Genomic DNA, 227,709 nt, shown 5'->3' on the forward strand with positions numbered 1-227,709 from the left:
CGATGGTACTGCAGGGGGGACCCTGTGGGAGAGTAGGACACCGCCGGACATTCTTTCATCGAAGAGCCCGACCAACGCTGGTCGGGCTCTTCGTCTTTAACATGGGTTCCATGGCCGAACGACTCGCAGACGCCGTGAGCCCCTATCTGCAGGCGCACGCCGACAACCCCGTCGACTGGTACCCGTGGGGGCCCGACGCATTCCGTGCGGCGGCCGAACGCGACGTCCCCGTCCTCATCTCGATCGGATACGCGACCTGCCACTGGTGCCACGTCATGGCCCGGGAGAGCTTCAGCGACCCCGAGATCGCGCGCATCCTGAACGAGGGGTTCGTCGCCATCAAGGTCGATCGGGAGGAGCACCCCGGCGTCGACGGGAGCTACCTCGCCGCCGCAAGCGCATTCACGCGCCAACTGGGGTGGCCACTGACCGTGTTCGCCGACGCGCAGGGCCGGGCCTTCTACGCGGGCACCTACTTCCCGCCGCGATCCGTGCAGGGCGTGCCGGCCTTCCGCGACGTGCTCGGGGCCGTCTCTGAAGCGTGGCGCGATCGGCGCGGCGAGCTCAGGCAGACCGCGGAGGCGGTCGCCGCGGCCGTCGCGGGAGCATCCGTCGTGGGCGAGGGCACGGGGCTCCCCGACCTGCCAGCGCTCGCGGGCGCAGCCGAACGACTGGCAGCTGACGAAGACCCACAGCACGGCGGCTTCGGGGGTGCGCCGAAGTTCCCCGTCGCACCCGTGCTCGCCTTCCTCGCCGCGACGGGCGGCGGCAGCCGTGCGCTCGCGGCCCGGACCATGCGGCGCATGGGGGCCTCGGCGCTCCGCGACCCGGTCGAAGGCGGATTCTTCCGGTATTCGACGCGCGCCGACTGGACCGAGCCGCACTACGAGCGCATGCTCTCGGACAATGCCCTGCTGCTCGGCATGGCCGCTGATCTGTGGCGGGCCGGACCGCGTGAGCCGTGGCTGGCCGACCTCGCGGCCGGGCTCACGAGCTTCCTCTCGACGGTCATGCGCCTCCCCTCCGGCATGTTCGCGAGCGCGCAGGACTCCGAGAGCGTGATCGACGGCCGGCGCGACGAGGGCGGCTACTACCGTCGCGATGCGCTCGCTCGCGCCGAGCTCGCGCCCCCGGCCCTCGACGAGAAGGTCCTCACCGGCTGGAACGGCCTCGCGATCGGCGGCCTCGCCAGAGCGGGTGCCGTGTTCGACGACCCGACGGCGATCGCCACGGCGGCTCGTGCGGCCGACGCGCTCATCGCCGCGCACCTCCGACCCGACGGGAGCCTCGTCCGGGCGTCCCGCGACGGCCGCGAGTCCGACGCGCGCGCCGCGCTCGAAGACCCGGGCATGCTCGCCGAAGGGCTCATCGAGCTGTCACTCGCGACCGGGGACGTGCGCTGGGCGGGGACCGCGCGCGCCCTCGTCGACAGCGCCATCGCCGCGGCGGGCGGCGGCGTGCCGTTCGGGGTGCCCGGCGGCGCCGACCCGGTGCTCGATGCGCACGGTCTCGCGTTGCCGCCCGATCCCGCGGAGGGCGCGACGCCCTCGGGCGTGACCTCGATGGCTCGCGCGGCCTGGCTGCTCTCCGCCCTCGGTGCCGGCACCCGGTACCTCGAGGCGGCGGAGGCGGCGATGTCCGGGGTGGCCGCGATCGCGATCGAGCGCCCCATCGCGTTCGGTGCCGCGCTCGCGCTCATGACCGAGCTCGCAGCGCCGCTGGTGCAGGTCGTGACCGTGCTGCCCGACGCCGGCGAGGCGGTCGAGCCTGGCGTCGAGCCCGGAACGGCCGCCCTCATCGATGCGACGCGCCGCCACGAGGCATCCGTCGCCGCCGTCGTGACCGAGTCCCAGGCCCGCGCCTTCGCCGAGGCCGGCTTCGAGCTGTTCGAGGCGAGAACGGCCGGCGGTGCAGGCCTCGCCTACCGGTGCGAGTCGTTCGTGTGCGCGCTCCCGGTCGGCGATGCGGGCGCGCTCGACCGGCTCGCCGGCGACTGAGGCCGCGCGAGCGGCGCATGAACGCGCCGCCGGCGACCGACGATCAGCAGGCCCGGTCGGCGAGGGTCACCAGGGCGCGGTGATGCGGTCGAGCATCGCCCAGACGGCGGTCGACAGCTCGGGGTGATCGATCGCGATGTCGCGCAGGATGTCGAACTCGAATCGTTCGGCGTCGCCGTGCCGCGCGGCCGGGTGGTGTGCGCGGGCGCGCGCGAGGCTCCAGCGTTCGGAGTTGAGGCGGTCCTCTCGGAGCGTCGCGACGACCTGCTCGTCGACCGAGGGCAGCTCGGGCAGGAACGACCACGGATCCTCGCCGAGCCGGCAGCGCAGCTCGATGAGCGCCGCGAGCTCGTCGCGGGCGTCTTGACGCAGTCGGTCGAGCGTCGTCGCCTCGGTCATGCGAGACCTCCCTCGATGGTGGTGTCGATGCTACCCAACGTACGGGCGACGTATGACAGTGCGGTTACACGGGTGGTCCCAGCGTGACCGGCAGATGACGAACGGATGTCACCCGGGGGAGCCAGGCGGTGCACGCACCGCTGGTTGAATGGACGGATGGGCCAGACTCCGCCTCCCCGATCGACGTTCCCCGCGCGGTGGGCGCACGACGACCCGTCGGCCGAGACCGTCGCGCTCGTCGACGCGCTGCGCGCCGACCTCGAGGCCGCCGGCTACTCGGTCGCGGGCGTCGACGCGGTCTGGCGCCGGCACGGCACCGTTCTCGACCCCGGCGAGGCGCTCCGGCGCGGGCATCGGGTGCCCGCGCTGCGCGCGCTCGGCTCGGTGTCCGATGACGAGGCGTCGCTCGCCACGCTGATCGGGCTGTTCCTGCTGGCGGTCCCGCAGCCGGTCGACGCGGTCGCGGCGGCGCTGCCGCGCCTCGGCGTCGACGGGGCGGTCGACCTCGGCCTCGTGGCATCCGTCACCGATGCGCGCGCCATCGCGGACGCCGGCGCCGATGCCGCGCCGGCCCGGCTCGCGGCGCTCGTGGACCTGCGCCCCTACGCCTTCGCCGACGAGCACGGCGAGGGCGCCTGGTGGATCGCATCCGACCCGGGTGAGCTCGGCACGCTCGGCGCCCTGCCCGAGGACCACGTGCTCGGCGTCGGTGGCGCCACGACGACGCTGAGCGGGCTGCTGCTGCAACGGCCGGCGACGCGCACGCTCGACCTGGGCACGGGCAGCGGCATCCAGGCGATGCACGCGGCTCGCTTCAGCGAGCGGGTCATCGCGACGGATGTCTCGGCCCGCGCGCTGGCGTTCGCACGCTTCACCGCGCGGCTGAACGGCATCTCGTCGATCGAGTTCCGGCTCGGCAGCCTGTACGAGCCGGTCGCGGGCGAGACGTTCGACCGTATCGTGTCCAACCCGCCGTTCGTGATCACGCCCCGCCGCGACGGGGTTCCGGCGTACGAGTACCGCGACGGCGGACTCGTCGGAGACGCGCTCGTCGAGGCGGTGCTGCGCGGGGCCGCCGAACGGCTGGCTCCGGGCGGTATCGCGCAGTTCCTCGCGAACTGGGAGCTGCACGAGGCATCCGAAGGTCTCGACCGGGTCGCCGCGTGGCTCGACGACGCGGGACTCGAGTACTGGCTGATCGAACGCGAGGTGCTCGACCCGGCGCGCTACGCGGAGACGTGGATCCGCGATGGCGGCACGCGCGCGGGCAGTGCCGAGTTCGAGCCGCTGTACGAGGCCTGGCTCGCGGACTTCGCGGCCCGTGGCGTCACGGGGGTCGGGTTCGGCTATGTGCTGCTGCGGAAGCCCGCGGACGATGCCGTGCCGCGGATGCGCCGCACCGAGCGCCTGCACGGGCCGGCGGGTGAGGACCCCGGTGGCCTCGGCGCGCATCTCGCGTCGGTGCTCGACGCGGACGACCTCGTGCTCGCGCTCGACGACGACGCGGTGCGCGGGCTCACGTTCGAGGTCGCGCCCGACGTGACGGAGGAACGGCACCACTGGCCCGGCGCCGAGTCGCCGACGGTCATCCTGCTGCGTCAGGGCGGCGGGTTCGGGCGGGTGATCGACGCCGGGACCGCGCTCGCGGCCCTCGTCGGCGCGGCCGACGGCACGCTGCCCGCAGGGGTGCTCGCCGACGCCATCGCCGAACTCCTCGAGGTCGACGCCGAGGCGCTCTGGGCCGAGCTCGCGCCGCAGGTCCGCGACCTCGTGCACGCCGGGATGCTCATGCCCTCCCGGGGCTGAGTCCGCCGCGCGCTCAGACGCTCATGTTCGTGAGCGGGGTACACAATGTGCGGTGCTCATGATGTGCCGCGTTCATGATGCGCCGCGTTCAGGCGCGGACTCAGCCGGCGCCGGTAGTCTCGTGTGGCATCCCGCCCGAAAGCGAGCCCATGGCCACCAGTCCGCTCTCCGACTCCCCGTACGAGGTGCTCGGCGTGTCAGCCGACGCCGACGCGACGGCGCTGCGCGCCGCCTACCGGCGGGCGCTGCGTCAGGCGCATCCCGACACCGGCGGCGACCCGGCGGCGTTCCACGCGGTGCAGCGGGCGTGGGAGCTCGTCGGGACGCCCGAGGCGCGCGCGGCGTTCGATCGCGGACGCGGTGGTGCGAGCGGGCCCGCGCGCGAGGCGTGGGCGCCCGCCGCCCCACGACCGCGCCGGGACTCACGGCCGCAGGCTCGTGCGTACGGACACCCGGGCGGGTTCTCGCGCGAGCGATATCTGGTGCTGATCCGCGAATGGGCGGGGCGAGGGGTCGACCTCGACGACCCGTACGATCCGGCGTTGGTGCGCTCGGCGCCGCGTGAGCTGCGGCACATCCTCGCCGACGCGATCGCCGAGGAGGCGACCGCGCGGGCGCTGCCTGCGCTCGGCATCGCGTACACGATCTGGCACGATCTGGCGACCGACGCCGCCGGCGGCGGGTTGCCCCCGAAGCTCGACCATCTCGTGCTCGGCCCGTCCGGCCTGTTCGCCGTCCAGTCGGAGGACTGGGGCGGCGAGGTGTCGCTGCACCGCGGCGAGATCGCGGGCGAGGCGCTCGACGGCGAACGGCCGATCCGGGCGCTCGCCGCTCGCGCGAAGGCGATCGGCCGGGCCGCGCGGGTCAAGCCGACGGCGCTCATGGTCGTCGTCCCCGACGAGCATCTGGCCGAGCCGATGCAGGTGGGCGGCACGGTGCGCGGCGCCGTGGTCGCGCTCGTGCGGCGTTCGCGGCTGGTGAGCGCCGTGCGCGAGGGGCTTCCCGGGTCCGCGCATCTCGGCGGCACCGAGGTCATGGAGGTGCGTTCGCGGCTGCAGGCCTCGGTGCGCTTCGCCGAGTGAGACCCGCGGTCCGGCTTCGCCGGTCGTCGGCAGATTCCGGTGACACGCCGCGTGACGCGAGTCGGGCGCGGCGTGTCGACGCATCGTGCCGACGACTCGCGACGGATCGTTAGGCTGGTCGCACCATGGCTGTTACGACCGACGCGTACGTATCCGATTTCGCCGAGTTCATCCGGGCGTCGCCCTCGTCGTACCACGCGGCGTCCGAGGTCGCGCGGCGGCTCGAGGCCGCGGGGTTCACGCGGCTCGACGAGCGCGACGCGTGGCCGACCGGCCCGGGCGGACGTGTGGTGGTGCGCGACGGCGCCGTGATCGCGTGGGTGCAGCCGGCCGGCGCGTCCGCGTCGACCCCGTTCCGCATCCTGGGCGCGCACACCGACTCGCCCGGGTTCAAGCTCAAGCCGAACCCGTCGAGCGAGGCGGCCGGGCTCAGTCAGGCGAACGTCGAGGTGTACGGCGGACCGCTCCTGAGCTCGTGGCTCGACCGCGAACTCGAGCTCGCGGGCCGGCTCGTGACCCTCGACGGGGCCGAGCACCTCGTGCGCACGGGCCCCATGCTGCGCATCCCGCAGCTCGCCATCCACCTCGACCGTGAGGCGAACAAGGGGCTCACGCTCGACCGGCAGCGGCATGTGCAGCCGATCTGGGCCGCGGGCGAGCCGGGCGATGTCGTCGCGCTGCTCGCCGAGCGTGCCGGCGTCGCGCTCGCCGACGTCGCCGGGCACGATGTGCTCACGGCCGCGACCACGCCGCCCGAGCGCTTCGGCCGCGACGACGTGTTCTTCGCCGCGGGCCGCATGGACAACCTGTCGTCGGTCTACGCGGGCCTCGCCGGTCTGCTGGCCACGCACGAGGGCCAGACGGATGCATCGCGGCCGGCGGATGCCTCGCGGCAGGCGGATGCCTCGGGCCCCGCGCAGCTCCCGGTGCTGGCCGCGTTCGATCACGAGGAGCTCGGCTCCGAGTCGCGCTCGGGCGCGGCCGGGCCGTTCCTCGAGGACGTGCTCTCGCGGGTCGCGGCGGGCCTCGGCGCGAACGATGAGGAGCGTCGTCGCGCGTTCGCCTCGTCGTGGCTGCTGTCCTCGGACGCCGGCCACGCGGTGCACCCGAACTACCCCGAGAAGCACGACCCCGTGAACCGGCCGGTGCTCGGCGGCGGGCCGCTGCTGAAGCTCAACGCCAATCAGCGGTACGCGAGCGACGCGGTCGGCTCGGCGCTCTGGGAGCGCGTCTGCCGTGCGGCCGGGGGCACGACCCAGCCGTTCGTGTCGAACAACGCGATCCCGTGCGGGTCGACGATCGGCCCCATCTCGGCCACGAGGCTCGGCATCCGCACGGTCGACGTCGGAGTCCCGCTGCTCTCGATGCACTCGGCGCGCGAGCTCGCGCACGTCGACGACCTCGCGGCCCTCGGCCGCGCGGTCGAGGCGTTCTTCCGGGGTGTGTGAGGCTGGAGGCGTGGCGTGAGCCGGCGCAGGGGCGTGGAATGAGCGAGGGAGCATCATGACGAGCAAGCCGCCGATCGACGACATCGACGAATCGGAGGTCCGGGTCGGCCGGCCGAAGTCGGTCGCCGTCGGCGTTCCCGCGGTGCTGCACGCGCTCAAGATCTCCGCCGAGCAGATGGGCGTCGCGCGCTCCGTGCAGACGCTCGCGCGGGTGAACCAGAAGGACGGGTTCGACTGCCCGGGCTGTGCGTGGCCGGAAGAGGACAAACGGCACCTCGCCGAGTTCTGTGAGAACGGCGCCAAGGCCGTCGCCGAGGAGGCCACGGTCCGTCGGGTCACGCCGGCGTTCTTCGCGGAGCACTCGGTCGCCGAGCTGCGGGCGCATGACGACTGGTGGCTCGGCCAGCAGGGCCGCATCACCGAGCCGATGATCCTCGACGCGGGCGCGACGCACTACCGGCCGATCGCGTGGCCCGACGCCCTGCGCGAGATCGCCGACGCGCTCCGCGGGCTCGACGACCCGAACGAGGCGATCTTCTACACGTCGGGCCGCACCTCGAACGAGGCCGCGTTCCTCTATCAGCTGCTCGTGCGCGGACTCGGCACGAACAACCTCCCCGACTGCTCGAACATGTGCCACGAGTCATCCGGATCGGCCCTGACCGAGACCATCGGGATCGGCAAGGGCACCGTGTCCATCGAGGACCTGCACGAGGCCGACCTCATCGTCGTCGCCGGGCAGAACCCGGGCACGAACCATCCGCGCATGCTCAGCGCGCTCGAGAAGGCGAAGCGCAACGGCGCGTTCATCATCGCGGTGAACCCGCTGCCCGAGGCCGGGCTCATCCGCTTCGAGAACCCGCAGACGGTGCGCGGCGTGGTGCTCGGCGGGACGCCGATCGCCGACCTGTTCGTGCAGATCCGGCTGGGCGGCGACCAGGCGCTGTTCCAGGCGGTCGGCAAGCACCTGCTCGAGGCGAGCGAGACGGATGCCGCGATCCTCGACCGCGCCTTCATCGAGGCGCACACCACGGGCTTCGACGCCTACGCGGCCCACGTGCGCTCGCTCGACTGGTCCGAGCTCACCGAGGCGACCGGGCTCACCGAGGCGACCCTGCGCGAGGTCGGCGAGCGATTCCGGACGTCCCCGTCGGCCATCGTGTGCTGGGCGATGGGGCTCACGCAGCACAAGCACTCGGTGCCGACGCTGCGCGAGGTCGTCAACGTGCTGCTGCTGCAGGGCAACATCGGCCGCGAGGGAGCGGGCGTGTGCCCCGTGCGTGGGCATTCGAACGTGCAGGGCGACCGCACGGTCGGCATCTACGAGAAGCCCTCCGAACCCTTCCTGGCCGCGCTCGACGCCGAGTTCGGCTTCACGGCCCCGCGTGCGCACGGTCACGACGTCGTCGAGGCGATCCGTGCGATGCGCGACGGTCGGGCGCGCGTCTTCATGGCCATGGGCGGCAACTTCGTCTCGGCCACACCCGACACCGAGGTGACCGAGGCCGCCCTCGAGCGGTTGGACCTCACGGTGCAGGTCTCCACCAAGCTGAACCGTTCGCACACCGTCACCGGCCGGCGCGCGATCATCCTGCCCGTGCTCGGCCGCACCGACCGCGACCGCCGCGACGGCGTCGAGCAGCGGGTCACCGTCGAGGACTCGATGGGCGCGGTGCACGCGTCGCGCGGCCGGCTGAAGCCCCCCGCCGAGGACATGTACAGCGAGGTCGCGCTCGTCGCCGAGCTCTGCGCGCTGGTCTTCGACCGTGCCGACGGCGCCGACCCGCTGCCCAATGCGCCGAAGGCCGCGTGGCACGAGCTCGCCGCCGACTATGCCAAGGTGCGCACGCATCTCGAGCACGTCGTCCCGGGTTTCGAGGACTTCGAGCAGCGGATCGACCGTGGGAAGACCATGTTCCTCCCGAACGGCCCGCGCGACAGCCGGACGTTCACCACCGAGGACGGCAAGGCCCACTTCACGGTCAACGAGCTCGAGTGGCTTCCGGTGCCGGAGGGCCGGCTGATCCTGCAGACCCTCCGCTCGCACGACCAGTACAACACCACGATCTACGGCAAGGACGACCGCTATCGCGGCATCACGGGCGGTCGCCGCGTGGTGCTCGTGAACCCCGAGGACGTGCGGGCGTTCGGATTCGAGGACGGTGAGGTGGTCGACCTCGTCTCGGAATGGACGCTCGCCGACGGCAGCGTCGAGGAGCGCCGCGCAGAGGCCTTCCGCATCGTCGAGTACCGCACGCCGGTCGGGAACGCGGCGGCGTACTACCCCGAGACGAACGTGCTGGTGCCGCTCGACTCGACGGCGCGGATCAGCGGGACGCCGACGTCGAAGTCCGTGGTGGTCAGGCTCGAGAGCCGCCCGAAGCGATGAGCGTGCGTCGCGCGGCGATCAGCGCCGAGCCGATCTCGCTCGACGCGCACCTCGATGCGGTCGACGACGGCGCGATGGGCGCCGAGGTCACGTTCGTCGGCCGCGTCAGAGATCACGATCCGGATGCCTCATCTCGGGTGATCGCGCTGGAGTACTCGGCGCATCCCGACGCCGAGACCGTGCTGCAGCGGATCGCGCGTGAGGCGGTCGGCGACACGGCGTGCGCCGTGGCGGTGTCGCACCGCATCGGCCGGCTCGCGGTGGGCGAGGCCGCCGTCGTCATCGCGGTCGCCGCCGCGCATCGCGGCGAGGCGTTCGAGGTGTGTCGCGCGCTGATCGAGGCGATCAAGCGGGATCTGCCCGTATGGAAGCGCCAGGTCGAGACCGACGGCACCACGACGTGGAAGGGGCTCGGCGGGTAGGCGCGCCGCTCAGCCGCCCGCGAAGGGTGGCAGCACGTCGACGGTGCTCGACTCACCCAGCTCGTGGTCGTCGTCGGCGCGCACGCCGTCGACGAGGAGCGCGCAGCGCGGCAGGATGGGTGCGAGGGCCGGATGCTCCGCATTGAGCGCGAGTCGCAGCGCAGCGAGGGTCGCCTCGGGCCGCGTCTGCTGGTCGATGCCGGCCGCCTCCTCGGCGGCGGCGAAGAACCGCACCAGCGCCATCACGCGCTCCAGGCGGAGGCGAGCTCGCGCATCTCGTCGAACGCGGCTCGGGTGGTCTCGCCTGACGGGCCGCCGGACCGGCCGGCGATCAGGCCGGCGACGAAGGTCGTGAGCGGCGCGGCGGGGCGCGCGACGCCGTGCGCGGCGTCTTTCGCGAGGTCGAGGATGAGCGCGATCGGGACCTCGCCCGGGTCGACCTCGAATCGCTCGCAGAGCGCGGCGACCCAGTGCTCGAGGGCGGCCTCAGGCGGCAGGTGTTCGGTCATGGCTCCTCCGTGGTCGGGCCGGCGCTGGTCGGGCCGGCGCCGGTCGTGCCGGCACGCGCGGTCTCCAGATCTTCCCACGTGTCGATGTCGGCGGTCTCGGCGGCGGGCGCGGGCACGACCTCGATCGCGAGGCCGTCGAGCAGGCTGCGGATCGACGCATCGCGTGCGGCGTCCGGGAGCGCCGCGGCGCGCGCCGTGAGCACCGACGTGCGGTAGAGCCCGGTGAGCCATTGCGTGCGGCCGGACGGGTCGGCGAGACAGACCCCGTCGGTCTCGAGGGCGGCGTCCTGCGCAGCGCGCCGCAGTCGTGCGACCGCGGGACCGGCCCCGGGGAGGTCGCAGGCCAGCACGAGCGTCCACGCCGGTGAGTCGCCGCGGCCCGCCCACGAGGAGAGCGCCGCGGCCACGGCCGCGGCCGGGCCGCCGAACGGCGGATCCTCGCGCACCCACTCGACGCCGTTCAGCCGCGCGTCGCGCACGTCGCCGACCACGGTGACCGGGTCGCACCACGAGGCCGCGCGGTGCGCGTGTTCGAGCAGGCTGCGACCGCCGACCTCGAGCAGCGGCTTCCGGGCGCCGCTCATGCGGCTGCCCCGCCCGCCCGCGAGCAGGATCGCGCCGCAGTCGATCGTCATGCGTCGACCGGACGGGTCCAGTCGCCGCTCTTCCCGCCCGTCTTCGCCGTGATGCGGACGGCGTCGATCCAGGTGCCCTTGTCGAGCGCCTTGACCATGTCGACGATCGTCAGCGCGGCGACGGTGACGGCGGTGAGTGCCTCCATCTCGACCCCGGTGCGGTCGGCGGTGCGCACGGTGGCCTCGATCTCGACGCCGGCATCGACGATCTCGAGGTCGACGACGACCCCGTGCACGCCGATCACGTGCGCGAGCGGAAGCAGCTCGGGGGTGCGCTTGGCCGCCTGGATCCCGGCGATGCGCGCGACCGCGAGCACGTCGCCCTTCGGGACGGTCCCGTCGCGGAGCGCGGCGACGACGGCCTCGGCGCAGCGGACCACGCCGCGCGCCGTCGCGGAGCGCACGGTCGGGGCCTTGCCGGTGACGTCGACCATCCGGGCGTGCCCGGCGTCGTCGAGATGAGTCAGACGCATGCGTCCAGCATCGCATCCCGGCGCCTCAGCGCAGCATCACCTCGACGAGGTCGCCCGCGGTGACGGCCTCGGTCTCGGCCGGCACGACCGCGATGACTTCGGCGCGGGCCAGGCCGCCCGCGAGGTGCGATCCCGAGCCTCCCGAGGTCGCCGGCCCGACGGTCCAGCGGGCCGGATCCGTGCGGTCGATGCGGGCGGGCAGATACTGGCGGCGGCCCGGCGGCGTCCGCCAGGACGTGGCCGCGGGGAGCATGAGCCTGGGCCGGAACCGCTCGGTGCGGCCCTGCAGGGCGAGCAGCGCGGGGCGGACGAACACCTCGAACGACACCGCGACGCTCACGGGGTTGCCGGGCAGCCCGAACGCGAGGGTGCGGGCGTCGCCGGCCTCGATCACGCCGAATCCCTGCGGTTTGCCCGGCTGCATGGCGACCTTCGTGAACCGCATGCGGTCGCTGAGCGTCGTGCGGACGACCTCGTAGGCGCCGGCGCTGACGCCGCCGGAGAGGATCACGACGTCGCTGTGGTCGGGGTGCCCGGGATCGGTGACCGCGACGAGCAGCCGTTCGAGCGCGGTGCCCTCGTCGTCGACCGTCTCACGGACGACGACGGTGCCGCCCGTCTCGCGGACGAGCTCCGCGAGCAGGTGCGAGTTGGACTCCGGGATCTGCCCGTACCGCAGTGGCCGGCCGGTGGGCACGAGCTCGTCACCGGTCGAGATCACGGTGACCCGGGGGCGCGTGGAGACGACGACCTCGGCGACGCCGGCCGCGGCCGCGGCCGAGAGCGCATAGGCGCCGAGCAGCTCGCCGGGTGCGACGACGATGTCGCCGATGACGAGGTCCTCGCCCCGTCGGCGGATGTGCGCACCCGGGCCGGCCGGCGCGGCGACCACCCGTGCCTGGCCGAGCGAGTCGGCGAGGCCCCCGGTGGTCTGCTCGAACGGGACGATCGCGTCGGCGTCGGCCGGAACCGGGGCGCCGGTCATGATGCGGGCCGCCTGGCCCGGCCTCAGCGAGGGGTCCTCCGACGTGCCGGCCGGCAGGTCGGCGACCACGGTGAGGATCGCCGGAGCTGTTGCGGATGCCTCGCGGACGTCGTCGAAGCGCACCGCGAAGCCGTCCATCGCGGAGTTGTCGAAGCGCGGGAGGTCGACGGCCGCGGTCACGGCCCGGCGCAGGGTGCGGCCCGAGGCCTGTGTCAGCTCGAGCGTCTCTTCGGCGAGCGGGCGAACCGCGGCGAGCACGTCGCCGAGCTGCTCCTCGACCGAGCGCAGGGCGGGCACGTCACGCATGCCCCCACCCTATGAGGTGGTCGACGCCCGGGTCGCGCCGGCGTCGTGCGCACGCGGTGCGGGCGGCCCCGGGACGTCGCCTCCCGCCCCGGCGATTATGCTCGTGCTATGCAGACGGCCCCTCGGCACGCGGACGTGCGATGACCGTCGTGCCGCTCGCGCTCCTCCCGACGCGTCCGGTGCGCGACACCGTCGTCGACGCCGGTGCGCCCCGCTCGGGCCCGCTCGTGGACTCGCACGGCCGCGTCCACCGCGATCTGCGCATCTCGCTGACCGACCGGTGCTCGCTGCGCTGCACGTACTGCATGCCCGAGCAGGGCAACGAGTGGCTCGCGAAGACCAGCATCCTCTCGCTCGACGAGATCGTCGAGGTCGCCCGCGTCGCGGCTCGCCTCGGGGTCACGACGTTCCGGCTCACCGGCGGCGAGCCGCTGCTGCGGCCCGACCTCGTCGACGTCGTCCGCCGGCTCGCGGCGATCGAGGGCGCCGACGGGCTGGTCCGGGTCGCGATGACCACGAACGGGATCCGGCTGCCCGAGGTGCTCGACGACCTCGTCGAGGCCGGCCTGCACCGGCTCAACATCTCCATCGACACGCTCCGGCGCGACCGGTTCCACGCGCTCACCCGCCGCGACCGGCTCGACGACGTCCTCGCCGGCATCGCCGCCGCGAGCGCGTCGCGACTGCGGCCGCTCAAGCTCAACGCGGTCGCGATGCGTGACGTGAACGACGACGAGCTCGTCGACCTGGTCGAGTTCGCACTCGCCCAGGGCGCGCAGATGCGATTCATCGAGCAGATGCCGCTGGACGCCGGGCACACGTGGAACCGTCAGGTCATGGTCACACGCGAGGAGATCCTCGAACGGCTCGGCGCCCGCTGGACACTCACGGCCGTGCCGGGCCGGGGCGGCGCTCCCGCCGAGGAATGGGCGATCGACGGCGGACCGCACACCGTGGGCGTGATCGCGTCGGTCACGGCCCCGTTCTGCGGTGCGTGCGACCGGCTCCGGCTGACGGCCGACGGGCAGCTGCGCAACTGCCTCTTCTCGACCAGCGAGTACGACCTCGTCCCCGCGCTCCGCGAGACCGACGCCGCCGCGAGACCGGGCGCGGTCGAGCGGATGCTCCGTGGCTGCGTGTGGGGCAAGCTGCCAGGACACGCCATCGACGATCCCGCGTTCCTGCAGCCCGCGCGCGGCATGAACGCGATCGGGGGCTGAGCCTGACATGAGTCGGATCGTGGCGCACAAGCGCGTGACGCGGGTGCGGGTCGAAGACGACGGCGTGCGCGTCGCCGAACGCTCAGATGCGCTCTCCGTCGAGGAGCCGCTGGAGATCCGCGTCGGCGGAACACCGCTGACGATCACCATGCGCACGCCGGGCCACGACGTCGAGCTCGCGGCGGGCTTCCTCGTCTCCGAGGGCGTGATCACGGCCGCGTCGCACTTCCGCGGCGCCATCCACTGCGGCGGCCCAGGCACGGGCGGCGTGCTCGACCCCGACACCGAGACCGGCAACACCTACAACGTGCTCGACGTCACGCTCGCACCCGGTGTGCCGCTGCCCGACACCGACCTCAGCCGCAACTTCTACACGACGAGCTCGTGCGGGCTGTGCGGCAAGGCGTCGATCGAGGCCGTGGAGACCGTGTCGGCGTTCGACGTCTCGCAGGACCCCGCGACGATCGGCGTCGAGGAGCTGCTCGCGCTGCCCGAGCGTCTGCGCGAGCGGCAGCGCATGTTCGACCAGACCGGGGGAGTGCACGCCGCAGCGCTCTTCGACGCTGCCACGGGCGAGATGCTCGTGCTGCGCGAGGACGTCGGTCGTCACAACGCCGTCGACAAGGTCGTCGGCTGGGGCATCCTGAACGGCCGGCTCCCGCTCACCGGGACGGTCCTGCAGGTGTCGGGGCGCGCGAGCTTCGAGCTCGTGCAGAAGGCCGCGATGGCGGGCATCCCGATCCTGTCCGCGGTGTCGGCGCCGTCGTCGCTCGCCGTCGAGCTGGCCGCCTCGGCGGGCGTGACCCTCGCCGGCTTCGTGCGGGAGCCGCGCCTGAACGTCTACACGGGGCCGCACCGCATCGTCGGCGCGACGATTTGACGCGACTCGCGCTCCGTCGCCACGTCTCGTCGATCGCACGTGCGAGGCGTTCACGTGCGAATGGCGGGATGTCGAGGCATCCGGTCATGATGTCGCCGTCGCCTGCACGCGCGGTTCCGGCAGGATCAGGCGTATGACGACGCCCATGACCACCCCGAGCCCCCTGTTCGAGCACGTGGCCGGCTCGGACGACGCGGTGCGGCACTTCCGCGGCCGGCTGGGCTACGAGACGGATGTCTCGGACGTGCACGCGGCGCTCGAGGCCGCCGACCGGGGCTTCGTGCTGGTCGACTCGCGCGGCGACGCGGCCTGGGCGCAGGGGCATGTGCCCGGCGCCGTGCACCTGCCGACCCGGCAGATCCGGGCGCGCTCGGCGGAGCTCGTCGCGCCCGGGACGCCCGTGGTCGTGTACTGCTGGGGCCCGGCGTGCAACGGCGGGACCCGCGCGGCGCTCGAGTTCGCATTGCTCGGACACCCGGTGAAGGAGATGATCGGCGGGTTCGAGTATTGGGCGCGCGAGGGGTTCGCGGTCGAGACCGCCGGCGGGGTGGCCCGGCCGGAGCCCGATCCGTTCGTCACTGTGCTGCCGGCGACCCGACCAACGATCGTCTGCGACTGCTGAGCGCCGACGGCGGCGGGGTCAGCGCAGCGACTTGCGTGCCGAGATCTGGCCGGTGTCGAAGCCGAGCAGGTGCAGCCCGCCGTGGAAGCGGGCGTGCTCGACCTTGATGCAGCGGTCCATGACGACCGTGAGCCCCTGCTCCTCGCCGTAGTACGCGGCTTCCTCGTTCCAGATGCCGAGCTGCACCCAGATCGTCTTCGCGCCCGCGGCGACCACGTCGTCGACGACGCTCGGGATGTCGCTCGCACGCCGGAACACCACGACGATATCGGGCACCTCGGGCAGGTCGGTCAGGCTCGCGTAGGCGGGCTGCCCGAGGATCTCGGTCGCGTTCGGGTTCACGAAGTACACGCGGAAGTCGCTCGACTGCTGCAGGTAGGTGCCCACGAAGTAGCTCGACCGGGTCGGGTTCGGCGAGGCGCCGACGATCGCGACCGACTTCGCGGCGCGCAGGATCGCGAGCCGCTGCTTGGCGTCGGGCCCGGCCCACGTGCGCTGGCTCTTGAGCAGTTTCGCGAGCGGCGAGCTCGCGGGCAGCGAGCACGACAGCCCGTTCACGAGCCTGATCGTCTCGGTGTCCTCCGCGGGGACATCCGTCACCTGGTCGGTGAGGACCGCAGCCGAAGCATCCGTCGTGGTCATCGCGCGCCTCCCGTCGCGATCGTGAGCGCCTGATCGAGATCGTAGATGATGTCGTCGGCGTCCTCGATGCCGACCGAGAGGCGCACGACGCCGGGGCCGACGCCCGCGTCGACGAGCTGCTGCTCGGTGAGCTGGGCGTGCGTGGTCGACGCCGGGTGGATGATGAGCGTCTTCGCGTCGCCGATGTTCGCGAGGTGGCTCGCGAGGTTCGCGGACTCGATGAGCGCCTGGCCGACGGCGCGGCCGCCCTTGACCTCGAAGCTGAACACCGAGCCCGGGCCCTTCGGCAGGTACTTCTGCGCGCGGTCGTGGTGCGGGTGGTTCGCGAGCCCGGCCCACCACACGTGCTCGATGCGCGGGTCGGCCTCGAGCCATTCCGCGACCGCGCGCGCATTGTCGACGTGCGCCTGGATGCGGTACGGCAGCGTCTCGACGCCCTGCGCGAGCAGGAACGCCGAGTGCGGCGCGAGCGCCGGGCCGATGTCGCGCAGCTGCTCGGCGCGGAGCCGGGTGAGGAACGCGTACTCGCCGAAGTTGCCCGACCACTCGAGTCCGCCGTAGCTCGGCACGGGCTGCCCGAACAGCGGGAACTTGTCACTGTGCCAGTCGAACCGGCCCGACTCGACGACCACACCTCCGAGGGTCGTGCCGTGCCCGCCGAGGAACTTCGTCGCCGAGTGCGTCACGATGTCGGCGCCCCACTCGATCGGGCGGTTCAGGTACGGCGTCGCGATGGTCGAGTCGACGATGAACGGGATGCCGTGCGCACGCGCGACGTCGGCGAGCGCCTCGAGGTCGGCGATCTCGCCCGACGGGTTCGCGATGGTCTCGACGAACAGCGCCTTCGTCTGCGGCGTGATGGCCGCGGCGTAGTCCTCGGCGTTCGCGCTGCGCACGAACGTGGTCTCGACGCCGAACCGGCGGAGCGTGACGTCGAGCTGCGTGATCGAGCCGCCGTACAGGTTGGCCGACGCGACGATGTGGTCGCCCGTGCCCGCGAGGCTCGCGAACGTGATGTACTGCGCCGACAGGCCGCTCGCCGTGGCGACCGCGCCGAGACCGCCCTCGAGGCTCGCGACGCGCTCCTCGAAGCTCGCCACGGTCGGGTTGGCCAGGCGCGAGTAGATGTTGCCGTACTTCTGCAACGAGAAGCGGGCCGCGGCGTCGGCGGTGTCGTCGAAGACGAACGCGCTCGACTGGTAGATCGGGAGTGCGCGTGCTCCGCTCACGGCGTCGGGGATGTTTCCCGCGTGAATCGCACGCGTCTTGAAGCCGTATTCGCGGTCTGCCATGCGTTCCACGCTACCGTCCGTGACGTTCCCGCCCGCGCGCGTGCGTCACGCAAGGCAACGCGCGCCCCGCCGTGCGCCGAGCGGGGGTGGGCGGCGGGCGCGAGCGGGGGTCAGCTGGGGACGACGTCGGTCGTCGTGACGACCTCGGCGAAGCCGCCGCCGGCGAGGTTGACCGCGGTCGCGCGGGCGAGCTCGGCCGCGGTGAGCGTCAGGCCGCCGGGCCCTTCGAGGTCGAACGTGTGCGTCGCGTCGATCGGCAGCACGACCCGATAGCCGAGGTTGCCCGCCATACGCGCCGTGGTCTCGACGCACATGTTGGTCTGGATGCCGCAGATCACGAGCTCGTCGACGCCGCGTTCGCGCAGCCACGTGTCGAGGTCGGGGTCGCCGTAGAACGCCGAGTTCACGTGCTTCGTGACGAACAGGTCGTGCGGGGCGTCGGCGACGACGGGCTTCAGCGCGTTGCCGGGTGTGCCCGGGGAGAGCGGCGAGCCTGGCGAGCGCGAGTCGTGCCTGACGAGCACGATGGGCCGCGAGGCATCCGCCCATGCCGCGACCAGGCGAGCGATGTTCGCCTCGGCGTCGGGGTTGTCGCGGGGACCCCATGCGGGGTCGTCGAAGCCCTGTTGCACGTCGATGACGAGGAGCGCGGCGGTCGGTGAGAGCTGCATGCCTCCATCCTGACGCCGTCGCGCTCGCCGCGGCCACCCGTGCGCTGCCGACCGTCGAAGCAATGCTGCCGACTACGCTCGGGGCATGATCCTCGAGCATGCCGTGCTGCCCGTCGTTCCCGGGCGTGAAGCCGAGTTCGAGGCGGCCTTCGCGGAGGCCCGCGGCCTCATCGCGTCGACGCCGGGCTTCATCGACCTCCGCCTGTCACGCTCGATCGAGACGCCGAACGAGTATCTGTTGCTCGTGCACTGGGACTCGGTCGAGGCGCATGAGCAGCGGTTCCGCGGGTCGCCCGAGTACGGGCGGTGGCGCGAGCTGCTGCACGGCTTCTACGAGCCGTTCCCGGTCGTCTCGCATTTCGCGGAGGTGCACAGGGCCTGATCAGGGCGTTCGGCTATCGTTGGGGTCAGGTCGCCGATGCGCGGCCCCGGACGAGGGAACCCAGTACCCGGAACGCGACAAGACTGGCGCTCAAGAAGGAGTGATCAGTCATGGCGTGGAGCGTACTCATCGTGTCCGGTGTCCTCGAGGCCGTGTGGGCGACCGCACTCGGCAAGTCCGAGGGCTTCACGAAGCTCTGGCCGTCGGTGATCTTCGGCGTCGCGCTCGTCGCGAGCATGCTCGGCCTCGCGTGGGCGATGCGCGACATCGCGACCGGCACCGCGTACGCGGTCTGGGTCGGCATCGGCGCGGCGCTCACGGTCGTCTGGGCGATGATCACGGGCGACACGGATGTCTCGTGGGCGAAGATCCTCCTCCTGCTCGGCCTCGTCGGCTGCATCGTCGGCCTCAAGCTCGTCGACACCGGCGCCCACTAGGCGCACCCCGAGGCCGGGTCGGTGAGGCGACGCGGAAGTACCCGTAGCCGGAGACAATGCCTCCGACGACCCCCAGGAGCGCTCCGCCCATGATCCATCCTGGGTGGCCGAGCCAGCTGACCACCGGGTACCCCGAGCGGTCGAGGCCGAGCGCCGCCAACGCTGACAGGACCACCACCGCGTAGCCGACGCTCTGGGCGATGATTCCGGCCCCGATCAGCATCGGCGCGGTCGCTGCTCGGTTGAGTCTCTGCATCATGTTGGCTCCATTCACCCCGGCGAATATAGCGACATATTGATATGGTCACAACCGCGCGCAGAGCATATGTAAAGAATGCTTGACGTGGTGTCGGGAATCGATGACACTGAGGGTGTCAAGAATTCTTGACACCGCTCGGGTGGATGTCCCGGGCGGGCCGCCGAACCGGGAGTGGACATGTCGTACGAAGAGAAGGGCACGTGGCAGTACCTGCTGATCGCTGTCGCCGGGTACGTCGTGTACCTCGTGCTGGTGCTGCCGCGGCTCGCGGACACGCCGGTCGGCGACGTCGACTACGCCTGGCCCATGCTGTGGACCATCGTGGGCGCGATCGTCGCGGCCATCGTGCTGCGCATCGTGGTCGAGATCGTCTGGTCGAGCGAGGAGCATCGCGGCGACCAGCGCGACCGGGACATCGCGCGTGCGGGCGACCGCGTGGGCTACGCCTTCGTCGTCGCGGGCGCGATCGGCGCGCTCCTGCTCTCGTGGGCTGAGGCCGACTGGTTCTGGGTCGCGAACGCGATCTATCTCGGGTTCGTGCTCATGGCGGTGTCCTCGGCCACCGTGAAGATCGTGGCCTACCGGCGCGGGGGCATCCAGTGATGGTCAAGCCCACGAAGGTCACCAACTCCATCCGTGCGCTGCGTTTCGCCCACGGCGAGCTGACCCAGGCCGAGCTCGCCAAGCGGGTCGGCGTGACCCGCCAGACCATCATCGCGATCGAGCAGGGGCGCTATTCGCCCACGCTCGAGCTCGCCTTCCAGATCGCGCACGTCTTCGGCGTCTCGCTGGACGACGTGTTCCAGTACCCCGAGGAGTGACCATGCTCGCCGCCGTCGTCCAGAAGTACGGGCCGCCCGAGGTCGTGCACCTCGCCGAGCGGCCGACCCCCGAGCCCGGGGCCGGGCAGATCCGGGTTCGGGTCCACGCCGCCAGCGTGGGACCGTCCGATTGCGCGTTCCGCAGCGGCACACCGTGGTTCGCCCGACTGTTCGCGGGCCCGATGAAACCCCGCCAGCAGATCCTCGGCTCCGACTTCGCGGGGACCGTCGACGCGGTGGGCCCCGGCGTGACACGGTTCGCACCCGGCGACCGGGTGTTCGGCGCGACCGGCGCCGCGAGCGGTGCGCACGCCGAGTTCGTCGTCATCGCGGCCGACGGAGCCGTGCAGCCGATCCCGGTCCGCCCAGCTGGCCGGCGCGTCGCGCGGGCCGGTGACCTCGGCAGGATCGCCGAGCCCGCGCCGGGCGGAGACGACGCCGACACCGACACCCCCGTCGAGGTCGCGACCGCGCCGTGGTCCGACGCCGAGGCGGTCTCGCTCGTCGACGGCTTCCTGACCGCACTGCCGTTCCTGCGCGACGTCTGCCGGGTGCGTCCGGGGCAGCGCGTGCTCGTCAACGGCGCGTCCGGGGCGGTCGGTTCGGCCGCGGTGCAGCTCGCACGCTGGATGGGCGCCGAGGTCACGGCGGTCACAAGCACGCCGAACCTCGAGCTGGTGCGCCGTCTCGGCGCGTCGCACACGATCGACTACACCGCCGAGCGGTTCACCGAGGCGCGTGACGCGTACGACGTCGTGTTCGACGCCGTCGGCAGGTCGTCGTACCGGCGTGTGCGGCGCACGATCACGTCACACGGCGTCTACGCGAGCACGGTGCCGAGCCCGGGTCTCCTCGCCGCGATCGCCTGGACCCGCATCCGGCTTGGCCGTCGCGCGGCCGTCGCGTTCACGGGCCTCCGGGCGGATGCCGCGAAACGCACGGATCTCGAGCTCCTCGGCCGGCTCGTGGCCGAGGGCGAGTTCGTCCCGGTGATCGACCGCACGCTGCCGCTGGCGGACATCGTGGCGGCGCACACCCGCGTCGACTCCGGCCGCAAGGTCGGCGCCCTCGTCGTCTCGCTGGTCGAGTGAGCTACGCGTGCTCGTCCCTCGCTCGCTCCTCGACCGGCGGGGTCAGCCCCAGCTCGGCAGCCAGAAGTGCAGCCGTCGGAACGTCTCGTCGATCGGCATGGCCGACCAGATGGGATAGAACCACGCCGAGATCGCGACCGCCCAGAGCAGGAACACGACGACGATCGCGATGCCGCGTTCGCGCCGCCAGGTCGGATCGCCCGGCCGGCCGAGGACGATGCCGATCACGATCGCCAGCCCGAGCACGAGATAGGGCTGGAACACGATCGAGTAGAACTGGAACACGGTGCGGTCGAGGTACAGCAGCCACGGCAGATAGCCGGCCGCGAGGCCTGCGAGCGTGAGGCCGACGGTCCACTCGCGGTAGCGCACGAGGCGGTACAGGAGATACCCGACCGCGGCGGCGGCCGCCCACCAGATCAGCGGGTTGCCGATGCCCATGATCGATTCGACGCATCCGTCGCCGCAGCCGTCGACCTCGCGGTAGTACATGTTCGTGGGCCGGATCATGAACAGCCAGGTCAGCGGGTTCGACTGCCACGGGTGCTCGCCGTGCACGCCGAGATGGAACGAGTACGCGGATTGGTGGTAGTGCCAGAGGCTCTGCAGCCAGCCCGGCACCCACGCGAGCGCCCCGGTCGCGGCGTTCCCGGGCTGCCCGGCCCAGTTCCGGTCGTATCCGCCGTCGGTGACGAGCCATCCGGTCCAGGAGGCGAGGTAGACGACCGCGGCGACCGGCACAAGCAGCAGGAAGGTGACCGGCCCCTGCTTCAGCACCGCGCTCGTCGCCCAGAAGGGCAACCCGGCGCGTCGGCGCGCGAGCGCGTCGACGATCACGAGGTACACGCCGAACGCGGCGAGGAAGTACAGGCCGGACCACTTCACGGCGGTCGCCGCGCCGAACGCGGCGCCCGCGGCGATCACCCAGGGCCGGGTCCACAGCGCAGGCCCGTACGCGGGCTCGCGCCCGGCCGAGCGGGCGCGCGCGAGCCGCGACTCGAGCAAGGCCCGGCTGCGATCCCGGTCGAGCACGACGAACCACACGCCGATCAGGCACAGCAGCATGAGCCAGGTGTCCAGCAGGGCCACGCGCGACATCACGATCGCGTTGCCGTCGATCGCGAACAGCAGGCCCGCGATCGCGGCGACGATCGTCGTGCCCGTGAGCCGGCGCGCGACGAGTGTCACGATGAGCACCGCGACGGTGCCCGCGAGCGCGGTCGTGGCTCGCCACCAGAACGCGTCGCCCGCGCCGAACGCGGCCATGCCGGCGCCGAGCAGCCATTTGCCGAGCGGCGGATGCACCACGTAGCTCGGCGCCTCGTTGAAGATCCCGGTCTCGCCGTCGGCGAACCGTTCGTCGGCGCCTTCCGGCCAGGTCGACTCGTAGCCGAGGTGCCACAGCGTCCACGCGTCCTTGACGTAGTACGTCTCGTCGAACACCAGCTGCTGCGGGTGCCCCAGATTCCAGAACCGCAGCACGGCCGCGATGAGCGTCACGAGGATCGGCGCGCCCCAGGTCCAGAGCGCGCGGCCCCGCGGCCGCGCGAGCACGCGCGCCCACCACGCGTCGAGTCGCGTGCCGCGCGGCACGGATGCCTCGGATGGCACGGATGCCTGGCGCGGGTCGGATGCTTCGCGCGGGTCGGATGCCTGGCGCGGGACGGATGCCTCGCGCGGGACGGATGCCTCGCGCGGGACGGATGCCTCGGGCGGCTGGGATCCCGCGGTGGACGCGGATGCCCCGGGTCGCGCTGAGACGTCGCGGGCTGACGGCGAGTCGGGAGCCGGCGTGCGTGCCTCGGCCGCCGGATCTGCGCTCATGCGCCCAACCCTAGGCCAGACTTGAGCGCATGATCATCCTCGCGGCGACCCCGATCGGCAACCTCGGCGACGCATCCGCCCGGCTGCGCGAGGCGCTCGAGGAGGCCCGCGTCGTCGCCTCCGAGGACACGAGGGTGACCCAGCGCCTGCTCGCCGGCCTCGGCATCGCGAACCGGCCGCGGCTCATCGCGCTGCACGAGCACAATGAGCGGCAGAAGGCGGGCGAACTCGTCGAGCTCGCGCGCGACACCGACCTGCTCGTCCTTACCGATGCGGGAATGCCGACCGTGTCAGATCCCGGATTCCCGCTCGTGCAGGCCGCCATCGCGGCCGACGTGGAGGTGACGGCCATCCCCGGGCCGTCGGCGGTGCTGACCGCGCTCGCCGTGTCGGGGCTGCCGACCGACCGGTTCGCGTTCGAGGGCTTCCTGCCCCGCAAGGCGGGGGAGCGCACGCGTCGGCTCACCGAGCTCGCGGGCGACCGCCGCACGCTCGTGTTCTTCGAGGCGCCGTCGCGGATCGCGGCGAGTCTCGAGGCGCTCGCCGAGGTGTTCGGCGGCGACCGCCCTGCGGCGGTCTGCCGTGAGCTCACGAAGCTGCACGAGCAGGTCCGTCGCGGAACCCTCGCCGAGCTCGCCGAGTGGGCCGTCGAAGGGGTTCGTGGCGAGATCTGCCTCGTCGTCGGGGGAGCCGCCGCCGAGGCATCCGACCCGGAGTCCGCGCTCGCGCGCGTCCAGTCGCTCGCCGCCTCGGGCACGCGCCTGAAGGACGCGGCCGCGCTCGTCGCCGCCGAGACCGGGCTCGGCCGCCGCGACCTCTACGAGCGCGCGCTCGCCGCGCGCGCGAAGTAGCGCCCCCGCTGGTCGAGTAGCGAAGCGTATCGAGACCTCGCACGCGGTCTCGATACGCTGCGCTACTCGACCGACGGAGCTCGTCAACCCGGTGCGGCCGAGCGGCGAACGGGCGGACAATGAGACCCACGTCACGTTTCGACGCGGCGGCAGCGACGCGGAGGTGGGACATGTCACACGCGGTGCGATACTCGCAGTCCGGCGGGCCCGAGGTGCTCGAGGTCGTCGAGGTGCCGACGCCCGAGCCGGGTGAGGGCGAGGTCCTCGTCGAGGTCTTCGCCGCGGGGCTCAGCCCGGCAGACAGCGCGAGACGACGCGGCGACTTCGACGAACATGGCCCCGTGGAGTTCCCCGCGGGCGTCGGGCGCGAGCTCGCTGGCGTCGTGATCGCGACCGGGCCGGGCGAGTCCCGGTTCAGCCGTGGCGACGAGGTCATGGGCTTCGTCGAGGGCGGCGCCCAGGCGACGCACGTGGTGGCGCCCGAACGGCAGCTCGTCGCCAAGCCCGCCGGGCTGTCCTGGGAGGTCGCGGGTTCGCTCTACATCGCCGGCACGACGGCCTGGACGGCGGTCGAGGGGCTGCATCTCGGCCCGGACGACACCGTGGTGATCACGGCGGCCGCGGGCGGCGTGGGCTGTCTCGCCGCGCAGTTCGCGCGGCTCAGGGGCGCGACGGTGATCGGGACCTCGGCCGAGGCCCGGTTCGACTTCCTGCGACAGTTCGGCGTCATCCCGCTCGCGTACGGGCCGGGGCTGGCCGAGCGCGTGCGCGCCGTCGCCGGCGGCCGCCCGATCGGCAGCTTCCTCGACTTCCTCGGGGGCGAGGCCGCGGCCGCGACCGAGCTCGGCGTCCCCGGACCGCGAATCCTCACGACGCTGGACTGGGACGCGGTCACCGAACGCGGCGCGGTGCACGTCGACGCGGGCGATGTCGTGGCGCTCACGCGCGTCGCGCAGATGGTGTCCGACCGCCGTGTGCGGCTGCCGATCGCGGACGTCTTCTCGCTCGCCGACGTGGTCGACGCGTACCGGTCGCTCGACCGACGCGAGGCCCCGGGCAAGATCGTGCTCGGCATGCACACGGTCGACTACCCCGCGCAGCGCGTCCGCGAGCCCGCGCTCAAGGAACAGGACGTCACGCTCGGGGTCGCGACGCCGCACGAGCACATGGACGTCGAGGAGGCGGTGCCGCCTGCGCTCGCCGACGGCAGCGTCCGCCGGCGTCGGCGGGACGCCCGTCATGCAGCCGAAGAGGATGACGCGCGCCCATAAGATTGCACGTATGGCCGACGGCTCCTCGTTCTACATCACCACCCCGATCTTCTACGTCAACGACGTCCCGCACATCGGGCACGCCTACACCGAGGTGGCCGCCGACGTGCTCGCGCGCTGGCACCGCCAGGCCGGTGAGGACACCTGGTCGCTGACGGGCACCGACGAGCACGGCCAGAAGATCCTGCGCACCGCGACGGCCAACGGCGTGACGCCGAAGGAGTGGGCCGACCGCCTCGTCGCCGAGGCGTGGAAGCCGCTGCTCGAGACGATCGACATCGCGAACGACGACTTCATCCGCACGACCGACGAGCGGCACGAGCAGAACGTGCAGAAGTTCCTGCAGAAGCTGTACGACGAGGGCCACATCTACACGGGTGAGTACGAGGGCTACTACTGCGTCGGCTGCGAGGAGTACAAGCAGCAGTCCGAGCTCATCGACGGCACGGGGGAGTACGAGGGCCAGCTGGTCTGCGCGATCCACTCGAAGCCCGTCGAGCTGCTGCACGAGAAGAACTACTTCTTCCGCATGTCGGCGTTCGCCGACAAGCTGCTCGCGCTCTACGAGGAGCGCCCCGGCTTCGTGCAGCCCGAGTCGGCGCGCAACGAGGTCGTCTCGTTCGTGCGGTCGGGGCTCGCCGACCTGTCGATCTCGCGTTCGACGTTCGACTGGGGCGTCAAGGTCCCGTGGGACGAGACGCACGTCGTGTACGTCTGGTTCGACGCACTGCTGAACTACATCACGGCCGTCGGCTACGGACAGGACGACGCGGAGTTCGCGCGCCGCTGGCCCGCCCAGCACATCGTCGGCAAAGACATCCTGCGGTTCCACGCGGTGATCTGGCCGGCCATGCTCATGGCTGCGGGCCTCGAGGTGCCGCGCGGCGTGTTCGGGCACGGCTGGCTGCTCGTCGGCGGCGAGAAGATGTCGAAGTCGAAGCTCACGGGCATCGCGCCCGCGCAGATCACCGACACGTTCGGGTCGGACGCGTTCCGTTACTACTTCCTGTCGGCGATCCACTTCGGGCAGGACGGATCGTTCTCCTGGGAAGACCTGGCGGCCAGGTACCAGGCCGAGCTCGCGAACGGGTTCGGCAACCTCGCGTCGCGCGTGATCGCGATGATCACGCGGTACTGCGACGGCGTCGTGCCGACGGCCGGCGCGACGACGCCGGCCGACGACGAGATCGTCGCGGTCGGGCGGCGGGCGACGGATGCCTCGTGGCAGGCCATCGACCGCCTCGCGGTGCACGAGGCGATCGCCGCCGCCTGGGAGCTCGTCGACGCGCTGAACGGCTACATCACGGCCGAGGAGCCGTGGGTGCTCGCGAAGGACCCCGCGAACCGCGAGCGGCTCGAGACCGTGCTCGCGACCGCGTACCACGGGCTCGGCACGCTCGCCGTGCTGCTCTCGCCCGTCATTCCGAAGGCGACCGCGAAGCTCTGGACCGCGCTCGGCGCGCCGGGCACGGTGCAGGAGCAGCGCATCGACCGAGCGTTCGAGTGGGCCACCGGCGAGCGGGTCGCGCCGCTCGAGGCGCTCTTCCCGCGCGTCGAGGTCGCCGAGTGATCGACCCAGTTGGTCGAGGAGCGAGCGACGCAGGAGCACGCGTATCGAGACCTGGTGACTCGGTCTCGATACGCTGCGCTACTCGACCAGCGAGCCCGGCATGACCGAGCACCTTCGCACGCGCGGCGACCGCGACGGCAAGGCCGTGGAGTATCCGCCCGCGCCCGACCCGCTGCCGCTGCCCGTCTTCGACAATCACACGCATCTCGAGATCGCCGACAGCGCACTCCCGCTCTCGGTCGCGGAGCATCTCGACCGCGCCGCCTCGGTGGGCGTCGCCGGTGCGGTGCAGGTCGGCACCGATGTCGCGACCAGCCGGTGGTCAGCCGAGGTCGCGGCACGTGAGCCGAGGCTGCTCGCCGCCGTGGCGCTGCATCCGAACGAGGCGCCGGTGCTCGATGCCGCGGGCCGGCTCGACGACGCGCTCGCCGTGATCGACGAGCTCGCGGCGCAGCCGCGGGTTCGCGCGGTCGGTGAGACCGGCCTCGACACGTTCCGGACGGGCGACGACGGCCGGGCCGCGCAGTTCCGGTCGTTCGAGGCGCACATCGACATCGCGAAGCGCCACGGGCTGGCGCTGCAGATCCACGACCGCGATGCGCACGACGACGTGGTCGCGACGCTGCGGAGGGTCGGCGCCCCCGACCGCACGGTGTTCCACTGCTTCTCGGGTGGGGAAGAGCTGGCGGCGCTCGCGGCCGACGAGGGCTGGTACTGCTCGTTCGCCGGGAACGTCACGTTCAAGAACGCCGAGAACCTGCGCGAGGCGCTCCGGGTCGTGCCGCGCGACCGCATGCTCGTCGAGACGGATGCGCCGTACCTGACCCCTGCGCCGCTCCGCGGCCGCCCGAACGCCCCGTATCTGGTGCCGCACACCGTGCGCTTCATGGCCGAGGTGCTCGGCGCACCGCTCGACGAACTCTGCGCCGAGCTCGCGTCGAACACCGTGCGTGTGTATGGGTCGTGGCAGGATGAGGCCGTGGACGCAGAGCGCATCGACGAGGGGCGCGGGGGCGCGTGACGGCGCATCGGCACCAGGCCGACGACGCCCCGGCGCAGCCGCGGCTGCTCGGGCCGGCCGAGATCCGCGATCTCGCCGAGCTGCTCGGCGTCAGCCCGACCAAGAAGCTCGGCCAGAACTTCGTGCACGACGCGAACACCGTGCGTCGCATCGTGCAGACCGCGGGCGTGCAGCGAGGCGACACCGTCCTGGAGGTCGGCCCGGGCCTCGGCTCGCTGACCCTGGGGCTGCTCGAGGCCGGCGCGCACGTCATCGCGGTCGAGATCGACGGCCGGCTCGCCGAACAGCTTCCGCACACCGTGCGCGTGATGCAGCCCGGCACGTCGCTCACCGTCGTCCATGAAGACGCGCTGCGCGTCAGCGAGCTTCCCGGCGCACCGTCCCGGCTGGTCGCGAACCTGCCCTACAACGTCTCGGTGCCGGTGCTGCTGCACCTGCTCGAGCACTTCGACTCGCTCACATCGGGCATCGTGATGGTGCAGGCCGAGGTCGGGTACCGGCTCGCGGCCGAGCCCGGGTCGAAGGTCTACGGCGCGCCGAGCGTGAAGGCGGCCTGGTACGGCGAGTGGCGCACCGCGGGCCAGGTGTCGCGGCTCGTCTTCTGGCCGGTGCCGAACGTCGACTCCGTGCTCGTAGGCTTCGAGCGTCGGGAGCCACCGGGGACCGAGACCGAGCGCCGCACGACGTTCACGCTCGTGGACGCGGCGTTCCAGCAGCGTCGCAAGATGCTGCGGCAGGCGCTCTCGGGCCTGCTCGGCGGCTCGGCCGCGGCCGCGAGCGAGGTGCTGGAGCGTGCGGGCGTGGACCCGCAATCGCGCGGTGAGCAGCTGCGCGTGGGCGAGTTCCTGTCGATCACCAGGGCGCTCGCCGATCCGCCGGACCCCGCACTGCCAGGTCCGCTAGCGTGATCGCATGACGTTCCTGCCGGCCGAAGAATCGGTGCACGTCCGCGCGCCCGGCAAGGTCAACCTGTTCCTCCGTGTGGGCGACGCGGGCGCTGACGGCTATCACGACGTCGCGACCGCTTACCAGGCGGTCTCCCTCTACGAAGACGTCTTCGCACGGCCCGATGACCGCATCTCGGTCTCGTTCACCGGGCCGATGGACACGTCGCAGCTTCCGACGGGGTCGACCAATCTCGCGATGAAGGCCGCGAAGCTGTTCGCGCGGACCACGGGGGTCACCGCGGGCATCCGTCTCGAGATCGAGAAGCACGTCCCCATCGCCGGCGGCATGGGCGGGGGCTCCGCCGACGCCGCAGCGACACTGCTCGCGTGCGACGCCCTCTGGGGCACCGACCTGCCGAGAGACGCCATGCTCCGGATGGCGGCGAAGCTCGGCGCCGACGTGCCGTTCGCGCTCATGGGCGGCACCGCGATCGGCACCGGCCGAGGCGACCGGCTGAGCCCCGCGCTCGGCACCGGCCGATTCCACTGGGTGCTCGCCGTCGCGGACTTCGGGCTCTCGACGCCCGAGGTGTACCGTCAGCTCGACGTGATGCGGGCCGAGCGCGCGACGCGCGCGAGCGGCTCGACCCGAGCCACCGCGTCAGCCGATGGGGCAGGCTCGGCCGTGCCGACCGTCGACGCGACCGTGCTGCACGCGCTCCGCGCGGGCGACGCGGCCCGCCTCGCGACCGCGCTCGACAACGACCTGCAGGCCGCCGCGCTGCGTCTCGCACCCGGGCTCGCCGACCTCATCGATCTCGGGGAGCAGTCGGGCGCGCTCACCGGCATCGTCTCGGGCTCGGGCCCGACGGTGGCATTTCTCACCGAGGACTCGGATTCGGCGATCGCGCTGCAGATCTCACTCTCGGCCGCGCGCGTGACCGCGCTGCACGTGCACGGGCCCGTGCACGGCGCGCGCGTCATGGTGCCCTGACCCTGGCTGCCGTACCCTGCCGCTGTGACGCTGCCACCGTGTCGTCACCCGGCTGCCTCACGCGGCTGCCGTGCCCCGGCCGCCCTGTCGCGCGGTCGGCCGGGGGAGGCGGCTACCGGGAGAGCGTGATCGTGAACGGCTGGTGGGCCGTGGCGCGACTCTGCTCGAAGATGCTCACCTCGCCGGTCACATGGCCGACGCGCCACGGATCCGATTGATGCGAGGCGATGGTCAACGTGGTCGTCGCGGGCTCGCCGGTGCAGTTCACCGTCTGACGCGCGGCGCCGTCGATGAAGCCGTACTCGCCGAACGGCTGGCGCAGCTTCACGGTGATCGCCGCCGTGCCGCCGGCCTCGCAGCGGTACGTGACCGGCTCGCTCGCGAGCGACGGATCCGAGCTCACGAGCGTGCCGTCGTGGACGCTGACCGTGGGGGCCGCAGCGGCCGCCGGCTGGGCCATCGCCGCGACCGGCGCCGCCACCGAGAGCGCGGTCGCGCCGACCACCAGAGCCGCCGCTGAGAAGAGCCGCGGTACGCGGCGAACCATCGTGTTCATGTCCGAACTCCAAACGTCATGGATACGAACAAGTATATTACTACGCGGGAGAGGGGGGTCTTGGTTGATCCGAGTCCTACGCCTTAGTTCCCATTATTTACTTTAAGTGCCATAAAGTAGATATAGCGAAGTCGGAGGTGACCTGACATGGCGACCCACATCGAGCGTGTGTGGAATCCGGACGATCGCGGCCAGCTGACGCGGAAAGACCGGCGGCCGGGACGGTACCTCGCGTACGTGCCCGATCCGCTGGGCGTACAACTGCCCGAGCTCGGGGTGCGCGCGCACCGGGCGGCCGAGGACGCACTGACGGTGCTCGCACGGGCCGATGAGCGGATCGGTGAGCGTGGCCGGTACCTGCATCACCTGCTGATCCGGTCGGAGAGCATCTCGTCCTCGTGGATCGAGGGGAACCGGGTGACGCCGAAGAAGCTCGCGATCGCGGAACTGCTCCATCACGGGCCGAGGGTCGCACTCGACGTGGTCGCGAACGTACGTGCCACCGAAGACGCCATCGACGTTCTGGCCGATCGCGGGCGCGAGATCACCGCCACGGACATCGAAGACCTGCAACACCTGATCGAGCCGTCACTCGCGCGCGGGTGCCGGCTCGAGCAGAACTGGGTCGGCGGAGCCGGATGGAGCCCCCTCCGAGCGGACTTCGTTCCGCCCCCCGAGACCGAGGTGCCGCGCCTGGTCGACGATCTGGCCGCCTTCGTCACCGCGACCGATGGCAACCCGGTGGTGCGTGCGGCGATCGCCCACGCACAGTTCGAGACGATCCATCCGTTCATCGACGGAAACGGCCGAACCGGCCGCGCACTCATCCACACCGTGTTCCGCCGCGCGGACGCGCTCCGGAACACCCTGATCCCGATCAGCACGGTGTTCGCCGGTGACACGAATGCCTACATCGCCGGGCTCACGGCGTTCCGCGCCGACCCGCAGCGGCTCGACGACTGGGTGATCGGCTTCGCCGAGGCCGCCGAGCTCGCCGCCGAGAACGCGGTGCGGCTTGCCGCCGACGTCGCACAGCTCGACGCCGTACTGGCGGACCAGTTGGTCGCGTTTCGGAGCGAGCACGGCATATCCCCGGCCCATCCCCGTCGCGACGCGGCCGTACGGCGGATCCTCGCCACACTCGCCAGCGACCCGGTGCTGACCATCGACGGAGTGGCCGCCCGGCTGGACGTGACGAAGGCCGCGGCGCACCGCGCCCTCGTCCAGCTCCACGATGCCGGCATACTCGGGCGCACCAAGGATCAGCGTGGGCGGCTCGTCTGCTGGACCGCTGACCGCCATTTGGCTCTCGTCGCGCAGACCGAACGCAGCAACCGCGTCTCAGGCCGCGACACGCGCGTGACCAGACCACGCCTCGGGCCACCACGACCGGACACACCGACCGGGCCCTGACCGGCTACTCGACCTGCTCGCCGAGCTCGTACCAGCGGAGCTCGAGCTCGGCCATCTCGGCCTCGAGGGCGCCGATGCGCTCCATCTCGGCGCCGAGGCCGACGTAGTCGGACTGGTCATGGTCGGCGAGCGCGGTCTTCGCGGCGTCGATCTGCTCCTGCAGCTTGCCGAGACGGCGCTCGAGCGCCGCGAGCTCCTTCTGCGCGGCACGCAGCTCAGCACCGCTGAGCGCCGGCCCTGAGGCATCCGTGCCGCGCGAGGCATCCGTGCCGCGCGAGGCATCCGTCTGCGTCGCGTCGCCCGCCGACGCGCCCGCCCCGCGCGACCCGCCCTGCTCCTCGAGCTTGCGCAGCCGCAGGTACTCGTCGACGCCGCCCGGCAGGTGCCGCAGGCGCCCGCCGAGGATCGCGAACTGCTGATCGGTGACGCGCTCGATGAAATAGCGGTCGTGCGACACCACGAGCAGCGTGCCCGGCCATGAGTCGAGCAGGTCCTCCATCGCGGCGAGCATGTCGGTGTCGAGGTCGTTCGTCGGCTCGTCGAGGATCAGCACGTTGGGCTGGTCGAGCAGGATGAGCAGCAGCTGCAGCCGCCGGCGCTGCCCGCCCGAGAGGTCCTTGACCGGCGTCGAGAGCTGCGCGCTCGCGAATCCGAGACGTTCGAGCAGCTGGCCGGGCGACAGCTCCTGCGCCTTCGAGCCCGAGCCGAACGTGTACGTCGTGCGCAGACGCGCGATCACGACCCGGACCGGGTCGTCGAGATGCTCCTCGAGCTCGTCCATGCGCTGCGTGAGCGTCGCGACCTGCACCGTCTTGCCGCGCTTGACCCGGCCGGTGGAGGGCTCGACCGAGCCGTCGACGAGGCCCAGCAGCGTCGACTTGCCCGCGCCGTTCACGCCGAGGATGCCGGTGCGCTCACCCGGCGCGATGCGCCACTCGACCGGGTGCAGGATCTCGCGCCCGTCATATGAGACGGATGCATCGAGCAGATCCACGACGTCCTTGCCGAGCCGTGACACCGCGAGCGACTGCAGTGCGACGCGATCCCGGATCTCGGGCACGTCGGCGATGAGCGCGTTCGCGGCGTCGATGCGGAACTTCGGCTTCGAGGTGCGCGCGGGCGCGCCGCGGCGCAGCCACGCGAGCTCCTTGCGGGCGAGGTTCTGCCGTCGCGCCTCGATCGCGGCCGCCTGCCGGTCGCGCTCGACGCGCTGCAGGATGTAGGCGGCGTAGCCGCCCTCGAACGGCTCGACGACCCGGTCGTGCACCTCCCACGTCATCGTGCAGACCTCGTCGAGGAACCAGCGGTCGTGGGTCACCACCAGCAGCCCGCCCGCGTTCGCGGCCCAGCGGCGCTTCAGGTGCTCGGCGAGCCACGTGATCGCCTCCACATCGAGGTGGTTCGTCGGCTCGTCGAGCGCGAGCACCTCGTGGTCGCCGCGCAGCAGCCGCGCGAGCGCGACGCGGCGGCGCTGCCCGCCGGAGAGCGTCCCGAGCTCGGCGTCCCACGGCAGATCGCGCAGCAGGCCCGCGATGACGTCGCGCGTGCGCGCGTCGCCGGCCCACTCGTGCTCGGGCTCGTCGCCCACGACCGCATGCCCCACGGTCTCGGCGTCGTCGAGCGTGTCGGCCTGGTCGAGCACGCCGACGCGGACGCCGCCGCGCACGGTGACGCGCCCGGAGTCGGGGGAGCGCAGGCCGGCGAGCATGCCGAGCAGGCTCGACTTGCCGTCACCGTTGCGGCCCACGATGCCGATGCGGTCGCCCTCGTTGACGCCCAGGGAGACGGAGTCGAAGACGACCCGGGTCGGGTATTCGAGGTGGAGGGCTTCGGCCCCGAGGAGATGCGCCATGTCCCGTCAAGCGTACGGGCCATCCGCCGTCGCGAAGCATCCGTTCGTGCGCCTCGGCGCGGCCGAAGAATCTGTGACGCTTCGTGACCGCCGCGGCCGAGCCCTGGAGATCCTTCACGTATCGTGGACGAGCACGCGATCGCGGCAGCCACTCCCAATGACGACCCTCCGGGGTGTTCGTGCTGCCCGGGAACCGACCAGGTTCCGATCGCTGATCCAGGAAAGGACCTCCCATGACCCGCCGCTCACGTCCCGCCTCAGCACTCGCCGCCTTCGCCGCGGTCCCGCTCCTCATCGCCGGTCTCGCCGGCTGCGCCACGAACGGCGGCGGCGCGGCCGAGGGCGGGGACGAGGTCGTGCGCATCGGCGTCGTCGGCAAATCCGACCCGCAGTGGTCCGCGTTCGAAGAGGCCGCGTCGGCCGAGGGCATCGAGATCGAGATCATCGACTTCGCCGACTACGCGCAGCCCAACCCCGCGCTCACCGAGGGCGAGCTGGACCTCAACCAGTTCCAGCACATCGTGTACCTCGCCGACTACAACGTGAACGCGGGCGAAGACCTCACCCCGATCGGCTCGACGCAGATCTACCCGCTCGGCCTCTACTCGACGCAGTACGACTCGGTCGAGGACATCCCCGAGGGCGCGACCGTCGCGATCCCCGACGACCCCGCGAACCTCTCGCGCTCGCTGCTCGTGCTGCAGTCCGCCGGCCTCATCGAGCTCGAGGACGAGGGCTCGATCTTCTCGACCGTCGCCGACATCGACGAGGCGAGCTCGAAGGTCAAGGTCACGCCGCTCGAGGCGTCGCTCACCCCGACGTCGCTGCCCGACGTCGCCGCGGCGATCATCAACAACGACTTCGTGACCGACGCGGGGCTCACCTTCGAAGACGCGATCGCGCAGGACGACCCCGAGGACCCGAACGCGCTGCCGTACGTGAACATCTTCGCCTCGCGCGCCGAGGACAAGGACAACGAGACCTACAAGAAGCTCGTCGAGATCTTCCAGACCAACGCCGAGGTCCAGGCCGGCCTCGACGAGGCGTCGGGTGGGACGGGCGTCTCCGTCGAGATCCCGGTCGAGGAGCTCGAGGCGTCGCTCGCCGACGTGCAGGCCGACACCGAAGCGCAGGGCTGACCCGCCGCGCAGCAACGCGACCCGTATGCCGGGCGGTGCGAGACTCGCACCGCCCGGTTCCGGTGTCCAGGAGGAGGAACCGCATGGCCCTCGTGAGCCTCGCGAACGTCACCAAGTCGTACCCGGCGCCCGACCGGTCGGCCGCGCCCGTCGTCGCCGTCGACGACGTCTCGCTCGACATCGAGGCCGGTGACGTCTACGGCATCATCGGCTACTCCGGCGCCGGCAAGTCCACCCTCGTCCGCCTCGTGAACGCGCTCGAGCGCACCACGAGCGGCACCATCGCCATCGACGGCACCGAGATCTCGGCGCTCTCCGAGCGGAGCCTGCGCGAGGTCCGCCTCGGCATCGGCATGATCTTCCAGCAGTTCAACCTGTTCGACCAGAAGACCGTGCGCGGCAACATCGCCTACCCCCTGAAGATCGCCGGCTGGAAACGCGCCGACATCGACGCGCGCGTCGCCGAGCTCCTCGAGTTCGTCGGCCTCGCCGACAAGGCGAAGGCCTACCCCGAGCAGCTCTCGGGCGGGCAGAAGCAGCGCGTCGGCATCGCGCGAGCGCTCGCGACCCGGCCGCGCATCCTGCTCGCCGACGAGGCGACCAGCGCACTCGACCCCGAGACCACGCACGAGGTGCTCACGCTGCTGCGCCGCGTGAACGAGGAGCAGGGCGTGACCATGATCGTGATCACCCACGAGATGGATGTCATCCAGACGATCGCGACCAAGGTCGCGGTCATGGACGGCGGCCGGGTGATCGAACGCGGCGACGTGTTCGACGTGTTCTCCAGGCCCGGCCATCCGGCCTCGCAGCGCTTCGTCTCGACGGTCGTGAAGGGTATCCCGTCGCCCGCCGAGCTCGCGGTCCTCCGCGAACGGCACGCGGGGCGCATCGTGACCGTCTCGTTCCGCGACGGCGACGCCTCGCAGGCGCGCGTGTTCCTCGACCTCGCCGAGGCGGGCGTCGAGTTCGAGCTCGTCTACGGCGGCATCAACGACATCCGCGGTCGCGCGTTCGGTCACCTCACGCTCGCGCTCCGCGGGGCGGATGCCTCGCTCGAGGCCGCGCTCGCGAAGATCCGCACGCATGCGGAGGTGGCCGAACCGGGCGACCCGGCCCCCTCGACCGGCACCGGTCCCGGTTCCGGTTCCGGCTCCGGCTCCTCGACCGGACGGGAGGCCCGCTGATGGATCGCCTCTTCGAGCTCTCGCCCCAGTTCTGGGAGGCCGCGGGCGAAACCCTCTACATGGTGCTGCTCACCATGCTGTTCGGCGGGCTCGGCGGCCTGCTGCTCGGGGTCGGGCTGTACGTCTCCCGGGCGGGCAGCCTGCTGCCGAACCGCGCGGCGTACAACGTGCTGAACGTGCTGATCAACTTCTTCCGCCCGATCCCGTTCATCATCTTCATCGCCGCGATCCAGCCGGTCACGCGCGCGGTGATCGGCATCGGCATCGGGACGAACGCGGCGATCTTCGCCCTCTCGCTCGCGGCGTCGTTCGCGATCGGCCGCATCGTCGAACAGAACCTGCTGACCGTGCGGCCCGGCGTGATCGAGGCCGCCCGGTCGATGGGTGCCGGGCCGTGGCGGATCCTCGTCACGGTCGCGATCCCCGAGGCGCTCGGACCGCTCATCCTGGGCTACACGTTCATCATCATCGCGGTGATCGACATGACGGCCATGGCGGGCTTCATCGGAGGCGGCGGCCTCGGCTACTTCGCCCAGCTGTACGGGTACCGCCAGTTCGAGCCGGTGGTGACGTGGGCCGCCGTGCTGCTCATCGTCGTGTTCGTGCAGATCGTGCAGTACCTCGGCAACTGGCTCGCCCGCAAGGTGCTCCGCCGGTAGCCCCCCGTCGGTCGAGTAGCGAAGCGTATCGAGACCAGGCGCGGGGTCTCGATACGCGTGCTCCTTCGTCGCTCGCTGCTCGACCAGCGGCGGCTCAGTCGAAGCCGAGGCTGAGCTTGCGCAGCAGGGCCGCGAGGCGCTTCTGCTCGATGGGCGGCAGGCTCTGCAAGAGCTCCTCCTCGGCGTCGACCAGGCGGGTGATGGCGGCGTCGACCCTGGTGAGGCCCGCGCTGCTCATCTCGACGAGGATGCCTCGGCCGTCGCGCGGGTCGGTCTGCCGGGTGACGAGTCCTCGCTCGACGAGCCGGTCGATGCGGTTGGTCATGGTGCCGCTGGAGACGAGCGTCTGCTGCAACAGCGCCTTGGGGGAGAGCCGGTACGGCGAGCCGGCACGGCGGAGCGCGGAGAGCACATCGAACTCCCACGACTCGAGCTCGGACCTCGCGAACGCCTGCTTCCGCGCACGGTCGAGGTGCTTGGCGAGCCGTCCGACCCGCGAAAGAACCTGCAGCGGCGCGAAGTCGAGGTCGGGACGCTCGCGCTCCCAGTCCTCGACGATGCGGTCCACCTCGTCGGCTGCGGTCATCCGTTCATTATGGCGGGGTCGTGCGCTGGGCGGCGTTCGGCCGCTTGCCTCAGGGCGCGGGGACCGGCTGGAGCGGGAACGGGATGCTCTTCGCGGTCGCCGGGTCCATCGCCGGCGGGGTGATGCCGGCCACCGACGTCGGGACCTGGCCGGTGCACGCCCACGCCCGCTCCTCAGGAGTGAGCTTTCGTTCATCGCTCACGAGCAGGCCGATGCCCTTCGGGTTCGGTCCATCGAACTTGACGTCCTGGATGATGACGGTGTCGTTGCCGATCTTCGCGACGAAATCGCCCGTTGCCACGACCCGTGCCGTGTATCGCTTGAACCACCCCCAGTAGCCGGGGGCGACCTCGAGGGTGTGCTGCTCTTGGTAGCTGTGCGCGACAGACCAGCTGTGCTGGTAGCTGGCCTGCACCGCGATGGTGAGCTTGTCGAACGGCTTGAACTCGGCGGTCACCGCGATTCCGAGGGAGTTCGTTGTGGTCTCCTCGATGCCCCAGGCGAGTGTGACGCGATCGTTCGTGGTCGCCTTGCAGTTCCAATGCTGATACGTTCCCACCAGCTCGGCTTCGCTGAGTGCCTGCACCAGCTGGCCCTTCGGCTGGAATGCGCAGGACAGGTACGGCGAGCCGTCGTTGCACAGCTTCTGCAACGCGTCGGCCTGCGCTTGCGGCGCAGCCGCCTCGACGACGCGTTCGTTGGGCGTTGCCGAGGAGATGATCGCGTTCCGGCCCGCCATGTCGCACCGCAGTCCGGCTGATACCGACGAGCAGGAGTAGTCGACCCGGTTCAGACCGTCGACCGTGGCTTTGAGCGTGACAAAGCCGACGCCTTCGATCACATAGGTCATCTGGACGCCGTTGTCGTAGGCGACCCAGTAGGTCAGGCTGAACGAGCTCTCGGTTGCCGGGTCGAATCGGGTACCGATGGGCGGCGCAGGGATCGCGTCGAATCGCGTCTCGAAGTTGTTGAAGGCCGGCCGTGCGCCGGAGAAACTCATGGTGCGGCCGGTCAGGTTGGTGACTCGGAAATCATGGGAGATCAACCCTTGCGCGCCGACCTCGTCCGCGCTCTCCGACGGCTGCTCCGAGGCGGCGTCGGATGTCTCGTGAAGGGCCATGCCGGCCGTTTCGCCCGACGGCGCGGGTTCGGACGCCGCGACGGCAGTGGCCGGGACGACGATCGCGAGCGTCGTCGCGAGCGCCGCGAGGAGCGCTGCCCATCGGCGATGACGTCGGGTGCTGAACCGGTCCATGAGCTGCTCCTTCGTCGGGGCGGTCTCCGTATGACGTTCTAATATACAGGCATGGTGGAACACGAAGCGCAGCGAGGCTGGAATTCACACACGGTTAACATGCGCGTCGCCGCGCTCTGCCGGCGCGGCTGTCGGCGCGCCAGCGTGGCAGACTTGAGGGCGCGCTCGCGCGAGCCCCGCTCGCGACGTGCGCGGTCCGCCATGGTGTAACGGCAGCACGACAGCCTTTGGAGCTGTGAGGACCAGGTTCGAATCCTGGTGGCGGAGCATGACCGATGGAAACCTCGCGATCATCGTCCTCGCCGCAGGCCAGGGCACCCGCATGAAGTCCGCGACGCCGAAGGTGCTGCACGAGCTCGCCGGCGCGCCGATCGTCGCGCACGTGCTCGCGACCGCGCGCGCGCTCGACGCGGCGCACGTGGCCGTCGTCGTCCGGCACGAGCGCGATCTCGTCGCCGCGGCGGTCTCGGCCGAGCTGCCGGGCGCCGTCATCGTCGACCAGGACGAGGTGCCCGGCACGGGGCGCGCGGTCGAGCTCGCGGTGGACGCGCTCGACGGGTTCGACGGCGAGGTGCTCGTGCTGAACGGCGACGTGCCGCTGCTGAATGCCGACACCCTCACCAAGTTCCTCGACCAGCACCGCACCGCGGGTGTCGCGGCCTCGGTGCTCTCGGCGCACTTCACCGACCCCGACGGGTACGGGCGCATCGTGCGGAGCGCGGAGGGCTCGTTCGACCGCATCGTCGAGCAGAAGGACGCGACCGACCTCGAGCACACGATCGACGAGATCAACGCCGGGGTGTACGCGTTCGGCGCGTCCGCGCTCCGCGACCAGCTCGCGAACCTCACGACCGAGAACGCGCAGGGCGAGAAGTACCTGACCGACATCATCGGCCTCCTCCGTGCCGCGGGCTCCGAGGTGGAGGCGCTGCCGGTCTCGGAGCCGTGGCTCGTCGCGGGCATCAATGACCGGGCGCAGCTCGCCGAGACCGCCGCCCGGCTGAACGCGCTCATCGTGCGCGGCTGGCAGCTGAACGGCGTGACGATCGAAGACCCGGCGACCACGTGGATCGACCTCGCGGTCCGGCTCGAGCCCGACGTCACGATCCGTCCCGGAACCCAGCTGAAGGGCACGACCACGGTCGCGGCCGGCGCGGTCGTCGGCCCCGACACCACGCTCGTGGACTGCGAGGTCGGCGAGGGCGCCGAGGTCAAGCGCACGGACGCGACGCTCGCGGTCATCGGTCCGGATGCCTCGGTCGGGCCCTTCGCCTACCTCCGCCCCGGCACCATCCTCGACGCGTCGGGCAAGATCGGCTCGTTCGTCGAGACGAAGAACTCGCGCATCGGCGAGGGCAGCAAGGTGCCGCACCTCTCCTACATCGGCGACACCGAGATCGGCGTCGGCTCGAACGTCGGCGCCGGATCGATCACGGCCAACTACGACGGCGTGAACAAGCACCGCACGACGATCGGCTCGCACGTGCGCACGGGGTCGCACGGCGTCTTCGTCGCGCCCGTTACGATTGGAGACGGCGCCTACACGGGGGCCGGCACGGTGGTCCGCAAAGACGTCCCGGCCGGTTCGCTCGCGGTCAACGTGGCGCCGCAGCGCAACATCGAGGGTTGGGTCGAGCAACACCGACCGGGCAGCGCGGCCGCAGACGCGGCGGCGTCGGCACGGCAGGCCGAGGCGACCGAGGTCGACTGACACGGCGCCGGGCACCGGCGGGAAGGACTGCACACATGGCGGCGATCGAGACCACCGGATCGAAACGACTCGTACTCGTCTCGGGGCGGGCACACCCCGAGCTCGCCGAGCAGATCGCGGCCGAGCTCGGCAGCGAGCTGGTGCCGACCGACGCGCGCACGTTCGCGAACGGTGAGCTCTACGCACGATACGACGAGAGCGTGCGCGGGTCCGACGCGTTCGTGATCCAGTCGCACGCCGCACCCATCAACGAGTGGCTCATGGAGCAGCTCATCATGGTCGACGCGCTCAAGCGCGCTTCGGCCAAGCGCATCACGGTCGTGTCGCCGTTCTACCCGTACGCCCGCCAAGACAAGAAGGGGCGTGGCCGCGAGCCGATCTCGGCACGCCTCGTGGCCGACCTGTACAAGGCCGCCGGCGCCGACCGCATCATGTCGATCGACCTGCACGCCGCGCAGATCCAGGGCTTCTTCGACGGCCCCGTCGACCACCTGTTCGCGATGCCGGTGCTGCTGAACCACTTCAAGGAGCAGCTCGACCCGGCGACCCTCACGGTCGTCTCGCCCGACATGGGCCGGGTCCGGGTCGCCGACATCTGGAGCGACAAGCTCGGCGCGCCGCTGGCGATCATCCACAAGCGGCGCGACCCGCTCGTGCCCAACCAGGTCTCGGTGCACGAGATCGTCGGCGAGGTGAGCGGGCGCGTGTGCCTGCTCGTCGACGACCTGATCGACACGGGCCGCACCATCGTGAAGGCCGCTGAGGCGTTGAAGGCCGCGGGCGCCATCGGCGTCGTGGTCGCCGCCACGCACGCGGTGTTCTCGAACCCGGCGACCGAGATCCTGCAGTCCGATTTCATCGACGAGGTCGTCGTGACCGACACGCTGCCCCTCCCCGAGGAGAAGCGCTGGGACCGGCTCACGATCCTGCCGATCGCGCCGCTGCTCGCGCGCGCGATCCACGAGGTGTTCGAGGACGGCTCGGTGACGAGCATGTTCGACGGCGCCGCCTGAGCGCCGAGGCGACGTCTGGGGCGGCTCGCCGGCGAATAGGCTGACGCTATGGCGATCAGCACGGACCGGCCCTGGCTCGCGAGCTACGCGGAGGGCGTGCCCACCGACCTCGAGCCGCCCACGGGCTCGCTCTACGACCTGATCCGGGAGAGCGTCGAGCAGTACCCCGATCACGTCGCACTCGAGTTCTTCGGCCGCACGACGACGTACGCGGAGCTCGGGGCCGAGATCGAGCGGGTCGCCGAGGGGTTGCGGGTACTCGGCGTGCAGCCGGGCGACCCGGTCGCGATCGTGCTGCCGAACTGTCCGCAGCACATCGTCGCGTTCTACGCCGTGCTCCGCCTCGGCGCGATCGTCGTCGAGCACAACCCGCTCTACACGCCGCGTGAGCTGCGGCACCAGTTCGAGGACCACGGCGCCAGGGTCGTCATCGCCTGGGACAAGGTGGTCGCGACGATCCAGGACTTCCCGGCGGATGTCTCGGTGCAGACCATCGTCTCCGTCGACGTGACCCGGGCCATGCCCTTCGCGACCCGGCTGGCGCTGCGCCTCCCGATCGCGAAGGCCCGCGAGTCGCGCGCCGCGCTCACCACGAAGGTGCGCGGCACGACGCCGTGGACGCAGCTCACCGGGTCGGCGCCCGTCGATGCGCACATCGCTCGCCCCGGGGCATCCGATGTCGCCTTGATCCAGTACACGAGCGGCACCACCGGCTCGCCCAAGGGGGCGACCCTGACGCACGCGAACCTGCTCGCGAACGCCGCGCAGGCGCGCGCGTGGGTGCCGGAGGTGCCGCGCGGCAGCGCGGTCGTCTACGCGGTGCTGCCGATGTTCCACGCGTACGGCCTCACGCTCTGCCTGACGTTCGCCATGAGCATGGGGGCCAGGCTCGTGCTCTTCCCGAAGTTCGACCCGGAGCTCGTGCTCAAGGTCGTGAAGAAGCATCCGGCGACGTTCCTGCCCGCCGTTCCGCCGATCTACGACCGGCTCACGAAGGCCGCCGCGGCCGAGGGGGTCTCGCTCGACGGCATCCAGATCGCGATCTCGGGGGCCATGCCGCTGTCGACCGCCGTGGTCGAACCGTGGGAGGCCGCGACCGGCGGCGCGCTCGTCGAGGGCTACGGGCTGTCCGAGTGCTCGCCCGTGCTCATGGCCAATCCGGTCGCGCCGAACCGGCGCATCGGCACGGTCGGCCTGCCGCTGCCGTCGACCGAGGCGCGCGTCGTCGACCCCGAGAATCCGATCGCCGACGTCGCACGCGGCGCCGAGGGCGAGCTCGTCGTGCGCGGTCCGCAGGTGTTCTCGGGGTACTGGAAGAAGCCCGAGGAGACCGAGGCGGTGTTCGTCGCCGACCCCGACGGGGGAGCACCGTGGTTCCGCACCGGCGACATCGTGTCGATCGACGCCGACGGGTTCGTGACCATCGTCGACCGCATCAAGGAGCTGATCATCACGGGCGGCTTCAATGTCGCGCCGAGCGAGGTCGAGGAGGCGGTGCGCTCGCACGCCGACGTCGAGGATGTCGCGGTCGTGGGCCTGCCCGACGAGCACTCGGGCGAAGCGGTCGTCGCGGTCGTCGTGCTCCGCGAGGGTGCCGTGCTCGACGAGGCCGGCATCCGCGCGCACGCGCGCGACCAGCTCACGGCGTACAAGGTGCCGAAGCGCGTCGTCCAGGTCGACGAGCTGCCCCGCTCGCTCATCGGCAAAGTGCTGCGCCGCGAGGTGCGCAACGGGCTGCTGAACGGCTGACCATGGGGTTCCTGTCGCCTGAGTCGGCCGCCGCGCTCGCGCGGCTCGTCGCGCTGCAGGGCGGGGCGGATGCCTCGGCGGGGCGTGCGGCCGACGCGCCGCCGCTCGACCGGCTCCGAGGCATCCGCGAGCTCGTGACCGCGCTGGAGGCTGACCCGGCCGCGCTCGTCGCCGTGCGCGAGGCACTCGACGCGGGGGCGGGCTGGGACGACGTCGGCGACGCGGCCGGGCTCAGTGCCTCGGCCGCGAAGTACCGCTGGGCGGGCGACGACGCGGCGATCGCCGACCGCCACGAGGCGAGCCGCCGCCGCAAGCGCGAACGCCCGTCGAGCCGGCCGACGGACCTGCCGGGACTCTCGGTCGCCGAGGCGGCGAAGCAGCTCGGCGTCACCCCGCAGGCGATCTACCAGCGCGTCACCCGCGGCCAGCTCGAGGCCCGAACGATCGAGCTCCCCGACGGCCGCTCCTACAAGCGCGTCTTCCCCGACCCCCCGTCCGTCGAGTAGCGATCGTCAGCGAGCGCGTACTCCTCCGTCGGTCGAGTAGCGAGCGCCAGCGAGCGTATCGAGACCTGGCGGGCCCCTGTCGAGACTCGGTCACCGGGTCTCGATACGCGTGCTCCTTCGTCGCTCGCTACTCGACCGGCGGGTGTGGGTGCCCGTTCATCGGTGACGAGCGTCCGGCGTGCTGTGTTGTGTCCGTTCTGTGCATGCGCAAATATATTAGTGTAGTGCTGGAAGGGCGCTTGTCGTGAAGAAGGCGCAATGCGTCGAGTGGGTTCGTGCCTGATCGCCGGTGCGGTGATGATCGGGACGTTGGGCGGGTGCGGCGGTTTCGCCAGCCGGGGCGGAGTCGGTTTCGCTGGAGTCCGGTGCGCTCGTCGCGGCACCGGACGAGCGCGCAAGGGCGTGGGGAGCGAAGTGTCGGTCTACACTGCGGACGGCACGCAGACGGCCACGAAGAAGTTCGACGATCCGTCCTACGCGATCACGGCGCTCGATGCGTATGAACAACACGACAGCACCCGGTACCTCGCGGTTGGGCTGAACATGCAGGGCATCCGGATCCTGCAGGTCGAGCAGGGCGCGAACCCGAACGACGAGAAGCTGACGGAGGTCAGCGCGGTCGCGCGTCATTGGTACCAGCCCAACCTGGTCTTCTTTCAACCGAATCAGGTCACCATGGTGAAGCTCGGCAGCGATGATCAGGGCAAGCTCATCCTCACCGCCGGTCAGTTCGTCAAGGAGCAACCGGCGCTCGAGACGTTCGAAGCGCTGACGGGGAAGTCCGTCTGGTGGCGGAACCCGCGTCCGTGGAACCTGCCGTGGGAGTGGCCCGACCTGGCGGACTTCGGTCGTCTGGGCGCGCCTGGCGCGCAAACCGAGCAACTCGTGGCGGTCTCCTGGCCGACTCTCGGTCGCGTGAGCTTCATCGACGCGAAAGAGAAGACCGACTGGGCGACGGCCGACGGCACGGCTGCGCACGTCGTGCGGTTCTTCACCGGCACTGATGGCACCGGCTACGTCGCGATCGCGCGCGACACGGCGGACGGCGCCGGGTCGTACACGATCTCGACGGCGAACCCGCGTGGCGAGCTCGTCACCGTGCGTGAGGGGGCCGAGTCCGGTCTCCCGGCGGCGATCGCCGAGCTCACCGGCGCGTAAACCGACCACGTCAGCCGCCCGGTGCGTCTCAAACCGCGCTGGGCGGTGTCGCGCGCCCTGTGGGTTGGAAGTCGAAAAGTGGGGATGCCGCGTGCAGGGCCGAGTTCCAACACACTGTTCGGCCTCTGCCACACTTTTCGCGGCAGCGGCAGCGGCAGCCCACCGTTGGTCGAGTGAGCTACGCGCCAGCGAGCGTATCGAGACCCCGGCGACCCACTCTCGAGGCCCGGTCACCAGGTCTCGATACACGTGCTCCTCCGTCGCTCGCTACTCGACCGGCGGAGGGGCGGCTCCTCCGTCGCTCGCTACTCGACCAGCGGAGGGGCGGCTCCTTCGTCGCGCGCTGCTCGACCGCTATGCCGCGCGGGCGTTGCGCTCGTCGGGGGCGGGGAGCGGCTCGCGGGGGACGGCGGGGATCATGCCGAGGTTGGCGAGCAGCCGGTCCTCGCCGCCCGGGCGGTCGGCGAAGCAGAGCCAGCCTGCGCCGCCCGGCCCGAAGAGGTCGAACGTGACCCGTGAGGCCGTCGCGCTCGCGTCGTAGCGGCCGACCGTGATCGCGCACGCGCGGCTCGCCGACGAGTGCGCGACGCTCGCGAGCGAGAGCACGAGCGGGAGCACGAGCGCGCAGAGCGCGACGAGCACGACGATCCGGAGCATCCGTTGCGCGCGTGCGCCGCGGACCGGCCGGTCGTCGTGCTCGTCGGCGGCGTCGGTCATCCCGTCAGCGTCTCGGCTCGCGCCTCAGTGCGATGAGGGCGTGGTCTCGATCTCGGAGCGGTCGCCCGACCAGAGCGTGTGGAACACGCCGTCGCGGTCGACGCGCTGGTAGGTGTGCGCGCCGAAGAAGTCGCGCTGGCCCTGGATCAGCGACGCGGGCAGGCGCTCGGCGCGCAGCCCGTCGTAGTACGCAAGCGACGACGAGAACGCCGGGGTCGGGATGCCGGCCTGCGCGGCGATCCCGACGACACGGCGCCAGCTCTCCTGCGCGCCCGCGACCGCGTCGCGGAAGTACGGGGCGACGACGAGGGCGACGAGGCCCGGGGCTTCCGCGTACGCCTCGGCGATGCGGTTGAGGAAGCGTGCGCGGATGATGCATCCGGCCCGCCAGATCTTGGCGACCTCGCCCTTCTTGACGTCCCAGCCGAACTGCTCGGCGCCCGCGATGATCTCGTCGAAACCCTGCGAGTACGCGATGATCTTCGACGCGTACAGCGCCCGGCGCACGTCCTCGACGAACGCGTCGACGTCGCCCTCGGCGACCTTCCACTCGCCCGACGGGCCCGGCAGATCGCGCGCGGCGGCGCGCTGGTCGCGCTTCGACGACAGACTGCGGGCGAAGACCGCCTCGGCGATGCCCGACGTGGGCACGCCCAGCTCGAGCGCGTTCTGCACGGTCCACGCGCCGGTGCCCTTGGCGCCCGCCGAGTCGAGGATGACGTCGACGAGCGGCTTTCCGGTCTCGGCGTCGACCTGGCGCAGCACCTCGGCCGTGATCTCGATGAGGTAGCTCTCGAGCTCGCCCGTGTTCCACTCGGCGAAAATGTCCGCGATCTCGGCCGGGCTCTTGCCCGTGCCCTGGCGGATCAGGTCGTACGCCTCGGCGATGAGCTGCATGTCGGCGTACTCGATGCCGTTGTGCACCATCTTCACGAAGTGGCCCGCGCCGTCGGTGCCGATGTGCGTCACGCACGGCTCGCCCTCGGCGACCGCCGCGATCGACGCGAGGATCGGGCCGAGCGTCTCGTACGACTCGGCCGAGCCGCCGGGCATGATCGACGGGCCGTGCAGCGCGCCCTCCTCGCCGCCCGAGATGCCGGTGCCGACGAAGTGGATGCCGCTCGGGCTGATCTCCGCCTCGCGGCGGATCGTGTCGTGGAAGTTCGCGTTGCCGCCGTCGACGATGATGTCGCCCGGCTCGAAGCGCTGCACGAGCTCGGAGATCACCGCGTCGGTGCCCTTGCCAGCCTGGACCATGATGATCGCGGTGCGCGGCTTCGCGAGCGACGCGACGAACTCGTCGTAGCTCTCGCTCGCGACGAAACCCGCCTCGGGGTGCTCGGTGGTGAGGGTGCGCGTGCGCTGCGGGGAGCGGTTGAACACCGCGACCGTGTTGCCCTCGCGGCTCGCGAGGTTGCGGGCGAGGTTCGAACCCATGACGGCGAGGCCGACGACCCCGATGTTCGCGCTGGCGGTTTCAGGCACTGCGTAACTCCTTGAAGACAGGCGGATTGCCTCCCAGCGTACTGCCCGACGCGCATCGGGTAGACTTCTTGACTGAACTTCGGCGAGGGCTGTTTCGCGCGATGGCTCCGGCTTTCGGCGTGGCATCCGTGATCGACGCGGTGGAAGGCTCACGGCACTTCCTCACGCTTTTTGCGCGTTCGAGTTGAAGACACATCGAAATCACGATTCGGGCCGGTGAGCCCTGAAGGAGGTCCAGCCATGGACGAAGACAACAAGATCGTCGCCGAGCCGCGCGAGAAGTTCGGCAAGGGCGCGGCGCGCAAGATCCGCGCCGCCCACAAGATCCCCGCGGTCCTCTACGGTCACGGCACCGAGCCCGAGCACCTGACGCTGCCGGGCCACGAGGTGAGCCTGCTCATCCGCAAGGCGAACGCGCTGCTCGACCTGCAGATCTCGGGCAAGAGCCAGCTCGCGCTCGTCAAGGACGTGCAGAAGGACCCGGTGCGCCAGATCATCGAGCACCTCGACCTCATCGTCGTGAAGCGCGGCGAGAAGGTCCAGGTCGAGGTGCCCGTGCACGTCGAGGGCGAGCCCGCGGCCGGCACCATCGCCGACCTCGACGCGCACACCCTGTCGCTCGAGGTCGAGGCGACGCACATCCCCGAGAACGTCGTGGTCTCGGTCGAGGGTCTCGAAGAGGGCACCCAGATCCACGCGTCGCAGGTCACCCTCCCCAAGGGCGCGACGCTGCTCAGCGACGCCGAGACGCTCGTCGTCAACGTGCACACGCCGCAGAAGGTCGACCTGGGCGAGGAGGCCGGCGAGGCCGAGGCCGCCGAGGCCGAGGCGCCCGAGGCCGAGGCCGAGTCCGCCGAGTAAGGCGCGACCGCACCGCTCGCGAGGGCCCGCGGCTCCACCGGCTACGCTCGGATGGGGCCCGGGCCCTCGCTCGCTCCCGCTCGTCACTGGCCCAGCCCTGCTCGTCCTCGGCCCCTGCGGCCGCAACGCATCCGGAGGCACTCGTGGGACTGTTCGACCTGATGCGCACCCGTCGGAAGGACCCCGAGTTGGCCGAGAACACGTGGCTCGTCGTCGGCCTCGGCAACCCCGGCGCCCAGTACGCCGGCAACCGGCACAACGTGGGTCAGATGGTGCTCGACGAGCTCGCCGGGCGGCTCAGCGCGACGTTCAAGTCGCACAAGACGCCGTCGCGTGTCGCCGAGGCGTTCCTGCGCCCCGGCGGGCCGAAGCTCGTCCTCGCCAAACCCAACAGCTACATGAACACGTCGGGCGGACCGGTGTCGGCCGTCGCGAAGTTCTACGGCGTGCCGGTCGACCGGGTGATCGTCGTGCACGACGAGCTCGACATCCCGTTCGACACCGTGCGGCTGAAGCGCGGCGGCGGGCACGGCGGTCACAACGGCCTCCGCGACCTCGCGAAGGCGCTGGACTCGCCCGAGTTCACGCGCGTGCGGGTCGGCATCGGGCGCCCGCCCGGACGTCAGGACGCGGCCGACTTCGTGCTGAAGGACTTCGCGGGCGCCGAACGCCAGGCGCTGCCGAACCTGCTCGCCGATGCCGCCGACGCCGTCGAGGCGATCGTCGACACGGGCCTCGTCGCCGCGCAGCAGCGGTTCCACGCGCCGGCGTGAGCCGCCCGCCCACTTCCCGCGCGCCGGTATCGTCGAGTGTTGCCGGTCCGGGCCGAGTGACGCCGTTCCGGCGACACACTCGACCCGAACCGGTAACACTCGCGGCATCGTCGCAGACGAGAGGACGTACGGATGATCATCGCCGCAGCAGACGGCTCGGCCCTCGGCAACCCCGGGCCCGCGGGCTGGGCGTGGTACGTCGACGACGAGTGCTGGGCGGCCGGGGGCTGGCCGCACGGCACGAACAACCAGGGCGAGCTCACGGCCGTCCTCGAGCTGTTCCGGGCGACCGCCCACGTCGACGACGAACTGCTGATCCAGTGCGACAGCCAGTACGTCATCAACGCCGTCACCAAGTGGATGGCCGGCTGGAAGCGCAAGGGCTGGCGCAAGGCCGACGGCCAGCCGGTGATGAACCGGGAGATCCTCGAACAGCTCGACGAGGCCATCCGCGGTCGTCGCTACCGTTTCGAGTGGGTGCGTGGCCATGTGGGCCACGAGCTCAACGAGGCGGCCGATCTGCGCGCACGCGCGGTCGCGACCGCGTACCAGCGGAAGGCTGAGGTGCCGGTCGGGCCCGGCTGGACGCGGGCCTGCGAGGCGACGGATGCCCCGGAGGGCGCCGCTGCGCCGGCGCTCGCGCCGGACACGTCGACGCCGTCCGGGTCATCGGTGCCGTCAGGAGCATCCGTACCCGCGGAGGCATCCGTCTCGCCCCTCGCCGAGCGCGAGTTCACGACCGATGACGACGACGCGCTGTTCTCGTTCCAGGACCCGATCGCCGAATGGCGCACGATGACCCTCGAGCTCACGACCGAGGAGCACACCCGGCTCGTCGAACGTGCCCGCGCCGCGGGCCTCACGCCTGAGGAGCTGCTCCGCTCGCTCATCTGAGGAGGCGGGCGGCCGTGTCGGCGGGGCGACGTAGACTTCTCCGGTGAGTCTGCAGGGCCTGAACGCCGCGCTGTCGCGCGCCTCCACGATGGAACGAGCGCTCGGGGAGGCGCAGCGGAACGCCGACTTCTCGGCGCCGGCAGGGCTCGACCCGGCGCTGATCGCCGGGCTCGTCGAGCGGCGCGCTGCCGCGGGTCTCGCCCCCTCGGTGCTCGTCGTCACGCCCACGAGCCGCGAGGGCGAGTCGCTGCGCGCCTCGCTCGCGCCGTACCTGCCGGACGCCGAGCTGCTCGAGTTCCCCGCGTGGGAGACGCTGCCGCACGAGCGGCTGAGCCCGTCGGCCGAGACCGTCGGCCGGCGCCTCCACGCGCTCAGGCGGCTGCGCGAGTGGAGTGAGCGCGGTGAGACGCATCCGCTCGTCGTCGTCGCGTCGGTCCGCGCCGCACTGCAGCCGCTCGCCGACAATCTCGCCGGGCTCGTCCCGATCGAGCTCACGCCCGGCGCGCGCGGGCACGATCTCGCGCGCATCGCCGAGCAGCTCGTCGACCTCGCGTACGCGCGCGTCGACATGGTCGCCCGTCGCGGCGAGTTCGCGGTGCGCGGCGGCATCCTCGACGTGTTCCCGCCGACCGCGGAGCATCCGGTGCGGGTCGAGTTCTTCGGCGACGAGGTCGAGGAGCTGCGCGCGTTCTCCGTCGCCGACCAGCGATCGCTCCCCGAGCCGGTCGAGCGGGTCAGGCTCGCGCCGAGCCGCGAGCTGCTGCTCACGCCATCGGTGCGGCAACGCGCGCGCGAGATGCGCGACGAGTTCCCGAGCCTGTCGGGCATGCTCGAGAAGATCGCCGAGGGCATCCCGGTCGAGGGCATGGAGTCGCTCGCGCCCGCGCTGCTCGACCGGCTCGTGCCGCTGACGAGGTACCTGCCGCTCGAGTCGGCGGTCGCCGTGGTCGCGCCTGAACGGGTCGCGAGCCGGGCCGCGAGCCTCGGCGAGACCAACCGCGAGTTCCTCGCCGCCGCGTGGAGCGCCGCGACGGTCGGCGCCGATGCGCCGATCGACCTCGCCGCGGGCGACTTCCTCACGGTGCAGGAGCTGCGCGAGGCCGCGCTGTTCAGCGCTCCGGGCGAGCCCGACCCGGGGCGTGTGTGGTGGACGTTCTCCGCGTTCGACGCGGGCGAGGCCGCTGAGGATGCGAGCAGTGACGCCGCCGCCGCCGACGGGGCGTACGTCCGGGTCGCGGCGACCGCGATGCCGAGCTTCCAGGGCAACGTCGACGGCGCCGTGCAGCACGTCGGCGACCGGCTCCGCGACGGCTGGAGCCTCGTGGTCGCGGCGGCGGGCCACGGCCTCCTCGAACGCGCGAGCGACGTGCTCGGCGAGCACGGGCTCGCGGCCCGCCTGACCGACGAGGTGCCGGCCGAGCTCGAGCCGGGTGTGGCATACCTCGTGCAGGCCGAGGCCGCGCGCGGGTTCGAGGTCGGCGAGGCGAAGCTCGGGCTCATCGCCGAGGCCGAGTTCTACGGCCGCAGCGCGGGGTACGACGCGCGGCAGCCGAAGAAGCTCGCCAGCCGGCGTCGCAACGTCGTCGACCCCATGCAGCTGAAGGCCGGCGACCACGTCGTGCACCAGACGCACGGCATCGGGCGGTTCGTCGAGATGGTGCAGCGCGAGGTCGCCACCGGCACCCGCCCCAAGGGGCCGAGCCGCACCGCCGGCATGGCGCAGCAGCCGACCGCGGTGCGCGAGTACCTCGTCATCGAGTACGCGCCGTCCAAGCGCGGGCAGGCCGGCGACCGCCTGTTCGTGCCCATGGACCAGCTCGACCTGCTGAGCCGGTACGTCGGCGGCGAGACGCCGTCGCTGTCGAAGATGGGCGGCAGCGACTGGGCGCAGGCGAAGGGCCGGGCGCGCAAGGCCGTGCGCGACATCGCGGTCGAGCTCGTCAAGCTCTATTCGGCGCGCATGGCTGCGAAGGGGCATGCGTTCGGGCCCGACTCGCCCTGGCAGCACGAGCTCGAAGAGGCGTTCCCGTTCGCCGAGACCCCCGACCAGTTGCAGACCATCGACGAGGTCAAGGCCGACATGGAGCGACCGATCCCGATGGACCGGCTGCTCGCGGGCGACGTCGGGTTCGGCAAGACCGAGGTCGCCGTGCGTGCCGCGTTCAAGGCGATCCAAGACGGCAAGCAGGTCGCGATGCTGGTGCCGACCACGCTGCTCGCCAAGCAGCACCTCGAGACGTTCACCGAGCGCTTCGCCGGCTTCCCGGTGCACGTGCGCCAGCTGAGCCGTTTCCAGACCGACAAAGAGGCGCGCGAGACGGTCGCCGGGCTCGCCGACGGCACCATCGATATGGTCATCGGCACGCACCGCATCCTCACCGAGCAGGTCGCGTTCAAAGACCTCGGGCTCATGATCATCGACGAGGAGCAACGGTTCGGCGTCGAGCACAAAGACAAGCTCAAGAAGCTCAAGACCAACGTCGACATCCTCGCCATGAGCGCGACGCCGATCCCGCGCACGCTCGAGATGGCCGTGACCGGTATCCGCGAGATGTCGACGCTCGCGACCCCGCCGGAAGACCGGCACCCGATCCTCACGTACGTCGGCCCGTACACCGAACAGCAGGTGGCTGCGGCGATCCGCCGGGAGATGCTGCGCGAGGGCCAGGTGTTCTTCGTGCACAACCGGGTGTCGTCGATCAACCGCGTCGCGGCGCAGCTCGCCGAGCTCGTGCCGGAGGCGCGCATCGCCGTGGCACACGGCCAGCTCAACGAGCATGTGCTCGAGCAGATCGTGAACGACTTCTGGGAGCGCAAGTTCGACGTGCTCGTGTCGACGACCATCATCGAGACCGGGCTCGATATCTCGAACGCGAACACGATCATCATCGACCGGGCCGACAAGTACGGCCTCAGCCAGCTGCACCAGCTGCGCGGTCGGGTCGGCCGCGGGCGCGAGCGCGCGTATGCGTACTTCCTGTACGACCCCGCGAAGCCGCTCTCCGAGACCGCGCACGACCGGCTCTCGACGATCGCGGCGAACAACGAGCTCGGCGGCGGCATGCAGATCGCACTGAAAGACCTCGAGATCCGCGGTGCGGGCAACCTGCTCGGTGCCGAGCAGGCCGGGCACATCGCGGGCGTCGGGTTCGACCTGTACCTGCGCATGATCGGCGAGGCGGTCTCGGCGTTCCGTGGCGAGGTCGCCGAAGGACAGACCGAGCTCAGGCTCGAGCTGCCCGTCGACGCGCACATCCCCGAGGACTACGTCGACAGCGAACGCCTGCGGCTCGAGGCGTATCAGAAGCTCTCGGCCGCGAGCGGCCCGGCGGCGAAAGACGGCGCGATCGATGCCGTCATCGAAGAGCTCACCGACCGGTACGGCACGCCGCCCGAGGCCGTTCACCACCTGGTGGCGATCTCGCGGCTCCGTCGTCAGGCGCAGCTCGCTGGGCTCTCCGACGTCATCGCGACCGGCTCGAAGCTGCGCATCGCGCCCGCGAAGATCCCGGACTCGCGCCGCGTCCGGCTCGAGCGGCTGTACCCGGGTGCGAAGCACTTCGCGCAGAACGACGTGATCCTCGTGCCGTTCCCGACGCCGGGCGGTGAGCTGCCCGGCGACGGCGAGCTCATCGAGTGGGTCTCGAAGCTCATCACCGCGGTCTTCCCGGTCGAGCCGAAAGAGCCCGCGCCGCCCGCCGCCGAGCAGGCCGACGCGCCCGCCTGACGGCTGGCCGGTGCGTGGTCGACTGCGCCGCCCGTTCCCATCGTGGTCCTATCGAACGGGCTCAGATGGCGGGTCGTGCGCGACCGAACTCGCCACCCGCGCCCGTTCGATAGGACCACGATGAACGGTGGCGCGCGACCCGTCCAGTCTCGAACGGTCGCAGATGGCGGGTGTGACGCGATCGGACCCGCCATATGTGCCCGTTCGACGCGGGGAGGCGGGGGAGGCGGCGCGCGGGGCCCGGTCAGGGCGTGAGGTGGACCCATTCGGCGAGGAAGTCCTCGACGCTCAGGCGCTCGAGGTCGGCGTTGATCGTCCGCAGCAGCATGTCGGCCTCGTCGAGCGAGCCGGCGCTCGTGCGGATGACGGGGGCGTCGCCGTCGCGACGAACGACCACGAGGTCGGCCACCGATGGGCCGCCGAGCCCCGTCGCCTCGCCCGCGAGCAGCACGATGTGATGCCACGCCTTCCGCAGCCCGCGGTGGCGGCGCTCGCGGAGCTCGGCGCGGAGATGTCGCGACGCGGGATCGTCGGCGCGATCGTCGGGATTGTCGGCGCGATCGTCGCTGCGCTCGTCGGGGCCATCGGGGCCGTCGGTGCCGTTGATCATCTTGAGAACGCTCCTCCCTGGCCGGCGCGCTCGCCGGCCCGGCGGTAGTGCCGCGATCGGAGGCTCACGAGGATCGCCGCGAAGACGATCGAGATGCCCGAACCGATGAGCACCGCGAGCGTCCCCTCGTTCGCGACCTCCGGCAGCTCAACGAAGGCCAGCTCGTTCATGAGCAGCGACACCGTGAAACCGACGCCGCCGAGTGCACCGACGGTCACCAGATCGGCGATCGCGAGTGGTCGCGAAGGCTCGGATCGCATGCCGGATCCGCCGAATCGCGCGGTGGTCACCGGGCGTCCCGCCCGCATCCGCGCGATCCACACGCCGATCACCCCCGCGAGCGTGATGCCGAGGATCTTGCCCGCGGGCAGCCCCACGAGGATGCCCCAGAACGCGGGGTCGAGCTCGCTCGGCCGCACCTGCGGCACGGGAACCATCGCGGCGGAGAGGGCGAACAATGGCAGGACGACGCCGTTCGACCACGGTTCGAGGGTGTGCGCCGCGCGACCGCCGGGCCGCCTCGACATGACGAAGCCGAGCGCGACGCCCGCGATCGTCGCGTGCACGCCCGACTGCAGCACGAAGTACCACGCGAGGATGCCGAGCACCCAGAGCGTCGCGGCGATCGGCCACTGCCGCCGACGCGCGAGCACATACGCCGACCGTGGCCGGAGCAGCCGGCTCACCGCCCCGAACAGGGCGATCGCGAGGCCTGCGAAGCCGATGGCGGCGAGGTTCGCGTCGCTCGTGAAGAAGAACGCGATGATGAGGATCGCGATGAGGTCGTCGAGCACCGCCAGGGCGAGCAGGAAGATCCGCACCCTGGTCGGGATGAACTTCCCGAACATCGCGAGGACGCCGAGGGCGAACGCGATGTCGGTCGCGGTCGGGATGGGCCAGCCGTCGACCGTCGCCGTGCCGGCCGTGAACCCGAGGAAGATCAGCGCGGGCACGATGACGCCCCCGACCGCGGCGATCGCGGGGAGCAGCGCCTTCGACAGCGAGTTGAGCTCGCCGATCACCAGCTCACGTTTGAGCTCCACGGCGACGATGAAGAAGAAGATCGCGAGCAGCCCGTCGCTGATCCAGTGCCCGATCGAGAGGTCGATGCCGAGCCAGGGCAGGTCGAGATGGGCCTGTTTGGTGTCGATGAGCGCCGGGCCGAAGGGCAGGTTCGCGAGCAGCAGCCCGAGCGCCGCGGCGGCCAGGAGGAGCGCGGCCGAGACGCGCTCAGAACGGAGGACGTGCATCTGACTCCTTGCACGGTGGCCTCGGCGCGGGTGGGGCCCGAGGACGACGGACGGATGACGGCGCAACGCGCCGGCCGACCAGACTTCCCGGCACACCACGGGCAGTCTATCGAGACTGCGACGTAGGCTTTCAGCCATGACCGATCGCGCGACGGATGCCCCGGCCGAGCCTGTTGACGGCCGGGAAGCCGAGCCCGGCGAAGGCCTGTCGGAGCTCGTCGCGATGGTCGCGCGCCTGCGCGCGCCGGGCGGGTGCCCCTGGGACGCCGAGCAGACCCACGAGTCCCTCGTGCGCTACCTCGTCGAGGAGTGCTGGGAGCTCATCGACGCGATCGAGTCCGGCGACCGCGCCGAGATGATCGAGGAGCTCGGCGACGTGCTCTACCAGGTGCTCTTCCACGCCGACATCGCGGCGCACACCCCGGGTGAGGACTTCGACATCGACGACGTCGCGCGGCACATGACGGCCAAGATGGTGTCGAGGCATCCGCACGTCTTCGGCGACCGCGAGGCCGCGACCGCGGCCGACGTCGTGGCCTTCTGGGAGGACCTGAAGGCGACCGAGAAGCCGCATCGCACCAGCGTGCTCGACGGCGTGCCGCAGGGCATGCCGGCGCTCGCGCTCGCCGAGAAGGTCCTCGACAAGGCGGCGAAGGCCGGCGTCGCGCCCGAGACATCCGGGCTACCGGCGACGGATGCCACGACCGAGGCCGAGCTCGGCGAGCAGCTGTTCGCCATCGTCGCGACCGCGCGCGAGCGCGGCCTCGACGCCGAACGCGCGCTTCGCGGCGCGCTCAGGGACTTCCAGGCCCGGGTGCGCGAGGCCGAGTCCGGCCACTCGGCGGAGTAGCGCGCGCCGCCCGCGGGCACCGTCGCGGGCGGTGAGCGTCTGACGGAAGGCGCCCCCGCGGCCTGGAAGAATGGAGCGCATGGCCGCTTCCGTCACCCCACCGCGCGGCATGCGCGACTTCCTGCCCGCCGAGAAAGCCCGCCGCGAGCACGCCCTCGGCGTGATCCGCCGCGTCTACTCGGGGCACGGGTTCGACGAGATCGAGACGCCCGTGATGGAGGACGCGTCCCGCCTGCACGCCGGGCTCGGCGGCGACAACGAGAAGCTCGCGTTCGCGGTCATGAGACGCGGTCTGTCCGAGGCCGACCTCGCGGCAGCGGCCGAGACCGGCGACGCGCTCTCGCTCGCCGACCTCGGCCTGCGCTACGACCTCACGGTGCCGCTCGCGCGGTTCTACGCCACGCACCAGGCAGCGCTGCCGCCGGTGTTCCGGGCGATCCAGATCGCGCCGGTGTGGCGCGCGGAGCGCCCGCAGAAGGGCCGCTACCGCCAGTTCGTGCAGTGCGACATCGACATCATCGGCGAGGCCGGCGCGCTGGCGGAGCTCGAGCTGCTCACCGCGACGTCGGCCGCGCTCGACGAGCTGGGGCTCGGCGGTTGCACGATCCGCATCAACGACCGTCGCATCCTCGCCGGCATCCTCACCTCATGGGGCGTGGACGAGACGCAGCGGGAGCGCGCACTCATCACGATCGACAAGCTCGACAAGATCGGCGCGTCCGGGGTCGCGATCGAGCTGCGCGAGCTCGGCATCACGACCGCGGACGTCGCAGCGGAGCTGCAGGCGCTCGCCGGAGCATCCTGGAGCCTGCTCGACGCGGGTGACGCGCCGTCCTGGCTGGACGCCGACGCGTACCGGGACCTGCTCGCGCTGCGCGACGCGCTGCCGGGCGCGGCCATCGAGTTCGACCCGACGCTCGTCCGCGGCATGGGGTATTACACGGGCACGATCTTCGAGATCGCGCACCCCGACTTCGGCTATTCGCTGGGCGGTGGCGGCCGGTACGACCACATGATCGGCCGGTTCCTCGGCCGTGAGGTGCCCGCGTGCGGGTTCTCGATCGGGTTCGAGCGCATCGTCGACCTGCTCGAGCGCAATGACGAGGAGCGCCCGCGCGCGGTCGTGCTCGTGCACGACGCCGACGTGCCCGCCGCGCGGCTGCTCGAGCTCAAGCGCGAGCTCGTGGCATCCGGATCTCGCGTGCGTCTCGAACGCCGCGTGAAGAACCTGCGCGCCCTGCTCGACCGCGTGACCGCCGACGGCTTCGACGCCTTCGCACCCGTGACCCCTGACACGACCGACGCCGACTCCCTCACGTTCAAGCCGCTCGGCGCGTAGACCGGCCCGACCCCGGCCCGGACGGGCGCGGATGGCGGGTGCCATCGCGGTGCACGCACCATCTGCGCCCGTTCGACTGATGGTGGCCTGACGGACCTGTGGAGAACGAATCACGCCCTCGGGCGGCATACGCCACGGTGTCCGCATGACTCGACGCGCTGAGCTTCCTGCACACCTGTACGGATCGTCCTTCCATGTGCGAGACCGGGAACACCATCGGTCGAGCCGCAGCCGCCTTCGGGCCCAGGACATCCAGCGCCCATTCGTCGGGGTGCGCTCGATCGGGCTCGAGCTCGAGGCCGTCCTCGACCGGTGCCGATCGTACGAACCACTGCTGCGTCCGGGTGAGGCGTTCAGTCACACGACGGCCGCCCTGCTGTACGGAGTACCGATGCCTGCGGGCGTGCGCCGCGCCGATGCCGCACCCACGCGTGCGCCGGAGCTGATCGAGGTGACTGCCGCACCTGGATTCACGCGCGCTCGCTCGGCGGGCGTCCGCGGCCACGTCTCGGCGGTCCCGTTGCCGGTCGCCTTCCACCTCGGGCTTCCCCTCATCCGGCCGGCTGTGGTCTGGTGTCAGCTCGCGACGCAGATCCCGATCACCGATCTGATCGCCGTCGGCGACGCCATCATCACCGGCAGTCGACGCGGTGTCGTGCGCGAGCCCGCATTGGCGACTCCCGAGGAACTCGTGGTTGCCGTGCGCCGGTGGGGCCGGCGACGAGGTGCCAAAGCTCTGGCGACCGCTCTGCCCCGCGTCCGGTCCGGAGCCGAGTCACGACCCGAATCACATCTGCGCCTGCTGCTCGAGGACTTCGGTTTGCCCGAACCGCTGCCGAACCATCCGACAGAGGTGGGCGGTGGCGAGGTGCTGCATCCGGATCTGAAGTACGCGCACGCGCGGCTCGTCCTCGAGTACCAGGGCGACCACCATCGCACCGACCGTCGGCGCTGGCAGGCGGACGTGCGACGGCGACGCGCGTTCGAGCTCGCGGGCTGGCGCGTCGTGGAGGTCACCGCCGATGACCTCTACATCGATCCGTCGGGGCTGATCGCACGTGTTCGGGGGCTCCTCGCCGAGCACTGATCATGCCGAACGGGCGCGGATGGTGAGTCGCGCTGAGCCACACCCGCCACCCGCGACCGTTCGATGAATCGCACGGTGTGAACGACCGAGCCTCAGATCGAGGCGACGGCCCTGTGCGGGCACGCGAACTCGGCGAACGGGCGCGAGTGGCGGGTGTGGTTGCGAAACACCCGCCACCCGCGACCGTTCGATGAACTGGTGTGCGGGTGCGGGTGCGGGTGCGGGAGGCGCGGGAGGCGGGAGGCGCGGGAGGCGGGAGGCGCGCGGCCGGTGGCGAGCGGATGCCTCGTGGCCATCTGGTGCACTCGCGGCCCCAATAGACTGGCAGGCGGATTACGACGGCGTCGTCCAGTCAGCCCAAAACACAGAGGAGTTCACTGTGGCATTCATCGAAGCTGTAGGCGCTCGCGAGATCCTCGATTCTCGCGGCAACCCGACCGTCGAGGTCGAGGTTCTGCTCGACGACGGTTCGCTGTCGCGGGCCGCGGTGCCCTCCGGCGCCTCGACCGGCGCGTTCGAGGCGTACGAGCTGCGCGACGGCGACGCCGACCGCTACCTGGGCAAGGGCGTGCAGAAGGCCGTCGACGCGGTCATCGACGAGCTCGGCCCGGCCATCGAAGACCTCGACGCCTCCGACCAGCGCCTCATCGACGCCGCGCTCATCGAGGCCGACGGCACCGACAACAAGCAGCGCCTCGGCGCGAACGCGATCCTCGGCGTGAGCCTCGCCGTCGCGAAGGCCGCGGCCGAGTCGGCCGACCTGCCGCTGTTCCGCTACCTCGGCGGCCCCAACGCGCACGTGCTCCCGGTGCCGATGATGAACATCATCAACGGTGGCGCGCACGCCGACACCGGCGTCGACATCCAGGAGTTCATGGTCCTGCCCGTCGGCGCGCCGACCTACTCCGAGGGCCTGCGCTGGGGCGTCGAGACGTACCACGCCCTGAAGAGCCTGCTGAAGTCGAAGGGTCTGTCGACCGGCCTCGGCGACGAGGGCGGCTTCGCGCCCGACCTCGCGAACAACCGTGCCGCGCTGGACCTCATCGCCGAGGCGATCGGCACGGCCGGTTTCACGCTCGGCACCGACATCGCGCTCGGTCTCGACGTCGCGTCGACCGAGTTCTTCGAGAACGGCGTGTACAAGTTCGAGGGCCAGGACCGCACGGCGGCCGAGATGAACGCGTACTACGCCGAGCTCGCCGAGGCGTACCCGCTGGTCTCGATCGAAGACCCGCTGGCTGAGGACGACTGGGAGGGCTGGGCCGAGCTCACCTCCTCGCTCGGCGCGAAGCTCCAGCTCGTCGGCGACGACCTGTTCGTCACCAACCCGAAGCGGCTCGCCGACGGCATCGCGCGGCACGCGGGCAACTCGATCCTCGTGAAGGTCAACCAGATCGGCACGCTGACCGAGACGCTCGACGCCGTGAAGCTCGCGCAGCGCGCGGGCTACACCGCGGTGCTCTCGCACCGTTCGGGCGAGACCGAGGACACGACGATCGCCGACCTCGCCGTCGCGACCGACTGCGGGCAGATCAAGACTGGCGCGCCCGCCCGGAGCGAGCGCGTCGCCAAGTACAATCAGCTTCTGAGGATCGAAGAAGAGCTCGGCGACGCCGCGGTGTACGCGGGCCGTTCGGCATTCCCGCGTTTCACGGCGTAGCACGTCACGATTCGATGCGGGGGCGGCCGGCGGCCGCCCCCGTTTCGCGTCCCGGGCCGAGAGCGGGAGGAGTCGCGAACGATGGTCGCGAACCGCCGCCCGCCGAAGAGCGTCCGCGCCTCGCGTGCGGGCTGGCTCAGCAGCATGCGCCTGTCCGGGTTCTCCGTCATCATGATGGGCGTCCTCGTGCTCGGCGTCGTCGTGCTCGCGCCGACGATCGCCTCGTTCGCCGAGCAGCGGCGGCAGATCGCCGAGCTCCGCGCGGCGGTGTCCGCACAGGAGGAGGGCGTGCAGGAGCTGCGCGATCAGCGTGAGCGCTGGAACGACCAGACGTACATCATCACGCAGGCGCGGGACCGCCTGTACTACGTGCTTCCGGGCGAGGTGAGCTACCTCGTCATCGATGACCGCACCGAGGCGGCGAAGGCCGAGACCGGCGCAGAGGTCTCCGCCGAGGTGACCGAGACGAAGGGCGACTGGATGCGCACACTGCTGGGCTCGGTCATGGCCGCGGGGCTCGCACCCGATGCGTCGGATGCCGCCCCCGAGGTCGACGCTCCGGCCGGCGACGCCCCGGCCGGCGATGCCCCGGCCGGCGACGCGCCCGTGGGCGACGACGCGACGGGGGCGGGCGAATGACCCGCCCGCCGTTCGGACCCGTCGCGGAGCGTGACATCCGCATCGTGTCGGCGCAGCTGAGCCGCCCGGCCCGCGACATCGTCGGGATCGCGGCACGCTGCGTGTGCGGCGCGCCGACCGTGGTGTCGACGAAGCCCCGGCTGTCCGACGGCACGCCGTTCCCCACGTTCTACTACCTGACGCACCCCGTGGCCACGGCCGCGATGAGCTATCTCGAGGCCGCGCAGGTCATGGTCGAGTGCACCGAGCTGCTGGCCGCCGACCCCGTGATCGCCGCCGCGTACACGCGGGCGCACGAGGAGTACCTCGCCGACCGCGGCCTGTACGGCGTCGTCGACGAGATCGAAGGTGTCTCGGCCGGAGGCATGCCGACGCGCGTGAAGTGCCTGCACGCGCTCGCGGGGCACGCGCTCGCCGCCGGGCCGGGAGTGAACCCGATCGGCGATCTCGCGCTCGAGCGCTCGGCCTGGTCGCCCGACGTGTGCCGCTGCCCCGACTACGGCGTCGAGCCCGAGGCCTCGCCATGACCTCACGACGCACCGCGCTCCGCGTGCTCGCGACGGTCGGCGCGACCGTCGCGCTGCTCGGGCTCGGGGTGGCCCCCGCGCGCGCAGATCTCGTGCGCGATCTCGAGTATTGGCTCACCGAGTACGGCTTCACGACGGCGTGGAACACCTCACGGGGAGCGGGCGTGAAGGTCGCGGTGATCGACACGGGCGTGAACGGCAGCGTCGCCGAGCTGCGCACGGCGGTCGTCGACGGCACGGATGTCTCGGGGCTCGGGTCGCCCGACGGGCAGACGCCCGTGGGCGATGACTCGGAGCACGGAACGCTCGTCGCCTCGTTGCTCGCCGGGCGCGGCTCCGAGCCGGGGAGCGGCGTGATCGGCGTCGCCCCCGAGGCATCCATCCTGACCGCGTCGGTCGCCTTCGGCGAAGACACCGGCGCCGCGCTCTCGAACGACCAGCAGATCGCCGATGCCGTGATCTGGGCCGTCGACCACGGCGCCGAGGTCATCAACATGTCGCTCACCCGCAACACCCGCGACTGGCCCGAGATCTGGGACGACGCCTTCATGTACGCGTTCGAGCACGACGTCGTGGTGGTCGCGGCCGCGGGCAACCGGGGGAGCGGCACGACCGAGGTCGGCGCGCCCGCGACGATCCCCGGCGTCCTCACGGTCGCGGGCGTCGACCGCGACCAGTCCGCGAGCTTCGACGCGAGCTCGCAGGGCATCACGATCGCGGTCGCCGCGCCGAGCGAAGACCTGGTGGGCGTCATGCCCGACGGCAGCCACATCCAGTGGAGCGGCACGAGCGCGGCGGCGCCGATCGTCTCGGGGCTGGTCGCCCTGGTCCGGGCGAAGTATCCCGACCTCGACGCGGCGAACGTCATCAACCGGGTCATCACGACCGCGAACCCGAACGGGCAGGCGGTGCCGAGCCCGCTCTACGGCTACGGCATCATCGACCCGGTCGCGGCGCTCACCGCCGAGGTGCCGACCGTCGAGGCGAACCCGCTCGGCAGCCTCGCGGACTGGATCCGCGTCCACCGCCGTGCCGACGGCGAGCCGGCCGAGACCGAGCCCGACGAGGCCGAAGCGATCGTGCCGATCGCCGATCCGGTGCTGCCCGGCGCGGACAGCGCGAAGACCCTGCTGCCGACCCCGTGGACGCTGGCCTACATCACCGTGCCGCTCTCGCTCGTCGCGGGATTTGGTACGCTAGCAGCGCTGTTGGGCATCGGCGCCACTCGGCACACCAAGCGGACGGCGCGCGAGCGCGCACCGTGATCGCACCTCACTGAGTTCAAGGAGTCCATTCACCGTGCCCAAGATTTTGATCGTCGGCGGTGGCTACGCCGGGTTCTACACGGCGTGGAAGCTTGAGAAATGGCTGCGCCCGGGTGAAGCCGAGGTCACCGTCGTCGATCCGTTGCCGTACATGACGTACCAGCCGTTCCTCCCCGAGGTCGCGGCGGGCTCGATCGAGCCGCGGCACGCGGTCGTCGCGCAGCGCCGCCACCTGAAGAAGACGAACGTGATCACGGCCAAGGTCACCGGCATCGATCACGCCTCTAAGACGGCGACCATCACGCCCGAGGCGGGCGAGCCCTTCGAGTTCGAGTACGACATCGTGGTGGTGACCGGCGGTGCCGTGTCGCGCACGTTCCCGATCCCGGGCATCGCCGACAACGCGATCGGCCTCAAGGCCATCGAAGAGGCCGTCGCGATCCGCGACCGCGTGCTCACGAACTTCGACAAGGCGGCGTCGCTGCCCCCCGGGCCCGAGCGTGAGCGCCTGCTCACGTTCGTCGTGGTCGGCGGCGGGTTCGCCGGCATCGAGGTGTTCGCCGAGCTCCGCTCGTTCGCGAGCGCGCTGCTGAAGTACTACCCGCAGCTCTCGTTCGAGGAGACGCACTTCCACCTCATCGAGGCGATGGGCCGCATCATGCCCGAGGTCTCGCTCGAGACCAGCCACTGGGTGATCAAGCACCTCGCCGAGCGCGGCGCCGAGATCCACCTCGACACGCAGCTCACGAGCGCGGTCGACGGCCACGTCGAGCTCTCGACCGGCGAGAGCTTCGACACCGACCTCATCGTCTGGACCGCCGGCGTCATGGCGAACCCCGCCATCGTGCGCACGAGCGACCTGCCCGTCGAGGAGCGCGGCCGCATCAAGACGCGCGCCGACCTCCGGGTCGGCGACGAGGACGACATCGTGGCCGACGCGTGGGCCGCCGGCGACATCTCCGCCGTGCCCGACCTGACGGGCGGCGGCGTGGGCGGCTACTGCGTGCCGAACGCGCAGCACGCGGTGCGGCAGGGCAAGCTCATGGCGAAGAACATCGTCGCGGTGCTGCGCGGCGAAGAGCCGAAAGAGTACTTCCACAAGAACCTGGGCGCGGTCGCCGGCCTCGGCATCGGCTCGGGCGTGTTCCAGTCGGGCAAGCTCGCCATCAAGGGTGTGCTCGCCTGGTTCGCGCACCGTGGCTACCACGGTCTCGCGATGCCCAGCTGGGAGCGCAAGTTCCGCGTCTTCTGGGGCTGGTGGAACAACTTCTGGCTCGGCCGCGACATCGTGTCGCTGTCGGCACTGCAGCAGCCTCGTGCCCAGTTCGAGGCGTTCGCGGCGCGTCCGAAGCCCCCGGCCGTCGAGGCCGCGCCCGCGTCGGGCAAGGCCGTCGAGTCGAAGCCGGCTTCCGCGAAGGCCCCGGCCGCGAAGGGCGCAGCCGCGAAGCCCGCAGCGAAGTCCGCCCCGGCGAAGGACGAGTCCGCGCCGGCGAAGGACGAGTCCGCGAAGCCGGCGCGCGCGAAGAGCGCGACCGGTGCCGCGCCCAAGGCGAAGCGCGCGAGCGCCGAGGCGGGGGCCGCCGCCGAGGCGGGCGCCGAGCCGGTCGCGGCGAAGTAACCCCGACGCTCACATTCCGTTTCCGGATCGAACGCGGCGGACGTCAGCACGACGTCCGCCGCGTTCGCGCTGTGGCGGCCGCGAGGGTGGCGGCCGGGCGAGGGTGGCGTGGGGCGGCGTTCGGCAGCCTCGCCGGCCCCGTTCAGTAGGCTGGTGCGCGGCGACGCCCGCCGGTCACGGCGAGCGCTCGCTCCCGTAGCCCAACGGCAGAGGCAGGCGACTTAAACTCGCTTCAGTCTGGGTTCGAATCCCAGCGGGAGCACTCCCACGTGCCCGATCAGGGCTGCCGGTAGGCGATGTGCACGCGATCGATGCGGCCGTCGAATGGGAACGGCATGCGGTCGGCGTAGTGGCGTGACACGGCGCCGCCGTAGGCTCGGCCGATGTCGAGGCAGTCGTTCGCCGAGAACAGCAAGGGAGCGCTCACGGGCACGGTGCCCGAACCGACCTCGGTGCCGTCGACGCGGAGCACCACCCGAAGCGGCCCGCCTGGTCGCGGTTCGACGTAGCTCGTGTCGACCTCGATCGTGATGTCGCCCGCCGCGATCGGCTCGGTCGCGGCGATTGTGGTGCGTTGGATGAGGAACAGGTTGTACTCGTAGGTGAGCACGCCGTCCGCGAGAAAGCAGGTGAGCCCGCCGCCGGCGCCACCCAGCTTGTAGAGCACGCCGTTCGCGTGGTCGCCGAGGTGCAGCTGCATGGTGACGGTGTTCGGGCGGTTGCCGAGCGCGGGGGCGCAGAACTCGGGGATGCGGACGGTGTCGCCGCTCAGCTCCCACTCGGTGTACGGCGGCGCGATGCGGTCTTCGGGGTGGAGTGCGGGCACCCAGAGTCCGCCGCCGATCGGCAGCGCCTCGTTCCTGGCCGCCTCGATCGCGAACAGCTCCTTCAGCTCGGCGAGCTTTTCCGGATGCTCCGCCGCGAGGTCGTGGGCCTGGCTCCAGTCGTGCTCGAGATCGTAGAGCTCCCACGGGTCCTGGTCGGGCGTCCAGGTGCGGATCCCGGGTGGCGAGCCGGGCACCCAGGGCAGGCGTGGCCCGATCGCCGACGCCATCCAGCCGTCGGCGTAGATGGCGCGGCTGCCCATGATCTCGAAGTACTGGGTGCGACGGCGGCCCGGTGCGTCCTGGTCGTCGATGGAGTAGGCGAGGCTGACGCCGTCGATCGGGTCCTGCGGGATGCCGTTGACGGAGTCGGGGTGGGAGATGCCGATGATCTCGTAGATCGTGGGGACGACGTCGACGACGTGGTGGAACTGGGTCCTCGGCACGGCGTCGGGCTCGATGCGGCCGTTCCACTGCACGAACATCGGGTTGCGCGTGCCGCCGAGGTGCGACGCGAGCAGCTTCATGCCCTGGTACGGCGACGATCCCGCCCACGCCCACGCGGCGTGGTACTGGTTGTCGGTGGCCGGCGTGCCGAGGTCGTCGAGCCCGCCCAGCTCCTCGAGCGCGGCGATGTGCTGGTCGACGGTCGACGGGATCATGTTCTGCGCGAGCAGCTCGCTGATCGTGCCGTTCTGGCCCTCGCCCGACGATCCGTTGTCGCCCCAGATGTAGACGATGATCGTGTCGTCCCCGTAGCCGAGTCGCTCGAGCTCGTCGAGGAGACGCCCGGCCTGCACGTCGGCGTGCTCGCCGAAGCCCGCGGCGACCTCCATGAGGCGGCGCTGGAACGGCTTCTGGTGCTCGGGGATGTCGTCCCACGCGGCGAGGCTGTCGGGCCGGGGCGTGAGCTCCGCGTCGGCGGGGATCCACCCGGCCGCCTTGGCGCCCTCGTGGGCGCGCTCGCGGTACACGTCCCAGCCGTCGTCGAAGGCGCCCGCGTAGCGGTCGGCCCACTCCTTCATGATGTGGTGCGGGCCGTGCAGCGCCCCGGTCGCCCAGTACATGAAGAAGGGCTGGTCGGGCTTCAGGGCCTTGTGGTTCCGCAACCAGGCCATCGCATCGTCCGCGATGTCCTCGCTGAGGTGGTAGCCCTCCTCGGGCGTCTTCGGCGGCAGCACCGAGGTGGTGTTGCGCACGAGATTGGGCTCGTACTGGGAGGCCTCGCCAGCGAGGAATCCGTAGAAGTACTCGAACCCGTACCCGGTCGGCCACCGGTCGAACGGGCCGGCGACGGTGGTCTCCTCGGCCGGGGTGTTGTGCCACTTCCCCCACGCACCCGTGGCATACCCGTACTGACGGAGCACCTCGGCCATGGTCGCGCTGCTCTTCGGGATATGTCCCGAGTAGCCGTCCCAGTCGTTCGCGAGCTCGGCGATCTGGCCGTTGCCGACGCGATGGTGATTCCGTCCGGTGAGGAGCGACGCCCGGGTCGGCGAGCACATCGCGGTCGTGTGGAAGCGGTTGTAGCCGATGCCGTTGGCCCGCACCCGGTCGAGGGTCGGCGTGCGCACCGCTCCGCCGAGCGTGGTCGGCAGGGCCGGGCCCGCGTCGTCGATCAGGATGATCAGCACGTTCGGCGCATCGGCGGGCAGGTGCCGTTCGGGTGCGCGGGGACTGTAGGTCGATTCCTGCATGGTGCGGCCCGCGACGCTGCCCGAAGCAGGCGGCGGGAACGGCAGGGTTCGCTCGGGGGGCAGCGGCTCACCGACCACCGGGATCCGGGCGGCATCCGTCATGGCGACACTCCTTCTGCGGTGAAGGTGGATCGGGCGTGTGCGGTGCCGGAGCGTGAAACTGAGAAAGACTCCCGGATCGCAGCAACGGTTGCATCATATGGCCGGTGCACCCGGGCCTCAAGCACGCCGCCCGAACTGCGCGGGGTCACCTCTCGTCACATCGGGTGCATCATGCGGGAGGTCGTGTATATTAACACAGTGCAATGAAAGGGGTGAATATGTTTGTGTCAAGCCTCGAGGCGCCTCAATCGCTGGCGAACGTACGGTACGAGCTGCAGCGCGGTGACTCCGGAACCTATTGCTGGCAGATCGTCTCGCTCGGCAATCGCAAGGTGCTCGCTTCGAGCGAGGCCTACGCGACGCGATTCGACGCGGTGGCGGCCGTCAACCTCGTCAGGAACGGCAGCACCGGCGCCGAGCTCGTCGACCGCACGTGACCGTGCCCGCGGGCACCGGGCCCAGCGCCCTCAGGAGAGCCGGTCGAGCCGTCGCAGGATCAGTCCCTCGCGGAGCGCCCACGGCGAGACCTCCAGCCGGCGGACTCCGAACGCCCGCATGGCCTCGGCGAGCACGACCGCGCCGGCGACGATCTGGAAGGTGCGATCGGCCGTGATGCCCGGGAGCGCAGGCCGCGCGTCGGCGGGAATCCGGGCCAGCCGCGGGGTCCAGTCGTCGAGTCCGGCCAGGGTGAGTGTGCTGCGCTGCTCGGGCCCGAATCCGCTCGTGGACGATCCGGCGAGCCGGGCGAGCGAGCGGATCGTCTTGGACGACCCGACGACGTGATCGGGCGCGTCGAGCGACCGGAACTCGCTCACGGCGTCTCGCAGCACCGCAGCGGCATGCGTGCGCAGGCTGGCGACCTCATCCTCGGTGGGCGGGTCGTCGGGCAGGAAGGCGACCGTGGATCTGCCGGCCCCGAGCGGCAGCGAGCGCGCCAGGTCGGGGACCTCGTCGACGCCCTGGGCGACCTCGAGCGAACCGCCGCCGATGTCGAACAGGAGCATGCGGCCGGCCGACCAGCCGTACCAGCGGCGCACCGCGAGGAACGTCACCCTGGCCTCGTCGTCACCGCTCAGCACCTCGAGTCGCACGCCGGTCTCGTGCTCGACGAGGGACAGCACGGCCTCGCCGTTCGCGGCTTCCCGGATCGCGGAGGTCGCGAACGGGAGCAGTTCGTCGATGCCCGACTCGGCGGCGACCCTGGCCGCATCCGTCACCGCCGCGAGGATCGCGGCGACCCCCGCCTCGCTGATCGAGCCGTCGGGTTCGAGGTACCGCATGAGCCGAAGCACCGACTTGTGCGAGGCGGCCGGAATCGGCCGTGCGCCCGGATGGGCGTCGACGATCAGGAGATGCACGGTGTTCGAGCCGACATCGAGGACACCGAGACGCATGGTGCGAGCGTAGCGGAGGTGGGGCATACTGAGACGACTGGGACAACTGTCCCAGTTCGGCGATGGCGGCGGGAGGAGCGAGGTGGCCGCGACCCGCATCCCCGCGCCCGAGCGCCGCACGGCGCTCATCGAGGCCGCGCTCCGGGTCGTCGCGCGCGAGGGCATCGTCCGGGCCACGACCCGCACCATCGTCGCCGAGGCCGGCATGAGCCTCGCGAGCTTCCACTACGCGTTCGAGTCCCGAGACGAGCTCATCGACGAGCTCATCCGTACCGTCGTCGCGCGCGAACAGCTGGCCGTCGTGCCTGAGCTCGAGCCCGGCATCGGCCTGCGCGAGCTCCTCGAGAACGGCCTCGCGCGCTACCTCGACCACCTGCGCGCCGATCCCGAGTACGAACAGGCGATGCTCGAGCTCACGCACTACGCCCTCCGCTCGCCCGACCGGCGAGAGCTCGCCACGCGACAGTACGCGCGCTACACCGAGCTCGCGACCGAGACGCTCGCGCTCGCGGCCGCGCACACGGGCGCGGCCTGGCGCATCCCGATCGAACACGTCGCCCGCATGCTGGTCGCGTACACCGACGGGCTCACCCTCAGCTGGCTCGTCGACCGCGACGATGCCGCGGCCCGTCGGCTGGCCGCGTCGGCCGCGCGAGCCATCGCCGAGCTGGCGGATGCCTCGTGACCGACCTCGACGAGACGGCACTCCCCCACGACCGCGCGCTGGCCGAGCCGACCCGCCCGGTCGGTGCGGGCTGGGTCGCCGCGTTCGCGTCGGCCTGGCTCGGGATCTGGATGGCCCAGCTCACGCCCGTGCAGCTGCTGCTGCCCGCGCAGATCGACGCCGTGCTGCGCCCCGAGCACTGGACCGACAGCGTGCTCGCGTTCGGCGTGGTGTCCGGAATCGCCGCGGCGTTCACCGTGGTCGCGTTCCCCATCACGGGCGCGCTCTCGGACCGCACCACGTCGCGGTACGGCCGCCGGCGACCCTGGATCGCGATCGGCGCCGCGGTCTTCGCCGCATCGCTCGTCGCACTCGGCCTGCAGACCGGCATCGTGGGCATCGGGGCGACGTGGGTCGCCGCGAGCATCGGCTTCTGCATCGTGACGGCCGCGCTGACGGCGACCATCTCGGATCGGGTTCCGGTGCGGCAGCGGGGCTTCGTCTCCGGCTGGATGTCGGCGCCGCAGTCCGTGGGCATCATCGTCGGCCTCGTCCTCGTCACGATGCTGATCACGGGCACCGCCGCCGGGTATGCGGTGATCGCGGCCGCGCTCGTGGTGCTCGTCCTGCCGTTCCTCAGGTTCCCGGACGCGCCGCTCGCGCCGTCGGAGCGGGTGCGCGTGAGCGCGCGGAGCATCATCGCATCGCTCTGGATCAGCCCGCGCCGCCACCCGGACTTCGCGTGGACGCTTACGAGCCGCGTGCTCGTCTCGATCAGCAACGCCCTCGGCACCAGTCTGCTGCTGTACTTCCTGATGTTCGGGCTGGGCGACGCGCAGGCCGAGGAGCACCTGCTCGTGCTCACGCTCGTCTACATGTGCTTCGTGATCGTCGCATCGCTCGTGTTCGGCCGCCTCTCCGACCGGCTCGGCCGCCGCAAGGCCTTCGTCTTCGCCGCGTCGGTGCTGCAGGCCGCCGCCGCCCTCGTGCTCGCGCTCGTGCCCGACCTCACCGCGGCGATGATCGCCGCGGGCCTGCTCGGCCTCGGGTACGGGTGCTTCCTCTCGGTCGACCAGGCGCTCGCGACCCAGGTGCTGCCCGACCCGGCCGCACGCGGCAAGGACCTCGGCATCATGAACATCGCCTCGGCGGTGCCGCAGGCGATCGGCCCGCTGCTCGCCGCGCTCGCCGTGGTCGCGACGGCCTCGTTCACGCCCGTGTTCGTGTTGAGTGCCGTATGCGCGGTCGCCGGCGCGCTCGCCGTCTCCCGAGTCAGGAGCGTCAGATGACCCTCGAGCTCGCCGCGCCGTCGCGCGGCATCGACGCCGCGCCGTGGCTCGCTCCGGCCGCGTTCTGGCCCGCGCTGACCGCGGCGACCGCGCACCTGCCCGCGCCGGTCGGTGCGCTGCACCTCGGCGCCCTGCGCCACAACGCCGCGGACCTGGTGCGCCGCGCGCGCGGCACGCCGATCCGCGTCGCGTCGAAGTCGGTCCGGGTCCGCGAGGTCATCGAGGCCGTGCTCCGGGTGCCCGGGTACCGCGGCGTGCTCGCATACACGCTCGCCGAGGCGATCTGGCTGGCCGCCACGGTCGACGACGTGGTGGTCGGGTATCCGACGGCCGACCGTCACGCGCTGCGCCGGCTCGCGACCGACGCCGGCCTCGCGGCCCGGATCACGATCATGGTGGACTCGCCCGCGCAGCTCGACCTCGTCGACGCCGTGCTGCCGCCGTCGCAGCGCGAAGAGATCAGGGTGTGTCTCGAGCTCGACGCGTCGTGGCACGCGCCGGTGCTCGGCCACATCGGGGTGCGGCGTTCGCCGGTGCACCATCCGGGCGATGCGGGCGCGCTCGCCGCCTACATCGCAGATCGCCCGGGGTTCCGCCTGGTCGGCGTGATGGCCTACGAGGCGCAGATCGCCGGGGTGCTGAATCGTCCGCAGGGCCGACCCGTCACGGGCGCGGTGAACCGCTGGATGCAGGGGCGTTCGATGCCCGAGCTCGTGGCGCGGCGCACCGCGGCGGTCGCCGCGGTCCGCGAGCACGCCGCGCTCGAGTTCGTCAACGGCGGCGGCACCGGCTCGCTCGAGGCGACCTCGGCGGATGCCTCGGTGACCGAGATCGGCGCGGGGTCCGGCCTGTTCGGCGGGCACCTGTTCGACGGGTACGCGCACTTCACGCCGGCCCCGGCCGCCGCGTTCGCGCTCGACGTCGTGCGCCGGCCGGATCGCGCGCACGCGACTGTGCTGGGCGGCGGCTGGATCGCCTCGGGTCCGCCCGGCGGCGATCGGATGCCTCGGCCCGTCTGGCCCGCGGGGCTCGAGTACGTCGAGCGCGAAGGGGCCGGGGAGGTGCAGTCGCCCCTCACGGGCGGCGCGGCGGCCGAGCTCGAGGTGGGCGACCGGGTCTGGTTCCGGCACACGAAGTCCGGCGAGCTCGCGGAGCACCTCAACGAGCTGCAGCTGGTCGACGACGGCGCGGTCGTGGCCGGCCTGCCGACCTATCGAGGAGAGGGGCACGCGTTCCTGTGACGGCGAGCGGTGCGATCTGGCGGAACTGGGCGCGGACCGAGCAGGTACGCCCGCTGCGCGTCGAACGACCCGCCGACGCGGGGGCGGTGCAGCGGGCCGTGGCCGCCGCGGCGGCCACTGGCCTCCGCGTCAAACCCGCGGGCGCGGGGCACAGCTTCTCGGGCATCGGCATCGCGCCGGACGTGCTGCTCGACCTCGGCGCGCTCTCGGGCATCGTCGATGCGGATGCCTCTGCCGCACGCGTGACGCTCGGTGCCGGCACCCGGCTGCACGCACTGCCCCGGCTGCTGGCGCCGCTCGGGCTCGCCATGCCGAACATGGGCGACATCGACCGGCAGACGATCTCGGGCGCGACCTCGACGGGCACCCACGGCACGGGCCTCGCCTTCGGCGGGCTCGCGACGCAGATCGTCGCCGCGCGGCTCGTGACGGGCGCGGGCGAGCTGCTCGAGGTGAGCGAGACGAGCCGGCCCGAGCTGCTGCCCGCCGTCCGGGTCGGGCTCGGTGCGCTCGGCGTGCTCGTCGACGTCACGCTGCAGCTGGTCCCCGCGTTCGTGCTGCACGCCGTCGAGCGGCCCGAGCCGCTCGACGAGGTGCTCGGCACGTGGGAGGACCGGGTCGAGGCGGCCGACCACTTCGAGTTCTACTGGTTCCCGCACACCGAACTGGCACTCACGAAGACCAACACGCGGCTCCCCGGCGATGCGACGAAACGTCCGCTCGGCCGCGTCGCACGCCTCGTCGACGACGAGCTGGTCGCGAACGGGCTGTACCGGGTCGTGTGCGCGGTCGGCCGCGCGGTGCCGGCCGTCATCCCGGTCTTCGCACGCCATGTCGAGAAGCTCACGGGCAACCGCGAGTTCACGGACGTCTCGCCCGCGGTGTTCACCACGCACCGCTCGGTGCGCTTCACCGAGATGGAGTACGCGCTCCCGCTCGAGGCCGTGCCCGCGGCCTTCTGCGAGGTGCGCCGGCTCATCGAACGCCGCGGGTGGCGCATCAGCTTCCCGCTCGAGGTGCGCGCGGCCGCGGCCGACGAGAACTGGCTCTCGACCGCGTACGGGCGGCGCACGGGCTACATCGCGGTCCACCGCTACTTCCGCGAGAACCCGGCCGAGTACTTCGGCGCGGTCGAGGAGATCATGCTCGCCCACGGGGGCCGCCCCCACTGGGGCAAGATGCACACGCTCAGGGCCACCGAGCTCCGCGAGCGGTATCCCCGGTTCGAGGAGTTCCTGCGGGTGCGCGACGAGCTCGACCCCGAGCGCCGCTTCGCGAACCCCTATCTCGACCGCGTGCTCGGTGCCTAGCGGCGTGCGCGCGAGCCGGGGGCTTCCTTCGAGTCCCATGGGAAACACACAGACCACTCACGCGGCTCGATACGATGAATTCACCGTCCGATTCCCCTCCGCCCCCCGTTTGGAGCTCCGGCCATGGAATGGCTCATCCCCGTCCTGATCGTCGTCGCGCTGGTGGTGATCGTCGGCATCTACCTGTGGGCGACCTACAACTCGCTGGTCACCCTCAACGTCCGCGTGGATGAGGCGTGGAGTGACATCACCGTCCAGCTGAAGCGGCGAGCCGACCTCATCCCGAACCTCATCGAGGCGGTGAAGGGCTACGCCGCGCACGAGAAATCCGTGTTCGAGAACGTCACGCAGGCGCGTGCCGAGACGCTCTCGGCGCAGGGCCCGGCCGAGGCATCCGCCGCCGAGAACCACATGCAGCAGGCGCTGAAGTCGATCTTTGCGGTGGCCGAGGCGTACCCCCAACTGCAGGCGAGCCAGAACTTCCTGCAGCTGCAGGCGGAGATCGTCGACACCGAAGACAAGATCCAGGCGTCGCGGCGCTTCTACAACGGCGGCGTGCGCGAGCTGAACACGAAGATCAAGGTGTTCCCCAACACCCTGTTCGTGCGCGGGCTCGGGTTCCAGGAGCGCGACTTCTTCGAGGTCACCGAGGCGGCCTCGATCGCCGAGCCGCCGCGCGTGCAGTTCTGACGGCGGAGCGCTGACGCCACCCGATGTATCGAGCGATCGCCCGGAACAAGCGCAACACCGTCTTCACCATCCTGCTCTTCCTCCTGATCATCGGAGGTCTGGGCTGGCTGGCCGCCTACATCTACGGCAATCTCACGATCGTGATCGTGACGGTGGCCATATCGATCGGCTATGCGCTGATCCAGTACTTCACGGCCGACAAGCAGGCCATCGCGATGTCGGGTGCCGTGGAGATCACGTCCAAGGCGGAGCATCCGCGCCTGTGGCGCACGGTCGAGAACCTCTCGATCGCGACCGGCACGCCCATGCCGAAGGTCTACGTCATCTCCGACCCGGCGCCGAACGCGTTCGCGACGGGTCGCGACCCCGAGCACGCGATCGTCGCGGCGACGACGGGGCTGCTCGAGATCATGGACGACGCCGAGCTCGAGGGCGTCATGGCGCACGAGCTCGGTCATGTGCGCAACTACGACATCAGGCTCTCGATGGTCGTCTTCGGGCTCGTCGTGGCGATCGGATTCATCAGCGACCTGCTCGTACGCATGGCGTTCTTCGGCGGCAACCGCAACAACGGCAACCCGATCGTCATGATCTTCGGCATCGTCGCCATGCTCGTCGCGCCGCTGGTCGCGACGCTCGTCCAGCTCGCGGTCTCGCGTCAGCGCGAGTACCTGGCGGATGCCACGGGCGCGATGACGACCCGCCACCCCGATGCCTTGGCGCGAGCGCTGCTGAAGCTCGAGGCGTACGGGCGGCCCATGAAGAAGCAGAACACGTCGATGGCGCACCTCTGGATCGCGGACCCGCTGAAGCCGGGCGTCATCGACCGGCTGTTCGCGACGCACCCGCCGATCCCCGAGCGGGTCGCGCGGCTCGAGCACATGGGGCGGAACTTCTAGGCGCCACCCGATGCGATCGCAGGGTCGCCGTCGAGTTCGAGCGCGGCCTCGAGCGCGGGGGAGAGGCTGCCCCGGCCGGCCACGGCGACCTCGTCGAGGCCCTGCCAGTTCGCGGCCCGGCGCAGGACGGGCACCAGGCGTTCGGCGACCGCGCCGGGCGCGGCGCCTGGCTCGGCCCAGGCCGACTGCACGCGGAGCACGCGCGCCTTGCGGTCGCTCTTGAGGTCGACCCGGCCGACGATGGCGTCGTCGACGAGCACGGGCAGCGAGTAGTAGCCGAAGACCCGGTCGGGTTCGGGCGTGTAGATCTCGATGCGGTAATGGAAGTCGAAGAGCCGCTCGGTGCGCGGACGGAACCAGACCACAGGGTCGAACGGCGAGAGCAGCGCGGTCGTCTCGATGCGGCGGGGCCGGCGGGCGTCGCGATGCAGCCAGACCGGAGTCGGCCGGCCGCCGGTCTGCCAGCCGGGAACGGTGGCCGGCAGGAGCACGCCGTCGTCGACGAGCGCCTCGATCGCGGGCCGCACCTGGACGGCCTTCATCCGCCAGTAGTCGGCCAGGTCGGCGGCGGTCGCGATGCCGAGCGCCTGGGCGGCGCGTGCGACGAGCTCGCGAACCGCCTCGGGCTCGGGCACCTCGGTCGCGAGCTCGGTCGTGGTCAGCGCCTGCTCGGGCAGCGCGTACACGCGCTCGAACCGCCGGCGTTCCACGCACACGACCTCGCCCGTGCGGAACATCCACTCGAGCGTGCGCTTGACGTCGGACCAGCCCCACCACGGGCCCCGGCGCTCGTTGGCGTCGTGCTCGATCTCGCTCGCCCGCATCGGGCCCTTGGCCGCGAGCTCGCTGATCAGCCATGCGGCGAGGTCGCGGTTCTCGGCGACCCAGCCGCCCCAGTCGCTGCCCTTGCGTCGGTACTCCTCGCGACGGAACGCGAACAGCGGCCACAGGTCGCGCGGGATGAACGCGGCCTGGTGGGCCCAGTACTCGACGAGCCGGCCGCGCGCGCCGGACAGCCGGTCGAGCACCGTGCGGTCGTAGCCGCCGACCCGGCTGAACGCCGGCAGGTAGTGGCTTCGCTCGAAGACGTTCACCGAGTCGATCTGCAGCAGCCCGAGCCGGTCGACGACGCCCGCGACCTGACGAGTGCCCGCGACGGCGGGGAGGGGGCGGCCGAAGCCCTGCGCGGCGAGCGCGATGCGGCGGGCGAGCTGCGGGCTGACGGTGTCGGTCATGGCGGTGTCGACGATACCGCCGCCGACCGACATCGCATGCCGGACGAGGAATCCAGCGCACCTACACTGGAGAAATGGCGGACGCGAAACGGCGGACTCGAGCGGTGTTCCGGCGTCGCGGACGTGAGCTGGCGCACTACGAGGCGCATCCGGCCGGCAACGTGCAGGCGGCGACGTCGGCTACCGACGACCGGCCGCGCACCGACGTCGCCGAGGCGGTGCCGTACGGCATGCGCCTCGCCGCCGCCTGGTCGTGGCGCCTGCTGCTCATCGGCGGCGTCATCGCGGTGGTCGTGTTCCTCATCATCCAGCTGCGCCTGATCGTCATCCCGCTGCTCGTGGCCGTGCTCATCGGCGCCCTGCTCGTGCCGCTGTCGGAGCTGCTCCAGCGGCGGCTCCGGTTCCCGAAGTGGCTCGCCGTGACCGTGTCGATGCTCTCGGCGCTCGCGGTCGTCGGCGGCCTGCTGACCCTCGGCATCACGCAGATCGTGCGCGGCTCCGACGAGCTCGCGGCGCAGTCGCTCATCGCCTGGGACGGGTTCCGCGAGTGGCTGCTCGAGGGCCCGTTCCACATCACCGAGCAGCAGCTCAACGACTTCGTCAGCCAGGTCGTCGCGTCCGTGCAACAGGACAGCAACGTGCTGCTGAGCGGTGCGCTGTCGGTCGGCTCGACCCTGGGCCACTTCCTCGCCGGCCTGCTGCTCGCCCTGTTCGCGACGCTGTTCATCCTGATCGACGGCAAGGGCATCTGGCGCTGGCTCGTCGGCATCTTCCCGCGCCGTGCGCGGGCCGCGGTCGACGGCGCAGGGCGCTCGGGCTGGAGCACGCTGCAGAACTTCGTGAAGGTGCAGATCCTGGTCGCGACGATCGACGCGGTCGGCATCGGGCTCGGCGCGTTCCTGCTCGGCGTCCCGCTCGCGGTGCCGATCGCGATCCTCGTGTTCCTTGGCTCGTTCATCCCGATCGTCGGCGCCGTCGCGACGGGCGCGCTCGCGGTGTTCGTCGCGCTGGTCTACAACGGATGGGTCATCGCCCTCGTCATGCTCGGTGTCGTCCTGCTCGTGCAACAGGTCGAGGGCCACGTCCTCCAGCCGCTCATCATGGGCACGGCCGTCAAGGTGCATCCGCTCGGCGTGGTCGTCGCGGTGGCGACGGGCTCGCTGCTCGCGGGCATCCCGGGCGCGCTGTTCGCGGTGCCGGTCGCCGCCGTCCTCAACGTGATGATCGTCTACGTCGCGAGCGGAGCGTGGAAGGCTGAGGGGCCGCCTGTGCCATCCAGACCTGCGCCGCTCTGGCGGACCGTGCCGCAACGACCCGGATTCGGACGAGGAGAATGAACGACGTGACGCAGGTATCCAGGGGGCCGAGCCTGGCCGACTTCGAGCGCGCGCGAGGGACCGTCGGCGCGGTCGCCCGCCGGACGCCCATGGAGTCCTCGCACTTCCTCGCCACCGAGCTCGGCGTCCCCGTGTATTTGAAGTGCGAGAACCTGCAACGGACGGGCTCGTACAAGCTGCGGGGCGCGTTCAACCGGCTCTCGGCGCTCAGCGACGCCGAGCGCAGCCGCGGCGTCGTGGCCGCATCGGCCGGCAACCACGCGCAGGGTGTCGCGTACGCGGCGCGGCAGCTCGGCATCGGGGCGACGATCTTCATGCCCGTCGGCGTCGCACTGCCGAAGCTCGAGGCCACGCGTGCCTACGGAGCGCAGGTCGTGCTGCACGGCGACTCCGTCGGCGAGACGCTCGCCGCGGCCGCCGCGTTCGCCGAGGAGACCGGCGCGGTCGTCATCCCGCCGTTCGACCACTTCGATGTGATCGCCGGGCAGGGCACGCTCGGCCTCGAGATCCTCGAGCAGGCGCCGGATGCCACGACGGTGGTCGTGCCGATCGGCGGCGGCGGGCTCGCGGCGGGCATCGCGAGTGCCGTGAAGCAGCGAGCGGCCGAGCTCGGCCGCACGATCCGGGTGGTCGGCGTGCAGGCCGCGAACGCCGCACCGTACGTCGCCTCCATGGCCGCCGGCACCCCGCAGGAGGTTCCGGTGGTGCCGACCATCGCCGACGGCATCGCGGTCTACCGGCCGGGCGAGCTGAACTTCGAGATCATCCGCGAGGCCGTCGACGAGATCGTCACCGTCGACGAGGACGACATCGCACGCGCCCTGCTGGTGTTGCTCGAGCGGGCCAAGCTCGTGGTCGAGCCCGCGGGCGCGGTCTCGGTCGCGGCGCTCATGACGGGCGCGGTCCGGAGCGACGGCCCGGTGGTCGCGCTGCTGTCGGGCGGCAACATCGACCCGCTGCTCATGCAGCGCGTAATCGCGCACGGTCTGGCGGCCTCCGGCCGCTACCTCACGCTGTCGATCGGGCTCCCGGATCGACCGGGCCAGCTGGCGCGCATCGCCGAGATCCTCGCGGCCGTCAACGCGAACGTGGTCGAGGTGCTGCACACCCGGCACGGGTCGGCGCTGCAGATCTCCGAGGTCGGCATCGACGTGTCGGTCGAGACGCGGGGGCCCGGCCACCGGGCCGAGGTCGTCGAGGCGCTGCGGCGCGCCGGCTACGACCCGCGCGTCCGCGCCGATTGATCGTCGGTCGAGGAGCGCGCGACGCAGGAGCACGTGGCTCGAGACCGGCTTGCGTGGTCTCGATACGCTCGCTGGGGCTCGCTACTCGACCAGCGACGAACGCTCGCTGGGGCTCGCTACTCGACCAGCGAAACGGGGCTACTCGCCCGACCAGGTCGCGACCTTGATGACCTCGACGGCGATCTCGCGCCCGTTCGGCGCGGTGTAGCTCGTCTTCTCGCCCTGCTTCAGGCCGAGGATCGCCGCGCCGAGCGGCGACTGCTCGCTGAACACGTCGAGCTCGGAGTCACCGGCGATCTCGCGGCTGCCGATGAGGAAGGTCTCCTCGTCGCCCGCGATGTTCGCGGTGATCACCGTGCCTGACTCCACGACGCCCTTCGACGCCGGTGCCTCGCCGACCTGGGCGGTGCGCAGCAGCTCCTTCAGCTGGCGGATGCGCGCCTCCTGCTTGCCCTGCTCGTCTTTGGCGGCGTGGTAGCCGCCGTTCTCCTTGAGGTCGCCCTCTTCGCGCGCGGCCTCGATGCGCTTGGCGATCTCCTCGCGACCCGTGGTCGAGAGCTGGTCGAGCTCGGAGGCGAGCCGGTCATAGGCATCCTGCGTCAGCCAGGTGACGGTCGTGTCCTGCGCCATGGTGCACACTCCAGTGGTGAGGGGGTGGAACGGACGGCGGCCCGCCCCGAGGGCGGACGTCGCCCCGAAAGAGCGAATTCAGTATTCTACGTGAGCCAGCAATGCTCGACCAAACCCGTGTTGGCGGGCTGGGCGACGCGCACGCGCTCGGTGAAGCTCCGGGTGTACGACTCCGAGGCGGGGATCTCCACGACCTTCCAGCCCACGACCGTGAAGTCGTCGTTCATCGCCTGCACGATGCACGCGGTGTCGTTGCCGGGCGGCACGGTGAGGTTCCAGCTCACCTCGACGGCCCGCTCGTCGTTGAGGAGCTGGTGCGCGGTGCCCGCGACCTGGAGGGACGGTCGCTGCCCGTCGAGACCGGCCCAGAGCACCCAGGCGACGAGGACCACGGCGAACGTCACGGCGCCGCCGATCAGCAGCCAGCGGTCGCGCCGGCGGTTCCTCGCGGTCCGGCCGTACCGCGCGCCGATGCGGTCGGATTCGGCGGGTGCAGGGGTTGCGGGGGCGGTGCGCACTCCAGGCTCCCTCCGGGTCGGATCGAGTAGGCTTGACGTCCAGCCTAATCGCCCAGCGAAGGCCCGCCTATTCGCTTCCGCGAAGGTCAGAAGCCCCTCGAATGGATGGCCGAACCCGTGCACCTGCTCCACGCCCTCACGATCGTCGCCGCCGAGAACCAGGACGAGTTCGATCCGAACGACGTCACGCCGGGCGTCGCCGGGTTCATCCTGACCTTCGTCGTGATGGTCGTCGTGCTGCTGCTCATCTTCGACATGGTGCGCCGCATCCGCCGGGTCAACTACCGCGCCGAGGTGCGCCAGCAGCTCGAGGCCGAACAGCGCGGCGAAGAGGCAGGCGAAGCGGATGGCGAGGCGGTCGACGGCGGCGGCGATCGCCCGGCGCGCGGCGATCAGCCCTAGTCGTCAGCCCGCGTGGTAGGCGGGTGCCAGTGCGATGAGCAGCGTCGCGGCCCAGTGGCACATGAACGCCAGCACCGTGCACACGTGGAAGATCTCGTGGAAGCCGAAATGCCCGGGCCACGGGTTCGGCCGCTTCAGCGCGTAGATGACCGCGCCGATCGTGTACAGCACGCCGCCGACGACGACGAGCACCATCATGGCGACGTTCGCGTTCACGAGGTCGACGATGTACATGACCGCCGCCCACCCGAGGAGCAGATAGATCGGCACATAGAGCCAGCGGGGCGCGGTGATCCAGAAGACGCGGAACCCGATGCCGAGCAACGCGCCGCCCCAGACGATCGCGAGCAGCAGCCAGCCCTTGTCGGGCGGCAACGCCAGGATGGCCAGCGGCGTGTACGTGCCCGCGATCAGCAGGAAGATGTTCGCGTGGTCGATGCGCTTCAGCACGACCTTGGTCTTGGGCTTCCAGTTGAAGCGGTGGTAGAGCGCGGAGTTGCCGAACAGCAGCATCGACGTGAGCATGAAGACCGCGCTCGCCCACTTCGCCCACGCGCCGTCGGCGAGCACGATGAGCACGATGCCCGCAGCGATCGTGACCGGGAACGTGCCGGCATGGATCCAGCCTCGCCAGCTCGGCTTGAGCTCGGCGGGCGCGGCGACGGATGCATCGAGCAGCGGGATGTTCGGAAGGTCGGGGCCTGCGCGCTCATCCCGGGCGACGGCTGCGTCGGCCGCATCGAGCTCGGCGGGCGGATGCTCGAGCTGCTCAGCCACGTCTTCAAGGCCGTGGGGGTCCGGTCGCTGCATGCGCCAACATTACGTCTCATCGATCACTGGTTGCTGTGAGCGAAGTTGTAGCGTAGGTGCGTGCACACCAGCGATCGCGGTCAGGGTCGCGGCATCCTCTATCGGCTGTACGAACGACGACTCCGCAAAGACGTCGACCCGGCGGCGATGCCGCGTCATGTCGCCATGATCATCGACGGCAATCGTCGCTGGGCGAAGCAGCTGGGGTACGAGTCCGCCGCGCACGGTCACCGGGCGGGTGCGGCGAAGATGCGCGAGTTCCTCGAATGGTGCGACGACCTCGGCATCCAGGTGGTGACGCTCTATCTGCTCTCGAGCGACAACCTCAGCAATCGCCCGTCGACCGAGCTCTCGGACCTCATCGAGATCATCGCCGAGCTCGCGGAGGAGCTCTCGCACTACCGCAACTGGCGCGTGCAGCACGTGGGCAGCGATCAGGGCCTGCCCGCACCGCTGGTCGCCGCACTCGACGCGGCCGAGCAGCGCACGACCGGCAATCGTGGTCTGCATGTCAACCTCGCGGTGGGCTACGGCGGCCGGACGGAGATCACCGACGCCATGCGGTCGATCGTCGCCGCGCACCACGCCGAGGGCCGCAGCCTCGAGGACCTCGCCGAACGCCTCACACCCGAGCTGATCGGCGAGCACCTCTACACCGGCGGGCAGCCCGACCCCGACCTCATGATCCGCACCTCGGGCGAGCAGCGGTTGAGCGATTTCATGCTCTGGCAGGCCGCGCACAGCGAGTTCTACTTCGTCGAGGCGCTGGGGCCCGACCTGCGCCGCGTCGACTTCCTGCGCGCGGTCCGTGACTACGCTCAACGGCACCGCAGGTTCGGCGGCTGACCGAGACATCCGGTCGCCCGCGCAACCCCCGCGCGGACCGGCCCGCCGCTCTGGCACACTCTGCCCCGGAGAGGGAACGCTGCACATGTCCATCGATCACTACATCGCCGAGTTCGGCGAGGATCCCGGGTATCTCGACTACGGCCGGGTGGGTCCGCTCTCGCGGGCCGCAGCCGAGGAGAGCACCGCGTTCACGCAGATCCTCGAGCGGGCCAGATACGGCAGCTTCGACGCCTTCGCCGATCAGGACTCCCGGGTGCGCGCCGCTGCGGCGCTGCTGACCGGGTTCCCGACAGAGCAGATCGTATTCCAGCCGAACACCACGCAGGGCCTCATGCACGCGCTGTTCGGGCTCACCGGCGGGGTCCTGCTCTCAGACGAGGAGTTCCCGAGCCTCCCGATCGCCGCGGTGAGGGCGCAGCAGGCGCTGCAGGTCGTGCGGCCGAGGTGGCTCGAGGCCGAGCGGGGGCGGGTCACGCCCGGGTTCATCCGCGACCGGCTCGATGCCGAGATCGACGCGGTCGCGGTCAGTCTCGTCGACTCGTACACGGGGTACCTGTGCGATCTCGAGGGGATCCGCCAGGTGATCGGCGACCGGCTGCTCATCGTCGACGCCGTCCAGGGCTTCGGCGTCGTCGACGCGCCGTGGCAGCTTGCGGACGTCGTCGTCAGCGGCGGACAGAAATGGTGCCGCGCCGGCTGGGGCACCGGGCTCATGGCGCTCTCCGCGCGTGCGCTCGACCAGCTCACCCCGGTCTTCTCGGGCTACACCGGCACCGATGAAGACGCCGACGTGGCCGACGACGAGGTCTGGGGCGAGGTGCCGCCGCCGTCGCGCACGGCCCGCGGGTACCGGGTCTCCAACCCCGACCCGATCGCCGAGGCGCGCTTCGCGGCCGCGCTCGAAGAGATCGCGTTCGCGGGCGTGCCGGCCATCAACGCGGCGATCACGGAACGGGTCACCGAGGTCATCGATCTGGCCGACGAGTTCGCCATCGCGGTCTCGAGCTCGCGTGACGAGCAGGAGCGAGCCGGCATCGTGGTGCTCGAGCCGCCGGCCGAGCAGGTGACCCTGCTCGCGGCCGCACTGCACAATCACGGCGTCACCGCGACGATCCGCCCTGGAACGGTTCGGTTGAGCGTGCACGCCGGCACGAGCGACGAGACGATCGACATGCTGCGCGCGGCCTTCGTCTCGTACGCGACCGCGGCCGTCTACTGAACTCCGCTGAACGAGGAGCGAGCGACGAAGGCGCACGCCCTTGTGGATCGAGTAGCGAGCGACGAAGGAGCACGCGTATCGAGATCAAGTGCCGGGTCTCGATACGCTCCGCTACTCGACCAACGTACTTCGTGAACACGCGGAGTCGTTCCGCGTGTCGATACCAAGAATCGTCGCGTCCAGTCGTACGTTCGCCTCATCGGGCAAAGCGTCCGATCGAGTCGGCTCGATGACCGCTCGTGGAAGGGGTCGCCGGCCGGCTTCGACAAGCCGAGCGAACACGCTCGGGGCGGGAGCGGTCGTGGCAACAGGTGCAACTTCCCAGTCCGGTGGCCGGCAGACGGGGCGCGCTTCGGCGCAGCCCCGTTTCGCGTCTCAAGGGGCGACGAGCCAGGCCGAACGGACCTATGTGCTCGACACGTCGGTGCTGCTGTCCGATCCGCGGGCGCTGTTCCGATTCGCCGAGCACGCCGTGGTGCTCCCCGTGGTGGTGATCACCGAGCTCGAGGCCAAGCGCAACGACCCCGAGATCGGCTACTTCGCGCGGCAGGCGCTGCGGATCCTCGACGAGCTCCGCGTCGAGCACGAGCGGCTCGACTTCCCGATCTCGGTCGGCGACGGCGGATCGCTGCGCGTCGAGCTCAACCACTCGAACCCGGCGGTGCTGCCGAGCGGGCTGCAGCTCGGCGACAACGACTCGCGCATCCTCGCGTGCGCGGCGAACCTCGCGAACGACGGCGTGGCCGTCACGGTCGTCTCGAAGGACCTGCCGTTGCGCGTGAAGGCCGCGGCGATCGGTCTCGAGGCCGAGGAGTACCGTGCTGAGCTCGCGGTCGACTCGGGCTGGAACGGCATGGCTGACGTCTCGCTCGGCTCCAACGACATGGCGAAGCTCTACGAGCACGAGAGCCTCGTGATCGGGGACGCCGTCCGCCTGCCGGTGAACACGGGCCTCGTCCTGCACTCGGATCGCGGGTCCGCGCTCGGCCGTGTCGTCGGCGACGACGGCGAGGTGCGGCTCGTGCGCGGCGACCGTGAGCTGTTCGGCGTGCACGGCCGGTCGGCGGAGCAGCGGCTCGCGATCGATCTGCTGCTCGACCAGGAGATCGGCATCCTCTCGCTCGGCGGACGCGCGGGCACCGGCAAGTCGGCGCTCGCGCTGTGCGCGGGCCTCGAGGCCGTGCTCGAACGGCAGCAGCACAAGAAGATCATGGTGTTCCGCCCGCTGTACGCCGTCGGCGGCCAGGAGCTCGGCTACCTGCCGGGCGATCAGGCCGAGAAGATGAACCCGTGGGCGCAGGCCGTGTTCGACACGCTCGGCTCCGTGGTCTCCGACAATGTGCTCGAGGAGGTCATCGACCGCGGCATCCTCGAGGTGCTGCCGCTCACGCACATCCGGGGCCGTTCGCTCCACGACGCGTTCGTGATCGTCGACGAGGCGCAGTCGCTCGAGCGCAACGTGCTGCTCACGGTGCTGAGCCGGATCGGCCAGAACTCGCGCGTGGTGCTCACGCACGACGTCGCGCAGCGCGACAACCTCCGCGTCGGCCGGCACGACGGCGTCGCGTCGGTCATCGAGACGCTGAAGGGGCATCCGCTCTTCGCCCACATCACGCTCACGCGCAGCGAGCGCTCCGCGATCGCCGCGCTCGTGAGCGAGATGCTCGACGGCGCCGAGCTCGCCTGATCGCTGGTCGAGTAGCGAAGCGTATCGAGACCCGGTGACCAGTCCCCGAGACTGGCCCACCGGGTCTCGACACGTTCGCCGAAGGTCACCACTCGACCAACAACGGCGGATGCCTCGTGCCCGCAGTCTGCGGTAGGAGGCATCCGTTCACCCGACCGGGGGTGGGCGGGGACGGGCGCGCGACCGTGATACGCATATATCATTGTGCCGAAGGGGATGCTGGGTGTTGCATGGCGCCTATTCGGCCCGCAGCTCGGGTCCGTGGACAAGGAGAATTGCCATGCTTGATCGCTTCGTGATCCCGCTCGCCACGCCGGCACCGGATGCAGGATGACCAAGGAGCCTTTCGATGGGGCCGGGTTCGGCGTCGGCCCCGGCATCAACGGTTCCCCTCTCGGGCCGTCGTTTCGAGAGCCGCCGGTCCGAACGCCGCGCCGTATCGGATGGATCGCGACGGCCGCCGCGGTCGGCGGGGCGCTCGGGATCTTCCTGATCCTCATCGTCATCGGGTGAGGCGGGAGAGATGGATGCCTCGTCAAGATCTACCGGTGACCCAGACGAATAGGCTGCGAAGATGCAGGAAGGAGCGAACCGCGTTCGAGCGGGTGGTCCGCGAGGGTTGGTTCGCTCGGGTCTACTGGGGAGCGATCGCGGTCGGCATCTCTGCGGTCGGTGCGATTTGGATCTGGGCTCCGGGCCTCCTCGTCGTCTCGGGTTATGTCGCGGTCGCGCTGGCTGTCGCATTGGTGGCGGGTCGATACGTCCGTGCAGCGAAGCTCAAGCGCGAGCACACCACCGACTGCACCCGCCCGCGCAGACCGGACGTGCGGAACCCGCCCCTACGAACGACGGATGCCTCGTGCCGCAGAGTGCGGCACGAGGCATCCGTTCGGTGGTGGTGAGGTGCGTTACGCGACCGGAGGGCGCGTCATCGAGAGCAGGTCGAGCGCCGAGTCGAGCTGCTGTTCGGTGAGCTCGCCGCGCTCGAGGTAGCCGAGGTCGGCGACGGCCTCGCGCACCGTGATGCCCTTGGCGACCGAGTGCTTCGCGATCTTCGCGGCGGCCTCGTAGCCGATCAGCTTGTTCAGCGGCGTCACGATCGACGGCGACATGCCCGCGAGCGCCGCGATGCGGTCGTGGTTCGGCTCGAGGCCGTCGACGGTCTTGTCGGCGAGGATGCGCACCGCGTTCGTGAGCAGGCGGATCGACTCGAGCAGCGCCGTGCCCATGACGGGGATCTGCACGTTCAGCTCGAACGTGCCCGACGCACCCGCCCAGGCGATGGTCGCGTCGTTGCCGATGATGCGTGAGGCGACCATGAGCACGGCCTCGGGCACGACCGGGTTCACCTTGCCCGGCATGATCGACGAGCCCGGCTGCAGGTCGGGGATGTGCAGTTCGGCGAGACCCGTGTTGGGGCCCGAGCCCATCCAGCGCAGGTCGTTGCAGATCTTCGTGAGGCTCACGGCGATCGTGCGCAGCGCGCCCGACGCGTCGACGAGGCCGTCGCGGTTCGCCTGCGCCTCGAAGTGGTCGGCCGCCTCGGTGATCGGCAGCTCGGTGTCGCGCTGCAGCAGCTCGATCACCAGCTGCGGGAAGCCCGCGGGCGTGTTGATGCCCGTGCCGACGGCCGTGCCGCCGAGCGGCACCTCGGCGACGCGGGGGAGCGCGGTGCGCACGCGCTCGATGCCGAGCCGCACCTGGCGGGCGTAGCCGCCGAACTCCTGCCCGAGGGTCACGGGCGTCGCGTCCATGAGGTGCGTGCGGCCGGGCTTGACGAGCTCGGACCAGGCGGCGGCCTTCGCCTCGAGCGCGACCGCGAGGTGGTCGAGCGCCGGGATGAGGTCGTCGATCAGGGCCGCGGTCACCGCGATGTGCACCGACGTCGGGAACACGTCGTTCGAGGACTGCGACGCGTTCACGTGGTCGTTCGGGTGCACCTTCGCGCCGAGCTTCTCGGTCGCGAGCGCGGCGAGCACCTCGTTCATGTTCATGTTCGAGCTCGTGCCGCTGCCCGTCTGGTACACGTCGAGCGGGAACTGGTCGGTGAAGCCGTGCTGCCCCGCGATGACCTCGTCGGCCGCGGCGACGATCGCCTGGGCCACGTCGCCGTCGAGCACGCCGAGCTGCGCGTTCGCCTGAGCGGCGGCGCGCTTGATGCGCGCGAGCGCGGCGATCTGGGCCGGCTCGAGACCGTCGCCCGAGATCGGGAAGTTCTCGACGGCGCGCTGCGTCTGCGCGCCGTAGAGCGCCGACGCGGGAACCCGCACCTCGCCCATCGTGTCGTGCTCGATCCGGTAGTCGGCGGCGGTGTCCACCACGGTGTGATTCCCTTCGGTCGGGGCGGCGGCCCAGGCGGGGCCAGGAAGGCGGAGCGGTCGGTTCAGATGCGGCCGACGACGACGTCGGTCTCGGCGCGGCCCTCGACCAGCCGGTAGTTCGCGCCCACGACGGCCAGCCTACCTTCGGCGATCGCGTCGGAGATCATCTCGGAGCCGTCGATCAGCTCCTGCACCGTCGTGCGCAGATGCTCGCGACCTACGAACGCTGCATCCACGTCGGCCGGGCTGACCGGCGAGTCGGCGGCGGCACCCGCGACCTTGCGCACGGCCGGCACGATGCGGTCGGTGAGCGAGGCGATGTGCGGCGGCAGCGGCGAGGCATCCGCCGCCTGCGACTCGATCGCGGCGCGCACCGCGCCGCACTCGTCGTGACCCAGCACCAGGATGAGCGGAACCCCCAGCACGCCGACCGCGTACTCGAGCGAGCCGAGCACCGAACCCGTGACGACCTGACCCGCATTGCGCACGACGAACGCGTCGCCGAGCCCGAGATCGAAGATGATCTCGGCCGACAGTCGCGAGTCGGCGCAGCCGAAGATCGCGACGCGAGGCGTCTGCTGCAGGGCGACGGCCGAACGCCGCTCCGCGTTCTGGCGCGGATGCGACGGCTGCCCCGTCACGAAGCGATCGTTGCCCTGGCGCAGGTCCCGCCAGGCTTCCGCGGGCGACACGTTCGGCTGCGACACGTCGGTCACGGTGCTCCTCTCCTGGGCGTCGCGGGCGGATGCCTCGCGGCCGCCGGTCTCTCGGCCGGTCACTGCGCTTCGACCGCGGACGTCAGTGCGGCCACGAGCTCGCCGAACTCGGCCGGCGGCGCGGTGCCGAGCACGACGAACGTCGTGTCGCCCGCCTCGGTGGTCATGCCGTACTCGGCGTTGCCGACGTCGTCGGACGTCGACCGGTTGTCGTACACGGTCCAGTCGACCCCGTCGATCGTCGTCGTGCCCGTGGCCGGCGTCCGCGCGAGCAGCCCGGCGACCCAGGTCGGGTTCGCACCGATCGCCTGGTAGACGCCGACGAACTCGTCAGATGGAGTCAGGTAGCCGATGTACCACGCGGTCACCTGGTCGGCCTCGCTGCGGCGGATCTCGGCCGCGTTCGCGCGCCAGCCCTCGGGAAGCTCGGGCACCGCGAGCGGGGCGGCCATCGCGGCCTGCGCCTGCCCGGCCGTCGCGGCGACGTCGATGTCGGGCTCCATGGGCGTGTCGCTGCGCGGCACGACGAGCACGATCACGAGCACCACGGCCAGGCTCGCGACCAGCGCGTACACGAGGTTCATCACGGTCTGCCGCTGCCGGTGCTTGAGGCTGTTCTCGGCCTTGCGCGCGGCCGTCTCTTCAGCGGTCTCGGGGCGACCGAGCTCGGCGACGACGCGCGGCGCGCGTGGCTCGCGGGCCATCAGGCGTCGCCCGCCGCGTCGGACGTGCCCGGCCTGGTGCCGGCCCGCGCCTGGTCGAGCCGGGCCTTCGCGCCGATCAGCCACTCCTCGCAGCGGGCCGCGAGCGCCTCACCGCGTTCCCAGAGCGCGAGCGACTGCTCGAGCGTCGTCTGACCCTGCTCGAGCTCGGCGACGACCTGCACGAGCTCGTCGCGCGCCTGCTCATAGCTCAGCTCGGCGACATCTGCAGGGGTTGGCATGGGGTCCAGTCTATTTGACGGCGGTCACCCGGCCGTGCGTTCGCGCTCGTCGTCCAGCAGGCCTCGCGACTCGGCCGCGAGGCGGCCGTCGGCGAGCGTCACCGTGAGCGCGGCGCCGGCCGGGGCGGCGGATGCCTCGTGCAGCACATGACCGTCGGCGCCCTGCACGATCGCGTAGCCGCGATCGAGCGTCGCCTGCGGCGAGAGCGCCCGCAGATGCCCGCGCAGCTCGGCGACCCGGTGCTGCTGCCGTTCGAGCATCCGCTCGACGAGGTCGCTGCCGCGCGCGACGTAGCGCGTGACCTCCTCGGCCCGGCGATCGACGATCCACGAGGTCGTCGCGAGCGACGGCCGCGACCTCAGGTGCTCGATGCGGTCGATCTCGCGCGTGAGGATCGCGGAGAGCCGCATGCCGAGCCGAGCACGCGTGTGCTCGACCCGGGACAGCTCCTCGGCGACGTCGGGCACGACGCGTTTCGCGGCATCGGTCGGCGTGGACGCCCGGAGGTCGGCGACCTCGTCGAGCAGCGGCCGGTCCGCCTCATGCCCGATCGCGCTCACGATGGGCGTGACGGCGGCGGCGGCCGCCCGGACCACGCGTTCATCGCTGAAGCCCAGCAGGTTCTGGAAGTCACCGCCGCCGCGCGCGACGATGATGACCTCGACCTCGGGGTCCGCGTCGAGCCGCTCGATCGCGCGGACCACCTCTGGCACGGTGCGGTCGCCCTGCACGGCGGCGTAGATCGTGCGGAACTCGACCGCGGGCCAGCGCAGGCGCGCGTTCCGCAGCACGTCCTGCTCGGCGTCCGAGTCACGGCCGGTCACGAGCCCGACGACGCTCGGCAGGAACGGCAGCCGCCTCTTGCGGTCGGTCGCGAACAGTCCCTCGGCCGCGAGCTGGGCGCGCAACCGCTCGAGCCGCTCAAGCAGGTCGCCGAGCCCGACGTGGCGGAGGTCGTACACCTGCATCGTGAGCGAGCCGCCCTTGACCCACCAGTTCGGTTTGACGAGGGCCACGACGCGGTCGCCCTGCGCGAACTTCTCGGAGAGCCGCGCGCGCACCGAGGACCAGATCGTGAAGGACACGGTCGCATCGACGTCGCAGTCCTTGAGCTTGCCGTACACGTTGCCCGCCGACACGCCCCACTGGGTGAGCTCGCCCTCGACCCAGACCGTGCCGAGCCGGTCGACGTACTCCTTGAGCTTGCCCGAGAGCACAGACACGGGCCACGGCGTCTCGCGCGTGGTGGGGCCTTGGGCCAATGGTCGCTCCCAGCCGCCCGTCATCTGGCGCCGCTTAGGATGGGGACCGTGACGAGCACGACGGAAGCCCCGCGGATCGGCCTCGGCATGCCGAGGATTCCGAGCGTGCGAGGCCGGCTCAAGGATATCCCCGTCGCCGGGGGCAAGCGTGTGCTGCTGGCCGCCCCGCGCGGGTACTGCGCCGGCGTGGACCGCGCCGTGATCGCGGTCGAGAAGGCGCTCGAGCACTACGGCGCGCCCGTGTACGTGCGGAAGCAGATCGTGCACAACATCCACGTCGTGACCGAGCTCGAGAAGCAGGGCGCGATCTTCGTCGAAGAGGTCGACGAGGTGCCCGAGGGTGCGCACATCGTGTTCAGCGCCCACGGCGTATCGCCCGCGGTGGTCAACTCGGCCGCCGATCGCGGCCTGCACGCGATCGACGCGACCTGCCCGCTCGTGACCAAGGTGCACCGCGAAGCGGTGCGGTTCGCGCGCGACGACTACGAGATCCTGCTCATCGGCCACGAGGGGCACGAAGAGGTCGAGGGCACCGCTGGCGAGGCGCCCGACCACGTCACCCTCGTGAACAGTCCCGACGACGTGCCGAACATCGAGGTGCGCGACCCCGACAAGGTCGTGTGGCTCTCGCAGACCACGCTTTCGGTCGACGAGACCATGGAGACCGTACGGCGCCTCCGCGAGCGCTTTCCGAACCTGCAGGACCCGCCGTCCGACGACATCTGCTATGCCACCCAGAACCGGCAGGTCGCGATCAAGAAGGTCGCGCAGGACGCCGACCTCGTGATCGTCGTCGGCTCGGCGAACTCGTCGAACAGCGTGCGCCTCGTCGAGGTCGCGCTCGAGTACGGCGCGAAGGCGGCCTACCGGGTCGACTTCTCGACCGAGATCAAGCAGGAGTGGCTCGACGGCGTCCAGACGATCGGCGTGACGAGCGGAGCATCCGTGCCCGAAGGGCTCGTGCAAGAGGTGCTCATGGACCTCGCCGACGCGGGCTACGGCGACGTGTCCGAGGTCAAGACCGCCGAGGAAGACCTGATGTTCTCGCTCCCCAAGGAGCTGCGCAAGGACCTCGCGGGCAATCGCGACGCGCGGGCGCTGGGCGGCCGCACGCGCGGCTGAGGCTGCGCCCGCCCGCGCCCGATCCGCCGGTTCGGCGCCCCTACGGGGCGGTCGTCGGCGACGGGATCTGCGACTGGACGAACTCGAGGTAGGTCGGGTCGCTGAAGACCACGACCGCCATGAGCGCGACCGTGATCACGACCGAGAGCGCGCCGCCCGCGAGCGGGATCCAGAACGCGATGCGGCGTGCGCGCATCCGGAGGATCGTGAGGCCGAGCACGGTCGCGTAGAGCGAGAGCTGCACGACGATGCCGATCACGGAGAGCGTCGGCAGCCACTCGGGCGGCGTGAAGTCGCCGATGCCCATCATCGTGTAGGTGGTCTGGATCTGCTGGCCGAGTTGCTGCATCGCGCGCGCCGTGTCCCAGGCGCCGAAGGCGCCCAGCACGAGCAGGGCGATCGTGATGATGCGGTCCCACGTCGGCGCACGGCGCGGCGCGGCGGGGTCGGCGGACGTGGACGGGGCGGGTGTGCCCGTGACGGATGCCTCCGGCTGTGCCGGCGCGGCCGGAGCAGCGGGGGAGGGTGAGGCATCCGTCGCGGGGTGCTCGTCGCCCGGGGGCTGCCAGCTCCAGCCCTCGGGTGCGTACTCGCCGTACCGCGGACGGGGCCGCTCGTCCCGGGGCGGGGCCGGTTCCGCCGCGGAGCGGCCCCCGGTCTCGGGTGCGGGTCGAGCGGCCTCGTCCTGAGTCATCCGTCGCCTTACGCGCTGATCGACTGGCCGGCCGAGCCGAGCTGACGCGTGGACTCCTGGACGCGGACCGCCATCGCGGACTCCGCGATCTTGCCCCACGCGCGCGGGTCGTACTGCTTCTTGTTGCCGACGGAGCCGTCGACCTTCAGCACGCCCTCGTAGTTCTCGAACATGTAGCCCGCGATCGAACGCGTGAACGCGTACTGCGTGTCGGTGTCGATGTTCATCTTGATCACGCCGTTCGCGACCGCCTCGGCGATCTCGGCGTCGGTCGAGCCCGAGCCGCCGTGGAAGACCAGGTCGAGCGGCTTCTCGCCCGTGCCGAACTTCTCGGCGATGCCGGCCTGGATCTCGCCGAGCAGCGCCGGGCGCAGCTTGACGTTGCCGGGCGCGTAGACCCCGTGCACGTTGCCGAACGTGAGGGCCGCGATCCAGCGGCCCTGCTCGCCGAGGCCGAGCGCCTCGACGGCCTTCGTGACGTCCGCCGTGGTCGTGTACAGGGCGTCGTTCGAGCCCTCGTGCTGCACACCGTCTTCCTCGCCGCCGACGACGCCGATCTCGACCTCGAGGATCGCGTTGATCGCCTTGGTGCGCTTGATCATGTCTTCCGCGATCTGGATGTTCTCGTCGAGCGGCACGGCCGAGCCGTCCCACATGTGGGACTGGAAGATCGGGTTGCGGCCGGCCTTCACCTCTTCCTCCGACGCGGCGATGAGCGGCATCACGAAGTCGTCGAGCGCGTTCTTGGGGCAGTGATCGGTGTGCAGTGCCACCGTGATGCCGTAGCTCTTCGCGACCTCGGTCGCGAACTTCGCGAACGCGAGCGCGCCCGTGGCACGAGCCTTCACGGACTGGCCGGCGAAGTAGTCGGCGCCGCCCGTCGTGACCTGGATGATGCCGTCGGAGCCGGCTTCGGCGAGGCCCTGCAGCACGGCGTTCAGCGTCTGCGAGCTCGACACGTTGAAGGCGGGGAAGGCAAAGCCCTTGGCCTTGGCGGTGTCGAGCATCTCGGCGTACTGCTCTGGGGTGGCGATGGGCATGGACGCTCCTTCGGCGATGAGGGTGGGTTCGCGGTCGAGTCTAACCAGTCGACCTGGGGCCGCTCGCGTGGGTCGCGGACGCACGAACCGGCCTGTTTGACAAATGGTCAGACCAAGCTTAGGGTCGATCACCGAGAGATGGTCTGACCATCCACCCACCACCGTTCCACCTCGACCCGCGGGCCGAGCTACGAGGAAGTAGTGAGATGAATCTGTACTCGCTGATGCAGCAGCGAACCGAGGCGCAGGGTCCTATTCGGGTCGGCGTCATCGGTGCCGGCAAGTTCTCGTCGATGTTCCTCACGCAGGCGTCGACCACTCCGGGAATCCACGTCGTCGGGGTCGCCGACATCAATGTGCCCAAGGCCAGGGCTGCGCTCGAGCGCACCGGCTGGGCTGCCGAGCGGTACGCGGCGACCTCGCTCGAGGACGCGGTGAAGACCGGTGGCACGTACGTGCTCGAGAGCTCGGACGAGCTGATCTCGTTCGGTCCGATCGAGGTGATCCTGGAGATCACGGGCAACCCGATCATCGGCACGTATCACGCGCTCAAGGCCATCGAGAACGGCAAGCACGTGATCATGGTCAACGTCGAGGCGGACTGCATGGTCGGGCCCATCCTGCAGCGTCGTGCGCAGGCCGCGGGCGTGGTCTACTCGATGGCGTACGGGGACCAGCCCGCACTCATCTGCGAGATGGTCGACTGGGCGCGCACCGTCGGCTTCGACGTCGTCGCCGCGGGCAAGGGCACCAAGTACCTGCCCGAGTACAACTACTCCACGCCAGACACGGTGTGGAACTATTACGGCTTCACCGACGAGCAGCTGGCCTCGGGCGACTACAACCCGAAGATGTTCAACTCGTTCCTCGACGGCACCAAGTCGGCCATCGAGATGGCCGCGGTCGCGAACGGCACCGGCCTCATCCCGCAGGACGAGGGCCTGAACTTCACGCCCGCGGGCGTCGATGACCTCTCGACGCTCATCATCCCGAAGGAGCACGGCGGCACGCTCAGCCGCAAGGGCACCGTCGAGATCGTCTCGAGCCTGAATCGCGACGGCAGCGACGTGTACCGCGATCTCCGCTGGGGCGTCTACGTGACGTTCGAGGCGCGCACCGAGTACGCCGTGCAGTGCTTCGCCGAGTACGGCGTGCAGACCGACCCGTCGGGCCGGTTCGGCGAGCTGTACCGTCCGTACCACATGATCGGGCTCGAGCTCGGTGTCTCGATCGCCGCCGCGGTGCTGCGCGGCGAGGCGACCGGTTCGCCCACGGGCTTCCGCGGCGACGTCGTCACCACGGCCAAGAAGGACCTGCGTGCCGGCGACACGCTCGACGGCGAGGGCGGCTACACCGTGTTCGGCAAGCTGGCCCCCGCGGCGGTCTCGCTCGACCACAATGCGCTGCCCCTCGGGCTCGCGCACGGCGCCAAGCTCATCCGCGACGTCCCCAAGGACCGCATGGTCTCGTGGGACGACATCGACGCCGACGAGTCGCTGCTCGCCGTCCAGGTCCGCCGCGAGCTCGAAGCGGAATTCCGCGCCGAGCACGAGGCCGAGCGCGCCGCGGCCTGACCACCAGACCATCTCGAGCCATGACCGTTACAGTGAGGGTGATCGGTGAACCCACCGCGTCGCACGAACATTCACGGGAGTGGGTCGAGCATGTCAGCTGCCAGCGGGTGGGAGCCGGTCCAGCGCGTCAGAACCTACGAACAGGTCATGGCGCAGATCGAGGAGCGCATCCTCGACGGACGGCTGAAGGCCGGCGACCACCTGCCGAGCGAGCGCGAGCTCGCCGCCCTGCTGGGCGTCTCGCGCCCGTCGCTCCGGGAATCCCTGCGGGTACTCGAAGCGCTGGGCGTCGTGGACATCCGGCGGGGTGGCGGCCCCGAGGGCGGTGCGGTCCTGCACAGCACCCCGGGCGACGGGATGGTCAACCTCCTCAAGCTGCAGATCGCGCTCGCGCACTTCAGCTGGATCGATGTCCTCGAGACGCGCATGTCGCTCGAGGCCTGGAGCGTCGAGGAGGCGGCCTACCGATCGAATGACGACGACCACCGCGAGCTCGCCGCGATCCTCGACCGCATGGAGGATCCGACGATCGACTCAGCCGAGTTCAACCGCCTCGACGCCACGTTCCACGTCCGCATCGCCGAATCGACCGGCAATGCGCTCACGGCCCACTTCATGGGCTCGCTGCGCACGGCCATCCACCGCCAGATGGTGGAGATGTACGCGGAGCTCGAGGACTGGCGCGAGACCGCGAAGATCGTGCGGGCCGAGCACCGCGAGATCCTCCAGGCGATCGTCGAGCGCGACGGACGCAAAGCCGCAGAACTGGTTCGGCACCACATCGCCGACTTCTACAAAATCAGCCCCCGCGGGGGGAGCACGATCCCGAGCTGACTCGGGCCGCACACCTCCCGCGAGCAAGGCCCGCCACGGCCTTCACATCAAGGGAGATATGAACCGACCATGACGACCATGACCACCACCCCGAACCCCGGCGCGCGCGCCAAAGACGGTTCGCCGGACAAGCTCAAGACCGCGATCGGCAGTGCCGTCGGCACCACGATCGAGAACTACGACTTCCTCGCCTACGGCACCGCTGCCGCGCTGTACTTCAACGAGGTGTTCTTCCACTCGGAGGACCCCGTCGTCGGCCTGCTGCTCGGCTTCGGAACGTTCGGCATCGGCTTCGCCATGCGCCCGCTCGGCGGCGTCATCGGCGGCTACCTCGGCGACAAGATCGGTCGCAAGCCGGTCCTCGTCGGCGCCCTGCTGCTCATGGGCATCTCGACCGTGCTGATCGGCGTGCTGCCGACGTACGCGCAGGTCGGCATCCTTGCGCCGATCCTGCTCACGCTCATCCGCATCATCCAGGGCATCGCGTTCGGTGCCGAGTGGGGCGGGGCGATCCTGATGACGTTCGAGCACGCGCCATGGAAGAAGCGCGGCAGGTACACCGCCATCCCGCAGGCCGGCGTGCCGCTCGGGCTGCTGCTCGCGAACCTCGTCTTCCTCTGGTCGACGACGTTCGACAACGAGCTCGCGTGGCGACTGCCGTTCCTCATGTCGGCCGTGCTCATCATCGCGGGCCTCATCATCCGCGCGAAGGTCTCCGAGAGCCCCGAGTTCGAGGACACCAAGACCGCCGGCCTCGTCGTGAAGAACCCCCTCAAGGAGGTCTTCAAGAACGACTGGCGCACCATCCTCCGGGTCATCGCGCTGCGCCTCGCCGAGTCGGGCGGCTTCTACGTGATCGTCACGTACATGCTCTCCTATCTCACGACCGGCGACGAGCCCATCACCGACCGCGCGACCGCGCTCACGGGCCTCATCGTCGCCGCCGCGCTGGGGCTGTTCACGACGATCCTGTTCGGTGCGCTCTCCGACCGGCTCGGCCGCAGGCCGGTCTACTTCATGGGCACGATCCTGCTGATCGCGTTCGCGTTCCCGATGTTCCTGCTCGTCAACACGGGGCTGCCGTACATCATCGTGTTCGTCTACATCATCGCGATGTCGATCATCCACGACATGCTGGCCGGCACCCAGGGCGCCTGGTTCTCGGAGCTGTTCAACACGAACACGCGCTCGTCGGGCGCATCGATCGGCTACCAGTTCTCGGCGGCGATCTCGGGCTTCATCCCGATGATCGCGACCGCGGTGGCCATCCCGCTCGGCTGGGGCGGCGTCGCGTGGGTCTACCTCGCGTGCGGTGTCCTCGGCCTCGTCGGAACCCTGCTCACGCGTGAGACCTGGGGTAAGAAGGAGCAGGCCGCGGTCGACGCGGTCATCGCCGAGCAGTCGCGTTCCTGAACGCCGCGGGCCGGCGAGGCGCATCGGCGTCTCGCCGGCCCCGAGGCATCCGGCCCTCGCCACAGCCCGGCCGACCGGATGCCCCCGGCACCCGCCCGGGGCATCCGCCGGACCGTCTCGGTCCCGCGCATCCGCACCACGCACAAGGAGACCTCATGAAGACCGTCGTGCTCGACGACGACCCCACCGGCACCCAGTCCGCCAGCGGCGTGCGCGTCCTGCTCGAGAGCGACGCCGACCTCATCGAGCGTGCCCTCCGCACCGCGGACAGCGTGTACGTGCAGACCAACAGCCGCGCGATCGACGAGTCCAGCGCGGTCGAGCTCGTGAGCCGCGTGCGGCGCGACGCGCTGACCGCCGGCGAACGGCTCGGCGAGCCCGTGCAGTTCGTGCTCCGCGGAGACTCGACGCTGCGCGGGCACGTGTTCGCCGAGACCGAGGCGTTCCTCGACGGCGACGCGGTCATGCTGTTCGTGCCGGCCTTCCCCGACGGCGGTCGCACGACACGCGATGGCGTGCACTACGTACGCATCGACGGCGTCGACGTGCGCGCCGACGAGAGCGAGTACGCGGCCGACCCCGTGTTCCCGTTCGACACCTCGGTCCTCGAGGAGTACGTCCAGCGCAAGTCGGGCCGCCTCGGCGTGCCCGTGCCGCTCGAGGCGGTGCAGGGCGTCGACGAGCTCGAGGCGGTGCTGCTCGACGCGCCGGCGGGCGCGGTCGTCGTGCCCGACGCGGTCACGAACGACGACATCCGCCGGATCGCCGAGGCCGTGCGCCGGGCCCGGGCCAAGGGCGCATCGATCGTCGTCCGCTCGGCCTCGCCGCTCGCCGCGATGCTCGCGGGCGTCGAGAGCGATGGCCTGCTCGAGCGTCCGCTCGTCGACCGCGCCCGGCCGACGCTGCTCGTCTGCGGCTCGCACACCGAGGGCGCGACCCGGCAGCTCGCCGGCGTCGTCGAACGACACGGCGAACCCGTGGTCATCGACACCGTCGCCGCCCTGACCGACCCCGCCGGTGCCGCGTCGGAAGCTACGACACTCGTGCTCGAGCGGATCGACCGCGACGGTCTCGCGGTGGTCACCTCCGAGCGCGTCAGGCTCGCCGAGCACGACACGCTCAACCACGGCGAGCGAGTCATGACGGCGCTCACCGACGTCGTACAGGCCGCCCTGCCCGCCGTCGAGGTCGTCGTGTCGAAGGGCGGCATCACCTCGGCCGAGGTGGCGAGCACCGGGATCGGCGCGCGCTCGGCCGTCGTGCTCGGACAGGTGCTGCCCGGAGTCTCGGTCTGGGAGCTCGAGGCGCGGGACGGCAGGATGCTGCTCTACGTCGTCGTGCCCGGGAACGTCGGCGGACCCGAGACGCTCGTCGAGGTGCTCGACGCACTGCGGCTCGACGCTCCCGTCTCGGCCTGACCGGCGACCGCGTTAAGAATCGCCGAACTTTCACACGCCGGGCGTCCTCCGTGACGCCCGGCGCGTGTGCCGATCGATACGCTCGAATCAGGACGCCCGGAAGGACCTCGCCTTGAGCACCGATGACAGCCTGTACCTCCACCCCGACCGCAACATCGCGCTCGAGCTCGTGCGCGCGACCGAGGCGGCCGCGATCCGCTCGTACCCGTGGATCGGCCGCGGCGACAAGCTCGGCGCCGACGGTGCCGCGGTCGACGCCATGCGTGCCTTCCTCGGCACCGTCAACTTCGACGGCGTCGTCGTCATCGGCGAGGGCGAGAAGGACGAGGCGCCCATGCTGTTCAACGGCGAGCGCGTCGGCAGCGGCAAGGGGCCGAGCTGCGACATCGCCGTCGACCCGATCGACGGCACCTCGCTGACGGCCGCGGGCCGTCAGAATGCCCTCTCGGTCATCGCGGTCTCCGACCGGGGAACGATGCTCGACGCGTCCAGCATCTTCTACATGGACAAGCTGGTGACGGATGCCTCGGGCGCCGGCGTCGTCGACATCAGGAAGCCGATCGGCGAGAACATCAGGGCGCTCGCGGCTGCCAAGGGCAAGGACGTCGGCGAGCTGCGCGTGGCCGTGCTGAACCGGCCGCGGCACGAACAGCTGATCGCCGACATCCGGGCGGCCGGAGCCGGCACGCGCCTCATCAGCGACGGCGACGTCGCAGCCGGCATCAACGCCGCACGGTACGAGTCCCGCATCGACATGTGCGTGGGCATCGGCGGAAGCCCCGAGGGCATCACGACCGCGTGCGCGATCAAGGCGCTCGGCGGATTCATGCAGGGCCGGCTCGCGCCGACCGACGATGCCGAGCGCGAACGGGGCGAGGCCGCGGGGCTCGACTGCGACCGCGTGTACGAGCTCGACGACCTGGTGCGCGGCGACAACACGTTCTTCGTCGCGACGGGTGTGACCGACGGCGAGCTGCTCGACGGCGTGCGCAAGAAGGGGCCGGTCATCCGCACCGAGAGCCTCGTGCTGCGCGGGCGCTCCGGCACCATCCGCCGCGTGGTCGCGGACCACCTCGCGGAGAAGTGGCTCGACGAAGCCGACCGCTGACGCGCTGCCGCGCCATTTCTGCATCACCGCGCCCACACCGACGTGTCGCGCCGGCCACGACAGTCCGGGCTGGCGCGGTTCGTCGGCGATGGCGCTGACCGCACGCGGAGAGCGCGGCAGCGAGTGGGGACGGGCAGCGCGTGGGGAAGGACAGCGTGTGGAGAACTGAGCGGGTGTCGGTGGCATCCGTGAGAATGGTTCGGTGACCGTCGCCGACCGGCTCCCTCGCGCACTGAAGCCGTTCGCCTCCGGGCAGTACCGGCTGCTCGTCGGCGCGCTCGCGGCGTCGCTGCTCTCGGCGGGTGCGTGGCTCGTCGCCGCCGTGTGGCAGGTGGTCGAGCTCGGCGGCTCGCCGATCGACCTCTCGTTCGTCGCGGTGGGCTCGAGCCTCGGTCTCGTGCTCGCGGTGCTGTTCGGCGGTGTCGCCGCCGACCGTATCCCGCAGCGACTCATCCTGATCGTGGTCGAGATCGTGCGCGGGGTGGCGTTCGCCGTCGCGGCCGTGCTCGCGGTGACCGGGGTCATCGAGGTGTGGCACATCGCGGCCCTGTCCTTCGTGTTCGGTCTCGCCGACGGGTTCTTCTACCCGGCGTACTCGGCCTGGTTGCCGGCCCTGCTGCCGGCCGGCCAGCTGCTCGCGGCGAACGGCATCGAGGGTGTGCTGCGGCCCGCGGTCATGCAGGCGGCCGGGCCCGCGGTCGCGAGCGCCCTGATCGCGATCCAGGCGCCGTGGCTGGCGTTCGCCGTGGTGGCCGCTCTGCAGGGCGTCGCGGTCGTCGTGCTCGTGCTCATGAGGACGACGCCCGTGCGTCGCGACCTCGACGGACTCGACGTCCACCCGGTGCGGCAGGCGTTCGTCGACCTCAGAGACGGGTTCTCGTACCTGCTGAAGACGCGGTGGCTGTTCGCGACGCTGGTGTTCTCGATCCTGCTGGTGTTCCTCATCATGGGACCGATCGAGGTGCTGCTGCCGTTCGCGGTGAAAGACCAGACGGGCGGCGGGGCCGGGGCGTTCGCGCTCGCGCTCGCGGCGTTCGGCCTCGGGGGAGCGGTCGGGTCGCTCGCCGTGGCCTCGCGGCCGCTGCCGCGCCGCTATCTGACGCTCATGATCCTCGCGTGGGGCGTGGGCTGCGTGCCGCTCGCGATCATCGGGTTCACGTCGTGGCTGTGGGTCATGGTCATCGCCCTGTTCATCGTCGGTGTGCTGTTCGACGGCGCACAGGTCGTGTGGGGCACGCTGTTGCAGCGCCGGGTGCCGCCGTCGATGCTGGGCCGGGTGTCGAGCCTCGACTTCTTCGTCTCGCTCGCGCTCATGCCGATCTCGATGGCGGTCGCGGGGCCGGTGGGTGAGGCGATCGGACTCGCGCCGGCGTTCCTCATCGCGGGGCTCGTGCCGCCGCTGCTCGCGGTCGCGACGCTCGCGGTCGCCAAGCTCGGCGCCGACGAGCTCGCGCACCCGCTCGACACCGCGCCGCCCGACCCGACGATCGTCACCGGAGCCGAGGCCGCCGCTGGCTTCCAGCCACCCTCCGACGAACCGCACGAGCGCTCCGGCGAGCGCTGACCGACCGTGCGTCGCCCGGCGAGGTGGACTCGCGCCGGGCGACGCACGCGGCACGCACGTGCGTGATGGTGGCCGAGTGGAGATGGGGGGAATCGAACCCCCGTCCGCTGCCGTGAGTCGGCGTCTTCTCCGGGTGCAGCCGGTGTGGATGTGTTGCTCGGTCCTGGAGCGCGCCACCGGCAGCAATCTCCAACGAACCCAGTCTCAGCTCGTGTCCTTCTGATGTGCTGAGGCGCCGCATCGAAGCAAGCTCTCTCACTGACGCCAGAACCGGATCGAGAGCATCTCCGGCCTGACGGTTCCTATCGGAGCTGGCGACTAGGCCGCGAGGTCGTAGTCGAGCTGCGAGGGAACAGTGCTGATCTTTTCGGCACTTATCTGGTGCCGGGTGCGTTCACGAGATGACCCGGCCTCCTCGACCCGCTTCCCGCCGGTTCGTCGTCAACGTCGAAACCGATCATCCCCTGAAGTGGGCCACCATCACGCACTGTGCAATTGCCAATCGCTGCCTAAGCACGTGAATACTAGCATGCGGAACGTTCGTGGTCAACGCGGACCAGGTGGCGATCGGCTGAATGCCGAGGACATCGGCCTCTGCCCTGCGGGACGCCGGGACCGTGAAGCTGACGGAGTCGGCACACCCGGGCCGGCGACCAGCCCGAAGAGAGGTCATCATGTCCAGCGCAGCAGCACGGCCTACGGCCGTTGAGTCAGAGGCGAGTGCTCAGGCCGAACGCGGCCGGCCGGCGCGAGCCTGGGCGATCGGCGGCGCTGTCGCGGCGCTCGGCTCGTTCACGAGCGTGTTCCTGTCGATGATGCTGTCACCCGAGTACATCCCCGGCAACGTGATCACCGCCGACGACATCAACGCGGGGCTCCAGGCACAGCTTCCCGTGCTGATCGGGTTCCACATCGTCACGCTCGGATCGGCGATGCTGGTCGTGGTGTTCGCCGCTGGGCTGCACCGACGGCTCGCTGCGGCGCTGCCGGATCGCTCGTCGCTTCCGCTGATCGCGTTCGCGGGCATGCTGCTCGTCGCGGCGGCGCAGGTGTTCGGGTCCGGACTCGACACCGAGTTCTTGTTCGGAGTCGCTGACACAGCGATCAACCTGCCCAGCGATATCGGGTTCTATTCGCACTGGATCGCCACGATCCCGTGGCTGTGGGTCGGGGCGGGGCTCGCCGCGCTCGCGGTCGGCGTCGCGGCGCGAGCGAGGGCGGTCGCGCGCTGGCTGGGCGGGACGAGCCTCGCGCTCGGCGGGATCACCGTGCTGGTCGCGCTGTCGCCGCTGCAGTACATGGCTGCTGGGCCCGGCATCCTTTGGCTTCTGGTGGCCGCGATCGGGTTCGCGGCTGAGGGGCGGGGAGGGCGAACGTCCGCGGTGTAGGGCGGCGGACGGGACGGCAGGTGCGCTCAACGCACCTGCCGTTCGTCGGCTCACGGACCGAATCGCCACGCGCCAACGGACGCCGACTGCACCGACGCGCGCCGACCGCGCCCGGGTCAGGCCTTGATGACGCTGAGCACGTTGCCGGCCGGGTCGCGGAACCAGGCGATGTCGGGGCCCATGCCGGAGGCTTCGCCGTGCATGATGCCGCGCTCGTCGGTGCCGTAGTCGTCGGGTGCCTCGTAGATCTTCGTCACGACGCCCGCCGTGTTGAGCTCGTCGACCGCTCGGTCGAGATCGTCAACGACGAAGTTCAAGATCGTGAACGTGGCCGGGGTGTGATCGTCTTTGGGATAGACGAACACGTGCTGACCCGACGGCAGCGTGAGCCCCAGCCCGCCCATCTCGTCGGTCACTTCGAGGCCCAGCGCCTCTCCGTAGAACCGGCGCGCGGCCTCGACGTCGTCGACGCTGAACCCCTGAAACGCATCCGTGATCGTCACCATGTTCGTCACCCTTTCGCCGATCGTCGCGTTGGAAGTCGAAAAGTGGGTTGGAAGGCCTGCCTACACGCCGTCTACCCACTTTTCGGCTTCCAACGCGATCGCGAGGCCACCACCCGTCGCTCGTGGGGCCAGCATCGCAGATCAGCGTGCGGCGGTCGAGCGTCGGTGTCGTGGTCACATCGCGGGGCCGCCACGGGCCTGGATCGGGCGCACGAGAAGCGAGCGGCGTCAGATCGAGCGGATCTCGGGGTCGATGTCGGCGAAGAGAAAGCCCTCGACCTCGTTGTCGTCCTCATCCTCGGTCTCGGTCTCGGTCTCGACGACCTCGGTCTCGACGACCTCGCTCTCGACCGTCTCGACATCGACCGTCCCGCTCTCGAGTTCGGCGGCAGCCTCGGGCTCGGCCGGAAGCGCCGTGGTGAGCTCGTACGCCGTCAGCTCGCGCGGGCTCTCGTCGATGCCCTCGAGCGTCGCCAGGACCTTCGTCTCGTCGAGCGCCTTGAGCTTCCGTGCGGTCGGCAGCACCCGGGACTCGAGCGATCCGACGAACGCGTTGTAGTCCTTGACGGAGCGTTCGATCGTCCGCCCGAGCTTCTCGATCTGCCCCGCGGTGGTCGACAGCCTCGAGTACAGCTCGCGGCTGAGGTCGAACAGGGTCTTCGCCTCCTTGGTGAGCACGTCCTGCTGCCAGCTGAACGCCACGGTCTTCAGCACCGACCACAGCGTGACCGGCGACGCGAGCGCGACCCGCTTGCCGAACGCGAACTCCATCAGCGTCGGGTCTGCGGTCAGCGCGCTCGAGATCAGCGACTCGCTCGGGATGAACGCGATCACCATCTCGGGGGAGGCCTCGAGCCCGCCCCAGTACGCCTTGCTGCCGAGCGCCGTGATGTGGTCGCGCACCGCCCTGACGTGCTGCTTCATGAGCTGCTCGCGACGTGCGCCCTCGGCGCCCGTCGCGGACTCGGGGATCTGGCTCGCCTCGAGGTACGCGTTGAACGGGGCTTTCGCGTCGACCGCGATGCTCTTGCCGCCCGGCAGCTTGATGGTCATGTCGGGGCGCCCGGCGCCGGCATCGCTCGTGATCGAGTGCTGCGTGTCGAAGTCGACGCGTTCGATCAGCCCTGCGGCCTCGACCACGCTGCGCAGCTGGGTCTCGCCCCACACGCCGCGCGTGCTGTTCGACCGCAGCGCGGAGGCGAGCGATTCCGCGGTCGACCGCAGACGCTCCTCGTTCTCGGCCGCGATCTTGAGCTGCTGGCTCAGCTCGCCGTGCTGCTGGTGCCGCTGCGTCTCGAGCTGCGTGACCTTCGACTGCATGTCGCTGAGCGTCTGCTTCACGGGTGCGAGCGCCTGCAGCACCTTGCTCTCGGCCGCCTCGCGCGACTCGCGCTCGCGCTGCTCGTCGCGCTGACGCTCGACGATCTCGCGGTACTGCGTGCGGGCCGACTCGATCTGCTCGCGCAGACCGCCGACGGTCGCCTCGACCGAGGCGAGCTCGGCCTTCAACTCACCCTGCACGCGCTGTGCTTCGGTGCGCAGCTGCGCCTGTTCGGCGGCGTGCGCGGCCCGCAGCTCGGCCTGCTCGGCCGCATGCGCGGCCTGCACGGCCGCGATGGCGGCTTCATGCCGCGCCTCGACGAGCGCCGGATCTTCCACCGACTCGATCGAGGTCGTGACCCCGGCGGCGCGCCGGGAGAGCACGGCCCAGGTGCCCAGCGCGCCGAGCGCGAGGCCCAGGACGACGCCGATGATGAGCAGCAGGAGTTCCATGCCGGAAAGTGTCGCAGGCCCCGCCGACATCGACCGTCAAGCGCCCCGGCGCGGGGCGAGCCCGGCCCATCGCCGAGGTTCGAAGCGGCCCTACTGCAACGCCATCGGCCCGTGCGCCGCAGCCTGCTCGCGCTGCGCGACGGGTCCGAGTGCGCCCACGCGCACCGCCGTCACCTTCGCGAGCGCCGCGAGGTCGACCGCGTCGTGCCGCTTCGCGGCGTGCACCACGATCGCCGCGCAGGCGAGGGCGTCGTCGAGCGCGTTGTGATGGGAGAAGTCCTCGAACCCCGCGGCCATCGCCGCGACGGGGAGCCGGTACGAGTCCAGCGTGTATGTCTTGCGTGCGACCTGCAGGCTGCAGAGGTACGAGTGGTCCGGCACGTCGAGTGCGAGCGCGGCGCAGGTCTTCGCGATGACCCCCATGTCGAACCCCGCGTTGTGAGCGACGAGCCAGTCGTCCTCGGCGAACTCCCGGAACGCCGCGAGCTGGTCGCCCCAGCTCGGTGCGTCGGCGACCATCTCACGGGTGATGCCGTGGATGCGCACGTTCCACTCCATGAACTCGTCGTGCGGGAACGGGGGTCGCAGCAGCCAGTACGCACGATCGACCACCCGGCCGTCGCGCACCTTCACGAGCCCGACCGAGCACGCCGAGGCGCCCGATCCGTTGGCGGTCTCGAAATCGATCGCGGTGAAGTTCACTGACACGCCATGCATGCTCGCACGCACCTGCGACGGTTGACGGATGCCTCGCCGGGGGCATGGAATGGCGTGAGCGAGGCATCCGGTGGCCGAGGCATCCGTCTCGGAAAGGAGGCGACCCGTGACCGACACGCGCCCCACGCCCGACCGCTCGCGGTCAGCGGGCGCGCTCGGCGCGCCCGTGGTCGCCGACCCGTCCGACCCGCGGACGCAGCAGACCGCGCGCTCGTTCGGTGCCGCGGCATCGGTCTATCAGGCCTCCCGGCCCGGGTATCCGGCCGAGGCGGTGGCCTGGCTCATCGGCGACGCCGCGACCGTGCTCGACCTCGGCGCCGGAACCGGCAAGCTCACGGAGGCGCTCGTCGCGCTCGATCGCGACGTGATCGCGGTGGATCCCGTGGAGGAGATGCTCGAGGAGCTCGAACTGCGGGTGCCCGGCGTGCCACGCGTCCTCGGCACCGCCGAGGACATCCCGCTCGAGGACGGGCGCGTCGATGCGGTCGTGGCCGGCCAGGCCTGGCACTGGTTCCAGCGTGCGCGCGCGATCCCCGAGATCGCGAGGGTGCTCCGGCCCGGCGGGACGCTCGGACTCGTCTGGAACAGCCGCGACACGCGGACTGGCTGGCTGCACGAGGCGGGCGAGCTCATGCACGAACGCTACGACGCGAGCACCACGTACGCCTCGACGGTGCAGATCGGCGCGCCGTTCGGCGCGGTCGAGGAGGTCCGGGTCGAGTGGGTGCAGCGGATGACCCGCAGCACGTTCCTCGACCTCGTGCGCTCGCGCTCGCATTTCCTGACCGCGTCTCAGGCAGACCAGCGCGAGACGATCGCCGCCGTGAAGACGCTGCTGCTGACGCATCCCGACCTCGCGGGCGCCGCCGAGCTCGCCGTGCCCTACGTGACGCACTGCTTCCGCACCCGCCTCGAGGCCTGATTCGCCCGATCGCGCGCGGATTGCCAGGCGCACCCCGGTACGATGGACGCCCGTGGCACTCACCATCGGAATCGTCGGTCTCCCGAACGTCGGCAAGTCGACCCTGTTCAACGCGCTCACCAAGAACCAGGTGCTCGCGGCCAACTACCCGTTCGCGACGATCGAGCCGAACATCGGCGTGGTGAACCTGCCCGACTCGCGGCTCGAGACGCTCGCCGGCATCTTCGGGTCGGAGCGCATCCTGCCGGCTGCCGTGTCGTTCGTCGACATCGCAGGCATCGTGCGCGGCGCGAGCGAGGGCGAGGGGCTCGGCAACAAGTTCCTCGCGAACATCCGCGAGGCAGACGCGATCGCCCAGGTCGTGCGCGGGTTCGAGGACTCCGACGTCGTGCACGTCGACGGCGCCGTCGACCCGAAGTCCGACATAGAGACGATCAACACCGAGCTGATCCTCGCCGACCTCGAGACCCTCGAGCGCGCGATCACGCGGTACGAGAAAGAGGTCAAGGGGCGCAAGCTCGACCCCTCGGTGCTCGCGACCGCGAAGGAGGCGCTCGAGGCGCTGCAGGGCGGCACGCCCCTGTCCGCGGCATCCGTCGACCTGGAGCCGATCAAGGAGCTGGGTCTGCTCACGGCGAAGCCGTTCATCTACGTCTTCAACGTCGACGAGGCGGTGCTGACGGATGCCTCCCGCAAAGCGGAGCTCGCCGCGCTCGTCGCCCCCGCCGACGCGGTGTTCCTCGACGCGAAGATCGAGTCGGAGCTCATCGACCTCGATCCCGACGACGCCGCCGAGCTGCTCGCCTCGACCGGGCAGGACGAGTCGGGCCTCGACCAGCTCGCGCGCGTCGGCTTCGACACCCTCGGCCTGCAGACCTATCTCACCGCCGGCCCCAAGGAGTCGCGCGCCTGGACCATCCCCAAGGGCGCCAAGGCGCCCCAGGCCGCCGGCGTGATCCACACCGACTTCGAGCGCGGGTTCATCAAGGCCGAGGTCATCTCGTTCGAGGATCTCGTGGCGACGGGGTCGGTGGCCGAGGCGCGCGCCAAGGGGAAGGCCCGCATGGAGGGTAAGGACTACGTCATGCAGGACGGCGACGTGGTGGAGTTCAGGTTCAACGTCTGATCCGGAACTCGGAGGGGGCCTCCTGGGTCTAGCCTCCGTAGTAATCAAGCAGTCGGCGCGACATGAAGCGTACGTGCGTTTGCGTGCGCTCTTGCGCCCACTCCAACTCATCCTCGCCTGAGGCTGCGGCGTTACTGCGGACATTTTGTGCGGCACCCACGCACCGTGAGCACCATTCGCGATTGATCACTTCGTCTGCTGGAAGAGGTCGGCCGTAGACGTACGCAGCCACCGGACCGATGTAGGGATCGCGGCTGTACCCGCCGGACGAGATGTGATATTCGACCGACTGGCAGCCAAACGGAGAGCCCCAGTGTTTGACTCTCCCGTTGCCGCCAGATGACTCGACGACGCTATAAGCCGGGGACTGGACGCAGTAGATGCTGGGATCGCCGGCGACGTCCGGTGCGATGAAGTGGGCTTGTGCGTCGCTGTGGAAGCAGTACCCGCAGAAAAATCGATTTTCTCCGGGAGTGACGATGCGTTCGGCGATTGCGAGCGACGCGTCGAGTTCATCGTCGTACGGCGCGTCGGGCTGGTCGAATACTTCTCCAGGCTCGCGATGCCAGGGGGCATCTAGGTACCGGGCGTAGTCCCTGCTTCTCGTCCATGCGCCATGGGTGGGTGACCATCGGACGCTTCAATGTGTGATCCGGGCAGCTGTGGTCGGGAGAGCCAGCTCGCTAAGTGGTACCATTTCTTGTACGACTTGGAGGTGCGAGATGGCGATCACGGCGAGTGAGGCTCGGAGCGACCTGTTCGGGCTGATCGAGCGGGTCAACCTCGATCAGACCGAGGTCGAGATCACCTCGAAGCGCGGGTCGGCGGTGTTGATGTCGAAGGATGAGTATGACTCGCTCATCGAGACGACGTACCTGCTGCGCTCGCCGAAGAATGCCCGGCGGCTCATGAACGCGCTCGATCAAGCGCGCGCCGGCACGGCGGAGGAGCGTGGGCTCGTCGAACCATGACCGACCGGCTGCTCGCCTGGACGGCGGAAGGCTGGGAGGACTACGTCTCCTGGCAAGGTCAGGATCGGAAGACGCTCAGACGCATCAATACGCTCGTTGACGACATCCTCCGTGGCGACCCCTTCGAAGGCCTCGGGAAGCCGGAACCGCTCCGGCACGCGCTGGCCGGCGCCTGGTCCCGGCGCATCGACGAGGCGAACCGTCTCGTGTACGTCGTCGATGACACCCGTCTCGTGGTGCTGCAGGCGCGTTACCACTACTGAATTCCAATGCCGTTCACTCTCTCCGAGCCCCACCACAGCGAACTGCTCATCAAGAAGAGCCGCTTCATCGGCTGCGTCGAGCCCGTCTCGGGGCGCGACGAGGCGGTCGAGCGGGTGACCGGGCTCCGGGCGGAACACCCGGGCGCGCGGCACGTGTGCTGGGCGCTGATGGCCGGCGGGCAGTCCGCGGCGAACGACGACGGTGAGCCGAGTGGAACGGCCGGCCGACCCATGCTCGACGTGCTGCGGCACCAGGAGCTCGAGGGCGTGCTGGCGACCGCGGTGCGCTACTTCGGCGGCATCAAGCTCGGCGCCGGCGGACTCGTGCGCGCGTACACGGACACGGTCGCGCAGGCGCTGCGCGACGCGGAAAGGGTGCCGTTGATCCGGACCCGAGCGTTGCTGATCACCGTGCCCTACACGTACGAGGGCGCGGTGCGGCGGGAGCTCGAGGCGCGCGGCGCGACGCTCGAGGCGGTGCGGCACGGAGCGGACGTGGAGTTGACGGCGCGCGTCGCAGAGGGAAGTGCGGCGGCCGTGATCGCGGACATCAACGACGCCTCGCAGGGGCGTGCGGAGCTCCATCTCGACGTGTGAACGACCTGTGTACTGCGTGGCCCTCGATGCTGACCGAGGTTCTCCACAGATCGCCGCCCCGGGCGGGCCACGCGCCCGGGGGCATGCTCGAATGGCGGGCGTGCGCGAACGAAATGACGGCCGGTCGAGACGGAACCAACGGTTGCTATCATGGTGATAGCAGATCCGGAGGTACGCATGGCATCCATCATCGTCCGTGGACTGGATGAGTCCGTGAAGAACCGGCTCGCGGCACAGGCGAGGGCACACGGGCGCTCGATGGAGGCCGAGGCCCGCGAAATACTCAGTGCGGCCGTGCGTCGGCCCCATATCGGCGTGGCGCTCTTGCACGCGGCGCGTGATGTTGGCGGCGTTGACGAGCTTCCCGTACCTGAGCGTTCGGATGCCGCGCGGGTGGTCGACTTCGAGTGATCATCCTCGACACGAACGTCATCTCGGAGGTGTTCCGACGTGAGCCGGATACGCGCGTCGTCTCCTGGCTGGAATCGATCGACGACGACGTCGCGATCACGGCCATCACCCTCGCGGAGCTCTTGGCGGGCGTTCGACGACTGCCGATGGGTCGTCGTCGGTCGGTGCTGGTCGAGTCGATCGAGCGTGCGGTCCAGCCCTATCGCGACACCCGTTCCGTGCTCTCGTTCGACGACCGGGCGGCTGATCACTATGCCGACATCCTCGACGCACGCGAGAAGTCGGGTCAGCCCATCAGCATGGCAGATGCGCAGATCGCCTCGATCTGTCGAGCACGCAACGCAGTCTGCGCGACCCGGAATACCAGAGACTTCGACCGCACCGGGATCGAGCTGGTGAACCCGTGGGACGCAGTCGGGAGTATCCGATCGTGACCTCGAGTGCCATGCAGTCGGCGTCGGCGTCGGTGCCCCGTCCCGCCTTCTTCGTTCGCGAAGAGCGGGGAGTCGCCATACACTTCGAGGTGCGAACGCCTGGTGGGTGGCGCAGGTCGGCGTACGACCTTTCGCGAGCTGGAGGGGGCCCGCATGCGTCGGACGACGTCGCTGCTGAGTATCGTGATCGCGCTCGGGATCGTCGGGGCGGGTGGCCTGCCGGCGCTCGCCGCCGAGCCCGAGACACCGCCGTCGGTCTCCGCACCGGCCGAGACCGCCCGGCCCGAGCACACCGCCCAGTCCGAGGAACCGGCGCAGCCCGAGCCCACGGCTCCGCCCGAGGCATCCGACCCGCCCGGAGCATCCGAATCGCCTGAGCCGTCGCCCGCGCCCGAGGCATCCGCCCCGCCGAAGGCCCCGACCGACGCCGACGTCGCGCCCCGCGCCGACGCCCGCCTGGAGGCGCACGCGCTCGTCAACGGGAGCACCGTCATCAACGACTTCCCGCCGGGCATCTACCGGCTGCAGGGCATCAACCGCTACGCCACGTCGGTCGCCATCGGCAGCCGGTTCCAGCCGAACGTGCCCGTCGTCTACGTCGCGACCGGACTCGACTTCCCCGACGCGCTCTCCTCGGCGGCCGCCGCCGCGCGCCTCGGCGGCCCGCTGCTCCTCACCGAGTCCAACGTGCTCACCGACATCGTCGCCGGCGAGATCCGGCGGCTCAATCCGAAACGCATCGTCGTCGCGGGCAGCGAGGCCACGATCTCGAAGCCCGTGTTCGACGCCCTCGGCAAGATCTCGCCGAACATCAGGGTCGACCGGCTCGGCGGCGTCGACCGGTACGAGACCGCCGAGAGGATCATCGCCGACGCGTTCACGGTCGCCGATCAGGCGTATGTCGCGACGGGCCGCACCTTTCCCGACGCGCTCGCGGCGTCGGCGGCGGCCGGCACGATGAGCGCCCCGGTGTTCCTCGTCGACGGGCAGACGCCCACGGTGCGGGCGGAGACGCTCGCGTTGATGAAGAAGCTCAAGATCCGCACCATCAGGATCGTCGGCGACATCCACGCGGTGAGCGCCGCCATCCAGCAGCAACTGACGTCCGCGGGCTTCACCGTGCATCGCGACCAGGGCCAGAACCGGTTCTCGACGGCCATCGCGATCAACGAGGCCGTCTTCGGCGGGCGCACCTCGCTCGACAGTGTGGTGATCGCGACCGGCGAGGGATTCGCCGACGCGCTCGCCGGGGCCGCGCTCGCCGGCCAGCTCGGCGCCCCGCTGTACCTCGTCAAGCGCGAGTGCATGTCGTACGCGACGTCGAGCTCGATGCAGGGACTCTCGCCGGGAGCGCGCGTCTATCTCGGGAGCGCGGCCACCGTCGGCGAGGAGGTCGTGCGCGGCGACATCTGCCACGAGTGGTCGAAGCCCGCGAACGGTCGCATCACCGACGTATTCGGGCCGCGCACGCCCATCTGCACGCCGGGCGGCTGCACTTCGTCGTTCCACCGCGGGCTCGACATCGGGACCGGATGCTGGGCACCGATCCGTGCCGCGGCCGACGGCGCCGTGACCACGGCGCAGCCGGTCGGCACGTTCGGCAACTTCGTGCGCATCTCGCACGGCGGAGGCATGGAGACCGGCTACGCCCACCTCGCCGACGGGGGCACCCTGGTCAGCGTCGGGCAGGCGGTCACCAGCGGCCAGCAGATCGGCTGGTCGGGTGCGACGGGCGCGGCGACCGGATGCCACCTGCATCTCGAGTTGTACCAGAACGGCACGCAGATCGATCCGCTGCCGTATCTCACCGCACGCGGCGTCGCGTTCGGCTGAGTCCGCCGGGAATCGCGGGCGAAGCGCGCGCGAATCGGGCGCGAAGCGCGCGCGATGTCGGTGGTCCACGGCAGGATGGTCGTGTGCCCGAACTCCCCGAGGTCGAAGCGCTCACGCGATTCCTGCGCGAACGCGTGGTCGGTCACGCCATCGAGTCCGTCCGGCTCGCCTCCATCTCGGCCCTGAAGACGTTCGATCCACCCCTGTCGGCGCTCGAGGGCGCGACGGTGAGTGCGGCATCGCGGCAGGGCAAGTTCGTCGACCTCGAGGCGGGCGGCGTGCACCTCGTGTTCCATCTCGCGCGCGCCGGCTGGCTGCGCTGGTACGACGAGCTGCCGAAGACACCCGTGAAGCCGGGCAAGTCACCGCTGGCGTTGCGCCTGCGGCTCGACGACGGCGCTGGGTTCGATCTCACCGAGGCCGGCACCAAGAAGTCACTCGCCGTCTACGTCGTGCGCGATCCCGCCGAAGTGCCCGGCATCGCGCGGCTCGGTCCCGACCCGACCGCGCCCGGCTTCACGTTCGAGGAGTTCGCGGCCGAGCTGCGCGGGCGGCGCACGCAGATCAAGGGCGTGCTGCGCGACCAGTCCATCTTCGCGGGCATCGGCAACGCCTACTCCGACGAGATCCTGCACGCCGCGCGGATGTCGCCCTATGCGCTCGCCGCGAACCTCGCGCCCGAGCAGGTCGAGACACTCTTCCATGCCATGCGCGACACGCTCGCCGAGGCGGTGGCCGTGGCATCCGGAAAGCCGCCCGCCGACCTGAAAGACGCCAAACGCCGGGGCATGCAGGTGCACGGCCGCACGGGCGAGACGTGCCCGGTGTGCGGCGACATCGTGCGTCAGGTCATCTTCGCCGACTCCACGTTCCAGTACTGCCCGACCTGTCAGACGGGCGGCAAACCGCTGGCCGACCGGCTCCGTTCACGCCTGGTGAAGTGAGCCGCTGAGCCGACGGGCGGGCGGCGTCGATGTGTCGTCGGCGCCGGCTACGCGTGGCGGCCGTGCGCGCCGCCCTGGTCGGCCGTGCCGCGGTCGTCCGGAGCAGGGCCGTCGTTGTGGCGTCCGTCGGCGTCGTTTCGATCGGTGACATCGGGGTCGACGTGGTCGGCGTGACGCATGCGATCCTGCGTCTCCTGCTGCAGCCCGGCCGCCTGCGACTGCCGTGCCTCGCTCTCGCGCGCGAGACGATCCGCTTCGAGCTGCGCCGCACGGGCGTCCGCGTCGGCCTTCGCGGCGTCGGCCGAGGCCTGCGCTGCGGCGACGCCCTCGGCCTCGGCGCGTTCCTGCGTTCGCTGCGCCTCCGCCCGGATCTCCTGCGCCTTGCTCCGCTGCTGATTGGCTCGCCGCTCGCGTGCCCGACGCGACGTCAGCGCCACGACGATCGCGACGACGACGATGACGACGACGACCGCGACGATGATCCAGATGAGTGTGCCGGTGTCCACGATGATCCGCCTCCTCGAGGTTCGGGTGCCTCCAGTGGACCGCGATCCGGATGCCTCGGGCAACGGCTTGCGGATCGGTGCCGAATCGTGCTCGGGTCCCGCGCGTGCGGCGCTCGGGCGGCCCCGGCCCGAGCGCCGCAGGCGCTCGGGGCGTGCGGGGCAGGCCGGGGCGAGACCGACGCCGGCGCCGGGGGCGGGACAGGATCGGCGTCGGTGCGGTCGGCGCCGATACGGCCCGCCGGGGCGCCGGCAGTACCATGACGACGTGAACCCGATGACCCGCCCCGATCGGGCCGAGATCGCCACGCGGCTGCGCGCCGCGGGGTGCGTGTTCGCCGAGGACGAGGCGCGCCTGCTCGACGAGGCGGCGGGCGACACGGAGACCCTGCTCGACCTCGTCGAACGGCGGATCGCGGGCGAGCCGCTCGAACCCCTGCTCGGCTGGGTCGAGTTCGCGGGGATACGGCTCCGCGTGGGGCCCGGGGTGTTCGTGCCCCGTCAGCGCACCACGGTGCTCGCCGCGGAAGCCGCCGCGCTCGCCGCGGCGCAGCCTGCGCCGGTCGTCGTCGACCTGTGCTGCGGCGTCGCGGCGATCGCGGCGGTCGTCGGCGCGTCGGGAGCGGCGCACCGGCTCGTCGCCGCCGATCTCGACCCGGTTGCCGTCGCGTTCGCGGCGCAGAATCTCGCCGCGTACGGCGGTGAGACGTACGTGGGCGACCTGTACGACGCGCTCCCTCGAGAGGTCGCGGGCACGATCGATGTGCTCGCCGTCAACGCGCCGTACGTGCCCAGCGCGGAGATCTCCGGCATGCCGCGCGAGGCGCGCGACCACGAGCCGAGGCACACGCTCGACGGCGGCTCCGACGGACTCGACCTGCATCGACGCGTGGCCGCGTCGTCGCGCGAGTGGCTGGCGCCCGGCGGGCATGTCCTCATCGAGTCGAGCTCGGGGCAGGCGGAGGGGACGGCCGGGCTGCTCCGCGCGGCGGGGCTCGAGACCCGTGTCGTCACGGACGATGAGCTCGGCGCCACGGTCGTGATCGGACGCGCGGCGCGCTGAGCGCGCATCGGGGTGGTCGCGGCCCGCACGGACCGGTCACGGCGCGCGTCGCGGGCCAGGTGTCGCGCCGGGGCGCGCGCGTCGCGCGGTCGCGGGTCACTCGTCTCGCGGGGCGCGCGCGTCGCGCGGATCGCAGGTCAGTGGCGGTCGTCGCCGCGGCCGGCGCGCAGGATCGAGACGACCTCCTCATCGGAGGTCTGGGTGAAGTCGCGGTAGTGCATGCCGACGGACATGAAGCTGCGTGGCGTCGACAGCACGACGACCTCGTCGGCCTCGGGGAAGTCCGCGACCACGTCGGGTGCGGCGACCGGGATCGCGAGCACGACTCGGTCTGCACCGAGCTGACGCGCCATCGTGCACGCCACGCGCGCGGTCGCGCCGGTCGCGACCCCGTCGTCGACGACGACGGCCGTACGCCCGGTGAGCTCGATCGGCGGGTGCCCGCCACGGAACCGCGTCACGCGGGCTTCGACCTCGCTCCGCTCCCGGCGTTCGAGGGCCCGAAGCTCGTGGTCGGGGATGCGCGAGGTGCGGCGTACGTCGTCGTTCCAGATCACGGCCTGCTGTTCGCCGACCGCGCCCATGGCGACCTCGGGCTGCCAGGGCACGCCGAGCTTCCGCACGACGAGCACGTCGAGCGGCGCGTCGAGTGCCCGCGCGATCTCATCGGCCACGGGCACGCCGCCACGTGGGAGGCCCAGCACGACCGGCCGATCGGGGGCCCGCGACTTCAGCTCGCGACCCAGCCGCCGGCCCGCGTCGCGACGGTCGGCGAATCGCTCGACCGACGCCATCGGCCCACCGCCCCTCGTCGCCCGTGAACTCGTCGTGGTGCCCTCGTTACCCCGAGCACGGCCCGCGCGTCAAGCCCCAGCTCGCCGCGCTTCGGAGCGGCTAACTTGGCTCTCGGAACGGGAATCCAATCGTGAATCGGCCACCGACGGTACGGGGGTGCAGGACGTCGCCGATGAACGACAAGCCGGAGAGGGGCCGGCTCGGGCGGGCGGTGCTGGGGGCACCGCCCGCCACTTCTTTGCCCGCCGGACGCGCGGAGCGGCGCGCGGCGGCGCCCGCTGACGCGCGGAGCGGCGCGGGGTTCAGTGCGGTGCGTGCGCGCCCTCGACCATGTCGGCCGGCTTGCGGATGAACAGCGCGCCGACGATCGCGGCCAGCGAGATGATCGCGCCGACGAGGAACGCGGCGCGGATGCCTGCGGCCTGTGCGGCGATCTCACCCGCGCCGGCCGCTGCCGCGGCCGTCTGCTGGCCGGCCATGACGGCGATGAACAGTGCGGTTCCCGTCGCGCCCGCGACCTGCTGCACCGTGCCGATGATGGCCGAGCCGTGCGAGTAGAGCTTCCGGTCTACCGACCCGAGCGCCGAGGTGAACAGCGGCGTGAACATGAAGGCGAGCGCGGCCGACATCACGAGGTGCGCGAGCAGCACGAGCCACACCGACGTGGATTCGTTCAGCAGCGTGAACGACCAGAATGCGCCGCTCAGCACGACGCTCGCGGGAACGAGCAGCGGGGTCGGTCCGAACCGGTCGTAGAGGCGGCCGACGACCGGGCCGAGCAGCCCCATGAGCAGCCCGCCCGGCAACAGGATCAGCCCCGTCTCGAGCGGGTCGAGCAGGAGCACCCGCTGCAGGTAGTACGGCAGCACGATGATGGTGCCGAAGAGGGACGCCATGAGCACGATCATGAGCGCGACCGAGATCGTGAAGTTGCGTGACCGGAAGGTGCGCAGGTCGAGGAGAGCTCGGTCTCGGCGCTGCAGGATCAGCTGGCGCCAGATGAACCCGGCGATGCCGGCGACGCCCACGCCGAAGGCGATCCAGATGACGGCCGCGGGCGTGGCCGCCGCCTCGGCGGCAGCGGCGCCGTGCCCGCCACCTTCGCCGCCGAGCTGGCTCAGCCCGTACACGAGCCCGCCGAACCCGAACGCGGAGAGCACGACGGAGAACACGTCGATCGGAAGCCGGCGCGGCTCGTTGACGGTCTCGACCTTGCGGATGCCGATGATCAGCATCGCCACCGCGATCGGCAGCACGAGCCAGAACATGAACCGCCAGGAGGCGACGCTCAGGATGATGCCCGAGATCGTGGGGCCGATCGCGGGCGCCACCGACATGACGATCGACACCCGGCCCATGAACCGGCCGCGGTCGGCCGGCGGCACGACCGACATGAGCGTCGTCATGAGCAGCGGCATCATGATCGCCGTGCCGCTGGCCTGCACGACGCGTGCGGCGAGCAGTACCTCGAAGCCGGGTGCGAGCGCGGCGAGCAGCGTGCCGACCGAGAACAGCGTCATCGCCGTGATGAACACGGGACGGGTCGGGAAGCGCTGCAGCAGGTAGCCGGTGATCGGGATCACGACGGCCATGGTGAGCAGGAAGGCGGTGGTGAGCCACTGTGCGGCGGTGACGGTGATGCCGAGGTCGTCGACGAGGTTCGGCACCGCGACGCCCATGATGGTCTCGTTCAGGAAGACCACGAACGTCGCCGCGAGCAGGAGCCAGATGACGCGCGTGTTCGGCGGCGTCGCGGGCGCGCTGCCGGCGCCGGGTGCCTCGAACGGCCCGGCGCCGCGTTGGGCGTCGAGGTCGGGAACGGCGCGTTCGGTCACGTGGGGGTCCTATCGGTTCACGGCGGGCGGGCGCCGGTGGGCGCCGGCGCCCGCGGCATGCTGCTTCCGTGGGATGCTGCATCGAAAACTGCCGGAGACCGGCATGTGGGTGAACCCGGTCGGGATGACGGGCTATTCCCGAATTCGGCGATCGATAGGAACGTATGTTTCTCGACGTCGAGATCGAACGCGGTGTGTCTTAGCGGGCCGAGCTCACGGCGCGGGTGCCGGACCGTCGGTGGGCGTCGCCTCGGGCAGCCAGCCCTCGAGCAGCTCTTCCTCGGGGGCGAGCTCCTCTTCTTCGCGGCGCTCGGCGGCCGCTTCGTCGGCGTCGGACTTGTGGTTCGGCGTCTGGTCGGTCATACGGCCACGATACCGCGCACCGCCGACACGGCCCTGAGCACGGCGTCCGAGGCCGCGCGGACCTCGTCCTCGGACGTCTCCCGCCCGAGCGTGAACCGCACCGCGGTCTGCGCCAGCTCGGGCGAGATCCCCATGGCGGTGAGCACGTGCGACGGTTCGTCGCGCCCGACCGCGCACGCCGATCCGCTCGAGCTCAGCACCCCGTCGCGTTCGAGCTCGAGGAGCACCGCCTCACCGGCCGCGCCGGGGAACACGAACGACGCGGTGCCGGGCAGACGGGACTCGGGGTCGCCCGTGAGCCGGGCGCCGGGCACCTCGCCGAGCACGCGCGCCACGAGCTCCCGCCTGAGCACGCCGACCCGTTCGGACGTCTCGGCCCGTTCCGCCTCGGCGAGCTGCAACGCCGTCGCGAACGCGACGGCCCCGGCGACGTTCTCGGTGCCCGAGCGGCGCCCGCGTTCCTGCCCGCCGCCGTGCAGCACAGGTTCCAACGGCACGCGCCCGCGCGCGACGAGCGCGCCCGTGCCCTTCGGCGCGCCGACCTTGTGCCCGGCGAGCGACAGTGCGTCGACGCCGAGGTCGTCGAGCCCGAGCGGCAGCCAGCCGGCGGCCTGCACCGCATCCGTGTGCACGCGCGCGCCGGCCGCGTGCGCGAGCCCCGCGAGCTCGGCGACCGGCTGCACCGTGCCGACCTCGTTGTTCGCGAGCTGCACCGACACGAGCGTCGTGTCGTCTCGCAACACCCGCGCGAGCGCGTCGGGGTGGACGAGCCCGTGCTCGTCGACCGCGACGAGCGACACCTCGAACCCGTGCAGCCGCTCGAGGTAGGACGCCGACTCGAGCACCGCCTCATGCTCGACGGGGGAGATCACGAGGTGCCGGCCCCGGGGCGTCGCGAGCGCGATCCCCTTGAGCGCGAGGTTGTCGGCCTCGGTGCCGCCGCTCGTGAACACGACGTCTCCGGGCCTCGCGCCGGTCGCGTCCGCGACGGTCGCTCGGGCCCACGCGAGCGCTCGCGCGGCCTCGTCGCCCAGCCGGTGCTGGCTCGACGGATTGCCGAACGCCCCGGTCAGGTACGGCCACATCGCCTCGAGCGCCTCGCGGCGCACGGGCGAGGTCGCGGCGTGGTCGAGGAAGATCACGGCGCGCCTCGCGCCGCGCGGCCGGCGGCCGCGCCGGAGCGGTTCGCGCCGCCGCCGGCCGCGGCGCCTGAGCCGCCTGCGGCTTCGATCACGACGTCGAGCCCGAGGTCGAGGGAGCGCACCGAGTGGGTGAGGGCGCCGACCGAGATCACGTCGACGCCTGTCGCGGCGATCGCGGCGATGGTGTCGAGGGAGACGCCGCCCGATGCCTCGACGACGGCGCGGCCGCCGATCCGGGCGACCCCGTCGCGCAGCTCGTCGAGCGTGAAGTTGTCGAGCATGATCGTGTCGGCACCGCCCGCGAGCACCGCGTCGAGCTGATCGAGCCGGTCGACCTCGACCTCGAGGTGCACGGTGTGCGGCAGCCGGTCGCGGGCGTCCCGCAACGCGGTGGCCAGGTCGGTGCCGCCCGCGGTCAGCACGGCCAGGTGGTTGTCCTTCGCCATGACGGCGTCCGAGAGGGATCGACGATGATTGCGCCCGCCGCCGTCGCGCACGGCCTGCCGCTCGAGGCTGCGGAGCCCCGGTGTGGTCTTCCGGGTGTCCACGACCCGGGCACGCGTGCCGTCGACCGCGGCGACGTACCGCGCGGTGAGTGTCGCGATGCCCGACATGCGCTGGACCAGGTTCAGGGCGACGCGCTCGGCGCGCAGGATGCCCCGGGCCGGGCCCGACACCCGCGCCAGCGCGGCGCCCGCCTCGAATCGGTCCCCGTCGGCCGCGGACGGCCGCACCTCGATGCGCTCGTCGACGAGCCGGAACGCCGCGGCGAACACGTCGATGCCCGAGAGCACGCCGGCCTCACGTGCGACGAGCTCGGCGGCGGCGGTCGCGGCGGCCGGGATGAGCGTCTCACCCGTGAGGTCGCCCCAGGGGGCATCCTCGTCGAGCGCGGCGCCGACGATCCGGTCGATCTCACGTCGGTCGGTCATCAGGCGGCCTCCAGGGCTGGGTTCGGGGTCGATGCGGCGTCGAGCGTCTCGCCGCCGTCGGTACGGTAGTGGGCGCCGACGCTCTCGCGTCGCGCCCGGGCGGCGTCGACGGTCAACCGCGCGAGGTCGAGCAGATTGCGGTCTTCCGCGCTGGCGCGGTCGACGGGCGCCGGCGCGTTCCAGGCGGCGAGGCGAGCGGATGCCTCGGCCAGCCCGATCTCGTCGCGTTCGACGCCGACCCGGCTCCACATGAGCTCCTGCAGCGCGCTGCGCGAGAACGGCGGTGAATCCGGCCGCACCGAAATGTCGGACCGGCCGGACGACACGCCGGGCAGGACCCCTTCGGGCACGGCGTGTCGTGTGGTCGATCCGACATTCGGGAGTGGATCACAGGACAGGACCTCGCCCGGGCGCGCGTCCGAGAGACTGCGCACCGCCCGGTCGGCGAACACCGCGGCCTCGAGCAGCGAGTTCGAGGCGAGCCGGTTGGCGCCGTGCACTCCCGTGCGCGCGCACTCGCCGACGGCCAGAAGGCCGGGCAGGCTGGTGCGTGCGTCGAGGTCGGTCACGATCCCGCCCATCGCATAGTGGGCGGCCGGCGTGACGGGCACCGGCTCGCGGGACCAGTCGAACCCGGCCTCGCGCACGACGCGGTCGATGCCCGGGAAGCGCCGGGCGAGTCGCCCGGCTCCGAGGCTGCTCGCATCCTCCGCGGTCACGTCCGCTGCGGTGGCGTCGGCGACCGCGGTGCCGGTGGCCAGGGCGTCCGGGCCCGTGGCATCCGGGTCCGTGGCATCCAGGCACGTGGCGTCGAGGAACACCGGCGCGCCGCCCTGCTCGCGCATGCGCCGCCAGACGGCGCGTGCCACCACGTCGCGGGGGGCGAGCTCGGCGCGCGGATCGATCTCGAGCATGAACCGCTCGCCTCGCGCGTCGCGCAGGACGGCGCCCTCGCCACGGACCGCTTCGGAGATGAGCGGCGTGCCCGGCGCAGCGAGCGCCGTGGGGTGGAACTGCGTGAACTCGAGGTCGGCGACGGCGGCCCCCGCGCGCCACGCAGCCGCGACCCCGTCGCCCGTCGCCACGGCCGGGTTCGTCGTATGCCGGTAGAGGCATCCGCTGCCGCCGGTCGCGAGCACGACCGTGTCGGCGTGCAGCGCGACGCGTTCGCCCGACGCGTCGAGCACGACGGCCCCGATCACCCGGCGGCCGCGCCCGACCGTGTCGTCGCCGTCGACGATGAGGTCGATGAGCATCGCGTGCTCCGTGATCCGGACCGCCCGCCGCCGCACGGTCTCGACCAGCGCCTGCTCGATCGCCGCACCCGTGGCGTCGCCGCCCGCGTGCAGGATACGCGCGCGGGAATGCGCCGCCTCGAGCCCGCGCGCGAGCCCGGACTCGCCGCCGTCGAACGCGACGCCGAACCGGATCAGGTCGCGCACGCGCGCCGGGCCTTCGGCGCAGAGCACGGCCACGGCCTCGGGATCCGCGAGCCCCGCACCCGCCTCGAGCGTGTCGGCGGCGTGCCGGCCCGCCGAGTCGTCGGGGAACAGCGCAGCGGCGATGCCGCCCTGCGCGTGCCGGGTGCTGCCTTCGCCGAGCGCCGTCTTGGTGACGACCTCGACCTCGTGCCCGGCGTCGGCGGCCTTCACCGCCGTCCACAGGCCGGCGATGCCGCCGCCGATCACCAGCACCCGGGCCATGTCAGACCCCCGGGGTGGCGGCCGGCGGGCTCTGCCCGTCGGCCGGCGGTTTGGCCGCCAACATCCGCTCGAGGGCCAGCCGTGCCGGGTCGGCGACCTCGCCGGGCACGGTGATCCGGTTGACGACGCGGCCCGCGACGAGCTCCTCGAGCACCCACGCGAGGTAGCCCGGGTGGATGCGGTACATGGTCGAGCACGGGCACACCACGGGGTCGAGGCAGAAGATCGTGTGCTCGGGGTGCTCCGCCGCGAGCCGCTGCACGAGGTTGATCTCGGTGCCGATCGCGAACGTCGTGCCTGGCGGGGCCGCGGCGATGGCCTTCACGATGAAATCGGTCGACCCCGAGGCATCCGCCGCATCGACGACGGGAGCCGGGCACTCGGGATGCACGATGACGCGGACCCCGGGGTGGTCGACTCGCGCCTGCGCGATCTGATCGACCGTGAACCGACGGTGCACCGAGCAGAAGCCGTGCCAGAGCACGACGCGCGCGTCGGCGAGCGCCTCGGCCGTGTTGCCACCGAGCGGGCGCCGCGGGTTCCACATCGGCATCTGCTCGAGCGGCACCCCCATGGCCTTCGCGGTGTTCCGCCCGAGGTGCTGGTCGGGGAAGAACAGCACGCGCTCGCCGCGCTCGAAGGCCCACTCGAGCACCGTGCGCGCGTTCGACGAGGTGCAGACGATGCCGCCGTGCCGGCCCACGAAGCCCTTGAGCGCCGCGGACGAGTTCATGTACGTGACCGGGATGACCGGCAGCCGGCCGTCGGCGCCGGGGGTGTCGAGGTCGCCGTAGACCTCGGCGAGCTGCTCCCAGCACTCCTCGACGCTCGACTCGTCGGCCATGTCGGCCATCGAGCAGCCGGCGGCGAGGTTCGGCAGGATCACCGCCTGCTCGGGACCGGACAGCAGGTCGGCGGTCTCGGCCATGAAGTGGACGCCGCAGAACACGATGGCCTCGGCGTCGGGGCGGGTGAGGGCCGCGTTCGCGAGCTGGAAGGAGTCGCCGACGAAGTCGGCGTGCTGCACGACCTCGTCGCGCTGGTAGAAGTGCCCGAGCACCACGGCCCGGTCGCCGAGCGTGGCCTTCGCGGCGCGGATGCGCTTGTGCAGCTCGTCGTTGCTGGCGCGGCGGTACTCCTCGGGCAGCGCCCCTTGGCGCGGTGCGCCGGTCGGGATCACATCGCCCTGCGACGCGCCCGGGCCGTAGCCGGCCGGACCGCGGTCGAACTCCCACGGGCCGTCGGCGAGCTCGGGCGCGCAGGTCGATCCCTTCGACGAGCCCGTCGAGATGAGGCGGATGGCCCGGTCGACGGAGGCGCCGATCCGAGGGTCCCTGGCCGGGGGCGGCGCGATGGTCATGATGCGGGTCCTCTCGTCGGGAGCACTGTGGTCAGCTGAGGTTCCGGGGCGAACCGGTACAGCGCGGGCGGGCGGTGCCGGGTGCCCGCGCGGCGCTCGCCGGTGTCGACGAGCGTGCCGGATGCCTCGACGGTGCGCCGGAAGTTCGCGGGGTCGAGCCGCTTCCTGAGCACGACCTCGTGGACGGCGCGCAACTCGGCGATCGTGAACGTCTCGCCGAGGAGCGCGTGCGCGATACGCGAGTACTCGAGCTTGGTGCGGAGCCGCCACAGCGCGTAGTCGATGATCTGCCGGTGGTCGAAGGCGAGCTCGGGCAGCTCGTCCTCGTCGAACCACTGGACGTTCTCGTCGGCGACGGCTCGCTCGACGTCGGCGGACTGCACGAGCGCCCAGTACACGACCGAGACCACGCGCTCGCCGGGGGAGCGGTCGACGTCGCCGAACGTGTAGAGCTGCTCGAGGTACTTCGGCGTGAGGCCCGTGGTCTCGCGGAGCGTGCGGCCGGCCGCCTGTTCGAGGCCCTCGTCGTGCGGCAGCCAGCCGCCGGGCAGTGCCCACCGGTCGAGGTCGGGCTCGCGCAGCCGGCGCACGAGCGGGAGTCGGAGGTTCGGCTGCGATCGCTCGTCGTCGGGGCTGAGCGCGAAGATCACCGTCGAGACCGCGAGGCGCGCGGCGGCGCCTGCGTCGCGCTGGTCTGCTGCGGTCATCGTCGTGCGCCCTTCATCGGGGGTTCGGCTGGAGTTCAAGTCAGGGTGACACGAACTCGCTGGACTCAGCTTACAGTCATCATGACGCGAAGTGAAATCGCCGCGTCACGGCCAAGACGGGGTGATTCAGGGAGGCGCGTGGCCCGAGTGGTCGGCTAGGATCGGCAGCACAATCGCATATCGGGCCATCGACGCATCGCGGGAGAGCCGGACGCCCTGGAGATCAGGGCAAGCCGGCACCGAAGGAGCAAGCCTCCCCGCCAATCTCTCAGGTCACAGCTACCGCGATGACGAGGCCGCTCTGAAAAGCGGACGACGCGAAGCGTCGTCCGGGTCGAGTAGGGACGACGAAGTCGGACCGTATCGAGACCTGGATGAATCATTCGAGAACTCCCGCCCACGGTGAAAGCGCTCAGGCGCGAAACTCTCAGGCCCATGACAGAGGGGGAGTTCTCAGACGGCATCAGCCGTTCGTCTCGCGCGAATCTGGAGAACTCGTGACCGAATCCGGCCCCACCACCGCACGGCTCAGCCCGCTCGACGAGGTGCACCGCGCCTCCGGCGCCTCCTTCACCGACTTCGCCGGCTGGCAGATGCCGGTGCGCTACTCGTCCGACCTCGCCGAGCACCACGCGGTGCGCGAGCGGGCCGGGCTGTTCGACCTCTCGCACATGGGTGAGATCGTCGTGTTCGGACCGGAAGCCGGCGCCGCGCTCGACGCCGCGCTCGCCGGCAAGCTCTCGGCGATCGCCGAAGGCCAGGCGAAGTACTCGCTGCTGCTCAACGACGACGGCGGCATCGTCGACGACCTCGTCGTGTACCGCACCGGCGCCGACCGCTTCATGATCGTCGCGAACGCCGCCAACCGCGAGGTCGTCGCGGCCGAGCTGCGCGAACGCGCCGCGGGCTTCGACGCCGAGGTCTTCGACGAGAGCGACGACGTCGCGCTCATCGCGCTGCAGGGGCCCGACGCGCTCGAGGTCCTGCAGGAGACGCCGGGCTTCGGCGTCGACGGCCCGGGCAACGACGAGGAGGACTTCGACGCCCGCCTCGCCGAGCTCAAGTACTACCGCGCGTTCGCCGCCACGTTCGAGGACCGGCCCGTGCTCGTCGCGCGCACCGGGTACACCGGGGAGGACGGCTTCGAGCTGTACCTCGCCCCCGATCGGGCACCCGGGCTCTGGCAGGCGCTCCGCGAGACCGGCGGGTCCCGGGTCGTCCCGTGCGGCCTCGCCAGCCGCGACACGCTCAGGCTCGAGGCCGGCATGCCGCTCTACGGCCACGAGCTCACGACCACGACGTTCCCGGTCCAGGCCGGCCTCGGCCGCGTCGTCGCGCTCGGGAAGGACGCCGACTTCGTCGGCCGGGCCGCGGTCGAGCGCGGTCCCGGCGCCGAGGCGACGGTGCTCGTCGGTCTGACCGCCGACGGGCGTCGCGCCCCGCGCGCCGGCTACGAGGTCTACGACGGCGAGGGGGCGGATGCCTCGCACGTCGGCGCCGTCACGTCGGGAGCGCTTTCGCCGACGCTCGGGCACCCCGTCGCCATGGCGTACGTCGCACCCGACCTCGCCGACGCCGGCACCCGGCTGTTCGTCGACGTGCGCGGCACGCGCGTGCCGGCGACCGTCGTCGACCTGCCCTTCTACCGGCGCCCCGAGTGACCCCTCCGACCGGCTGATCCCTCGACCTCCGGCCGCGCGCAGAGCCCGGCGGCCGTCCAGACCCCGAACCGTTCAAGGAGCGACACCATGACCGATGTGACCACCCTGAAGTACACCGCCGAGCACGAGTGGGTGCTGATCGACGGCGACACCGCCGTCATCGGCATCACCGACTACGCCGCCGAGAAGCTCGGCGACGTCGTCTACGTCGACCTCCCCGCCGCCGGCACGGCGGTCAGCGCCGGAACGGTCGTCGGCGAGATCGAGTCGACGAAGTCCGTCGGCGAGCTCTTCGCGCCCATCGACGGCGAGGTCGTCGAGGCGAACCAGGCCGTGATCGACGCGCCCGAGCTCGTGAACAGCGACCCGTTCGGCGAGGGCTGGCTCATCAAGGTCAGGACCGGCGAGCTGCCGGCCATGCTCAGCCACGCGGAGTACCGCGCCCTGGTCGGCGAGTAAGCCGCCGGCACCGAAGATGAACCGCCCCTCCTCGGCCTTCGCCCCCGACGCCTTCGCCCGGCGCCACATCGGCACCGCGCCGGCCGACCAGCAGCACATGCTCGACGCACTCGGCTACGCGTCGATCGACGACCTCATGCACGCCGCGGTCCCCGCCTCGATCCGCATCGGCGAGCGACTCGACTCGGTCATCCCCGCCGCGGCCACCGAGCGCGAGGCGATCGCCGAGCTGCGCGCGCTCGCCCAGCAGAACGCACCGCGCACCTCGATGATCGGCCTCGGCTACTTCGGCACGATCACGCCCGCGGTCATCCAGCGGAACGTGCTCGAGAACCCGAGCTGGTACACCGCCTACACGCCGTACCAGCCCGAGATCTCGCAGGGCCGGCTCGAAGCGCTGATCAACTTCCAGACCATGGTCGAAGACCTCACGGGTCTCGACATCGCCAACGCGTCCATGCTCGACGAGGGCACCGCGGTCGTCGAGGGCATGTTGCTCGCGCGACGCGCCTCGAAGTCCACGTCCAACCGGTTCGTCGTCGACGCCGACGCCCTGCCGCAGACACAGGCGCTGCTCGCCGCGCGCGCCGAGGCCGTCGGCATCGAGCTCGTGGTCGCCGACCTCGCAGCAGGCACCGCCGACCACGGCGAGCACTTCGGCGTGTTCGTGCAGTACCCCGGGGCATCCGGCCGGGTCTGGAACCCCGCCGACGTGATCGCCAACTCGAAGACGCAGGGCGCGCTCGCCGTCGTCGCGGCCGACCTGCTGGCGCTCGCGCTGATCGCGAGCCCCGGCGAGCTCGGCGCCGACGTCGCCGTCGGCACGTCCCAGCGCTTCGGCGTGCCGATGGGCTTCGGCGGGCCGCACGCCGGCTATATGGCCGTCCGCAAGGGCCTCGAACGCCAGCTGCCGGGCCGGCTCGTCGGCGTCTCCGTGGATGCATCCGGCCAGCCCGCCTACCGGCTGAGCCTGCAGGCGCGTGAGCAGCACATCCGTCGCGAGAAGGCCACGTCGAACATCTGCACCGCGCAGGTGCTCCTCGCGGTCATGGCGTCGATGTATGCGGTCTATCACGGGCCCCGAGGCATCCGTCACATCGCGACCGAGGTCGCAGCCAAGGCGACCATGCTCGCGAGCTGGCTCGAGGAGATCGGCCAGCGGCCCGCGCACGACGCCTACTTCGACACGGTCAGCGTGCACGTGCCCGGCCTCGCCGCGAACGTCGTCGAGCGCGCGCGCGAGCTCGGGGTGCACCTCTGGCAGGCCGACGAGGCGACCGTGCAGGTCTCGGTCGACGAGACGACGACCTGGCACGACCTGCACACGGTCGTGCGCGCGTTCGGCGGGCCAGAGTCGCGCGACCTCGGATTCGTCGGCGGCACGTACGCGAACCGGATCCCCGAGGCGCTGCGTCGCACGTCGGAGTACCTGACGCACCCCGTGTTCAACACGCACCAGTCCGAGACGCAGATGATGCGCTATCTGAAGACGCTCGCCGACCGCGACTACGCGCTCGATCGCGGCATGATCCCGCTCGGATCGTGCACCATGAAGCTCAACGCCGCGACCGAGATGCAGGCCGTGACCTGGCCCGAGTTCGCCGAGCTGCACCCGTTCGCGCCCGAGGCCGACGTCGTCGGGTCGCTCGGGGTCATCGAACAGCTCGAGTCCTGGCTCGCCGAGGTGACCGGCTACGACACCGTCTCGCTGCAGCCGAACGCGGGCAGTCAGGGCGAGCTCGCGGGGCTCCTCGCCATTCGCGGCTACCACCGCGCCAACGGCGACACCGAGCGCGACGTGTGCCTCATCCCGTCGAGCGCGCACGGTACGAACGCGGCCTCGGCCGTGCTCGCAGGGCTCCGCGTCGTCGTCGTCGCGACCGACGAGCTCGGCAACGTCGACCTCGACGACCTCAGGGCGAAGATCGCCGAGCACGCCGACCGGCTCGCCGCGCTCATGATCACCTACCCGTCGACGCACGGCGTCTACGAGCACGACGTCGCGCTCGTCACGCAGGCCGTGCACGACGCGGGCGGGCAGGTCTACGTCGACGGCGCGAACCTCAACGCGCTGCTCGGCTACGCGCGCTTCGGCGACTTCGGTGGCGACGTGTCGCACCTGAACCTGCACAAGACGTTCTGCATCCCGCACGGCGGCGGCGGGCCGGGCGTCGGCCCGGTCGCGGCGAAGGCGCATCTCGCGCCGTACCTGCCCGGGCACCCCATGGCACAGCGCGCCGATCACGCCGGCGGGTTCGTGCACGAGGGCGGGCCGGTGTCGGCGGCGCCGTACGGCAGCCCGTCGATCCTGCCGATCTCGTGGGCGTACGTGCGCATGATGGGCGCCGAGGGCCTGAAGCAGGCGACGGCCGCCGCGGTGCTCGCGGCGAACTACGTCGCGGCGCGCCTCCGCGCGCACTACCCGGTGCTGTACACGGGCGATGCGGGTCTCGTAGCGCACGAGTGCATCCTCGACCTGCGGCCGCTCACGGCCGCGACCGGGGTGACGGTGGACGACGTCGCCAAGCGGCTCGTCGACTACGGGTTCCACGCGCCGACCATGTCGTTCCCGGTCGCGGGCACGCTCATGGTCGAGCCGACCGAGTCGGAGGACCTCGCCGAGCTCGAGCGGTTCATCGAGGCGATGGTCCTGATCAAGGAGGAGGCCGACGCCGTGGCCGCGGGGGAGTGGCCGGCCGACGACAACCCGCTGCGGAACGCCCCGCACACGGCGGAATCGGTCATCGCGGGCGAGTGGACGCATGCGTACTCGCGCGAGCAGGCGGTGTATCCGGTGCGCTCGCTCGTCCGCGGCAAGTACTGGCCGCCCGTGCGCCGCATCGACCAGGCTTACGGCGACCGCAACCTCGTGTGCGCGTGCCCGCCGATCGAGGCGTTCGCGTAGACCCCTCGTTGGTCGAGTAGACCCCTCGTTGGTCGAGTCGGCGCGCCAGCGCCGTATCGAGACCTGGTGAGCCGATCTCGAGATCGCTCCTCGACCAACGCCGGTGCGTCAGGCGCGGGCCGGCCGCGGCGGCGCGGCGTGCCGGCCGCGTTCGGTGAGCGGATGCCTCGGGGCGGGCGAAGCGGCCGCAGTGAGCCGTTCGAGGCGGCGGACGGCACGGCGCTCGGCCTCCGCGATCTCGTCGGACGTGGTCGCGAACAGGCGTGCGGTGTCCCTGGCGGCGAGGTGCTGCGCGGCGGCGACATGTGCGAGATGCATGGGGGTTCCTTCAGTCATGCCGGCCGGGGGCGGCCGGATTCCTCCACCGTGCTCTCGGGCGAGGACGGCCGGAACCGAGCGGTCCCGCAGCGTCGCTCCGGGCGTACACTGAGGGTCTCTCGGATTGGGGGCCATCGCATGTCCACGATCGATCTGCTGGCCGGCCTCGCGACACTCGGGTTCGCGGGCGTGTTCGTCGGGTGCTCGGTGCTCGCCTCGGGCGGGCTCTCGCTCGAGCGGCGTGCGCAGCTGCTGGAACGACGAGATCCCGCCGGCGCCGCCGCCCTGCGACGGGCGCAGACGTTGCACGACCTGTCCTACATCGGAGTGTTCGGCGACGAGGCGTTCCCGGCGGTGTGCATGCCGAGCCGGCGCTCGTCGCTCGACATGGCCATGATCCGGGCGTCCGACGCCGACGTCAGGGTCGAGCCGCCCGAGGAGGCGTTGCCGCCGATGCCGCCGACGGTCACGGCCCTCGCGGGCCGTGCGCACGTCCCGCTCAGCCGGCGGGCGGCGCGAAGAGCTCGGGCCACCATCCGAGCGCGAGCGGGTACCCGATGAAGGAGACCATGTCGAGGATCCAGTGCGCGATGACGAGCGGCATGGTCCGCCCCCACCGGTGGTAGCACCAGCCGAACACGATGCCCATCGCCACGTTGCCCGCGAACGGGCCGATGCCCTGATACAGGTGGTAGGTGCCGCGGAGCAGCGCGCTCGACACGATCGTCGCCCACGGGCCGACGCCGAGCTCGCGCAACCTCGTGAAGAGATAGCCGACCACGATGAGCTCTTCGGTGAGGGCCGCCTTGAGGGCCGCGAGCACCAGGATGGGGATCGTCCACCAGTGGGTGTCGATCGGCGACGGGACGACCGCGACGGTGATCCCGAGCGCGCGGCCGGCCGCGTACAGCGCGAGCCCTGGCACGCCGATGACGAGGACGAGCCCGACGCCGGCCGCGAGGTCGCGGCCCGGTCGCGTGAGGTCGAAGCCGATGCGGCGGAACGGGCTCCGGTCGGGCCGCCAGAGCAGATACAGGACGAGCGCGACGACGGCCAGGCCGAACACCACGTCGAGGAACTGATACGTGAAGTCCAGCCATTCGCGGCTCGAACGGGACTGGTTGATCGCCGCGGACTGCTGCGAGAGGGGGCGTTCGTCGGTCAGCCGCGCCACGATCGACACGAGCGAATAGACCGCGGAGGCGCCGAGCGACAGGGCGAGTACGATCGCCACTTCGAGCCGCAACCGTGAGGCCGAAGCCTCGGGTGGCGGCCCGTCTCGATCGCCGTGATCCTGCGCGTGAAGCATGCACCGATCTTCGCACGCGCGGAAATCCCCACAGGTGAGCGCGAGACGCAAGGAATCTGCTCAGGTGCGCAAAAAACAAGCCCCATAACGGGGTCTAGATTTCGCGTCGATAACAGTTTGCGTTCCGGTTTGCTTCGCCCCAACCCGATTCTTAGGCTGCTAGCACTATGCGCGGGCCCGGCCACAAGCCGTGCTGCCCAGCGCGAATCCACAGGAGGAAAATTGAAGACCAAGAGAATCGGCGTCGCCGCCATTGCTCTGGCAGCGGCCGGCGCGCTCGTGCTGACCGGCTGCGCGAGCGGCTCGCCCGAGTCGACCGGCGCCGCCAGCGACTCGGCCATCATCTCGGTGAACAACACCGAGCCGCAGAACCCGCTGGTCCCGACGAACACCAACGAGGTCGGCGGCGGCAAGATCGTCGACTCGATCTTCGCCGGCCTGATCGCCTACGAGGCCGACGGCACCGCGGTCAACGACGTCGCCGAGTCGATCGAGACCGAAGACTCGCAGAACTACACGATCACGATCCGCGACGGCCTGACCTTCACCAACGACGAGCCGGTCACCGCGCAGTCGTTCGTCGACGCCTGGAACTACGGTGCCGCGCTCGACAACGCACAGTTCGCCAGCTACTTCTTCAACTCGATCGAGGGTTACAGCGCCGACGAGAACGTCGAGGCCATGTCCGGCCTCGTGGTGGTCGACGACACGACCTTCACGGTCAAGCTGATGCAGCCCGAGTCCGACTTCCCGCTGCGACTCGGCTACTCGGCGTACATGCCGATGCCGTCGGTGGCGTACGAGGACATGGAGGCGTTCGGCGAGGACCCGATCGGCAACGGCCCGTACATGCTCGAGGGCGAGGGTGCCTGGAAGCACAACGAGGGCATCAAGCTCGTCGCGAACCCCGACTACGACGGGCCCCGCGAGCCGCAGAACGGCGGCATCGACATGCGCTTCTACGCCTCGGCCGACGCGTCGTACGCCGACCTCCAGGGCGGCAACCTCGACATGGTCGACGAGATCCCCGACTCGGCGCTCACCTCGTTCCAGGACGAGTTCGACGGCTCGGTCAACCAGGCCGCCGCGCTCAACGCGACGCTCACCTTCCCGCAGGACCGCATGCCGCACTTCGCCGGTGACGAGGGCAAGCTCCGTCGTGCCGCCGTCTCGATGGCGATCGACCGCGAAGAGGTCACCGACGTGATCTTCTCGGGCAGCCGCATCCCCGCGAAGGACTTCTCGTCGCCCGTCATCGAGGGCTTCTCCGAGGACATCCCGGGCTCCGAGGTGCTGGAGTTCAACCCCGAAGAGGCTGCTGCGCTCTGGGCCCAGGCCGACGCGATCTCGCCGTGGTCCGGCACCCTCGAGATCGGCTACAACGCCGACGGCCCGAACCAGGGCTGGGTCGACGCGGTCGCCAACCAGCTGAAGAACAACCTCGGCATCGACGCGGTGGGCACCCCCTACCCGACGTTCGCCGAGTTCCGTGACCTGATCACGACCAACCAGAACACCATCGCGACGCGTGCCGGCTGGCAGGCCGACTACCCCGCGCTGTACAACTGGCTCGGCCCGCTGTTCGGCACGGGTGCCGCCTCCAACGACGGCGACTACTCGAACCCGGCGTTCGACGCGCTGCTCGCCGAGGGGCTCGGCGCCGCGACGCCCGAGGCCGGCATCGAGAAGTTCCAGGAGGCCGAGGCGATCCTGTTCGAGGACCTCCCCGTGATCCCGCTCTGGAACACCGCGGCGCTCGGCGCGTGGAACTCGAACCTCAGCAACGTCGAGTTCGGCTGGAACTCGGTGCCGCTGTTCCACGAGATCACCAAGAGCGAGTAATTCTCGTTCTCGGCCACCTCGGGGTTACACTCTGAGGCGCCCGTGGGGCGGCAGTCCGATCGGACTGCCGCCCCACACCCACGTGCCCAACCACCGTGCGTGCTCGCGTAGCATTTCTCGAGGGGGGCTTCTCCAACCGTGAGGTTTTCCATGCCATCCAACTCGGAACGCCGGGCCTGATCCATGGCCGGCTATATTCTCCGCCGAATCCTGCAGGCGATCCCTGTACTGCTCGGCACCACATTCCTGATCTACTTCATGGTGTTCGCCATGCCCGGCGATCCCATCGCGGCCCTCTTCGGAGACAAGCAGCCGCCGCCCCAGGTCATCGAGCAGCTGCGCGAGCGGTACAACCTCGATCAGCCGTTCATCGTCCAGTACCTGCTCTTCCTCGGCGGGATCTTCCGCGGTGACTTCGGGGTCTCCTTCTCGGGTGAGCCGGTCACCGACATCCTCGCCCGCACGTTCCCCGTGACGCTGCAGCTCGCGCTGCTGGCCGTCTTCTTCGAGATGGTCGCCGGCGTCACGATCGGCCTCATCTCGGGCCTGCGCAAGGGCGGCATCTTCGACGCGAGCGCGCTCGTGGTCAGCCTGATCCTGATCTCGCTGCCGATCTTCGTGATCGCGTTCGTCGCGCAGTGGCTCTTCGGCATCCAACTCGGCTGGTTCAGAACGACCGTCGGAGCCGGAGCACCGATCCAAGACTTGATCCTGCCCGCCCTGGTGCTCGCGACGATCAGCTTCGCGCAGATCGTCCGACTGACACGGGCGTCCGTCATCGACACCGACGGGCAGGACTTCGTGCGCACGGCCGCGAGCAAGGGGCTCTCGCGCGGCCGGATCATCCCGGTGCACATCCTGCGCAACTCGCTGATCCCGGTCGTGACGTACCTCGCCGTGGACTTCGGCGTGCTCATGGTCGGCGCGACCGTCACCGAGGGCATCTTCAACGTGCCCGGCGTGGGCCGCACCCTGTACCAGGCGATCATCCGGGGCGAAGGGCCGACCGTCGTGTCCTTCGTGACCGTCATGGTCCTGATCTACCTCGTGGTGAACCTGCTGGTGGATCTGTTCTACGCCGTTCTCGACCCGAGGATCCGCTATGTCAAGTAAGACCAGATCCGACCAGGGCCATTTCGTCGCCCCGGTCGAAGAGACGCCGCTCGTCGCGATCGACGCGGTCAAGGCCGACGGGAAGCCGTCCAACCTGTGGCGCGACGCCTGGAACGACGTGCGCAAGCGCCCGATGTTCTGGATCTCCTCGGTGCTGATCCTGATCGTCGTGATCGTGGCGCTGTTCCCGGGCTGGTTCACGCAGACGCCGCCGAACAACGACTGCCTCCTGGCCAACAGCAACGGCGGTCCGACCGAGGGGCACCCGCTCGGGTTCACCAAGCAGGGCTGCGACATCTACTCGCGCATCATCCACGGCACCTCCACGTCGCTCTCGGTCGGGCTCATCGTGACGTTCCTCGTCGCGTTCCTCGGCATCCTGTTCGGCGCGCTGGCCGGCTTCTACGGCGGCTGGATCGACTCGGTGCTCTCGCGCGTGGGCGACATCTTCTTCTCGATCCCCTACATCCTCGCCGCGGTCGTCGTCATGTCGGTCCTCTCGGCGTACCGGAACGTCTGGGTGATCTCCCTCGCGATCGGCCTGTTCGCGTGGCCGGCGACGGCGCGTGTGCTCAGGGCCGAGATCCTCAGGGTGAAGAACTCGGACTTCGTCATGGCCGCGACGGCGCTGGGCGTCTCGCGCTTCCGCATCCTGCTGCGGCACGTCCTGCCGAACTCGATCGCGCCGGTGATCGTGATCACGACGATCTCGCTGGCCTCGGCGATCGTCGCGGAGGCGACGCTGTCCTTCCTCGGTGTCGGCCTGCCGTCATCGACCATGTCCTGGGGCAACGACATCGCCCAGGCGCAGGTCGATCTGCGCACGGCGCCGCAGACGCTCATCCTGCCGTCGATCGCGCTCTCGGTGACGGTGCTCGCGTTCATCATGCTGGGCGAGGTCGTCCGCGACGCGCTCGACCCGAAGGCGAGGGCCCGTCGATGAGCGAGACCACGATCGGAACCAACATGCAGCACGACTCCGCGACCGGCGAGCGGCCGCTCCTCGAGATCAAGGACCTCGAGGTCGGGTTCAAGACGCAGACCGGCATGGTCAGCGCGGTGAACGGCGTGAACATCACGCTCTACCGCGGGCAGAGCCTCGCGATCGTCGGTGAGTCGGGCTCCGGCAAGTCGACCACCGCGCACGCGATCATCAACCTGCTGCCGGGCAGCGGTCGCATCACGGGCGGCCAGATCCTGCTCGACGGGCAGGACCTCACGAAGGCGTCCAAGAAAGAGATGGAGTCCGTCCGCGGGCGCAAGATCGGCTTCGTCCCTCAAGACCCCATGTCGAACCTCAACCCCGTGTGGTCGATCGGCTTCCAGGTCGAGGAGGGCATCCGCGCCAATGGCATCGCCACGGGGCGCAAAGAGGTCAAGAAGCGTGCGATCGAGGTGCTGAAGCAGGCCGGTCTGCACGACGCCGACCGCCGCCTCAAGCAGTTCCCGCATCAGTTCTCGGGCGGCATGCGCCAGCGCGTGCTGATCGGCATGGGCCTCGCCGCCGACCCGCAGCTGCTCATCGCCGATGAGCCGACGTCGGCCCTCGATGTGACGGTGCAGCGCGTCATCCTCGACCACCTCGAGTCGCTGACGCGTGAGCTCGGCACGACGCTGCTGTTCATCACGCACGACCTCGGCCTCGCGGCCGAGCGCGCCGAGCAGCTCGTCGTCATGTACAAGGGCCGGGTCGTCGAGTCGGGGCCGTCGCGCCAGATCCTCGAGAATCCGCAGCACCCGTATACGCAGCGGCTCGTCGCGGCCGCGCCGAGCCTCGCATCCCGCCGCATCCAGGCCACGGGCAGCATCCACGCGGCCGAGCAGTCGATGGGCGCCGACGCCGAGTCGGCCGCCGGCGATGCGATCGACCTGATCGCGACGGCTGAGGCGCGCGCCGAGGCGCTGGAGAGCGCGGCGGACCAGCCGCCCGCGATCGTGGTCGAAGACCTGACCAAGGTCTTCAAGATCCGCGGCTCGGGCGACTTCACCGCGGTCGACCAGGTCTCCTTCCAGATCCCCAAGGGCACGACGACCGCGCTCGTGGGCGAGTCGGGTTCCGGCAAGTCGACCGTCGCGAAGATGCTGCTGAAGCTCGAGAGCGCCACGTCGGGCAAGATCGTGGTCGGTGGCAAGGACCTCGCGAGCGTGACCGGCAAAGAGCTGTTCGACCTGCGCTCCCGCATGCAGCCGGTCTTCCAGGACCCGTACGGGTCGCTGAACCCGCTGCGCAACATCGGCAACACGATCGGCGAGCCGCTGTCCACGCACAGTGTGGGCACGCGCGCGTCGCGCCGTGAGCGGGTGTTCGAGCTGCTCGATCAGGTCTCGCTGCCGCGCTCGCTCGCCGGCCGCTACCCGAACGAGCTCTCGGGAGGCCAGCGTCAGCGCATCGCGATCGCCCGTGCCCTCGCGCTGAAGCCCGAGATCCTGGTGCTCGACGAGGCGGTCTCGGCGCTCGACGTGCTCGTGCAGGCCCAGATCCTGCGCCTGCTCGCCGACCTGCAGGCCGAGCTCGATCTGACGTACCTGTTCATCACGCACGACCTCGCGGTCGTCCGCGTGATCGCGGATCAGGTGTGCGTCATGCAGAAGGGCAAGATCGTGGAGGCTGCGAGCACCGACGAGGTGTTCGAGACGCCGAAGCAGCAGTACACCCGGGACCTGCTCGCCGCGATCCCGGGCGCGAACCTCAAGCTGGGCGCGTAGCGCCCCACGCGAACGGATGCCTCGGCCGCACACTGCGGCCGAGGCATCCGTCGTCTCGTGGTGTACCCCGCGAGCGGCGGGCACGCGCCGCCAACCGGTACACTGGCTGAGGCGTGCGCCCCCAGGTCCCATCACACTGGTCCGGTGCGCGTCTCTCCAGACCTCCCGCCGCGCAGCGCGTTCCGCGTGCCGTGGCGCCGCCTCACGCAAGGACCTCATCTCATGGCCAAGGCCACCCGCAACGACCTGCGCAACGTCGCGATCGTCGCCCACGTCGACCACGGCAAGACCACGCTCGTCGACGCCATGCTCAAGCAGACGCACTCATTCGCCGAGCACGCGCACGTCGACGAGCGCGCGATGGACTCGAATGAGCTCGAGCGCGAGAAGGGCATCACGATCCTCGCGAAGAACACCGCGGTCGAGTACCGCGGTGCGCACGCGAACGGCGGCTCCGTCACCATCAACGTGATCGACACCCCGGGCCACGCCGACTTCGGCGGCGAGGTCGAGCGGGGTCTGTCGATGGTCGACGGCGTCGTGCTGCTCGTCGACGCGTCCGAGGGGCCGCTGCCGCAGACCCGGTTCGTGCTGCGCAAGGCACTCGAGGCACGCCTGCCCGTGATCCTCCTGGTCAACAAGACCGACCGTCCCGACGCGCGCATCGACGAGGTCGTGGCCGAGAGCCAGGACCTGCTGCTCGGGCTCGCATCCGACATGGCCGACGACGTCCCGGACCTCGACCTCGACGCCATCCTCGACGTGCCCGTCGTGTACGCCTCGGGCAAGGCGGGCCGGGCGTCGACGAACAAGCCCGAGAACGGCCAGCTGCCCGACAGCGAAGACCTCGAGCCGCTGTTCGCCGCGATCCTCGAGCACGTCCCCGCACCCACCTACGACGACGAGGCCCCGCTGCAGGCGTGGGTCACGAACCTCGACGCGTCGCCGTTCCTCGGCCGGCTCGCGCTGCTGCGCGTGTTCAACGGGACCATCAAGAAGGGCCAGACGGTCGCCTGGGTGCGTCACGACGGATCGCACTCGAACGTGCGCATCACCGAGCTGCTGAAGACGAAGGCGCTCGAGCGGTTCCCCGCCGAGGACGCGGGCCCCGGCGACATCATCGCCGTCGCCGGTATCGAAGACATCACGATCGGCGAGACGCTCGCGGACCCCGACGACGTGCAGCCGCTGCCCGCGATCCATGTCGACGACCCCGCGATCTCGATGACGATCGGCACGAACACCTCGCCCATCGTCGGCAAGGTGAAGGGTCACAAGCTCACCGCGCGCATGGTCAAGGACCGGCTCGACCGCGAGCTCATCGGCAACGTCTCGCTCAAGGTGGTCGACATCGGGCGGCCCGACGCGTGGGAGGTGCAGGGCCGCGGCGAGCTCGCGCTCGCGATCCTCGTCGAGCAGATGCGCCGCGAGGGCTTCGAGCTGACCGTGGGCAAGCCCCAGGTGGTCACCAAGACCGTCGACGGCAAGGTGCACGAGCCGTACGAGCACCTCACGATCGACGCGCCCGAAGAGTACCTCGGCGCGATCACGCAGCTGCTCGCCGCGCGCAAGGGCCGCATGGACAACATGGCGAACCACGGCACGGGCTGGGTGCGCATGGAGTTCATCGTGCCGAGCCGCGGGCTCATCGGGTTCCGCACCGAGTTCCTCACGATCACGCGCGGCACAGGCATCGCGAACGCGATCTCGCACGGTTACGACGAGTGGGCGGGCGTCATCACGACGCGCAACAACGGATCGATCGTGGCCGACCGTGCGGGTGTCGTGACGCCGTTCGCGATCATCGCGCTGCAGGAGCGCATGACGTTCTTCGTGAACCCCACCGAAGAGGTCTACGAGGGCATGGTCATCGGCGAGAACTCGCGCAACGACGACATGGACGTGAACATCACGAAGGAGAAGAAGCTCACGAACATGCGTTCGTCGACGGCCGACACTTTCGAGTCGATGACGCCGTCCCGGCAGCTCACGCTCGAGGAGTGCCTCGAGTTCGCGCGCGAGGACGAGTGCGTCGAGGTCACGCCCGAGAAGGTGCGCATCCGCAAGGTCGAGCTCGACGCGACGGCACGCGCCCGGGCCGCGTCGCGGCTCAAGAAGCAGGGCTGAGCTTCGCCGGTCGAGTAGCGAGCGAGGGACGAGCACGCGTATCGAGACCCGGCGGTCGACGGACCGGCCCGCCGGGGCTCGATACGCTCGCTGGCGCTCACTACTCGACCAACGGCCTCGGTTCATTCATCCGCATTGATGAAATCCTCAAGAACCGGTGAGGTTCTTGCCAGGGGAGCCCCGTACCGTGACATGGTCCGTTACCGCATCGTGACCTGCGCGTGCCGTTTCCCGCGTATCCCTACAGGCCGAGGCGGAACCCAACCCCCCTCCCCCCTGCATACATGAGCTTCAGCCCGCGTGGCCGCCGAGCGGCCGCCCCCTCCATCCCTGCCCGCCCAACCCGCCGCACCGCACGCGCGGTGCTGCCCACCCTCGCGATGACCTTCGCCGGTGGGCTGCTGCTCGCGACGAGCGTGCCCGCGATCGCGGTGTCCGCGACGGCTTCCGGCCCGGTCGAGAGCGTCTACGCGCCCGCCGTGCACGATGAGATCGTCGCGGCACCGCAGCAGATCACGGTCGACAGCGACGCCACGCCCACGGCCGTGCCGGCCGAGGCCTACTCGGTCGAGGCGGCGCCGCCGCCCATCATCTCCGAGGTCGCGAGCGTCGGCGCGGTGCCGATCACGAACACCGACGTGGTCGTGTGGCCCGTGCTCGACCCGTCGCGCACGAGCGACGGCTTCGGTCCGCGCTCCGCTCCGTGCGGCGGCTGCTCGACGAACCACGACGGCGTCGACTTCAACCCGGGTGCGGGAACGCCGGTCATGTCCATCGCCGACGGTGTGGTCGTGCTCGCGACCGAGAGCGGCGGCGGGCTCGGCGTGAACGTCGAGGTGCAGCACAACATCGACGGCCAGCTCATCACGAGCTCGTACGCGCACATGCAGTACGGCTCGCTCGCCGTGTCGGTCGGCCAGCAGGTCGTCGCGGGTCAGCAGGTCGGCCTCGTCGGCAGCACCGGCCAGTCCACCGGGCCGCACCTGCACCTCGAGATGTTCGGCGCCGACGGCGTGCGGTTCGACGGCTTCGCCTGGCTGCACGCCCGGCTCGGCTGACCCCCGCTGACCCGACGACCCCACGACTCGACGACTCGACGACTCGACCCATTCGCTGTTCAGGAAGATCACCGCGATGCGCGGCGTGGCGCGCGCAGTGCGGCGGTGTGTCGTGGCGATCTTCCTGAGTTGGCGCGGCGAGGAGAAGTCGACGGCCGTCAGGCGCTGAAGTCCGGCTCGCGCTTCTCGAGGAACGCGGCGACGCCCTCGCGCATGTCGTCCGAGCCGAAGGCCTCCTCGAACCCCTCGATCTCGAGGGCGCTCGCGCGCTCGGTCGGCGTGCCCGCCGCGTCGGTGAGCACCCGCTTGGCGAGTCCGACCGCCGTCCAGGAGTTCGCGGCGACGGCGTCGAGCGTCTCACGCGCGCCGGCGAGCAGCGCCTCCCGGTCGGGGAATCGTCTGGCCACGAGCCCCGCGGCCACCGCCTCCTCGGCGCCGATGCGTCGGCCCGTGTAGATGAGCTCGCGCGCGAGCGCGGGTCCGACGAGCCGGGGGAGTCGCACGGTGCCCCCGAATCCCGGGATGAGCCCCAGGTGCACCTCGGGCTGGCCGAAGGCCGAGGCATCCGTCGCGTAGATCAGGTCGCAGGCCATCGCGACCTCGAGCCCGCCGCCCAGCGCGAAGCCGTCGACCGCGGCGATCACGGGCGCCGGGAACGCCTCGATCGCGGCTGCCGCGGCCTGACCGAGCCGCGCGAAATCCGCGGCGTCCGTGCCGGGAAGCTCGGACATGGCGCGGATGTCGGCGCCCGCCACGAACGCGCGGCCGCCCGCCCCGGTGAGGATCACGCCGCGCACCGCCGCGCCCTCGGCGGCGAGGTCCTCGAAGGCTGCGATGAGCGCCTCGAGCACCTCGCGGGACAGGGCGTTGAGCGCCTTCGGCCGGTCGACGGTCACGGTCGCGACCCCGCCTTCGCGCTCGATTCTCACGGGTGCGGTGTGCTCGTCAGTCATCCTCATCGATCCCTTCGATTACCCGGTCGTCCTCGGTTCACGCTATCGCGCGACGACGCACTCGCTGGTCGAGTCGCGAGCGACGAAGGAGCAGCGCGTATCGAGACCGGGCGATACGGTCTCGAGAACGGCGCAGCGGGTCTCGATACGCTCGCTGGCGCTCGCTCCTCGACCGACGGGGGTCGCTCAGGTGCCGGCGGTACACTTCGACGCATGCGCCCCACCCGCCAGCCCGTCCGTGTCGTGGCCGCCCTCGTCGCAGCCGGGGTCGCCGTTGCGGCGTTCGCCGGGTGCACGCCCGGCCCGGTGCAAGACTTCGTGGGCCAGCAGGCGGAAGACGCGATCGAGAGCACGACCGGCGGCGACGTCAGCCTGGGCGGCGAGCTTCCGGCTGGCTTCCCGGCCGAGGTGCCGCTCGTCGAGGGCGAGATCTCGTTCTCGGCCGGCAGCGGCGGCGCCGAGGGCTGGATCGTCACGATCGATCCCGAATCGGCCGACGCCATCGCCGCGGCGACCGCCGCGCTCGAGGCGGGCGGATTCGTCCCCGAGAAGGCGTTCGAGGGCGTCGACCTCGGTGCGTCGATCTTCTCGAACGGCACCTACCTCGTGCTGCTGTCGGGCGACGACCAGGCCGTCATGTACACCGTCACGCCGGTGAACCCGTGAGCACCGACTCCGCGGCCGCGCCCCCGCGGACCTCCTGGGTGTTCGCGATCGTCGCGTTCTTCATCGGCGTGGTCTTCGGCGCCCTCGGCACGATCGGCCACCGGCACGTGCTCAGGATCGGCGAGGTCACGATCCCGTGGGGCCTCGTGGCGGCGCTCGCGGGCGTGACGGCGCTGCTCATCGGCCTCCGGCTGCTCGCCGGGCGGCTCGCGGCGGGCGCGGCGGCGCTCGGCGTGATCGGCATCGTGGCGCTGCTCACGCTGCCGGGGGTCGGCGGTTCCATCCTGGTGCCGGGCACCCTGATCGGCACGATCTGGGCCGTCGGTCCGGCCGTGATCTCGGTGTTCGTCGTCGCGTGGCCGTCGTCGAGCGCGTTCCGCCGCGGCGGGCCGACCGCGCGCGCCGGTGTCCTGGCCTCGGCCACGACCCAGTCGCACGCGTCATAGACTGAACTGCACCCGCAGCTCCTCGAAGGGATCGCCCCGACCGTGACCTACGTCATCGCTCTTCCGTGTGTCGACGTGAAAGACCGCGCCTGCATCGACGAGTGTCCCGTCGACTGCATCTACGAGGGCGAGCGTTCGCTGTACATCCACCCCGACGAGTGCGTCGACTGCGGGGCGTGCGAGCCGGTGTGCCCCGTCGAGGCGATCTACTACGAAGACGACCTGCCCGACCAGTGGGCCGACTACTACAAGGCCAATGTGGAGTTCTTCGACGATGTGGGCTCGCCGGGCGGCGCGGCGAAGATCGGCGTCATCCCGAAGGACCACCCGATCATCGCGGCGCTTCCGCCGCAGGGTCACTGACGGTGGGGCTCGGCGCCCTTCCCGACTACCCGTGGGACCTCATGACGCCGTACCGCGCGCGCGCTGAGGCGCATCCCGGCGGCGTGGTCGACCTGTCGATCGGCTCGCCGGTCGACCCGACGCCCGACCTCATCCGCGACGCGCTCGCCTCGGCGACGGATGCGCACGCCTATCCCACGACGATCGGCACGCCCGCCCTTCGCGAGGCGATCGTCGACTGGTTCGCCCGCCGCCGCGGGGTTCCGGGGCTCAGCACGGCCCAGGTGCTGCCGACGATCGGCTCGAAGGAGCTCGTGGCGCTGTTGCCGTTCCTCCTCGGGCTCGGCGAGGGCGACGTCGTCGCGCATCCGCGCGCCGCGTATCCCACGTATGAGATGGGCGCGGTGTTCGCGGGGGCGACGGCGTTCGCGGCCGACGACCCGGCGGAGTGGCCCGAGGCGACCCGGCTGATCTGGCTCAACAGCCCCGGCAACCCCGACGGCCGGGTGCTCGGCATCGGCGAGCTGCGCGCGGCGCGCGCTCGCGCGCGCGAGCTCGGCGCCTGGATCGTGGGCGACGAGTGCTACGCCGAGCTCGGCTGGGAGGGCGAGTGGGCGGATGCCCCGGCGCCGAGCCTGCTCGACCCTCGCGTGACCGACGGCGACCTCGACCGGACGCTCGCGATCTACTCGCTCTCGAAGCAGTCCAATCTGGCCGGCTACCGGGCCGCGTTCGTCGCCGGGTGCGCCGAGTCCATCGCGCGGCTCACCACGGCACGAAAGCACGCGGGCCTGATGCTGCCGGCGCCGCTCCAGGCGGCGATGACGGTCGCGCTCGGCGACGACGAGCACGTGCGGGCGCAGAAGGCGCGGTATCGCGCCCGCCGCGACGTGCTGAAGCCCGCGCTCGAGGCTGCGGGCTTCCGCGTGGACCACAGCGAGGCCGGCCTGTACCTCTGGGTGACCGAGGGCCGCGATGCATGGGAGTCGATCGGCCGGCTGGCCGACCTCGGCATCGTCGCCGGGCCGGGCCACTTCTACGGCGTGCATTTCCCCGACCACGTGCGGCTCTCGCTGACGGCGACCGATGAGCGCGTGGCATCCGCCGCCGAGCGCCTGCGCGCGACGCACGCGTGACCGGTGGCGTTGTCGGACTGCTGCAACGTCATGCCGTGTGCATTGACGGATGTCACAGTGTGCCGCGGGCGCGTCTAGGCTGTAGTGGGCCGATGGCGCCACCCGGCGCCCGGTAGGAGAAGGTGACCGCGAGAGTGACGATCACAGGAGGCGCCGTGAGCGACGTCCAGAACCCCGCGACCGGGCAGGCGACCGCGTCCGCGACGCTGAACTTCCCGGGCGGCACGGCCGAGTTCCCGATCCGTCAGTCCGTCGACGGGGCCTCGAGCCTCGACCTGTCGACGCTGACCCGCCAGACCCGGTTCACGGGACTCGACTACGGATTCGTCAACACCGCCTCCACGCGCTCGGCGATCACCTACATCGACGGCGAGCAGGGCATCCTCCGCTATCGCGGCTACCCGATCGAGGAGCTCGCGGAGCACTCGACCTACCTCGAGGTCGCCTGGCTGCTCATGTACGGCCAGCTGCCCACGGCCGACGAGCTGGGCGAGTTCGACGAGAAGATCCGCCGCCACACCCTGCTGCACGAGGACCTCAAGCGCTTCTTCTCGGCGCTGCCGCACACCGCGCACCCGATGGCCGTGCTGTCGAGCGCGGTCGCGGCCCTCTCGACCTACTACGAGGACTCGTCCGACCCGCACGACCCCGACCACGTCGAGCTCACGAGCATCAGGCTGCTCGCCAAGCTCCCGGTCATCGCCGCCTACGCGCACAAGAAGAGCATCGGGCAGGCCTTCCTCTATCCCGACAACTCGCTCTCGTTCGTCGAGAACTTCTTGCGTCTCAACTTCGGCAACATGGCCGAGCCGTACGAGATCGACCCGGTCCTCGCGAAGGCGCTCGACCGGCTGCTCATCCTGCACGAGGACCACGAGCAGAACGCCTCGACCTCGACCGTGCGCCTCGTCGGCTCGACCGGCGCCAACCTCTACGCCTCGATCTCGGCCGGCATCCAGGCCCTCTCGGGCCCGCTGCACGGCGGCGCGAACGAGGCCGTGCTGCAGATGCTCGCGCGCATCCAGGAGTCGGGCGAGGGTGTCGGCAAGTTCGTCGAGCGGGTCAAGAACAAGGAAGACGGCGTGAAGCTCATGGGCTTCGGGCACCGCGTCTACAAGAACTACGACCCGCGCGCGAAGATCGTGAAGCAGTCGGCCGACTCGGTGCTGGAGGGCCTCGGCATCAGCGATCCGCTGCTCGACATCGCCAAGGAGCTCGAGCAGTTCGCGCTGGAAGACGACTACTTCAAGGAGCGCAAGCTCTACCCGAACGTCGACTTCTACACGGGCGTCATCTACAAGGCCATGGGCTTCCCGACGCGTATGTTCACGGTGCTCTTCGCGATCGGCCGGCTGCCCGGCTGGATCGCGCACTGGCGTGAGATGAACACCGACCCGCAGACCAAGATCGGCCGCCCGCAGCAGCTGTACACGGGCGAGCCCGAGCGGCACCTGCCGCGGCGATAGCGCCCACGCGCTGGTCGAGTAGGCCCGCCAGCGCCCGCGCGCTGGTCGAGTAGGCGCGCCAGCGCCGTATCGAGACCCGGTGACCCGGTCTCGAGGTCCCCGGCGCGGTCTCGATACGCTGCGCTACTCGACCAGCGCTGGAGTGAGCACCAGCGTGTCCCGTGCGGCCTCCGCCACGGCCTCGCGCGTGTACGGCCAGTCGATGAGCTCGCCGTGCTGCCACTTGGGCGTCTGATCCGCATAGTGCGGGTGGAACGCGTGCCCCGAGGCCCCGGTCAGGTTGATCCAGCGCGATCGGTCATAGTCGGCGAGGTCGACGATCATGCGCATCGACGGCACCCAGCTCACGCCGTACCCCTCCTGCGCATCCCAGCTCATGGCGTTCGGGATGGCCGATCCGCCGCCCACCTCGTAGGGGCCGCGATTGAACAGCCACTCGATCACCGAGATGCCCGATTCGCCGAAGCTCTGATTCGTGAGGGTCAGCGTGTGCAGGCGTCCCCAGCGCCAGCGCGACGGGTCGTCGCCCAGGCGGTCGCTCGCCTCGGCCCAGGCATCCTCGAGCGCGGCGGCGAGCACCGCGTCGCGACCGGATGCCCCGGTGTCGGCGTCGCTCCACCACGCCGAGTCGGGTTCGTCGAGGAGCCGGCCGACGACGGCGATCCAGCGGTCACCGCCGGTCGGCTTCGTGCCCTCGGGCAGCCCGTCGAACATGCACTCCAGGAGGTTGCGCCAGAAGACCGCGAAGTAGGCCGCCTCGGCGCTGTCGACGTCGGCGCGGGCGTTCCAGCCGGCGAGCAGCTCCTGGCCGCGGGCGGCGTCGCCCTCGAGCGCGAGCGCCTCGATCACGGGAAGCAGCGCCTCGGCGTTCGCGTCGGCGGTGTCGAGCTGGATGTCGGCCAGGTCGTCGACGGTGATCGGCGCGCCGCTCGCGACGAGGGCCTCCATGCGGCGTTCGATGGCTCGCGCGCGGTAGCCGAGGTCCCAGTCCATGGTGAGCATCGGGCCGTCGGCCTCGACCGCGTTGTTGGCGGTGACGATGTACCCGCGGGCGGGGTTCAGCTCGCTCGGCAGCTGCTCGAACGGGAGGGTGCCCGCCCACCCGTTCGCGCTCGTCCAGCCGGGCAGCGGGACGGTGCCGTCGCCCGAGAGCCGGACCGGGATGTCGCCGGGGGCCTGGTAGCCGATGTTGCCGTCCACGTCGGCGTACACGAGGTTCTGGGCCGGCACGTCGAAGAGCGACGCCGCGGCGCGGAACTGCGCCCAGTCCGCGGCCCGGTTCATCGCGAACACGGCCTGGGGCGTGGTGCCCGGGCTGAGCGCCGTCCACTGCAGCGAGAGCGCGACGTCGCCGCCGCCGGTGTCGATGCCGGCCGCGGCGGGATACGTGCCCGCGACGCCCTCGTAGAGCCCGCCGAGATCGGTCACGAGCGGGCCGCGGGCCGTCGAGCGGACGGTGATGGTCTGCGGGTCGCCGCCCGCGACCTCGATGCGCTCCTCGCGGAGCTCGAGCGGGACCTGCACGCCGTCGAGCTCGTACGTGTCGGCGCCGACACGTTCGAGGAACAGGTCGGCGACGTCGGGGCCGAGGTTCGTGAAGCCCCAGGTGATGCGGTCGTTGTGCCCGATGATCACGCCGGGCAGCCCCGAGAACGTGTAGCCCGCGACGTCGAACGTGCAGTCGGCGTCGATCTCGCGGCATGCGAGACCCATCTGCGTCCACACCGACGGCATGGATGCGCCGAGGTGCGGGTCGTTCGCGAGCAGCGGCAGCCCGGTGTCGGTCAGTGAGCCGGCGACCACCCACGAGTTCGACCCGATCCCGTTGCCGGCCGGCCCGAGCAGCTCGGGCACGGCGTCGAGGCTCGCGCGGAGCGCGGCCAGGGCGGATGCCTCGGGCTGGGCGGATGCCTCGGGCTGGGCGGATGCCTCGGGCTGGGCGGATGCCTCGGCGGGTGCCGGTCCGTCGATCGGGGTGGGGTCGTCGACCGTGGCCGGCGCCGCTACGGGCGAAGCGCCGATGATCGTGGGCATCTCACCCCATGCGAACCCCGGGTGCAGGAACGCCACCTGCTCGGGCGGCAGGGCGGTGGCGAGGATCGCACGGTCGACCTCGTCCTCGAGGTTCGAACGGAGATCCCACGCCATAGCCTTGAGCCACGCGATCGAGTCGACGGCGCTCCAGGGGTCGGGGGAGTACCCGGGGTTCTGGAGGGCGAGGACCGCGTACTCGAGCGACAGGTCGGCGCCGCCGCGCTGCCCGAGGTAGGCGTTCACGCCGTCCGCGTACGCGTCGTAGTACGCGCGGCTGGTCTCGTCGAGCATGCCGTACTCGACCTCGGCGACGCCGCGCCAATTCAGCGTGCGGATGAACGCATCGGTCGGCACCTGCGACTCGCCGAACAGCTCGGCGAGCCGGCCCGCGGTCACGTGCCGGCGGAAGTCCATCTCCCAGAACCGGTCCTGCGCGTGCACGAAGCCCTGCGCGAAGAACAGGTCGTGGTCGTTCTCGGCGACGATGCTCGGGATGCCGGCGTCATCGCGTGTGACCGTGACCGGCTCGGTGAGCCCGGCGACCTCGAGCTCGCCGGACGTGGTGGGGAACGATCGCTGCACCGTCCACCAGCCGAGGCCCGCGGCGACGGCCACGAGCACGAGGACGGCGATGAGCAGCCAGACCAGGAACGTCAGCCAGCGTCGCCCGCCGGTTCTCGGCGCATCGGTGCCCACGGTCACTCCCTCGTGATCGCTCGGTGTTCTCCGTGTTCAGGGGAAATCCACCGTACTACGCGCGCGCCGACCGTTGGTCGAGTAGGGAGAGCTGGTGGCGGGGTCTCGATACGCGCGCTCGTTCCTCGCTCGCTACTCGACCAGCGGCGGCTACGCGTGCAGCGCGGTGTTGAGGGTGACGCCCGCGCCCGAGCGTTCGAGCACCTCGACCTGGCCGTTCAGGGAATTGCGGCGGAAGAGCAGGTTCGGCAGGCCCGAGAGCTCGGCGGCCTTCACGATGCGGGGTGCCTCGCCGGTGGCGCCGACGACCGCGACCTTGGTGCCCGCCGTGACGTACAGCCCGGCCTCGACGATGGTGTCGTCGCCGATCGAGATCCCGATCCCCGAGTTCGCGCCGAGCAGCGCACGCTCGCCGATCGCGACCCGCTGGGTGCCGCCGCCGGAGAGCGTGCCCATGATCGACGCCCCACCGCCGATGTCCGACCCGTCGCCGACGACGACGCCCTGCGAGATGCGGCCCTCGACCATGGACGCGCCGAGGGTGCCGGCGTTGAAGTTCACGAAGCCCTCGTGCATGACCGTGGTGCCCGGCGCGAGGTGCGCGCCGAGGCGCACGCGCGAGGCATCCGCGACCCGCACGCGCTCGGGCGTCACGTAGTCGAGCAGCCGCGGGAACTTGTCGAGCCCGGTCACGTGGATCCCCGCACGCTGCAGCACGGGACGCAGGTGGTCGAAGTCGGCCGGGCGCACGGGGCCGGCATTGGTCCAGGCCACGTTCGGCAGGTGCCCGAAGACGCCGTCGAGGTTGACCTCGTTCGGGCGCACGAGCAGGTGCGAGAGCGCGTGCAGGCGCAGGTAGGCGTCGGAGGTGCCCGCCGGGGCCGCGTCGAGGTCGACCTCGACCGTGACCGGCTCGACCGTGACCGCACGGCGCTCGTCGACGCCCGCGAGCGCGAGCACCGCGTCGTCGAGCGGCGCCGCATCGGCCGGGCGTGCGCCGAGCGCTGGCGCCGGGTACCAGGTGTCGAGCACGGTGCCGTCGGATGCGATCGTGGCGAGGCCGTGGCCCCAGGCGAGGCGGGCAGGGGAGGAGGCGGCGTCGTTCGAGGGCATACCCCAAGCTTAAAGCCGAACGGGGTCGCGAATGGTCCCTCGGCGCGCGTGCGAGCGACCATTCGCGACCCCGCTCCGGGCACGCGCCGGGCACGCTCCGGGCCGCTGCCGCTGTGGCGCATGAACCGGGCAGCAGTGCATCGATGGCGTGTTCACGTCGCTGACCGTGACGAGGCCGGACCTCGACGACGGCGACGAGGAACTGGGCCAGGCGATCCTCTCGGCGCTCGACTCGGTGCGTTAGCGCCGTTCCGTAGACTGGCGGCCATGCCTGCAGAGAACGTGCCCGTGCTCGATCTGACCGCCGACGTCGTCGCCATCACGCAGGCGATCTGCGACATCCCGAGCGTCTCGGGTCACGAGGCCGCGCTCGCCGACGCGATCGTGGCGGCGCTCGCCGATGCCGCGCACCTCGAGCTGATCCGCGACGGCGACACGGTCGTCGCGCGGACGAACCTCGGCCGCGAGCGGCGGGTCGTGATCGCGGGGCACCTCGACACCGTGCCCGTCAACCGCAACCTGCCCACGAAGTACGAGACCATCGACGGCGAGCGCTACCTGTGGGGGCGCGGCACGGTCGACATGAAGGCGGGCGTCGCGGTGCAGCTGAAGCTCGCGCTCGAGCTCGTGGCACCCGTCTACGACATCACCTGGATGTGGTACGACCACGAGGAGGTGTCGGCCGAGCTGAACGGCCTGGGCCGGCTCGCGCGCCACCGGCCCGACCTGTTCGCGGGCGACTTCGCGATCCTCGGCGAGCCGTCGAACGCACGCGTCGAGGGCGGCTGCAACGGCAACCTGCGCGTCGAGCTGCGCTCGTACGGCACGCGCGCGCACTCGGCACGCAGCTGGGTGGGCGAGAACGCCATCCACAAGCTCGCCCCGGCGCTCGATCGGCTCGCGGCCTACGAGGCCGAGAGCGTCGAGGTCGACGGGCTCGTCTACCGCGAGGGGCTCAACGCCGTGGGCGTGACGGGCGGCATCGCGGGCAACGTCATCCCCGATGAGGCGATGCTGCACGTGAACTACCGGTTCGCGCCCAGCCGCACCGTCGCCGACGCGATCGCCATCGTGAGCGGGCTCTTCCCCGAGTACGAGCTCACGGTCGTCGACGAGGCCGAGGGCGCGCGCCCGGGGCTCGACGCCGAGTTCGCGCAGGCGTTCGTCGCCGCCGTCGGCGGCGAGGCCCACCCGAAGTACGGCTGGACCGACGTCGCCCGGTTCAGTGCGATGGGCATCCCCGCCGTGAACTTCGGTCCCGGCGATCCGCTCAAGGCGCACGCCGACGACGAGCGCGTCGCGACCGATCAGATCCTCTCGTGCGAGCGCGCGCTTCGGACCTGGTTGACGGGCGCCGCTGGCGCCGCGGGCACAGCGCGCGGCGCGGCCTGATCGGCGGGCTCAGGGGCTCCCGCCGTGTCCGCCGCCGACGCGCCGCCGCGTGAGCGGGATCCGTTCCGCGCGCATCGCTGGTCAGCTCGTGTGCGGTGGCGCGTGCTGCCGTGGTGGGCGCGCGTCGCGCTGATCTACGCGGGTGCGCGGGCCGTCACGACGGTCTTCGTGCTCGTGCTCGCCGACCAGCAGGGCCCGAACGGCTGGACCGACGCGCAGCCCGGGTACTTCACGTACGCGAACATCTGGGACGCGCGCTGGTATGCGCTCATCGCCCAGATCGGCTATCCGTCGGTGCTGCCGCTCGACGCGGGCGGGCACGTCGCCGAGAACCAGTGGGCCTTCCTGCCGGTCTATCCCGCGCTCGTACGCGTGCTGACGCTCACCGGCCTCAGCTGGGACGTGGCCGCGGTCGCGGTCTCGACGCTCGCGGGCCTCGGCGCGGCGCTCGTGTTCCACCGCCTGATGCGGCGCTTCCTGGAACCCGACCGCGCGATGTTCGCGGTCGTGCTGTTCTGCGTGGCGCCGGTCGCGCCCATCATGCAGTTCGGCTACGCCGAGGCCCTCGCCCTCCTCTGGATGGCGCTCGCCCTGCTCCTGCTCGTCGAGCGCCGGTATGCATGGCTCGTGCCCGTCGTCGCGCTCTGGGCGTTCACGCGTCCGGGTGCGCTCGCGTTCGCGCTCACGCTCGGGCTGCACTGGATCGTGCGATTCGTGCGCCGGCACGAGGACCCGTTCCCCGTGCGGGAGCGGGTCGTCGTGGCATCCGTCGCCGTGTTCACCGGGCTCGCGGGGCTCGCATGGCCCGCGATCGCCTGGATCGCGACGGCCGACCCGATGGCCTACTTCGACACCGAGCTCGCCTGGCGGGCCGCCTATCTCGGGCACGGCGAGCTCATCCCGTTCACCGCGTGGTTCCAAGGCGCCGAGTGGTGGCTCGGACCCGCAATGGGACCGATCGGCAGTGCCGTCGTCGTCGTGGCGCTCGTCATCGGGTTCGCCGCGGTGCTCATGCTGCCCTGGGTCAAGCGTCTCGGCATCGACCTGCGGCTCTGGCTCGCGAGCTACGCGCTATACCTGCTGGCCGTGTTCTTCCCGCAGTCGAGCACGTTCCGGCTGCTCGCGCCGCTGTTCCCGCTCGCGGGTGCGCTCGCCATCCCGCGATCGGCGTGGGTGCGCTGGACGTTCGTCGTGGTGTCGCTCGCGCTGCAGTTCGGCTGGCTGGTCCTCTGCTGGGCGATCATCGGACGCGACTGGACACCGCCGTGATGCGCGACCTCGTCATCCGAAGTTTGCTGCCGTGATTTCCCCGCCTCCGGTTCGGCGGGGGATAATGGAAGCTCAGCCACGAAAGGGGTAGCTCAATGGCGGCCATGAAGCCACGCACCGGAGACGGGCCTATGGAGGCTGTGAAGGAGGGTCGCCTCATCATCGTGCGGGTACCGCTCGAAGGCGGGGGACGACTCGTCGTCTCGGTGAACGACGCTGAGGCCAAGGAGCTCTACGACGTGCTCGGCGGCGTCGTGAACCCCGCCTGACGTCCACTCGATCGCCTGGGCCGGCGCTGCCGGCCCAGGCGACCGGCGTCTCAGCGGCCGGAATCCGCCTGCAGCGCCGTCACGCCCCCAGCTTGACGATCTGCAGCAGCCCGTCGCCAGCGGGCGAGATCGCCGTCGCGACCGCGGCCGACGACTGGAGCTCGGCGATCAGCGTGCGGAACGCGGTCGCCGACTCATCGCGCTTCGCCGGATCGGCGACGCGCCCGCGCCAGAGCGCATGCGCGACGATGACGCTGCCCTTCGCCTTCGCGAGCCGCAGCCCGTGCTCGACGTACTCGATCACGTTCGCCGCGTCGGCGTCGACGAACACGATGTCGTAGGACGCCTCGTTCATGCGCGGCAGGACCTCGCCGGCGCGCCCGGCGATGAGCCGGACCCGGGCCGGCGCGATGCCCGCGTCGGCGAAGTGCTGGCGCGCGTGCTGCTGATACTCGGTCTCGGTGTCGATCGAGGTGAGCATGGCGCCGCGTGCGGCGAGCAGCAGCGAGAGCCCGGACACGCCGAGCCCCGTGCCGACTTCGATGATGGACTCCGCGCGCGTCGCCGCCGCGAGGACCGCGAGTTGCGCGGCCGTCGCGGGGGACACGGGCTCGACGCCGAGCTCGAGCGACTGCTGCCGTGCGCGCACGACCACGTCGTGCTCGACGACGGACTCGTCGACGTACTTCCAGTTCAGGTCGTGTTCGGACACTCGGCGTCTCCCCTGCGGCTCAATCCCCAAGAATACGGGCGAGTGCGCGAGGCGGATGCGCGCCTCGCCGCCGTTGCCCGCCTCATCGCGGTTTATGGTGGGAGGGTGTTCGGTCTGACGTTCGAGAAGCTCCTCATCATCGGGGTGATCGCCGTCTTCCTGCTCGGACCCGAACGCCTGCCGTACTACGCCGGGAAGCTCGGGCAGCTCGTCCGGTCGGTACGCGATCTCGCCAACGGCGCGAAGGACCGCATGCGCGAGGAGATGGGCCCGGACTTCGACGACGTCGACTGGAAGAAGCTCGACCCGCGCCAGTACGACCCGCGGCGGATCATCCGCGAGGCGCTGTCCGACGCCGATCCGTTCGCCGAGCCCGAGAAGCCGGCCGTGACGCGCTCGGTGAACCCGGATTCGGCGTACCTGCAGCGCAAACGGTCACGAGAGCCGCTGGGGGCGGACGAGTCCGCGCCGTTCGACTCCGAGGCGACGTAGCGCGCGTACTGTCGGCCCGCGGGGCCGCCTGCCCGCCTGCCGTGCGACGCGCCGGGCGGCTCAGGCGCGCCGGATGGCCCGCAGCACGCGCGCGAGCAGCAGGAACGGTCCGGCCAGGGCCTGGAACTCCTGCCCCGTACGCGGCAGCTGCATGACGCCCGTCACGCGCGACACGGTCACGGGGTCGACGAACCGGCGCAGCCCCTCGGGGCCGTTCCGCCGCCCGAGGCCCGACGCCTTGATGCCGCCCATGGGTGCGGCGACCGAGGCGAACGATCCGCGGTATCCCTCGCCGATGTTGACGCTGCCGGCCGCGAGCGCGTCGGCGATGCGACGCGCGCGGCTCGGCGATCGCGTGAGCACCGACGCATTCAGCCCGTACTCGCTCGCGTTCGCGGCGAGCACGGCCTCCTCATCGCTGTCCACGATGTAGAGCGAGGCGATCGCGCCGAACGTCTCCTCGCCGAAGACCCGCATCGCGGGCGTGACCCCGGTGAGCACGGTGGGGGCGAACGCCCACGGGCCGGCCTCGGGTCGCGGATCGCCGCCGACGAGCACGGTCGCACCGTGCTCGAGCGCGTCGTCGAGGTGTGCGCGCACGCGCTCGAGCTGCGCCGCGCTCGCGAGCGAACCGTAGTCGGTCGAGTAGTCGAGCGCGGTCCCGATGCGCGCGGATCCCAGTCGATCGACGAGCGCGGCGATGAACGGACCGGCGATGCGGCGGTGGACGTAGATGCGCTCGATCGAGACGCACAGCTGACCCATGGCGGCGAAGCACGCGTAGGCCGCGTCGGCGGCGGCCTGCTCGGGGTCGACGTCGTCGAGCACGAGCATCGCGTTCTTGCCGCCGAGCTCGAGCGACGCGCCCACGAGCCGGCGTCCGGCCTTCTCGGCGATGCGCCGGCCGGTCGCGGTCGACCCGGTGAAGCACACGAAGTCGACCTCGTCGGTGACGGCTTCGCCGACTTCGGATGCCTCGCCGGCGACCACGGCCCACAGCGACTCGGGGACCCCGGCATCGATGAACGCGCGGCGGAGCGCGAGCATCGACAGCGCGCCCTGATCGTCGGCCTTCTGCACGACGGCGCAGCCAGCGGCGAGCGCCGGCACGACGTCCATCGCGGCGAGGCTCAGCGCATAGTTCCAGGGCGTGATGACGCCCGCGACGCCCTTCGGCCGGAACTTCACGCGCGTCGAGACGAGCAGCGGCAGGCCGCTTCGGGCGCGTCGCCCGCTGAGCACCCGGTGCGCCTCGAGCGCGTTGTACCGCGTGACCGAAGCGGCCTGGTAGACCTCTTCGAGCGCCTGGCCGCGGGTCTTCCCGCTCTCGATCTGGATCAGGTCGAGCAGCAGGTCCACGCGCTCGAGCAGCTGGTCGTGTGCGCGCAGCAGCACGCGTCGCCGGTGTGCGAACCCAGCGCGGGCCCAGGCGACCTGCGCGAGCCGCGCTCGCGCGACCGCGTCGCGCACGTCGCCGGCGCTCGAGCGCGGCAGGTCGTGGTGCGGCTCGCCGGTGCGGGGGGACGGCACGGCGATGGTCTCCGAGCCCGACGCGACGACGTCGTCGGCGAGGCTCGCGCACAGGTCGGGGGAGGCCGTCTGGGCTCGCATGGCCACAGTCTAGGTCAGCGGCCCGGTATCTGGGTCACATGACCCACTCCGGTCGCGGGGCGCCAGTACACTGCGTGCATGACCGCAACGGAGCGTTCCCTCCGGCGCAGTGCCGTGGCCAGGTACGCGATCGGCTCGATCGGCACCGGCGGGTTCGCGACGCTGCCCGGCCTCGTGCTCGTCTACTACCTCACCGACACGCTCGGCGTGGCCGCCATCGTCGCCGGCCTGGTCGTGACCGCGGCGAAGGTGTGGGACGTCCTGATCGACCCGTTCATCGGCCAGCGCAGCGATCGGGCGCTCGCCCGCACGGGCACTCGCCGCACCTGGATGCTCGCAGGTGCGGTGACCCTGCCCGTCGGCTTCGTGCTCACGTTCGCGGTGCCCGCCGGGCTCGCGCCCGAGGCATCCGCCGTGTGGGTCGCGGTCGCGTTCCTCGCGACGGCGACCGCGTTCAGCGCGTTCCAGGTGCCGTACCTCGCATTGCCGGCCGAGCTCACGCCCGGCTACGACGAGCGCACGCGCCTGCTCACCTGGCGCGTCGTCGTGCTCACGTTCGCGATCCTGCTATTCGGTGCGGGCGGCCCCGAGATCCGCGGCGCGTTCGCCGACGAGCACATCGGATATCTCGTCATGGCGCTCGTCGCCGGCGTGCTCATCGGCCTCGGCATGCTGGTCGCGGCGACGACGGCGGGGCGCCGCGTCGTGCGCGGCGCGTCTTCGAGGGCGGATGCCTCGGTCGGGCCGGATGCCTCGGGCGTGCCGGATGCCTCGGTCGGGGCGGATGCCCCTGGCATGCCGGTTCCCGGAGGCCGCCTCCGCGACGGCTACCGCGAAGGCTTCGCCGCGCTCGCGCGGAGCGCGCCGTTCCGTGCGCTGCTCGGCGCGTTCGTGCTGCAGGGGCTCGCGACGGGCGGCATGCTCGCGGGTGCGCAGTACGTGGCCACGTGGGTGCTGCGCTCGGAGGGCGCGGTCACGCTGCTGTTCGTGGCGTTGATCGCACCGGCGCTCGCCTGCGCGCCGCTCTGGGCGCTGGTCGCCCGTCGCCTCGGCAAGGAGCGCGGCTTCGCGATCGCGAGCGGCCTGTTCGCGGTCGCCGCGTTCAGCCTCGTCCTGCTGCTGCTCTGGCCCGGACCGTGGGTCTATGTGCCGGTCGCGATCGCCGGCGCCGCGTACGCGGGCATGCAGTCGCTGCCCATGGCGATGCTGCCCGATGTGATCTCGTACGACGCCGCCCGGCACGGCGCCGACCGGGCCGGGAGCTTCAGCGGAGTCTGGACCGCGGGGGAGACGGCGGGCATGGCGCTCGGGTCGACGCTGCTCACGGTCGTGCTCGCCGCGACCGGATACGTGTCCTCGGCGGGGTCGGCGGTCGTCGAGCAGGGCACCGCTGCGATCGTCGGCATCGTGCTGAGCTTCAGCCTGCTGCCCGCCCTGCTCGTCCTGGCGAGCCTCGGGGTGCTGCAGCGCTACTCGCTGCGCCGGTCCGACATCGACGCGCTCGCAGCGATGCCGGAAGCCGCGCCCGACGACGCCGCGCCCGACGACCAGGCGCCCGACGACCAGGCGCCTGACGACACGGCGCCCGAGGATCCGACCCCCGACGATCCGAAGCCCGACGACCCGACACCCGACGACACGACGGAGTACGCCCGATGAACGATGCGACCGACGGGTTCCGCCGCGAGGCATCCGACATCCTCGCCGAGCTGCGCGAGCTGCGCGCCGCCGATGCGCCGACGCACGGCGGCCGCGTGCTCTCGTATGTGTACGACTCGGGGCTCGCCGAGCTCGACGAGCTCGCGGCGGACGCGGCGCGACTCGTGCAACCCGTGAACGGCCTGGACCCCACGACGTTCACCTCGGTCGCCGCGCTCGAGTCGCGCGTCGTCGGGTTCGCGCGCACCGCGCTCGGTGGCGACGCCGACGTGGTCGGCTCGGTGACCTCGGGCGGCACGGAGAGCTGCCTGCTCGCCGTGAAGACCGCGCGCGATGCGTGGGTCGCGGCCGGCGGCACCGGGCAGCCAAGGCTCGTCGCGCCGGTGACCGCGCACGCGGCGTTCCACAAGGCGGCGCACTACTTCGGGCTCGCACTCGACCTCGTGCCGGTCGACCCGGTCACGGGCCGGCCGGAGGCCGCCGAGTTCGCGTGGCGGCTCGGCTCCGATGTGGCGCTCGTCGTCGTGAGCGCGCCGTCGTACCCGTTCGCGACGCTCGATTCGATCGCCGAGGTGGCCGCGCTCGCCGCGGAAGCGGGGATCGCCGTGCACGTCGACGCGTGCATCGGCGGGTTCGCGCTCGCGTTCTGGCCCGAACCGCTGCCGCCGTGGGATCTGCGCGTGCCCGGCGTCACGAGTGTGTCGGCCGATCTGCACAAGTACGGGTACGCGCCGAAGGGCGTGTCGGTGCTGCTCACGCGCGGCCGCGACCGGCAGCGCCGGCAGTATTTCGCGATCACGCGGTGGCCGGGGTATCCCGTGGTGAACCCGACCATGACGGGCTCGAAGCCCGCCGGGCCGCTCGCCGCGGCCTGGGCGATCATCGAGGCGCTCGGCGTCGAGGGCTTCCGGCGGCTCACCGCGCGCGCGGCGCACGCGACCGCGGCGCTGGTCGCGGCGGTCGACGGCATCGAGGGGCTTCGGGTGGTCGGCGAGCCCACCGGTCCGCTGCTGGCGGTCGCGAGCGATGAGCGGATGCCTCCCGGCCGGCGCGTCGACCCGCATCACTGGGCGGATGCCGCGACCGCCGCCGGCTGGCGGCTGCAACTGCAGCCCGGCCTCCGCCAGAAGGGCGGCGGACCGCTGCCGCGGACGGCGCACCTCACCGTGACGCCCGTGACCGACGCAGTGCTCGACGAGCTCGTGCCCGCGCTCGTGCGCGCCGCCGACGAGGTGCGCGGCATCCCGCCCGTCGACGGTGCCGTCGTGCTCGCCGCGCTCGCGGGCGCCGACGGGCAGCTCACCGACGCGACGGGCGACGTGCTCGGCGCGGACCTGCTGGGCCCGGGCCCGGCCGGTGCCGGGCTGCTCGGTGCGGGGCTGTCAGGTGCGGGGCTCTCAGGCGCGGCGGCGACCTTGAGCGCCGACGCCGCGGCCGAACTCTTGCGCAGCTTCGGCCTGCTCGCCAGTGGGGGTGGCGCGCTGCCCGCCCAGCTCGCGCCCGTGCTCGCGCTCATGGAGACCCTGCCGCCGGAGCTCGCCGAGCCGCTCCTCATCGAGCTGCTCGCCCGGGTCGTCGAACCACGGTAGCCGCTGAGCGACGGAGGAGCACCCCATCCGTCGCTCGCTACTCGACCGACAGCCAGGGGTAGCATGCGCGCATGGTCATCAAGTTGGAGAACGTCGGGATCGCCGTGCGCGACCTCGACGCGACGATCGCCTTCTTCACCGATCTCGGGCTCACGGTGCTCGGCCGGGACACGATCAGCGGCGAGTGGGCGGACACGGCCGTCGGTCTCGACGGCAATCACGCGAGGATCGCGGTGCTCGAGACGCCGGGAGGTCAGGGTCAGCTCGAGCTCTTCGAGTACCTGCACCCCGACGCGATCGAGACCGAGCCGACGCTCCCGAACGAGATCGGCATGCACCGCGTCGCGTTCTCGGTCGACGACCTCGACGCCGCGCTCGAGATCGCCGCGAAGCACGGCTGTCATCCGCTTCGCGGCGTCGCGAACTACCAGGGCGTCTACCGGCTCACGTACCTCCGCGGCCCCAGCGGCATCCTGGTCATGCTCGCCCAGCAGCTCACCCCCTGACGCCGCCGCCCGTTGGTCGAGTAGCGAGCGCCGGCGAGCGTATCGAGACCTCGCACGCCTGCGTCGGCACGCGACCACCGGGTCTCGATACGCGTGCTCGTTCCTCGCTCGCTACGCGACCAACGGGGTCAGCCGAGCCCGCAGCGCTCGGTGAAGTAGGCGAAGAAGTCGTCCTTGAGCTGCTGGCCCGAGCGGAGCTCGTAGAGGCCCGACCAGCCGTCGCTCGTGGTGATCTCGAGCGGGATGATCGTGCCGCGCTTGTCCTCGGCGCCGGCGTGCTGGTCGCAGCGCGCGGGGCGCACGGGCAGCTCGATGGTCGTCGGGGGATCGGTCGCGGCGATGTCGGCCGTATACGGCCAGTTCAGACCGCCTTCGGCCGAGAGCAGCGTCGTGCCGAGGATCTGCGCGATCGAGAGCGAGCCGTCGCCGTCACCGGTCGGCTCGACCGCGATGTCGATCCAGGCCCGCTGCGCCTCGCCCGTGCCCTCGGTGCGGAGCCGCTCGGGCAGGGTGAACGTCGCGATCCGCTCGACGGAGCGTGCGAGGCATCCGGTCTCCTGCAGCCTCGCGAGCGTGTCGTACGGGTCGCCCGCCTCGACCGCGCCGCTCGCCGGGCCCGTCGCCGTCTGCAGCTCGAGGCCGATCGTCGCGGGCCCGGCATCGCCGTCACAGCGCACCGGTACGAGGTCGAGCCGCACCTGCACCGACTTGCCGGTCGACAGCTCCTTCGGGCCGTCGAGCACCATGCCGTCCTCGAGCCCCGGCGCGCTGACGTCGAGCCGGTCGATCGTGAGGTCGCCGTCGGTGCCGTTGTCGATCTGCACCACGAGCCGCCCGTCGACCACGTCCGACCGCGTCTGCAGCACGCTCGCCGTCACGCCCTCGGGCAGCGCCTCCGGCGCCTCGGCCGGCGTGCCGCAGCCCGCGAGCGTCACCGTCGCCGCGGCGGCGAATGCGAGCGCACGGGTCGCGCGTCTCGATCGACTCGCAGTGCGCGTCGCCAGCCCAGGCCTCGCCCCTCGTCCGGCGGCGTCCCGCACGGCCGCGGCTCGCGGCGCGCGCCGCTCCTGCGGAGTACGCGCGCCGGCCCGAGGCATCCGTCTACCTGACCGAGACGTCCAGCGGGCGGCCGCGCAGCGAACGCGACCGGGTCGCGAGTCGCGCGGCGACCTCCTCGATGGCGCGGGCTGCGGGATCGTCGGGCTCGGCCACGACCACGGGGCTGCCGTCGTCGCCGCCGCGGCGCAGCGCGACGCTGAGCGGCACGCTCGCGAGCAGCGGCACGGGCTGTTCCTGCCCTTCGGAGAGCCGGCGCGCGACCTCCTCGCCGCCGCCCGAGCCGAACAGGTCGACGAGTCCGCCGTCGGCTCCGGCGAACGCGGCCATGTTCTCGACCACGCCGATCACATGCTGGCCGGTCTGCCGCGCCACGACGCCCGAGCGCTCGGCGACGTCGGCCGCGGCCGGCTGCGGCGTCGTGACCACGACGACCTCGGCGTTCGGCAGCAGCTGGCCGAGCGAGATCGCGACGTCGCCGGTGCCGGGCGGCAGGTCGACGAGCAGCACGTCGAGGTCACCGAAGTACACGTCGGTGAGGAACTGCTGCAGCGTGCGGTGCAGCATGGGCCCGCGCCACGCGACCGCGACCGAGGACGCCCGGCCGCCGGGCTCGGTCGGCTCGACGAACATGCCGATCGAGATGACCTTCACGCCGTAGGCGACGGGCGGCAGGATCATCTCGTCGACGCGCGTCGGCCGGGCGGCGTTGCCGTGCTCGTCGACGAGCCCGAGCAGCCCCGGGATCGAGAACCCGTGCACGTCGGCGTCGACGAGCCCGACCGACAGCCCGCGCGCCGCGAGGGCCACCGCGAGGTTCGCGGTCAGCGTCGACTTGCCGACGCCGCCCTTGCCGCTCGTGACCGCGATCACGCGGGTCAGCGTGCCCGGACCGAACGGGTTGCCGCGTGCGGCGCGGCCGCCGCGCAGCCGTTCGGTGAGCGCCGCGCGCTGCTCGGGCGTCATGACCGACAGCTCGACGGTCGCGTTGCCCTCGCCCGCGACCGACTCCGCCGCCGTGCGCACGTCGCGTTCGATGCGGTCGCTGGCGGGACATCCGACGATCGTGAGCCGCACACCGACGTGCACGCGCCCGTCCTCGCCGGCCGTGACGCCCGCGACCATGTCGAGCTCGGTGATGGGCTTCCGGATCTCGGGGTCGATGACGCCGCCGAGCGCGGCGAGCACCGCGCGCTCGAGCTCGCCGGCGCGGTCGGTCTCGTCAGGTGGCAGGGGCGGATGCGGCACGCTCGGCGCCCTCCTGCTCGTCGCGTCGGTCGAGCTCCTCGACGATCGCGCGCAGCTCGGCGCGGATGAACTCCTTCGACGCCAGATCCTTCACCGCGAGCCGAAGGGCCACGACCTCACGCGCGAGGTACTCGGTATCGGCGAGGTTGCGCTCGGCACGCTGCCGGTCCTGCTCGATCTGCACCCGGTCGCGGTCGTCCTGCCGGTTCTGCGCGAGCAGGATGAGCGGCGCAGCGTACGACGCCTGCAGCGAGAGCACGAGCGTCAGCGCGATGAAGCCGAGCTCGATCGAGTCGAACCGCCACGGCTCGGGCGCGAACGTGTTCCACACCATCCAGAAGATGACGAACAGGGTGAGCCCGAGCAGGAACCACGGCGTGCCCATGGCACGCGCGACCCACTCGGTGAACCGGCCGAACCGGTCGCGGTCGCCTGATCCGCGGAAGGGCGCGGATCGGCGCAAACCCTTCGGGGTCTCGAATCGCCGGTCGTCGACGTCAGCGCGTGCCATCTCCTGCCCTCCTTCCGTGCGGGATGGGGATGCTCCCCGTGGCCAGCTGCGCGCGCGCGGTCGCGCGCTTGGTCAGCTCGTCATGCTCGTCGGGATGACTTCGCCAGTCATCGGGCAGCAGGTAGTCGAGGACGTCGTCGATGGTCACCACCCCGACGAGTCGATGCTTCTCGTCGACGACCGGCACCGAGACCAGGTCGTAGCTCGCGAGGATGCGGCTCACCTCGGCGGCCGACGTGTCGGCGCGCACGGGCTCGAGGCCCTGATCGGTGAGCGAGCCGAGCCGCTCGTGCGGCGGATACCGGAGCATCCGCTGGAAGTGCACCATGCCGAGGAACCGGCCCGTCGGCGGCTCGTACGGCGGAAGCGTCACGCAGACCGCGGCGCCGAGCGCGGGCGGCAGGTCGTGCCGCCGGATCATCGCGAGGCCCTCGGCGACCGTCGAGTCGGCCGACAGGATGATCGGCTCGGTCGTCATGAGCCCGCCCGCGGTGTCGGGGCCGTAGGCGAGCAGGAACCGCACGTCTTCGGCCTCTTCGGGCTCCATGAGCTCGAGCAGGTGCTCGCCGCGCTCCTCGGGCAGCTGCGCGATCAGGTCGGCCGCGTCGTCGGGCTGCATCTGGTCGAGGACGTCGGCCGCGCGGTCGTCGCCGAGCGCCGCGAGGATGTCGACCTGGTCGGCCTCCGGCATCTCCTCGAGCACGTCGGCGAGCCGGTCGTCGGGCAGCTCCTCGGCGACCTCGTGGCGTCGCTGCGGCGGCAGGTCGAGCAGCGTGTTCGCGAGGTCGGCGGGCTTCAGCTCGGAGTAGGTCGCGATGAGCTGCTCGGCGGACTGCGCCTCACCGCCCTTCGGCTGCGCCTCGCGCACCTCGCGCCACGTCACGTAGGCGGACTGGCCCTTCGAGAACGGCGACGCGCCCTTCGGCCGGCGCACGAAGAGCTGGGAGACCTCCCACTCGCCGGGCTCCTGCTCCTCGATCGCGACGTCTTCGATCGTCGCGCCGCCCGAGCCGTCGTTGAAGACGACCTTGCGCCCGAGCATCTCGGCGATGAGCCGCACCTCGCCGCCGCGCTGCTCGAAGCGGCGCAGGTTGATGAGGCCGGTCGTGATGACCTGACCGCCGCTGATCGACGTGACACGACCGATCGAGAGGAACACGCGGCGCTTGCCGGGGATCTCGACGATCAGCCCGACGACGCGCGGCGAATCGGACTTGCGGTACACCACGAGGACGTCGCGAACCCGGCCGACCCGATCCCCGGCGGGGTCGAAGACGGCGCTCCCGGCGAGCCGGGCGACGAAGACTCTCGTGGCGCTCACGCCTACCAACTTAGCCCCAGCGGGTCCGAACGAGCCGAGAGCCGGGCTGCCGTGAAAGAATGAACCGATGACCAGCCAGTCGCCGTTCGGAGGCCGCATGGCCCGCGCGTTCCCGACCCTGCCGAAGGGCGAGACCGTCGCGAGCTTCGAGACCTACCAGGAGGCGCAGGCGGCGGTCGACCGGCTCGCCAAGGCCGAGTTCCCTGTGCGTGAGCTCGCGATCGTCGGCACCGACCTCACGTCGGTCGAGCGCATCACGGGCAAACTGACCTGGGGTCGCGGCGCGGGCGCCGGTGCACTCTCCGGCGCCTGGTTCGGCACGTTCCTCGGCCTGCTGTTCTTCATCTTCTCGCCGACCGGCGCCGGGCTCGGCATCCTCGCCGCCGCGGTGCTCATCGGTGCCGGCTTCGGCATGATCTTCGGGCTGGTGTCGTACTCGCTCAACCGGCGCCGGCGCGACTTCACGTCGGTCATGCAGGTGCTCGCGACCCGCTACGCGATCATCGCCGACCCCGCGCACGTCGCGCGGGCGCGCGACGTGCTCGGCGTCGGCGCACCCGCGCCCGAGGCGCCGGCCGCGCCGGCGCACGAGGGCGAGCCGCGCACGTACGGCGAGGCGCAAGACGCCGCGCGGCGCGGCCAGGCGACGGATGCCTCCGCAGAGCCGCCGCGCTACGGCGAGCGGCTGCCCGCCCCGACCGACGACCCCTCGTCGATGGACTGACCCCGCGCTGGTCGAGTAGCGAGCGAGGAACGAGCACGCGTATCGAGACCTGGTGACCGGGTCTCGAGAGCGGGTCATCGGGTCTCGATACGCTCGCTGGCGCGTAGCTCACTCGACCAGCGGGTGGGCGTCGCCACTTCGTGTCGGCGCTACTCGACCAGCGGGCGGATGGGTCAGCGCTGTGCGCTGCGGACCCAGGCCTCGACCTCGTCGGCCGTGCGGGGGATGCCGGCCGAGAGGTTCACGGCGCCGTCCTCGGTCACGAGGATGTCGTCCTCGATGCGCACGCCGATCCCGCGGAACTCCTCGGGCACGGTGAGGTCGTCGGGCTGGAAGTACAGACCGGGCTCGATCGTGAACACCATGCCCGGCTCGAGCACGCCGTCGAGGTAGAGCTCGCGGCGCGCCTGCGCGCAGTCGTGCACGTCGAGGCCGAGGTGGTGGCTCGTGCCGTGCACCATGTACCGCCGGTGGAACTGGTTCTCGGGTTCGAGGCTCTCCTCGCCCGAGACCGGGAGCAGACCCCACTCGGCGGTGCGCATCGCGATCACGCGCATGGCCGCGGCGTGGATCTCGCGGAACACGGCACCGGGGCGCACGACCTCGAACGCGGCATCCGCCGCCTCGCGCACGGCCTCGTAGATCATGCGCTGCACGTCGGAGAACGTGCCGTTCACCGGGAAGGTCCGCGTGATGTCGGCGGTGTAGTAGCTGTCCATCTCGACGCCCGCGTCGAGCAGCACGAGGTCACCGGGGACCACGGGCCCGTCGTTCCGCGTCCAGTGCAGGATGGTCGCGTGCGGGCCGGCGGCGGCGATCGACGCGTACCCGACGTCGTTGCCGTCGAGCCGCGCGCGGGTCGCGAACACGCCTTCGATCACGCGCTCGCCGCGGACCTCCGACGCGATGCGGGGGAGCTCGGCGAGCACCTCGGTGAAGCCGCGCGCGGTCGCATCGACCGCGGCGCGCAGCTCGGCGACCTCGAACTCGTCCTTCACGAGCCGGAGCTCGGAGAGCACGCGTGCGAGCTCGGCGTCCGGCTCATGGTCGTCGCCGACCTCGATGCTGAACGGGGCGTCGACGGCGTTCGTCGAGAGCGCCTGCTCGGCCGCGAACCGGATGCGCGCATGGTCGACGCGCTCCGTGACCGCCGGGTCCGCCTCGCGGACGACCAACGCGGTGGTGTCGAGGTGGTCGACGACGCCGGCGAAGTCGCCGATGTCGCGGGTCGCGACGGCGAGGTCGGCTGCGACGTGGTCGAGCGAGGGCCGGGGACCGATCCAGAACTCGCCGATCGCCGGGTTGGCGTAGAACTCGTCGGAGTCGCGGCCCGCGCGCTCACGGAAGTACACGGTCGCCGTGTGGCCGTCGTCACCCTCGCCCGCGCGCGGCTCGAGCACGAGCACGGCGCCGGGCTCGGCGTCGGACCCCCAGCCGGTCAGGTGCGCGAACGCCGAGTGCGCCCGGAACGGGTAGTCGGTGTCATTGGCGCGCTGCTTCATGTCGCCCGCGGGAATGATGAGCCGGACCCCGGGGAACGCGGCCGAGACGGCGGCCCGCCGGGCGGCGGCGTACGCCGCCTGCGGGCGCGCCGACGGGAGCGGCTCCTCGCGTTCGGCCCAGCCGGTCGAGAGGTAGTCCTTGAAGCGGTCGGAACCGGGCGTCGTCGACCGGTTCGCGGTGCGATCGGATGCCTCGCTCGCACCCTCTGCTGGAACGGCGGCCGCGGTCGTCTCACGAGTGTCGGACATGCCGTCCATTCTCGCACCCGCCGTCACGACCGGCGAAGGTCAGGAGCCGGCGCGGACGAGCGTGGTCACGATGGGACGGTGGTCGCTGCCGGCCTGATCGAGCTCGCCGACGACCCGGAACGTCGAGACCTTCCAGTTCGGCGTCGCGAGCACGTGGTCGATCGGGCTCCCGAAGAACTCGGGCACGTCCGTCGGCCAGGTGCCGACGCCGGCCGCGCCACCGTCGAGGGCCGCATCGTGGCACCGCCCGAGGTCGCCGCCGTCCACCCCGCGCCCCGCGAAGTGGTCGAGCGTCGCGTTGAAGTCGCCCGCGAGGATGACGTCCTCACCCGCGCACTGCTCGGCGAGCCAGTCGAGGTCGCTCCGCCAGTTCCGCAGCTCCCACCGGATCGGCGCGACCGCGTGCACCGCGACGATGCGCGGGCCATCGCCGCTCACCGGGTCGGCCACCACGCTCGGGAGCGTGTTCGTATTGTCGGGCGGGCCGGGCCACGCCGCCGAGCTCACCTCGTAGTCCCCGAGATCGGGGCTGATGAGCAGCGTGGTCGAGCGGGCCTTCGCGATCTCGTCGTAGGCGAGCGTGTGCACCCACATGGGCCGGCCGCCCTCGCGCATCGCGATCGCGACCTCCTCGCCGAGCGGCGCCGTGGTCTCGGGGAGCGAGATGACGTCGGCGCCCTCGCGCAGCGCCAGGTCGACGATGGTCTGCGCGTCGGGCACCTCGCCGAGCGTGTTCCACGCGAGCACGGTCACCTTCTCGACCGGGTCGGCTGCGGCGTGCGAGGCATCCGTCTGCCCGAGGCCGCGTGCCGACAGGACCGCGACGTTGCCGACCGCGAACAGCGCGAGCACCGAGGCCATGGCGATGCCGAACCAGCGCGTGCGTCGCGGGATCGCGATCAGCGCGAAGACCACGGCGAGCACGACACCCGCGGTCGCGGCCGTGCCGCGGAGCGCGACCACGTGCGTGGCGATCCACTGGTTCTGAAGCCCGAAGGCCTGCGGCCAGAGCAGGACGGCGGCGACGACGGCGGCCACCAGCACGGCGGTCCATCCGAGGAGGCGGGCACACATCCCGATCACCCTAACGACGGCGGCTGGAAGTCTCCCGCGTGCGCCGCCGCGGACATGCGCCGCGGCGGGCCCGCGAGGCGGGGCGTGCCGAGGGTCGCCGTCGATAGCATGGAGAGATGCCCGCCGTCTCGAGCCCTGCCGGTGCCTCGCCCGTGGGCGCAGCGCCCCTGGGTGCTGCCGACCTGCACGTGCACTCGAACGTGTCAGACGGCACCGAGACGCCCGCGACGCTCATGGCCGAGGCGGCGGACGTCGGGCTCGCCGCGCTCGCCCTCACCGACCATGACGCGACGACGGGCTGGGCCGAGGCCGCGGACGCGGTCGAACGCACGGGCGTCGCGCTCATCCCCGGCATGGAGCTGTCGACCCGCGACGGATTCGTCAGCGTGCACGTGCTCGGGTACCTGTTCGACCCGTTCGACGAGACCCTGCTCGCCGAGACCGCACGCATCCGCGAGTCGCGGCTCACGCGCGCGGAGACGATCGTGCGGAGGATCTCGCGCGACTACGACCTCACCTGGGACGACGTGCTCGAGCAGACCGCCGAAGGCGCGACGATCGGCCGGCCGCACATCGCCGACGCGCTCGTCGCGCGCGGGCACGTCCCGAACCGTTCGGCGGCGTTCGCGGGCATCCTGCATCCCCGCAATGGGTACGCCCAGCCGCACTACGCGCCCGACCCCGTGACGGGCGTCCGGCTCATCCGCGCGGCGGGCGGCGTGCCGGTGCTCGCGCACCCGGGCACCCGGGGCGCCGAACGCATCGTCGCCGAGCACCGGCTCAGGCAGCTGGCCGACGCCGGGCTCTTCGGCATCGAGGTCGACCACCCCGAGAACCTGCCCGACGCGAAGGCCCGCCTGCGCGAGCTCGCACCCCGCTACGGCCTCGAGATCACCGGCTCGAGCGACTACCACGGCACAGGCAAGACCAACCGCCTCGGCGAGCACCGCACCGCCGCCGAGGTCGTCGCGAGGCTGATCGCGGAGGGCACCGGTAGCTCGCCCGTGCTGCCCTCACCCCCGCTGGTCGAGTAGCGCGCGAGGGACGAGCACGCGTATCGAGACCCGGTGGTTGCGCGCCGGCTTCGGGGTGCGGGGTCTCGATACGCTCGCTGCGCTCGCACCTCGACCAGCGGAGGGGGTCGGCGCGCGACGCGGACTCAGCCCTGCTGGGCGGGGGCGGCCTGCCCGTTGCCCGAACCGCCCGAGCGGCGCCGACGGCGCCGGCGGGGCGCGGCGTTGCCGTCGTGGTGCTCGCGCCCCTGGCCGTCGTGCGTCCCGGATCCGGGATCCTTCGGCGCCGAGGCATCCGTCGACGTCTCACCGTTCGCGGGCTGGCCCTGCGACGACCCGCCGCGGGTGCGGCGACGCGTGCGGCTGCGACCGCCGCCCTCGCCCTGGCCGCCCTCGCTGCGACCGGCGGTCGCCGCGCGCGGCGGCGCGGCCTTCGCCGCGGCCGGCTTGAGCCGGCCCTTCGTGCCCTCGGCGATGTCGAGGTCGGTGTACAGGTGCGGGCTCGACGAGTACGTCTCGGTCGGCTCGGGCTGCCCGAACTCGAGTGCGCGGTTGATGAGCGCCCACTTGTGCAGGTCGTCCCAGTCGACGAACGTGACCGCGATGCCGGTCTTGCCCGCGCGGCCCGTACGGCCCGCGCGGTGCAGGTAGGTCTTGTCGTCGTCGGGGATGGTGTGGTTGATGACGTGGGTCACATCGTCGACGTCGATGCCTCGCGCCGCGACATCCGTCGCGATCAGCACGTCTTTCTTGCCGGCCTTGAACGCCGCCATCGCGCGCTCGCGCTGATCCTGGTTCAGGTCGCCGTGCACGGCCGCGGCGTTGAAGCCGCGGTCGTTGAGCTCTTCCACGAGCTTCGCCGCCGCGCGCTTCGTGCGCGTGAAGATCACGGTCTTGCCGCGGCCCTCGGCCTGCAGGATGCGCGCGATCACCTCGTCCTTGTCGAGCGAGTGCGCGCGGTAGACCAGGTGCTTGATGTTCGCCTGGGTGAGGCCCTCGTCGGGGTCGTTCGCGCGGATGTGGATCGGCTTCGACATGAAGCGGCGCGCGAGCGCGACGATCGGCCCGGGCATGGTCGCCGAGAACAGCATGGTGTGACGCACGGCCGGGGTCTGCGCGAACAGCTTCTCGATGTCGGCGAGGAAGCCGAGGTCGAGCATCTTGTCGGCCTCGTCGAGCACCATCTCCTGCACGTTCTTGAGGCTCAGCAGACGCTGGCTCGCGAGGTCGAGCAGCCGGCCGGGAGTGCCGACGACGATCTGCGCGCCGGCCTTGATCTGCTCGATCTGGCCCTCGTACGCCTTGCCGCCGTAGATCGAGACGACCTTGGTGGGCCGGTTCGAGGTCGCGAGCTCGAGGTCTTCGCTCACCTGCACCGCGAGCTCGCGGGTCGGGACGACGATGAGCGCCTTCACGCCGGGCTCGGGCTCGTCGCCGAGCCGCTGGATGAGCGGCAGGCCGAATCCGAACGTCTTGCCGGTGCCGGTCTTGGCCTGGCCGATGATGTCCTGCCCGGAGAGGGCGAGGGGGATGGTCTGTTCCTGAATGGGGAAGGGCTCGGTGATGCCCTTCGCGGCAAGCGCGTCGACGATGTCTGACGCGATGCCGAGGTCGGTGAACGAAGTCACGATTCCGCCTGTCGGTGTCGCAAAGCATGGGTGCGCGCTGTGTCCTCAGGCGCACGGCACGCGGTTCCATTGCCCGCGTATACCCGTCCAGCCTAACCGAGATGGCCATGCCGCCTTGGTTATGCTGTCCTGCGTGGTGTTGTGGTCCGCTCGTCGGGGTCCGCGCGACGTCGAGCGGGTCCGTCCCCGGGTCGCGCCGGCCGCGCTGACGCGCGTCGACTTCACCGAGCTCGTCCCGGAGCCGATCGCGTTCCTCGGCCAGGCCGCGCACATCCAGCTCGAGACGTTCGAGGCTCTCGCCAAGGCCGTGGCCTCCGCGCCGACGCTCGGCGCCAAGGAAGGGCTGTCGGCGGCGGCGGGTGTCGCGCTCCGCAAGCATCACGCGCTGATCGCCGAGCTGCGCCGCGCCGGCGCCGAGCCGGTCGAGGTGATGGCCCCGTTCACGCCCGTGACCGACCGGTTCCGCGAGGCCGTCGCGCGCGCCGACTGGTATGAGCTGCTGCTGACGATCCATGTCACGGCCGGCATGCTGGATGACTTCTTCGCCCGCCTCGCCGCGGGCCTGCCGAACGAGCTCGCGGGGCGCGTGCGCGCCATCCTCGAGCGGCGAGGTGCCGACGAGCGCGGCGTCGAGGGCCGTGGCGCCGACGGGCGCGGCGTCGACGGGCGCGGCGTCGACGACGTGCTCAGGCGCGAGCTCGAACGAGCCATCGCCGAGCAGCCGGGTCTCGCCGACCGCCTCGCGCTGTGGGGCCGCAGTCTCGTGGGCGACGCGCTGCTCGTCGCGCGTTCGGCGCTCCGCGCCGCCGAGCCGCCCGGGCGCGGCGACGAGGACGTCGAGCCGGTGTTCACCGAGCTCATCGCCGAGCACACGCGCCGCATGGACGCGCTCGGGCTCACCGCGTAACCGGGCGACCGGCTCAGGCTGCTCGCGGCGAACGTGCGGGGCCTGGACGTCGACGCGCGTTGCCGGACCGCGTCCCCATCTGGCGCACTCGCGTGATAGTGGTATATTGAAGCATTGCTCACCGTCGAGTTGGAGTGTGTGGTGCGGATTCGTGGCGCTGGCTGTGCGGGGCGTATTGGCCGGAGCGTCGTGGGCGCAGCGGTATCCGGTGCTCTGGTCGTGGGTGCGGTCTCGCCGGTCTGGGCGGGCGAGACGGATGCTCCGGGCGCGCCGCCGACGGTCGAGCTGGGGTCGTTCGGCGTCGGCGACGGGCTCGAGGGCGCCGTGCACGAGGCCGACGGCTCGTTCGGCGTGGTGATCCCGGCCGGCGGCCTGAACCTGTCGTGGGACTCGCGGGTGCCGGCCGACCGGTACGGGTTCGGGGCGGGGTGGGGGCTGGGGTTCGCCGTCGTCGACGTGGTCGGCGGGGTGCGGGTCTTCCCGGCCTCGGGCGACGTGTTCGAGGCGGCTGATTCGGTGCCGTCGGGTCTGCTCGGGTACGCGGGCGGCGATGTGGTGTTCCGGCAGACGCCGGGGGGCGTGCTGCCGGGCCGCGCCGATGGCGTGGTCGGCGAGACGCGGGTCGCGTTCGAGCTGCACGAGCTGGGCGGCGCGGTGACGTACTTCGACGCCGCGGGCGACCCGGTGGCGAAGATCACCGCGGGCGGTGACCGCTCGGACTGGCGCTGGGCCGAGGGCGGCTCGCATCGGCTGACGTCGGTCGTGAGCGTCGACGGCGTGATCACCGAGCTGGACTGGTCGGACCCGGGCGCCGTGCTGATCCGTCCTGGCGCGAACGTGCCGGCCGACGGCGGCGGCGCGGGTGCCTGGCGCATCGAGCTGGATGCGGGCCGGGTCGCCGCCGTGACGGATCCGGTCGGTGGGCGGAGCATGGTCGGGTACGACCGTGCCGGGCGTGTGGTCCGGCTCGTGTCGGGATCCGGCGCGGTGACCACGGTGGTGTGGCGGTCCGATCTGGACGGGGTGTCGCGCGTGGATCGCATCGGCGTCGCCGACCGGTCCGGGACCGAGTTGAGCTCGAGGCAGTGGCGGCAGGTGGACGGGGTGCTGCCCTCGGGCTGGCCGCTGACGGATGCGGCGGGGCCGGCCGGCGCTGCGGGGGCGGCCGGCGCTGCGGGGGCGGCCGCCGCGGCCGGCCCCGCTGGTGCCCGCTCGGTCGAGGTCTCCGACGGCACGACGCGCGTCGTCTCTTCGTTCGACGAGTGGGGCCGCCCCTCGGGCAAGCGGGCGATGGTCACGTCGGCTTCGGGCGAGCTCGTGCTGCAGGAACAGGAGTTCAGCTACCCCGAGGGCGACCCCGCCGGCACGGGCGACGCGACACGGCGGCCGATCGCGGCCGAGGTGCGGTCCCACGACGCGGCCGGGGGCGTCCGATCGGCCGGCGAGTCGTATGCGTACGACGAGCTCGGGCGGATGACTCGCCGGGAGTCCGCCGATGGAACGGTGCTCGAACGCGAGTACGACCCGGAGGTCCCGGCCGGCCGTCTGCTGCCGGTCGGGTTGCCGGTGTCGGAGACGTCGACCGCGGCCGACGGGTCGGTGACGTTCTCGAGCACGGTGCTCGACGAGAGCCGCACCATCCCGGTCCTCGTGGAGCAGGGCATGCAGGCTCCGGGCGCCGAACGGGTGGTCACGGGCCGCGCCGAGTACACCGCGCAGGACGGCGTGATCGTCGAGGCGCGCGCGTTCCCGGGCGGGGATGCGAGCGCGACGCCGATCGTGACCCGCTGGCACGAGACGATCGATCTGGACCGCGGCGTGCGAGCCGTCTCCGAGACGATCGCCGCGGGCACCCACCTCGAGGCCACCACGTCGTCGGTGGCCTCGCTGGTGCACGGCGGAGCCCTGGAGTCGACCGACGTGCTCGGTCACACCTCGTCGGCCGAGTACGACGAGGCGGGCCGGCCCGTCGCGGGCACCGACGGCACCCGGTACGAGTGGGATGCCGCGAACCGGGAGACCGGGCAGATCCTCGCCGACGGCACCCGCATCGACACCGCGTACTGGGCCGACGGCACCAGAAAGGCCCGCACCACCTCAGCCGGGTCCACGACCTACTACTGGGACGGCGCCACCCTGATCAATGATGCGCACATCACCGATGTCGAAGCGCAACCGGACGGCGTCGCGTCGTACCTGATCGGGTCGTTCCGGCACGCGCGCACGACACTCGCGGACGACGCGGACGCCACCGAGTCGCGGTACTACACGACCGACCGGCACGGGAACGTCACCGAGCTGACTGACCCGGCCGGGGCACTCGCGGGCGGGTACACGTACTCCGACTATGGCGTCGCCGAGGTCGGCGACCAGCTCGCCGGGCCGGCCGAGGCGGGCGCGATGGGACCATTGACGACCAATCCGTTCCAGTACGCCTCCGAGTACACGCACGCCGACGGCACCCAGTTCCTCAGCGAGCGCACGTACGACCCGGGCCAGATGGGCTTCACGAGCAAAGACGTGGAGGCGTTGCACGATCAGTTCGGGTACGCCAACGCGAACCCGATCATGCTCGTCGACCCCTCCGGGCGGAACGCGATCGCGGACGGGTTCGCGTTGGCGTTCAACGGGATCGGCATCGTCGGCGGGCTGGTCGGTGCCGCGTACGCCCTGGGCAGTGCGTTCAGCGGCGGGGGGATCGGGCTGCTGATCCTCGGGGTGACGTCCGCGCTGTTCGGGGCCGCCGATGCGGTGTTCAGCGGCATCGAGGTCGCCTCGATCGTGAACGGCACCAGGTTCATGTCGGACACGGCCGCGGTCGGCGTCGGGGCTGCCCTCGCCGTCGGCGGGGTCCTGCTCGGCGGCATCGGTTCGTACCTGGGGCGTGCGGGCGCGAGGGCGAGCGCGAGTGCTCCCGCCGTGCCCGCGGGCGGTGGGGTGGTCGCGAACGACGCCAAAGCGGTCCAGCAGGCTCCGATCGACGAGGTTCCGGCCCCGGGTCCTGCCCCGGCCGAGGTCGAAATCGTGGAAGAGCTCCCGGGCCAGGTCCAGGGGCCGGCCCCAGTGCCCGCGGCCTTCGATGTGCATGCAGAACCGACTCCGCTTCCCTTCGCAACCTTCGCGGTCAGCTACCCACGGTCGAGGGCCGAGATGGCCGCGGACGCGCATCGGACCGCCGTGTACTACACCACCCCACGGCCATACGATGAGTTTGCATCGAGGCTCTTCAAGAAAAGGCAGCTCTGGGAGGACGACGAGGATATTCCGCTCGATATCATGCACAATGTCCTGGTCAAGCTGACGAGCCATCGAAAGAAGACGCCCAACTCTGCCTTCTCCGCGCAGTCTCAGGTACGAATTGACACGCTCCTCAACATCGCCATGGGCTTCACCGGGCGCAACCTCGGGATGCTCAACGGGTTCCTCTTGCACGTGTACGATGCGGCGGCCTTCACGGCACTCGGCGGTGTCAAATCGGTGATCTCGGCGAACAAGAGCTTCGATGCCACGTTCGCGGCCCTGGACGAACTGTACGAGTTGACACGGAACCTTCCAGCAGAGGCTGCAAGATTCGCCGAGGGGGTCAGCGCCGCGCGGGACGCGGCGAGGTCGATGTTCCGCAAGTACTGAGCGGGACCCGCGCTGACGCGCTCCGCGTCAGCGGGCGCTCGCGAGCCGTTCGAACAGTGCGGCGTCGGCACGCTCGCGGCGCGGGCCGATGACGAGCGGCACGGCCACGGACGCGAGGCCGGCGACGACGAGCGACACGACCCAGATCCATCCGCCGTCCCAGGCCCAGCCGAGCCAGGTCAGCGCGACCCAGACGACCGCGGCAACGGCCGCGCCGACCGCGGGCACGAGCACGGTGCCGTACGTGTGCCGGCGGGGCAGCGCGTAGCGCGCGGCGAGGCCGAGGATGGCGCCGCCGAGCGTCACGAACAGCAGTTCCATCAGCCGACGAACCCGATGCGGCGCGACTCCTCCGACCCGATCTCGACGTAGGCGAGCGCGGCCGCGGGGATCACGAAGACATTGCCCTTGGCGTCCGCCAGGTTCAGCACCGCGGCCTGCCCCGAGAGCGCCGCCTCGACGGCCTGCTGGATCTCGGCGGCCGTCTGCGACGACTCGAAGCCGAGTTCACGGGGGGAGTTCTGGATGCCGATGCGAACGTCCACAGTCTGCCTTTCTGTCGGTGCTTGCAAGACTATGACACCCGCGCCTGGTGCGTCCGGACGTTCACTGTCGGCAGAACCCCTTATGGTGACGGCATGCACCTCGGCACCAGCGTCATCGAGTCCGGCCACGTCGACCGTCTCGTCGTCGGCGACCCGGTCCGGCAGCGCGTGCTCGGGCTCCCCGACGACGTGTCGGCGGCCGTGTTCGGGGCACCTGGCACGGGCAAGACGACGCTCGCGGTCGAGCTCGTCGCCGAACGCGTCGAACGCCGTGGCTACGAGCCCGACGAGGTGCTCGTCGTGACCGCGAGCCGCGCGACGGCGACGGCGCTGCGCGACCGGCTCGCCGTGCGGCTGGGGCTCACGACGCGCGGCCCGCTCGCGCGCACCGCGAACTCGATCGCATTCCAGCTCGTGCGCGCGGCGACGGGCGAGCCCGTGACCCTGCTCACGGGATCCGAGCACGACCAGCTCATCGCCGAGCTGCTCGAGGGCGGCGTGAGCGACGGTGGCGGGCCGGCCTGGCCCGACCCGTTCACCGACGACGTGCGCCGCCTGCGCGGATTCCGCGCCGAGCTCCGCGAGCTGCTCATGCGCGCGGTCGAGCATGGCGTCGACGGCGCTGGGCTCCGCCGCCTCGGCGAGGTCGCCGGCCGGCCCGAGTGGGTCGCCGCGGGCGCGTTCCTCGACGAGTACGCCGACGTGAAAGAGCTCGTACGCGGCGCACAGTTCGACTCGGCCGAGCTCGGCGCGTACGCGGCCGCGGTCGTCGCGTCGGCCGGGGCCGACGCACCGAGCCTGCTCGGCACGCTCGCGCGCCTCAGGCTCATCGTCGTCGACGATGCGCAAGAGGCGACCCAGGCGACCGCCGCGCTGCTCTCGGCGTTCGCCGCCCGCGGGGTCTCGGTCATCGCGCTCGGCGATCCCGACGTGGCGAGCAACGGCTTCCGCGGCGGCCGGCCCGAGCTGCTCGGCTCACTCGGCCGGCTGCTGCCAGGGCGACCCGTCGAGCGCATCGAGCTCGACCGGGTCAGGCGCGGGCGGCCCGAGCTGCGCGGCATCGTGGCCGACGTCACGGCCCGCATCGGCACCGCCCTCGGCGGCACGCACCGCGCGGCCGAGGTCGCGGTCACCGGCGACGAAACGGTCGACGACGCGCAGGTCGACGTCGACGCGGGCGTCGATGGCCAGCCAGGCGCCGCCGGCGAGGGCGAACGGATGCCTCGGCCGGTGCTCGGCATCGAGGCGCCGTCGCACGCGGCCGAGTGCCAGTCGGTCGCGGCACTGCTGCGCGAACAGCATCTGCTCGGTGGCATCCCGTGGTCGGACATGGCCGTGGTGCTCCGGTCGGGCGGCGACGTGCCGGCCTTCGAGCGCGGGCTCGCGCTCGCCGACGTGCCGACCGCGGGCGCGGTGGCCCGGGTGCCGCTGCGCGACGCGCCCGCCGCGGCCGCGCTGCTGGCTGCGGCCTCGCTCGCGCTCGACCGAGAGCCGCTCACGGCCGAGCTCGCGGTGTCGCTGCTCACGGGCCCGCTCGGGCGGCTCGACGCCGTCGGGCTGCGCCGGCTCCGCCTCTCGCTCAGGCATGAAGAGCTCGCCGCCGACGGCGATCGAACCGCCGACGAGCTGCTCGTCGACGCGCTCGGCGCGCCCGGCGGGTTCGAGACCATCGACGCGGCGCCCGCCCGCCGCGCGGGCCGCCTCGCCAAGCTGCTGGCCGCGGCGCGCGCCGTCGCCGGGCGCTCGGGCACGATCGAAGAGGTCCTGTGGGCGCTGTGGGACGGCAGCGGCCTCGCCGCAGAATGGGCCGCGCAGGCGGCCGGCACGGGCGTCCTCGCCGACGAGGCGAACCGCGCGCTCGACGCGGCCGTCGCGCTGTTCGCCTCGGCGCAGCGGTTCGTCGAGCGCGAGCCCGGCGCGCCGTCGGCGAGGTTCGTCGAAGAGGTGCTCGCGAGCGAGCTGCCCGAGGACTCCCTCGCGCCGCAGCGGAGCGCCGAGACGGTGTTCGTCGGCACGCCCGCGGCGCTCGTGGGGCGTGAGTTCGCCCTCGTCGTCGTCGCGGGCCTTCAAGAGGGCGTGTGGCCGAACCTGCGCCCGCGCGGCACGCTGCTGCACTCCGCGCTGCTGCCCCGGGCGGTGGCCGCCGTGCGGGCCGGTGAGCCCGCCCCGCAGCCCGAGGGCGCGGCCGAGGCGCGCGCCTCGGTGCGCAGCGACGAGCTCCGCCTGTTCGCGCTCGCGGTGTCGCGCGCCACGCAGCAGCTCGTGCTGTCGTGCACGTCGAACGACGATGAGCAGCCCTCGGTGCTGATGGCCTATGCGTCCGAGCGGCTCCGGCCGACGCGACGCCGGCCGTTGCACCTGCGCGGCATGGTCGGCGCGCTGCGCGCCGACCTTGCGGAGGCCGCCCGCCGTGGCTCAGGCCTCGCCGGCGGGCCGGCGGATGCCTCGGCCGCGGTGCACCCGCGCGACACCGCCGCACGCGAGGCGGCCGCCGCGCTCGCCCGGCTCGCCGAGGAGGGCATCCCGGGCGCGCACCCCGACGAGTGGTACGGCCTGCGCGAACCCTCGACCACCGCGCCCCTCGTCGACCTCGACGGCGACCCTGAAGCGCTCGTCGACGTCTCACCGTCGCAGATCGACCGCGCCGAGGAGTCCGCGCTGGGCTGGTTCGTCGACCACGTCGCGTCGCCGCCGTCGGGTCTCGCCGCGTCGATCGGCACGATCGTGCACGCGGTCGTCGAAGCGGCGGGTGACCGCACCGGCGACGACCTCGGGGTCGAGGCGCTCTGGTCGGAGGTCGAGCGGCGGCTCGCCGAGCTGCGGATCGAGTCCGGCTGGGTGGCCGAACGCGAGCGACGTGGCGCGCGTCGCATGACCGAGGGCGCTGCGGCGTATCTCGCGGCGTTCGTCGACGACGGCAAGGTGCTGCTCGGCGCCGAAGGGCGGTTCTCGATCGTCGCCGGCCGGGCCCGGGTCACGGGCACGATCGACCGCGTCGAGGCCTCGGCCGACGGCACGACCGTGATCGTCGACCTCAAGACCGGGCGCACTCCGCCGAGCGGGCCCGAGACCGCCGCACACCCGCAGCTTGCGGCGTACCAGCTCGCCGCGCGTGGCGGCGAGGTGCCGAACGCCGGCCGCCACGGTGGCGCCAAGCTCGTCTACGTCGCGAAGCCGACCGCCTCCACGAACTACACCGAGCGCGCGCAACAGCCGTTCGACGACGACGCCGAGCACGCCTTCCTCGAACGTCTCGACCGGGTGGCCCGCACCATGGCGGCCGCCGAGTTCGAGACGTCGGCCGAGCTCCCGTTCCGGTCGCGGTTCTCGGCCTGGCACTACCGGGTGCAGATCGTGCCGGCGGTGTCGGCGTGAGCGGCATCGCCACCCGGCATATCTCCGCAGCCGAGATCGCCGAGCGGCTCGGACTGCACGCGCCGACGCCCGAGCAGCGCGCCGTCATCGAGGCGACCCCCGCGGGAAGACACCTCGTCGTCGCAGGTGCCGGGAGCGGCAAGACCGAGACCATGGCGAACCGCGTCGTGTGGCTGCTCGCGAACGGCCACGTCGACGTGCCCGAGGTGCTCGGCCTCACCTTCACCCGGAAGGCGGCCGGCGAGCTCGCCGAACGGATCCGGGAGCGGGTCGCCCAGCTCGTCGACGGCGGCATCGCCGAGCTCGACCTCGATCCGCTCGAGGGCGCCGCGGTCGGCACCTACCACTCGTTCGCGAGCGCCATCTACCGCGAGCACGCCCTGCTCATCGGGCGCGAGCCCGACGCGGCGGTGCTCGGCGAGGCATCCGCATGGCAGCTCGCGCGACAGGTCGCCGCAGACTCGGCCGACCCGCGCCTGATCGAGCTCGACCTCAGCCTCGACCGGGTCACCGCCGCGGTCCTCTCGCTGAGCCGGGCGCTCGCCGAGAACGTCGCCGACCACCGTGACGTGCTCGCCTGGACGCGCGACTTCCTCGCGATGGCGGACCTGCCGATCGGGCGGCCGCGCAAACGCACACCGTTCGAGTCCTTCACGAAAGCCCTCGGAGTGGTCGACGCGCTGCCGCCGCTGCTCGAGCTCGCCGACGCGTACGCGTCGGCCAAGCGCGACCGCGGGTACGTCGAGTTCAGCGACCAGGTCGCCCTGGCACTCACGATCTGCCGGCAGCACCCCGAGGTCGTCGCCGGGTACCGCGAGCGCTACCGCTCGGTGCTGCTCGACGAGTACCAGGACACGAGCGTCGTGCAGACCCGGCTGCTCGCGGCGCTCTTCACCGGGACGCCCGTGATGGCCGTGGGCGACCCCGACCAGTCGATCTACGGCTGGCGCGGCGCGAGCGCGGCGAACCTCGCGCGCTTCGGAGACGACTTCGGTGGCGACGCCGAGCTCTTCGACCTCTCGACCAGCTGGCGCAATCCGCGCGTCGTGCTCGATGCCGCCAACACGCTCATCGCCCCGCTCGACTCGGGCGTCGCGAAAGCCCCGCTCGCGGCGTCGCCGTTCGCCGCAGAGGGCCGCGTCGAGGTCGCCTGGCACGAGACCATTGAAGACGAGGCGGTGCACGTGGCGGAGTGGTTCGCCGCGCGCGTGCTCGCCCGCTCGGCAACCGGCCCTCGCGACCGCTCCGGCGACGGCGCCGCCGCTGCCGCTCCCGGCATCCCGGCGAGCGGCGCGCTGCTGTGCCGTACGTTCTCGCACGTCGGCCTCTTCACCCACGCGCTGCGGCAGCGGGGCGTGCCCGTGCACGTGCTCGGTGTCGCCGGGCTGCTCGACCAACCCGTGATCGCCGACCTCGTCTGCGCGCTGCGCGTGCTGCACGACCCGACCGCGGGCGCCGAGCTCATCCGGCTGTTGGCGGGCGCGCGCTGGCGTATCGGCGCGGCCGACCTCGCGGCGCTCCGGACCCTCGCCCGGTGGCTCGCCGAGCGCGACGCCGCGAGCCAGCGCCTGGCCGACGACGTGCGACGCGGTCTGCGGGCCTCGATCGCGGCCGAGGAGTCGCCCTCCATCGTCGACGCGCTCGACTTCCTGCTCGCGACCCCCGACAGCCACCGTGCGCTCGCCGGGTTCACCGAGACCGCCCTCGCCCGGCTGCGCCGAGCGGGCGCGCAACTGCAGTCGCTGCGCCGCCGGGCCGGGCTCGGCCTCGTCGACTTCGTCGCCCTGGTGCAACAGGAGCTGCTGCTCGACATCGAGGTCGCCGCGAACGGCGACCAGCCGCTCGGCCGGCCGAGCCTCGACGCGTTCGACGAGCTTCTCGCGGGCTTCGTCGAGGTCTCCGAGCAGCCCACGCTCGGCGCCTTCCTGGGCTGGCTGACCGAGGCCGAGCAGCGCGACCGGCTCGCGCCCAGGCAGGACGAGCCCGAGCCGGGTGCCGTGCAGGTGCTCACCGTCCACGGCTCGAAGGGACTCGAATGGGACGTCGTGGCCATTCCCCGGATGGTCGACGACGAGCTGCCGGCCAAACCGCGGACCACGGCGGGCTGGCTCGCGCTCGGCGAACTGCCCAACGACTTCAAGGGCGACCGCGATGAGCTGCCGGAGCTCGTGTGGCGCGGCGCCCAGAGCCAGCACGAGTTCGACGAGGCGGTCACGGCGTTCCGGGCCGAGAACGCCGCGCGGGATGCCGAAGAGGAGCGGCGGCTCGCGTACGTCGCCGTCACGCGCACGCGACACGACCTGCTGCTCACCGGATCGTTCTGGGCCACGCAGAAGACGCCGCGGCAACCCAGCCCCTACCTGCACGAGCTCGCGAAGGCGGGCCTGATCGACGCGACGCAGCTGCCCGCCGCCTCCGAGCACGAGCAGAACCCGCTTGCCGACCGGGTCGAGACCGTGCGCTGGCCGCTCGACCCGCTCGGCGGCCGCCGCGACGCCGTCGAGGCGTCCGCGCGTGCCGTCCGGCAGGCCGGCGAGGGCCCGAGCGGTGCGGGCATCGGCCCCGTGCTCGGGCGCGAGCTCGACCTGCTCCTCGAAGAGCGCCGTCGCCGGCAGGACGGGCACGCCGCGACGCCCATCCCGGCGCGCGTGCCCGCATCGCGGTTCAAGGACTACGTCGACGATGCCGCGGCCGTGGCCGACGAACTGCGGCGGCCGATGCCGCAGCGCCCCTACCGCGCGACCCGGCTCGGCACCCTGTTCCACCGCTGGGTCGAGCACCGCGCGACCGGCGAAGCCGAGGCCGAGGCGATCGACGCGCTCGACGGGCCCGCGCTCGACGAGCGGCTCTGGCACGACGACGAGGCCGGCCAGCGGGTCGACGACGCGGCTCCGGAACGCCTCCGCGAGCTGCAGGCCACGTTCGCCCGCTCCGAGTGGGGGGACCTGAAGCCCGACGCGGTCGAGCTCGAACTGCACCTCCCGATCGGCGAGCACGTGTTCGTCTGCAAGCTCGACGCGGTGTACGCCGTCGACCCGGCGAGCGAGCTCGGCCGCCGAGGCATCCGTTATCAGGTCGTCGACTGGAAGACCGGGAAGGCACCCCACGACGCTCGCGACCTCGAGCTCAAGCAGACCCAGCTCGCGCTCTACCGGCTCGCCTACGCGAGCTGGGCGCAGGTCCCCGCCGAGCAGATCGACGCGTGCTTCTACTTCGTCGAAGACGACCGCGTCATCCGGCCGGAGGCGATCTTCGACGAGGACGAGCTGCGCCGCGCCTGGACCGAGGCCGTGCAGGGCACCGCCGTCGACGGCGTGCGGTGACCGCGTAGCGAGCGCCCGCGCGCGGCGGGCCGATCCCGCAGGGACGCGAACGCCTCTGCCGAGGAGACATCTGCTGCCGCGGATGTCGTGCTGCCGCGGAGCTTTGCGTGCGCGCCGCCCGCGTGTGTGCGGGCCGCCTGCGTGGGCGGCCGCCGTGTTCCTTGTGCAGGAATTTCGGCCTGGTGTGCGGTGTGTCGGGCGCGGACGCGCCGGCTGGAGCGTCGTGTTTCCTGAGCAAGAACGTTGCGGTGCGCAAGGACATTGCGGCGCGTCGCCGAGGAGAGGCTGCGCTGCCGCGGAGGTCTGCGTCGGGCCGCCCGCGTGTGTTCGGCCGCCCGCGCGTGCGGCCCCCGTATTTCTATGCAGGAAAGTCCTTGTGCAGGAATTTCGGGCTGGTGTGCGGTGTGTCGGGCGCGGACGCGCCGGCTGGAGCGTCGTGTTTCCTGAGCAAGGAACCGTGGGGCGCCGACGGTGGCGGACAGGTGGGTCGTGCTGGCAGGGGGGCAGTGGGCGGTACGGCCGTGCGGGCGGACCGATCAGGCGGTGCCGCTGCGGCGTTCGCCGTGAGGCACGTCGTCCTCAGCATCGGCGCCGCGCGCCGCTTCGCCGCGCGTGTCGGCGGCCGGGGGAGCGGCGTCGCCCCAGTCGCTGAGGTCCAGCGCGATCGGCGCCGTCGCGTCGGGCGAGTCCGGCTCGATCGGCCCGAACCGCTCGAGGTCGGAGAAGTCGTAGCTGTCGGTCAGCAGCGCGCCGCCGGCCTCGCGCGGCACGTGGCCGCGCGGGGTGCCGTCGAGCATGCGCTCCACATCGCCCACGGTGAGGATCGGGCCGGTCTGCGCCGCGAGCGGCTCGCTCGACCGGTCGTGCACGGTCGCGACGAGACCGTCGAGCAGCCCGACCGCGTCCTCGACGATCGTCTCGTCGTGCGAGTCGACGCCGTGCAGCAGCCAGCGCGCGAGCTCGAGCTCGCCGTACATGAGCGCGCGACGCGGCAGATGCTCGTCGGCGGCGCCGTCGCGGCCCGCGAGATACGCCTCGAGCGCGCGCTCGGCGGCCTGACCGCGTGAGGTGAGCAGCCAGTGCAGATCGCGGGCCGGGTCGCCGGCCGCGAGCCGCGACCAGCCGACGACACCCGTCACGCGTTCGCCGTCGACGAGGATCGACTCGGCGGCGAGCCCGCCGTTGATGACGGTCGGCTCGAACCGCCAGAGCGCGGCATCGTCCGTCGCCTCCTCCCAGCGGCGGAGCAGCGCGGCGGGCAGCCGTCCGGTGTCGGCCGCCCGGCCGACCAGCGCGATGACCTCGTCACGGGACTCGGCCGCGGTGCGGCGGGACAGCCCCGCGTCGGCCACGAACCCCGTGGGCAGCGCATGGATGGCCGCGATCGCGAGGCCGACGGATTCCGCCAGCCGGCTCTCGGCCGTGAGCTCGTCGGCCGAGCGCTGCGCGCCCGGGATGAAGTCGGTGACGATCGCGCGTGTGCCGTCGATGGGAGCCTGACCGACGAACGCGGGCAGCTCGAAGGGCAGCCGGGAGCGGATCCCGGGCGTGAGCGAGCGCAGCGCGACGAGGTCGGCCGACTGCTCCGACTCGGCGGCCTGCGAGCGCGGAACGCGGATCAGCAGCTGCCGGCCGTCGGCGGCGACGAGGCGCACGGCGTCGAAGTCGCCCTGGGCGTGGCGCGTGTGCGGACCGGCCGCCTGGACCACCAGCCCGGGCACCGCGGCCGTGGCCAACGCGGCTAGAGTGAGTGGGGGTCTGGCCATGGCACACAGCTTAAGCAGGCAACCTCGTGCAGTCGGCGACCGCCACGCCTTCCCGCCGACTCCGACCGAAGCCGAGTGGAGAGGTGGCCGAATCCGTGCACGCCGTCCCACCGCTTGCACGCGCCGCGATCGACCGCGACGGGCTCGCGCGCGCCGATGAGACCTTCGGCGCCCGCTTCGACGCCGACCCGTCGTCGCGCGTCGTCATGGTGCACGGCGACCGGCTGCTGATCGGCGGCAAGGTCGACGGCTCGCCGCCCGCGCTCGACCTCAGGCACCCGTCGGCGCTGCCCGAGCCGACCCTGCGTTGCTACCTCGGGCGTACGCTCACGACCGTGCCGGGTTCGGATGCCTCGGCCGGAGCACCCGTCGAGCTCCGCGTGTTCGACGAGGCATCCGCGGCCCGCATCGAACCCGAGGCGGCGCGGTGGGCCGGCCTTCGCGATCTCGCGCCCGTGCTCGACGATCGCGATGCGTCGCTCGCGACCGAGGCCGTCGCGCTCGCCAACTGGCACGCGACGCACCCGCGCTGTCCGCGGTGCGGTGCCGAGACCGAGCCCGTACAGGCCGGGTGGGCGCGCCGTTGCGTGGCCGACGAGAGCCTGCATTTCCCGCGCACCGACCCCGCCGTCATCGTGCTCGTCACCGACGACGCCGACCGGGTGCTGCTCGGCTCCAACGCGCTCTGGGAGCAGCGCCGATTCTCGCTGCTCGCCGGGTTCGTCGAGCCGGGGGAGTCGCTCGAGGCCGCCGTGGTGCGCGAGATCGGCGAGGAGGCCGGTGTCGCCGTCGACCGGGTCGAGTACGCGGCGTCGCAGCCGTGGCCGTTCCCGGCGAGCATCATGCTGGGGTTCACGGCCCGCGTCGCGGCCGGCGTGAACCCGTCGGCGGCCGTGCCGGACGGCGAGGAGATCCTGCAGCTGCGCTGGCTGAGCCGTGAAGAGCTCGTCGCCGCGAAGGACGAGGTCGTGCTGCCCGGGTCCTCGTCGATCGCGCGCTGGCTGCTCGAACGGTGGTTCGGCGGGCCGCTCGAGGCGCACACCGCGCCCTGGTCGGGCCGATGACACCGGTCCGCACGATGACCGGGGCCGGCACGTGAGCGCCGGGGAGGCATCCGGCCCGTCCTCGCCGATCGCCGCCGACCCGTTGCTCGACGCGCTCGACGACGCCCAGCGCGTCGCAGCCGAAGCGCTCATCGGCCCGGTCTGCGTGCTCGCCGGCGCCGGAACCGGGAAGACCCGCGCGATCACGCACCGCATCGCCTACGGAGTCGCGTCGGGCGCCTACGACCCGAGACGCGTGATGGCCCTCACGTTCACCGCGCGCGCGGCCGCCGAGCTCCGCGGCCGGCTGCACACGCTCGGTGCGGGTGCCGTCCAGGCCCGCACCTTCCACGCCGCGGCCCTCGCGCAGCTCGGCCACTTCTGGCCCATCGTCGTCGGCGGGTCCGCGCCGCGCGTGCTCGAGTTCAAGGGGCGGCTGCTCGGGCAGGCGGCCGAGCGCGCCAAGGTCAGGGTCGACACCCCGACGCTGCGCGACGTCGCGGCCGAGATCGAGTGGCGCAAGGTGCAGCTGCTGAGCCCTGACGCGTATGCGCAACGGCTTCCGTCGCGCGGCACGCCGGGGTCGCTGTCGATCGAGCAGCATCTCGCGCTCATGCAGGCCTACGAGGACCTCAAGGACGAGCGGCGCAGTCTCGACTTCGAGGACGTGCTGCTCGTCACGGCGGGCATGATCGAGTCCGAGCCGGCCGTCGCCATGCAGGTGCGCGAGCAGTACCGGCACTTCGTCGTCGACGAGTACCAGGACGTCTCGCCCGCACAGCAGCGGCTGCTCGAGGCGTGGCTCGGAGACCGGCGCGACGTGTGCGTCGTCGGCGACGCGAGCCAGACGATCTACTCGTTCGCGGGTGCGAGCTCCGAGTACCTGCTCGGATTCGAGCGGCGCCACCCCGGCGCGACGATCGTGCGGCTCGAGCACAACTACCGCTCGACGGCCGCGATCGTCGAGACCGCGAACCGGCTTATGCGGGGTCGCGAGGGTGCGTTGCGTCTCCAGGCGGATGCCTCGGACACGGGGCCCGGCCCGGCCGAGCCCGCCGGCGCGCGCGATGGCGGTGCCGGTCCCGGCGCACGTGCCGGCGGAGGCAGAGGTGCCGGCACGGCCGCGACCGAGCCGGGGATCACCGAGTACCCCGACGACCTCACCGAGTCGCGAGGTGTCGCGCGACGTATCCGGGAGCGCATCGAGTCGGGCACTCGGCCGCAGGACATCGCCGTGCTGATCCGCGTGAACTCGCAGTCCGGCCTGTACGAGCAGGCGCTCGAGGAGGCCGGCGTGCCGGTGCGGGTCCGCGGCGCGCAACGCTTCTTCGACCGGCCCGAGGTGCGTGAGGCGGTGCACACGCTGCGCGCCGCCTCGCTCGCACCGGCCGACGAGCCGCTGTTCAAATCGGTCAGCGACGTGCTGCGCTCGCTGGGCTGGTCGGCGCAGGCGCCCGAGGGTCCCGGCGCGGTGCGCTCGCGATGGGAGTCGCTGAACGCGATCGCGAGGCTGGTCGACGATGCCCCGCCCGGGACGACGTTCCGTGCCTTCACCGACCAGCTTCGGGCGCGCGCCGAGAGCCACCACGAGCCGACGCTGGAGGCGGTGACGCTCGCCACGCTGCACTCGGCCAAGGGCCTCGAGTGGGACGAGGTCTTCCTCGTCGGTCTCTCGGAGGGCCTGCTGCCGATCGCCTACGCGAAGGGCCTCGAGGCGATCGACGAGGAGCGGCGACTGCTCTACGTCGGGGTCACGCGGGCACGCCGCCGCCTCGAGCTGAGCTGGGCGCGGCGGGCGGGCGGATCGCGAGCGGACCGCGAAGCGTCTCGGTTCCTGGATGAGCTCCGCACCCGCACTCGGGGTGCGGCGGGTAGGGCCGGCGCCTCGGGCGCGACCCGTCGGGAGGGATGACCTCGGCGACGCCGTCGAGCGCGGACTGATGACCCGTGAGCCGCGCGTCGACGGCTCGCACGACCGCGGCGGCCGCCGCGAGCTCGAGCCGCATGGTGCGCGGCGCAGGCGGTTGCCCGGTGAGCTGCGCCGCGATCAGCGGCCATGCGTCGTCGAGGTCGCGCCGCGTCAGGTCGACGCAGCGCAGACAGGCGGATGCCCCGGGGTCGACGAGCGGCCCGACGGTGACGTCGCCGTCGCCGAAGACGACCGGAACATGGGGCAGGTCGCGACGGAGGAGCGGGAGGTGGAGCGTCGGCGGCACCACGCGATCCTCGATGAGGACGACCAGGCTCGCCGGCTCGTCGGTGAACAGGGGTGCGCCCGCAGGGGTTCGCACGGCCTGGTGGCCGAGCAGCGTGAGCGCGTCGTGGATCGTGTCCGCCGTCCGATCGTTCCCCGTGACGACGACGGGCTCGCGCCCGGGCGCCCCGACCGGTGTGGGGGCGCCGGCGGGGAGCAGCGCCGGCTCGAGCGCGGTCAGCACGTCGGCGACGTCGCCGGGGCCGCCGCCGATGCCGGATGCGATGGTCTCCAGCGTCTCGAGCGCGGCGCCGTGCCGGAGCAGATGGACCACATCGAGGTGGATCCGTCGCGGGCAGTCGAGGATGGCACGCGCCTCGGGCGCACCGAACTGCAGCTGGTGCTCGTTGCGCCAGACGATGGCGAGGGAGGGATCGATCCGCGGCGGCATGCGCCGAGCATGCCGCATCGCGCGGATCGGCGTGCGATCCATCCACAGGCGGTCGGACCGGGTCCGGCGCCGTCAGTCCTTCGCCGGGTCTCCGCCGGACTCGTCCGGAGCGTCGGGCGTCTCGCCGCGCAGCAGCTCCTGCAGGGCCTGGTCGAACTCCTCGTCGGCCGAGGTGTCGACCTGACTGCCGCCCTCGAGGCGCGCCACGAGCGCGGCCGGGTCGTCGAGGTCGGCGCTGGTCGGCACGATGTCGGGGTGCGCCCAGAGCGCGTCCCGGCCCTCGACACCGACCGCGTCGGTGACCGCGCGCCACATCGCGGCGGCGTCGCGGAGCCGGCGCGGCCGAAGCTCGAGGCCGACGAGCGTCGCGAGGGCCGACTCGGCCGGACCGCCCGACGCACGCCGGCGACGGATCGTCTCCGCGATCTGGGCGGCCTTCGGCAGTCTGCTCGTCGCCTGCTCGGTGACGACGTCGACCCACCCCTCGATGAGCGCGAGCATGGTCTCGAGGCGGTCGAGCGCGGCCTGCTGCGGCTCGCTCCGCGGGCGGATCAGCTCGCCGTTCACGACGGCGTCGCGCAGCTCGTCGGTGTTCGACGGATCGAAGCCGTCGGCGAGGCGCTCGAGCCGCTCGAGGTCGATGTCGATGCCCTTCGCGAACGTCGTGATCGAGGTGATCATGTGCAGCCGCAGCCAGCGGGCGTGCCGGAACAGCCGTGCGTGCGCGAGCTCGCGCACCGCGAGGTACAGCTCCACCTGGTCGGCCGGGATCTCGAGGTCGGTGCCGAACTCTGCGACGTTCTGCGGCAGGATCGCCGCACGGCCGTCCTCGATGAGCGGCAGGCCGATGTCCCCGCCCGAGACCACCTCGGTCGCGAGCTGCCCGACGACCTGCCCGAGCTGCATCGCGAACAGCGTGCCGCCGACCCCACGGAGCATCCGGCTCGCGCCCTGGATCATGGTGCGCATCTCTTCGGGAGCCTGCTCGCTCATGACGCGCGTCAGCGAGTCGGCGATGCTGAGCGCGACGGGCTCGGCGAGCTGGGTCCAGACCGGCATCGTCGACGCGACCCAGGAGCGGCGCGTCAGCAGTTCGGGACCCGAGGGCAGCGAGGAGACCTCGACCGCCTCGTCGAGCCACAGCGAGGCGACCTGGAACGCCTGGTCGTAGCGTGCGCGCTCCTCGTCGGTCAGCTGACGCTGCGACGCCGCAGCGCCCTGCTCGCCCTGACGCAGCGCGATCGACCAGTCGATGCCGTCGCCGGCCTGGTTCATCGCCTGCTGGAGCTGCGAGAAGATGGCCGCGAGACTCGCCGGATCGCTCGGCAGCCCGGCTGCTCCCGCGAGGCGCGAGGCGTCGAGCCCGCCGCCGTTGGACAGCAGTTCCCGGAGCATCTCCCGGAACTCCTCTTCGGGCTCGCGCCCGAGGTCGTCGTCGCGCTCACCATCGCGGTCTGCCACAGCGGCCACCTCCCTCATCACCTCCTCAACGCTATCGCCGCCGCCCCGGGCGGCGCCTGGGAAATGGCCTAGGCTGGAGGCTCCGGGCGTCCGCCCATCGCGAACAGCGGATGCTGCGGCGCGGGCGTGAACCGGTCCCGGCGCCCGTTCGCGGAAGGATGCGATGAGCCTCTTCGAGGATCCCCGTTCGACGCTGCCCGGACCACCCGAGCCGCGCCGGCCCGGCCGCCGTGAGCGCGCCGGCTGGATCGCGATCGGCATCGCGGTCGTCATCGGGATCGCGTTCGCGCTGCTGCCGTCGCCGTACGTCATCGAGGCGCCCGGCCCGGTGTACGACACGCTCGGCACCGCGGAACAGGACGGCGAGGAGGTGTCGCTCATCGAGGCGCCCGACGCGCTCAGCTTCCCGACCGACGGGTCGCTCGACCTGACCACGGTGACGGTGTACGGGCGACCGGGCGCGACGCCCGGCTGGCTCGACGTCATCGGCGCGTGGTTCGACCGCTCGCGCTCGGCGATCCCCGTCGAGCAGGTGTACCCGCCCGGCATCTCGAAGGAGGACCGGGACGCGCAGAACTCCGCGGCCATGGTCAACTCGCAGCAGGACGCGATCGCGGCCGCGCTCGTCTCGCTCGGCTACGAGTTCCCGCGCGACGTGACGATCGCCGGGATCCTCGAAGACGGCCCGGCGGACGGCGTCCTGCAGGACGGCGACGTCGTCGACCGGGTCGACGGCACCGAGGTGCGTTCCATCGACGAACTGCGGGCGGCGATCGCCGCGCACGGCACCGAGACTCCCGCGGTGCTCGACGTGCGGCGCGGCGACGAGTCGCTCACGCTCGAGGTAACGCCCGTCGACCAGGGCGGCCTCACGGTCCTCGGCGTCGGCGTGCGCATGCACTACGAGTTCCCGATCGACGTGCAGATCCGCATCGACGACGTCGGCGGGCCGAGCGCGGGCATGATGTTCGCGCTCGGCATCATCGACGTGCTCACGCCCCAGGCGATGACCGGCGGTGAGGCGATCGCCGGGACCGGCACGATCGACTCCGCGGGCGCCGTGGGCGCCATCGGAGGCATCCGTCAGAAGATGTGGGGCGCCGAGCGCGCCGGCGCCGACTGGTTCCTCGCGCCCGAGGCGAACTGCGGCGAGGTCGTGGGCAACGTGCCCGACGGCCTCCAGGTCTTCGCCGTGACCGACCTCGACGAGGCGCGCGAGATCGTCGAAGCGGTCGGCGACGGCGCCGACACCTCGGCGTTCCCCACGTGCGAGGTGGCCGCCAGCTGATTCCAAGGCGAGCCCGCCTAGGATGGAACACCGATCCCGATCCCGACCGAATATGAGGCCGAGAGTGTCAACAGAGACGCAAGAACCGAGGACTTCGCGCCGCCGAGCCCCCCTGCTGATCACGATCGGCATCGTCGCGTTGCTGGTGATCGCGTTCTTCGTGTTCGCGGGGATCTACGCCGACATCCTCTGGTACGACCACCTCGGCTTCCTCAACGTCTTCGCGACCGAGTGGATCTCCCGGATCGTGCTGTTCGCCATCGGGTTCCTGGCGATGGCCGTGCCCGTCTGGGCCTCGATCCAGATCGCCTACCGGTCACGGCCCGTGTACGCCAAGCTGAACAGTCAGCTCGACCGGTATCAAGAGGTCTTCGAGCCGCTGCGCCGGCTCGCGATGTACGGCATCCCGGCGATCCTCGGCATCTTCGCGGGCGTCGCGACGGCGACCCGCTGGGAGCTCACGCTCACCTGGCTGAACCGCACGCCGTTCGGCCAGACCGACCCGCAGTTCGGGTTCGACGTCGGGTTCTACGTGTTCGAGCTGCCGTTCTACCGCTCGGTGATCGGGTTCGCTTCGGCCGTCGTGCTGCTGTCGGCCATCCTCGTCATCGCGACGAACTACCTCTACGGGGCCATCCGCGTCTCGGGTCGTGAGGTGGTCATCTCGAAGTCCGCGCGCATCCAGATCGCGGTGACCGCGGGGCTCTACCTGCTGCTGCAGGCCGTGAGCATCTGGTTCGACCAGTACGCGACCGTGACCGAGCAGGGCTCGCTCATCACCGGTGCGGCATACACCGACGTGAACGCCGTCATCCCTGGCCGCGGCATCCTCGCGGCGATCGCCGCGGGCGTCGCGATCCTGTTCTTCGTGACCGCGATCATCGGGCGCTGGCGGCTGCCGCTCGTGGGCACCGCGCTGCTCGTGATCTCGAGCCTGCTCATCGGGTCGCTGTACCCCTGGGTCATCCAGCGCTTCCAGGTCGACCCGAGCGAGCGCGCGCTCGAGGCGCCCTACATCCAACGCAACATCGATCTGACCCGCGAGGCGTACGGTGTCGCCGACATCGAGGAGATCCCCTACGAGGCGCAGACCACCGCCGAGCCGGGGGCGCTGCGCGAAGACGCCGAGACGACCGCGAACATCCGGCTCATGGACCCGGCCATCATCAGCCCGGCGTTCCGTCAGCTGCAGCAGTTCCGCCAGTACTACCAGTTCCCGGGCGACCTCGACGTCGACCGCTACGAGATCGACGGCCAGACCCAGGACACGATCGTCGCGATCCGCGATGTGAACCTCGAGGGCCTCGGCGACGCGAGCACCTGGTACAACTCGCACATCGTCTACACGCACGGGTACGGCCTGGTGGCCGCGGCGGGCAACCAGCGCTCGGCCGACGGGCAGCCGGTCTTCCTGCAGTCGGGCATCCCCTCGACGGGCGCCCTCGGCGACTTCGAGCCGCGGGTCTACTTCGGCGAGAACTCGCCGCAGTACTCGATCGTGGGTGCCCCGGAGGGGTCCGACCCGGTCGAGCTCGACTACCCGGGCGGCACCGACGGCGCCGAGCAGACGCAGACGACGTTCGACGGCGACGGCGGACCGAAGCTCGACAACGCGTTCAAGAAGCTCATCTACGCGCTGAAGTTCCAGTCGGAGCAGATCTTCCTCTCCGACGGCGTGAACAACGAGTCGCAGATCCTCTACGACCGTGACCCGCTCGACCGGGTCCGCAAGGTCGCGCCGTACCTCACGCTCGACGCCGACACCTACCCGTCGGTCGTCGACGGCAAGATCGTCTGGATCGTCGACGCGTACACGCTCTCCGACAACTACCCGTACTCCAACAAGGTCAGCATGAGCGAGGCGACCGCCGACAGCGAGGGGCTCGCCCCGACCCTGGCGTTCGACGAGATCAACTACATGCGCAACTCGGTCAAGGCCACGGTCGACGCGTACGACGGGTCGGTCACGCTCTACGCGTGGGACGAGGAGGACCCGATCCTGCAGACCTGGCAGAAGATCTTCCCCACGTCGATCAAGCCGATGGAGGAGATGTCGGGCGATCTCATGAGCCACGTCCGGTACCCGGCCGACCTGTTCAAGGTGCAGCGCGCCGTGCTCGGCCGCTACCACGTCGAGCAGGCCGGCGCGTTCTACTCGCGTGAGGACGCCTGGACGACGCCGCGCGACCCCACCGCCGCGCAGACGAGCACCGTGCTGCAGCCGCCGTACTACCTGACCATGCAGATGCCCGGCCAGGACGCCCCGACCTTCTCGCTCTACTCGTCCTTCATTCCCGAGGCGCGCGGTGAGCAGAGCCGGAACGTGCTGCGCGGCTATCTCGCCGTCGACGCCGACGCCGGGGCGGAGGACGGCGTGCGGGCCGAGGGATACGGCAAGCTGCGATTGCTCGCACTGCCCGAGGACGACAACGTCCCAGGTCCCGGTCAGGTGCAGAACACGTTCAACTCCGATCCGACCGTGTCGCAGTCGCTGAACCTGCTGAAACAGGGGCAGTCCGATGTGATCAATGGCAACCTGCTCACGGTTCCCGTGGGTGGCGGTCTCCTGTACGTGCAGCCGGTGTACGTCCGGTCGACGGCGGGCACGAGCTATCCGCTGCTGCAGAAGGTGCTGGTCGCGTTCGGTGACCAGATCGCCTTCCAGGACACGCTCGACCAGGCGCTCGACGTACTGTTCGGCGGCGACTCGGGAGCCGCGGCGGGCGACCAGGAGGTCGAGCCCGACACAGGCGAGGGCGCGCCGCCCGCGGGCGACGGCGAGACCGGCGCCGGTGACGGCACGGATGCCTCGGGCGGAGCGGTGCCGACCAGCGAGCTCCAGTCGCTGCTGAACCGCGCGCAGCAGGCCATGCAGAACAAGCAGACCGCGTTGCAGGCGGGCGACTGGGCGGCGTACGGCGTGGCCGACGCGCAGCTCGCCGAGATCGTCTCCGAGCTGGTCGCCCTCGCGGGCTCGGGTTCGGGTTCGGCCGGCGCGCCGGCGACGCCTGCTCCGACCCCGGCGCCCGACGCCGGCTGAGGCTGAACGCGGAAACACCGACGACCGATCGGGCGGGACTCGTCCCGCCCGATCGGTCGTTTCGCGTCCGGGCCGCGCTCGATTCGACGGCCCTCGGCATCCGTGCTAGTGTTATCTCTTGTGCCGCGGGGTGGAGCAGTTCGGTAGCTCGCTGGGCTCATAACCCAGAGGTCGTAGGTTCAAATCCTGCCCCCGCAACCAATGCGCGATGGAGAATTGCGCTGAAGAGGCCGGTAGCGAAGAAATTCGTTACCGGCCTCTTGTGTTTCTCGGCTCAGTTCTGTTCTCAGGAGGCACTCGCATGTTCACCGGTCTCAGCGCGTTCCCGCTCACGCCGGTCACGGACGACCGGGTCGACGAGGAGGCGTTCGTTCGGCTGGTCGGCCGGCTTCGCGACGCGGGAGTCGACTCGATCGGTGCGCTGGGCTCGACCGGGAGCTACATGTACCTGAATCGTGAAGAGCGCGCTCGCGTCGCGGCCCTCGCGGTCGAGGCCGCCGGCGACGTGCCCGTCATCGTCGGGATCGGCGCGCTTCGGACGCGGGATGCCGTGGCGGCGGCCGAGGATGCGCATGCCGCGGGCGCGGCCGGCGTGCTCCTCGCGCCCGTCGGCTATCAGAAGCTCTCGGAAGATGAGGTCTTCGGTCTCTTCGCCGACGTGACCCGCAGCCTCTCCGTCCCGCTCGTGATCTACGACAACCCGGGCACGACGCACTTCACGTTCACGCCCGAGCTGTACGCCCGCATCGCCGGGCTGCCGCACGTGGCATCCGTCAAAATCCCCGGCGTGCCCGCCGACCCTGACGCGGCGACCGCGCACGTCGCGGGGCTGCGCCACGGGCTGCCGGTGAGGTTCACGATCGGTGTGAGCGGCGACGCCGCCGCCGCGAACGGGCTGATCGCCGGGTGCGACACCTGGTACTCGGTGATCGGGGGCACCCTGCCCGAGCTCGCGATCGAGCTCACCGCGGCCGCGCGCTCCGGCGACGCCGAGCGGGCGGGCGCGGTCTCGGACCGCCTCGCACCGTTGTGGCACCTGTTCGCCGCGCACGGCAGCCTCCGTGTCGTCGCAGCCATCGCCGCGCTGCTCGATCTCACCGCGGCGGAGAACCTGCCGAGCCCCGTACGTGGTCTGGACGCAGCCATGCGGGACGAGGTCCGCGGTGCGCTCCGCCGCGTCGGCATCGACGCCTGAGTCGGCCGCGTCCGTCAGGCCGTGAGAAACCGGCTGACCGCGGCCCCCACCGCGGCGGGGAACCGCCGCAGTTGGTCGAGATCGACCCACTCGTCGATCGCGTGCAGTCCGCCACCGGCCGGACCGCACACGACCGTCGGCACGCCGGCCTCCTGCCAGAGCGCAGACTCCATCCAATACGGGGCACCGACCGACTCCGCCCGGCGGCCGGTCTGAGCGATCGCCGAACTGAGCGCGCCGGCGAGCTCGGCAGCGGCGCCGGACGCATCTGCCTGCCATGCCGAACGGGCGACACCCAGACGGACCTCTGCGCGTAGTCCGGGGGTCCGTGCGGTCACTGCGTCAACGAGAGCACTGACGTCGTCGAGAGCTGATTCCGCGGTTTCGCCCGGGACGGTGCGGCGCTCGACGACAAGCTCCGCCCCCGAAGCCACCGTGAACGGCGCGGTCCCCGCGCGGAGCACCGTCGTCATCAGGGATCCGTGGCCGACCAGCTGATGCGGGATCACGTCGCGCAGGTCACGATCCGCTGCTCGGATGGATGCGAGCAGATCACCGACCGGGCCGATGACGTCGAGACCCTCGGCGGGCTGAGAGGAGTGGGCCGCCCTGCCCTGCAGGACGATCTCCACCACGGCGAACCCGCGGTGGGCGATGGCGAGATCCAGCCAGGTGGGTTCAGCGATCAGGCAGACATCCGGGGCGATCTCCCGCCCCGCGAGATGTTTGAGCACTGACTCGGCCCCGAGGCTCGCGTCCTCCTCATCGGCAACCAAGGCGACGATCACCGTGCCTGGCGCATCGGCAGCGGCGAGCGACTCGGCGGCGACGACAATGCCGGCCACGCCGCCCTTCATGTCACTCGCTCCGCGACCGATCAGGCGGTCGCCGTCGATCCGAGCCGTGAACGGCTCCGGCATGTCCTCGACGCCGACCGTGTCGAGGTGACCGTTCAGCACGACCGTCCGGCCGGGACGCGACCCGACTCGCACCGCGACCACGCTGACCCGAGCCGGGTCGGAGGGCGCCTCGACGAGACGTACGGCGTAGCCCGCGCCATCCAGTCGATCAGCGAGGTGCGCAGCGATCGCGGCTTCCCCGACGGTGCCGGGAACGAGCCGCGGGTTGACGGAATCAATACCGATCAGCGCCCTGGTTAGGTCGACGACGGCAGATTCGAGGTGCTCGCTCGGCATCCGAGAACGATACCCGCCTCCCGCGCGGGAAGCGTCAGCGGCAGGACTGCCGCCTGGACCCGCAGCAGCGCTCAGTCTGGGAGCTCGCGGGGAACCGCTCGACGGCCGCAACGTCCGGCTCCGCGACGCCGTTGAGCATGTGCACCAGGTCCGCCGCCGCCGAGATCCTCGGGCAGGCGCCGCACCGAAACTACGCCCCGGCGAGTCGCGGGATCCTCCCCGAACGGGAGCGAGCCGTCGCGCTCGCGCGCCCTCGCCGACAGTACTCCGGCGGATCCCGCCGGCGTGCAGGAGCTAGTCGAGCAGGATCAGTTCCATGATCTGATTCCCGCCGGCGGTCTTCGCAGCGTACATCGCCTGGTCGGCCGCGCGGATGAGCCGGTCGCCGACGTGCGCATCGCCTGCGTTGGCAACCGAGACACCGACGCTGGCCCCGACATGAACATGGGCAGGCAGGCCCTCGTATGGAGGTTCGATCGCTTCTTGGAGTCGTTGTCCGAGCTCGCGGGCTGTGGCGGTGTCGCGCACCTCGCAGACCACCACGAACTCGTCACCGCCATATCTGGCGACGAGGTCACGGTCGCGGGTCACGGATCGAAGTCGCGCGCCGACCTGGCGGAGGAGTTCGTCGCCGGCGGTGTGTCCGAGTTCGTCGTTGACACACTTGAACCCGTCCAGGTCGATGAACAGGGCCGCGATCAGCGTAGCTGCGCGGGTCGAGTAGCCCAGGATTTGCGCCTCGAGGAACCTGCGGTTCGGGAGTCCGGTGACCTCGTCGTGGGTCGCGGCGTGCATGAGCTGCCGCTGCAGCCGGAGGGTGATCGCAACCTGGGCCGCTTGCCCTGCGAGTGCCTCGGCGAGCGGGGCGGCCTCGGCATCGAACGGTCGTCGGTTTCGGAAGAAGCAGGCGAACAGCCCGATCGGCACGCCGTCGCGCAGGAGAGGGGCAGTGAGCAGCGCCTGCATTCCGGCGTCGTGGAACGCGGCACCGAGCATCGGGTCGAGGGCGTCGGCGTCTTCTGCGCTGCTGACGGTGATGACCGTTCGGAGGTCGACGGCGCGGGAGACGAGCAGGTTCACCTTCGGGTGCTGCTCGAAGGGGTTGGTGCCGGCGATGTGTTCGAATCGGTCTGCGTCGTTGCGGAGGAACACCGCCGCAGCGTCGGCTCCATAGGCGCTTGACACCGTCGTCGCCAGAACCTCGGCGAACTGGGCTTCCGTCGTGGCGCGGGCGAACGCGATCGCCGCCTCGATGACCAGCTCCAGCCGGTTCCTTGTGCGTTCAGCAAGCCGGTGGGAGCGATGGAGCTCCTCCTGGTACGCGTGCTGCGTGGTCGCGTCGAACAGGGCGATGAGCCGCCCGTCTGCCACGCGGACAGACTCGCGGAGTACGGGGAGGGCAGGGCCGTCCTCATGTCGGAGCCAGTCGAACGGTTCAGCGTCAGCCCGGCCTGTGCTGAGGACGGCGGTCAGGTCTCGGCCCTTGACATCGGCGAGATCGGCGCCGAGCCAGCCGAGCAGCCGGGCGTTGGCGTGTGTGATCCGATGCTCGGCGTCGGTGACCAGGATCCCGCACGGGACGAGGTTGGTGTGGACCTCCACACTGCCGCCTTTCTGAAATGCGCACAGCGCGCTGATCAGAAACGTACACGGCCATGAAGCCCCATCTCGTCTCACTCGCGGCGATCCATCCGGGGCGGCCTGAAACGATGAGGTCCGCCGGTCGAGCTGGGTCATGCGGGGATCGTGCGGAGGGGCAAATGCACCGGCGAGGGACTTGACAACGATCGCGGCCGGCGAGGGAGCAAGACCGATCATCCGCCCTTCGACGAGGTGCGTCCTCCATCGTCGGGGTCGCTGCCGCGGAGCAGGGCGGGTCCGTGGTCCAACCCGTGGCTGGTGAGACCGTAGAAGGCGGGCAGGAGCAGGAAGATCACCGACGCCACGAGGGGGTGGATGAGGACTCCCGCCGTTCCCGCTGCCAGGTACAGCACGACGCCGATGAGGGCGCGGGGGCGCTCGCGCGCGAAGTAGGAATCGTCCACTTCCTCCTTTGTGAGGTCGGCGTGGCGCGCCAAGTGGGAGAAGAAAACCAGCCAGGCGAGGCACAGCAATGCGCCGATGACCGCGTACAGCCCGACCGCGACCCGTTCGTCCGTGAGGTTGCCGGTCCTGGCCGTTTCCGCGATCACCGCTGTGGGCCAGGGCACGAGGGCGAGCGTTGCCAGGATTCCCAGATTCGCCCACTGCAGACCCCGGTCCATCTCCCGAATTCGGCTGAACGCTGCTTTGTGGTTCATCCAGATCACGGCCAGATATGTGTACGAGGCCGCATAAGCCAGATACGTCGGCCACTCGCCGAGCAGGGCGGCCAGCAGTCCGCCGGGCTCGGCCTGAGGTGGCCGCAGGTCGAGGACGAGGAGCGTGATGACAATCGCGATGATCGCGTCGCTGAAAGCCACCGCCCGACTCGTGTCCGATCGTGTGGCGTCGCTTCGCCGCTTTCGTGTCTGGCCCTTCGGCACGTCGCCATCATGGGCGGTGACCGCACATCAGGCGTAGGGGCTTCACAGAACGCGAGGACCGGAGGAAGATGCTCGTTCGCTGGCGAGCTGACGACATTGTCCTCCGGCCGACGGCGTCTGTACAGTCCCTCAGCGATTCCGGAGGCAGGTGCTCATCATGACGCCGTTGCCTGCGGAGCGCGTCTCTCAGAAGAGTCACGTCCTTCGCATCGAAGGAGGAGACGATGGGTGTGAAGACGGTGGTGGCGGCCGGCGCAGTCGGGGTGGCCGCCGGTCTGGTGGCGAGAGCACTGGTGCGGGAACGGCGCGAATCCGATGGAGACGGTCGGCATCCAGAGGGGTGGAAGGCGGTGACGGTGCTCGGCGACCGCGCGGTCTTCGCCCAGGACGGGTATCCCGAGCCGCTGCAGCGGATCGCCGGCGTATTGGAGATACGCCTGGACCCGGCGCCGGGCGACAAGGGATTCGAGGTGCACGCTCGCGTGCGCGACGGCGCCGACCTCAAGGCGGTCATCGGGGACGACGATCCCGATCAAGCGGTCCGGGTGGCGTTGCGTGATGCCAAGCAGCTGTTCGAGACCGGTGAGATCCTCCAGCCGAAGCCGCGGCCGCACGGGCATCGGTCGATCACGCTGTCCGGGGCGGCCGTCGACAAGGCCGAAGACGAGGCGAAGGGCGAGGGCGTGCTATGAAAGCGCTGTGCTGGACAGGGGTGAACAAGCTCGAGGTCGAGGACGTCGATGACCCGACGCTCCTGAACGCCCAAGACATCATCGTGCGCGTCACCCTCACCACGTCGTGCGGGTCGGACCTGCACCTGCTCGGCGGCTATGTGCCGACGATGCGTGCGGGCGATGTGCTGGGACACGAGTTCCTCGGGGAGGTGGTCGAGACCGGGTCCGCCGTGACGAAGCATCGTGTGGGCGACCGCGTCGTCGTCTGCTCGTTCATCAGCTGCGGGAAGTGCTGGTACTGCCGGAACGAGCTGTTCTCGCTCTGTGACAACGGCAACCCGAACGCTGGCATCCCCGAGATGCTCTGGGGTCAGGCACCGGGCGGCTGTTACGGCTACTCGCATGCGCTCGGAGGATGGGCCGGGAGTCATGCCGAGTACATCCGGGTGCCGTACGCCGACCAAGGCGCCTTCCCTATTCCTGACGGCGTCAGCAACGAGCGGGCGCTTTTCGCCTCGGATGCTGCGCCTACGGGGTGGATGGGTGCCGACCTGGGAGGAGTCAAACCGGGTGACACCGTCGCCGTCTGGGGCGCTGGTGGCGTGGGACAGATGGCGGCCAGAGCTTCGATCCTGCTCGGCGCGGAACGAGTGATCGTCATCGACCGGTATCAGGAGCGTCTCGCACAGGTCGAGCAGGTGATCGGTGCAGAGACGATGAACTACGAGACGAGCGAGGTACTCGCCGAGCTGCGTGAACTCACGGGAGGCCGGGGACCTGACGTCTGCATCGAAGCCGTCGGGATGGAAGCTCATAGCGACCGCGTGGACTTCGCCTACGACCAGATCAAGCAGCAACTGCGGCTGCAGACGGATCGGCCGACGGCAGTGCGCGAAGCGATCTTCGCCGCACGGAAAGGGGGAAGCGTGTTCATCCTCGGGGTCTTCGGTGGGTTCGTCGACAAGTTCCCGCTCGGGCCGCTCATGAACAAAGGCCTCACGCTCCGCTCAGCTCAACAACACGGGCACCGGTACGTTCCAATGCTGCTCGAGCGGATGGCGCGCAACGAGCTCACCACCGAACACCTCGCCACGCACATCATGCCGCTCGAGAACGCTCCCGAGGGCTACGCGATGTTCAAAGACAAGACCGACGGCTGCGTGCGGGCGGTGTTCCAGCCATAGCCATCCAGCCAGAATCATCCATTCAACGATTTGGAAGGCAAGACCATGAAAGCAGTCGTCTACGAAGGCCCGCGCAAGGTCAGCGTCAACGATGTGCCGGACGCCCGCATCGAGCGACCGACCGACATCCTCGTCCGGATCACGACCACGAACATCTGCGGCTCCGATCTGCACATGTACGAGGGCCGGACCGACTTCGAAACCGGCCGCTGGTTCGGCCACGAGAACATGGGCGAGGTGATCGAAGTCGGCGACGGAGTCGACAAGGTTCGCGTGGGCGACTACGTGGTCTTGCCGTTCAACGTCTCGTGCGGCCATTGCAAGAACTGCGAGCGCGGCTACACGAACTACTGTCTGACCGCACAGCCGAAGCCCGAGTGGGCGGGTGCCGCCTACGGGTTCGCCGACATGGGCCCCTGGGCCGGCGGCCAGGCGGAGCTGCTCCGCGTGCCGTGGGGCGATTTCAACGCGCTCCGCTTGGGAGAGGACGCGCAGGAGAAGCAGGCCGACTACGTGATGCTCGCCGACATCTTCCCGACCGGGTACCACGCAACCGAGATGGCCCACGTGAAGCCGGGTGACCAGACCGTGATCCACGGAGCCGGGCCGGTGGGATGGATGGCCGCGTACTCCGCGATTCTCAAAGGCGCGGGCAGAGTGATGGTCGTCGACCGACACCCCGATCGGCTGAAGAAGATCGAGGAGATCGGGGCCATCCCGATCGACGATTCCAAGGTCGACCCCGTTGAGGCGGTGAACGAGATGACCATGGGACTCGGGGCCGACAACGGATGCGAGTGCGTCGGCTACCAGGCCCACGACCCGGAGGGCGAGGAGGACATCACCCTGACGCTGAACCGGCTCGTCCAGTCGGTCCGATTTACCGGCAAGATCGGCGTGGTCGGGGTGTTCGTTCCGCAAGATCCCGGTGCAGCCGATGAGCTGGCGAAGCAGGGCAAAGTGGCCTTCGACTTCGGGCAGCTCTGGTTCCGCGGCCAGAAGCTCGGCAGCGGTCAGTGCCCGGTGAAGCGATATAACCGGGCGCTGCGCGACCTCGTCGCAGGGGGAAAGGCCACACCGTCCAGGATCGTGAGTCACGAGCTGTCCCTCGACGAGGCTCCCGGGGCCTACGAGCATTTCGACAAGCGGGATGACGGTTGGACGAAGGTCGTTCTACACCCGACGGCGTAGCGGCGGGGTCCTGACATGGCTGGCGAGTTGAACGAACAACTGATCGCGATCCTCGCGACCGCGTGGTGGGAGCGCTCACCACCCTGGTCTCCGGCGGGAACTTCATCGGATAACGCACCGGGGCCCGGCGATCGGACGACGCGAGAATGTGCAATCTCGTGGTCACCCAGTGACATCGGATCCGTCCGGCTTGAATCGGAGATCCTCGGCGAGGAGGTCGAGTTCGCGATCGAGGCGGTGCTGACTCAGCTCGACGTGGATCTGTGTTGTGGGGTGAATCGGGCTGTGCCGCCGAGTCGTGGGGTTTGGTTGGGGTCGAGGTGTGGGGGTGGGATGAACCACACCTGGTGGCGTGGGCGTAGGTGATGTTCGCCCCGCAGGATGCGCAGCCGCCGTCGCGTTCCATCAACGCCAGCCGTTGGTATCGGCTGAACAGTCGGGTGCCGCGCCCGAGGTCCAGCGGGACGCTGTCGCTGCCGAGGACGGCGGGGATGAGTTCGGCGTCCGCGGCGAGCTTGCGCACCGTGCCTGCCGCGATGGGCCGGTCGATGCCGTCGATCTCGGCAACCCCCACGCCCTCACGCAGCGCCTCGAGGCTCATCCGCACCACGACCGTCGTGGCTGGCACCGAACCCGGCGCTGCCTGACATCCCAGCGCGTGCCTCGCGAGTTCGGCGAGCGCGTCGGCCCGGATCTGCGGGATCGACCGCCGATCCTCGACCACCGGCCCCGCCCCGTCGGGCCCGGTCTCGCTCCCGGCCCCAGCCCCGGCCCCAGCCCCGCCGGAGCCGCGTTGGCGGAGGGCGTCGCTGACCATCGCGTCGAGTGCGGCCTTGATCGGTGCGGCCGTGATCGGGTCGAGCCGGCCCCGCAGGTGGAACACCCCGTCCGGGTCTTCACGGAACGTCAACGACCGCTCAGCATGCAACCGCTCATCGGCCGGTCCGATGCTGTCGGTGTCGAGTTGGGCGTGCGCGGTGGTGACCGCGCGTCGCACCAGCGATAGCGGCTGCCCGGCCGCGAGCGTGACGAGCTTCTGCTCATACCGGCCGACCCGGTCGGGGTCGGCGCGGAGTTCGACCCTGCGGAGCATCCCGGTGATCAGGTTCGCCGCATCCACACTCAACCGCCCGGTATCGAGCGCGGCGCGCACGTGCGGGAACTTCGCCGGCACCGTCCCGGTGAACGACTCCCGTTCCTGGATCGCTTCACCGACCGCGACCAGCCGGGCCGCTTCACCAGCCGCACCGCCGGTCGCGGCCTCGATCAACCGGACCGGGCTGGCATGCCCGTGCTGTTTCGCCAACCCGTCCGCACCGAACTCCGGCACCGACCGCCGAGCCACCTCGGCGCTGGCATGGGCGAGGAATGCGTCCACCATCCGTTTGACCTGCCCCGCCCGCTCGATGACCCGCACCAACCCGGGACCACTCAGCGCCTCGAATCCCCGGCCCCCACCACTCCCACCCGCGCCGGCCCCACCACCGGCGCCGGCCTCGGCACCGAACGCGGGCAGCGCCGCCGCCCACTCGGCGGCGAGCTCAGCCACCTCGGCGTGCAGCCGCTCGAGCGGGGAAGTCGTCATGCGCACCAGTATCCAGTGACCCAACGACATTCACCCTCACCCGGAAGCCTCAGAGCCCGAGGTCGGTGAGCAGCGACTGCACGCGCCCCTTGATGTCGTCGCGGACGCGGCGGACGGTGTCCAGGTCCTTGCCTGCGGGGTCTTCGAGCTCCCAGTCCTCGTACCGCTTGCCGGGGAAGATCGGGCACGCATCGCCGCAGCCCATGGTGATGACGGCGTCCGCGGCGCGGACGTCGTCGGTCTGCAGCAGCTGTGGGACGGCGCCGCTGATGTCGATGCCCTCCTCACGCATCGCCTCGATCGCGACGGGGTTGATCTGCGAGCCGGGCTCGGAGCCGCCCGAGCGTACGGTCGCGCGCCCGCCGGAGAGCTCGCGTGCGAAGCCGGCCGCCATCTGCGACCGGCCGGCATTGTGCACGCAGACGAAGAGGATGGTGGGGGAGTCGGTCACGGCTCCGAGTATGTCAGTCGCCTCTTCGCCGGCCGAACCCGAACAGGTACACGGCGTCGAGGACGCCGAGGGTGTTGGTCACCAGCAGGGTGACGAACCATGGCTTGCTGTCGTTCCGGGCCGCACGCCAGAGCGAGGCGCCCTTCCAGGCGACGTTCCACGCGATGGCGGCGACGATGAGGGCGCGCCGCTCCGGCGGCAGATCGGGTCCACCCCAGCGGGATGCTTCGTGGTGTCTGTTCATGCCCTCATTCGACTCGCCGCGCGGCGACACGTCAACCGGCTTCGTGAATCATCGGATGCGCCCACCCCGGTCGCCGTGGAACCATCGGAGGACTGAGAGAAGGGGTGTGCAGATGAGCCTGCCCGTGACCCGCACCCGGACCGGCGCGATGACGCGGCCTCGCGCGACCCGGACGACGCTGCTCGTCGTGCAGCTGTTCATCGCGCTCACGGCCGCGCTCGGCGGCCTCGCGCTGGTCCTCGGCTCGATGTCGGCGGATCTCGCGACGATTCTGAGCCCGCCCGACGACGTCCTCGAGGGATCGCCGTTCGACAGCTTCCTCGTTCCCGGTGTGATCCTGGCCGTCGTGCTCGGCGGCGTGCACGTGTGGGCGGCGGTCGCGGTGCTGCGGCGGAGCCGCTGGGCCCTCTTCCTGTCGGCTGCCGCCGGGTACGCGATGCTGACCTGGATCTTCGTGCAGATGGTGGTCGTCCCGTTCAGCGCGCTGCAGGCGGTCTACTTCGCGGCGGGCGCGGTCGAGCTCGGCCTCGTGCTGCTCCTGCTGGGTGTCGTGCCCGCACGGACCGCGGCGGACTGATCGCCGTGTCGTCCGCGTGGCGTGCGCTGACCCGGTATCCGGCGGTCTCGCTCACGATCGTCGTGGGTCTCGCGGGGATCGTGCTCGCCCTGACGGGTGGCGGCGGGCTGGTGCCGTGGCTGTTCGGCGGGTACGCCCTGATCGTCGCCGCGTGGCAGGCGGCCGGCATGGTCCGCGATCTCCTCCGCCGGCACTTCGGGTTGGACGTGCTCGCGATCACGGCGATCGTCGCGACCGTGCTCGTCGGCGAGTACGTCGCCGCGCTCATCGTCGTCCTCATGCTCACCGGTGGCGAGGCGCTCGAGGACGCGGCCGGGAGACGTGCCAAGCGCGACCTGAGCGCGCTGCTCGAGCGGGCGCCGCAGGCCGCGCACCGCTGGGAGGGTGAGCGCATCGCCGAGATCCGTATCGATGAGGTCGCACCCGGTGACCGGCTGCTGATCAGGCCGAGCGAGATCGTCCCGGTCGATGGCGAGCTCGAGTCGGCGGGGGCGATGATCGACGAGTCCCAGCTCACCGGGGAGAGCGTCCCGGTCGAGAAGCGAGCGGGCGAGACGGTGCTCTCCGGCTCGGTGAACGGGACCGCCGCGATCACGATCACCGCGACGGCGAGCGCCGCCGAGAGCCAGTACCAGCAGATCGTCGCGCTGGTCGAACAGGCGGCCGCCTCCAGGGCGCCCGTCGTCCGTCTCGCCGATCGCTACGCCATTCCCTTCACCCTGTTCTCGCTGGCGCTCGCCGGTCTCGCGTGGTGGATCTCGGGCGACCCGGTGCGTTTCGCCGAGGTGCTCGTGCTCGCCACACCCTGCCCCCTGCTCATCGCCGCCCCGGTGGCGTTCATCGGCGGCATGAGCCGCGCCGCGCGAGGCGGCGTCATCGTCAAGGGCGGCGGCGTCCTCGAGCTGCTCGCCCGGATCGAGACCGCCGTGTTCGACAAGACGGGCACGCTCACGTACGGCGCACCCGAGCTTGCGGAGGTCCGTGCTGAGCGCGGCTTCGGGGCTGACGAGCTGCTGCAGCTCGTGGCATCCGCTGAACAGTACTCGTCGCATGTGCTCGCGTCAGCCGTCGTGCGCGCCGCGACCGAACGCGGCCTCGGGCTGCTTCCGGCGGAGCACGCGGAGGAGTCGGCGACGAACGGCGTCGAAGCCGTCATCGACGGTCGATCCGTCGTGGTCGGCAAGCTCGCATTCGTGCGCGCTCGCGCGGGCGACGTCGCGCCGACGGCGATCGGCCCGGGTCAGCTCGCGATCTACGTCGCGGTGAACGGATGCTTCGCCGGCGCGATCCTCGCGAGCGACCGGGTGCGCGCGAACGCGTCGGGCACGCTCGGGCGGCTGCGTTCCCTCGGGGTGCGCCGCGTGCTCATGCTGACCGGCGATGCCCGGGCGACCGCCGACCACATCGCGGGCGAGCTCGGCATCGACGAGGTGCGGGCCGAATGCCTGCCCGGCGACAAGGTCGACGTCGTCGCCGCGATCGCCGAACGCCCGGTCCTGATGGTCGGCGACGGGGTGAACGACGCACCCGTGCTCGCCGCCGCAGACGTCGGCATCGCGATGGGCGCCAAGGGTGCAACTGCGGCGAGCGAGTCGGCCGGCGCGGTGATCCTCGTGGACGACCTCTCGCTCGTGGCCGATGCGGCGGTGATCGGCCGCGACACCGTCCGGATCGCGTTGCAGTCGATCTGGCTCGGCATCGCGGTGTCGGTCGTGCTGATGCTGATCGCCGCGTTCGGGGTCATCCCCGCGACCGTGGGTGCGATCCTGCAGGAGGTCGTCGATCTGGCGACGATCCTCGCCGCGCTCCGCGCGCTCGGCCGGCGCGCCCCGCGTCCGGCCCGCACCCGTGGGCTCGTCCCGGGCTGAACGCCCGCCCGATCCTTCGATCGAGCGCGCGCGCCGGGCCCTACCGGGCCGAGCTCGCCGCGAGCTTGCGGATGAACACGGTCTGCGCGGCGATCATGCGCGCGATCTCGTCCGGGTCGACCGACTCGTCCGACGCATGGATGCGGGCCTTCGCCGTGTCCTCGGCGCCCCAGAGCACGATCGCGGCCTTCGGCGAGACCTGCTGCAGCGAGGCGACGAGCGGGATGGACGCCCCGCTGCCGATGTGCTCGACGTCCGAACCGTAGACCTCGCGCATGGCGTCCACGGCCGCGACGATCGCGGGGTGCGACGCGTCGATCGCGAACGCGTGACCGACTTTGACCGGTTCGACCTCGACCTCGACGTTCCAGGGGCGCTGCGCACGCAGGTGCGCCATGAGCGCCTCGAGCTGCTGCTCGCCGTCGGAGCCCGGCACGATCCGCATCGACAGTTTCGCGGTCACCTCGGGGAGCAGCACGTTCGAGGCCTCCGCAGTGTTCGGCAGGTCCATGCCGAGCACCGTGACCGACGGCTTGGCCCACAGCCGGTCCGAGAGCGAGCCGGTGCCGAGGAACTCGACGCCGGGCAGGATCGCCGAGCCGTCCCGGTACACCTGCTCGTCCATCGGCGCACCGTCCCACCGTCCGTGGTCCACGCCCGCGATGACGGTGTCGCCGTGCTCGTCGTGGAGGGTGTCGAGGATCCGGATCATCGCCGTCATCGCGTCGGGTGCCGCACCGCCGAAGAGCCCGGAGTGCACGGGCGCGGCGAGCGAGCGCACGGTGACGGTGCACGCGACGTCGCCGCGCAGCGCGGTCGTGAGGCCCGGCTTGCCGACCTCCTGCGGCCCGATGTCGGCGATGACGTAGGCGTCGGCCGCGAACCGTTCGGGGTTCGCTTCGACGAACGCCTCGAGGTGGGAGATGGTCTCCTCCTCGCCCTCGACGAGCAGCTTGACCCGGCAGGGCCGGTCGGGCCCGAGCAGCTTCAGCGTGCCGTAATGGATGACGAGCCCGGACTTGTCGTCGGCGGCCCCGCGGCCGTAGATGCGGCCGTCGTCCTTCGTCGTCGGCTCGAACGGCTCGCTGGTCCAGCCCTGGCCCGCCGGTGCCGGCTGGACGTCGTAGTGGGCGTAGAGCAGCACGGTCGGCGATCCGGCCGGGCCGGGCAGGTCGGCGAACACGCACGGGTACCCGTCCGGCACGTCGAGCAGCTCGACGTCGGTGGCACCCGCGGCCTCGAAGAGGTCGACGACCGCCTGGCCCATCTCGTGGACGGGTGCAGGGTCGAAGCCGGGGAACGCGACCGAGGGAATCCTGACGAGCGCCTCGAGGCGCTCGATCACCTCGGGCATGAGGTCGGCGGCCGCCGACCTCGTCGCCTCCGCGTCGGATGTGACGTCGGTCATGGGGTCTCCTTCACGGTTCGGCCTGCGTCGGCGAGAGACGTCGCAGGCGGGCGGATGCCTCGGCCTGGTGTCAGACCGGCACGACGAGTTGGATCAGCAGGCCGGCGACCACGACGGCGACCCACGACACGAGCATGGGGATCGTGAAGGAGTGCCAGACCGGGACCTGGGTCAGCTTCGTCGAGCCCGTCCGGTCGGTCTCGACCGCCGCGATCTGCGAGCCGTTCGCGGGGAACAGCCAGACGCCGATCAGCGACGGCCACATGGCGGTGATGATTCCGGGTGCGAGCCCGGCGGCGAGCGCGATCGGGATCATGGTGTTCGTCGTCGCCGACTGGCTCGTCGTGAGCCCGCAGACGAGGAACAGGGCGACCGCGAGCAGCAGCGGGTTCGCCTCGATCATCGCGCCGAGCGGTTCGATGATGGTCTCCTGGTTCGCGGCGATGAACGTGTCCGCCATCCACGCGATGCCGAAGAGGGCGACCGCCGCGACGAACCCGGCCTTCAGCAACGGCTGCTCGACGACCGCTGCCGGCTTCACCCGGCGCACCAGGATGATCACCAGCGCGACCGTGAACATCACCATCTCGATGACCGTCGCCATCGGGATCGGCTGGAGCGCGCCCTCCTCGTCCGGGAACGCCGGCCGGAGGCCGGGGAACAGTCCGAGCAGCACGATCAGCAGCGTCCCGGTGACGAAGATCCAGGCGGCGGTCGCGCCGCCGGGCGGCACGGGGTGCTCGATCATCGGTGCGGGCGCATTCCGTCCGATCCCGGACCGGCCGCGGCGCTCGTTCGTCTTGGGTGCGGTCAGCGTGCCGCTCGACTCGCCTCCGGCCGCGACCGTCTGGGCTTCGGCCGTGCCGGCGGCGGCGTCCGCGCCGTGAGGGGAGTGACCGGCGCGCAGCGCGGCCGGCACCTCGACCGTGCCGTCTTCGACGCGTTTCAGGAACACCGGGTCGTCGAGCAGGTCCTTGCCGATGCGCTGCTGGACGAAGGAGGTCATCACGCATGCGACGAGTGCGGCCGGGATCGTGATGAGCAGGATCTGCGGGAGGCCGTAGCCGGTGCCGTCCATGAGCACGAGATAGGCGGCCATCGCCGCCGACACCGGGCTCGCGGTGATGCCGAGCCCCGACGTGACCGTCGACGAGGCGAGCGCACGCTCCGGCCGCTGCCCGTTGCGGTACGCCGTCTCGTAGATCACCGGGATGAGGGCGAAGAAGATGTTGGACGTCCCGGACAGGACCGTGAACACGAACGCGACGATCGGCGCCACGTAGGTGAGGCGTTTCGGATTGCGCTGGATGATCCGCGAGGCGATGCCGACGAGGTAGTCGATGCCGCCGGCCGCCTGCATCGCCGACGACGCCGTGATGACCGCGATGATGATGAAGAACGCGTCGACCGGGACGGAGCCGGGCGGCAGCTGGAAGACGAACACGAGGAGCGCCGTGCCGACGACGCCCCAGAGACCGAGCCCGAGCCCGCCGGTGCGAACACCCAGCACGATCGCCCCGATCACGACACACGCCTGCAACACCACGAGCACGATTTCCATCGAGACCCCCAGAACTACGCTGTTCCTGGGCTCACTGTAGCGCTGGAGCACGTCGAAGGTGAGGAAATTTTCCCGAACTCCCGACGGGTCATCCGTCGCGGGTCGCGGACGCGGGCGCGACCGCGGCCGCGTTGCCGGACAGCCAGCGCAGCCGGGAGGCGCCCGGATCGCGGTCGAGCAGCAGATCCCGGACGAGCAGCGTGAGCGGGATGGACAGGATCGCGCCGAGCGGGCCGATCACGAACGTCCAGAAGATCACCGAGACGAAGCTGAGGGTGAGCGAGAGGTCGACGGCGTCGCTGACGAACTTCGGCTGCACGAGCACCTGCAGGACGACGTTCACGACGCAGTAGACGGCGATCACGGCCAGCGCCAAGGGCCATCCGCCGACCACGAACGCGAGCGCGGCCGGCGGCACGAGGCCGAGCACGAACCCGATGTTCGGGATGAAGTTCGTGACGAACGCGAGGATGGCCCACACGGCGGGCGCCGGCACGCCCAGCGCCCAGAGGGCGAGCCCGTCGACGACCGCGACGATCGCGCCGAACGACGCGTTGACGACGTAGTAGCGGCGCACCGAGGAGTTGTAGGCCCGGATCCGGTCGACCATCGCACGCGCTCCGGCGCCGAGCGCCTGCTCGGCCCGGCCGTACCGCGCGGCGTCGGCCGCCATGAAGATCACGTACGCGAGCACGAAGAACGCCGCGGTGAGGAAGCCGAGCACCCAGCCGCCCACGTTCTGCGCGACGTCGAGGAGCAGTGACGGGTCGAGTGCTGCGGCCGTCGCCTCGGAGACCTGGTCGCCGAGCCCCGCGGCGGCCAGTCCGTCGACGACGGAGGCCGCGGCGATCTGCAGCTCATCGCCCACCTCCGCCACGAGTTCGCCGAACTGGAACCCCGCGTAGACGAGCATGGCCGCGAGCACCGCGAGGATCAGGTACGCGACCGCGACGACGACCGTGGTCGCCGCCCAGCGCGGCCAGCCCCGCCGCTGCAGCGGATGCCGGATCGGATGCACGATGATCACGAGCACCGCGGCCAGTGCGAGCGGTGCGACGATCTCACGCGCGACCCACATGGCCGCGAGCGCGAGCAGCAGCGCGATGATCACCACCGCGGTGCGTACGCTCGGCGAGGGCGCGCCGTTCGTCATTCCGTCATCCGTCATGCCGGTCTCGCCGCTCACCGGTCAGCCCCGAACGCACGCTCAGCCATGCGTCGCACCCTAGGCCGCGCCACCCGCGTTCCGCCAGGCCTGGACTCGTGGAGGGCGACGCGTCGCCGGCCCTCGCGGCTCGGCATCCGCGTCAGTAGGGCTCGAAGTCGAGCTCTTCGAACTCGCGCACCTCGGAGACCCAGCGCTGCTCGACGAAGGCCACGTGCGCCGGGTGCGCGTTGTACCCCTCGTAGGCCGAGGCATCCGCGAAGGTCATGGCGAACTGGAAGCGATAGTCGCTCTTGGGGCTCACCTGCCGGGACACCGTGAAGTCGAGCACGCCCGGGATCGAGGTCAGCGCCCGCCGGCCGTCCTCGATGAACGCCGCCTCGGCGGGGGAGCCGGGCTCGTGGCGGAGTGCGAAGGCGACGGTATGACGGATCATGTGTCGATCGTAGAGGCGCGTCGACGTCCCATGGGCGAGCCGTCGGGGACGAGTCGCGGCACGAGCCGTACGAACACGACCATCGCGACCAGCTCGACGAGCGTCTGGGTGACGACGACGAGCGGCGCGAGGTCGAGGGCCGGCGGGAGGGCGAGCACGAGCGGGAGCACGACGAGCGAGTTCCGGGTCGCGCCGCTGAACACGACCGCGCGCCGAGCGGGGACGTCCATGCGCGCGACGCGTCCCGCAGCGATCCCGATCGGCACCATCACGGCGGCGAACACCACGAACACCAGCGCAGCGAGCAGCACTGCGCCGAGCTGCGAGGCCACGTGTGCGATCTGAGACACGACCACCACCGCGAGTGTGAGCATCATCAACGGCACCATCGCGCCGAGGCCGACCCCCTGCACGACGCGGCCGGCGGGAGTGCGTGCGAGGAGCTGCGTCAGCCCCGCGGCGGCGAGCGGCAGCACGATCAGCAGCAGGAACGCCTCGACGAACGGCGCGACGTCGAACGTGGCGACGAGCTCGGGCCCGGCCATGACCCAGAGGTAGGCCGGGAGCAGGACGAGCTGCGCGAGCATCAGCAGCGGCGTCGCGGCGAGCAACCGGCCCTTCGCCCCGCCCGCGATCCCGGTGAACACGATGACGTAGTCCACGCAGGGCGTCAGCAGCACGAACAGCACCCCGGCCAGCACCGCCTGATCGTGGGCGACCACCCTGGACAGCACGAACACGACGACCGGGACGACGGCGAAGTTCACCACCAGCACGGTCGTGAGGAATCTGCGGTCGCGCAGCGCCGCGCCGATCTCTCTGAACGGAACCCCGAGGAAGGTCGCGTACAGCAGCAGCGCGAGCACGGGGGTGATCAGCGACTCCGCCGGTTCCGCGACGGACGGCACGAGCAGCCCGATCGCGGCTCCCAACGCCAGTGCACCGAGATAGAGGGGCACCTGGTGCCGCTCCGCCCACTCGACCGCCGACCGCATGGCTCCCATCCTGACGGATCGGCGGGACCGGTCACGGCCGCGGTCACTGCAGCGCCGAGGTGAGCCGGGCGACGCCGTCGAGGAAGGTGGCCTTGGCGGGCTCGCGCTTCCACTCGTCGAGCGTGAGCTCGCGCCCGATCGCGCGGTAGCCGGCCTCGACGTCGCGGAGGGCCGAGACGAACGACCGCCCGCGCACGAGCAGCGAGATCTCGAAGTTCAGGTTGAACGAGCGAATGTCCATGTTGCTCGAACCGATCACGGCGACGTCGTCATCGATGGACAGGTGCTTCGCGTGCAGGATGTACGGTCCCGGGTAGAGGAAGATCCGGACCCCGGCCCTGAGCAGCGCCCCGTAGTAGGAGCGCTGCGCGTGCCACACCGAACCCTGGTCGCCGATCTCCGAGACGAACAGCTGCACCTCGAGCCCGCGCAGCCTGGCCGACGTGATCGCGTACATCATCGCCTCATCGGGCACGAAATACGGGCTCGTGATGATCACGCGTTCCTGCGCGGCGTTCACGAGCCCGAGGAACATCCGCAGGTTGTTCTCCAGCTCGTACGCCGGCCCGCTCGGCACGATCTGGCACACGACCGTCGTGGCGGCCGACGCGACCGCGAGGTCGGCCGCCGGAAGCTGCTCCTGATCGAGGAGCACCTCGTCGGTCTCGGCGTACCAGTCGGACAGGAAGACCGCGTTCACGGCCGCGACGGTCGGGCCGGTCAGCCTGACCACGAGCTCCTGCCACATGAGCCCGCGCTTCCGGTTCTTCGGCGAGTCGTAGTCGCGCGCGATGAGGTTCTGCGAGCCGGTGTACGCCACCACTCCGTCGACGACCACGAGCTTCCGGTGGTTGCGCAGGTCGGGGCGTTGCGACTGGCCTTTGAACGGCCGCACGGGCAGGAGATACTCCCACTGCACGCCGATGCGGTCGAGCTCGGCCAGCGTCGCCCGATGCACGGGCACCTTGCGCGACGCGATGTAGTCCATGAGCAGCCGCACCGTGACGCCGCGCTGCACCGCGCGCTCCATCGCGGCGAAGAACCCGCGCGTGGTGTCGTCGAAGGCGACGATGAAGAACTCGACGTGCACCCACCGTGCCGCCCGGTCGAGGTCGCGGGTCATCCGATCGATCGAGGCCTGGTAGTCGCCGATGAGCTCGGCGTCGTTGCCGCCGATGGCCGGGAGCGCTCCGAGTGCCGTGTTCTGCCGCACCAGCGAGGCGAACCACGGCGGCCAGACCTCGTCGCCGAGGTGCAGGTCGACGCCCGCTGAGCGTTCGGTGATGAGCCGGTTGATCTCGAGCTGCCGGTCCATCCGCTTCCGCGGCAGCTTCGTGTTGCCGATCAGCAGGAACAGGACGATCCCGACGAACGGGATGAGGAAGATCGCGAGCAGCCACGCCATCGCCGCGGTGGGCTTGCGGTCGCGGGGGACGACGATGAGCGCGGTGATCCGGATGGCGAGGTCGACGAGGATCAGGAGCCCTCCGACCAGAGTGACTGTCTCGGCGCTCATCTGCGACCCTCGATCACGCTCGAATCCTAGGAGCAGCGTGAGAATAGTTCAACGAACGGCGTGCTCCGGCCAGTCGCACACCCGACGAAATACCCGGCCGGCCCGTTCGGTTGACCCTGGCATGAGAGCCGTCGTCTATTCGCACCCCGGTCCGTCGTCCGTGCTGTCGCTCGTCGATCGCGACCTCCCAGAGCCGGACCGCGGCGAGGTCAGGGTGAAGATCGCCGTCTCCGGCGTGAACCCGACCGACTGGAAGAGCCGCGCTGGCAGCGGCCGGCCGGGACCCGAGGGTGAGATCGTGCCGAACCAGGACGGAGCCGGAGTCGTCGACGCGATCGGCGAGGACGTCGACGACCTCGCCGTCGGGGACCGGGTCTGGCTCTACCTCGCGCAGCACGAGCGGCCCACCGGCACCGCACAGGAGTACACCGTCGTGCCGGCCGAGCGCGCCGTCCGGCTTCCCGACGGCATCGGCATGGAGGTCGCGGCCAGCCTCGGCGTGCCCGCCATGACGGCGCACCGCGCGCTGACCGTGCACGAGTCGGGTCCCGCGCGACTCTCGCCCGGCGCGCTGCGCGGCCGGACCGTGCTCGTCGCCGGCGGTGCCGGAGCGGTCGGGCACGCCGCGATCCAACTCGCGGTCTGGGCGGGCGCGACCGTCCTCGCGACGGTCAGCAGCGACGAGAAGGCCGAGCTCGCGCGCGCCGCGGGCGCCCAGCACGTGCTGCGGTACACCGACGAGGACGTCGCGGAGCAGATCGAGCGCCTCGCTCCCGACGGCGTCGACCAGATCGTCGAGGTCTCGCTCGCCGAGAACGCCGCGCTCAGCCTCCGCGTGCTCGCGAACCACGGGAGCATCGCGTTCTACGCCGACAACGGCGGCGACCACGTCGACGTGCCGATCCGCCCCGCGTTCGCGAAGAACGCGCGGCTCCAGGGGCTGCTCATGTACACGGTCGGCGACCCGGCGCTGCAGGCCGCGGCGGAGGACATCACCGCGGCGCTGCGCGAGGGTGCGCTCCCCGTCGGGGCGGCCGCGGGTCTCCCGCTGACCTGGTTCGGCCTGGCGGAGACCGCCGCCGCCCACGACGCCGTCGAGGGCGGCGCGGTCGGCAAGGTGCTCATCGACGTCGCCGCGAGCGAGCGCCCCGCCTGAGATCGCCGGCGACCGCTGAGCCGCCGGGTACGACGAAGGCCGCGCCCGTCCGGGCGCGGCCTTCTCGTCTGCTCACGGCGTCGGAGCGCTACTCCTCGACGCCGGGGTCGCCGCCCTCGAGTCCGCCGTCCGTCGACTCCGTCATCGGCTCGCCTTCTTCGCTGGGGTCCGGCTCCTGCTCGTCTTCGCTGCGGGGAGTGGCATCCGTCATCGGTCGCTCCAATCTCTCGTCGGTCTCTCTCATCGGTCTGCCCAGCAGTCTCGCGGATGCCTCGTGGCGGCGTGAGGGGCTTGACGAGTGCGCACGGCGTCGGTCGCGAGCCTGGCGTGTGCACCTCATCCGCGCAAGGGGGTGGCCGGGCCCGCCGGGTCTGGCGCAGAATCCGGCCATGAAGCGGATTCTGTACGCCAGTGGCGGGTTCCTCACGGACGACGAGGTCGCGGACGCGCTGATGCAATACGCCAGCGTCCTCGCGATCGTCAACTCCGCGGATGTCGTGACGCTGCCCGGCGTCGACGACGAGGGCACGGTCCGGGAGATCCAGCTCGTGGTCGGTCCCGCGAGTCAGATCCTCGCGATGGGGTCCGACGCGGCACCCGCCGACCTGGCCTCCAGGGAGACCGTCGCCGACCTGCGTCAGCGGGCTCGCGATCGCCTGCCGAACGCGATCGGCGTCGCGGGGGCGGGGATGTCGGGGCCCGCCGAGTCCGATGCCGAGAGCACGTCGCACGAACCGGGCTGAGTGCTGGCGACTGCCCCCGTGTGCCGCTCGCGCGGTATGGTCGCTCAAGAGACAGGAGGCACCCGATGGGAAGCCTTGCGCACGGAAACATCTCGGTGGACTTCGAGGACCGGCTCCTCTCGCACCTGCAGATCGTCATCGTCCAGCGGTTCCGCCGAAACGAGTCGCTGGTCATGTCCTGGCTCGATGCGCAATCGGTCGGCGACGGTCGCAGCTCGCTCTGGATGACCCCGACGCAGCCGGTGTACTTCAAGTTCGCGGGCTCGCGGGTCCCCACGATCGACGAGCGATGGCTGCAGCAGCTCTCGGAGTCGGCGGCCAGCTCATCCGGGTTGATCATCACGGCTCCCGACGGCGAGCTGGCCCGCGCGATGGGTTCGGTGCGGCTCAGCTGACGCGGGCTCAGCTGGCGCGGCCTCAGCTGGCGCGGGCCGCTCAGGCCACGCCCGCGGTGGGGCGAGTCGAGGAGGAGGCGCGGCTGCGCGGCGCGCCCGCGAACACGGCGCCGAGCAGGCTGCCGGATGCCTCGGCGGCACGCCGTTGGATGGCCGCGCCGTTGCCGTCGCGGAGGATCTGCTGGACGCCGGCGGTGACGACCTCGAGGTCGCCGTGCTCCAGCAGTCCGGGCGCGGCTTCGGCCAGAAGCGCACCGACGACCTCCGCAGCCGGTGCCGGCTCCCCGCGCACGGGATGCACCAGCTGCCCGTCGAGTCCCTCCAGCGACGCCGTCCACGAGGCGAGGCGGAGCGCATCGGCGCCCAGCGCCGGAGCGGGCTCGCCGCGGGCGGCCGACGCTGCGGCTGTGGCCACGAGGCCGCGGATCAGGCCCGCGATCGTGACCGTGGCCGAGGCGAGCAGCGGCACGTCGGCGACCCGGACCTCGATGGTCGGGAAGAGGCGCGACAGCCTGACGTCGGGGTAGAGCATCCCCTCGTCGAGGAGCGCGCCGGTCCGCATCAGTGCGTCGATCGACACCTGGTATGCGTCGAGGCTGCCGAAGACCTCGCTCGGCCCGCTCGAAGGCCACTGGCTCCACTGCAGGAATCGGTAGCTCGCGTAGCCCGTGTCGATCCCGTCGTGGAACGGCGAGTTCGCCGCCAGCGCGCGGATCACGGGCAGCCAGATCCGGATCCGGTCGAGGATCGCGACGCCCTCCTCGGGCGAGCCGACCGAGACGTGCACGTGCAGCCCGCAGGTCATGCAGCGCAGCGACGTCGCGCCATACCGTTCGACGATGGCCCGATAGCGGGGGCCCGGCGACGGGTGCGGGTTCGAGGGGAACGGCGAGGTGCCGAGCGCGACCGCGCGTGCCCCGACCCGGCCCGCCCAGCGGTCGGCCATGCGGCGGGCGCGGCGCACGTCGGCGCCCAGAGCGCGGAGCGAGGCATGCGGACGCGAGACCAGCTCGAGCATCTCCTCGTGCATCTCGGCCACCGCGGCATCGCGAGCGACGCCATCACGTTCGGCGAGCGCGAGGACCTCGGGCGCGACCGGCACCGGCGCCCCCGTCTGCCGGTCGACGAACAGCAGCTCTTCCTCGACTCCGAATGTCCGCCTCATCGCGTCACGCCTTCGAACATCGCCCACCCTCGTCGGCGGGGCCACTGGTCCAGTGTGACACGCGCACCGTGAACCCGCTCGGGCAGGATGGACAGATCGCCTCAGGCGCCGGGCTTCAGCACCACCTTGATGCAGCCGTGCTCCTTCTTCTGGAACGTCTCGTACATCTCCGGCGCCCGCTCGAGCGGGACCCGGTGCGTCGTGAGGTCTTCGGTGCCGAGCGGGTCGGCCGGATCCTCGACGAGCGGCAGGAGCTCGTCGCGCCACGCGTGCACGTTGCACTGGCCCATGCGCAGCGCGAGCTGCTTGTCGAACATGGTCATCATGGGCAGCGGATCGGCCGCGCCCGCGTAGACGCCGCTCAGCGAGACGGTTCCGCCACGGCGGACCGCGTCGATTGCGAAGGTCAGTGCGGCGAGCCGGTCGACCCCCGCGTGCTGCATGATCGGCTTCGCGGCGACGTCGGGGAGGATGCCGACTGCCTTCTGCATGACCTCGACCGACGGATTGCCGTGGGCCTCCAGGCCGACCGCGTCCACGATCGAGTCCGGCCCGCGTCCGCTCGTGAGCGCGCGCAGCTCGTCGAGCGTGTCATCGCCGACGTCGAGCGTCTCGATACCGTACCGCTCGGCCATCAGCCGCCGTTCGGGCACGGGGTCCACCGCGATCACCCGGTGACCGAGGTGCCGCCCGATGCGCGCCGCGAACTGCCCGACCGGGCCGAGTCCGAGCACGCCGAGCGTGCCGCCGTCGGGAAGGTTCGCGTACTGCACGCCCTGCCACGCGGTCGGCAGGATGTCGCTGAGGAAGAGGTAACGGTCGTCGGGCAGGTCGTGCCCGACCTTGTAGGCGTTCGCGTCGGCCCGTCGCACGCGGAGGTACTCGGCCTGGCCGCCCGGCACCGAGCCGTACAGCTCGGTGTAGCCGTACAGGTCCGCTCCCGTCCCGTGCTCGCGATTCTGCGTCACCTCGCACTGCGTCGTGAGACCCGAGCGGCACATGGCGCACTCGCCGCAGGCGATGACGAACGGCACCACGACCCGGTCGCCGACCGCGAGCGTGCGCACCTCGGATCCGACGGCCTCGACCACGCCCATCGCCTCGTGGCCGAGGATGTCACCGCGGTCGAGGAACGGCCCGAGGACCCCGTACAGGTGCAGGTCGGATCCGCAGATCGCGGTCGAGGTCACCCGGATGACGACATCCTTCGGGTCCTCGATGGTCGGGTCGGGCACGGTCTCGACGGAGACGTGCCCGGTGGACTGCCACGTGAGTGCTCGCATGCCCCCTGTCTACGCGCCGCCCGTCGCCCGCGGTCAGGGGTTGACCTAGGCCGGCGGGGGAGCGAAGGCAGCTGACCGTCGCCCCCCGGGGAACGGTCGACTCACTCGGTGTGCAGCTTGTCCTGCATGCTGCCCGCGGCCTTCTCGACGACGTTCGGCAGGTCCGTCGTGCCGTAGAGCCGCGAGTCCGGATGCGTGACCGGTGGCATCGGCGCCGTCGTCGTGGGCCCGTCGTGATACGTGAACTCGCCCTTGCCGTCGGGCGACGGTCCGCTCGCCCAGCTTCCCTTCGAGGCATCCGGACCGTCGCTGAAGTTCAGGTACTGGTAGGCGACCTCCCGATCCTCCTTCGCGAGCGGGAAGTTGCTCGGCACGGGCAGGTCCTCGGCGCCCTCCTCACGCAGCTCGGCCGCCGCGCGGATCCACTGGTTCTGGTGCATCGTGTCGCGCGCGAGCAGGAAGGCGAGCAGGTCGCGGATGCCGTGGTCGTCCGTCATGTGATAGAGCCGTGCGACCTGCACACGGCCCTGCATCTCCGCGTTCGCGTTCGCGGTGAAGTCCGCGAGCAGGTTGCCGCTCGCGGTGATGTAGGCCCCCGACCACGGGTTGCCGTTGCTGTCGACCGGGCGGGCGCCCGCGCCGGCGACGATCGCGTGCTGCACATCGTTGCCGCCGACGATCGCGGCGACGGTCGGGTCGTCTTGAACGGCCTCCTTCGTGATGCCGAGCGGGGCCTTCTCGAGCAGTTGCGCGATCATGATCGCGAGCATCTCGACGTGACCCATCTCCTCGGCGCCGATGCCGAAGACGAGGTCCCGGTACTTGCCGGGGATGTGCATGTTCCAGGCCTGGAACTGGTATTGGAGCGCGACGGTGATCTCGCCGTACTGGCCACCGAGCACCTCCTGCAGCTTACGCGCGTAGACCGCGTCCGGCTTCTCGGGCTTGGCCGCATGCTGCAACTCCTGCCGGTGGAAGAACATCGCGTGTTCCCTTCCCCCCGTCGCGTCGTCTCGGGTCGGCCGGCTGGTCGTGACGGCGGCGAGGTCGGGCCAGTCAACGTGAGACCGGATGCCTCGCGCAGGGGGCTATCCGAACGCCCCGCCGGATGACACAATGCCGAGCCGAGCCGCACCACCGAGAATCGCCCGAGCGCAACCCTCTGGCGGTAGACGGCAGCCCGAGCGAGTCTGCCGGTATGAGCACCTACCGCGTCGGGTATTTCGTCGGCAGCCTCTCGTCCACGTCGATCAATCGCGTGCTGTCGCGTGCGCTCGTCAGGCTGGCGCCGGACGACCTCGAGTTCAGTGAGATCGCGATCGGCGACCTGCCGCTTTACAGTCCCGACTACGACGCCGATTACCCTCCGACGGCGCACTCGCTGAAGGAGGCGATCTCGCGCGCGGACGCGGTGCTCTTCGTCACGCCCGAGTACAACCGGTCGATCCCGGGTGCGCTCAAGAACGCGATCGACTGGGCGTCGCGCCCGTGGGGACAGAACTCGTTCGACCACATTCCGGCCGCGGTGATCGGCGCGTCGGCGGGCCAGATCGGCACGGCCCTCGCGCAGCAGAGCCTGCGCGCCGTGCTGAGCTTCTGCAACGCCCGCCAGATGACGGCGCCGGAGGCGTACATCCGGTTCTCGCCCGAGGTCTTCGCCGACGACGGGGCCGTGCACGACGAGAGCACCGAGGCGTTCCTGCGCAGCTACATGGACGAGTTCCGCGATCACATCGAACGCGTGCTCACGGTCCTGCCGAGGCGCTGAGCCGACGAGCGGGCCCCGACGCGGGGCATCCGCACGTCGCAGCGCATCGCCGCGCCGCTCGGGGCGCACCGTACACTGGCCGCATGCCGACCGAGTCCGAGGCGATCGCCGTCGCCGTCGCCCAGTTCGCCCCGACCGACGACCGCGCCGCGAACCGCGACGAGATCGAGCGGCTCGCGACGATCGCGGCGAGGCGCGGCGCGCGCCTCGTGGTCTTCCCCGAGTACTCGAGCTATTTCACGCCCGAGCTCGGCGCGTCCTGGCTCGACGAGGCCGAGGACGTGCAGGGCGGGCCGTTCACGGCCGCGCTCGGCGAGCTCGCCGACCGGCTCGGCGTGCATCTCGTCGCCGGGCTCATCGAGCGTGTGCCGGGCGAGCGCCGGGTGCGCAACACGGTCGTGGCCGTGGCGCCGGGCGCAGGCGTCGTCGCGCGGTACTCGAAGCTGCACCTGTACGACGCGTTCGGTGCGCGCGAGTCGGAGTGGATCGCCGCGGGCGAGATCGCCGACCCCGAGGTGTTCGCGATCGGCGACCTGACGTTCGGCCTGCAGACGTGCTACGACGCCCGGTTCCCCGAGGTCACCCGCCGGCTCGTCGATGCGGGCGCCGACGTCGTCTGCATGCCGGCCGAATGGGTGCGCGGGCCGCTCAAGGAGGCGCACTGGCGCACGCTCACGACCGCACGGGCGCTCGAGAACACGATCTACCTGGTCGCGGCCGACCACGCCCCGCCGGTCGGCGCGGGCAACAGCATGGTGGTCGATCCGATGGGCGTCGAGCTCGCGACGATCGGCGAGGCGACCGATGTCGCGCTCGCCTGGCTCTCGAGCGAGCGGATCGCCGCGGTGCGCCGGGTCAACCCGGCGCTCGCGCTGCGCCGCTTCACGGTCACCGAGCGCTGAGTCGCGTCACGCCGCGCCGAGGCGCGCCAGCCGGGCGGATGCCTCTTCGAGGATATCTCGCCGCTTGCAGAACGCGAACCGGACGAGGCCGGCGACGTCGCCGCGATGCTCAGCCGGCACGAACGCCGACACGGGCACGCCGACCACGCCAGCGAGCTCGGGCAGACGACGGCACAGCGCCTCGGCGTCGTCCCAGCCGACCGGGGTCGCGTCGGCGACGATGAAGTACCCCGCCGCCGGCAGATAGACCTCGAACCCGGCCGCGGTGAGCCCGGAGGCGAGCAGATCGCGCTTCGCGCGGAGGGCGTCGGCCGCGCCCGAGAAGTACGCGTCCGGCAGATCGAGCCCCGCGGCGATCGCCGGCTGGAAGGGCCCGCCGTTGACGAAGGTCAGATACTGCTTCACCGCGAGCACCGCGGTGACGAGCGGGGCAGGGCCGGTGACCCAGCCGATCTTCCACCCCGTCGTGTTGAACGTCTTGCCGCCCGACGAGATCGACAGGGTGCGTCCCCAGGCGCGGGGCAGCGTCGCGACGGGCACATGCCGCCCGTCGAACACGAGGTGCTCGTACACCTCGTCGGTCACGATCAGCGCGTCGTGACGTTCGGCGAGCTCCACGACGAGCTCGAGCACCTCGCGCTCGAGCACGGCGCCGGTCGGGTTGTGCGGCGAGTTCACGAGGATGAGCCGGGTCCGGTCGGTGACCGCGGCGCGGAGCTCGCCGGGGTCGGGGCGCCAGTCGGGTCGCGTTCCGTCGGTCGACCAGCGCAGCGGCACGGTCCGGAACACGCCTCCTGCGCGCGCCACCAGCGCCGAGTAGGCGTCGTAGGCGGGTTCGAACGCGACGACCTCGTCGCCCGGCTCGACGAACGCGAGGATCGATGCGGCCAGCGCCTCGGTCGCACCGGCGGTCACGAGCACCTCGGTCGAGGCATCCGGCTCGAGGCCGTACCACCTGCGCTGGTGGCGCGCGATCGCCTCGCGCAGGACCGGAAGGCCCGGGCCCGGCGGGTACTGGTTGAGCCCGGCCGCGATCGCCTCGCGCGCGGCGTCGAGCACCTCGGCCGGCCCGTCCTCGTCGGGGAATCCCTGCCCGAGGTTGATCGCGCCGGTCTCGAGCGCAAGCGCGCTCATCTCGGCGAAGATCGTGGGCCGCACGGTGCCGTCGGCTGCGAGCAGGCCGGCGCCCGCTGCGGTGCGCTGCCAGGGGAGCAAGGGGCTGGGGAGAACGGTCACGCTCACACCGTATGCCAGGTTCGGGTGGCTACGCTGGTCGCGGCATCCGGATGACTCCAGGTGAAGCGATAGCGAGTTCATAGACTTCGCCGATCCGCCGCACAGGGTGCGGGGTGACAGTGGAGATCGCTTGAAAGGAGCAGACATGACCGATCACCAGCACGGCCCGGCCCAGGGGGAGCCCACGGAGCCTCGTCAGCCGGCAGAGGGCGCGCACGAGGCCGCCGCCGCGGCTGAGACGGCGAGCCCCGCTCCCGCATCCACCCCGTCGCCCGCCCAGCCCACTCCGGCCGCGCCGGCCGCGCAGACGGCTCCGGCCGCGCAGCCGACTCCGGCCGCGCAGCCGACTCCGGCCGCGCAGACGGCTCCGACCGCCCCGGTTCCTCCGGCCGCCGCATCGGCGCCGCAGCCCGCAGCGCCGACTGGCACGGTGTACTCGCCGGGCCAGACGCCGCAGCCGTACCACGCGCCCCAGTACAGCCACCAGCCGGCCGCGCCGGCTCCGCACCAGGCGCAGCAGCCGGGGCCGTACGCCGGCCAGCCGGCGCAGCCGGGCGGACACCAGGCCGCTGGTCACACCGCGCACCCCGGTCAGACCCAGCACGCGCAGGCCCAGCACGGCCAGCACGCGCCGTCGCAGCAGGGCCAGGCCCAGCATGCGCCGTCGCAGCACCACGCGCAGACCCAGCCGACGCAGCCGCTCCCGGGCGGGCACGGCACGGTGCCGCCGGCGTTCGGCGGCCCGGGTGGCCCCGGTACGCCCGGCGGCTCCGCGCAGTCGACGCCTGAGGGGCAGCCGAAGCAGCGACGGGTCGGTCTCGGCATCGCCGCGGCGATCGTCGCGGCCGCACTCGTGGGCGGCGCCTCGGGCGCCGGCATCACGGCGCTCGTCAACGGGGATCGGCCGGCGAACACCGTCGAGTCCTCGGCCACGGGTACGCAGAACATCGTGGTCAACGACACCGACTCCGTGAACGAGATCACGGCCGTCGCCGCCAAGGCCAGCCCGTCGGTCGTGACCATCTCGGTCGCGGGCGGGCAGGGCTCGGGCACGGGTTCGGGCATCATCATCTCCGAGGACGGCTACGTGCTCACCAACACCCACGTCGTCACGCTCGACGGGACGACGGGGGAGCCCACGATCCAGGTGAAGGCCAGCGACGGCCGGCTCTACACGGCCGACCTCGTCGGCACCGACCCGATGTCCGACCTCGCGGTGATCAAGCTGCACGACGCCTCCGGCCTGCAGGCGCTCGAGTTCGCCGACTCCGACGAGCTCAACGTCGGTGACGTCGCGATCGCGATCGGCGCCCCGCTCGGCCTCGCCGGCACGGTGACGAACGGCATCGTGAGCGCGCTGAACCGCAGCATCGACGTGAAGTCCTCGGCGGTGCCCGAGAGCCCCGAAGACAGCCGCGACGGCGAGAGCCAGCAGCCCTTCGACTTCTGGAACTTCGACATCCCGGGCCAGGAGGGCGGTCAGCAGACGCAGTCGGCCGGCACCATCTCGATCCCGGTGATCCAGACCGACGCGGCGATCAACCCCGGCAACTCGGGCGGCGCGCTCGTCGACTCCGAGGGCCGGATCATCGGCGTGAACGTCGCGATCCTCTCGGCGGGCGGCACGTCGGGTCAGGCCGGCAACATCGGCGTCGGCTTCGCCGTCCCGGCCAACCTCGCGCAACGGGTCGCCAACGAGCTGATCGAAGACGGTTCGGCCAGCCACGGGCTGCTCGGCGCCACGGTGACGAGCGCGCAGGCCCAGGCTGACGCCACGAACGTCGGCGCCCTGATCACCGAGCTGACCCAGGGCGGCGCGGCGGCGGCGGCCGGCCTGCAGGCCGGTGACGTCGTCACCGAGTTCAACGGCGTGCAGATCACCAACCAGACCGATCTCACGGCGCAGGTGCGTGCGCAGGCCGGCGGCTCGCAGGCGCAGGTCACGTACCTCCGCAACGGCGAGACGAACACGGTCGACGTGACCCTCGGCACGTTCGAGGGCTGAGCCGAGCTGCTGAGTCAGTCACCCGCGAGGGGCCGGCGCCGACACGGCGCCGGCCCCTCGCGGCATCCGCGTCGTGCAGGGCCGCGGCCCGGCCCGGCCCGGACCCCCGGCGCTGCTAGGCTCGATCGACTGAGCGGGAGTGGGGTACGTTGCGCCAAGAGCCACCGGAGGTGACGCCGTCGCCGCGCACCGGCGTCTCCTACGTCATGCCGGTGCTGAACGACGTCTCGCACGTGCGTGCCGCCGTGGAGTCGATCCTCGAGCAGCAGTACGACGGCCCCGTCGAGGTGCTCATCGCACTCGGCCCGTCGATCGACGGCACGGCCGAGCTCGTCGCCGACCTCGCGGCGCGCGACGACCGCGTGCGCGTGCTCGACAACGAGGTCGGCTCGACGCCCGCCGGCCTCAACCTCGGCATCCGCGCGGCCCGGTACCCGGTGATCGTCCGCGTCGACTCGCACTCGATGCTCCCGCCCCGGTACACGCGCATCGCGGTCGCGACGCTCGAACGCACGGGCGCCGACAACGTCGGCGGCATCATGGCGGCGCACGGGGAGACGCCGTTCGAGCGGGCGGTCGCGTTCGCCTACGGCACGAAGGTCGGCCTGGGCGGCACGAAACTGCACATCGGCGGACCCGAGGGCCCGGCCGAGACCGTCTACCTGGGCGTGTTCCGTGCCGACGCGCTGCACCGCGTCGGCCTCTTCGACGAGGACGTCAAGCGCGGGCAGGACTGGGAGCTCAACCGTCGCCTGCGCGAGCACGGCGGCACTGTGTGGTTCACGCCTGAGCTCTCGGTGACGTACCGCCCCCGCTCGAGCGTGGGCAGGCTGGCCCGGCAGATGTTCTCGACGGGCCTCTGGCGCGGCGAGCTCGCCCGCCGGTTCCCCGCCGCGAACGGGCTCCGGTACTTCGTCCCGCCCGCGATGGTCGTCGGCGTCGGGCTCGGCCTGCTGGCCGGCATCGCTGGTCTCGTGCAGGCCGCGCTCGGCCAGGCGCCGTGGCTGCTGCTCGGGTTCACGATCCCCGCGGTCTACGCCGTGTTCGTCATCGCCGCGACGGTCCGATACGCTCGCGGATCGGGTGTCGCGACGGCGAGCCGGTTCCTCGTGGTGCTGCCGTGCATCCACATCGCATGGGGGTCCGGGTTCGTGCTCGGATACCTGTCGCTCGCGAAGAACATCGCGCGACACACGGGAAGGTGAGGGGATGAGCTCAGCCGGCTACGCACGACCCACGAGCATCGCCGAGCTCAAGGCCGTGACGCAACCGCCCGAGGTGCGCCTGCGGCGCAACGCCGAGCACTGGACCGCCTCGCTGTACCTCCGGCGGCTGTCGCCCTACCTCACGTGGCTGCTGCTGCACACCCGGATCTCGGCCAACGGCGTGACCGGGCTCATGATCCTCGTCGGCTGGTCGACCGCGGCCGCGCTGCTCATCCCGGGCGTCTGGGGCGCGCTGCTCGCGGTCGTGCTCGGTCAGCTGCAGATGCTGATCGACTGCTGCGACGGCGAGGTCGCACGCTGGCGGAAGACCTCGTCGCCGGCTGGCGTGTTCCTCGACAAGGTCGGGCACTACACGACCGAGGCGCTGATCCCGATCGCGCTCGGCATCCGGGCCGCCGCCTATCCGCTCGAGTTCCCCGCCGACTTCCTCTGGACGACCGTCGGCGCCCTGCTCGCGCTCGTGATCGTGCTGAACAAGGCGCTCAACGACATGGTGCACGTCGCGCGCGCGAACGCCGGGCTCGCGAAGCTCGCCGACACGCACGGCGAGACCGCGCCCCGCGGCGGCCTCGTGGCGAAGCTCCGCCGCGCCGCGAAGTTCCTGCCGTTCCACCGGCTCTACCACTCGGTCGAGCTCACGCTCATCGCGTTCGCCGCGGCGCTCGTGGGCCTCGTGGCCGGGCAGCCACTCGTCGACCGGGTCGTGGTCGCCGCCCTGCTGCCGCTCGCCCTGCTCGCGGTCGTCGGGCACTTCGTCGCGATCATGGCGAGCCGTCGTGTCCGGTCCTGACGAGGCATCCGCCCGACCTGCCGTCGCGGCGACCGGCGCGCTGCCGCGCGTCGGCGTCGTGGTCCTCACCCAGGGTCGCCGGTCGGACGACCTCGCCCGCGGGCTCGCGAGCGTGCTCGCGCAGCGCGACGTCGTGACCGACGTGGTCGTCGTCGGCAACGGCTGGGATCCGGCCTCCGGCGCACTGCCGGCCGCGGCCCGGACCGTGCACCTGCCCGAGAACCTCGGCATCCCCGCGGGCCGGAATCGCGGCGTGCCGCACGTCGCGGGAGACGTGCTGTTCTTCCTCGACGACGACGCGTTCCTCCCGCACGACGATTTCCTCGCGCGCGGCTGCCGCATGCTCGCCGACCACCCCGATCTCGGCCTCATCCAGCCCAGGGTGGTCGATCCCACCGGGCTCACGGCGCCGCGCCGGTGGCTCCCGCGGATTCGCAAGGGCGATCCCGCACAGTCGGGGAACGTGTTCTCGTGCTGGGAGGGCGCCGTGCTCATGCCGCGGGCGGTGTTCGACGCGGCCGGCGGCTGGGGCGACCCGTACTTCTACGCGCACGAGGGCATCGAGCTCGCCTGGCGGGTCTGGGACACCGGGCATCGCGCCTGGTATGCGGGTGACCTCGAGGCGGGGCATCCGGTCATCGACCCGGCCCGGCACGCCGAGTACTACCGTCTGAACGCGCGCAACCGCGTGTGGCTCGCGAAGCGCAACCTGCCTGCGCCGCTCGTGCCCGTCTACGTCGGCACGTGGACCGCGATCCAGGTGTTGCGCTGGGCGCGACGCCCGGCGGCGCTGCGCGCCTGGTTCGGCGGCTGGCGGGCCGGGTGGCGCGAGCAGCCGGGCGGGCGGCGCGCGATGCGTTGGCGCACGGTGTGGCGGATGACCCGGGCCGGGCGTCCACCGCTCGTCTGAGCCGTGCCGGCCACCCGGCAGGGATCGCTACCCTTGTTCAGTGGGATTCAGGACTGACGCGGGGCGCACGATCAAGCTCGTGAGGAGCGTTCTGGCGTCGCGCCGGGCGCAGCGTACGCTCGCTGCGAGGCTCGCGGCCGGGCCGCCGCTCGAGCCGCACCGGTACAAGATCGGCGTGTACTTCGCCGACGGCAAGGTCAACCTGTACCAGCTGCGCCAGTGGTACGCGCCGCTCGCCGAGCTCTCGAAGACGCATCCGGTGGTCATCCTGAGCCGCGCGTCGGGCGCGGCGCTCGCGCTGCTCGAGGAGTCGCCGATCCCGGTCGCGTACGTGCGCCGGGTCGCCGAGCTCGAACAGGTGATCCACGAGCAGGACCTGCACGTGATCTTCTACGTGAACCAGAACGCGAAGAACTTCCAGATGATGCGCTACGGGCGGCGCTGGCACGTGTTCATCAACCACGGCGAGTCCGACAAGATGTACATGACCACGAACCAGTTCAAGGCGTACGACTATGCCCTGATCGCGGGCGACGCGGCCCGTGCGCGGCTGTCGAAGGTGCTGTGGGACTACGACCTCGACAAGCGGGCCATCCCGATCGGGCGCCCGCAGGCCGACCACTACTCGGGCGTGCTGCCGTACACGCCCGACCATCGCGAGGTGGTGCTGTACGCGCCGACCTGGGAGGGCGACCGTGCGGCGGCCGCGTACGGATCGATCGCGTCGCACGGCGTGCACCTCGTGCGCGCGCTGCTCGCGAGCGGACGCCACCGTGTGATCTACCGGCCGCATCCGCGCTCCGGGGTGATCGACCACGCGTACGACGCCGCGAATCGCGAGATCAAGCAGGCGATCCACGAGGCCAACCTCGAGGATCCGGGCGCCCAGCATGTGGTCGACGAGGGCGCCGAGCTCGGCTGGCAGCTCGCGGCCGCCGACGTCGCCGTGGTCGACGTGTCGGCGATGGTCTACGACCGCCTCGCCGCGGGCAAGCCGCTGCTGATCACACGGCCGGTGAACCCCGGGGCCGAGCTCGACACGGGCGGGTACCTTGGTGCGTGCGAATGGCTCGAGGCGGGCCCGGGCGAGACGATGCTCGCGCGGGTCGACGAGGTCGCCCACGACGAGGCCGCGCTCGCGCGGCTCGGGTACTGGGTCGAACGCTACTTCGGCGACATGACGCCCGGCGCGACGACCCGTCGCTTCCATGCCGCGGTCGACCACCTGTTCGCCGAGTGGGAGCGCTTCGCGGCGCTGCACGCGGGCGACGGCGAGGTCGACGAGCACGACGAGCGCGCCGACAGCATCGACGACGACCTCGAGGCGACCGCGTAGCCGCGGCTCTGCTCGCGACGGATCTCGCCGCCGGTGTCGCCAGTCGCGAGTCGCCTGAGTCGAACGGGCGCGGCTGGCGGGTGTCGCGCGCCGCAACCCACCATCTGCGACCGTTCGATGGGGCTGGGAACTCGCCTCGCGGGACCGAGCGTCAGCGCTCGGGCGGCGCGTCCGTGACGTGCGGGGTCTCGTGTGCGTGCCCCGGTGTGGGCGCCGGGTCGTCGGCGGCCTCGGGCTCGGCTGGGTCGGACCGTCGGGAGAGCGCGCCGCGCGCGCCACGTGCGGCGCGGCCGGTCGCCTCGCCGACCTGACGGATGCCTCGCGCCGAGGCCTTCGCGAGACCGCCGATGGCGGCGCCCGCGCGGGCCGCTCCGCGGCCGACCGACTGCAGCGCGGTCTCGTCGCCGCGTGGCTCGAGCTCGGCGGGCACCACCGCCGGCGCCTGCCCGAACGCGAGCCGGGACTGCGTGAGCACGCGCCGGCCGATGACGTGGTTCCCGATGCCGCCGATGGCGGCGCCGACGCCGAACGGCAGCGCCTTGCCGAGCCAGCCCACGCCGCCGCGGACCGCGAACTGCTTGATGAACACGTGCCGCAGCCGGTCGACGACGGTGCCCATGACGGCCTTCGGCAGCGTGTTCGTGATGAGCTCGCCCCAGTAGACGTTGCGGGCGATGCCCGTGCCGCCGGCCTGCGCGGCGAACTGGCGCACGAGGTCGCTCCCCTCCTTGCCGAGCATGAGCGTCATGACCAGCGCCCGCGCCCGCTCGGGGTTCTCGACCGGGATGCCGTGCACCTCGGCGACCGACTGGGCGAACAGTGCGGTGGCCTCGAGGAACCCGGCGGTCTCCACGCCGGACAGCGCCAGCGTCACGCCCGTGCCGATGCCCGGGATGACGGCGGTCGCGCCGACGGCGGCGCCGCCCGTCGTGACAGCCGCGAGGTAGCGCTGCTCGAGGATGCGTACGAGGCGCTCGGGCGTCGCCTCGGGTGCGCGACGACGGATGCCCCGCAGGTGCGCGAGCACGATGGGGCGCTGGATGGCGAGCGCGAGGTCGATGCCCCGTTCGAACCCGTGGGCCCGACCCTCGGCCGAGGGCGGAGCCGCGGGGTCGCCGGGGCTACCGGCCGCGCCGGGGCTGCCGGGCTCGCGGGGCGTCTCCGCCCCCATCGAGGTGATCTTGTGTACGCGCTCGGACATGCGCCGATCCTAAGCGCACCTGCTGAGGCCTCGCCCGGGCTTGCGCCGACGGTGGCCTCGCCGTGGGCGAGGAGTCAGAGGAGTCCCTGCTCGGCGGTCCCGGCGGGCAGCGCGGTCATGCACGTGACGAGCACCGGCTCCGAGATCAGCCCGTCGATGAGCTCGTTCAGGCGCGTGACCGGCGCGCCGGCGCCGTGCGCGTCGAGGTCTTCGACGGTCGCCCACTTCTCGAGCATCGTGATCGTGCCGTCCTCGGCGTCGTGGATCGCGTACAGCATGCACCCCGCCTCGTCGTGCACCGCGGGGATGGCCGCGCGAAGCGCGGCGATCAGCTCCTCGCGCTTGCCCTCCACGGGCCGGAACACAGCGGTGACGACGACTTCGGACATGGACTCCCTCTCGGAACGAACAAGGTGGACGTGCTTCAACCGTACGCGCTCGCCGCCGCCCGGGTGCGGCGTCGGCGGTCTGCGGGCGTGCATCACTCGTCGATCCGGCTCATCCCGTCGGCGAGCTCACGATGGCGGCCTCGCAGCGTGCGGGCGGTCTTCGCGTTCGTCCGGCGGTCGAACGGAAGCGCCCCGGCCTCGATCGACTCGGCCAGGTCCGCGGTGGCGCGGAGTGCGGCGGCGAGCGTGCGCCGTGCGCTGCGCGGTGTGAGTTCGAGCGTTGCAGCGGCCTCCATGAACCGCCGGGCGGTCAGCGTGTCCTTTCCCGCGACCGTGAGCGCGAGCGTCTGGTCGCCGTAGAAGAGGGTCGACGGGAGGTCGTATGCCGGAGTCACCATGAACTCTCCCGGATCCCGCTCGTAGACCGAGAGGTTCTTCGCGTGCTGATCGCCGTTGCCCGTCAGCCAGGCGAAGGCGAGCTGCTCGACCAGGCGGCTCGCGGCGACCCGCGGTGCTCTGGTGAGCCCCATGAGCGCGGATGCGGCCTCCTCGAAGGAGAGGCGATACTTGTCCGCAGGCCAGGCACCTGCCGCCTGAGCGGCATCCTCGACCGCGATCAGTCGAACGGTGCCGTCGGCCTCCGCGACGCGATCGAACCGCGTCACCAGCAGCCCCGGGCGCGCGTCGACGTCGGTGAGGACCCGGGTCGTGACCGCGGGAATCCGTGCCGCGCGGGCTCGGGCTGCGAAATACGCCTCGTTGCGAACGAGGTGCGGGAACTCCGTCGGGTCGAGTTTGAGAATGAATCGCTCGCCTCGTCGGCGGACGGGGAGTGAGAGCATGGCGGCCGACGCCTTGTCTTGAACCCCGGCCAGGGTCGGCCGATCGGCGACGCCGGCGTCGTGCAGCAGGTCCTCGAACCGAAGTCCTGCGGGATCGGCCAGGACGAGGCCCGATCGATCGCCCGCCGGCGTCGATCCCGAGGCGACGACCTGAACGTCACCCACAGTGTCGCTGCCGACCGCGACCAGTAATGACAGCTCGTCGTCGGCGGACGTCTTGACCGCTCGTCGAAGGGCTTGCAGGCGGCGCCCTTCGGGGAGCAGGCCCGCGAAGAACGCCGGCACGGCGCCCGCGGGTGTGAGGACCGGTTCCGATGAGCGTGGGAGCGTGCTCGCGACGGCCGGCCCGGGGCCGTCGAGGTATTCGTCGTGGTAGCTGAACCTCACGCCGCTGCCGGTGTGCTCCAGGCGCGCGGCGAGCGCTCCGGCCTTGTAGACGTCCGCCGAGTCGGGCATGCTCACGTCAGGGTCAGGCCGAGGCCGAGGGCGTGGACCACAGCGAGCACATGGGCCAGGCGCACCGTGGATTTGCCGCGCTCGAGGTCGCCCACGAACCGCACCGAGACGTCGGCGAGGTCGGCGAGCTCGTGCTGGCTGAGGCCGAGTTCGCGCCGACGCGCGCGGAGGCGCGTTCCGAGTTCCTCTGAATCGGACGGGTGCCCGGTCGCCGGGCTTGCGGAGTGCGCCATCCGGTCCCCTTTCTGCGCGATCGTGCCGATTTCTTCATCCTACTGCGCCGAACCCATTGGCGAACGATGAATTCGGCGCGATCATGCCGATTCTTGGGTTCCTGGCCGCTTGATGTCGGATTCGACACGAATTCGGCACGATCACGCCGATGGGGGCGTTGAGCGGGCGCGGTCGCGGGGCGCTACTTCTTCGGGGCGTACTCGGCGTTGTAGCGATCGAGCACGTCGTCGATCGGCGCGTCGAGCTGCAGCCGGCCCTTGTCGAGGTAGAGGCCGCGCGTGCAGAAGCGACGCAGGTCGCGCTCGTTGTGCGACACGAAGAACATAGTGCGCCCGCCGGCCAGCAGCTCCTCGATGCGCGCGTAGCACTTCTCGCGGAACGCCTTGTCGCCGACCGCGAGCACCTCGTCGACCAGCAGGATGGGCTCGTCCAGCTGCGCGATGACCGCGAACGCGATGCGCACCTTCATCCCGCTCGACAGGTGCTTGTACGGAGTGTCGAGGAAGTCGCCGATCTCGGCGAACTCGATGATCTCGTCGAACTTCGCGTCGACCTGGGAACGCGTCATGCCATGCAGACCCGCGGTCAGGTACACGTTGTCGCGAACCGTCAGGTCGTCGACGAAGCCGCCCGTGATCTCGATCAGCGGCGCGACGCCGCCCGTGACGACGACGCGCCCCTCGTCGGGCAGCATCACGCCCGCGACGAGCTTCAGCAGCGTCGACTTGCCCTGACCGTTCCGGCCGACCACGCCGATGGCCTCACCGGGCCGGACGTCGATCGACACGTCGCGCAGCGCCCAGAACTCGTTCGGGCGCATGCGGCGCCGGCTGCGCGAGAACAGGTCCTTGAACGAGCGCCGCCCGCGCCGGTTGCGGCGGAACCGGATGCCGAGCCCCTCGGCTCGGATCGCAAAGGCCCGCGTCGCCGCGAGCTCGGCGGCCGAGGCATCCGTCATCAGATCTCCTTCAGCACCTGGCGCACGCTGGCGCGCAACACCAGCAGCCCGATCGCGAGGAACGCGAGCGACATGACCGCCGAGACGATGACGTTGAACCAGTCCAGCTCGTGCGGGAAGAAGCCCGCGCGGTA

At 71.3% G+C, this 227,709-nt stretch carries 204 protein-coding genes, 3 tRNA genes, 1 other RNA gene, 1 pseudogene and 2 riboswitches (1 of these 211 only partly in view); of the genes and pseudogenes, 124 read left to right on the forward strand and 85 right to left on the reverse strand.

Features of this window, described 5'->3' with window-relative positions:
* Positions 1–110: 110 nt before the first annotated feature.
* On the forward strand, positions 111–1,997 hold the full coding sequence (locus tag RH864_RS02920) for a thioredoxin domain-containing protein (RefSeq protein ID WP_310516019.1): 1,887 nt from the start codon (positions 111–113) through the stop codon (positions 1,995–1,997).
* A gap of 66 nt (positions 1,998–2,063) precedes the next feature.
* Here RH864_RS02920 and RH864_RS02925 read toward each other — a convergent pair whose 3' ends face one another.
* Positions 2,064–2,396 (reverse strand): hypothetical protein, encoded by a 333-nt coding sequence (locus RH864_RS02925; protein WP_310516020.1) that lies wholly within the window; start codon positions 2,394–2,396, stop codon positions 2,064–2,066.
* Between the two features lie 156 nt (positions 2,397–2,552).
* Between RH864_RS02925 and RH864_RS02930 the strand changes: the two genes are divergently transcribed.
* From RH864_RS02930 to RH864_RS02950, 5 genes are all read left to right on the forward strand, one after another.
* Entirely contained in the window at positions 2,553–4,202 is a 1,650-nt protein-coding gene (locus RH864_RS02930) for a DUF7059 domain-containing protein (protein WP_310516021.1), read from the forward strand.
* A gap of 149 nt (positions 4,203–4,351) precedes the next feature.
* Positions 4,352–5,284, forward strand: coding sequence for a DnaJ domain-containing protein (locus RH864_RS02935; protein WP_310516022.1), 933 nt, complete (start codon positions 4,352–4,354; stop codon positions 5,282–5,284).
* 125 nt (positions 5,285–5,409) lie between these two features.
* Positions 5,410–6,732: a M18 family aminopeptidase gene (locus RH864_RS02940; RefSeq protein WP_310516023.1), complete on the forward strand. Its 1,323-nt coding sequence runs from the start codon at positions 5,410–5,412 to the stop codon at positions 6,730–6,732.
* Between the two features lie 55 nt (positions 6,733–6,787).
* Positions 6,788–9,121 (forward strand): FdhF/YdeP family oxidoreductase, encoded by a 2,334-nt coding sequence (locus tag RH864_RS02945; protein WP_310516024.1) that lies wholly within the window; start codon positions 6,788–6,790, stop codon positions 9,119–9,121.
* Complete coding sequence (locus RH864_RS02950; protein ID WP_310516025.1) at positions 9,118–9,543, forward strand: molybdenum cofactor biosynthesis protein MoaE; 426 nt, start codon at positions 9,118–9,120, stop codon at positions 9,541–9,543. The genes RH864_RS02945 and RH864_RS02950 overlap by 4 nt, the downstream gene beginning before the upstream one ends.
* A 9-nt stretch (positions 9,544–9,552) precedes the next feature.
* Here the strand turns inward: RH864_RS02950 and RH864_RS02955 are convergent, their stop codons facing one another.
* Genes RH864_RS02955 through RH864_RS02975 form a run of 5 tightly spaced genes read right to left on the reverse strand, consistent with a single transcriptional unit; the run spans position 9,553 to position 12,451 of the window.
* On the reverse strand, positions 9,553–9,786 hold the full coding sequence (locus tag RH864_RS02955; RefSeq protein ID WP_310516026.1) for a MoaD/ThiS family protein: 234 nt from the start codon (positions 9,784–9,786) through the stop codon (positions 9,553–9,555).
* Positions 9,786–10,052 carry a DUF6457 domain-containing protein gene (locus RH864_RS02960; protein ID WP_310516027.1) on the reverse strand — a complete coding sequence of 89 codons (267 nt, stop codon included), beginning with the start codon at positions 10,050–10,052 and terminating at the stop codon, positions 9,786–9,788. Before RH864_RS02960 ends, RH864_RS02955 begins: the two co-directional genes overlap by 1 nt.
* On the reverse strand, positions 10,049–10,687 hold the full coding sequence (gene mobA / locus RH864_RS02965) for a molybdenum cofactor guanylyltransferase (protein ID WP_310516028.1): 639 nt from the start codon (positions 10,685–10,687) through the stop codon (positions 10,049–10,051). Before mobA ends, RH864_RS02960 begins: the two co-directional genes overlap by 4 nt.
* Positions 10,684–11,160, reverse strand: a complete 477-nt coding sequence (gene moaC, locus RH864_RS02970) for a cyclic pyranopterin monophosphate synthase MoaC (RefSeq protein WP_310516029.1) — start codon at positions 11,158–11,160, stop codon at positions 10,684–10,686. The genes mobA and moaC overlap by 4 nt, the downstream gene beginning before the upstream one ends.
* Before the next feature lie 25 nt (positions 11,161–11,185).
* On the reverse strand, positions 11,186–12,451 hold the full coding sequence (locus tag RH864_RS02975) for a molybdopterin molybdotransferase MoeA (RefSeq protein ID WP_310516030.1): 1,266 nt from the start codon (positions 12,449–12,451) through the stop codon (positions 11,186–11,188).
* Between the two features lie 140 nt (positions 12,452–12,591).
* On the opposite strand from RH864_RS02975, the gene moaA reads away from it, so the two are divergent.
* The 3 genes from moaA (at position 12,592) to RH864_RS02990 (ending at position 15,173) form a co-directional block, all read left to right on the forward strand.
* Positions 12,592–13,671: a GTP 3',8-cyclase MoaA gene (moaA, locus tag RH864_RS02980; RefSeq protein ID WP_310516031.1), complete on the forward strand. Its 1,080-nt coding sequence runs from the start codon at positions 12,592–12,594 to the stop codon at positions 13,669–13,671.
* 7 nt (positions 13,672–13,678) lie between these two features.
* Complete coding sequence (gene fdhD / locus RH864_RS02985) at positions 13,679–14,551, forward strand: formate dehydrogenase accessory sulfurtransferase FdhD (protein ID WP_310516032.1); 873 nt, start codon at positions 13,679–13,681, stop codon at positions 14,549–14,551.
* Positions 14,552–14,684: 133 nt separating this feature from the next.
* Complete coding sequence (locus RH864_RS02990) at positions 14,685–15,173, forward strand: rhodanese-like domain-containing protein (RefSeq protein WP_310516033.1); 489 nt, start codon at positions 14,685–14,687, stop codon at positions 15,171–15,173.
* Between the two features lie 18 nt (positions 15,174–15,191).
* Here RH864_RS02990 and RH864_RS02995 read toward each other — a convergent pair whose 3' ends face one another.
* The 3 genes from RH864_RS02995 to RH864_RS03005 form a co-directional block, all read right to left on the reverse strand.
* Entirely contained in the window at positions 15,192–15,683 is a 492-nt protein-coding gene (locus tag RH864_RS02995; RefSeq protein WP_310516384.1) for a CoA-binding protein, read from the reverse strand.
* A gap of 128 nt (positions 15,684–15,811) precedes the next feature.
* Positions 15,812–17,107 (reverse strand): O-acetylhomoserine aminocarboxypropyltransferase/cysteine synthase family protein, encoded by a 1,296-nt coding sequence (locus tag RH864_RS03000; RefSeq protein WP_310516034.1) that lies wholly within the window; start codon positions 17,105–17,107, stop codon positions 15,812–15,814.
* Between the two features lie 110 nt (positions 17,108–17,217).
* A complete protein-coding gene (locus RH864_RS03005) occupies positions 17,218–17,778 on the reverse strand; it encodes a cysteine hydrolase family protein (protein WP_310516035.1) in 561 nt (186 codons plus the stop codon).
* Positions 17,779–17,863: 85 nt separating this feature from the next.
* Here RH864_RS03005 and RH864_RS03010 point away from each other — a divergent pair, with 85 nt between their 5' ends.
* From RH864_RS03010 to RH864_RS03030, 5 genes are all read left to right on the forward strand, one after another.
* On the forward strand, positions 17,864–18,160 hold the full coding sequence (locus RH864_RS03010) for an antibiotic biosynthesis monooxygenase family protein (protein WP_310516036.1): 297 nt from the start codon (positions 17,864–17,866) through the stop codon (positions 18,158–18,160).
* A 27-nt stretch (positions 18,161–18,187) separates the two neighbouring features.
* Positions 18,188–18,251, forward strand: a riboswitch (guanidine-III (ykkC-III) riboswitch).
* Positions 18,252–18,270: 19 nt separating this feature from the next.
* Positions 18,271–18,597, forward strand: coding sequence for a DMT family transporter (locus RH864_RS03015; RefSeq protein ID WP_310516037.1), 327 nt, complete (start codon positions 18,271–18,273; stop codon positions 18,595–18,597).
* 436 nt (positions 18,598–19,033) lie between these two features.
* Positions 19,034–19,459 (forward strand): hypothetical protein, encoded by a 426-nt coding sequence (locus RH864_RS03020; protein WP_310516038.1) that lies wholly within the window; start codon positions 19,034–19,036, stop codon positions 19,457–19,459.
* Positions 19,459–19,677, forward strand: coding sequence for a helix-turn-helix transcriptional regulator (locus tag RH864_RS03025; RefSeq protein ID WP_310516039.1), 219 nt, complete (start codon positions 19,459–19,461; stop codon positions 19,675–19,677). Before RH864_RS03020 ends, RH864_RS03025 begins: the two co-directional genes overlap by 1 nt.
* Before the next feature lie 2 nt (positions 19,678–19,679).
* Positions 19,680–20,768, forward strand: coding sequence for an NAD(P)-dependent alcohol dehydrogenase (locus RH864_RS03030; protein WP_310516040.1), 1,089 nt, complete (start codon positions 19,680–19,682; stop codon positions 20,766–20,768).
* A gap of 42 nt (positions 20,769–20,810) precedes the next feature.
* On the opposite strand, the gene RH864_RS03035 is transcribed toward RH864_RS03030, so the two are convergent.
* Positions 20,811–22,592: a phospholipid carrier-dependent glycosyltransferase gene (locus tag RH864_RS03035; protein ID WP_310516041.1), complete on the reverse strand. Its 1,782-nt coding sequence runs from the start codon at positions 22,590–22,592 to the stop codon at positions 20,811–20,813.
* A 29-nt stretch (positions 22,593–22,621) separates the two neighbouring features.
* On the opposite strand from RH864_RS03035, the gene rsmI reads away from it, so the two are divergent.
* The 6 genes from rsmI to RH864_RS03065 all read left to right on the forward strand — a co-directional run bounded on the left by rsmI (position 22,622) and on the right by RH864_RS03065 (position 29,186).
* Positions 22,622–23,443, forward strand: a complete 822-nt coding sequence (gene rsmI / locus RH864_RS03040; protein WP_310516042.1) for a 16S rRNA (cytidine(1402)-2'-O)-methyltransferase — start codon at positions 22,622–22,624, stop codon at positions 23,441–23,443.
* 170 nt (positions 23,444–23,613) lie between these two features.
* The gene (locus tag RH864_RS03045) at positions 23,614–24,714 is read left to right on the forward strand and encodes an NADP-dependent oxidoreductase (RefSeq protein ID WP_310516043.1); all 1,101 of its coding nucleotides are present in this window, start codon (positions 23,614–23,616) and stop codon (positions 24,712–24,714) included.
* Between the two features lie 10 nt (positions 24,715–24,724).
* Positions 24,725–26,284, forward strand: coding sequence for a methionine--tRNA ligase (gene metG, locus RH864_RS03050; RefSeq protein WP_310516044.1), 1,560 nt, complete (start codon positions 24,725–24,727; stop codon positions 26,282–26,284).
* Between the two features lie 100 nt (positions 26,285–26,384).
* Positions 26,385–27,305: a TatD family hydrolase gene (locus RH864_RS03055; protein WP_310516045.1), complete on the forward strand. Its 921-nt coding sequence runs from the start codon at positions 26,385–26,387 to the stop codon at positions 27,303–27,305.
* Positions 27,302–28,213 carry a 16S rRNA (adenine(1518)-N(6)/adenine(1519)-N(6))-dimethyltransferase RsmA gene (gene rsmA, locus RH864_RS03060; RefSeq protein ID WP_310516046.1) on the forward strand — a complete coding sequence of 304 codons (912 nt, stop codon included), beginning with the start codon at positions 27,302–27,304 and terminating at the stop codon, positions 28,211–28,213. Before RH864_RS03055 ends, rsmA begins: the two co-directional genes overlap by 4 nt.
* Before the next feature lie 4 nt (positions 28,214–28,217).
* Positions 28,218–29,186: a 4-(cytidine 5'-diphospho)-2-C-methyl-D-erythritol kinase gene (locus RH864_RS03065; protein ID WP_310516047.1), complete on the forward strand. Its 969-nt coding sequence runs from the start codon at positions 28,218–28,220 to the stop codon at positions 29,184–29,186.
* A 112-nt stretch (positions 29,187–29,298) separates the two neighbouring features.
* Here RH864_RS03065 and RH864_RS03070 read toward each other — a convergent pair whose 3' ends face one another.
* Positions 29,299–29,742: a hypothetical protein gene (locus RH864_RS03070; RefSeq protein ID WP_310516048.1), complete on the reverse strand. Its 444-nt coding sequence runs from the start codon at positions 29,740–29,742 to the stop codon at positions 29,299–29,301.
* Between the two features lie 147 nt (positions 29,743–29,889).
* On the opposite strand from RH864_RS03070, the gene RH864_RS03075 reads away from it, so the two are divergent.
* Positions 29,890–31,155, forward strand: coding sequence for a Fic family protein (locus tag RH864_RS03075; protein WP_310516049.1), 1,266 nt, complete (start codon positions 29,890–29,892; stop codon positions 31,153–31,155).
* Positions 31,156–31,159: 4 nt separating this feature from the next.
* Here RH864_RS03075 and RH864_RS03080 read toward each other — a convergent pair whose 3' ends face one another.
* Complete coding sequence (locus RH864_RS03080) at positions 31,160–33,007, reverse strand: ABC-F family ATP-binding cassette domain-containing protein (RefSeq protein ID WP_310516050.1); 1,848 nt, start codon at positions 33,005–33,007, stop codon at positions 31,160–31,162.
* Between the two features lie 233 nt (positions 33,008–33,240).
* Between RH864_RS03080 and RH864_RS03085 the strand changes: the two genes are divergently transcribed.
* From RH864_RS03085 to RH864_RS03095, 3 genes are all read left to right on the forward strand, one after another.
* A complete protein-coding gene (locus RH864_RS03085) occupies positions 33,241–34,146 on the forward strand; it encodes a MetQ/NlpA family ABC transporter substrate-binding protein (RefSeq protein WP_310516051.1) in 906 nt (301 codons plus the stop codon).
* Positions 34,147–34,229: 83 nt separating this feature from the next.
* Positions 34,230–35,333, forward strand: a complete 1,104-nt coding sequence (locus RH864_RS03090; RefSeq protein ID WP_310516052.1) for a methionine ABC transporter ATP-binding protein — start codon at positions 34,230–34,232, stop codon at positions 35,331–35,333.
* Positions 35,333–35,992 (forward strand): methionine ABC transporter permease, encoded by a 660-nt coding sequence (locus tag RH864_RS03095; protein WP_310516053.1) that lies wholly within the window; start codon positions 35,333–35,335, stop codon positions 35,990–35,992. Before RH864_RS03090 ends, RH864_RS03095 begins: the two co-directional genes overlap by 1 nt.
* A 94-nt stretch (positions 35,993–36,086) precedes the next feature.
* Here RH864_RS03095 and RH864_RS03100 read toward each other — a convergent pair whose 3' ends face one another.
* The gene (locus RH864_RS03100; RefSeq protein WP_310516054.1) at positions 36,087–36,578 is read right to left on the reverse strand and encodes a MarR family winged helix-turn-helix transcriptional regulator; all 492 of its coding nucleotides are present in this window, start codon (positions 36,576–36,578) and stop codon (positions 36,087–36,089) included.
* Between the two features lie 49 nt (positions 36,579–36,627).
* Positions 36,628–37,698, reverse strand: a complete 1,071-nt coding sequence (locus RH864_RS03105; protein ID WP_310516055.1) for a hypothetical protein — start codon at positions 37,696–37,698, stop codon at positions 36,628–36,630.
* 330 nt (positions 37,699–38,028) lie between these two features.
* Here RH864_RS03105 and RH864_RS03110 point away from each other — a divergent pair.
* From RH864_RS03110 to RH864_RS03135, 6 genes are all read left to right on the forward strand, one after another.
* Positions 38,029–38,100: transfer RNA gene (locus RH864_RS03110), tRNA-Gln, on the forward strand.
* Position 38,101: 1 nt separating this feature from the next.
* Positions 38,102–39,544: a bifunctional UDP-N-acetylglucosamine diphosphorylase/glucosamine-1-phosphate N-acetyltransferase GlmU gene (gene glmU, locus RH864_RS03115; protein ID WP_310516056.1), complete on the forward strand. Its 1,443-nt coding sequence runs from the start codon at positions 38,102–38,104 to the stop codon at positions 39,542–39,544.
* 35 nt (positions 39,545–39,579) lie between these two features.
* Entirely contained in the window at positions 39,580–40,557 is a 978-nt protein-coding gene (locus tag RH864_RS03120) for a ribose-phosphate diphosphokinase (protein ID WP_310516057.1), read from the forward strand.
* Positions 40,558–40,605: 48 nt separating this feature from the next.
* Positions 40,606–42,306: a long-chain-fatty-acid--CoA ligase gene (locus tag RH864_RS03125; protein WP_310516058.1), complete on the forward strand. Its 1,701-nt coding sequence runs from the start codon at positions 40,606–40,608 to the stop codon at positions 42,304–42,306.
* Positions 42,307–42,308: 2 nt separating this feature from the next.
* Complete coding sequence (locus RH864_RS03130; RefSeq protein ID WP_310516059.1) at positions 42,309–42,812, forward strand: hypothetical protein; 504 nt, start codon at positions 42,309–42,311, stop codon at positions 42,810–42,812.
* A 414-nt stretch (positions 42,813–43,226) separates the two neighbouring features.
* Entirely contained in the window at positions 43,227–43,970 is a 744-nt protein-coding gene (locus RH864_RS03135; RefSeq protein WP_310516060.1) for a hypothetical protein, read from the forward strand.
* A 354-nt stretch (positions 43,971–44,324) separates the two neighbouring features.
* Here the strand turns inward: RH864_RS03135 and RH864_RS03140 are convergent, their stop codons facing one another.
* Positions 44,325–44,687 (reverse strand): hypothetical protein, encoded by a 363-nt coding sequence (locus RH864_RS03140; RefSeq protein WP_310516061.1) that lies wholly within the window; start codon positions 44,685–44,687, stop codon positions 44,325–44,327.
* A gap of 24 nt (positions 44,688–44,711) precedes the next feature.
* Complete coding sequence (gene gndA / locus RH864_RS03145) at positions 44,712–46,172, reverse strand: NADP-dependent phosphogluconate dehydrogenase (protein WP_310516062.1); 1,461 nt, start codon at positions 46,170–46,172, stop codon at positions 44,712–44,714.
* Between the two features lie 240 nt (positions 46,173–46,412).
* Here gndA and RH864_RS03150 point away from each other — a divergent pair, with 240 nt between their 5' ends.
* The 4 genes from RH864_RS03150 (at position 46,413) to mfd (ending at position 52,427) form a co-directional block, all read left to right on the forward strand.
* Positions 46,413–47,033: a 50S ribosomal protein L25/general stress protein Ctc gene (locus RH864_RS03150; protein ID WP_310516063.1), complete on the forward strand. Its 621-nt coding sequence runs from the start codon at positions 46,413–46,415 to the stop codon at positions 47,031–47,033.
* Between the two features lie 161 nt (positions 47,034–47,194).
* Positions 47,195–47,806, forward strand: a complete 612-nt coding sequence (gene pth / locus RH864_RS03155; RefSeq protein WP_310516385.1) for an aminoacyl-tRNA hydrolase — start codon at positions 47,195–47,197, stop codon at positions 47,804–47,806.
* 132 nt (positions 47,807–47,938) lie between these two features.
* Complete coding sequence (locus tag RH864_RS03160) at positions 47,939–48,700, forward strand: RNase H family protein (RefSeq protein WP_310516064.1); 762 nt, start codon at positions 47,939–47,941, stop codon at positions 48,698–48,700.
* 88 nt (positions 48,701–48,788) lie between these two features.
* On the forward strand, positions 48,789–52,427 hold the full coding sequence (mfd, locus tag RH864_RS03165) for a transcription-repair coupling factor (RefSeq protein ID WP_449224130.1): 3,639 nt from the start codon (positions 48,789–48,791) through the stop codon (positions 52,425–52,427).
* A 244-nt stretch (positions 52,428–52,671) separates the two neighbouring features.
* On the opposite strand, the gene RH864_RS03170 is transcribed toward mfd, so the two are convergent.
* Positions 52,672–53,037 (reverse strand): hypothetical protein, encoded by a 366-nt coding sequence (locus tag RH864_RS03170; protein ID WP_310516066.1) that lies wholly within the window; start codon positions 53,035–53,037, stop codon positions 52,672–52,674.
* Positions 53,034–54,287, reverse strand: coding sequence for a Na+/H+ antiporter NhaA (locus tag RH864_RS03175; protein WP_310516067.1), 1,254 nt, complete (start codon positions 54,285–54,287; stop codon positions 53,034–53,036). The genes RH864_RS03170 and RH864_RS03175 overlap by 4 nt, the downstream gene beginning before the upstream one ends.
* 136 nt (positions 54,288–54,423) lie before the next feature.
* Between RH864_RS03175 and RH864_RS03180 the strand changes: the two genes are divergently transcribed.
* The 9 genes from RH864_RS03180 to RH864_RS03220 all read left to right on the forward strand — a co-directional run bounded on the left by RH864_RS03180 (position 54,424) and on the right by RH864_RS03220 (position 63,534).
* Positions 54,424–55,137, forward strand: coding sequence for a MazG family protein (locus tag RH864_RS03180; RefSeq protein ID WP_310516068.1), 714 nt, complete (start codon positions 54,424–54,426; stop codon positions 55,135–55,137).
* 79 nt (positions 55,138–55,216) lie between these two features.
* Entirely contained in the window at positions 55,217–56,476 is a 1,260-nt protein-coding gene (gene hisS / locus RH864_RS03185) for a histidine--tRNA ligase (protein ID WP_310516069.1), read from the forward strand.
* A gap of 145 nt (positions 56,477–56,621) precedes the next feature.
* Positions 56,622–57,563, forward strand: coding sequence for a hypothetical protein (locus RH864_RS03190; RefSeq protein WP_310516070.1), 942 nt, complete (start codon positions 56,622–56,624; stop codon positions 57,561–57,563).
* 379 nt (positions 57,564–57,942) lie between these two features.
* Entirely contained in the window at positions 57,943–59,223 is a 1,281-nt protein-coding gene (gene eno / locus RH864_RS03195; protein WP_310516071.1) for a phosphopyruvate hydratase, read from the forward strand.
* A gap of 81 nt (positions 59,224–59,304) precedes the next feature.
* The gene (locus tag RH864_RS03200; RefSeq protein WP_310516072.1) at positions 59,305–59,862 is read left to right on the forward strand and encodes an FtsB family cell division protein; all 558 of its coding nucleotides are present in this window, start codon (positions 59,305–59,307) and stop codon (positions 59,860–59,862) included.
* Positions 59,859–60,389 carry a DUF501 domain-containing protein gene (locus RH864_RS03205; RefSeq protein ID WP_310516073.1) on the forward strand — a complete coding sequence of 177 codons (531 nt, stop codon included), beginning with the start codon at positions 59,859–59,861 and terminating at the stop codon, positions 60,387–60,389. The genes RH864_RS03200 and RH864_RS03205 overlap by 4 nt, the downstream gene beginning before the upstream one ends.
* Complete coding sequence (locus RH864_RS03210; RefSeq protein WP_310516074.1) at positions 60,386–61,654, forward strand: S8 family serine peptidase; 1,269 nt, start codon at positions 60,386–60,388, stop codon at positions 61,652–61,654. The genes RH864_RS03205 and RH864_RS03210 overlap by 4 nt, the downstream gene beginning before the upstream one ends.
* 34 nt (positions 61,655–61,688) lie before the next feature.
* Entirely contained in the window at positions 61,689–63,272 is a 1,584-nt protein-coding gene (locus tag RH864_RS03215; RefSeq protein WP_310516075.1) for an NAD(P)/FAD-dependent oxidoreductase, read from the forward strand.
* A gap of 189 nt (positions 63,273–63,461) precedes the next feature.
* A tRNA-Leu gene (locus tag RH864_RS03220) sits at positions 63,462–63,534 on the forward strand.
* A 15-nt stretch (positions 63,535–63,549) separates the two neighbouring features.
* On the opposite strand, the gene RH864_RS03225 is transcribed toward RH864_RS03220, so the two are convergent.
* Complete coding sequence (locus RH864_RS03225) at positions 63,550–65,895, reverse strand: arylsulfatase (protein WP_310516076.1); 2,346 nt, start codon at positions 65,893–65,895, stop codon at positions 63,550–63,552.
* 218 nt (positions 65,896–66,113) lie between these two features.
* Between RH864_RS03225 and RH864_RS03230 the strand changes: the two genes are divergently transcribed.
* Positions 66,114–66,332: a YegP family protein gene (locus tag RH864_RS03230; protein WP_310516077.1), complete on the forward strand. Its 219-nt coding sequence runs from the start codon at positions 66,114–66,116 to the stop codon at positions 66,330–66,332.
* 30 nt (positions 66,333–66,362) lie between these two features.
* Here the strand turns inward: RH864_RS03230 and RH864_RS03235 are convergent, their stop codons facing one another.
* Complete coding sequence (locus tag RH864_RS03235; protein WP_310516078.1) at positions 66,363–67,289, reverse strand: Ppx/GppA phosphatase family protein; 927 nt, start codon at positions 67,287–67,289, stop codon at positions 66,363–66,365.
* An 82-nt stretch (positions 67,290–67,371) separates the two neighbouring features.
* Between RH864_RS03235 and RH864_RS03240 the strand changes: the two genes are divergently transcribed.
* The 6 genes from RH864_RS03240 (at position 67,372) to RH864_RS03265 (ending at position 73,382) form a co-directional block, all read left to right on the forward strand.
* A complete protein-coding gene (locus tag RH864_RS03240; RefSeq protein ID WP_310516079.1) occupies positions 67,372–67,974 on the forward strand; it encodes a TetR/AcrR family transcriptional regulator in 603 nt (200 codons plus the stop codon).
* Positions 67,971–69,242, forward strand: coding sequence for an MFS transporter (locus tag RH864_RS03245; RefSeq protein WP_310516080.1), 1,272 nt, complete (start codon positions 67,971–67,973; stop codon positions 69,240–69,242). Before RH864_RS03240 ends, RH864_RS03245 begins: the two co-directional genes overlap by 4 nt.
* A complete protein-coding gene (locus RH864_RS03250) occupies positions 69,239–70,483 on the forward strand; it encodes an alanine racemase (RefSeq protein WP_310516081.1) in 1,245 nt (414 codons plus the stop codon). The genes RH864_RS03245 and RH864_RS03250 overlap by 4 nt, the downstream gene beginning before the upstream one ends.
* Complete coding sequence (locus tag RH864_RS03255) at positions 70,480–71,793, forward strand: D-arabinono-1,4-lactone oxidase (RefSeq protein ID WP_310516082.1); 1,314 nt, start codon at positions 70,480–70,482, stop codon at positions 71,791–71,793. The genes RH864_RS03250 and RH864_RS03255 overlap by 4 nt, the downstream gene beginning before the upstream one ends.
* A gap of 123 nt (positions 71,794–71,916) precedes the next feature.
* Positions 71,917–72,483 carry a LemA family protein gene (locus tag RH864_RS03260; RefSeq protein ID WP_310516083.1) on the forward strand — a complete coding sequence of 189 codons (567 nt, stop codon included), beginning with the start codon at positions 71,917–71,919 and terminating at the stop codon, positions 72,481–72,483.
* A gap of 23 nt (positions 72,484–72,506) precedes the next feature.
* Entirely contained in the window at positions 72,507–73,382 is an 876-nt protein-coding gene (locus tag RH864_RS03265; RefSeq protein WP_310516084.1) for a M48 family metalloprotease, read from the forward strand.
* Here the strand turns inward: RH864_RS03265 and RH864_RS03270 are convergent.
* Positions 73,379–74,617 carry a winged helix-turn-helix domain-containing protein gene (locus RH864_RS03270; protein ID WP_310516085.1) on the reverse strand — a complete coding sequence of 413 codons (1,239 nt, stop codon included), beginning with the start codon at positions 74,615–74,617 and terminating at the stop codon, positions 73,379–73,381. The genes RH864_RS03265 and RH864_RS03270 overlap by 4 nt on opposite strands.
* Before the next feature lie 230 nt (positions 74,618–74,847).
* Here RH864_RS03270 and RH864_RS03275 point away from each other — a divergent pair, with 230 nt between their 5' ends.
* Both RH864_RS03275 and ilvA read left to right on the forward strand, forming a co-directional pair.
* Positions 74,848–75,954, forward strand: a complete 1,107-nt coding sequence (locus tag RH864_RS03275; protein ID WP_449224129.1) for an AI-2E family transporter — start codon at positions 74,848–74,850, stop codon at positions 75,952–75,954.
* Positions 75,951–77,198 carry a threonine ammonia-lyase gene (ilvA, locus tag RH864_RS03280; protein WP_310516087.1) on the forward strand — a complete coding sequence of 416 codons (1,248 nt, stop codon included), beginning with the start codon at positions 75,951–75,953 and terminating at the stop codon, positions 77,196–77,198. The genes RH864_RS03275 and ilvA overlap by 4 nt, the downstream gene beginning before the upstream one ends.
* Positions 77,199–77,336: 138 nt before the next feature.
* On the opposite strand, the gene greA is transcribed toward ilvA, so the two are convergent.
* Positions 77,337–77,828, reverse strand: a complete 492-nt coding sequence (gene greA, locus RH864_RS03285) for a transcription elongation factor GreA (protein WP_310516088.1) — start codon at positions 77,826–77,828, stop codon at positions 77,337–77,339.
* A gap of 86 nt (positions 77,829–77,914) precedes the next feature.
* Complete coding sequence (locus tag RH864_RS03290) at positions 77,915–78,346, reverse strand: DUF4307 domain-containing protein (protein WP_310516089.1); 432 nt, start codon at positions 78,344–78,346, stop codon at positions 77,915–77,917.
* Between the two features lie 105 nt (positions 78,347–78,451).
* On the opposite strand from RH864_RS03290, the gene RH864_RS03295 reads away from it, so the two are divergent.
* The gene (locus RH864_RS03295) at positions 78,452–78,748 is read left to right on the forward strand and encodes a hypothetical protein (RefSeq protein WP_310516090.1); all 297 of its coding nucleotides are present in this window, start codon (positions 78,452–78,454) and stop codon (positions 78,746–78,748) included.
* A 3-nt stretch (positions 78,749–78,751) separates the two neighbouring features.
* Here RH864_RS03295 and trhA read toward each other — a convergent pair whose 3' ends face one another.
* Positions 78,752–79,558, reverse strand: a complete 807-nt coding sequence (gene trhA, locus RH864_RS03300) for a PAQR family membrane homeostasis protein TrhA (RefSeq protein ID WP_310516091.1) — start codon at positions 79,556–79,558, stop codon at positions 78,752–78,754.
* A gap of 60 nt (positions 79,559–79,618) precedes the next feature.
* On the opposite strand from trhA, the gene RH864_RS03305 reads away from it, so the two are divergent.
* The 4 genes from RH864_RS03305 (at position 79,619) to RH864_RS03320 (ending at position 83,826) form a co-directional block, all read left to right on the forward strand.
* A complete protein-coding gene (locus RH864_RS03305) occupies positions 79,619–80,404 on the forward strand; it encodes an isoprenyl transferase (RefSeq protein ID WP_310516092.1) in 786 nt (261 codons plus the stop codon).
* An 85-nt stretch (positions 80,405–80,489) separates the two neighbouring features.
* Positions 80,490–81,626 carry an aminotransferase class V-fold PLP-dependent enzyme gene (locus tag RH864_RS03310; RefSeq protein WP_310516093.1) on the forward strand — a complete coding sequence of 379 codons (1,137 nt, stop codon included), beginning with the start codon at positions 80,490–80,492 and terminating at the stop codon, positions 81,624–81,626.
* 229 nt (positions 81,627–81,855) lie between these two features.
* Positions 81,856–83,313: a PhoH family protein gene (locus RH864_RS03315; RefSeq protein WP_396129938.1), complete on the forward strand. Its 1,458-nt coding sequence runs from the start codon at positions 81,856–81,858 to the stop codon at positions 83,311–83,313.
* Positions 83,314–83,643: 330 nt separating this feature from the next.
* The gene (locus tag RH864_RS03320; protein WP_310516095.1) at positions 83,644–83,826 is read left to right on the forward strand and encodes a hypothetical protein; all 183 of its coding nucleotides are present in this window, start codon (positions 83,644–83,646) and stop codon (positions 83,824–83,826) included.
* A 395-nt stretch (positions 83,827–84,221) separates the two neighbouring features.
* Here RH864_RS03320 and RH864_RS03325 read toward each other — a convergent pair whose 3' ends face one another.
* From RH864_RS03325 to xseA, 5 genes are all read right to left on the reverse strand, one after another.
* Positions 84,222–85,634, reverse strand: coding sequence for a class II fumarate hydratase (locus tag RH864_RS03325; RefSeq protein WP_310516096.1), 1,413 nt, complete (start codon positions 85,632–85,634; stop codon positions 84,222–84,224).
* 62 nt (positions 85,635–85,696) lie between these two features.
* Positions 85,697–86,341 carry a carbonic anhydrase gene (locus RH864_RS03330; RefSeq protein WP_310516386.1) on the reverse strand — a complete coding sequence of 215 codons (645 nt, stop codon included), beginning with the start codon at positions 86,339–86,341 and terminating at the stop codon, positions 85,697–85,699.
* 68 nt (positions 86,342–86,409) lie between these two features.
* Positions 86,410–87,054 (reverse strand): DUF4245 domain-containing protein, encoded by a 645-nt coding sequence (locus tag RH864_RS03335; protein WP_310516097.1) that lies wholly within the window; start codon positions 87,052–87,054, stop codon positions 86,410–86,412.
* On the reverse strand, positions 87,054–87,293 hold the full coding sequence (locus tag RH864_RS03340) for an exodeoxyribonuclease VII small subunit (RefSeq protein WP_310516098.1): 240 nt from the start codon (positions 87,291–87,293) through the stop codon (positions 87,054–87,056). Before RH864_RS03340 ends, RH864_RS03335 begins: the two co-directional genes overlap by 1 nt.
* Positions 87,294–87,317: 24 nt before the next feature.
* Positions 87,318–88,580, reverse strand: coding sequence for an exodeoxyribonuclease VII large subunit (gene xseA / locus RH864_RS03345; protein WP_310521878.1), 1,263 nt, complete (start codon positions 88,578–88,580; stop codon positions 87,318–87,320).
* Between the two features lie 63 nt (positions 88,581–88,643).
* Here xseA and RH864_RS03350 point away from each other — a divergent pair, with 63 nt between their 5' ends.
* Complete coding sequence (locus RH864_RS03350) at positions 88,644–89,678, forward strand: 4-hydroxy-3-methylbut-2-enyl diphosphate reductase (protein ID WP_310516387.1); 1,035 nt, start codon at positions 88,644–88,646, stop codon at positions 89,676–89,678.
* Between the two features lie 40 nt (positions 89,679–89,718).
* Here the strand turns inward: RH864_RS03350 and RH864_RS03355 are convergent, their stop codons facing one another.
* On the reverse strand, positions 89,719–90,372 hold the full coding sequence (locus RH864_RS03355) for a DUF6264 family protein (protein WP_310516100.1): 654 nt from the start codon (positions 90,370–90,372) through the stop codon (positions 89,719–89,721).
* Positions 90,373–90,380: 8 nt separating this feature from the next.
* The gene (fbaA, locus tag RH864_RS03360) at positions 90,381–91,412 is read right to left on the reverse strand and encodes a class II fructose-bisphosphate aldolase (RefSeq protein ID WP_310516101.1); all 1,032 of its coding nucleotides are present in this window, start codon (positions 91,410–91,412) and stop codon (positions 90,381–90,383) included.
* A gap of 206 nt (positions 91,413–91,618) precedes the next feature.
* On the opposite strand from fbaA, the gene RH864_RS03365 reads away from it, so the two are divergent.
* From RH864_RS03365 to RH864_RS03390, 6 genes are all read left to right on the forward strand, one after another.
* Positions 91,619–92,986: an NAD(P)H-dependent oxidoreductase gene (locus tag RH864_RS03365; RefSeq protein WP_310516102.1), complete on the forward strand. Its 1,368-nt coding sequence runs from the start codon at positions 91,619–91,621 to the stop codon at positions 92,984–92,986.
* Between the two features lie 90 nt (positions 92,987–93,076).
* The gene (locus RH864_RS03370) at positions 93,077–93,820 is read left to right on the forward strand and encodes a FadR/GntR family transcriptional regulator (RefSeq protein WP_310516103.1); all 744 of its coding nucleotides are present in this window, start codon (positions 93,077–93,079) and stop codon (positions 93,818–93,820) included.
* Between the two features lie 78 nt (positions 93,821–93,898).
* Positions 93,899–95,233: an MFS transporter gene (locus RH864_RS03375; RefSeq protein WP_310516104.1), complete on the forward strand. Its 1,335-nt coding sequence runs from the start codon at positions 93,899–93,901 to the stop codon at positions 95,231–95,233.
* Positions 95,234–95,388: 155 nt separating this feature from the next.
* Positions 95,389–96,651, forward strand: coding sequence for a four-carbon acid sugar kinase family protein (locus RH864_RS03380; RefSeq protein ID WP_310516105.1), 1,263 nt, complete (start codon positions 95,389–95,391; stop codon positions 96,649–96,651).
* 112 nt (positions 96,652–96,763) lie between these two features.
* Positions 96,764–97,759, forward strand: a complete 996-nt coding sequence (gene glpX, locus RH864_RS03385; RefSeq protein ID WP_310516106.1) for a class II fructose-bisphosphatase — start codon at positions 96,764–96,766, stop codon at positions 97,757–97,759.
* A gap of 202 nt (positions 97,760–97,961) precedes the next feature.
* Complete coding sequence (locus tag RH864_RS03390; RefSeq protein WP_310516107.1) at positions 97,962–99,323, forward strand: MFS transporter; 1,362 nt, start codon at positions 97,962–97,964, stop codon at positions 99,321–99,323.
* Between the two features lie 74 nt (positions 99,324–99,397).
* On the opposite strand, the gene ssrA is transcribed toward RH864_RS03390, so the two are convergent.
* Positions 99,398–99,788, reverse strand: a transfer-messenger RNA (tmRNA) gene (gene ssrA / locus RH864_RS03395).
* A gap of 209 nt (positions 99,789–99,997) precedes the next feature.
* Here ssrA and RH864_RS03400 point away from each other — a divergent pair.
* Positions 99,998–100,711 carry a hypothetical protein gene (locus RH864_RS03400; protein WP_310516108.1) on the forward strand — a complete coding sequence of 238 codons (714 nt, stop codon included), beginning with the start codon at positions 99,998–100,000 and terminating at the stop codon, positions 100,709–100,711.
* 116 nt (positions 100,712–100,827) lie between these two features.
* On the opposite strand, the gene RH864_RS03405 is transcribed toward RH864_RS03400, so the two are convergent.
* The 3 genes from RH864_RS03405 to RH864_RS03415 all read right to left on the reverse strand — a co-directional run bounded on the left by RH864_RS03405 (position 100,828) and on the right by RH864_RS03415 (position 103,698).
* Positions 100,828–101,217: a VOC family protein gene (locus RH864_RS03405; protein WP_310516109.1), complete on the reverse strand. Its 390-nt coding sequence runs from the start codon at positions 101,215–101,217 to the stop codon at positions 100,828–100,830.
* Positions 101,218–101,445: 228 nt separating this feature from the next.
* Positions 101,446–102,990, reverse strand: a complete 1,545-nt coding sequence (gene rmuC, locus RH864_RS03410; RefSeq protein WP_310516110.1) for a DNA recombination protein RmuC — start codon at positions 102,988–102,990, stop codon at positions 101,446–101,448.
* Positions 102,991–103,080: 90 nt separating this feature from the next.
* Positions 103,081–103,698 (reverse strand): 3'-5' exonuclease, encoded by a 618-nt coding sequence (locus RH864_RS03415; RefSeq protein ID WP_310516111.1) that lies wholly within the window; start codon positions 103,696–103,698, stop codon positions 103,081–103,083.
* A gap of 115 nt (positions 103,699–103,813) precedes the next feature.
* Between RH864_RS03415 and RH864_RS03420 the strand changes: the two genes are divergently transcribed.
* From RH864_RS03420 to RH864_RS03460, 9 genes are all read left to right on the forward strand, one after another.
* Entirely contained in the window at positions 103,814–104,629 is an 816-nt protein-coding gene (locus RH864_RS03420) for a class I SAM-dependent methyltransferase (RefSeq protein WP_310516112.1), read from the forward strand.
* Positions 104,630–104,681: 52 nt separating this feature from the next.
* Entirely contained in the window at positions 104,682–105,755 is a 1,074-nt protein-coding gene (gene ychF, locus RH864_RS03425) for a redox-regulated ATPase YchF (protein ID WP_310516113.1), read from the forward strand.
* A 722-nt stretch (positions 105,756–106,477) separates the two neighbouring features.
* Positions 106,478–106,726: a type II toxin-antitoxin system Phd/YefM family antitoxin gene (locus RH864_RS03430; protein ID WP_310516114.1), complete on the forward strand. Its 249-nt coding sequence runs from the start codon at positions 106,478–106,480 to the stop codon at positions 106,724–106,726.
* Positions 106,723–106,989, forward strand: coding sequence for a Txe/YoeB family addiction module toxin (locus RH864_RS03435; RefSeq protein WP_310516115.1), 267 nt, complete (start codon positions 106,723–106,725; stop codon positions 106,987–106,989). The genes RH864_RS03430 and RH864_RS03435 overlap by 4 nt, the downstream gene beginning before the upstream one ends.
* A gap of 6 nt (positions 106,990–106,995) precedes the next feature.
* A complete protein-coding gene (locus RH864_RS03440) occupies positions 106,996–107,586 on the forward strand; it encodes an IMPACT family protein (protein WP_310516116.1) in 591 nt (196 codons plus the stop codon).
* 177 nt (positions 107,587–107,763) lie between these two features.
* Positions 107,764–107,997, forward strand: coding sequence for a FitA-like ribbon-helix-helix domain-containing protein (locus RH864_RS03445; RefSeq protein WP_310516117.1), 234 nt, complete (start codon positions 107,764–107,766; stop codon positions 107,995–107,997).
* Complete coding sequence (locus tag RH864_RS03450) at positions 107,994–108,431, forward strand: type II toxin-antitoxin system VapC family toxin (RefSeq protein WP_310516118.1); 438 nt, start codon at positions 107,994–107,996, stop codon at positions 108,429–108,431. Before RH864_RS03445 ends, RH864_RS03450 begins: the two co-directional genes overlap by 4 nt.
* A gap of 153 nt (positions 108,432–108,584) precedes the next feature.
* Entirely contained in the window at positions 108,585–110,264 is a 1,680-nt protein-coding gene (locus tag RH864_RS03455) for a cell wall-binding repeat-containing protein (RefSeq protein WP_310516119.1), read from the forward strand.
* Between the two features lie 83 nt (positions 110,265–110,347).
* The gene (locus tag RH864_RS03460) at positions 110,348–111,208 is read left to right on the forward strand and encodes an Fpg/Nei family DNA glycosylase (RefSeq protein WP_310516120.1); all 861 of its coding nucleotides are present in this window, start codon (positions 110,348–110,350) and stop codon (positions 111,206–111,208) included.
* A 47-nt stretch (positions 111,209–111,255) separates the two neighbouring features.
* Here the strand turns inward: RH864_RS03460 and RH864_RS03465 are convergent, their stop codons facing one another.
* Positions 111,256–111,714, reverse strand: coding sequence for a hypothetical protein (locus tag RH864_RS03465; protein WP_310516121.1), 459 nt, complete (start codon positions 111,712–111,714; stop codon positions 111,256–111,258).
* A 274-nt stretch (positions 111,715–111,988) separates the two neighbouring features.
* On the opposite strand from RH864_RS03465, the gene RH864_RS03470 reads away from it, so the two are divergent.
* Positions 111,989–112,774: a putative protein N(5)-glutamine methyltransferase gene (locus RH864_RS03470; protein WP_310516388.1), complete on the forward strand. Its 786-nt coding sequence runs from the start codon at positions 111,989–111,991 to the stop codon at positions 112,772–112,774.
* Between the two features lie 137 nt (positions 112,775–112,911).
* Here RH864_RS03470 and RH864_RS03475 read toward each other — a convergent pair whose 3' ends face one another.
* The 8 genes from RH864_RS03475 to RH864_RS03510 all read right to left on the reverse strand — a co-directional run bounded on the left by RH864_RS03475 (position 112,912) and on the right by RH864_RS03510 (position 121,611).
* On the reverse strand, positions 112,912–113,568 hold the full coding sequence (locus RH864_RS03475; protein ID WP_310516122.1) for a phosphoribosyltransferase: 657 nt from the start codon (positions 113,566–113,568) through the stop codon (positions 112,912–112,914).
* Positions 113,569–113,871: 303 nt separating this feature from the next.
* Positions 113,872–115,404, reverse strand: a complete 1,533-nt coding sequence (locus RH864_RS03480; protein WP_310516123.1) for a DHA2 family efflux MFS transporter permease subunit — start codon at positions 115,402–115,404, stop codon at positions 113,872–113,874.
* A gap of 213 nt (positions 115,405–115,617) precedes the next feature.
* Positions 115,618–115,767, reverse strand: a complete 150-nt coding sequence (locus RH864_RS03485; RefSeq protein WP_310516124.1) for a hypothetical protein — start codon at positions 115,765–115,767, stop codon at positions 115,618–115,620.
* The gene (locus RH864_RS03490) at positions 115,764–116,909 is read right to left on the reverse strand and encodes a cysteine desulfurase family protein (RefSeq protein ID WP_310516125.1); all 1,146 of its coding nucleotides are present in this window, start codon (positions 116,907–116,909) and stop codon (positions 115,764–115,766) included. Before RH864_RS03490 ends, RH864_RS03485 begins: the two co-directional genes overlap by 4 nt.
* Entirely contained in the window at positions 116,906–117,841 is a 936-nt protein-coding gene (gene nadC / locus RH864_RS03495; RefSeq protein ID WP_310516126.1) for a carboxylating nicotinate-nucleotide diphosphorylase, read from the reverse strand. The genes RH864_RS03490 and nadC overlap by 4 nt, the downstream gene beginning before the upstream one ends.
* A complete protein-coding gene (locus RH864_RS03500; RefSeq protein ID WP_310516127.1) occupies positions 117,841–119,544 on the reverse strand; it encodes an L-aspartate oxidase in 1,704 nt (567 codons plus the stop codon). Before RH864_RS03500 ends, nadC begins: the two co-directional genes overlap by 1 nt.
* Before the next feature lies 1 nt (position 119,545).
* Positions 119,546–120,904: a quinolinate synthase NadA gene (gene nadA, locus RH864_RS03505; protein WP_310516128.1), complete on the reverse strand. Its 1,359-nt coding sequence runs from the start codon at positions 120,902–120,904 to the stop codon at positions 119,546–119,548.
* Positions 120,901–121,611 carry an NUDIX hydrolase gene (locus tag RH864_RS03510; RefSeq protein WP_310516129.1) on the reverse strand — a complete coding sequence of 237 codons (711 nt, stop codon included), beginning with the start codon at positions 121,609–121,611 and terminating at the stop codon, positions 120,901–120,903. The genes nadA and RH864_RS03510 overlap by 4 nt, the downstream gene beginning before the upstream one ends.
* Before the next feature lie 189 nt (positions 121,612–121,800).
* A riboswitch (glycine riboswitch) is annotated at positions 121,801–121,906 on the forward strand.
* 202 nt (positions 121,907–122,108) lie between these two features.
* On the opposite strand from RH864_RS03510, the gene gcvT reads away from it, so the two are divergent.
* The 3 genes from gcvT to gcvP all read left to right on the forward strand — a co-directional run bounded on the left by gcvT (position 122,109) and on the right by gcvP (position 126,636).
* The gene (gene gcvT / locus RH864_RS03515) at positions 122,109–123,272 is read left to right on the forward strand and encodes a glycine cleavage system aminomethyltransferase GcvT (protein ID WP_310516130.1); all 1,164 of its coding nucleotides are present in this window, start codon (positions 122,109–122,111) and stop codon (positions 123,270–123,272) included.
* An 87-nt stretch (positions 123,273–123,359) separates the two neighbouring features.
* Positions 123,360–123,731, forward strand: coding sequence for a glycine cleavage system protein GcvH (gene gcvH / locus RH864_RS03520; protein ID WP_310516131.1), 372 nt, complete (start codon positions 123,360–123,362; stop codon positions 123,729–123,731).
* Positions 123,732–123,747: 16 nt separating this feature from the next.
* Positions 123,748–126,636, forward strand: coding sequence for an aminomethyl-transferring glycine dehydrogenase (gene gcvP / locus RH864_RS03525; RefSeq protein WP_310516132.1), 2,889 nt, complete (start codon positions 123,748–123,750; stop codon positions 126,634–126,636).
* Between the two features lie 108 nt (positions 126,637–126,744).
* On the opposite strand, the gene RH864_RS03530 is transcribed toward gcvP, so the two are convergent.
* Positions 126,745–126,954, reverse strand: coding sequence for a hypothetical protein (locus tag RH864_RS03530; RefSeq protein ID WP_310516133.1), 210 nt, complete (start codon positions 126,952–126,954; stop codon positions 126,745–126,747).
* Positions 126,955–127,092: 138 nt separating this feature from the next.
* Here RH864_RS03530 and RH864_RS03535 point away from each other — a divergent pair, with 138 nt between their 5' ends.
* Entirely contained in the window at positions 127,093–127,515 is a 423-nt protein-coding gene (locus RH864_RS03535) for a hypothetical protein (protein ID WP_310516134.1), read from the forward strand.
* On the opposite strand, the gene RH864_RS03540 is transcribed toward RH864_RS03535, so the two are convergent.
* Entirely contained in the window at positions 127,454–128,263 is an 810-nt protein-coding gene (locus tag RH864_RS03540) for a CPBP family intramembrane glutamic endopeptidase (RefSeq protein ID WP_310516135.1), read from the reverse strand. The genes RH864_RS03535 and RH864_RS03540 overlap by 62 nt on opposite strands.
* 222 nt (positions 128,264–128,485) lie before the next feature.
* Here RH864_RS03540 and RH864_RS03545 point away from each other — a divergent pair, with 222 nt between their 5' ends.
* The 6 genes from RH864_RS03545 (at position 128,486) to RH864_RS03570 (ending at position 137,109) form a co-directional block, all read left to right on the forward strand.
* Positions 128,486–130,105 carry a peptide ABC transporter substrate-binding protein gene (locus RH864_RS03545; protein WP_310516136.1) on the forward strand — a complete coding sequence of 540 codons (1,620 nt, stop codon included), beginning with the start codon at positions 128,486–128,488 and terminating at the stop codon, positions 130,103–130,105.
* A 183-nt stretch (positions 130,106–130,288) separates the two neighbouring features.
* On the forward strand, positions 130,289–131,218 hold the full coding sequence (locus tag RH864_RS03550) for an ABC transporter permease (protein WP_310516137.1): 930 nt from the start codon (positions 130,289–130,291) through the stop codon (positions 131,216–131,218).
* Positions 131,208–132,161 (forward strand): ABC transporter permease, encoded by a 954-nt coding sequence (locus RH864_RS03555; protein ID WP_310516138.1) that lies wholly within the window; start codon positions 131,208–131,210, stop codon positions 132,159–132,161. The genes RH864_RS03550 and RH864_RS03555 overlap by 11 nt, the downstream gene beginning before the upstream one ends.
* The gene (locus RH864_RS03560) at positions 132,158–133,924 is read left to right on the forward strand and encodes an ABC transporter ATP-binding protein (RefSeq protein ID WP_310516139.1); all 1,767 of its coding nucleotides are present in this window, start codon (positions 132,158–132,160) and stop codon (positions 133,922–133,924) included. The genes RH864_RS03555 and RH864_RS03560 overlap by 4 nt, the downstream gene beginning before the upstream one ends.
* A gap of 222 nt (positions 133,925–134,146) precedes the next feature.
* Positions 134,147–136,051 (forward strand): translational GTPase TypA, encoded by a 1,905-nt coding sequence (gene typA / locus RH864_RS03565; protein ID WP_310516140.1) that lies wholly within the window; start codon positions 134,147–134,149, stop codon positions 136,049–136,051.
* Between the two features lie 380 nt (positions 136,052–136,431).
* On the forward strand, positions 136,432–137,109 hold the full coding sequence (locus RH864_RS03570) for a M23 family metallopeptidase (RefSeq protein WP_310516141.1): 678 nt from the start codon (positions 136,432–136,434) through the stop codon (positions 137,107–137,109).
* Between the two features lie 158 nt (positions 137,110–137,267).
* On the opposite strand, the gene RH864_RS03575 is transcribed toward RH864_RS03570, so the two are convergent.
* Positions 137,268–138,062, reverse strand: a complete 795-nt coding sequence (locus RH864_RS03575) for an enoyl-CoA hydratase/isomerase family protein (protein WP_310516142.1) — start codon at positions 138,060–138,062, stop codon at positions 137,268–137,270.
* A gap of 213 nt (positions 138,063–138,275) precedes the next feature.
* Here RH864_RS03575 and RH864_RS03580 point away from each other — a divergent pair, with 213 nt between their 5' ends.
* The 5 genes from RH864_RS03580 (at position 138,276) to RH864_RS03600 (ending at position 142,118) form a co-directional block, all read left to right on the forward strand.
* Positions 138,276–138,728 (forward strand): hypothetical protein, encoded by a 453-nt coding sequence (locus RH864_RS03580; protein ID WP_310516143.1) that lies wholly within the window; start codon positions 138,276–138,278, stop codon positions 138,726–138,728.
* Complete coding sequence (locus tag RH864_RS03585) at positions 138,725–139,174, forward strand: hypothetical protein (RefSeq protein ID WP_310516144.1); 450 nt, start codon at positions 138,725–138,727, stop codon at positions 139,172–139,174. Before RH864_RS03580 ends, RH864_RS03585 begins: the two co-directional genes overlap by 4 nt.
* A 42-nt stretch (positions 139,175–139,216) precedes the next feature.
* Positions 139,217–139,537: a ferredoxin gene (gene fdxA / locus RH864_RS03590; RefSeq protein ID WP_310516145.1), complete on the forward strand. Its 321-nt coding sequence runs from the start codon at positions 139,217–139,219 to the stop codon at positions 139,535–139,537.
* A 2-nt stretch (positions 139,538–139,539) separates the two neighbouring features.
* A complete protein-coding gene (gene dapC, locus RH864_RS03595) occupies positions 139,540–140,652 on the forward strand; it encodes a succinyldiaminopimelate transaminase (RefSeq protein ID WP_310516146.1) in 1,113 nt (370 codons plus the stop codon).
* Between the two features lie 155 nt (positions 140,653–140,807).
* A complete protein-coding gene (locus tag RH864_RS03600; protein ID WP_396129939.1) occupies positions 140,808–142,118 on the forward strand; it encodes a citrate synthase in 1,311 nt (436 codons plus the stop codon).
* 123 nt (positions 142,119–142,241) lie between these two features.
* On the opposite strand, the gene RH864_RS03605 is transcribed toward RH864_RS03600, so the two are convergent.
* Both RH864_RS03605 and dapD read right to left on the reverse strand, forming a co-directional pair.
* Positions 142,242–144,848: a penicillin acylase family protein gene (locus tag RH864_RS03605; RefSeq protein WP_310516147.1), complete on the reverse strand. Its 2,607-nt coding sequence runs from the start codon at positions 144,846–144,848 to the stop codon at positions 142,242–142,244.
* A 150-nt stretch (positions 144,849–144,998) separates the two neighbouring features.
* Positions 144,999–145,961, reverse strand: coding sequence for a 2,3,4,5-tetrahydropyridine-2,6-dicarboxylate N-succinyltransferase (gene dapD / locus RH864_RS03610; RefSeq protein ID WP_310516148.1), 963 nt, complete (start codon positions 145,959–145,961; stop codon positions 144,999–145,001).
* Between the two features lie 267 nt (positions 145,962–146,228).
* On the opposite strand from dapD, the gene dapE reads away from it, so the two are divergent.
* The 3 genes from dapE to RH864_RS03625 all read left to right on the forward strand — a co-directional run bounded on the left by dapE (position 146,229) and on the right by RH864_RS03625 (position 148,891).
* On the forward strand, positions 146,229–147,353 hold the full coding sequence (gene dapE / locus RH864_RS03615) for a succinyl-diaminopimelate desuccinylase (RefSeq protein WP_310516149.1): 1,125 nt from the start codon (positions 146,229–146,231) through the stop codon (positions 147,351–147,353).
* Positions 147,354–147,377: 24 nt separating this feature from the next.
* On the forward strand, positions 147,378–148,622 hold the full coding sequence (locus tag RH864_RS03620; protein WP_310516150.1) for a hypothetical protein: 1,245 nt from the start codon (positions 147,378–147,380) through the stop codon (positions 148,620–148,622).
* 95 nt (positions 148,623–148,717) lie between these two features.
* On the forward strand, positions 148,718–148,891 hold the full coding sequence (locus tag RH864_RS03625) for a DUF3117 domain-containing protein (RefSeq protein ID WP_067875042.1): 174 nt from the start codon (positions 148,718–148,720) through the stop codon (positions 148,889–148,891).
* 79 nt (positions 148,892–148,970) lie between these two features.
* On the opposite strand, the gene RH864_RS03630 is transcribed toward RH864_RS03625, so the two are convergent.
* A complete protein-coding gene (locus RH864_RS03630; RefSeq protein ID WP_310516151.1) occupies positions 148,971–149,603 on the reverse strand; it encodes an O-methyltransferase in 633 nt (210 codons plus the stop codon).
* Between the two features lie 105 nt (positions 149,604–149,708).
* Between RH864_RS03630 and RH864_RS03635 the strand changes: the two genes are divergently transcribed.
* Complete coding sequence (locus RH864_RS03635; protein WP_310516152.1) at positions 149,709–150,095, forward strand: twin-arginine translocase TatA/TatE family subunit; 387 nt, start codon at positions 149,709–149,711, stop codon at positions 150,093–150,095.
* Between the two features lie 60 nt (positions 150,096–150,155).
* Here the strand turns inward: RH864_RS03635 and RH864_RS03640 are convergent, their stop codons facing one another.
* Positions 150,156–151,706, reverse strand: coding sequence for a succinic semialdehyde dehydrogenase (locus tag RH864_RS03640; RefSeq protein WP_310516153.1), 1,551 nt, complete (start codon positions 151,704–151,706; stop codon positions 150,156–150,158).
* 78 nt (positions 151,707–151,784) lie between these two features.
* On the opposite strand from RH864_RS03640, the gene RH864_RS03645 reads away from it, so the two are divergent.
* The 3 genes from RH864_RS03645 to RH864_RS03655 all read left to right on the forward strand — a co-directional run bounded on the left by RH864_RS03645 (position 151,785) and on the right by RH864_RS03655 (position 155,460).
* Positions 151,785–153,365, forward strand: coding sequence for an MFS transporter (locus RH864_RS03645; protein WP_310516154.1), 1,581 nt, complete (start codon positions 151,785–151,787; stop codon positions 153,363–153,365).
* A complete protein-coding gene (locus RH864_RS03650) occupies positions 153,362–154,954 on the forward strand; it encodes a pyridoxal phosphate-dependent decarboxylase family protein (protein ID WP_310516155.1) in 1,593 nt (530 codons plus the stop codon). Before RH864_RS03645 ends, RH864_RS03650 begins: the two co-directional genes overlap by 4 nt.
* Before the next feature lie 71 nt (positions 154,955–155,025).
* Positions 155,026–155,460 (forward strand): VOC family protein, encoded by a 435-nt coding sequence (locus tag RH864_RS03655; RefSeq protein ID WP_310516156.1) that lies wholly within the window; start codon positions 155,026–155,028, stop codon positions 155,458–155,460.
* A 128-nt stretch (positions 155,461–155,588) separates the two neighbouring features.
* Here RH864_RS03655 and RH864_RS03660 read toward each other — a convergent pair whose 3' ends face one another.
* The 4 genes from RH864_RS03660 to RH864_RS03675 all read right to left on the reverse strand — a co-directional run bounded on the left by RH864_RS03660 (position 155,589) and on the right by RH864_RS03675 (position 159,596).
* Positions 155,589–156,395: a hypothetical protein gene (locus RH864_RS03660; RefSeq protein ID WP_310516157.1), complete on the reverse strand. Its 807-nt coding sequence runs from the start codon at positions 156,393–156,395 to the stop codon at positions 155,589–155,591.
* A 166-nt stretch (positions 156,396–156,561) separates the two neighbouring features.
* Positions 156,562–157,764: an Mrp/NBP35 family ATP-binding protein gene (locus tag RH864_RS03665; RefSeq protein WP_310516158.1), complete on the reverse strand. Its 1,203-nt coding sequence runs from the start codon at positions 157,762–157,764 to the stop codon at positions 156,562–156,564.
* Positions 157,739–158,275, reverse strand: a complete 537-nt coding sequence (locus tag RH864_RS03670; protein ID WP_310516159.1) for a DUF1003 domain-containing protein — start codon at positions 158,273–158,275, stop codon at positions 157,739–157,741. Before RH864_RS03670 ends, RH864_RS03665 begins: the two co-directional genes overlap by 26 nt.
* Positions 158,262–159,596: a magnesium transporter MgtE N-terminal domain-containing protein gene (locus RH864_RS03675; protein WP_310516160.1), complete on the reverse strand. Its 1,335-nt coding sequence runs from the start codon at positions 159,594–159,596 to the stop codon at positions 158,262–158,264. Before RH864_RS03675 ends, RH864_RS03670 begins: the two co-directional genes overlap by 14 nt.
* Before the next feature lie 67 nt (positions 159,597–159,663).
* On the opposite strand from RH864_RS03675, the gene RH864_RS03680 reads away from it, so the two are divergent.
* Positions 159,664–160,320, forward strand: coding sequence for a general stress protein (locus RH864_RS03680; protein WP_310516161.1), 657 nt, complete (start codon positions 159,664–159,666; stop codon positions 160,318–160,320).
* A 173-nt stretch (positions 160,321–160,493) separates the two neighbouring features.
* Here the strand turns inward: RH864_RS03680 and RH864_RS03685 are convergent, their stop codons facing one another.
* Positions 160,494–162,071 carry an aminopeptidase P family protein gene (locus RH864_RS03685; RefSeq protein WP_310516162.1) on the reverse strand — a complete coding sequence of 526 codons (1,578 nt, stop codon included), beginning with the start codon at positions 162,069–162,071 and terminating at the stop codon, positions 160,494–160,496.
* 39 nt (positions 162,072–162,110) lie between these two features.
* Positions 162,111–163,145, reverse strand: coding sequence for an endonuclease/exonuclease/phosphatase family protein (locus RH864_RS03690; RefSeq protein ID WP_310516163.1), 1,035 nt, complete (start codon positions 163,143–163,145; stop codon positions 162,111–162,113).
* A gap of 116 nt (positions 163,146–163,261) precedes the next feature.
* Between RH864_RS03690 and RH864_RS03695 the strand changes: the two genes are divergently transcribed.
* A complete protein-coding gene (locus RH864_RS03695; protein ID WP_310516164.1) occupies positions 163,262–164,179 on the forward strand; it encodes a PHP domain-containing protein in 918 nt (305 codons plus the stop codon).
* Between the two features lie 125 nt (positions 164,180–164,304).
* Here the strand turns inward: RH864_RS03695 and RH864_RS03700 are convergent, their stop codons facing one another.
* Complete coding sequence (locus tag RH864_RS03700) at positions 164,305–165,786, reverse strand: DEAD/DEAH box helicase (RefSeq protein ID WP_310516165.1); 1,482 nt, start codon at positions 165,784–165,786, stop codon at positions 164,305–164,307.
* Between the two features lie 133 nt (positions 165,787–165,919).
* Between RH864_RS03700 and RH864_RS03705 the strand changes: the two genes are divergently transcribed.
* On the forward strand, positions 165,920–166,693 hold the full coding sequence (locus RH864_RS03705) for a ferritin-like fold-containing protein (RefSeq protein ID WP_310516166.1): 774 nt from the start codon (positions 165,920–165,922) through the stop codon (positions 166,691–166,693).
* Positions 166,694–166,882: 189 nt separating this feature from the next.
* Positions 166,883–170,323, forward strand: coding sequence for an RHS repeat domain-containing protein (locus RH864_RS03710; RefSeq protein WP_310516167.1), 3,441 nt, complete (start codon positions 166,883–166,885; stop codon positions 170,321–170,323).
* 27 nt (positions 170,324–170,350) lie between these two features.
* Here RH864_RS03710 and RH864_RS03715 read toward each other — a convergent pair whose 3' ends face one another.
* Together RH864_RS03715 and RH864_RS03720 are read right to left on the reverse strand one after the other, a co-directional pair.
* Positions 170,351–170,644, reverse strand: coding sequence for a hypothetical protein (locus RH864_RS03715; protein ID WP_310516168.1), 294 nt, complete (start codon positions 170,642–170,644; stop codon positions 170,351–170,353).
* Positions 170,644–170,868 (reverse strand): DUF3107 domain-containing protein, encoded by a 225-nt coding sequence (locus tag RH864_RS03720; RefSeq protein ID WP_310516169.1) that lies wholly within the window; start codon positions 170,866–170,868, stop codon positions 170,644–170,646. Before RH864_RS03720 ends, RH864_RS03715 begins: the two co-directional genes overlap by 1 nt.
* 93 nt (positions 170,869–170,961) lie before the next feature.
* Between RH864_RS03720 and RH864_RS03725 the strand changes: the two genes are divergently transcribed.
* Both RH864_RS03725 and RH864_RS03730 read left to right on the forward strand, forming a co-directional pair.
* Positions 170,962–174,243 (forward strand): PD-(D/E)XK nuclease family protein, encoded by a 3,282-nt coding sequence (locus RH864_RS03725; protein ID WP_310516170.1) that lies wholly within the window; start codon positions 170,962–170,964, stop codon positions 174,241–174,243.
* Entirely contained in the window at positions 174,240–177,566 is a 3,327-nt protein-coding gene (locus RH864_RS03730) for an ATP-dependent DNA helicase (RefSeq protein WP_310516171.1), read from the forward strand. Before RH864_RS03725 ends, RH864_RS03730 begins: the two co-directional genes overlap by 4 nt.
* A 536-nt stretch (positions 177,567–178,102) precedes the next feature.
* On the opposite strand, the gene RH864_RS03735 is transcribed toward RH864_RS03730, so the two are convergent.
* Complete coding sequence (locus RH864_RS03735) at positions 178,103–179,332, reverse strand: phosphotransferase (protein WP_310516172.1); 1,230 nt, start codon at positions 179,330–179,332, stop codon at positions 178,103–178,105.
* 95 nt (positions 179,333–179,427) lie between these two features.
* Here RH864_RS03735 and nudC point away from each other — a divergent pair, with 95 nt between their 5' ends.
* Together nudC and RH864_RS03745 are read left to right on the forward strand one after the other, a co-directional pair.
* Positions 179,428–180,396, forward strand: coding sequence for an NAD(+) diphosphatase (gene nudC / locus RH864_RS03740; RefSeq protein WP_310516173.1), 969 nt, complete (start codon positions 179,428–179,430; stop codon positions 180,394–180,396).
* 31 nt (positions 180,397–180,427) lie between these two features.
* Positions 180,428–182,287, forward strand: a complete 1,860-nt coding sequence (locus RH864_RS03745) for an ATP-dependent helicase (RefSeq protein WP_396129940.1) — start codon at positions 180,428–180,430, stop codon at positions 182,285–182,287.
* 805 nt (positions 182,288–183,092) lie between these two features.
* Here RH864_RS03745 and RH864_RS03750 read toward each other — a convergent pair.
* Positions 183,093–184,415: a zinc-dependent metalloprotease gene (locus RH864_RS03750; RefSeq protein WP_396129942.1), complete on the reverse strand. Its 1,323-nt coding sequence runs from the start codon at positions 184,413–184,415 to the stop codon at positions 183,093–183,095.
* Between the two features lie 229 nt (positions 184,416–184,644).
* On the opposite strand from RH864_RS03750, the gene RH864_RS03755 reads away from it, so the two are divergent.
* From RH864_RS03755 to RH864_RS03770, 4 genes are all read left to right on the forward strand, one after another.
* On the forward strand, positions 184,645–185,769 hold the full coding sequence (locus tag RH864_RS03755; protein WP_310516175.1) for a YlbL family protein: 1,125 nt from the start codon (positions 184,645–184,647) through the stop codon (positions 185,767–185,769).
* 52 nt (positions 185,770–185,821) lie between these two features.
* Complete coding sequence (locus RH864_RS03760; protein WP_396129941.1) at positions 185,822–188,809, forward strand: UPF0182 family membrane protein; 2,988 nt, start codon at positions 185,822–185,824, stop codon at positions 188,807–188,809.
* A gap of 124 nt (positions 188,810–188,933) precedes the next feature.
* A tRNA-Met gene (locus tag RH864_RS03765) sits at positions 188,934–189,010 on the forward strand.
* Between the two features lie 100 nt (positions 189,011–189,110).
* The gene (locus RH864_RS03770; RefSeq protein ID WP_310516177.1) at positions 189,111–190,004 is read left to right on the forward strand and encodes a dihydrodipicolinate synthase family protein; all 894 of its coding nucleotides are present in this window, start codon (positions 189,111–189,113) and stop codon (positions 190,002–190,004) included.
* Between the two features lie 14 nt (positions 190,005–190,018).
* On the opposite strand, the gene RH864_RS03775 is transcribed toward RH864_RS03770, so the two are convergent.
* The 3 genes from RH864_RS03775 to RH864_RS03785 form a co-directional block, all read right to left on the reverse strand.
* Positions 190,019–191,200 (reverse strand): M20/M25/M40 family metallo-hydrolase, encoded by a 1,182-nt coding sequence (locus tag RH864_RS03775; protein WP_310516178.1) that lies wholly within the window; start codon positions 191,198–191,200, stop codon positions 190,019–190,021.
* Positions 191,201–191,494: 294 nt separating this feature from the next.
* Positions 191,495–192,937, reverse strand: coding sequence for a diguanylate cyclase domain-containing protein (locus RH864_RS03780; RefSeq protein WP_310516179.1), 1,443 nt, complete (start codon positions 192,935–192,937; stop codon positions 191,495–191,497).
* A gap of 77 nt (positions 192,938–193,014) precedes the next feature.
* Positions 193,015–193,662 (reverse strand): TMEM175 family protein, encoded by a 648-nt coding sequence (locus RH864_RS03785; protein ID WP_310516180.1) that lies wholly within the window; start codon positions 193,660–193,662, stop codon positions 193,015–193,017.
* A 287-nt stretch (positions 193,663–193,949) separates the two neighbouring features.
* Between RH864_RS03785 and RH864_RS03790 the strand changes: the two genes are divergently transcribed.
* The 3 genes from RH864_RS03790 to RH864_RS03800 are packed head-to-tail and all read left to right on the forward strand — an operon-like array spanning position 193,950 to position 196,774.
* Positions 193,950–194,417, forward strand: a complete 468-nt coding sequence (locus tag RH864_RS03790; protein WP_310516181.1) for a hypothetical protein — start codon at positions 193,950–193,952, stop codon at positions 194,415–194,417.
* Between the two features lie 20 nt (positions 194,418–194,437).
* Entirely contained in the window at positions 194,438–195,583 is a 1,146-nt protein-coding gene (locus tag RH864_RS03795; protein WP_310516182.1) for a zinc-dependent alcohol dehydrogenase, read from the forward strand.
* 45 nt (positions 195,584–195,628) lie between these two features.
* A complete protein-coding gene (locus RH864_RS03800; protein WP_310516183.1) occupies positions 195,629–196,774 on the forward strand; it encodes a glutathione-independent formaldehyde dehydrogenase in 1,146 nt (381 codons plus the stop codon).
* Positions 196,775–197,180: 406 nt separating this feature from the next.
* On the opposite strand, the pseudogene RH864_RS19200 reads toward RH864_RS03800, so the two are convergent.
* From RH864_RS19200 to RH864_RS03810, 3 genes and pseudogenes are all read right to left on the reverse strand, one after another.
* Positions 197,181–198,389, reverse strand: a pseudogene (locus RH864_RS19200) (DUF222 domain-containing protein); the annotation flags it as partial.
* A gap of 19 nt (positions 198,390–198,408) precedes the next feature.
* The gene (locus RH864_RS03805; protein WP_310516184.1) at positions 198,409–198,810 is read right to left on the reverse strand and encodes an arsenate reductase ArsC; all 402 of its coding nucleotides are present in this window, start codon (positions 198,808–198,810) and stop codon (positions 198,409–198,411) included.
* A 13-nt stretch (positions 198,811–198,823) separates the two neighbouring features.
* Entirely contained in the window at positions 198,824–199,054 is a 231-nt protein-coding gene (locus tag RH864_RS03810) for a DUF5652 family protein (RefSeq protein WP_310516185.1), read from the reverse strand.
* Between the two features lie 112 nt (positions 199,055–199,166).
* Here RH864_RS03810 and RH864_RS03815 point away from each other — a divergent pair, with 112 nt between their 5' ends.
* Positions 199,167–199,631, forward strand: a complete 465-nt coding sequence (locus RH864_RS03815; RefSeq protein ID WP_310516186.1) for a hypothetical protein — start codon at positions 199,167–199,169, stop codon at positions 199,629–199,631.
* Positions 199,632–199,636: 5 nt separating this feature from the next.
* Complete coding sequence (locus RH864_RS03820; RefSeq protein WP_310516187.1) at positions 199,637–201,499, forward strand: heavy metal translocating P-type ATPase; 1,863 nt, start codon at positions 199,637–199,639, stop codon at positions 201,497–201,499.
* Positions 201,500–201,539: 40 nt separating this feature from the next.
* On the opposite strand, the gene RH864_RS03825 is transcribed toward RH864_RS03820, so the two are convergent.
* From RH864_RS03825 to cls, 6 genes are all read right to left on the reverse strand, one after another.
* A complete protein-coding gene (locus tag RH864_RS03825) occupies positions 201,540–202,907 on the reverse strand; it encodes a M20/M25/M40 family metallo-hydrolase (RefSeq protein ID WP_310516188.1) in 1,368 nt (455 codons plus the stop codon).
* A gap of 70 nt (positions 202,908–202,977) precedes the next feature.
* Positions 202,978–204,468, reverse strand: coding sequence for an anaerobic C4-dicarboxylate transporter family protein (locus RH864_RS03830; RefSeq protein ID WP_310516189.1), 1,491 nt, complete (start codon positions 204,466–204,468; stop codon positions 202,978–202,980).
* Between the two features lie 88 nt (positions 204,469–204,556).
* The gene (locus RH864_RS03835; protein ID WP_310516190.1) at positions 204,557–205,636 is read right to left on the reverse strand and encodes an AI-2E family transporter; all 1,080 of its coding nucleotides are present in this window, start codon (positions 205,634–205,636) and stop codon (positions 204,557–204,559) included.
* 139 nt (positions 205,637–205,775) lie between these two features.
* The gene (locus tag RH864_RS03840; protein ID WP_310516191.1) at positions 205,776–206,069 is read right to left on the reverse strand and encodes a Dabb family protein; all 294 of its coding nucleotides are present in this window, start codon (positions 206,067–206,069) and stop codon (positions 205,776–205,778) included.
* A complete protein-coding gene (locus RH864_RS03845; protein WP_310516192.1) occupies positions 206,066–207,064 on the reverse strand; it encodes an arsenic resistance protein in 999 nt (332 codons plus the stop codon). Before RH864_RS03845 ends, RH864_RS03840 begins: the two co-directional genes overlap by 4 nt.
* A gap of 43 nt (positions 207,065–207,107) precedes the next feature.
* Positions 207,108–208,580: a cardiolipin synthase gene (gene cls, locus RH864_RS03850; protein WP_310516193.1), complete on the reverse strand. Its 1,473-nt coding sequence runs from the start codon at positions 208,578–208,580 to the stop codon at positions 207,108–207,110.
* 121 nt (positions 208,581–208,701) lie between these two features.
* Here cls and RH864_RS03855 point away from each other — a divergent pair, with 121 nt between their 5' ends.
* Positions 208,702–209,736 carry an NADPH:quinone reductase gene (locus tag RH864_RS03855; RefSeq protein ID WP_310516194.1) on the forward strand — a complete coding sequence of 345 codons (1,035 nt, stop codon included), beginning with the start codon at positions 208,702–208,704 and terminating at the stop codon, positions 209,734–209,736.
* Between the two features lie 88 nt (positions 209,737–209,824).
* Here the strand turns inward: RH864_RS03855 and RH864_RS03860 are convergent, their stop codons facing one another.
* Positions 209,825–209,947, reverse strand: coding sequence for a hypothetical protein (locus RH864_RS03860; RefSeq protein WP_310516195.1), 123 nt, complete (start codon positions 209,945–209,947; stop codon positions 209,825–209,827).
* 178 nt (positions 209,948–210,125) lie between these two features.
* Between RH864_RS03860 and RH864_RS03865 the strand changes: the two genes are divergently transcribed.
* The gene (locus RH864_RS03865; protein WP_310516196.1) at positions 210,126–210,479 is read left to right on the forward strand and encodes a hypothetical protein; all 354 of its coding nucleotides are present in this window, start codon (positions 210,126–210,128) and stop codon (positions 210,477–210,479) included.
* Positions 210,480–210,544: 65 nt separating this feature from the next.
* On the forward strand, positions 210,545–210,874 hold the full coding sequence (locus RH864_RS03870; RefSeq protein WP_310516197.1) for a DUF7882 family protein: 330 nt from the start codon (positions 210,545–210,547) through the stop codon (positions 210,872–210,874).
* A 40-nt stretch (positions 210,875–210,914) separates the two neighbouring features.
* Here the strand turns inward: RH864_RS03870 and RH864_RS03875 are convergent, their stop codons facing one another.
* From RH864_RS03875 to RH864_RS03885, 3 genes are all read right to left on the reverse strand, one after another.
* Entirely contained in the window at positions 210,915–212,039 is a 1,125-nt protein-coding gene (locus RH864_RS03875) for a carboxylate-amine ligase (RefSeq protein ID WP_310516198.1), read from the reverse strand.
* Between the two features lie 101 nt (positions 212,040–212,140).
* On the reverse strand, positions 212,141–213,322 hold the full coding sequence (locus RH864_RS03880; RefSeq protein ID WP_310516199.1) for an alcohol dehydrogenase catalytic domain-containing protein: 1,182 nt from the start codon (positions 213,320–213,322) through the stop codon (positions 212,141–212,143).
* Between the two features lie 101 nt (positions 213,323–213,423).
* A complete protein-coding gene (locus tag RH864_RS03885) occupies positions 213,424–214,305 on the reverse strand; it encodes a manganese catalase family protein (protein ID WP_310516200.1) in 882 nt (293 codons plus the stop codon).
* A 215-nt stretch (positions 214,306–214,520) separates the two neighbouring features.
* Here RH864_RS03885 and RH864_RS03890 point away from each other — a divergent pair, with 215 nt between their 5' ends.
* Both RH864_RS03890 and RH864_RS03895 read left to right on the forward strand, forming a co-directional pair.
* Complete coding sequence (locus RH864_RS03890) at positions 214,521–215,090, forward strand: NADPH-dependent FMN reductase (RefSeq protein WP_310516201.1); 570 nt, start codon at positions 214,521–214,523, stop codon at positions 215,088–215,090.
* 83 nt (positions 215,091–215,173) lie between these two features.
* Positions 215,174–215,992, forward strand: a complete 819-nt coding sequence (locus RH864_RS03895; protein ID WP_310516202.1) for a carbon-nitrogen hydrolase family protein — start codon at positions 215,174–215,176, stop codon at positions 215,990–215,992.
* 6 nt (positions 215,993–215,998) lie between these two features.
* Here RH864_RS03895 and RH864_RS03900 read toward each other — a convergent pair whose 3' ends face one another.
* The gene (locus RH864_RS03900) at positions 215,999–217,228 is read right to left on the reverse strand and encodes an aminotransferase class I/II-fold pyridoxal phosphate-dependent enzyme (RefSeq protein WP_310516203.1); all 1,230 of its coding nucleotides are present in this window, start codon (positions 217,226–217,228) and stop codon (positions 215,999–216,001) included.
* A 145-nt stretch (positions 217,229–217,373) separates the two neighbouring features.
* Here RH864_RS03900 and RH864_RS03905 point away from each other — a divergent pair, with 145 nt between their 5' ends.
* The 5 genes from RH864_RS03905 to RH864_RS03925 all read left to right on the forward strand — a co-directional run bounded on the left by RH864_RS03905 (position 217,374) and on the right by RH864_RS03925 (position 223,495).
* Complete coding sequence (locus tag RH864_RS03905; RefSeq protein ID WP_310516204.1) at positions 217,374–219,233, forward strand: trypsin-like peptidase domain-containing protein; 1,860 nt, start codon at positions 217,374–217,376, stop codon at positions 219,231–219,233.
* A 206-nt stretch (positions 219,234–219,439) separates the two neighbouring features.
* Positions 219,440–220,438, forward strand: coding sequence for a glycosyltransferase family 2 protein (locus RH864_RS03910; RefSeq protein WP_310516391.1), 999 nt, complete (start codon positions 219,440–219,442; stop codon positions 220,436–220,438).
* A 4-nt stretch (positions 220,439–220,442) separates the two neighbouring features.
* A complete protein-coding gene (locus RH864_RS03915) occupies positions 220,443–221,249 on the forward strand; it encodes a CDP-alcohol phosphatidyltransferase family protein (protein WP_310516205.1) in 807 nt (268 codons plus the stop codon).
* Positions 221,236–222,159 carry a glycosyltransferase family 2 protein gene (locus RH864_RS03920; RefSeq protein WP_310516206.1) on the forward strand — a complete coding sequence of 308 codons (924 nt, stop codon included), beginning with the start codon at positions 221,236–221,238 and terminating at the stop codon, positions 222,157–222,159. Before RH864_RS03915 ends, RH864_RS03920 begins: the two co-directional genes overlap by 14 nt.
* A gap of 40 nt (positions 222,160–222,199) precedes the next feature.
* On the forward strand, positions 222,200–223,495 hold the full coding sequence (locus RH864_RS03925) for a hypothetical protein (protein ID WP_310516207.1): 1,296 nt from the start codon (positions 222,200–222,202) through the stop codon (positions 223,493–223,495).
* A 151-nt stretch (positions 223,496–223,646) separates the two neighbouring features.
* Here the strand turns inward: RH864_RS03925 and RH864_RS03930 are convergent, their stop codons facing one another.
* The 6 genes from RH864_RS03930 to RH864_RS03955 form a co-directional block, all read right to left on the reverse strand.
* The gene (locus tag RH864_RS03930; protein WP_310516208.1) at positions 223,647–224,696 is read right to left on the reverse strand and encodes a hypothetical protein; all 1,050 of its coding nucleotides are present in this window, start codon (positions 224,694–224,696) and stop codon (positions 223,647–223,649) included.
* Between the two features lie 74 nt (positions 224,697–224,770).
* The gene (locus RH864_RS03935) at positions 224,771–225,085 is read right to left on the reverse strand and encodes a putative quinol monooxygenase (protein WP_310516209.1); all 315 of its coding nucleotides are present in this window, start codon (positions 225,083–225,085) and stop codon (positions 224,771–224,773) included.
* Between the two features lie 92 nt (positions 225,086–225,177).
* Positions 225,178–226,383 (reverse strand): type II toxin-antitoxin system HipA family toxin, encoded by a 1,206-nt coding sequence (locus tag RH864_RS03940; RefSeq protein ID WP_310516210.1) that lies wholly within the window; start codon positions 226,381–226,383, stop codon positions 225,178–225,180.
* Between the two features lie 2 nt (positions 226,384–226,385).
* Positions 226,386–226,616, reverse strand: a complete 231-nt coding sequence (locus RH864_RS03945; protein WP_310516211.1) for a helix-turn-helix transcriptional regulator — start codon at positions 226,614–226,616, stop codon at positions 226,386–226,388.
* A gap of 182 nt (positions 226,617–226,798) precedes the next feature.
* Positions 226,799–227,575, reverse strand: coding sequence for an ABC transporter ATP-binding protein (locus tag RH864_RS03950; protein ID WP_310516212.1), 777 nt, complete (start codon positions 227,573–227,575; stop codon positions 226,799–226,801).
* Positions 227,575–227,709 carry the 3' portion of an ABC transporter permease gene (locus RH864_RS03955; RefSeq protein ID WP_310516392.1) on the reverse strand. The gene runs 624 nt beyond the window's last position, so only the last 135 of its 759 coding nucleotides appear in the window; the start codon falls outside the window, past its right edge; its stop codon occupies positions 227,575–227,577. The genes RH864_RS03950 and RH864_RS03955 overlap by 1 nt, the downstream gene beginning before the upstream one ends.

It is taken from the genome of Agromyces aerolatus (genome assembly GCF_031432255.1).
Classification (GTDB): Bacteria; Actinomycetota; Actinomycetes; order Actinomycetales; family Microbacteriaceae; genus Agromyces.

Excerpts from the sequence above, each read along its gene's own strand:
- RH864_RS02920 (WP_310516019.1), top strand. The coding sequence starts at position 111 with ATGGCCGAACGACTCGCAGACGCCGTGAGCCCCTATCTGCAGGCGCAC.
- RH864_RS02925 (WP_310516020.1), bottom strand. The coding sequence starts at position 2,396 with ATGACCGAGGCGACGACGCTCGACCGACTGCGTCAAGACGCCCGCGAC.
- RH864_RS02930 (WP_310516021.1), top strand. The coding sequence starts at position 2,553 with ATGGGCCAGACTCCGCCTCCCCGATCGACGTTCCCCGCGCGGTGGGCG.
- RH864_RS02935 (WP_310516022.1), top strand. The coding sequence starts at position 4,352 with ATGGCCACCAGTCCGCTCTCCGACTCCCCGTACGAGGTGCTCGGCGTG.
- RH864_RS02940 (WP_310516023.1), top strand. The coding sequence starts at position 5,410 with ATGGCTGTTACGACCGACGCGTACGTATCCGATTTCGCCGAGTTCATC.
- RH864_RS02945 (WP_310516024.1), top strand. The coding sequence starts at position 6,788 with ATGACGAGCAAGCCGCCGATCGACGACATCGACGAATCGGAGGTCCGG.
- RH864_RS02950 (WP_310516025.1), top strand. The coding sequence starts at position 9,118 with ATGAGCGTGCGTCGCGCGGCGATCAGCGCCGAGCCGATCTCGCTCGAC.
- RH864_RS02955 (WP_310516026.1), bottom strand. The coding sequence starts at position 9,786 with ATGGCGCTGGTGCGGTTCTTCGCCGCCGCCGAGGAGGCGGCCGGCATC.
- RH864_RS02960 (WP_310516027.1), bottom strand. The coding sequence starts at position 10,052 with ATGACCGAACACCTGCCGCCTGAGGCCGCCCTCGAGCACTGGGTCGCC.
- mobA (WP_310516028.1), bottom strand. The coding sequence starts at position 10,687 with ATGACGATCGACTGCGGCGCGATCCTGCTCGCGGGCGGGCGGGGCAGC.
- moaC (WP_310516029.1), bottom strand. The coding sequence starts at position 11,160 with ATGCGTCTGACTCATCTCGACGACGCCGGGCACGCCCGGATGGTCGAC.
- RH864_RS02975 (WP_310516030.1), bottom strand. The coding sequence starts at position 12,451 with ATGCGTGACGTGCCCGCCCTGCGCTCGGTCGAGGAGCAGCTCGGCGAC.
- moaA (WP_310516031.1), top strand. The coding sequence starts at position 12,592 with ATGACCGTCGTGCCGCTCGCGCTCCTCCCGACGCGTCCGGTGCGCGAC.
- fdhD (WP_310516032.1), top strand. The coding sequence starts at position 13,679 with ATGAGTCGGATCGTGGCGCACAAGCGCGTGACGCGGGTGCGGGTCGAA.
- RH864_RS02990 (WP_310516033.1), top strand. The coding sequence starts at position 14,685 with ATGACGACGCCCATGACCACCCCGAGCCCCCTGTTCGAGCACGTGGCC.
- RH864_RS03000 (WP_310516034.1), bottom strand. The coding sequence starts at position 17,107 with ATGGCAGACCGCGAATACGGCTTCAAGACGCGTGCGATTCACGCGGGA.
- RH864_RS03005 (WP_310516035.1), bottom strand. The coding sequence starts at position 17,778 with ATGCAGCTCTCACCGACCGCCGCGCTCCTCGTCATCGACGTGCAACAG.
- RH864_RS03010 (WP_310516036.1), top strand. The coding sequence starts at position 17,864 with ATGATCCTCGAGCATGCCGTGCTGCCCGTCGTTCCCGGGCGTGAAGCC.
- RH864_RS03015 (WP_310516037.1), top strand. The coding sequence starts at position 18,271 with ATGGCGTGGAGCGTACTCATCGTGTCCGGTGTCCTCGAGGCCGTGTGG.
- RH864_RS03020 (WP_310516038.1), top strand. The coding sequence starts at position 19,034 with ATGTCGTACGAAGAGAAGGGCACGTGGCAGTACCTGCTGATCGCTGTC.
- RH864_RS03025 (WP_310516039.1), top strand. The coding sequence starts at position 19,459 with ATGGTCAAGCCCACGAAGGTCACCAACTCCATCCGTGCGCTGCGTTTC.
- RH864_RS03030 (WP_310516040.1), top strand. The coding sequence starts at position 19,680 with ATGCTCGCCGCCGTCGTCCAGAAGTACGGGCCGCCCGAGGTCGTGCAC.
- RH864_RS03035 (WP_310516041.1), bottom strand. The coding sequence starts at position 22,592 with ATGAGCGCAGATCCGGCGGCCGAGGCACGCACGCCGGCTCCCGACTCG.
- rsmI (WP_310516042.1), top strand. The coding sequence starts at position 22,622 with ATGATCATCCTCGCGGCGACCCCGATCGGCAACCTCGGCGACGCATCC.
- RH864_RS03045 (WP_310516043.1), top strand. The coding sequence starts at position 23,614 with ATGTCACACGCGGTGCGATACTCGCAGTCCGGCGGGCCCGAGGTGCTC.
- metG (WP_310516044.1), top strand. The coding sequence starts at position 24,725 with ATGGCCGACGGCTCCTCGTTCTACATCACCACCCCGATCTTCTACGTC.
- RH864_RS03055 (WP_310516045.1), top strand. The coding sequence starts at position 26,385 with ATGACCGAGCACCTTCGCACGCGCGGCGACCGCGACGGCAAGGCCGTG.
- RH864_RS03065 (WP_310516047.1), top strand. The coding sequence starts at position 28,218 with ATGACGTTCCTGCCGGCCGAAGAATCGGTGCACGTCCGCGCGCCCGGC.
- RH864_RS03070 (WP_310516048.1), bottom strand. The coding sequence starts at position 29,742 with ATGAACACGATGGTTCGCCGCGTACCGCGGCTCTTCTCAGCGGCGGCT.
- RH864_RS03075 (WP_310516049.1), top strand. The coding sequence starts at position 29,890 with ATGGCGACCCACATCGAGCGTGTGTGGAATCCGGACGATCGCGGCCAG.
- RH864_RS03080 (WP_310516050.1), bottom strand. The coding sequence starts at position 33,007 with ATGGCGCATCTCCTCGGGGCCGAAGCCCTCCACCTCGAATACCCGACC.
- RH864_RS03085 (WP_310516051.1), top strand. The coding sequence starts at position 33,241 with ATGACCCGCCGCTCACGTCCCGCCTCAGCACTCGCCGCCTTCGCCGCG.
- RH864_RS03090 (WP_310516052.1), top strand. The coding sequence starts at position 34,230 with ATGGCCCTCGTGAGCCTCGCGAACGTCACCAAGTCGTACCCGGCGCCC.
- RH864_RS03095 (WP_310516053.1), top strand. The coding sequence starts at position 35,333 with ATGGATCGCCTCTTCGAGCTCTCGCCCCAGTTCTGGGAGGCCGCGGGC.
- RH864_RS03100 (WP_310516054.1), bottom strand. The coding sequence starts at position 36,578 with ATGACCGCAGCCGACGAGGTGGACCGCATCGTCGAGGACTGGGAGCGC.
- RH864_RS03105 (WP_310516055.1), bottom strand. The coding sequence starts at position 37,698 with ATGGCCCTTCACGAGACATCCGACGCCGCCTCGGAGCAGCCGTCGGAG.
- glmU (WP_310516056.1), top strand. The coding sequence starts at position 38,102 with ATGACCGATGGAAACCTCGCGATCATCGTCCTCGCCGCAGGCCAGGGC.
- RH864_RS03120 (WP_310516057.1), top strand. The coding sequence starts at position 39,580 with ATGGCGGCGATCGAGACCACCGGATCGAAACGACTCGTACTCGTCTCG.
- RH864_RS03125 (WP_310516058.1), top strand. The coding sequence starts at position 40,606 with ATGGCGATCAGCACGGACCGGCCCTGGCTCGCGAGCTACGCGGAGGGC.
- RH864_RS03130 (WP_310516059.1), top strand. The coding sequence starts at position 42,309 with ATGGGGTTCCTGTCGCCTGAGTCGGCCGCCGCGCTCGCGCGGCTCGTC.
- RH864_RS03140 (WP_310516061.1), bottom strand. The coding sequence starts at position 44,687 with ATGACCGACGCCGCCGACGAGCACGACGACCGGCCGGTCCGCGGCGCA.
- RH864_RS03150 (WP_310516063.1), top strand. The coding sequence starts at position 46,413 with ATGGACGAAGACAACAAGATCGTCGCCGAGCCGCGCGAGAAGTTCGGC.
- pth (WP_310516385.1), top strand. The coding sequence starts at position 47,195 with ATGCGCACCCGTCGGAAGGACCCCGAGTTGGCCGAGAACACGTGGCTC.
- RH864_RS03160 (WP_310516064.1), top strand. The coding sequence starts at position 47,939 with ATGATCATCGCCGCAGCAGACGGCTCGGCCCTCGGCAACCCCGGGCCC.
- mfd (WP_449224130.1), top strand. The coding sequence starts at position 48,789 with ATGGAACGAGCGCTCGGGGAGGCGCAGCGGAACGCCGACTTCTCGGCG.
- RH864_RS03170 (WP_310516066.1), bottom strand. The coding sequence starts at position 53,037 with ATGATCAACGGCACCGACGGCCCCGATGGCCCCGACGAGCGCAGCGAC.
- RH864_RS03175 (WP_310516067.1), bottom strand. The coding sequence starts at position 54,287 with ATGCACGTCCTCCGTTCTGAGCGCGTCTCGGCCGCGCTCCTCCTGGCC.
- RH864_RS03180 (WP_310516068.1), top strand. The coding sequence starts at position 54,424 with ATGACCGATCGCGCGACGGATGCCCCGGCCGAGCCTGTTGACGGCCGG.
- hisS (WP_310516069.1), top strand. The coding sequence starts at position 55,217 with ATGGCCGCTTCCGTCACCCCACCGCGCGGCATGCGCGACTTCCTGCCC.
- RH864_RS03190 (WP_310516070.1), top strand. The coding sequence starts at position 56,622 with ATGACTCGACGCGCTGAGCTTCCTGCACACCTGTACGGATCGTCCTTC.
- RH864_RS03200 (WP_310516072.1), top strand. The coding sequence starts at position 59,305 with ATGGTCGCGAACCGCCGCCCGCCGAAGAGCGTCCGCGCCTCGCGTGCG.
- RH864_RS03205 (WP_310516073.1), top strand. The coding sequence starts at position 59,859 with ATGACCCGCCCGCCGTTCGGACCCGTCGCGGAGCGTGACATCCGCATC.
- RH864_RS03210 (WP_310516074.1), top strand. The coding sequence starts at position 60,386 with ATGACCTCACGACGCACCGCGCTCCGCGTGCTCGCGACGGTCGGCGCG.
- RH864_RS03225 (WP_310516076.1), bottom strand. The coding sequence starts at position 65,895 with ATGACGGATGCCGCCCGGATCCCGGTGGTCGGTGAGCCGCTGCCCCCC.
- RH864_RS03230 (WP_310516077.1), top strand. The coding sequence starts at position 66,114 with ATGTTTGTGTCAAGCCTCGAGGCGCCTCAATCGCTGGCGAACGTACGG.
- RH864_RS03235 (WP_310516078.1), bottom strand. The coding sequence starts at position 67,289 with ATGCGTCTCGGTGTCCTCGATGTCGGCTCGAACACCGTGCATCTCCTG.
- RH864_RS03250 (WP_310516081.1), top strand. The coding sequence starts at position 69,239 with ATGACCCTCGAGCTCGCCGCGCCGTCGCGCGGCATCGACGCCGCGCCG.
- RH864_RS03260 (WP_310516083.1), top strand. The coding sequence starts at position 71,917 with ATGGAATGGCTCATCCCCGTCCTGATCGTCGTCGCGCTGGTGGTGATC.
- RH864_RS03265 (WP_310516084.1), top strand. The coding sequence starts at position 72,507 with ATGTATCGAGCGATCGCCCGGAACAAGCGCAACACCGTCTTCACCATC.
- RH864_RS03270 (WP_310516085.1), bottom strand. The coding sequence starts at position 74,617 with ATGACCGACACCGTCAGCCCGCAGCTCGCCCGCCGCATCGCGCTCGCC.
- RH864_RS03275 (WP_449224129.1), top strand. The coding sequence starts at position 74,848 with ATGCGCCTCGCCGCCGCCTGGTCGTGGCGCCTGCTGCTCATCGGCGGC.
- ilvA (WP_310516087.1), top strand. The coding sequence starts at position 75,951 with ATGAACGACGTGACGCAGGTATCCAGGGGGCCGAGCCTGGCCGACTTC.
- greA (WP_310516088.1), bottom strand. The coding sequence starts at position 77,828 with ATGGCGCAGGACACGACCGTCACCTGGCTGACGCAGGATGCCTATGAC.
- RH864_RS03295 (WP_310516090.1), top strand. The coding sequence starts at position 78,452 with ATGGCCGAACCCGTGCACCTGCTCCACGCCCTCACGATCGTCGCCGCC.
- trhA (WP_310516091.1), bottom strand. The coding sequence starts at position 79,558 with ATGCAGCGACCGGACCCCCACGGCCTTGAAGACGTGGCTGAGCAGCTC.
- RH864_RS03310 (WP_310516093.1), top strand. The coding sequence starts at position 80,490 with ATGTCCATCGATCACTACATCGCCGAGTTCGGCGAGGATCCCGGGTAT.
- RH864_RS03315 (WP_396129938.1), top strand. The coding sequence starts at position 81,856 with ATGACCGCTCGTGGAAGGGGTCGCCGGCCGGCTTCGACAAGCCGAGCG.
- RH864_RS03320 (WP_310516095.1), top strand. The coding sequence starts at position 83,644 with ATGACCAAGGAGCCTTTCGATGGGGCCGGGTTCGGCGTCGGCCCCGGC.
- RH864_RS03335 (WP_310516097.1), bottom strand. The coding sequence starts at position 87,054 with ATGGCCCGCGAGCCACGCGCGCCGCGCGTCGTCGCCGAGCTCGGTCGC.
- RH864_RS03340 (WP_310516098.1), bottom strand. The coding sequence starts at position 87,293 with ATGCCAACCCCTGCAGATGTCGCCGAGCTGAGCTATGAGCAGGCGCGC.
- xseA (WP_310521878.1), bottom strand. The coding sequence starts at position 88,580 with ATGACGGGCGGCTGGGAGCGACCATTGGCCCAAGGCCCCACCACGCGC.
- RH864_RS03350 (WP_310516387.1), top strand. The coding sequence starts at position 88,644 with ATGCCGAGGATTCCGAGCGTGCGAGGCCGGCTCAAGGATATCCCCGTC.
- RH864_RS03355 (WP_310516100.1), bottom strand. The coding sequence starts at position 90,372 with ATGACTCAGGACGAGGCCGCTCGACCCGCACCCGAGACCGGGGGCCGC.
- fbaA (WP_310516101.1), bottom strand. The coding sequence starts at position 91,412 with ATGCCCATCGCCACCCCAGAGCAGTACGCCGAGATGCTCGACACCGCC.
- RH864_RS03365 (WP_310516102.1), top strand. The coding sequence starts at position 91,619 with ATGAATCTGTACTCGCTGATGCAGCAGCGAACCGAGGCGCAGGGTCCT.
- RH864_RS03370 (WP_310516103.1), top strand. The coding sequence starts at position 93,077 with ATGTCAGCTGCCAGCGGGTGGGAGCCGGTCCAGCGCGTCAGAACCTAC.
- RH864_RS03375 (WP_310516104.1), top strand. The coding sequence starts at position 93,899 with ATGACCACCACCCCGAACCCCGGCGCGCGCGCCAAAGACGGTTCGCCG.
- RH864_RS03380 (WP_310516105.1), top strand. The coding sequence starts at position 95,389 with ATGAAGACCGTCGTGCTCGACGACGACCCCACCGGCACCCAGTCCGCC.
- RH864_RS03400 (WP_310516108.1), top strand. The coding sequence starts at position 99,998 with ATGTCCAGCGCAGCAGCACGGCCTACGGCCGTTGAGTCAGAGGCGAGT.
- RH864_RS03405 (WP_310516109.1), bottom strand. The coding sequence starts at position 101,217 with ATGGTGACGATCACGGATGCGTTTCAGGGGTTCAGCGTCGACGACGTC.
- rmuC (WP_310516110.1), bottom strand. The coding sequence starts at position 102,990 with ATGGAACTCCTGCTGCTCATCATCGGCGTCGTCCTGGGCCTCGCGCTC.
- RH864_RS03430 (WP_310516114.1), top strand. The coding sequence starts at position 106,478 with ATGGCGATCACGGCGAGTGAGGCTCGGAGCGACCTGTTCGGGCTGATC.
- RH864_RS03435 (WP_310516115.1), top strand. The coding sequence starts at position 106,723 with ATGACCGACCGGCTGCTCGCCTGGACGGCGGAAGGCTGGGAGGACTAC.
- RH864_RS03440 (WP_310516116.1), top strand. The coding sequence starts at position 106,996 with ATGCCGTTCACTCTCTCCGAGCCCCACCACAGCGAACTGCTCATCAAG.
- RH864_RS03445 (WP_310516117.1), top strand. The coding sequence starts at position 107,764 with ATGGCATCCATCATCGTCCGTGGACTGGATGAGTCCGTGAAGAACCGG.
- RH864_RS03455 (WP_310516119.1), top strand. The coding sequence starts at position 108,585 with ATGCGTCGGACGACGTCGCTGCTGAGTATCGTGATCGCGCTCGGGATC.
- RH864_RS03470 (WP_310516388.1), top strand. The coding sequence starts at position 111,989 with ATGACCCGCCCCGATCGGGCCGAGATCGCCACGCGGCTGCGCGCCGCG.
- RH864_RS03475 (WP_310516122.1), bottom strand. The coding sequence starts at position 113,568 with ATGGCGTCGGTCGAGCGATTCGCCGACCGTCGCGACGCGGGCCGGCGG.
- RH864_RS03485 (WP_310516124.1), bottom strand. The coding sequence starts at position 115,767 with ATGACCGACCAGACGCCGAACCACAAGTCCGACGCCGACGAAGCGGCC.
- nadC (WP_310516126.1), bottom strand. The coding sequence starts at position 117,841 with ATGACCGACCGACGTGAGATCGACCGGATCGTCGGCGCCGCGCTCGAC.
- RH864_RS03500 (WP_310516127.1), bottom strand. The coding sequence starts at position 119,544 with ATGGCCCGGGTGCTGGTGATCGGCGGCGGCATCGCCGGCCTGTGGACG.
- nadA (WP_310516128.1), bottom strand. The coding sequence starts at position 120,904 with ATGACCATCGCGCCGCCCCCGGCCAGGGACCCTCGGATCGGCGCCTCC.
- RH864_RS03510 (WP_310516129.1), bottom strand. The coding sequence starts at position 121,611 with ATGACCGCAGCAGACCAGCGCGACGCAGGCGCCGCCGCGCGCCTCGCG.
- gcvH (WP_310516131.1), top strand. The coding sequence starts at position 123,360 with ATGACCGATGTGACCACCCTGAAGTACACCGCCGAGCACGAGTGGGTG.
- gcvP (WP_310516132.1), top strand. The coding sequence starts at position 123,748 with ATGAACCGCCCCTCCTCGGCCTTCGCCCCCGACGCCTTCGCCCGGCGC.
- RH864_RS03530 (WP_310516133.1), bottom strand. The coding sequence starts at position 126,954 with ATGCATCTCGCACATGTCGCCGCCGCGCAGCACCTCGCCGCCAGGGAC.
- RH864_RS03535 (WP_310516134.1), top strand. The coding sequence starts at position 127,093 with ATGTCCACGATCGATCTGCTGGCCGGCCTCGCGACACTCGGGTTCGCG.
- RH864_RS03540 (WP_310516135.1), bottom strand. The coding sequence starts at position 128,263 with ATGCTTCACGCGCAGGATCACGGCGATCGAGACGGGCCGCCACCCGAG.
- RH864_RS03550 (WP_310516137.1), top strand. The coding sequence starts at position 130,289 with ATGGCCGGCTATATTCTCCGCCGAATCCTGCAGGCGATCCCTGTACTG.
- RH864_RS03555 (WP_310516138.1), top strand. The coding sequence starts at position 131,208 with ATGTCAAGTAAGACCAGATCCGACCAGGGCCATTTCGTCGCCCCGGTC.
- RH864_RS03560 (WP_310516139.1), top strand. The coding sequence starts at position 132,158 with ATGAGCGAGACCACGATCGGAACCAACATGCAGCACGACTCCGCGACC.
- typA (WP_310516140.1), top strand. The coding sequence starts at position 134,147 with ATGGCCAAGGCCACCCGCAACGACCTGCGCAACGTCGCGATCGTCGCC.
- RH864_RS03570 (WP_310516141.1), top strand. The coding sequence starts at position 136,432 with ATGACCTTCGCCGGTGGGCTGCTGCTCGCGACGAGCGTGCCCGCGATC.
- RH864_RS03575 (WP_310516142.1), bottom strand. The coding sequence starts at position 138,062 with ATGACTGACGAGCACACCGCACCCGTGAGAATCGAGCGCGAAGGCGGG.
- RH864_RS03580 (WP_310516143.1), top strand. The coding sequence starts at position 138,276 with ATGCGCCCCACCCGCCAGCCCGTCCGTGTCGTGGCCGCCCTCGTCGCA.
- dapD (WP_310516148.1), bottom strand. The coding sequence starts at position 145,961 with ATGCCCTCGAACGACGCCGCCTCCTCCCCTGCCCGCCTCGCCTGGGGC.
- dapE (WP_310516149.1), top strand. The coding sequence starts at position 146,229 with ATGCCTGCAGAGAACGTGCCCGTGCTCGATCTGACCGCCGACGTCGTC.
- RH864_RS03625 (WP_067875042.1), top strand. The coding sequence starts at position 148,718 with ATGGCGGCCATGAAGCCACGCACCGGAGACGGGCCTATGGAGGCTGTG.
- RH864_RS03640 (WP_310516153.1), bottom strand. The coding sequence starts at position 151,706 with ATGCGAGCCCAGACGGCCTCCCCCGACCTGTGCGCGAGCCTCGCCGAC.
- RH864_RS03645 (WP_310516154.1), top strand. The coding sequence starts at position 151,785 with ATGACCGCAACGGAGCGTTCCCTCCGGCGCAGTGCCGTGGCCAGGTAC.
- RH864_RS03650 (WP_310516155.1), top strand. The coding sequence starts at position 153,362 with ATGAACGATGCGACCGACGGGTTCCGCCGCGAGGCATCCGACATCCTC.
- RH864_RS03655 (WP_310516156.1), top strand. The coding sequence starts at position 155,026 with ATGGTCATCAAGTTGGAGAACGTCGGGATCGCCGTGCGCGACCTCGAC.
- RH864_RS03670 (WP_310516159.1), bottom strand. The coding sequence starts at position 158,275 with ATGGCACGCGCTGACGTCGACGACCGGCGATTCGAGACCCCGAAGGGT.
- RH864_RS03680 (WP_310516161.1), top strand. The coding sequence starts at position 159,664 with ATGACCAGCCAGTCGCCGTTCGGAGGCCGCATGGCCCGCGCGTTCCCG.
- RH864_RS03685 (WP_310516162.1), bottom strand. The coding sequence starts at position 162,071 with ATGTCCGACACTCGTGAGACGACCGCGGCCGCCGTTCCAGCAGAGGGT.
- RH864_RS03690 (WP_310516163.1), bottom strand. The coding sequence starts at position 163,145 with ATGTGTGCCCGCCTCCTCGGATGGACCGCCGTGCTGGTGGCCGCCGTC.
- RH864_RS03695 (WP_310516164.1), top strand. The coding sequence starts at position 163,262 with ATGCCCGCCGTCTCGAGCCCTGCCGGTGCCTCGCCCGTGGGCGCAGCG.
- RH864_RS03715 (WP_310516168.1), bottom strand. The coding sequence starts at position 170,644 with ATGGAACTGCTGTTCGTGACGCTCGGCGGCGCCATCCTCGGCCTCGCC.
- RH864_RS03725 (WP_310516170.1), top strand. The coding sequence starts at position 170,962 with ATGCACCTCGGCACCAGCGTCATCGAGTCCGGCCACGTCGACCGTCTC.
- RH864_RS03735 (WP_310516172.1), bottom strand. The coding sequence starts at position 179,332 with ATGGCCAGACCCCCACTCACTCTAGCCGCGTTGGCCACGGCCGCGGTG.
- RH864_RS03750 (WP_396129942.1), bottom strand. The coding sequence starts at position 184,415 with ATGCTCCGGGAACTGCTGTCCAACGGCGGCGGGCTCGACGCCTCGCGC.
- RH864_RS03755 (WP_310516175.1), top strand. The coding sequence starts at position 184,645 with ATGAGCCTCTTCGAGGATCCCCGTTCGACGCTGCCCGGACCACCCGAG.
- RH864_RS03760 (WP_396129941.1), top strand. The coding sequence starts at position 185,822 with ATGAGGCCGAGAGTGTCAACAGAGACGCAAGAACCGAGGACTTCGCGC.
- RH864_RS03770 (WP_310516177.1), top strand. The coding sequence starts at position 189,111 with ATGTTCACCGGTCTCAGCGCGTTCCCGCTCACGCCGGTCACGGACGAC.
- RH864_RS03775 (WP_310516178.1), bottom strand. The coding sequence starts at position 191,200 with ATGCCGAGCGAGCACCTCGAATCTGCCGTCGTCGACCTAACCAGGGCG.
- RH864_RS03780 (WP_310516179.1), bottom strand. The coding sequence starts at position 192,937 with ATGACCCAGCTCGACCGGCGGACCTCATCGTTTCAGGCCGCCCCGGAT.
- RH864_RS03790 (WP_310516181.1), top strand. The coding sequence starts at position 193,950 with ATGGGTGTGAAGACGGTGGTGGCGGCCGGCGCAGTCGGGGTGGCCGCC.
- RH864_RS03800 (WP_310516183.1), top strand. The coding sequence starts at position 195,629 with ATGAAAGCAGTCGTCTACGAAGGCCCGCGCAAGGTCAGCGTCAACGAT.
- RH864_RS03810 (WP_310516185.1), bottom strand. The coding sequence starts at position 199,054 with ATGAACAGACACCACGAAGCATCCCGCTGGGGTGGACCCGATCTGCCG.
- RH864_RS03815 (WP_310516186.1), top strand. The coding sequence starts at position 199,167 with ATGAGCCTGCCCGTGACCCGCACCCGGACCGGCGCGATGACGCGGCCT.
- RH864_RS03825 (WP_310516188.1), bottom strand. The coding sequence starts at position 202,907 with ATGACCGACGTCACATCCGACGCGGAGGCGACGAGGTCGGCGGCCGCC.
- RH864_RS03830 (WP_310516189.1), bottom strand. The coding sequence starts at position 204,468 with ATGGAAATCGTGCTCGTGGTGTTGCAGGCGTGTGTCGTGATCGGGGCG.
- RH864_RS03835 (WP_310516190.1), bottom strand. The coding sequence starts at position 205,636 with ATGACGGATGACGGAATGACGAACGGCGCGCCCTCGCCGAGCGTACGC.
- RH864_RS03840 (WP_310516191.1), bottom strand. The coding sequence starts at position 206,069 with ATGATCCGTCATACCGTCGCCTTCGCACTCCGCCACGAGCCCGGCTCC.
- RH864_RS03845 (WP_310516192.1), bottom strand. The coding sequence starts at position 207,064 with ATGCGGTCGGCGGTCGAGTGGGCGGAGCGGCACCAGGTGCCCCTCTAT.
- cls (WP_310516193.1), bottom strand. The coding sequence starts at position 208,580 with ATGAGCGCCGAGACAGTCACTCTGGTCGGAGGGCTCCTGATCCTCGTC.
- RH864_RS03855 (WP_310516194.1), top strand. The coding sequence starts at position 208,702 with ATGAGAGCCGTCGTCTATTCGCACCCCGGTCCGTCGTCCGTGCTGTCG.
- RH864_RS03860 (WP_310516195.1), bottom strand. The coding sequence starts at position 209,947 with ATGACGGATGCCACTCCCCGCAGCGAAGACGAGCAGGAGCCGGACCCC.
- RH864_RS03865 (WP_310516196.1), top strand. The coding sequence starts at position 210,126 with ATGAAGCGGATTCTGTACGCCAGTGGCGGGTTCCTCACGGACGACGAG.
- RH864_RS03870 (WP_310516197.1), top strand. The coding sequence starts at position 210,545 with ATGGGAAGCCTTGCGCACGGAAACATCTCGGTGGACTTCGAGGACCGG.
- RH864_RS03875 (WP_310516198.1), bottom strand. The coding sequence starts at position 212,039 with ATGAGGCGGACATTCGGAGTCGAGGAAGAGCTGCTGTTCGTCGACCGG.
- RH864_RS03880 (WP_310516199.1), bottom strand. The coding sequence starts at position 213,322 with ATGCGAGCACTCACGTGGCAGTCCACCGGGCACGTCTCCGTCGAGACC.
- RH864_RS03885 (WP_310516200.1), bottom strand. The coding sequence starts at position 214,305 with ATGTTCTTCCACCGGCAGGAGTTGCAGCATGCGGCCAAGCCCGAGAAG.
- RH864_RS03890 (WP_310516201.1), top strand. The coding sequence starts at position 214,521 with ATGAGCACCTACCGCGTCGGGTATTTCGTCGGCAGCCTCTCGTCCACG.
- RH864_RS03895 (WP_310516202.1), top strand. The coding sequence starts at position 215,174 with ATGCCGACCGAGTCCGAGGCGATCGCCGTCGCCGTCGCCCAGTTCGCC.
- RH864_RS03905 (WP_310516204.1), top strand. The coding sequence starts at position 217,374 with ATGACCGATCACCAGCACGGCCCGGCCCAGGGGGAGCCCACGGAGCCT.
- RH864_RS03910 (WP_310516391.1), top strand. The coding sequence starts at position 219,440 with ATGCCGGTGCTGAACGACGTCTCGCACGTGCGTGCCGCCGTGGAGTCG.
- RH864_RS03915 (WP_310516205.1), top strand. The coding sequence starts at position 220,443 with ATGAGCTCAGCCGGCTACGCACGACCCACGAGCATCGCCGAGCTCAAG.
- RH864_RS03930 (WP_310516208.1), bottom strand. The coding sequence starts at position 224,696 with ATGTCCGAGCGCGTACACAAGATCACCTCGATGGGGGCGGAGACGCCC.
- RH864_RS03935 (WP_310516209.1), bottom strand. The coding sequence starts at position 225,085 with ATGTCCGAAGTCGTCGTCACCGCTGTGTTCCGGCCCGTGGAGGGCAAG.
- RH864_RS03940 (WP_310516210.1), bottom strand. The coding sequence starts at position 226,383 with ATGCCCGACTCGGCGGACGTCTACAAGGCCGGAGCGCTCGCCGCGCGC.
- RH864_RS03945 (WP_310516211.1), bottom strand. The coding sequence starts at position 226,616 with ATGGCGCACTCCGCAAGCCCGGCGACCGGGCACCCGTCCGATTCAGAG.
- RH864_RS03950 (WP_310516212.1), bottom strand. The coding sequence starts at position 227,575 with ATGACGGATGCCTCGGCCGCCGAGCTCGCGGCGACGCGGGCCTTTGCG.